This window comes from Lautropia mirabilis, from assembly GCF_900637555.1.
Taxonomy (GTDB): Bacteria; Pseudomonadota; Gammaproteobacteria; order Burkholderiales; family Burkholderiaceae_E; genus Lautropia; species Lautropia mirabilis.
This window is the reverse complement of the sequence record NZ_LR134378.1, coordinates 1,792,639-2,023,324: the sequence shown is the minus strand read 5'-3', so window position 1 is coordinate 2,023,324 and position 230,686 is coordinate 1,792,639. Positions and strand designations below refer to the sequence as shown.

At 66.4% G+C, this 230,686-nt stretch carries 178 protein-coding genes, 6 tRNA genes and 3 pseudogenes (2 of these 187 running past the window's edge); 79 read left to right on the top strand and 108 right to left on the bottom strand.

The genetic code is table 11. The annotated features are described in order from the left end of the window. The 3 genes from EL249_RS08210 to EL249_RS08200 all read left to right on the top strand — a co-directional run. A protein-coding gene (locus EL249_RS08210) for a hypothetical protein (protein WP_005673180.1) crosses the window boundary here: on the top strand, nucleotides 1-786 show its 3' portion. The gene continues 231 nt to the left of window position 1, outside the view; the window shows 786 of its 1,017 coding nt (coding positions 232-1,017); the start codon falls outside the window, past its left edge; it ends in the stop codon at nucleotides 784-786. 281 nt (nucleotides 787-1,067) lie between these two features. Beyond that, nucleotides 1,068-2,519 (top strand): hypothetical protein, encoded by a 1,452-nt coding sequence (locus tag EL249_RS08205; RefSeq protein ID WP_005673181.1) that lies wholly within the window; start codon nucleotides 1,068-1,070, stop codon nucleotides 2,517-2,519. A gap of 863 nt (nucleotides 2,520-3,382) precedes the next feature. Next, nucleotides 3,383-5,071, top strand: coding sequence for a hypothetical protein (locus EL249_RS08200; protein ID WP_005673182.1), 1,689 nt, complete (start codon nucleotides 3,383-3,385; stop codon nucleotides 5,069-5,071). A gap of 253 nt (nucleotides 5,072-5,324) precedes the next feature. Here the strand turns inward: EL249_RS08200 and EL249_RS08195 are convergent. From EL249_RS08195 to EL249_RS08185, 3 genes are all read right to left on the bottom strand, one after another. Further along, nucleotides 5,325-5,415 (bottom strand) — tRNA-Ser (locus EL249_RS08195). Nucleotides 5,416-5,611: 196 nt separating this feature from the next. Continuing rightward, nucleotides 5,612-6,025 carry a GlcG/HbpS family heme-binding protein gene (locus EL249_RS08190; protein ID WP_005673184.1) on the bottom strand — a complete coding sequence of 138 codons (414 nt, stop codon included), beginning with the start codon at nucleotides 6,023-6,025 and terminating at the stop codon, nucleotides 5,612-5,614. 171 nt (nucleotides 6,026-6,196) lie between these two features. After that, nucleotides 6,197-7,522, bottom strand: coding sequence for an MFS transporter (locus EL249_RS08185; RefSeq protein WP_005673185.1), 1,326 nt, complete (start codon nucleotides 7,520-7,522; stop codon nucleotides 6,197-6,199). Nucleotides 7,523-7,702: 180 nt separating this feature from the next. Between EL249_RS08185 and EL249_RS08180 the strand changes: the two genes are divergently transcribed. After that, the gene (locus tag EL249_RS08180) at nucleotides 7,703-8,230 is read left to right on the top strand and encodes a C40 family peptidase (protein ID WP_005673186.1); all 528 of its coding nucleotides are present in this window, start codon (nucleotides 7,703-7,705) and stop codon (nucleotides 8,228-8,230) included. A 122-nt stretch (nucleotides 8,231-8,352) separates the two neighbouring features. Here the strand turns inward: EL249_RS08180 and EL249_RS08175 are convergent, their stop codons facing one another. From EL249_RS08175 to EL249_RS08165, 3 genes are all read right to left on the bottom strand, one after another. Then, nucleotides 8,353-8,700, bottom strand: coding sequence for a RidA family protein (locus tag EL249_RS08175; RefSeq protein WP_005673188.1), 348 nt, complete (start codon nucleotides 8,698-8,700; stop codon nucleotides 8,353-8,355). A gap of 313 nt (nucleotides 8,701-9,013) precedes the next feature. Further along, nucleotides 9,014-11,590, bottom strand: coding sequence for a DNA internalization-related competence protein ComEC/Rec2 (locus tag EL249_RS08170; RefSeq protein WP_005673190.1), 2,577 nt, complete (start codon nucleotides 11,588-11,590; stop codon nucleotides 9,014-9,016). Between the two features lie 244 nt (nucleotides 11,591-11,834). After that, nucleotides 11,835-12,554 (bottom strand): hypothetical protein, encoded by a 720-nt coding sequence (locus EL249_RS08165; protein ID WP_005673191.1) that lies wholly within the window; start codon nucleotides 12,552-12,554, stop codon nucleotides 11,835-11,837. Between the two features lie 175 nt (nucleotides 12,555-12,729). Between EL249_RS08165 and EL249_RS08160 the strand changes: the two genes are divergently transcribed. Then, nucleotides 12,730-12,819: transfer RNA gene (locus tag EL249_RS08160), tRNA-Ser, on the top strand. Between the two features lie 507 nt (nucleotides 12,820-13,326). Here the strand turns inward: EL249_RS08160 and EL249_RS08155 are convergent. Together EL249_RS08155 and serS are read right to left on the bottom strand one after the other, a co-directional pair. Then, a complete protein-coding gene (locus EL249_RS08155; RefSeq protein ID WP_005673192.1) occupies nucleotides 13,327-13,497 on the bottom strand; it encodes an addiction module antidote protein in 171 nt (56 codons plus the stop codon). A gap of 82 nt (nucleotides 13,498-13,579) precedes the next feature. Then, complete coding sequence (gene serS / locus EL249_RS08150) at nucleotides 13,580-14,941, bottom strand: serine--tRNA ligase (protein ID WP_005673193.1); 1,362 nt, start codon at nucleotides 14,939-14,941, stop codon at nucleotides 13,580-13,582. A gap of 287 nt (nucleotides 14,942-15,228) precedes the next feature. Here serS and EL249_RS08145 point away from each other — a divergent pair, with 287 nt between their 5' ends. Together EL249_RS08145 and EL249_RS08140 are read left to right on the top strand one after the other, a co-directional pair. After that, the gene (locus EL249_RS08145; RefSeq protein WP_005673195.1) at nucleotides 15,229-16,650 is read left to right on the top strand and encodes a hypothetical protein; all 1,422 of its coding nucleotides are present in this window, start codon (nucleotides 15,229-15,231) and stop codon (nucleotides 16,648-16,650) included. Nucleotides 16,651-16,897: 247 nt separating this feature from the next. Then, entirely contained in the window at nucleotides 16,898-18,004 is a 1,107-nt protein-coding gene (locus EL249_RS08140) for a 3-deoxy-7-phosphoheptulonate synthase (protein WP_005673197.1), read from the top strand. A 99-nt stretch (nucleotides 18,005-18,103) separates the two neighbouring features. Here the strand turns inward: EL249_RS08140 and EL249_RS08135 are convergent, their stop codons facing one another. Together EL249_RS08135 and lolA are read right to left on the bottom strand one after the other, a co-directional pair. Beyond that, nucleotides 18,104-19,576 carry a replication-associated recombination protein A gene (locus EL249_RS08135; protein WP_005673198.1) on the bottom strand — a complete coding sequence of 491 codons (1,473 nt, stop codon included), beginning with the start codon at nucleotides 19,574-19,576 and terminating at the stop codon, nucleotides 18,104-18,106. Nucleotides 19,577-19,600: 24 nt separating this feature from the next. Further along, nucleotides 19,601-20,311, bottom strand: coding sequence for an outer membrane lipoprotein periplasmic chaperone LolA (gene lolA / locus EL249_RS08130; protein ID WP_050781826.1), 711 nt, complete (start codon nucleotides 20,309-20,311; stop codon nucleotides 19,601-19,603). Nucleotides 20,312-20,564: 253 nt separating this feature from the next. Between lolA and frdA the strand changes: the two genes are divergently transcribed. From frdA to frdD, 4 genes are all read left to right on the top strand, one after another. Continuing rightward, complete coding sequence (gene frdA / locus EL249_RS08125; protein ID WP_005673200.1) at nucleotides 20,565-22,349, top strand: fumarate reductase (quinol) flavoprotein subunit; 1,785 nt, start codon at nucleotides 20,565-20,567, stop codon at nucleotides 22,347-22,349. Nucleotides 22,350-22,351: 2 nt separating this feature from the next. After that, nucleotides 22,352-23,311 carry a succinate dehydrogenase/fumarate reductase iron-sulfur subunit gene (locus tag EL249_RS08120; RefSeq protein WP_267878738.1) on the top strand — a complete coding sequence of 320 codons (960 nt, stop codon included), beginning with the start codon at nucleotides 22,352-22,354 and terminating at the stop codon, nucleotides 23,309-23,311. Between the two features lie 66 nt (nucleotides 23,312-23,377). Further along, nucleotides 23,378-23,809: a fumarate reductase subunit C gene (locus EL249_RS08115; protein WP_050781828.1), complete on the top strand. Its 432-nt coding sequence runs from the start codon at nucleotides 23,378-23,380 to the stop codon at nucleotides 23,807-23,809. A gap of 58 nt (nucleotides 23,810-23,867) precedes the next feature. Then, nucleotides 23,868-24,251: a fumarate reductase subunit FrdD gene (frdD, locus tag EL249_RS08110; protein ID WP_005673203.1), complete on the top strand. Its 384-nt coding sequence runs from the start codon at nucleotides 23,868-23,870 to the stop codon at nucleotides 24,249-24,251. Between the two features lie 192 nt (nucleotides 24,252-24,443). Here frdD and EL249_RS08105 read toward each other — a convergent pair whose 3' ends face one another. The 4 genes and pseudogenes from EL249_RS08105 to EL249_RS08095 form a co-directional block, all read right to left on the bottom strand. Then, nucleotides 24,444-25,463 (bottom strand): MipA/OmpV family protein, encoded by a 1,020-nt coding sequence (locus EL249_RS08105; protein ID WP_170169604.1) that lies wholly within the window; start codon nucleotides 25,461-25,463, stop codon nucleotides 24,444-24,446. A gap of 394 nt (nucleotides 25,464-25,857) precedes the next feature. Continuing rightward, nucleotides 25,858-27,390, bottom strand: a pseudogene (locus EL249_RS13795) (DNA translocase FtsK); the annotation flags it as partial. A gap of 873 nt (nucleotides 27,391-28,263) precedes the next feature. Then, a pseudogene (locus EL249_RS13790) lies at nucleotides 28,264-28,941 on the bottom strand (DNA translocase FtsK 4TM domain-containing protein); the annotation flags it as partial. 103 nt (nucleotides 28,942-29,044) lie between these two features. Beyond that, the gene (locus EL249_RS08095; RefSeq protein ID WP_005673207.1) at nucleotides 29,045-29,719 is read right to left on the bottom strand and encodes a Crp/Fnr family transcriptional regulator; all 675 of its coding nucleotides are present in this window, start codon (nucleotides 29,717-29,719) and stop codon (nucleotides 29,045-29,047) included. A gap of 269 nt (nucleotides 29,720-29,988) precedes the next feature. Here EL249_RS08095 and trxB point away from each other — a divergent pair, with 269 nt between their 5' ends. Beyond that, a complete protein-coding gene (gene trxB, locus EL249_RS08090) occupies nucleotides 29,989-30,942 on the top strand; it encodes a thioredoxin-disulfide reductase (protein ID WP_040529782.1) in 954 nt (317 codons plus the stop codon). Next, entirely contained in the window at nucleotides 30,942-31,601 is a 660-nt protein-coding gene (locus EL249_RS08085) for a Smr/MutS family protein (RefSeq protein WP_005673211.1), read from the top strand. The genes trxB and EL249_RS08085 overlap by 1 nt, the downstream gene beginning before the upstream one ends. On the opposite strand, the gene EL249_RS08080 is transcribed toward EL249_RS08085, so the two are convergent. The 9 genes from EL249_RS08080 to EL249_RS08040 all read right to left on the bottom strand — a co-directional run bounded on the left by EL249_RS08080 (nucleotide 31,602) and on the right by EL249_RS08040 (nucleotide 41,714). After that, complete coding sequence (locus EL249_RS08080) at nucleotides 31,602-31,940, bottom strand: P-II family nitrogen regulator (protein WP_005673212.1); 339 nt, start codon at nucleotides 31,938-31,940, stop codon at nucleotides 31,602-31,604. A gap of 71 nt (nucleotides 31,941-32,011) precedes the next feature. Further along, nucleotides 32,012-33,658 carry an NAD+ synthase gene (locus EL249_RS08075; protein ID WP_005673215.1) on the bottom strand — a complete coding sequence of 549 codons (1,647 nt, stop codon included), beginning with the start codon at nucleotides 33,656-33,658 and terminating at the stop codon, nucleotides 32,012-32,014. Nucleotides 33,659-33,694: 36 nt separating this feature from the next. Then, nucleotides 33,695-34,234 carry an inorganic diphosphatase gene (gene ppa / locus EL249_RS08070; protein WP_005673217.1) on the bottom strand — a complete coding sequence of 180 codons (540 nt, stop codon included), beginning with the start codon at nucleotides 34,232-34,234 and terminating at the stop codon, nucleotides 33,695-33,697. Then, complete coding sequence (locus EL249_RS08065; protein WP_005673219.1) at nucleotides 34,231-35,850, bottom strand: heme biosynthesis HemY N-terminal domain-containing protein; 1,620 nt, start codon at nucleotides 35,848-35,850, stop codon at nucleotides 34,231-34,233. The genes ppa and EL249_RS08065 overlap by 4 nt, the downstream gene beginning before the upstream one ends. Then, complete coding sequence (locus tag EL249_RS08060) at nucleotides 35,850-37,508, bottom strand: uroporphyrinogen-III C-methyltransferase (RefSeq protein ID WP_040529784.1); 1,659 nt, start codon at nucleotides 37,506-37,508, stop codon at nucleotides 35,850-35,852. The genes EL249_RS08065 and EL249_RS08060 overlap by 1 nt, the downstream gene beginning before the upstream one ends. Before the next feature lie 128 nt (nucleotides 37,509-37,636). Beyond that, entirely contained in the window at nucleotides 37,637-38,536 is a 900-nt protein-coding gene (locus tag EL249_RS08055) for a uroporphyrinogen-III synthase (RefSeq protein WP_005673223.1), read from the bottom strand. Further along, the gene (gene hemC, locus EL249_RS08050; RefSeq protein WP_005673224.1) at nucleotides 38,536-39,483 is read right to left on the bottom strand and encodes a hydroxymethylbilane synthase; all 948 of its coding nucleotides are present in this window, start codon (nucleotides 39,481-39,483) and stop codon (nucleotides 38,536-38,538) included. The genes EL249_RS08055 and hemC overlap by 1 nt, the downstream gene beginning before the upstream one ends. A gap of 199 nt (nucleotides 39,484-39,682) precedes the next feature. After that, a complete protein-coding gene (locus tag EL249_RS08045; protein WP_005673225.1) occupies nucleotides 39,683-40,489 on the bottom strand; it encodes a LytR/AlgR family response regulator transcription factor in 807 nt (268 codons plus the stop codon). Further along, nucleotides 40,458-41,714, bottom strand: a complete 1,257-nt coding sequence (locus EL249_RS08040) for a sensor histidine kinase (RefSeq protein WP_005673226.1) — start codon at nucleotides 41,712-41,714, stop codon at nucleotides 40,458-40,460. The genes EL249_RS08045 and EL249_RS08040 overlap by 32 nt, the downstream gene beginning before the upstream one ends. Nucleotides 41,715-41,728: 14 nt before the next feature. Here EL249_RS08040 and argH point away from each other — a divergent pair, with 14 nt between their 5' ends. The 10 genes from argH to bluB all read left to right on the top strand — a co-directional run bounded on the left by argH (nucleotide 41,729) and on the right by bluB (nucleotide 56,236). Then, complete coding sequence (gene argH / locus EL249_RS08035) at nucleotides 41,729-43,129, top strand: argininosuccinate lyase (protein ID WP_005673227.1); 1,401 nt, start codon at nucleotides 41,729-41,731, stop codon at nucleotides 43,127-43,129. 521 nt (nucleotides 43,130-43,650) lie between these two features. Beyond that, entirely contained in the window at nucleotides 43,651-45,084 is a 1,434-nt protein-coding gene (locus EL249_RS08030) for a hemolysin family protein (protein WP_005673232.1), read from the top strand. Between the two features lie 174 nt (nucleotides 45,085-45,258). Continuing rightward, nucleotides 45,259-46,317, top strand: coding sequence for a FecCD family ABC transporter permease (locus EL249_RS08025; protein ID WP_005673233.1), 1,059 nt, complete (start codon nucleotides 45,259-45,261; stop codon nucleotides 46,315-46,317). A gap of 11 nt (nucleotides 46,318-46,328) precedes the next feature. Continuing rightward, nucleotides 46,329-47,114 carry an ABC transporter ATP-binding protein gene (locus EL249_RS08020; RefSeq protein ID WP_005673234.1) on the top strand — a complete coding sequence of 262 codons (786 nt, stop codon included), beginning with the start codon at nucleotides 46,329-46,331 and terminating at the stop codon, nucleotides 47,112-47,114. A gap of 95 nt (nucleotides 47,115-47,209) precedes the next feature. Next, entirely contained in the window at nucleotides 47,210-48,499 is a 1,290-nt protein-coding gene (locus tag EL249_RS08015; protein WP_005673235.1) for an ABC transporter substrate-binding protein, read from the top strand. Nucleotides 48,500-48,589: 90 nt separating this feature from the next. Next, complete coding sequence (locus tag EL249_RS08010; RefSeq protein ID WP_005673236.1) at nucleotides 48,590-50,245, top strand: (2,3-dihydroxybenzoyl)adenylate synthase; 1,656 nt, start codon at nucleotides 48,590-48,592, stop codon at nucleotides 50,243-50,245. Continuing rightward, on the top strand, nucleotides 50,242-50,472 hold the full coding sequence (locus tag EL249_RS08005; protein ID WP_005673237.1) for a phosphopantetheine-binding protein: 231 nt from the start codon (nucleotides 50,242-50,244) through the stop codon (nucleotides 50,470-50,472). The genes EL249_RS08010 and EL249_RS08005 overlap by 4 nt, the downstream gene beginning before the upstream one ends. An 85-nt stretch (nucleotides 50,473-50,557) precedes the next feature. After that, nucleotides 50,558-54,685, top strand: coding sequence for a non-ribosomal peptide synthetase (locus EL249_RS08000; protein WP_005673239.1), 4,128 nt, complete (start codon nucleotides 50,558-50,560; stop codon nucleotides 54,683-54,685). 109 nt (nucleotides 54,686-54,794) lie between these two features. Continuing rightward, the gene (locus tag EL249_RS07995) at nucleotides 54,795-55,568 is read left to right on the top strand and encodes a nitroreductase family protein (protein WP_005673240.1); all 774 of its coding nucleotides are present in this window, start codon (nucleotides 54,795-54,797) and stop codon (nucleotides 55,566-55,568) included. Between the two features lie 41 nt (nucleotides 55,569-55,609). Then, the gene (gene bluB / locus EL249_RS07990) at nucleotides 55,610-56,236 is read left to right on the top strand and encodes a 5,6-dimethylbenzimidazole synthase (RefSeq protein WP_005673241.1); all 627 of its coding nucleotides are present in this window, start codon (nucleotides 55,610-55,612) and stop codon (nucleotides 56,234-56,236) included. Nucleotides 56,237-56,405: 169 nt separating this feature from the next. Here bluB and lpdA read toward each other — a convergent pair whose 3' ends face one another. Genes lpdA through aceE form a run of 3 tightly spaced genes read right to left on the bottom strand, consistent with a single transcriptional unit; the run spans nucleotide 56,406 to nucleotide 62,394 of the window. Beyond that, the gene (gene lpdA, locus EL249_RS07985; RefSeq protein ID WP_005673242.1) at nucleotides 56,406-58,223 is read right to left on the bottom strand and encodes a dihydrolipoyl dehydrogenase; all 1,818 of its coding nucleotides are present in this window, start codon (nucleotides 58,221-58,223) and stop codon (nucleotides 56,406-56,408) included. 13 nt (nucleotides 58,224-58,236) lie between these two features. Continuing rightward, nucleotides 58,237-59,610 carry a dihydrolipoyllysine-residue acetyltransferase gene (aceF, locus tag EL249_RS07980; protein WP_005673243.1) on the bottom strand — a complete coding sequence of 458 codons (1,374 nt, stop codon included), beginning with the start codon at nucleotides 59,608-59,610 and terminating at the stop codon, nucleotides 58,237-58,239. Between the two features lie 33 nt (nucleotides 59,611-59,643). Next, entirely contained in the window at nucleotides 59,644-62,394 is a 2,751-nt protein-coding gene (gene aceE, locus EL249_RS07975; RefSeq protein WP_005673244.1) for a pyruvate dehydrogenase (acetyl-transferring), homodimeric type, read from the bottom strand. A 144-nt stretch (nucleotides 62,395-62,538) separates the two neighbouring features. On the opposite strand from aceE, the gene EL249_RS07970 reads away from it, so the two are divergent. Together EL249_RS07970 and EL249_RS07965 are read left to right on the top strand one after the other, a co-directional pair. Next, nucleotides 62,539-65,502, top strand: a complete 2,964-nt coding sequence (locus EL249_RS07970; protein WP_005673246.1) for a PAS domain S-box protein — start codon at nucleotides 62,539-62,541, stop codon at nucleotides 65,500-65,502. 201 nt (nucleotides 65,503-65,703) lie between these two features. Continuing rightward, nucleotides 65,704-66,351 carry a response regulator transcription factor gene (locus EL249_RS07965; protein WP_050781832.1) on the top strand — a complete coding sequence of 216 codons (648 nt, stop codon included), beginning with the start codon at nucleotides 65,704-65,706 and terminating at the stop codon, nucleotides 66,349-66,351. A 153-nt stretch (nucleotides 66,352-66,504) separates the two neighbouring features. On the opposite strand, the gene EL249_RS07960 is transcribed toward EL249_RS07965, so the two are convergent. Next, nucleotides 66,505-66,581: transfer RNA gene (locus tag EL249_RS07960), tRNA-Arg, on the bottom strand. A 24-nt stretch (nucleotides 66,582-66,605) separates the two neighbouring features. On the opposite strand from EL249_RS07960, the pseudogene EL249_RS07955 reads away from it, so the two are divergent. After that, nucleotides 66,606-66,758, top strand: a pseudogene (locus EL249_RS07955) (LuxR C-terminal-related transcriptional regulator); the annotation flags it as partial. A gap of 153 nt (nucleotides 66,759-66,911) precedes the next feature. Here EL249_RS07955 and EL249_RS07950 read toward each other — a convergent pair. Further along, a tRNA-Arg gene (locus EL249_RS07950) sits at nucleotides 66,912-66,988 on the bottom strand. 500 nt (nucleotides 66,989-67,488) lie between these two features. Between EL249_RS07950 and EL249_RS07945 the strand changes: the two genes are divergently transcribed. Then, nucleotides 67,489-68,475, top strand: a complete 987-nt coding sequence (locus EL249_RS07945) for a dihydrodipicolinate synthase family protein (protein ID WP_005673248.1) — start codon at nucleotides 67,489-67,491, stop codon at nucleotides 68,473-68,475. A 9-nt stretch (nucleotides 68,476-68,484) separates the two neighbouring features. Here the strand turns inward: EL249_RS07945 and EL249_RS07940 are convergent, their stop codons facing one another. Continuing rightward, a complete protein-coding gene (locus tag EL249_RS07940) occupies nucleotides 68,485-69,303 on the bottom strand; it encodes a DUF4136 domain-containing protein (protein WP_169311668.1) in 819 nt (272 codons plus the stop codon). A gap of 510 nt (nucleotides 69,304-69,813) precedes the next feature. On the opposite strand from EL249_RS07940, the gene EL249_RS07935 reads away from it, so the two are divergent. Further along, the gene (locus EL249_RS07935) at nucleotides 69,814-70,887 is read left to right on the top strand and encodes a succinylglutamate desuccinylase/aspartoacylase family protein (protein ID WP_040529789.1); all 1,074 of its coding nucleotides are present in this window, start codon (nucleotides 69,814-69,816) and stop codon (nucleotides 70,885-70,887) included. A gap of 44 nt (nucleotides 70,888-70,931) precedes the next feature. On the opposite strand, the gene EL249_RS07930 is transcribed toward EL249_RS07935, so the two are convergent. Continuing rightward, complete coding sequence (locus EL249_RS07930; RefSeq protein WP_170169603.1) at nucleotides 70,932-71,957, bottom strand: GDSL-type esterase/lipase family protein; 1,026 nt, start codon at nucleotides 71,955-71,957, stop codon at nucleotides 70,932-70,934. Between the two features lie 398 nt (nucleotides 71,958-72,355). Between EL249_RS07930 and EL249_RS13560 the strand changes: the two genes are divergently transcribed. From EL249_RS13560 to EL249_RS07885, 7 genes are all read left to right on the top strand, one after another. Continuing rightward, on the top strand, nucleotides 72,356-80,722 hold the full coding sequence (locus EL249_RS13560) for a type I polyketide synthase (RefSeq protein WP_005673253.1): 8,367 nt from the start codon (nucleotides 72,356-72,358) through the stop codon (nucleotides 80,720-80,722). Nucleotides 80,723-80,820: 98 nt separating this feature from the next. After that, a complete protein-coding gene (locus EL249_RS07910; protein ID WP_005673255.1) occupies nucleotides 80,821-86,526 on the top strand; it encodes a non-ribosomal peptide synthetase in 5,706 nt (1,901 codons plus the stop codon). A gap of 232 nt (nucleotides 86,527-86,758) precedes the next feature. Next, nucleotides 86,759-87,280 (top strand): hypothetical protein, encoded by a 522-nt coding sequence (locus EL249_RS07905; RefSeq protein WP_005673256.1) that lies wholly within the window; start codon nucleotides 86,759-86,761, stop codon nucleotides 87,278-87,280. 86 nt (nucleotides 87,281-87,366) lie between these two features. Beyond that, nucleotides 87,367-88,254 carry a 4'-phosphopantetheinyl transferase family protein gene (locus EL249_RS07900; protein WP_005673257.1) on the top strand — a complete coding sequence of 296 codons (888 nt, stop codon included), beginning with the start codon at nucleotides 87,367-87,369 and terminating at the stop codon, nucleotides 88,252-88,254. Between the two features lie 63 nt (nucleotides 88,255-88,317). After that, nucleotides 88,318-89,124 carry an energy-coupling factor ABC transporter ATP-binding protein gene (locus tag EL249_RS07895; protein WP_005673258.1) on the top strand — a complete coding sequence of 269 codons (807 nt, stop codon included), beginning with the start codon at nucleotides 88,318-88,320 and terminating at the stop codon, nucleotides 89,122-89,124. Continuing rightward, nucleotides 89,117-89,710 carry an energy-coupling factor transporter transmembrane component T family protein gene (locus EL249_RS07890; protein ID WP_005673259.1) on the top strand — a complete coding sequence of 198 codons (594 nt, stop codon included), beginning with the start codon at nucleotides 89,117-89,119 and terminating at the stop codon, nucleotides 89,708-89,710. The genes EL249_RS07895 and EL249_RS07890 overlap by 8 nt, the downstream gene beginning before the upstream one ends. A 59-nt stretch (nucleotides 89,711-89,769) precedes the next feature. Beyond that, nucleotides 89,770-90,189, top strand: a complete 420-nt coding sequence (locus tag EL249_RS07885) for a VOC family protein (RefSeq protein WP_005673260.1) — start codon at nucleotides 89,770-89,772, stop codon at nucleotides 90,187-90,189. Between the two features lie 46 nt (nucleotides 90,190-90,235). Here the strand turns inward: EL249_RS07885 and EL249_RS07880 are convergent, their stop codons facing one another. Next, on the bottom strand, nucleotides 90,236-91,600 hold the full coding sequence (locus EL249_RS07880) for an anaerobic C4-dicarboxylate transporter (RefSeq protein WP_005673261.1): 1,365 nt from the start codon (nucleotides 91,598-91,600) through the stop codon (nucleotides 90,236-90,238). Between the two features lie 435 nt (nucleotides 91,601-92,035). Here EL249_RS07880 and EL249_RS07875 point away from each other — a divergent pair, with 435 nt between their 5' ends. From EL249_RS07875 to EL249_RS07855, 4 genes are all read left to right on the top strand, one after another. After that, complete coding sequence (locus tag EL249_RS07875; protein ID WP_005673263.1) at nucleotides 92,036-92,638, top strand: biotin transporter BioY; 603 nt, start codon at nucleotides 92,036-92,038, stop codon at nucleotides 92,636-92,638. Further along, complete coding sequence (locus EL249_RS13555; protein WP_005673264.1) at nucleotides 92,635-94,359, top strand: AMP-binding protein; 1,725 nt, start codon at nucleotides 92,635-92,637, stop codon at nucleotides 94,357-94,359. The genes EL249_RS07875 and EL249_RS13555 overlap by 4 nt, the downstream gene beginning before the upstream one ends. Then, entirely contained in the window at nucleotides 94,359-95,693 is a 1,335-nt protein-coding gene (locus EL249_RS07860) for a thiolase family protein (RefSeq protein ID WP_005673265.1), read from the top strand. The genes EL249_RS13555 and EL249_RS07860 overlap by 1 nt, the downstream gene beginning before the upstream one ends. Nucleotides 95,694-95,852: 159 nt before the next feature. Then, the gene (locus EL249_RS07855; protein WP_005673266.1) at nucleotides 95,853-97,757 is read left to right on the top strand and encodes an RHS repeat domain-containing protein; all 1,905 of its coding nucleotides are present in this window, start codon (nucleotides 95,853-95,855) and stop codon (nucleotides 97,755-97,757) included. Nucleotides 97,758-97,760: 3 nt separating this feature from the next. On the opposite strand, the gene EL249_RS07850 is transcribed toward EL249_RS07855, so the two are convergent. Together EL249_RS07850 and EL249_RS07845 are read right to left on the bottom strand one after the other, a co-directional pair. Next, complete coding sequence (locus tag EL249_RS07850) at nucleotides 97,761-98,183, bottom strand: EamA family transporter (protein ID WP_005673267.1); 423 nt, start codon at nucleotides 98,181-98,183, stop codon at nucleotides 97,761-97,763. A 31-nt stretch (nucleotides 98,184-98,214) separates the two neighbouring features. After that, nucleotides 98,215-99,486, bottom strand: coding sequence for an O-acetylhomoserine aminocarboxypropyltransferase/cysteine synthase family protein (locus EL249_RS07845; protein ID WP_005673269.1), 1,272 nt, complete (start codon nucleotides 99,484-99,486; stop codon nucleotides 98,215-98,217). A 244-nt stretch (nucleotides 99,487-99,730) separates the two neighbouring features. Here EL249_RS07845 and EL249_RS07840 point away from each other — a divergent pair, with 244 nt between their 5' ends. The 4 genes from EL249_RS07840 to EL249_RS07825 all read left to right on the top strand — a co-directional run bounded on the left by EL249_RS07840 (nucleotide 99,731) and on the right by EL249_RS07825 (nucleotide 105,142). Next, entirely contained in the window at nucleotides 99,731-101,509 is a 1,779-nt protein-coding gene (locus tag EL249_RS07840) for a tannase/feruloyl esterase family alpha/beta hydrolase (protein ID WP_170169602.1), read from the top strand. A 103-nt stretch (nucleotides 101,510-101,612) separates the two neighbouring features. After that, a complete protein-coding gene (locus EL249_RS07835) occupies nucleotides 101,613-102,656 on the top strand; it encodes a YcjF family protein (protein WP_005673273.1) in 1,044 nt (347 codons plus the stop codon). Nucleotides 102,657-102,834: 178 nt separating this feature from the next. Further along, the gene (speG, locus tag EL249_RS07830) at nucleotides 102,835-103,479 is read left to right on the top strand and encodes a spermidine N1-acetyltransferase (RefSeq protein ID WP_005673274.1); all 645 of its coding nucleotides are present in this window, start codon (nucleotides 102,835-102,837) and stop codon (nucleotides 103,477-103,479) included. Between the two features lie 19 nt (nucleotides 103,480-103,498). After that, the gene (locus EL249_RS07825) at nucleotides 103,499-105,142 is read left to right on the top strand and encodes an MFS transporter (protein WP_005673276.1); all 1,644 of its coding nucleotides are present in this window, start codon (nucleotides 103,499-103,501) and stop codon (nucleotides 105,140-105,142) included. A 67-nt stretch (nucleotides 105,143-105,209) separates the two neighbouring features. Here EL249_RS07825 and EL249_RS07820 read toward each other — a convergent pair whose 3' ends face one another. Further along, entirely contained in the window at nucleotides 105,210-106,154 is a 945-nt protein-coding gene (locus EL249_RS07820; RefSeq protein ID WP_050781838.1) for a DMT family transporter, read from the bottom strand. A 173-nt stretch (nucleotides 106,155-106,327) separates the two neighbouring features. Next, on the bottom strand, nucleotides 106,328-106,480 hold the full coding sequence (ykgO, locus tag EL249_RS07815) for a type B 50S ribosomal protein L36 (protein WP_005673278.1): 153 nt from the start codon (nucleotides 106,478-106,480) through the stop codon (nucleotides 106,328-106,330). Nucleotides 106,481-106,751: 271 nt separating this feature from the next. Here ykgO and EL249_RS07810 point away from each other — a divergent pair, with 271 nt between their 5' ends. From EL249_RS07810 to EL249_RS07795, 4 genes are all read left to right on the top strand, one after another. Beyond that, the gene (locus tag EL249_RS07810; RefSeq protein WP_005673279.1) at nucleotides 106,752-107,672 is read left to right on the top strand and encodes a LysR family transcriptional regulator; all 921 of its coding nucleotides are present in this window, start codon (nucleotides 106,752-106,754) and stop codon (nucleotides 107,670-107,672) included. A gap of 222 nt (nucleotides 107,673-107,894) precedes the next feature. Beyond that, on the top strand, nucleotides 107,895-110,639 hold the full coding sequence (mutS, locus tag EL249_RS07805) for a DNA mismatch repair protein MutS (RefSeq protein WP_005673280.1): 2,745 nt from the start codon (nucleotides 107,895-107,897) through the stop codon (nucleotides 110,637-110,639). A gap of 11 nt (nucleotides 110,640-110,650) precedes the next feature. Beyond that, complete coding sequence (locus EL249_RS07800; protein ID WP_169311669.1) at nucleotides 110,651-111,850, top strand: metallophosphoesterase family protein; 1,200 nt, start codon at nucleotides 110,651-110,653, stop codon at nucleotides 111,848-111,850. Nucleotides 111,851-112,268: 418 nt separating this feature from the next. Next, the gene (locus tag EL249_RS07795) at nucleotides 112,269-112,682 is read left to right on the top strand and encodes a hypothetical protein (RefSeq protein WP_005673282.1); all 414 of its coding nucleotides are present in this window, start codon (nucleotides 112,269-112,271) and stop codon (nucleotides 112,680-112,682) included. A gap of 184 nt (nucleotides 112,683-112,866) precedes the next feature. On the opposite strand, the gene bamC is transcribed toward EL249_RS07795, so the two are convergent. The 3 genes from bamC to EL249_RS07780 all read right to left on the bottom strand — a co-directional run bounded on the left by bamC (nucleotide 112,867) and on the right by EL249_RS07780 (nucleotide 115,640). Then, nucleotides 112,867-114,105, bottom strand: coding sequence for an NlpB/DapX family lipoprotein (gene bamC, locus EL249_RS07790; RefSeq protein ID WP_005673284.1), 1,239 nt, complete (start codon nucleotides 114,103-114,105; stop codon nucleotides 112,867-112,869). Continuing rightward, the gene (gene dapA / locus EL249_RS07785) at nucleotides 114,105-114,989 is read right to left on the bottom strand and encodes a 4-hydroxy-tetrahydrodipicolinate synthase (RefSeq protein WP_040529800.1); all 885 of its coding nucleotides are present in this window, start codon (nucleotides 114,987-114,989) and stop codon (nucleotides 114,105-114,107) included. The genes bamC and dapA overlap by 1 nt, the downstream gene beginning before the upstream one ends. 81 nt (nucleotides 114,990-115,070) lie before the next feature. Continuing rightward, nucleotides 115,071-115,640, bottom strand: coding sequence for a class I SAM-dependent methyltransferase (locus EL249_RS07780; RefSeq protein ID WP_050782056.1), 570 nt, complete (start codon nucleotides 115,638-115,640; stop codon nucleotides 115,071-115,073). Between the two features lie 89 nt (nucleotides 115,641-115,729). Between EL249_RS07780 and EL249_RS07775 the strand changes: the two genes are divergently transcribed. Further along, nucleotides 115,730-118,714 carry a sensor domain-containing protein gene (locus tag EL249_RS07775; protein WP_126348141.1) on the top strand — a complete coding sequence of 995 codons (2,985 nt, stop codon included), beginning with the start codon at nucleotides 115,730-115,732 and terminating at the stop codon, nucleotides 118,712-118,714. Between the two features lie 33 nt (nucleotides 118,715-118,747). Here the strand turns inward: EL249_RS07775 and EL249_RS07770 are convergent, their stop codons facing one another. The 3 genes from EL249_RS07770 to EL249_RS07760 all read right to left on the bottom strand — a co-directional run bounded on the left by EL249_RS07770 (nucleotide 118,748) and on the right by EL249_RS07760 (nucleotide 121,869). Further along, the gene (locus EL249_RS07770) at nucleotides 118,748-120,070 is read right to left on the bottom strand and encodes a tryptophan--tRNA ligase (RefSeq protein WP_005673289.1); all 1,323 of its coding nucleotides are present in this window, start codon (nucleotides 120,068-120,070) and stop codon (nucleotides 118,748-118,750) included. Between the two features lie 59 nt (nucleotides 120,071-120,129). After that, nucleotides 120,130-120,750 carry an L-threonylcarbamoyladenylate synthase gene (locus tag EL249_RS07765; RefSeq protein ID WP_005673291.1) on the bottom strand — a complete coding sequence of 207 codons (621 nt, stop codon included), beginning with the start codon at nucleotides 120,748-120,750 and terminating at the stop codon, nucleotides 120,130-120,132. A gap of 252 nt (nucleotides 120,751-121,002) precedes the next feature. Continuing rightward, the gene (locus tag EL249_RS07760) at nucleotides 121,003-121,869 is read right to left on the bottom strand and encodes a PHP domain-containing protein (protein ID WP_005673292.1); all 867 of its coding nucleotides are present in this window, start codon (nucleotides 121,867-121,869) and stop codon (nucleotides 121,003-121,005) included. A 345-nt stretch (nucleotides 121,870-122,214) separates the two neighbouring features. Between EL249_RS07760 and EL249_RS07755 the strand changes: the two genes are divergently transcribed. Beyond that, nucleotides 122,215-124,026 (top strand): alpha-amylase family glycosyl hydrolase, encoded by a 1,812-nt coding sequence (locus tag EL249_RS07755; protein WP_005673293.1) that lies wholly within the window; start codon nucleotides 122,215-122,217, stop codon nucleotides 124,024-124,026. A 227-nt stretch (nucleotides 124,027-124,253) separates the two neighbouring features. On the opposite strand, the gene EL249_RS07750 is transcribed toward EL249_RS07755, so the two are convergent. Both EL249_RS07750 and EL249_RS13200 read right to left on the bottom strand, forming a co-directional pair. Then, the gene (locus EL249_RS07750; protein ID WP_005673294.1) at nucleotides 124,254-124,451 is read right to left on the bottom strand and encodes a YgaP family membrane protein; all 198 of its coding nucleotides are present in this window, start codon (nucleotides 124,449-124,451) and stop codon (nucleotides 124,254-124,256) included. Further along, nucleotides 124,448-124,738: a YgaP-like transmembrane domain gene (locus EL249_RS13200; protein WP_040529802.1), complete on the bottom strand. Its 291-nt coding sequence runs from the start codon at nucleotides 124,736-124,738 to the stop codon at nucleotides 124,448-124,450. The genes EL249_RS07750 and EL249_RS13200 overlap by 4 nt, the downstream gene beginning before the upstream one ends. A gap of 142 nt (nucleotides 124,739-124,880) precedes the next feature. On the opposite strand from EL249_RS13200, the gene EL249_RS07740 reads away from it, so the two are divergent. Both EL249_RS07740 and hslO read left to right on the top strand, forming a co-directional pair. Continuing rightward, nucleotides 124,881-125,408, top strand: coding sequence for a gamma carbonic anhydrase family protein (locus EL249_RS07740; protein WP_005673296.1), 528 nt, complete (start codon nucleotides 124,881-124,883; stop codon nucleotides 125,406-125,408). After that, on the top strand, nucleotides 125,396-126,340 hold the full coding sequence (gene hslO / locus EL249_RS07735) for an Hsp33 family molecular chaperone HslO (protein ID WP_005673297.1): 945 nt from the start codon (nucleotides 125,396-125,398) through the stop codon (nucleotides 126,338-126,340). The genes EL249_RS07740 and hslO overlap by 13 nt, the downstream gene beginning before the upstream one ends. A gap of 143 nt (nucleotides 126,341-126,483) precedes the next feature. On the opposite strand, the gene ftsB is transcribed toward hslO, so the two are convergent. From ftsB to pyrG, 5 genes are all read right to left on the bottom strand, one after another. Next, nucleotides 126,484-126,780: a cell division protein FtsB gene (gene ftsB, locus EL249_RS07730; RefSeq protein WP_005673298.1), complete on the bottom strand. Its 297-nt coding sequence runs from the start codon at nucleotides 126,778-126,780 to the stop codon at nucleotides 126,484-126,486. 164 nt (nucleotides 126,781-126,944) lie between these two features. Next, complete coding sequence (gene eno, locus EL249_RS07725; RefSeq protein ID WP_005673299.1) at nucleotides 126,945-128,234, bottom strand: phosphopyruvate hydratase; 1,290 nt, start codon at nucleotides 128,232-128,234, stop codon at nucleotides 126,945-126,947. A gap of 12 nt (nucleotides 128,235-128,246) precedes the next feature. After that, a complete protein-coding gene (locus tag EL249_RS07720) occupies nucleotides 128,247-128,543 on the bottom strand; it encodes a DUF1330 domain-containing protein (protein ID WP_005673300.1) in 297 nt (98 codons plus the stop codon). A gap of 168 nt (nucleotides 128,544-128,711) precedes the next feature. Then, nucleotides 128,712-129,569, bottom strand: coding sequence for a 3-deoxy-8-phosphooctulonate synthase (gene kdsA / locus EL249_RS07715; RefSeq protein WP_005673301.1), 858 nt, complete (start codon nucleotides 129,567-129,569; stop codon nucleotides 128,712-128,714). After that, on the bottom strand, nucleotides 129,566-131,275 hold the full coding sequence (pyrG, locus tag EL249_RS07710; RefSeq protein WP_005673302.1) for a CTP synthase: 1,710 nt from the start codon (nucleotides 131,273-131,275) through the stop codon (nucleotides 129,566-129,568). The genes kdsA and pyrG overlap by 4 nt, the downstream gene beginning before the upstream one ends. Before the next feature lie 353 nt (nucleotides 131,276-131,628). Between pyrG and EL249_RS07705 the strand changes: the two genes are divergently transcribed. After that, a complete protein-coding gene (locus tag EL249_RS07705; RefSeq protein ID WP_005673303.1) occupies nucleotides 131,629-133,302 on the top strand; it encodes an electron transfer flavoprotein-ubiquinone oxidoreductase in 1,674 nt (557 codons plus the stop codon). Nucleotides 133,303-133,419: 117 nt separating this feature from the next. On the opposite strand, the gene EL249_RS07700 is transcribed toward EL249_RS07705, so the two are convergent. Continuing rightward, on the bottom strand, nucleotides 133,420-133,719 hold the full coding sequence (locus EL249_RS07700; RefSeq protein WP_005673304.1) for an RNA recognition motif domain-containing protein: 300 nt from the start codon (nucleotides 133,717-133,719) through the stop codon (nucleotides 133,420-133,422). Between the two features lie 599 nt (nucleotides 133,720-134,318). Here EL249_RS07700 and lexA point away from each other — a divergent pair. Further along, a complete protein-coding gene (lexA, locus tag EL249_RS07695; protein WP_005673305.1) occupies nucleotides 134,319-135,110 on the top strand; it encodes a transcriptional repressor LexA in 792 nt (263 codons plus the stop codon). A 14-nt stretch (nucleotides 135,111-135,124) separates the two neighbouring features. Here the strand turns inward: lexA and EL249_RS07690 are convergent, their stop codons facing one another. Continuing rightward, a complete protein-coding gene (locus tag EL249_RS07690) occupies nucleotides 135,125-135,769 on the bottom strand; it encodes a YbhB/YbcL family Raf kinase inhibitor-like protein (protein ID WP_005673306.1) in 645 nt (214 codons plus the stop codon). Between the two features lie 228 nt (nucleotides 135,770-135,997). On the opposite strand from EL249_RS07690, the gene EL249_RS07685 reads away from it, so the two are divergent. Next, nucleotides 135,998-137,119 carry an enoyl-CoA hydratase/isomerase family protein gene (locus tag EL249_RS07685; protein WP_005673307.1) on the top strand — a complete coding sequence of 374 codons (1,122 nt, stop codon included), beginning with the start codon at nucleotides 135,998-136,000 and terminating at the stop codon, nucleotides 137,117-137,119. A gap of 211 nt (nucleotides 137,120-137,330) precedes the next feature. On the opposite strand, the gene EL249_RS07680 is transcribed toward EL249_RS07685, so the two are convergent. The 21 genes from EL249_RS07680 to gltX all read right to left on the bottom strand — a co-directional run bounded on the left by EL249_RS07680 (nucleotide 137,331) and on the right by gltX (nucleotide 162,358). Continuing rightward, the gene (locus EL249_RS07680; RefSeq protein WP_050781841.1) at nucleotides 137,331-137,993 is read right to left on the bottom strand and encodes a carbonic anhydrase; all 663 of its coding nucleotides are present in this window, start codon (nucleotides 137,991-137,993) and stop codon (nucleotides 137,331-137,333) included. Between the two features lie 147 nt (nucleotides 137,994-138,140). Beyond that, the gene (locus tag EL249_RS07675) at nucleotides 138,141-139,517 is read right to left on the bottom strand and encodes an RCC1 domain-containing protein (protein ID WP_170169601.1); all 1,377 of its coding nucleotides are present in this window, start codon (nucleotides 139,515-139,517) and stop codon (nucleotides 138,141-138,143) included. 357 nt (nucleotides 139,518-139,874) lie between these two features. Next, nucleotides 139,875-140,306, bottom strand: coding sequence for a rhodanese-like domain-containing protein (locus EL249_RS07670; protein WP_005673310.1), 432 nt, complete (start codon nucleotides 140,304-140,306; stop codon nucleotides 139,875-139,877). 51 nt (nucleotides 140,307-140,357) lie between these two features. Beyond that, nucleotides 140,358-141,656, bottom strand: coding sequence for an O-succinylhomoserine sulfhydrylase (locus EL249_RS07665; protein WP_005673312.1), 1,299 nt, complete (start codon nucleotides 141,654-141,656; stop codon nucleotides 140,358-140,360). 156 nt (nucleotides 141,657-141,812) lie between these two features. Further along, nucleotides 141,813-143,309 carry an amidophosphoribosyltransferase gene (gene purF / locus EL249_RS07660; protein ID WP_005673313.1) on the bottom strand — a complete coding sequence of 499 codons (1,497 nt, stop codon included), beginning with the start codon at nucleotides 143,307-143,309 and terminating at the stop codon, nucleotides 141,813-141,815. A 68-nt stretch (nucleotides 143,310-143,377) separates the two neighbouring features. Then, complete coding sequence (locus tag EL249_RS07655) at nucleotides 143,378-143,875, bottom strand: CvpA family protein (RefSeq protein ID WP_005673314.1); 498 nt, start codon at nucleotides 143,873-143,875, stop codon at nucleotides 143,378-143,380. 28 nt (nucleotides 143,876-143,903) lie between these two features. Then, a complete protein-coding gene (locus EL249_RS07650) occupies nucleotides 143,904-144,848 on the bottom strand; it encodes an SPOR domain-containing protein (protein ID WP_005673315.1) in 945 nt (314 codons plus the stop codon). Next, nucleotides 144,848-146,179 carry a bifunctional tetrahydrofolate synthase/dihydrofolate synthase gene (gene folC, locus EL249_RS07645; RefSeq protein ID WP_005673316.1) on the bottom strand — a complete coding sequence of 444 codons (1,332 nt, stop codon included), beginning with the start codon at nucleotides 146,177-146,179 and terminating at the stop codon, nucleotides 144,848-144,850. The genes EL249_RS07650 and folC overlap by 1 nt, the downstream gene beginning before the upstream one ends. A 13-nt stretch (nucleotides 146,180-146,192) precedes the next feature. Beyond that, on the bottom strand, nucleotides 146,193-147,128 hold the full coding sequence (gene accD, locus EL249_RS07640) for an acetyl-CoA carboxylase, carboxyltransferase subunit beta (RefSeq protein WP_005673317.1): 936 nt from the start codon (nucleotides 147,126-147,128) through the stop codon (nucleotides 146,193-146,195). Between the two features lie 94 nt (nucleotides 147,129-147,222). Continuing rightward, nucleotides 147,223-148,089, bottom strand: a complete 867-nt coding sequence (trpA, locus tag EL249_RS07635; RefSeq protein WP_005673318.1) for a tryptophan synthase subunit alpha — start codon at nucleotides 148,087-148,089, stop codon at nucleotides 147,223-147,225. Between the two features lie 88 nt (nucleotides 148,090-148,177). Next, complete coding sequence (gene trpB / locus EL249_RS07630; RefSeq protein WP_040529806.1) at nucleotides 148,178-149,386, bottom strand: tryptophan synthase subunit beta; 1,209 nt, start codon at nucleotides 149,384-149,386, stop codon at nucleotides 148,178-148,180. A 24-nt stretch (nucleotides 149,387-149,410) separates the two neighbouring features. After that, nucleotides 149,411-150,151: a phosphoribosylanthranilate isomerase gene (locus tag EL249_RS07625; protein WP_005673320.1), complete on the bottom strand. Its 741-nt coding sequence runs from the start codon at nucleotides 150,149-150,151 to the stop codon at nucleotides 149,411-149,413. 76 nt (nucleotides 150,152-150,227) lie between these two features. Further along, entirely contained in the window at nucleotides 150,228-151,151 is a 924-nt protein-coding gene (gene truA, locus EL249_RS07620; RefSeq protein ID WP_005673321.1) for a tRNA pseudouridine(38-40) synthase TruA, read from the bottom strand. A gap of 171 nt (nucleotides 151,152-151,322) precedes the next feature. Further along, a complete protein-coding gene (locus EL249_RS07615; RefSeq protein ID WP_040529809.1) occupies nucleotides 151,323-154,226 on the bottom strand; it encodes a motility hub landmark protein FimV in 2,904 nt (967 codons plus the stop codon). Nucleotides 154,227-154,400: 174 nt separating this feature from the next. Continuing rightward, a complete protein-coding gene (asd, locus tag EL249_RS07610; RefSeq protein WP_005673325.1) occupies nucleotides 154,401-155,528 on the bottom strand; it encodes an aspartate-semialdehyde dehydrogenase in 1,128 nt (375 codons plus the stop codon). A gap of 38 nt (nucleotides 155,529-155,566) precedes the next feature. Next, a complete protein-coding gene (gene leuB, locus EL249_RS07605; protein ID WP_197721629.1) occupies nucleotides 155,567-156,637 on the bottom strand; it encodes a 3-isopropylmalate dehydrogenase in 1,071 nt (356 codons plus the stop codon). Nucleotides 156,638-156,773: 136 nt separating this feature from the next. After that, entirely contained in the window at nucleotides 156,774-157,427 is a 654-nt protein-coding gene (leuD, locus tag EL249_RS07600; RefSeq protein WP_040531134.1) for a 3-isopropylmalate dehydratase small subunit, read from the bottom strand. Between the two features lie 4 nt (nucleotides 157,428-157,431). After that, the gene (gene leuC / locus EL249_RS07595; protein WP_005673331.1) at nucleotides 157,432-158,841 is read right to left on the bottom strand and encodes a 3-isopropylmalate dehydratase large subunit; all 1,410 of its coding nucleotides are present in this window, start codon (nucleotides 158,839-158,841) and stop codon (nucleotides 157,432-157,434) included. 46 nt (nucleotides 158,842-158,887) lie between these two features. Then, nucleotides 158,888-159,727, bottom strand: a complete 840-nt coding sequence (locus tag EL249_RS07590; protein ID WP_050781843.1) for a M48 family metallopeptidase — start codon at nucleotides 159,725-159,727, stop codon at nucleotides 158,888-158,890. Nucleotides 159,728-159,759: 32 nt separating this feature from the next. After that, entirely contained in the window at nucleotides 159,760-160,869 is a 1,110-nt protein-coding gene (aroC, locus tag EL249_RS07585) for a chorismate synthase (RefSeq protein WP_005673333.1), read from the bottom strand. Between the two features lie 16 nt (nucleotides 160,870-160,885). Beyond that, complete coding sequence (gltX, locus tag EL249_RS07580) at nucleotides 160,886-162,358, bottom strand: glutamate--tRNA ligase (RefSeq protein WP_005673335.1); 1,473 nt, start codon at nucleotides 162,356-162,358, stop codon at nucleotides 160,886-160,888. A gap of 146 nt (nucleotides 162,359-162,504) precedes the next feature. Between gltX and EL249_RS07575 the strand changes: the two genes are divergently transcribed. Both EL249_RS07575 and EL249_RS07570 read left to right on the top strand, forming a co-directional pair. Further along, nucleotides 162,505-162,579 (top strand) — tRNA-Val (locus tag EL249_RS07575). Nucleotides 162,580-162,781: 202 nt separating this feature from the next. After that, on the top strand, nucleotides 162,782-163,342 hold the full coding sequence (locus EL249_RS07570) for a DUF924 family protein (RefSeq protein WP_040529812.1): 561 nt from the start codon (nucleotides 162,782-162,784) through the stop codon (nucleotides 163,340-163,342). Between the two features lie 18 nt (nucleotides 163,343-163,360). Here EL249_RS07570 and EL249_RS07565 read toward each other — a convergent pair whose 3' ends face one another. Beyond that, nucleotides 163,361-163,783: an Lrp/AsnC family transcriptional regulator gene (locus EL249_RS07565; protein WP_005673338.1), complete on the bottom strand. Its 423-nt coding sequence runs from the start codon at nucleotides 163,781-163,783 to the stop codon at nucleotides 163,361-163,363. 429 nt (nucleotides 163,784-164,212) lie between these two features. Between EL249_RS07565 and ocd the strand changes: the two genes are divergently transcribed. From ocd to EL249_RS07550, 3 genes are all read left to right on the top strand, one after another. Beyond that, on the top strand, nucleotides 164,213-165,262 hold the full coding sequence (gene ocd / locus EL249_RS07560; RefSeq protein ID WP_005673339.1) for an ornithine cyclodeaminase: 1,050 nt from the start codon (nucleotides 164,213-164,215) through the stop codon (nucleotides 165,260-165,262). A gap of 205 nt (nucleotides 165,263-165,467) precedes the next feature. Further along, nucleotides 165,468-166,934 carry a Na+/H+ antiporter NhaC gene (gene nhaC / locus EL249_RS07555; RefSeq protein ID WP_005673340.1) on the top strand — a complete coding sequence of 489 codons (1,467 nt, stop codon included), beginning with the start codon at nucleotides 165,468-165,470 and terminating at the stop codon, nucleotides 166,932-166,934. A gap of 175 nt (nucleotides 166,935-167,109) precedes the next feature. Beyond that, nucleotides 167,110-167,811, top strand: coding sequence for a VIT1/CCC1 transporter family protein (locus EL249_RS07550; RefSeq protein WP_005673341.1), 702 nt, complete (start codon nucleotides 167,110-167,112; stop codon nucleotides 167,809-167,811). Between the two features lie 141 nt (nucleotides 167,812-167,952). On the opposite strand, the gene EL249_RS07545 is transcribed toward EL249_RS07550, so the two are convergent. After that, on the bottom strand, nucleotides 167,953-169,209 hold the full coding sequence (locus EL249_RS07545) for a ribosomal protein uL16 3-hydroxylase (RefSeq protein WP_040529815.1): 1,257 nt from the start codon (nucleotides 169,207-169,209) through the stop codon (nucleotides 167,953-167,955). Nucleotides 169,210-169,914: 705 nt separating this feature from the next. Between EL249_RS07545 and EL249_RS07540 the strand changes: the two genes are divergently transcribed. The 4 genes from EL249_RS07540 to EL249_RS07525 all read left to right on the top strand — a co-directional run bounded on the left by EL249_RS07540 (nucleotide 169,915) and on the right by EL249_RS07525 (nucleotide 174,190). After that, the gene (locus EL249_RS07540; protein WP_005673343.1) at nucleotides 169,915-170,445 is read left to right on the top strand and encodes a flavodoxin family protein; all 531 of its coding nucleotides are present in this window, start codon (nucleotides 169,915-169,917) and stop codon (nucleotides 170,443-170,445) included. 72 nt (nucleotides 170,446-170,517) lie between these two features. Continuing rightward, entirely contained in the window at nucleotides 170,518-171,558 is a 1,041-nt protein-coding gene (locus tag EL249_RS07535; RefSeq protein WP_005673345.1) for a flavodoxin, read from the top strand. Nucleotides 171,559-171,933: 375 nt separating this feature from the next. Next, entirely contained in the window at nucleotides 171,934-172,842 is a 909-nt protein-coding gene (locus EL249_RS07530; protein ID WP_005673346.1) for a hypothetical protein, read from the top strand. Between the two features lie 373 nt (nucleotides 172,843-173,215). After that, nucleotides 173,216-174,190 (top strand): hypothetical protein, encoded by a 975-nt coding sequence (locus tag EL249_RS07525; protein WP_126348139.1) that lies wholly within the window; start codon nucleotides 173,216-173,218, stop codon nucleotides 174,188-174,190. Nucleotides 174,191-174,292: 102 nt separating this feature from the next. Here EL249_RS07525 and EL249_RS07520 read toward each other — a convergent pair whose 3' ends face one another. From EL249_RS07520 to EL249_RS07505, 4 genes are all read right to left on the bottom strand, one after another. Next, entirely contained in the window at nucleotides 174,293-174,754 is a 462-nt protein-coding gene (locus EL249_RS07520; RefSeq protein WP_005673348.1) for a methyltransferase family protein, read from the bottom strand. Nucleotides 174,755-174,862: 108 nt separating this feature from the next. Then, the gene (gene yghU / locus EL249_RS07515) at nucleotides 174,863-175,657 is read right to left on the bottom strand and encodes a glutathione-dependent disulfide-bond oxidoreductase (RefSeq protein ID WP_005673349.1); all 795 of its coding nucleotides are present in this window, start codon (nucleotides 175,655-175,657) and stop codon (nucleotides 174,863-174,865) included. Between the two features lie 104 nt (nucleotides 175,658-175,761). Further along, complete coding sequence (gloA, locus tag EL249_RS07510) at nucleotides 175,762-176,178, bottom strand: lactoylglutathione lyase (RefSeq protein WP_040529818.1); 417 nt, start codon at nucleotides 176,176-176,178, stop codon at nucleotides 175,762-175,764. A 289-nt stretch (nucleotides 176,179-176,467) separates the two neighbouring features. Further along, nucleotides 176,468-177,856: a Na+/H+ antiporter NhaC family protein gene (locus EL249_RS07505; protein ID WP_005673351.1), complete on the bottom strand. Its 1,389-nt coding sequence runs from the start codon at nucleotides 177,854-177,856 to the stop codon at nucleotides 176,468-176,470. 489 nt (nucleotides 177,857-178,345) lie between these two features. Here EL249_RS07505 and gdhA point away from each other — a divergent pair, with 489 nt between their 5' ends. Next, nucleotides 178,346-179,689 (top strand): NADP-specific glutamate dehydrogenase, encoded by a 1,344-nt coding sequence (gene gdhA, locus EL249_RS07500; protein WP_005673352.1) that lies wholly within the window; start codon nucleotides 178,346-178,348, stop codon nucleotides 179,687-179,689. Between the two features lie 519 nt (nucleotides 179,690-180,208). Next, entirely contained in the window at nucleotides 180,209-181,555 is a 1,347-nt protein-coding gene (glpT, locus tag EL249_RS07495) for a glycerol-3-phosphate transporter (RefSeq protein WP_005673353.1), read from the top strand. A gap of 277 nt (nucleotides 181,556-181,832) precedes the next feature. Here the strand turns inward: glpT and EL249_RS07490 are convergent, their stop codons facing one another. Then, nucleotides 181,833-182,654: a TIGR04325 family methyltransferase gene (locus EL249_RS07490; RefSeq protein ID WP_005673355.1), complete on the bottom strand. Its 822-nt coding sequence runs from the start codon at nucleotides 182,652-182,654 to the stop codon at nucleotides 181,833-181,835. Nucleotides 182,655-183,004: 350 nt separating this feature from the next. On the opposite strand from EL249_RS07490, the gene EL249_RS07485 reads away from it, so the two are divergent. Further along, on the top strand, nucleotides 183,005-183,340 hold the full coding sequence (locus EL249_RS07485) for a hypothetical protein (protein WP_126348137.1): 336 nt from the start codon (nucleotides 183,005-183,007) through the stop codon (nucleotides 183,338-183,340). Between the two features lie 21 nt (nucleotides 183,341-183,361). Here the strand turns inward: EL249_RS07485 and EL249_RS07480 are convergent, their stop codons facing one another. The 5 genes from EL249_RS07480 to EL249_RS07460 all read right to left on the bottom strand — a co-directional run bounded on the left by EL249_RS07480 (nucleotide 183,362) and on the right by EL249_RS07460 (nucleotide 188,582). Continuing rightward, a complete protein-coding gene (locus EL249_RS07480) occupies nucleotides 183,362-185,083 on the bottom strand; it encodes a phospholipase D-like domain-containing protein (protein ID WP_005673358.1) in 1,722 nt (573 codons plus the stop codon). A gap of 89 nt (nucleotides 185,084-185,172) precedes the next feature. After that, nucleotides 185,173-186,417: a DUF2863 family protein gene (locus tag EL249_RS07475; RefSeq protein WP_005673359.1), complete on the bottom strand. Its 1,245-nt coding sequence runs from the start codon at nucleotides 186,415-186,417 to the stop codon at nucleotides 185,173-185,175. A 41-nt stretch (nucleotides 186,418-186,458) separates the two neighbouring features. Further along, complete coding sequence (dnaQ, locus tag EL249_RS07470) at nucleotides 186,459-187,175, bottom strand: DNA polymerase III subunit epsilon (protein ID WP_005673360.1); 717 nt, start codon at nucleotides 187,173-187,175, stop codon at nucleotides 186,459-186,461. Beyond that, nucleotides 187,175-187,630 carry a ribonuclease H family protein gene (locus EL249_RS07465; protein ID WP_040531152.1) on the bottom strand — a complete coding sequence of 152 codons (456 nt, stop codon included), beginning with the start codon at nucleotides 187,628-187,630 and terminating at the stop codon, nucleotides 187,175-187,177. The genes dnaQ and EL249_RS07465 overlap by 1 nt, the downstream gene beginning before the upstream one ends. Before the next feature lie 40 nt (nucleotides 187,631-187,670). Beyond that, nucleotides 187,671-188,582 (bottom strand): class I SAM-dependent methyltransferase, encoded by a 912-nt coding sequence (locus EL249_RS07460; protein ID WP_083799614.1) that lies wholly within the window; start codon nucleotides 188,580-188,582, stop codon nucleotides 187,671-187,673. Between the two features lie 111 nt (nucleotides 188,583-188,693). Here EL249_RS07460 and gloB point away from each other — a divergent pair, with 111 nt between their 5' ends. Beyond that, nucleotides 188,694-189,542, top strand: coding sequence for a hydroxyacylglutathione hydrolase (gene gloB / locus EL249_RS07455; RefSeq protein ID WP_005673363.1), 849 nt, complete (start codon nucleotides 188,694-188,696; stop codon nucleotides 189,540-189,542). A 196-nt stretch (nucleotides 189,543-189,738) separates the two neighbouring features. Further along, on the top strand, nucleotides 189,739-191,817 hold the full coding sequence (locus tag EL249_RS07450) for a transglycosylase SLT domain-containing protein (protein ID WP_005673365.1): 2,079 nt from the start codon (nucleotides 189,739-189,741) through the stop codon (nucleotides 191,815-191,817). 126 nt (nucleotides 191,818-191,943) lie between these two features. On the opposite strand, the gene EL249_RS07445 is transcribed toward EL249_RS07450, so the two are convergent. Then, nucleotides 191,944-193,017, bottom strand: a complete 1,074-nt coding sequence (locus EL249_RS07445) for a 6-phosphofructokinase (protein ID WP_005673366.1) — start codon at nucleotides 193,015-193,017, stop codon at nucleotides 191,944-191,946. Between the two features lie 255 nt (nucleotides 193,018-193,272). Here EL249_RS07445 and EL249_RS07440 point away from each other — a divergent pair, with 255 nt between their 5' ends. Next, complete coding sequence (locus EL249_RS07440; protein WP_005673368.1) at nucleotides 193,273-194,307, top strand: TAXI family TRAP transporter solute-binding subunit; 1,035 nt, start codon at nucleotides 193,273-193,275, stop codon at nucleotides 194,305-194,307. 28 nt (nucleotides 194,308-194,335) lie between these two features. Here the strand turns inward: EL249_RS07440 and EL249_RS07435 are convergent, their stop codons facing one another. From EL249_RS07435 to EL249_RS07425, 3 genes are read right to left on the bottom strand one after another with little or no spacing between them, the layout of a single operon-like run. After that, nucleotides 194,336-195,586, bottom strand: coding sequence for an efflux RND transporter periplasmic adaptor subunit (locus tag EL249_RS07435; protein ID WP_005673369.1), 1,251 nt, complete (start codon nucleotides 195,584-195,586; stop codon nucleotides 194,336-194,338). Nucleotides 195,587-195,593: 7 nt separating this feature from the next. After that, on the bottom strand, nucleotides 195,594-198,110 hold the full coding sequence (locus EL249_RS07430) for an FtsX-like permease family protein (protein WP_005673370.1): 2,517 nt from the start codon (nucleotides 198,108-198,110) through the stop codon (nucleotides 195,594-195,596). Then, nucleotides 198,094-198,837, bottom strand: a complete 744-nt coding sequence (locus EL249_RS07425) for an ABC transporter ATP-binding protein (RefSeq protein WP_040531166.1) — start codon at nucleotides 198,835-198,837, stop codon at nucleotides 198,094-198,096. Before EL249_RS07425 ends, EL249_RS07430 begins: the two co-directional genes overlap by 17 nt. 199 nt (nucleotides 198,838-199,036) lie before the next feature. Between EL249_RS07425 and EL249_RS07420 the strand changes: the two genes are divergently transcribed. Next, nucleotides 199,037-200,158 (top strand): NADH-dependent flavin oxidoreductase, encoded by a 1,122-nt coding sequence (locus EL249_RS07420; protein WP_005673373.1) that lies wholly within the window; start codon nucleotides 199,037-199,039, stop codon nucleotides 200,156-200,158. Between the two features lie 48 nt (nucleotides 200,159-200,206). On the opposite strand, the gene EL249_RS07415 is transcribed toward EL249_RS07420, so the two are convergent. From EL249_RS07415 to EL249_RS07400, 4 genes are all read right to left on the bottom strand, one after another. Beyond that, nucleotides 200,207-201,862 (bottom strand): ABC transporter ATP-binding protein, encoded by a 1,656-nt coding sequence (locus tag EL249_RS07415; RefSeq protein ID WP_005673375.1) that lies wholly within the window; start codon nucleotides 201,860-201,862, stop codon nucleotides 200,207-200,209. A gap of 41 nt (nucleotides 201,863-201,903) precedes the next feature. Then, entirely contained in the window at nucleotides 201,904-202,971 is a 1,068-nt protein-coding gene (locus tag EL249_RS07410; RefSeq protein ID WP_126348338.1) for an ABC transporter permease, read from the bottom strand. Between the two features lie 82 nt (nucleotides 202,972-203,053). Continuing rightward, nucleotides 203,054-204,109 carry a microcin C ABC transporter permease YejB gene (locus tag EL249_RS07405; RefSeq protein WP_005673379.1) on the bottom strand — a complete coding sequence of 352 codons (1,056 nt, stop codon included), beginning with the start codon at nucleotides 204,107-204,109 and terminating at the stop codon, nucleotides 203,054-203,056. After that, a complete protein-coding gene (locus EL249_RS07400) occupies nucleotides 204,103-206,082 on the bottom strand; it encodes an extracellular solute-binding protein (RefSeq protein WP_169311670.1) in 1,980 nt (659 codons plus the stop codon). Before EL249_RS07400 ends, EL249_RS07405 begins: the two co-directional genes overlap by 7 nt. 100 nt (nucleotides 206,083-206,182) lie before the next feature. Between EL249_RS07400 and fabI the strand changes: the two genes are divergently transcribed. The 3 genes from fabI to EL249_RS07385 all read left to right on the top strand — a co-directional run bounded on the left by fabI (nucleotide 206,183) and on the right by EL249_RS07385 (nucleotide 209,586). Next, nucleotides 206,183-206,977, top strand: coding sequence for an enoyl-ACP reductase FabI (gene fabI, locus EL249_RS07395; RefSeq protein WP_005673382.1), 795 nt, complete (start codon nucleotides 206,183-206,185; stop codon nucleotides 206,975-206,977). Nucleotides 206,978-207,115: 138 nt separating this feature from the next. Beyond that, nucleotides 207,116-208,192: a lipoate-protein ligase LplAB gene (gene lplAB, locus EL249_RS07390; protein ID WP_005673383.1), complete on the top strand. Its 1,077-nt coding sequence runs from the start codon at nucleotides 207,116-207,118 to the stop codon at nucleotides 208,190-208,192. 173 nt (nucleotides 208,193-208,365) lie between these two features. After that, nucleotides 208,366-209,586 (top strand): ATP-binding protein, encoded by a 1,221-nt coding sequence (locus tag EL249_RS07385; RefSeq protein WP_005673384.1) that lies wholly within the window; start codon nucleotides 208,366-208,368, stop codon nucleotides 209,584-209,586. A 228-nt stretch (nucleotides 209,587-209,814) separates the two neighbouring features. Here the strand turns inward: EL249_RS07385 and EL249_RS07375 are convergent, their stop codons facing one another. From EL249_RS07375 to gspG, 13 genes are all read right to left on the bottom strand, one after another. Beyond that, complete coding sequence (locus EL249_RS07375) at nucleotides 209,815-210,141, bottom strand: YkvA family protein (RefSeq protein ID WP_005673386.1); 327 nt, start codon at nucleotides 210,139-210,141, stop codon at nucleotides 209,815-209,817. 136 nt (nucleotides 210,142-210,277) lie between these two features. Beyond that, the gene (locus EL249_RS07370) at nucleotides 210,278-210,481 is read right to left on the bottom strand and encodes a type II secretion system F family protein (protein ID WP_040529827.1); all 204 of its coding nucleotides are present in this window, start codon (nucleotides 210,479-210,481) and stop codon (nucleotides 210,278-210,280) included. A gap of 831 nt (nucleotides 210,482-211,312) precedes the next feature. Then, complete coding sequence (gene gspF / locus EL249_RS07365) at nucleotides 211,313-212,521, bottom strand: type II secretion system inner membrane protein GspF (protein ID WP_005673389.1); 1,209 nt, start codon at nucleotides 212,519-212,521, stop codon at nucleotides 211,313-211,315. Nucleotides 212,522-212,569: 48 nt separating this feature from the next. Further along, entirely contained in the window at nucleotides 212,570-214,009 is a 1,440-nt protein-coding gene (gspE, locus tag EL249_RS07360) for a type II secretion system ATPase GspE (RefSeq protein ID WP_005673391.1), read from the bottom strand. Between the two features lie 32 nt (nucleotides 214,010-214,041). Then, nucleotides 214,042-216,555, bottom strand: coding sequence for a type II secretion system secretin GspD (gspD, locus tag EL249_RS07355; RefSeq protein WP_005673393.1), 2,514 nt, complete (start codon nucleotides 216,553-216,555; stop codon nucleotides 214,042-214,044). Then, entirely contained in the window at nucleotides 216,552-217,406 is an 855-nt protein-coding gene (gene gspN / locus EL249_RS07350; protein WP_170169600.1) for a type II secretion system protein N, read from the bottom strand. The genes gspD and gspN overlap by 4 nt, the downstream gene beginning before the upstream one ends. Continuing rightward, a complete protein-coding gene (locus EL249_RS07345) occupies nucleotides 217,396-217,893 on the bottom strand; it encodes a type II secretion system protein M (protein ID WP_005673395.1) in 498 nt (165 codons plus the stop codon). Before EL249_RS07345 ends, gspN begins: the two co-directional genes overlap by 11 nt. 1 nt (nucleotide 217,894) lies before the next feature. Beyond that, nucleotides 217,895-219,127 (bottom strand): type II secretion system protein GspL, encoded by a 1,233-nt coding sequence (gene gspL / locus EL249_RS07340; protein ID WP_040529830.1) that lies wholly within the window; start codon nucleotides 219,125-219,127, stop codon nucleotides 217,895-217,897. Continuing rightward, nucleotides 219,124-220,179: a type II secretion system minor pseudopilin GspK gene (gspK, locus tag EL249_RS07335; RefSeq protein WP_005673397.1), complete on the bottom strand. Its 1,056-nt coding sequence runs from the start codon at nucleotides 220,177-220,179 to the stop codon at nucleotides 219,124-219,126. The genes gspL and gspK overlap by 4 nt, the downstream gene beginning before the upstream one ends. A 5-nt stretch (nucleotides 220,180-220,184) precedes the next feature. Continuing rightward, nucleotides 220,185-220,976, bottom strand: coding sequence for a type II secretion system protein GspJ (locus EL249_RS07330; protein WP_005673398.1), 792 nt, complete (start codon nucleotides 220,974-220,976; stop codon nucleotides 220,185-220,187). A gap of 2 nt (nucleotides 220,977-220,978) precedes the next feature. After that, complete coding sequence (gspI, locus tag EL249_RS07325) at nucleotides 220,979-221,437, bottom strand: type II secretion system minor pseudopilin GspI (protein ID WP_419178804.1); 459 nt, start codon at nucleotides 221,435-221,437, stop codon at nucleotides 220,979-220,981. A 66-nt stretch (nucleotides 221,438-221,503) separates the two neighbouring features. Continuing rightward, entirely contained in the window at nucleotides 221,504-221,968 is a 465-nt protein-coding gene (locus EL249_RS07320; protein ID WP_050781850.1) for a GspH/FimT family pseudopilin, read from the bottom strand. 64 nt (nucleotides 221,969-222,032) lie between these two features. Then, complete coding sequence (gspG, locus tag EL249_RS07315; RefSeq protein ID WP_005673401.1) at nucleotides 222,033-222,512, bottom strand: type II secretion system major pseudopilin GspG; 480 nt, start codon at nucleotides 222,510-222,512, stop codon at nucleotides 222,033-222,035. A 187-nt stretch (nucleotides 222,513-222,699) separates the two neighbouring features. Here gspG and EL249_RS07310 point away from each other — a divergent pair, with 187 nt between their 5' ends. The 4 genes from EL249_RS07310 (at nucleotide 222,700) to EL249_RS07295 (ending at nucleotide 227,187) form a co-directional block, all read left to right on the top strand. Beyond that, on the top strand, nucleotides 222,700-223,614 hold the full coding sequence (locus tag EL249_RS07310; protein WP_005673402.1) for a type II secretion system protein N: 915 nt from the start codon (nucleotides 222,700-222,702) through the stop codon (nucleotides 223,612-223,614). 197 nt (nucleotides 223,615-223,811) lie between these two features. Further along, entirely contained in the window at nucleotides 223,812-224,606 is a 795-nt protein-coding gene (gene thyA, locus EL249_RS07305) for a thymidylate synthase (protein WP_005673404.1), read from the top strand. Then, on the top strand, nucleotides 224,603-225,103 hold the full coding sequence (locus EL249_RS07300; protein WP_005673405.1) for a dihydrofolate reductase: 501 nt from the start codon (nucleotides 224,603-224,605) through the stop codon (nucleotides 225,101-225,103). The genes thyA and EL249_RS07300 overlap by 4 nt, the downstream gene beginning before the upstream one ends. Nucleotides 225,104-225,519: 416 nt before the next feature. After that, entirely contained in the window at nucleotides 225,520-227,187 is a 1,668-nt protein-coding gene (locus EL249_RS07295; RefSeq protein ID WP_005673408.1) for an ABC transporter substrate-binding protein, read from the top strand. Here EL249_RS07295 and EL249_RS07290 read toward each other — a convergent pair. Both EL249_RS07290 and EL249_RS07285 read right to left on the bottom strand, forming a co-directional pair. Further along, a complete protein-coding gene (locus tag EL249_RS07290) occupies nucleotides 227,160-227,531 on the bottom strand; it encodes a dihydroneopterin aldolase (protein WP_040531188.1) in 372 nt (123 codons plus the stop codon). The two genes, EL249_RS07295 and EL249_RS07290, sit on opposite strands and share 28 nt — an antisense overlap. A gap of 155 nt (nucleotides 227,532-227,686) precedes the next feature. Next, the gene (locus EL249_RS07285) at nucleotides 227,687-228,325 is read right to left on the bottom strand and encodes a hypothetical protein (protein WP_005673410.1); all 639 of its coding nucleotides are present in this window, start codon (nucleotides 228,323-228,325) and stop codon (nucleotides 227,687-227,689) included. A gap of 948 nt (nucleotides 228,326-229,273) precedes the next feature. Between EL249_RS07285 and EL249_RS07275 the strand changes: the two genes are divergently transcribed. Together EL249_RS07275 and EL249_RS07270 are read left to right on the top strand one after the other, a co-directional pair. Further along, nucleotides 229,274-229,564, top strand: a complete 291-nt coding sequence (locus EL249_RS07275) for a BrnT family toxin (RefSeq protein WP_040531190.1) — start codon at nucleotides 229,274-229,276, stop codon at nucleotides 229,562-229,564. Beyond that, nucleotides 229,551-229,910, top strand: coding sequence for a BrnA antitoxin family protein (locus tag EL249_RS07270; protein ID WP_005673414.1), 360 nt, complete (start codon nucleotides 229,551-229,553; stop codon nucleotides 229,908-229,910). Before EL249_RS07275 ends, EL249_RS07270 begins: the two co-directional genes overlap by 14 nt. Before the next feature lie 315 nt (nucleotides 229,911-230,225). On the opposite strand, the gene EL249_RS07265 is transcribed toward EL249_RS07270, so the two are convergent. After that, nucleotides 230,226-230,301: transfer RNA gene (locus EL249_RS07265), tRNA-Arg, on the bottom strand. Next, nucleotides 230,292-230,686: the 3' portion of a Yip1 family protein gene (locus tag EL249_RS07260; protein ID WP_083799483.1), read on the bottom strand. Its footprint extends 985 nt past the window's final position; 395 of the gene's 1,380 nt are visible here — the last part of the coding sequence; its start codon lies off the right edge, out of view; the stop codon is at nucleotides 230,292-230,294. Before EL249_RS07260 ends, EL249_RS07265 begins: the two co-directional genes overlap by 10 nt.

Genomic DNA, 230,686 nt, shown 5'->3' with positions numbered 1-230,686 from the left:
ACGGCTCCTCGCACGGATGCGTCCCACAACAACGCCCAGGTCACGCCGCCCCAGCCGGCTGCCCAGCACCCGGCCGCTGCCATCTCGGCCACCGGCATCACCGGCGCCGTGCTGGCCACCATGCTGGACCAGCGCAGCATCGACGTGGGTGATGACGAGCACGCCGCCTACGCCTACCCGTCCACGCTGGAAGGCAAGATCCTGGACGGCGCTACCGCCCCGGTCGTGCAGTCGGTCCAGATCCGCAGCACCCCCTACGCCGGTGAAGGCCAGCGTCCGGGCGCCGGCGGCAGCTACACCCCGGCCACGGGCAGCTACACCTACACCACCTTCAACGGCACCAAGGTCAGCGACGGCACCAACCCGCATTTCGAGGTCAACTCGATCGGCATGGACCTGGAAGTGACCAACACCGAGCACGCCGTCACGCTGGCCACCCATCTGGTGGCACTGGACGAAAACGGTGGCAACTACCTGCAAGGCCCGACCTACACCGGCGCAGGTGCCACCCTCGGCAAATCGGACTCGATCCACTTCGGCAGCGTCGTGGCCGAATGGAAGCACGGTGCCCACAACGTGCAGCTGCTGGTGAACCGCGTGGCTGATGACCAGGCTGCCCTGTGCTGGAACTACCACCTGCCCGACACCAACCGCCTGTACTGCAACAAGTGGACCGTGCCCCACGGCTGGAAGGAAGGTCAGCCCCTGGTCAAGGCCGGCCACTACCTGGTGGAAGTGCGCGACGGCAACACGACCTACTGGCACACCCGGAAGCAGGGCCAGTAAGACCTTGCACCTTGCAGCAACGCTGACAGGCCAGAAGGACGGTCGAGCACAACCCGCACCGACCGTTCCCTGATCACCACAGCGTCTGATGTCGAAACCGTCAGCCCGCGCTGGCGGTTTTCTTTTTGTATCCACAATGCAACACAAGAACATCAAATTATGTTGCACGTCGACATGAGTGAATCAAAGTGTGAATTCGGCTATTAAACTCGCCGCTTTCGCATTATGAACAGCCCTTGGTCGCCTCCCGTAGACCGCAGGGCAGCCCATCGAGGTAGATCATGTCGACGACAAACAACAGACTTCAGATCAGTGCAGCCGTGCTGCTTCTCCTGGCAGGTTGCGGCGGTGGAGGCGGCGGCAGCGAAGCACCCAAGGCCGTCTCGGCCAGCCCGTCGGCGACGACGACTGCAACGAACAGCACAGCTACAGCCAATGTGGCCGCAGCTAATGCCGCAGCAGCCGCTGCAGCAAACTCTGCATCCGCTGCCGCTTCCAACGCCGCTGCGACCGCTGCAGCCAACGCTGCCGCTCAGCGGACAGCCGAACAGGCTGCCAACCAGGCTGCCGCTCAGGCCAACGTAGCCCGCAACGCAGCCGCCCAAGCCACCGCTGCGCTGCAGGCAGCCCAGGCTGCGGCTCAGGAAGCCAATGCCAAGCGTACCGAAGCCGAGGCCGCCAACAAGCGTGCAGCAGAGGCAGAGGCCGCACTCCAGAAGGCCACCACCGCGCGCAGGGCTTCGGAAGAAGCCTTGGCCAAGGCTGCTCGTGAAGAAGCCGCTCGCAAACAGGCAGAAGCCGCAGCTGCTGCCAAGGCCAAGGAAGAAGCCGACGCCAAAGCCAAGGCAGACGCAGAAAAGGCTGCACAAGCTGAAGCCAAAGCCAAGGAAGAGGCCGCAGCTGCAGCCAAGGCGAAGGAAGAAGCCGAGGCCAAAGCCAAAGCAGAAGCAGAAGCCAAAGCCAAAGAAGAAGAGGCCCGTCAGGCAGCCGCACGGAATGCCGTGCCCGCCAGCTCCAGCGACGGCGTGAGTGGCCTGCTGCTGGCCACCATGCTGGACCAGGCCATGACCACCAACCGCACCCAGCAGGCCAATCTTGAAGCCCTGCCGGCCGAAGGCGTCACTGGCGATTTTCTGGAAGATGCTGACGCACCGACCGTCAATGCTTCGCAGTACACGGATCCGAGCAACTACGTGGGCGGCGGCCAGGGACAAGCGGGCAACTATCAGCCTGCCAACGGTGAGTACTACTATCACCTGTTCAATGGTGGTGTGGTCAAGGCTGGCAAGGATAACGCCTTCCCGATGGCGACCGTGGGTATCAAGCTGAAAGTCGAAGCTACCGCTGACAAGGTGGAACTGGATGACGAGCTGAAGGCCAGCAATAACATCGGCGACACTAGTATTGATGCCGCTCCCACCTTCTCCTCTGGCGAAGAGCGTAGCTTCCAGAAAGGCGCGCTGGTTTCTCGGGCAGCCAATGCGGGTGTGATCCAGACTTGGCATGGTCCGAACAAACAGAGCGTTCAGCTCGTGCTGGCCGAGAGTAGCGAAAGCAGTGCCACCCTGTGCTGGAACTATACCCAAGCCGATACCTCCCGCCTGTATTGCAACCGCTGGCAGGTCCCTGCCGACTGGAAGGCAGGCAAGGCTCTCACCTTCCTGGGTTACTACATTCACGAGTCCCGCACCGTGGACGGTGCCGAAAAGCACTACTACTGGCACACCCGCTAAGACCTCAGTCCCACGGCGCGCGGTCTGATCCGCGCGCCGTGTCAGGCAAAAAAAGGCGCTCTTCGGAGCGCCTTTTTTCTTTCCAAGGCTCCATTCTCAGCCTCATTTCCTCCTGGGTACTCTTCCCCGCCCTTATTCCCGAAAGACGTCCTCTCTTCCCGAAGGCTGTCTTCCCAATAGCTGCTGTTTCGCTGATCTTCCTTTCGTTAGCCGTCCTTCCGATTGCTTTCCATTCGCGGGATGGCTCATTCCAATGATCGCCGTCCCGAACACCGGAGGTCCGACGGCATGGCGACGTGCCCACTCAGGCCCATCGTCACATCTACCGACAGTGCGCCCCCTGCCTGCCCAGGTGCCCTGCCCTGGCCGTTCACGGGCTCATTGACGACACCTTACCTACTGCCGTCGGCCCCCATGACACAAGCCAGTTTCGGCCAAGCAACACTCTAAGGAAGCGAACATTAATGAATGTTTCTTCCCGGCAAAGCCCGGATGAACGGCGTGGGTTTACCGCTAGACTCGCCTCCTGCTTCACCGAAAACGGACCATTTATCAGTATTTGCCGTCCACAGGACGGACAGACCGGGTTAAATATGTCGACTACGAACCACAGAATCCAGATCAGTGCCGCCGTCCTGCTCCTGCTGGCGGGATGTGGCGGTGATGGCAGCGATGCACCGACTGCCATCTCGTCCAGGCCGTTGGCGCCTGCCAGCAGTCCGGCAAGTACCGCTTCGAATAACGTCATCACGAACAGTACGTCCGCAAACGGAAGCTCGCTGACCGGAAACGCAGCAACCCCGACTACGGCTCCGAGCGCCGCACAGACCGCGGCTGCCCGGGCTGCTTCCCAGGCGGCCGCCGTGCAGGCAGCCGCGGCCCAGGCGGCAGCCACCCAGGCAGAAGCCAACCGCATCGCGGCCGAGCAAACCGCTGCCGCCCAGGCTGCAGCAGCTCGCGAAGCCCAAGCCCGTGAAGCCGCCGCACGCGAGGCGCTGACCCGTGAGCAGGCTGCCCAGGAAGCTGCCCGTCAACGGGCTGCGGCCGCCGAAGCTGCCCGCCAGGCCGAAGAGGCCCGCCTGGCCGCCGAGCGCGCCGATGCCCAGAAGCGTGCGGAAGAAACGCACAAGGCCGAAGAAGCACGCCTGGCTGCCGAACGCCAGAAGGCCGAAGCGGATGCAGCGGCCGCCCGGGCCGAAGCCGCCAAGGCCGAAGAAGCACGCAAGCAGGCTGAAGCCGAGGCAGCCGCCAAGGCCAAGGCCGATCAGGACGCGGCTGCCAAGGCCGCCCAAGAGCGTGCCGCCGCAGCCAATGCTGAAGCCGAGCAGGCCAAGCGCGAAGAGGCACGCAAGGCAGAAGAGTCGGCCAAGGCCCAGGAAGCAGCACGCAAAGCAGAAGAGGCCCGCAAGGCCGAGGACGCGCGTAAAGCCGACGAGCAGAAACGCCAGGCCCAGCAAGCCCAGCAACAGCAGCAAACTGCACGGCAGGCACAGGCCAGTGCTCAACAACCGCCCAACCCGCAGGCAGACGCCGCGGCCGTCCAGGGCGCCAGTGACAAGCCCGCTGCGGACGTCAAGCCCGCTGCCGATGAAAAGCCGGCTGCCACCGACAAGCCCTCGACCGAAGAAAAGCCGGCCGTCACCGACAAACCCGCTTCCGACGAGAAGCCGACAACCAACGACAAGCCCGCGGCCAACGACAAACCGGCTGCTGAGGAAAAGCCTGCTGCCGCGGAAAAGCCAGCCGCAAACGACAAGCCTGCTGCCGACGAGAAACCGGCTGCCGATGGCCAGACGGCTGACAACTCAGCCACCGATGCTGGCAAGACCGCAAACGGTGAGGTCGAGGCCATCAACCGCAAGCCGCTGCGGCACCCCACCGAGCCGATCGGCTCGGGTGGCGTCAACGGTGCCGTGCTGGCCACCATGCTGGACCAGCACAGCGATGGGCAGTCGAATGACCCCAAAGCCATCGGCTACCCGCAAGGCATGGCCAATGCCCCGCGAATCAGTGCTACCCAAAGCCGAGACAAGGGCTATGCCGGCGAACGCAACGGTACCCCGGGCGGCTACACGCCGGCTGAAGGCAGCTATACCTACTTCACCTTCAACGGCGGCAAGGATACCGACGGAGGCGGTGATGCGAACTATGACGTGGACCAGGTCACCATGTCCCTGCCCGTCACCAACGGTGCAAATGGCGTCACCCTGGGCGGCACGCTGACAGCCACCGACGAACCAACCTTCAGCTACGACAAGGGCGTGAGCTATACCGGCAAGACCGAGACCATCGGCTACGAGGAGCAGGTGGCTTCAGCCAGCCAAATCTTCGAGTGGAAGAACGGCGGAAACACGGTACAACTGATGGTGATGGTCAATGGTAAGAACATCGCCGATCTCTGCTGGAACTACAAGCTGCCGAAGACCCAGCGCATCTACTGCAACCGGTGGCAAGTGCCTGCCGGCTGGAAGAAAGGCCAGCCGCTGGTGCACCTGGGCTACACCATCAAGGACGTGAAGGCCGGCGAGGAACGTAACTGGGCCAGCCGCTGATCGACCCAAACCCCAGAGCATGACCAGAACGCGCCCACCCGGGCGCGTTCTCGCTTGGCGGGCGTGGCGCAACGTGCGGCAGGCCCCACGCAAATTGCCAAGCCCGGCACGCCATGCGCGCACAAGAAAAAACCCGGCTGCCATGACGACAAGCCGGGTTTCAAGGCACCGAAGAAGGCCATCTGAGCTGCCCGCTCTCCCATCAGAACGAAGGAGGCTGACAGGAAGTGGCTGGATCTCAGCGCGGAATGTGTGGCGGAGAGAGGGGGATTCGAACCCCCGAAGGGCTATTAACCCTTACACGCTTTCCAGGCGTGCGACTTAAACCACTCATCCATCTCTCCGGAATTTGGCATTATAACAAAGGCTAAGCCGCATGTCACGACGTCTCAATTAAACAACAATGCCACGCCTCATCGGGTGAAGCCGCGCCCCACGGCCGGGACGCAGCAAAGCAGCAAAGCGGTAAAACGGCCAAAAGTAGCATGGCAGCCCGGCAGCCAGGAGCCGAAGCGCCGGCCCCCAGGGTGCCCTCTGCCATCAGGCCCCGGCGACGATCGCGTCGACAGCAGCCTGCGCCACTTCCAGGTCCTCGTTGGGCTTCACGCCCGAAACCCCCACGGCGCCAGCTACCTGGCCGTCGATGACGATGGGCAGCCCCCCTTCCAGGGTGCCCTTCAGCACGTCCACGCACAGGAAGGCGGTACGGCCGTCGTTGATCATCTTTTCATAGCCGCCGCTGCCACGCTGGCCCAGCGCAGCGGTGCGCGCCTTCTCGGGCGAGATGTAGGCTGCCACGGCCGCGCAGCCATCCATGCGCTTGAGGCCCAGCAGATGGCCGCCATCGTCGACCACGGACACGGTCACGGCCCAGCCTTTCTCGGCGGCCTTGGCCAGGCCAGCCTTCAGGCCATTCTCCACGTCGCGCAGTTCGAGGGTGGGTTTGGTTTTCATGGTTGATGTCTCCCTTGATGAATGAAGATGCCCGATCTGGCCGGGCGTGGATTTCAAAAAGCTCAGCTACAGCAACACGGCTGCACGGCTGCACGGCTGCACGGCTGCACGGCTGCACGGCTGCACGGCAAGCAGGATGATGCCACCTCCGCACCCGGTTGCCTGTTTCCGTCAGGACGAGGCCTCCGCATGGATGGCCGAGGCATCGTCAGCCCGCGCCCGGCACACGCCACGCGCGATGTCGACGTAGGCCAGAAGTGCCAGCGCCGCCACAAAGAAGCAGCCGGTGAACAGCAGTGCCCCCCGATGGTTGCCCTCGGTGGCCCAGCTGATGATGCCATAGGTCAGCGGCCCGACAATGGCTGCACTGCGGGTGGCAAAGGCCCACAGCCCATAGAACTCGCCCAGCCGGTGACTGGGCGCCAGGGCGCCAGCCAGCGCCCTGCCCGCCGACTGGCTGGAGCCCATGCAGAGACCGGCCAGCATGGCCGCCGCCCAGAACACCGTGTCGCTGTCAGCCATCACCGCCAGTGCCACCACGGCGATCCAGCCCACCAGCGTGAGGCCCAGTGCACGCCGGTGGCCAACGCGGTCCTCCAGATAGCCGAAGAGGAAAGCCCCCAGAGCCGCCGCGATATTGACCACGAAGAACAGCATCATGGTCTGCTTCGGCTCGAAGTGCATCACCTGCTCGGCATAGACGGCGGTGAGCGAGATCACCACGAACACGCCGGCATTGAAGAAGAAGCCCACCAGCAGCAGCCGCCGAAAGTCGATGAAGTCGCGGACGCGCCGCCAGGAGGTCCGGATGTCGAACACGGACAGCACGGCGCTGTCGGCATCCTGAACGCAGGGCTCGGCCCGGTCACGCACGAAAAGGAACATCGGCAGTGCCGCCAGCAGGTAGATGATGGCCGTGATCAGCATCGTGCCGGGCACAAAGGCTTCGGCATCGCCTCCGCCCGCCTGCACATGGCTCACCCAGGCCAGCGAGACCCCCAGTGCCAACATCCCGCCCACGTAGCCAAAGCTCCATCCCCATCCCGAGACGCGGCCCATCGCGTCGGGCTGCGCCAGCTCCGGCAGATAGGCTGCGCAGAAGGTCTCGCCCAGCGCGTAGCAGTAATTGGAGACGATGATCAGCAGCACCGCCGGCAGGATGTCGCCTGCATGAACCCAGTAAAGCCCCACCACGCAGGCCACGCACACCAGCGTGACCGACAGCAGCCACGCCTTGCGCGAGGCCCTGGCATCCACCCGGGCGCCGATGGCGGGCATGGTCAGCATCACCGCCAGGTTGGAAAGCCCCAGGATGAAGGTCCACAGGAAAGTGGCCCAGCTGGCATTGCCGGCCACCACCCCCACAAAATAGGCGCTGAACACCGCCGTGGTGACCACGGTGGTGTAGCCGGAATTGGCAAAGTCGTAGCCGGCCCAGGCCAGCACCTCGCCTTTGGTGACGCCGTCGCGCAGCGCGCGCTGATCGAACAGATTCATCGTGCCCCTCCCGACACGCAGCGGATCGGCGAACGGGGCGAGCGCACCGGCCTTGCGGAAACCGGGCTACGCCGGCCTTGCACGACCGGACTATCAGGTATGCCGACCATCAGCCCGGAAAAACCGGCAGGACAGCCATGGCGGATGGATCGTACCGCAAATGCCCGCTAAACTGGCCGCATGACGTCCCGGACAGCCCCTTCCCCCCACCACACCGGCGCCTTGGCGCGCCGGACGGTGCTGCACAGCCTGGCCACCCTGATGCTGGGCGGTGGCCCGTTGCTGCTGGCTGCGTGCGCCAGCCATCGGGCGGAACCGCTGCCCCGGCGGGCTGCCAACGACGTCACGAAGGAAGCACTGGCCCAGGTGGGCAAGCCCTATCGCTGGGGCGGTTCCAGCCCCCGCCACGGTTTCGACTGCAGTGGCCTGGTCCAGCACGTCTACCGAGAGGCGCTGGGCATCGAGCTGCCGCGCACCAGCCGCGAGATGGGAACGCGAGGCACAAAGGTGGCCCGTGCAGACCTGGCCCCGGGCGACCTGGTGTTCTTTCAGACGGGCCGACATCCCAACTCGCACGTCGGCATCTACATCGGCCGGGGGCGCTTCGTGCACGCCCCTTCGTCAGGCAGCATCGTGCGCGTCGAGGCCATCGACAAGCGCTACTGGATGAAGCGCTTCAACGGCGGCCGCCGTCCCGTGAAGATCTGAGAAACGTCTCCGCACGCGGGTCTCCCCACACGGCGCCCACCTCGACGCCCCCCGCCTGAAGTCAGGCCGCAGTCGTCCCGGCGATTCGCCCCGGGCGATCGGACCGCAGCCGTCACGACGGATCAGACCGCAGCCGTCACCACGATCTCGACCAGGATGTCGGGCGAAGCCAGACGTGCCTCGACCGTGGCGCGTGCCGGCGGGTTGCCGGGCGACACCCAGGCGTCCCAGGCTTCATTCATGGCGGCAAAGTTGCCGATGTTGGACAGGTAGACCGTGGCGCTCAGCAGCTTGCTCTTGTCGCTGCCCAGCTTGGCCAGCACGCTGTCGATGGCCGCCAGCACCTGACGTGTCTGGTCGGCCGGGCCCTTGCTAGTGTCTTCCGGAATCTGGCCAGCCAGATAGGCCACGTGGTTGTACACCACCGCTTCGGACATGCGCTTGCCGGGTTCCAGGCGCTTGATTTCCATGTGATTGCTCCTCCTTGATGGCATCTGTACAGATGAAGAATGTAAGCGCCCCCAAAGGGCGCGCGTCCGAAGCTTACCATTCCCCGCCCTGCGTCGTGCCCCTCACGAGGTACCGAACGCACCATGGAGACGACCGGATTTTCCCTAGGGATCCTCTGAATAAGTCCCGCGAACCGGCGCGCCACGGAAAGGGATGCAGGACAAGGCGACATTTGCTGTCAATAGCGGCGCTATTGACAGCAAATGGCAACGCAGTCACGCGCCCGTTACGGGGATGCGACGGCCGCGGGAACTTGTTCAGAGGATCCCTAGGTCAGTCGCCTGTTCCGTCAGTCTCATCATCCAGCCGGACCCGCCAGTAGGGCGCGCCGTCGATCCGGCTGCGCGTGACCTGGGGCGCCTGTCCCTGACGCAGCACGATGCGCACCGCACCATCCCGATCCGTGCGCAACAGCCGTGTGCCCTGGTTCTCCAGACGTTCCACCAGCGCGGCATCCGGCCTTCCATGCTGCTGGCGATGCGTCGTCTGCACCACCGCCAGCGCGGGCCGCACAGCCTCCAGCAGGTGCTTACCCGTCCCCTGGCGGCCGCCCTCCTGCGGAACCACCAGCACGTCCGCCGGCAGACGATCCCCCTGCGCCTTCACCAGCGCCGCCTCGGCCCGTGCCGGCAGGTCACCAGCCAGCAGCACGCTGCCTGCCGAACTGCGTACCCGTATCACGCAACTGTTCTGGTCCTGCCGTGCATCCTCGGTCGTATGGGCCATCTGCTGCGGCTGCAGTACCTCGATGGCGCCATCAGCCCACGGCAATACGGTGCCTGCCAGGCAGGGCTGGAATCGTCCATCCACCGAATCGTCCATCCCCAGCAGTCGCGAGTCCATGGCCGTCAGCAGTACCGATGGATTCAACACCGCCACCGCACGCGCTGCGCCGCCGGCATGGTGCGCATCCAGATGCGACACCACCAGAACGTCCACCCCGTTCAGCCCCCGGCTGTTCAGCCACGGCACCAGGGTCGCGTCGATGGCGCTGCGCCCGCCAAGGCGGGACGCCCCCGTGTCGTACAGCAGGCGTTTCTCGCCCTGCTCCACCAGAATCATGCTGCCCTGGCCAATGTCCAGTGCCGTCACCACCAGCGCATCCGGCGGTGCGTGCCGAGGGCTGGCCAGCAGCAGCGGCAGCAGGCACAGGACACCCAGCCTCGGGCGGCGCAACCCCACGGGCGCCAGCATCAGCACCGCCCCCAGCAGCGCACACCCCAGCGCGAACACCCCGGGCCGGGGCAGCTGGATACTGGCCAGCGGCAAGGCATCCAGACTGCGCAGAAACGCCATCAGCCAGCCCAGCTGCAGCAACAGCGCCTTCAGCAGCCAGCCGGCCAGCCAAGGAAAGACCGGTGCCAGCAGCATCACCCCGATGGCCATCGGCGTCAGTACCAGCCCCACCCACGGAATAGCCAGCACATTGGCCACCGGACCGATCAACGACCAAGTGGAAAAGAAGGCAATCGTCAGCGGCGTGAGCAGCACCGTCGCCGCCCACTGGTTGCGGGCCCCGTCACGCAGTGCCGCCCACCATTGCCCCACGCGACCCTGCTGCCACCATCGGGTCCCGGAGAGCGCATCACCTTCTTCCATCCCCCCGCCCAGCGGCTGCTGCGCACACCAGACCAGCGCCAGCACCGCACAGAACGAAAGCCAGAACCCCGCCTGGGCCACCGACCACGGATCCAGCGCCACAATGGCAGCCGCTGCCAGCAGCACCGGCGTCACCGCATTCTGGCTGCGCCCTCCCACACTCAGCACCGCAGCTGCCAGCAGCATGAAGCAGGTCCGCTGCGACGGCACGCCCCACCCCGAGAGCAGCGCGTAGCCAAAGGCCGTCAGCACACCAGGCACCAGCACCAGCCACTGACGCGGAACACGCGACATCCGTGCCAGCCACCGTCCGCTCGCACGACGCGCCAGCGCGCGATGCAGCCCCAGGCAGCCCGCCGACACGACCATGGCCAGCAAGGTCACATGCATGCCGGAAATCGCCATCAGGTGGCTCACGCCGGTCCGGCTGAACAGCCCCCACTGCTCGGCCCCCATGGCGGCCTGATCCCCCAGCGACAGCCCTGTGACGATGCCCATCAGGGCCCAGCGTCCTTCATCCTGTCCCCGTGCCGGATCGATGCGTGCCTGCAGCGTCTCCAGATGCTGCCTCAACACCGCACGCACCGATTCGACCCAGCGCATCAGCCCCGCCATGCCCTGCAGCCAGGCGGGTTCATCCTGCAAGCGCTGCCGCCTCACGACCCTTCCCACGGCCCCGATACCCTGCTGCAGCATGCGCTGTTCGGTATCGAAAGCGTCCGGATTCACCGCCGCCACCGGCCTGCGCAGTTTCACCAGCAACCGCCAGCGCTGGCCCGGTTCGGGCCACACGTCATCCGCGGACGGCCCGTCCGCCTCATCCTGCGCCCCGGACTTCGGCGTGCCCCACGATAGCGACACCTGCCCCAGACCCTCACAGCCAGGCAGGGATGCTGCCTCATCCAGCGGCCCGCAGGCCTGCACCGCAAACAGCACCCGGTCGCCAAAGCCCTGACGCGACGGCAGGCTGCTGACCGTGCCCTCCACCACCAGCGGCACATCCTCCAGCGACGGATCGAGCCGCATCTGAAGCGCCTGATGGATGGACAACGCCAGCGCCGCACTGACCATCACCCCCATGCCCAGCGGCCGCAACCGCGCCGGCAGCACCAGCAACGCCCCCAGCAATGCCCACCCCGGCAGCCAGCCCACAGGCGGCAGCCAGCCGGAGAACTCCAGCGCGCAGGCCGACACCAGCAGGCAACCAGCCAGCAGCGTCAGACGGGGAATGAAGGATGCAGGATGAATCACCCCGCAAGGCTAGGGCAAAGCGCCTGCCTGAAGGGGTTCAGGGAAGATGACGGGCCTAGGCCGGATGGCGGATTGCCTGATGCCTCGCCGCGCGCTCGGCCGGTTGGGCATCATCGAAAGCAGGACCACAAGACCGCTCAAGGGGATCGTCGATGAGGGCGGTCGGGGTGCGGGTGCATCGGGGGGCGTCATGCAAGGCCGTACAAGTCGTTCCGTGCGGTGCACAAGCACCCCAAAAGCGGGCTCACCGCTGATCGGAAGCGCCCTTCACCTCGTCCTTCTCGTGCAGCTCCACCAGATCGAGAGCCGGCGGCACCGGACGGTCATCGGCCTCGGCATCCGGCGGAGGGCGACGCAAGTACAGCCGGTCCGACCACGTGGCCAGCCAGCTGGGCTTGAACGCCACGAAGATGGCCGTCCACATCCCGGTAAAGAAGCCATCGCCCCAGGCCAGCAGCCAGCGCGCCACCATGGACGAGAACTCGTCACTGCCATGCCCCAGCCGCATGCCGGCCCACTGCGCCAGCGCCCCGCTCAGGAACAGGCAGATCACCGTCGTAAGAAAGCCCCGGCCCAGAATGTAGACGAACAGATGCTCGCCCAGCAGGCGGCGCACCAACGCCCCCAGCAGCATGGCAAAGGTGGCCGGTGCCATGCCCAGCCACAGGATGCTGTCGAACACGTCTGGCCACGGCTGCGGCACGAACCATCCCGACAGCACGCCCACCAGGCACAGCACCGGGATGGCCAGCGGCCAGCCCAGCATCAGCAGCACCAGACAGGCCCCCGACCATTGCAGCTGCACCGGCGCAATGTGCAGGCGCGGCAGCGCCCACATCCAGGGCAGGAGCACCAGCGTTGCCAGCACCGGGGTCAGCAGTGCGCCCCCCCGCAACATCCGCCAGGGACGCAGAGCCAGCGAGATGCCCAGCGCAATCAGAACGATGTAGAAAGATCCGTGCATGCCTCTATTGTCCGAGTATGGCCAGCGCCACACAAGCGGCCCCCAGACCGCCCGGGCCGCGCCAACCGCATGAGCTACCCGGCCCCTGCTGCAACAGCGGCCCACCCTTCCCCGGCTTGCTCGTTGACATGCGGGCAGGTTCTGGCATAATCCGATGTCTTGACCGCAAGGACACGGAGAGGTGGCAGAGTGGTCGAATGTACCTGACTCGAAATCAGGCGTACCGGTAACGGTACCGTGGGTTCGAATCCCACCCTCTCCGCCAGAACATGAAAACGGCCCCTGATGGGGCCGTTTTTGTTTTCGCGGCTTCGATGGATGAACGTGTCAGCCGGACCAAGGTGCTCAGCCGGCGTGACCATTCATGATGAAGCGCTCCTTGGATCCGTCACACGCGACGGGCCACGCCTATCCGGACCACCACAGCCATTTCCCGTGGAGCAGTACGCCTCCCAGGTAGCAGCAGACGACGAAGCCCACGAAACGGAGGATGACACCCAGGCTATGGCAGAAAAGCATCCGATCGATATCGGCGCGCGTTGCTTTGGATCTTGCAATTGCTTCATCAGCTCTCCGAAGGAGGTCTGACTGCTCTTCGTTTCGTGGGTCCATGCCGTGCCCTAGTCACCTTGCCTTGGGCGGGCATTATGAAGGACGTGGTGCGCGTGATATCCACGGTATCAGACAAGCGGCCTCGCGACCCTGAATAAACGACCGCATGAACATCCTGACCTCCCCGATTGCGCATGGCAGGCGCATGCGCCTCGGCTTCTTACTTGCGCACACCGGCCGGTCGCGCCGACATTTCCACACCAAGCGCTTTCATCACTGCCAGCGGGGTGCGCAACGTAGGGTTGCCTTCCTCGCTGAAGGAGCGATAGAGCTGCTCACATGACAGCCCGGTCTGGCGCGCCAGCTCGCTCATGCCCTTGGCGGGCGGCACTGGCCACGCTGCTCTGTACCGGAAAGACTCAAAACAGAAACGGCCCCTGATGGGGCCGTTTCCGCTTCCATGATGCTGCGCCTCAGGGCTTCAGCACTTCCACCCCGCCCATGTAGGGCTGCAGCGCCTTCGGAATGCGCACCGAGCCATCGGCCTGCTGGTGGTTTTCCAGCACGGCCACCAGCGTGCGGCCCACGGCCAGGCCGGAGCCGTTCAGCGTGTGCACATGCTCAGGCTTCGCCTTGCCCTTGCCGCCCTTGCCTTCGGCATCGGCTGGGCGGAAGCGCGCCTGCATCCGCCGGGCCTGGAAGGCCTCGGTGTTGGAAATGGACGAGATCTCCCGATAGGCCGACTGCCCCGGCAGCCACACCTCCAGGTCATAGGTCTTGGCGGCCGAAAAGCCCATGTCACCCGTGCACAGGGCCACCACCCGATACGGCAGCTCCAGCGCCTGCAGGATGGCTTCGGCATGGCCCACCATCGATTCCAGCGTCGCGTAGGAGTCCTCGGGGCGTGTCACCTGCACCATTTCCACCTTGTCGAACTGGTGCTGGCGGATCATCCCGCGCGTGTCACGGCCATACGAGCCCGCCTCGGAGCGGAAGCACGGCGTATGCGCCGTCAGCCGCAGCGGCAGCGCCTCGCCCGGCAGGATCTCACCCGCCACCAGGTTCGTCAGCGACACCTCGCTGGTCGGAATCAGGTACATCGTGGCCGGCACCGCCTGACCCGAAGCCTCCTGCCCGGCCTCCGTCCCGGCCGCCGGTCCCTGGTCACCCAGTTTCTGCACCCGGAACAGGTCTTCCTCGAACTTGGGCAGCTGCCCGGTGCCGAACAGTGCGGAAGCATTCACCAGATACGGCGTGTAGCACTCGGTATAGCCATGCCGCGTGGTGTGCATGTCCAGCATGAACTGGGCCAGCGCCCGATGCAGGCGCGCCACGCCGCCGCGCATCACGGTGAACCGTGCGCCCGAGAGCTTGGCCCCTGCGGCTGCGTCCAGCCCCAGCGGCTCGCCCACGTCCAGATGGTCCTTCACCGCGAAGTCGAAGGTGGCCGGCGTGCCCCAGCGGCGCACCTCCACGTTGTCGGCCTCGCTGCGGCCCACCGGCACCGACTCGTGCGGCAGGTTGGGCAGGCTGGCCAGCAGCGCATCCAGCGATGCCTGCACCGACTCCAGCTCGGCCGGAATGCCGGCCTGCTCCTGCGTCACGGCGTTGACCTCGGCCAGCAGTGCGCTGGCATCCTCACCCTTGCCCTTGGCCTGGCCAATCTGCTTGGACAGCGCATTGCGCTGCGCCTGCAGCGCCTCGGCACGCGTCTGCAGCGCCTTGCGACGGGCCTCCAGGGCCTCGTAGCCGGCGCGGTCAAAGACGAACCCGCGGGTCTTGAGACGACTTTCCACTTGTGCGGCGTCTCGGCGCAATGTTTGAATATCGATCATCCCGCCATTCTAGTCGCTTGTCGGCCCATTCAGGCGCTGCCGCTGCCCGTCGGCTGCACCCAACGTATCATCTTCACCAAGGAAAGGCCTGCCGGGCCCAGGCCTGCCGGGGCGTGACCCCGGCACGGATGTCCAGCCTCTCCCCCATGCCGGGACATGGAGGGCCAGGACTGCTCGGCGCCTTTCCGAGGGCTTGTCCGGATCTCCCCGGGGGGGATCGGGCATAATGCCCGCAGCGCCGCCGGCCGGGACCGGCAGGTGCTGGTCTGCGCCCCTGCATCACCCGAATGCCCGATCCGGAGGAAACCGTGTCATCGAAACCCCAGTTTCGAGCCCCGAAACGCCGAACCCTGCAAGCCGCGGGTCTCGGCGTCCTGCTGCTGGCAGGCTGCAACGTCATCAGGCCCGCAGCCCTCGATACACACCCGTCCATCCTGTTCGTGCACGACAACGGCGAAAGCGCCGCCAGCTGGCAGACCATGCTGTGGCGCTTCGAGTCCAACGGCTGGCCCACCGCCAAGCTGCACACGCTGAATCTGCCCTACCCCTACGCGCGTGACGACGACACCCAGCCCCAGGCCGGCCGCAGCAGCAGCGCCGACTACATGGCCTACCTGAGAGCCGAAGTCGCCGCCATCAAGGCCCGGGACAAGACCGACAAGGTCATCCTCATCGGCAGCGGCCGTGGCGGCAACGCCATCCGCAACTACATCCAGAACGGCGATGGCCAGGCCAGCGTCAGCCACGCCATTCTGGCCGGCACGCCCGCCCATGGCGTCTGGGCCGTCAAGGGCCTGCGCGAACAGAGCGAGTTCTCGGGCCTGTCCAACTTCCTGAAGGGCCTGAACCGGCCCAAGGACGCCCAGGGCAACGAAGTGCCCACCGGCATCCAGTGGCTCACCCTGCGTTCCGACAACAACGACAAGTACGCCCAGCCCACCGGCGAGTGGATCGGCAACCCGCTGCTCAGCACCAACATCCGCCCCGAAAGCCAGGCACTCAAGGGCGCCCGGAACCAGATCCTGCCCGGCGCCGACCACCGTGAAGTGGCCCATTCCGCGGCAGCCTTCAGCGTCATGCATCAGTTCATCACCGGCAAGGCGCCTGCCCAGCCCGAGATCGTGGCTGAACAGGACGTCACGCTGGATGGCATGGTCAGCGGCGTGGAAGGCCAGAACGGCGGCTTTCCCACCAACTTGCCGCTCAAGGGCGCTCAGGTCGAGGTCTACACCGTCGATGCCAACACCGGCATCCGCACCAGCCAGACCCCGGTCCACAGCCAGCGCACCGGCACCAACGGCCGCTGGGGCGGCTTCCAGGCCAGCGGCAGCCAGACCTATGAATTCGTGATCAGTGCGCCGGGCTACCCCACGCACCACATCTACCGGAGCCCCTTCCCGCGCAGCAGCGACATCGTCAACTTCCGCCTGCAGCGGATCGTGCATGCCGACCCGGACGCCCGGGCCATGGTCATCATGAGCCGGCCGCGCGGCTACTTCGACGTGCGCCGCGACACCATGTCCTTCGGCCGCGCGGTTCCGCCCCCGGGCATTCCGCCCCGTGGCGCTGCGGGTGTCTCCACCTCGCGCATGAAGTCGCTCAGCGACACGCCCGAGACCGTCGTCGCCCGCTTCAACAACGAGCGCATCGCCGGCCGCACCTGGCCGCTGGCCGACAAGCACGTCGTCATTCTCGAACTGACCGACTGAACCGTTTCCGACCTGCACGCCCGGGCCATTCCTCATGCCCGGGCAGGACACGTCGTAAGGCCAAAGGCGGGCGGCCCATGCCCGCCCGGATCATACCTTCGGTCATGGCCTGCCCAGCCCCACCTTGGGCCCCCTGCGCCCAGACCACTTCCCCAAGGGTTAACCCTTCCTCGCACGCGCCGAGGGAGGCGATGAGTGCTGCAGAGCAATATACTGGAAGCAAAACGACATCCAGGGCTTCCAGACCATGACCACCGCAGCACGCACGGCCACCCCGCTCGACCCCAGCAGCACCCGCCGGGTGGACGACACCCGCATGAAGGCGATACGCCCCCTCATCACCCCGGCCCTGCTGCAGGAATGGCTGCCTGCCCCCGACACCACCACCCAGCTTGTCGAGGACAGCCGTGCAGCCGTCTGCCGCATCCTCTCCGGCCAGGATGATCGCCTGCTGGTCGTCGTCGGCCCCTGCTCCATCCATGACCACGCCCAGGCCATGGACTACGCCCGCCAGCTCAAGGCGCAGGCCGACGCCCTCTCCGACGACCTGCTCATCCTGATGCGTGTCTACTTCGAGAAGCCCCGCACCACCGTCGGCTGGAAGGGCTACATCAACGACCCGCACATGGACGACAGCTACGCCATCAACCAGGGCCTGGAAATGGCCCGCAGGCTGCTGCTGGACGTGCTGCAGCTCGGCATGCCCGTCGCCACCGAATTCCTCGACCTGCTCTCGCCCCAGTTCATCAGCGAACTCATCAGCTGGGGCGCCATCGGCGCACGCACCACCGAAAGCCAGAGCCACCGCCAGCTGGCCAGCGGCCTGTCCTGTCCCGTGGGCTTCAAGAACGGCACCGACGGCGGCGTGAAAGTGGCAGCCGACGCCATTCTGGCCGCCCAGGCCTCACACGCCTTCATGGGCATCACCAAGATGGGCGTGGCCGCCATCTTCGAGACCCACGGCAACCCCTACTGCCACATCATCCTGCGCGGCGGCAAGGCCCCCAACTACAGCGCTGCCGACGTGAATGCTGCCTGCCAGCTGCTGGCGAAGAACGGCCTGCGCGAACAGGTGATGATCGACTTCTCGCACGCCAACAGCAGCAAGCAGCATCGTCGCCAGATCGATGTGGCCCAGGACGTGGCCGGCCAGATCGCCGCAGGCGATGCCCGCATCACCGGCGTGATGATCGAGAGCCACCTGAACGAAGGCCGGCAGGACATTGTGCCCGGCCAGCCGCTGCAATACGGCGTTTCCGTCACCGACGCCTGCCTGAGCATGGAACAGACCATTCCCGTGCTGCAGACACTGGCGCAGGCGGTGCGCAAGCGGCGCCAGACACAGGGACGGTAAAGCGGTTCAGGCCCTTTCAGTCGCGACAGGGCCGTGCAGGGGCAACGCGGCCCCTGCAACATCGAAAAGCACCTGAAACGAGCTGCTCTACTACTTGCTCTACTGCTCTTCCTGGTTCGATACCGTATCATGAGGCGACGCAGTGCTTCTTGCCTTGCTTCTTTCACGACGCCGAGCCTCCGCATCCCACGCCCGCAGCTGCGTCAGCTTCTCGCCGATCTTCAGCTCCAGCCCGCGCGGCACAGGCTTGTACCAGCCCGGCTCGCGCATCCCTTCCGGCAGATAGGTTTCACCGGCGGCATAGGCATTGGGCTCGTCATGCGCGTAACGATAGGCATGGCCGTAACCCAGCTCCTTCATCAGCTTGGTGGGTGCGTTGCGCAGGTGGACCGGCACCGGTCGTGACTTGTCCTTCTTCACGAAGGAAGCCGCCTGGTTGTAGGCCATGTAGCCTGCATTGCTCTTGGCCGCCATGGCCAGATAGATCACGACCTGCCCCAGGGCCAGCTCGCCTTCGGGGCTGCCCAGGCGTTCATAGGTGGCCGCCGCATCGTTGGCCAGCTGCATGGCGCGCGGGTCTGCCAGCCCGATGTCCTCCCACGCCATCCGCACGATGCGACGTGCCAGGTAGCGCGGATCTGCTCCGCCATCCAGCATCCGGCACAGCCAGTACAGCGCTGCATCCGGGTTGGATCCCCGCACCGACTTGTGCAGGGCCGAGATCTGGTCATAGAAGCTGTCGCCGCCCTTGTCGAAGCGCCGCGCATTCAGGGACAGCGCCTGCTCCAGGAAGGCCGGCGTGATCTGCGCCACCCCGGCTGCCCGCGCGGCAGTTGCCGTCTGCTCCAGCAGGTTCAGCATCCGTCGCGCGTCGCCGTCGGCATAGCCCACCAGCGTGTCGATGGCCGCCGGCTCGAACTCCAGTTCCGGCAGTGCGCGTGCCCGCGCTCGCTCGACCAGGGCCTTCAGCTCCTCATCGTCCAGCGACTTCAGCACATAGACCTGAGCGCGCGACAGCAGCGCGGAATTCACCTCAAAGGACGGATTCTCGGTCGTTGCCCCGATCAGCGTGATCAGCCCTGATTCCGCATAAGGCAGCAAGGCATCCTGCTGCGCCTTGTTGAAACGGTGGATCTCGTCGATGAAGAGGATGGTGTGCCGTCCCGCCTGCAGGTTGCGCTCAGCCTGCTCCATCGCGGAGCGGATATCCTTCACCCCCGAAAAGACAGCCGACAGCGCAATGAATTCATGCCCGAAGGCGTTCGCCGTCAGCCGTGCCAGCGTGGTCTTGCCCACACCCGGCGGCCCCCAGAGGATCATCGAATGCGGCTGCCCCGACTCGAATGCCAGTCGCAGCGGCCTCTCCGGTCCCAGCAGGTGCTTCTGCCCGATCACCTCATCCAGCGTCGCCGGCCTCAGCAGCTCGGCCAGCGGCACGCCACTGCTGTTTCCGGTCGCAGCCCCTCGTGCCTGGGTGGCGGTCTGAGCCTCAACCTGGGTCTGTGTCCGCGATTGCAGCGGTACCTGTTCCGGCACCGCCTCGGGCAGATCGTCGAACAGATCACCATCCATCACGCTTGCTCCCTGATGCGCCAGTCACTCCAGCACATCCACGCCGGCCGGTACCTTGAAATGGAAGCGCTCAGCCGGAATCCGCTCATTCGTGGCCAGCTTGGAAAACTCGAAGCGATTGATCTGCCCAAATGCATCCACCACCTCCATCACCACCGGCAGCCCGTCCCGCATCCCGATCCGGATCCGGTCAAAACCGCTGTCGGCCGAGCGGGGCACCGCTTCCACCCAGGCGACCCCGTTGTACTGGCCCACTTCCGACAGCTTGAACGCCTCGTCCAGATCGCCCACGCCGAACAGCACCGCCGCCGGCGTGGCCTGGATCGCTTCGCTGGCCTCGCGGACCGTCACCTGCCGAAGTCCTTCATCGTAGAAATACAGCTTCTTCCCGTCCGTCACGATCAGCTGCGGATCAGGCTTGTCGATTTCCCAGCGGAAATTGCCCGGCCGCGCGAACGCAAAGCTGCCGCTGGAACGCGCCGCACCGCCGCGCCCGCCACCTGCCAGCTGCGTCTGCACGAACGTGCCCGTCGCGGCCGGCGTTCGGGTGGCAAAGCGCCGCAGCTGGGCGATTCCCTGCCCCTGGGCTGCCGTCATCCTGGAAGCCGCCGCCTTCCCGGCCCCCGCGGTTCCATCAGCCGCCTGCACCTCCATCACCTTCCCGGATGGCAGCACCGTCGTCTGAGCCTGAACGCTCCCGACACCCAGGCTGCCCGCCACCATCAGCGACAGCACAAGCCCTGTCCGTTGCCTTTCAGCAACAGGGTGCGCACGCCCCTGAAACGATCGGAAAACACCGGAAATACCGGAAACAATGACAGAGAAGCGAGAGATGTCAGGCATGGATCCAGGTAGAAAGTGAGCGAATGGTCTAGCTTAACAGACACTCCTTGACCCCCATCAAGCCAACAAACCCGACCATCCCCCTAGGCCTCTGATCCTCCCTGATAATGTGAAAAACTATGTCACTCACAGGACAGGGAGCCTCATGCATACAGCAACGGCAGACATCATCGTCCTCGGGGGCGGCGGTGCCGGATTGCGCGCCGCCATCGCGGCCGCCGAACTCAACCCCGGGCTGGAGATCGCACTGGTCTCCAAGGTTGTTCCCATGCGTTCACACACCGTCGTGGCCGAAGGCGGCTCGGCGGGTGTCATTCGCCCCGACGACAGCCTGGACAACCACTTCGACGACACCGTCTCCGGCGGTGACTGGCTCTGTGAACAGGACGTGGTCGAATATTTCGTCGAGCACTGTACCGAAGAGATGGTCCAGCTCGAGCAATGGGGCTGTCCGTGGAGCCGCAAGGACGACGGCAGCATCAACGTCCGCTACTTCGGCGGCATGAAAACCCCGCGCACCTGGTTCGCCGCCGACCGCAGCGGCTTCCACATCCTGCACACCCTCTTCCAGACCTCGCTCAAGTACCCGCAGATCCGGCGCTACGACGAGTTCTTCTGTACCGACCTGCTGGTCGAGGACGGTCGCGTGCGTGGCGTGCTGGCCGTCGAGATCGCCAGCGGCGAGCGTCTGGCACTCTTTGCCAATGCCGTGGTCATGGCAACCGGCGGCGCAGGCCGCGTGTTCCGGCAGAACACCAACGCCGGCACCCTCACCGGCGACGGCATGGGCATGGCCTACCGGGCCGGCGTGCCGCTGCGCGACATGGAGTTCGTGCAGTACCACCCCACCTGCCTGCCGGGCTCCGGCATTCTCATGACCGAAGGCTGCCGCGGCGAAGGCGGCATCCTGGTCAACCGCGACGGCTATCGCTACCTGCAGGACTACGGCCTGGGCCCGCTGGACCCCTGGCCGCGTCCGAAGGCGATGGAGCTTGGCCCGCGTGACCGGCTCTCGCAGGCCTTCTGGCACGAGCGCCAGAAAGGTCGCACCGTCGACACCCCCCATGGCCCGGCCGTCCACCTGGACCTGCGCCACCTGGGCGAGAAGAAGATCCACGAGCGCCTGCCGCTCATTGCCGAGGCCGCCGAGACCTTTGCCGGCGTCGACCCGGTGAAGGATCCCATCCCCGTCTGCCCGGCCGTGCACTACACCATGGGCGGCATCCTCACCGACGGCCGCTGCCAGACCCCCATCCAGGGGCTCTTCGCCGCCGGCGAGTGCTCCAGCGTCGGCATCCACGGCGCCAACCGCCTCGGTTCCAACTCGCTGGCCGAGCTGCTGGTCTTCGGCCGCCTGGCCGGTGAAGGCGCGGCCACCGTGGCTGCCGAGCGCGGCCGTGGCAAGGCTGACACCGCCATGCTGAAGCAGGCCGAAGATGCCGAACGGCGCATCCTGGCCTGGCTGGATCCGGCCCGTAATTCTGGCGCCGGTGCCGAGCGGCCCGCCACCATCCGCGACGAGATGCGGGTGGCCATGGAAGACGGCGTGGGCATCTACCGCGACGAGAAAGGCATGCAGGCCACCTGCGACAAGCTGGCCGAACTGCGTGAACGTTATCGCCGCGTGCGCATCGACGACCACAGCCTGGCCTTCAACACCGACTGGCTCACCACCCTGGAGCTGGGCTACTCGCTGGAAGTGGCGCAGGCCATGGCGCATTCGGCCCTGCTGCGCAAGGAATCCCGGGGCGCCCACCAGCGACTGGACGGCTACACCGAGCGTGACGACGCCCAGTTCATGAAGCACTCGCTGGCCCACTACACCGGCGATGGCGCCCCCGACATCACCCTGCAACCCGTGGTGATCACCAAGTCCCAACCCCGTGCCCGCGTCTATGGTGGCGCCGGCAAGAAAGCGGAGATGTCCTGACCATGACGACAGCCACCGTGACAGCAATGGAAACCCTGCAGGAAACCGTCCTGCGCCGGGTGCGGCACGACGAGACCGAGGCTGCCGGACACCAGCGGCCCGCCGCGTCCAGCGCCGCGGCCCCGGCATCGGCCGGCAGCGCGCCCCAGTCCTCGACGGGCCAGGCCGCAGCAGCCACGCATGGTCAGCGTGCGGAGACGCGCACCATCACCATCGAGTGCATGCGCTACAACCCCGACACCGACAGCGCCCCGCGCTACCAGTCGTATGAAGTCCCCTTCACGCACGACATGTCGGTGCTCGATGGCCTGCAGTACATCAAGGACCATCTGGATGGCACCATCACCTACCGGTGGTCGTGCCGCATGGCGGTCTGCGGCAGCTGCGGCATGATGGCCAACGACATGCCGGTGCTCAGCTGCCAGGCCTTCCTGCGCGACTACTACCCCGGCACCCTGCGCATCGCGCCCCTGTCGCACTTCCCCATCGTGCGCGACCTGGCCGTGGACCAGAGCGACTTCCTGGCCAAGCTCGAGCGCGTCAAGCCCTACATCATCACCGAAGAGCCCAGGACGCCGGCAGACGGTCCCAATCTGCAGACGCCTGCGCAGATGGACCAGTACTACCAGTTCTCGCAGTGCATCAACTGCATGCTGTGTTATGCCGCCTGTCCGCAGTACGGGCTCAACCCCGAGTTCACCGGCCCTGCTGCGCTGGCGCTTCTGCAGCGCTACAACGCCGACTCCCGGGATGAGGGCAAGGCCGAGCGCATGCCCGTCATCAACGCCGAAAGCGGCGTCTGGGGCTGCACGCTGGTGGGTGAATGCTCGGTGGTCTGCCCCAAGGGTGTCGACCCCGCCCGCGCCATCAACCTCAACAAGGTCAACTCCACCCAGGACTATTTCTTCCGCTTCCTGATGCCCGGCGCCAAGAAGAAGGCGACGAACAAGGCCCCGCAGTAACGGCGGGGGCGGCCCTGTCCGCCCCCGGGAAGCAATCGACAGAAACCGCATTGGAGTCCGAAGACCATGAATCAACCCCGACGCAGAGTCGCTCCCCTACGACAGGTCAAGACCTACCACCGTCCCATGGCGGGCTGGTACATGCACGGCCGCAACACCTACAAGCGCTACATGGTGCGTGAGCTCACCTCGGTGGCCGTGGCCTACTACGCCCTGCTGGTGCTGTATGGCCTCTTCCAGCTGCACGCCGGTCCCGAAGCCTTCGACGGCTTCATCGCCAGCCTGCGATCGCCGCTGTGGATGATCATCAATCTTGCCACCCTGGCCCTGGTCACCTATCACGCCATCACCTGGTTCCTGGTCATGCCCAAGACGGCCCCGCTGCTCTTCATCAAGCGCCGGCCCGTGCCCGACAAGCTGATCGTCAATGGCGCACTGGTCGGCTTTGCCGGTGCCAGCATCGTCCTGCTCGCGCTCTTCCTGCTGACGGCGCCCTGATCACGCCACGCGCGGAAAGACCCTTCACAAGCCCAAGACAACAGACAGGCAGTTGACCATGACCCCATCCCATACCGTCGACGAAGCCCCGCTCAAGCGCACCCACGAACCCATCGTCTGGTCCCTGTTCGGTGCCGGTGGCGTGCTTTCGGCCATGTTCGGCCCCATGCTCATCCTCGTCACCACCATCCTGGTGCCGCTGGGCATCCTGCTGCCCACCGGCACGCTCAGCTACGCCCGTGTGCTGGCCTTCGCCCAGTGGTGGCCCGGCAAGATCGCCATCCTGGCCGTGGTGGCACTCTTCCTCTACCACGCCATGCACCGTCTGTGCCATTCGCTGCACGACCTGGGCTTTCACACGGGCACGGGCGCCCAGATCGTCTGCTACGGCTTTGCCACCGTCATGTCCGGCGTCTGCGCCGTGCTGCTGCTGACGTTCTGAGGTGTTCCATCCGGGCTTCCCTCACGGCAGGGAAGCCCTTCCGAAGCCTGGACGGAGACGCCAAGCATGGGGGCAGATTCCCATGGGGAGGCAGACCCCCATGCGGGAGCAGAAGAGTTCCCGCGGCCCCCTGTCGGGAAGATTCCAATGGCCTTCCGACAGCCCCTGTCATCTGGACAGGGGCCGGAATGCTCAGAAGGTGTAGTGGAGCCCCACCACCGCCGTCACGCCCGAGCTGTCCCGCACGATCGGGCTCTTCTTGATCTTGCTGGAAAACCGATGGTACTCACCGGCAACCAGCGTCGCCCAGTGCTCGTCGATCACGTGCGTCCACTGGGCACCCAGTGAATACGCATACACGCCGCTTTCAGCATTGAACTGGCCATAGCGGCTGCGCAGTGACTGCTCCGGGGTCACGCCAAAGTACGTCTTGTTGTAGTCCTTGTCCCCGAACATGGCCGACAGCCCAAGTTCCACCTGGTCGGTTTCCGTCGTCCACGGCCGCAGGGCCAAGCCGGTCGTGTACTGGTTGCCGCGGTGCTTCTGCCCCGAAATGGCAAACTCTCCGCCCACATTCACCGCCAGCCAATCGGCCACGTCCTGCGAAAGCTCCACGTCGATGGTGGCACTGCGCTTGATCTTGCCCAGGCCCTGAAGCTTCTCACTGCCACTGCTCCAGTAGTTCCCACCCCCGTCCTTCTCGGAACGGCCGGGATCGTAGGAGAGCGCCGCACTCATGTGCAGTCCGAAGGGCGTGCTGTACTCGGCACCCAGCCCGCGCATCGAATCCAGGAAGAAAGGTCCGTACTTCACCGAGAAGATGCCCGACAGGCCTGTTGCCGTCTCGTCAGACCCCAGGTAGCGCGGCCCGGTGGCCAGACCCACGCCCAGCGCGAACTGGACCCCATCCTTCGGCGCCGCCGCCGGATTCTGGATGGGTCCCCGATCCTGCTTGATGCCCGTGCCCGCGTCGGATTCAACCTGACCAGCCGCGCTCGCCTCGCCCCCTGATCCCGGAGCCTGCAGTGTGCCCTGTTCGCCAGACGGCACGCCTTCCGCGCCGTAGGAAGGTGATTGGCCATAGGCGCCACCTCCACCAACCTGACCTGAATACCCGCCGTCCTGCGCCCAGGCGCCAGTACTCAGCAGGCCAAGCCCGCCCAGCACCACACACAGCTTCTTCATGCCAACGATACGAGATAGGACATTCATGACAACCAGACCTCCAGAAACGCAATACCCCTTCATGGCTGCCATTTCATCGATCCGTCATGTCGCCTGAAGCAAGGCTGGATCGGCCCCGCCGGGCCAGCGACATGGAGATTGCAGCCCGCGAAGGGCAAAAGGTCGATTGTCACACGCTGCAAACAGCGCAGCCGCGCCGCCCTCCCGCGGACCCGATAAAACAGGTAGGTCAACGCAGACCCGGGAGGCAGCGTGCTTCATATCAGGCCGTCTGCCCGTCGGCTGAACGCGCAGAGGCATCGGCCCGGTCAGTGCAGGATGCCGGGCAGAAGCGTGACGGGTGGAAATGATGGGGACGGGGCCCGGCCAGGCTACCGGGCTATCAGGCTGCCGGACGGACTGTCGGCAGCCCGGGCGCGCATCAGCCCTCTGCCTCGCCCCGCCCCCCATTGACCGGGACCAGGATGTCCCGGTTGCCGTTGCTGGTCATGGGCGAGACGATGCCGGAGCGCTCCATCTGTTCCAGCAGGCGGGCAGCGCGGTTGTAGCCGATGCGCAGGTGACGCTGCACCAGCGAGATGGAGGCGCGACGGTGCTGCAGGACGATGGCAACAGCCTGGTCATACATGGGGTCGCTTTCGCCGTCCATGCCGGCTTCGGCCAGGGTGCTGGACAGGCCTCCGAAGCCGACGGCGCTGCCGGTGTTGGTCTCTTCGGGAACGCCGCCTTCGAGGATGCCTTCGATGTAGTCGGGCTCGCCGCCGACTTCGCGCCAGCTGGTGACGACCTTGTGGACTTCGTCGTCGGCGACGTAGGCGCCGTGAACGCGCTGCGGCAGGTTGGTACCGGCAGGCAGGTAGAGCATGTCGCCCTGGCCCAGCAGGGTCTCGGCCCCCATCTGGTCAAGGATGGTGCGCGAGTCGATCTTGGAGGAAACCTGGAAGGCAATCCGCGACGGGATGTTGGCCTTGATGAGGCCGGTGATGACGTCGACGGAAGGCCGCTGGGTGGCCAGGACAAGATGGATGCCGGCGGCACGGGCCTTCTGCGCCAGACGGGCGATGAGTTCCTCGATCTTCTTGCCGACGACCATCATCAGGTCGGCCAGCTCGTCGATGACGACGACGATGATGGGCAGCTTGGAAAGCGGCTCGGGTGCGTCCGGGGTCAGTGAGAAGGGGTTGGGGATGAACTCTTCGCGCTTCTCGGCATCGGCGATCTTGGCGTTGTAGCCGGCCAGGTTGCGCACGCCAAGCTTGCTCATCAGCTTGTAGCGACGCTCCATCTCGCCAACGCACCAGTTCAGGGCGTGGCCCGCCTGGCGCATGTCGGTCACGACGGGCGCCAGCAGGTGGGGAATGCCCTCGTAGACGCTCATCTCCAGCATCTTGGGATCGATGAGGATCATCCGGACCTGGGAGGGGTCAGCCTTGTAGAGGATGGACATCAGCATGGCGTTGATGCCCACGGACTTGCCGGAGCCGGTGGTACCGGCCACCAGCAGGTGGGGCATCTTGGCCAGATCGGCCACGACCGGGTTGCCGGCGATGTCCTTGCCCAGCGAGACGGTGACGGGGGACTTGGCGTCGACGTAGACGCGCGAGCCGATGATCTCCGAGAGGCGCACGCCCTGGCGGCGGGGGTTGGGCAGCTCCAGGCCCATGAGGTTCTTGCCGGGGATGGTCTCGACCACACGCAACGAGATGACGGAGAGCGACCGGGCCAGGTCCTTGGCCAGGTTGACGATCTGGCTGCCCTTGACGCCGGTGGCGGGCTCGATCTCGTAGCGGGTGATGACGGGGCCCGGGTAGGCATGGACCACGGTAGCCGAGATGCCGAAGTCGGACAGCTTCTTCTCGATGAGGCGCGAGGTGTATTCCAGCGTCTCGGGCGACATCGTCTCGACGGTGGCCGGCGGCGCATCCAGCAGCGCCAGGTCGGGCAGCGGGGAATCTTCGCCCTGGTGACGGTACACCGGGGCGGGCTGAGGCTTGCTGATGGTGGTGCTTTCACGCACGGGTTCGCGCTGGACCCCGACGGTCTGGCCGACGTAGGCGTTGCCGTGCGATGCGCCGCCATGCGAAACGTTTGTGGTGGGTGCGTGGCTGGCACCGAGGGACTGGGCTGCGCCCTCCGATCCGCGCCCCGAAGGGGCAGGATGCGGTTCCTGCCATGCTGCGCCTGCGGTGCCGCCGCGGGTGGCAGGCATGTCGGGATCGTCATCCAGCCCGGGCTCGCCAAAGCCGGCAATGGTAGGCTCGACCGCGCCATGGCGATCGGTGACGCCTTCACGGCCACCGGAGACGGCGTCCTTGGCAGCGCCGGCGACGCGACTCAGCAGGCCGCCGAACAGGCCTCCACGGGCCGGGGTCTCGTCGGCATCTGCCGCGCCCGCGAGGTGACTGCCCGGTGCGCCATCGGCATCATCAGGGTCGGCGGCATGCACGCCCTGCCCCCCTTGGGCCGTTCCGGTGACAAGACCATCCAGGCTGGACGATGCGCTGGCCATGCTGCCGACCACGGCATCGGGAGCACCAGCATCGCGGCTGCTGCGCCCTGCCCTGCGGCCCTGAGCCGGCAGGGTATCGTCATCCAGATAGATGTCGTCTTCGTCGGGTTCGTCGGCGCTGGCGGTGCTGCCCTGGGTCAGTCGGGCAGGACGGATCAGCGGCGCACCGCTCTCGTCACCGTCCAGGTCCACGGGCGCACGCCCCAGCAGGTTGCCCCGCTGACGGGCCGCACGCGCACCAGCCTGACGATCGGCACGAGCAACGAGTTTCTGACGGATGTAGTCGACGCTGCCTTCCAGGACGGCCCCGGTGCGCTCGAAAATGGACATCCAGGAGACGCCGGTGGCCAGGCTGAAGCCGATGGCAATGAGCAGCAGAAGCGCCAGCGTGCCGCCGACGGCTCCCAGCATGACGTGGACGGGCCCGGCAACCAGTGCCCCCAGCAGCCCCCCGGGGGCCAAGGGCAGATTGGCGCTCAGGTTGTAGAGACGCGAGCCTTCCAGGGCGCTGCACCCGACCAGCAGCAGGATGAAGCCGATCCAGCGTTCCCAGGCAAAACGGGAAGGCGGCAGGGCCTCCGGCGTGTCGGCGCTCTGGCTGACCGTGCGGGCGCGACTGACCGGCTTGGCATCGGCCAGCGGCAGCGTGCGCGCCAGCTGGGCTTCCTGATGCAGCCGCCGGTAGCTGGCCAGCACCCGCAGCATGAGAAAGAACGAGAACAGGTAGGCCGAGAGCCCGAACAGGTACAGGATGAGGTCGGCAAACCAGGCACCGATGCGCCCGCCGAGGTTGTGGACCTGGCGGGTGGTGACGGCGTGCGACCAGCCCGGATCGACCGGGTTGTAGCTGAGCAGGATCAGAAAGAGAAAGATGGCAAGGAAGCACAGGACGATCCAGCGGGCTTCCCGCAACAGGCGGATGGCCCGCCCGGAAAGCCCGATGTGCCGACTGGCCCAGTGTTCATTGGCGGTTGCCTGAGCTGCGCTGCGCGCCATCGTTCCCTTGTCCTCCGGAAATTGGGTGGAACCCCTGATCATACCGCCTTGACCGGGGACGGGACGAATCCTCCGGGGGTTTCGGTCGTGTGTGGGCTATCGTTCAGGCCAGATAGCTGCTGAGTTTCTCGCGCAGCAGCACCTTGCCCTCGGGTAGCGGCACGATGTAGCCCTCGGTTTCCAGACCCTTCATGACGCGCGAGACCATCTCGCGGGAGGCACCGATCATCTTGGCGATCTCCTGGCGCGGCAGACGGCTGCGGATCATGCGTTCCTCGCCGACCTTCTCGGACATGTCCAGCAGCACGCGGGCAACACGGCCGTAGACATCCAGCAGCGCCAGCGTCTCGATCTTCTTGTCGGCCTCACGCAGGCGGCGTACCAGGCCGGCCATGATGCGCAGGGACATCTCGGGGCTGGAGAGCATCATCGACTTGAAGCTCTCCTTGTTGATGGCCATGAAGTCACTGGTGTCGATGGTGATGACGCTGGCCGAGCGCGGCGAGTCGTCGATCAGGCTCATCTCGCCGAAGCACTCGCCCGGGCCGATGACGGCCAGGATGACTTCCTTGCCCTCGGTGTCGGAACGCTGCACCTTGGCGCGGCCCGACAGCAGGATGTAGAGGGACTGCGAAGGCTCGCCTTCGGTGACGATGACCCGGCCCCGGGGGAAGTTGCGGCGGACACTGCCGGCGGCCAGACGCTCGATCTGCTGCTCGGTCAGGCCGGAAAACAGCGGTACCCGCCGCAGGAATGCAATGTTCTGCTCTTGTGACATGCCAGTTCTCGATGGTTCCAGGTGGCCAGGTGTTCCGGATAGGCGTCATGGATCGGTTGTGCTGCCGTTGTGGCAACAACAGGAACCTGTCCGGAATGCCCCCTGGATGTATGAAAGTTGAAAACGACGACCTTCGCCTTCAGGTACATGCCGATAGCTTCTTATAATTTCCGTCCGGCGGTCGATGGGTCCGACACCTACGGCCTTCTGGCCGCCCAGTGGTTGTTTTTTTGGAATTTCTGCAACGTTCAGCCAAGGAGAGCCTCTCGATGAGCGCCCCACGTCATACCCGTCTGCTGATCCTGGGCTCCGGCCCGGCCGGCTACACTGCCGCCATCTATGCGGCGCGCGCCAACCTGAAGCCGCTGCTGATCACCGGCCTCATCCAGGGGGGACAGCTGACCACGACGACCGAGGTGGACAACTGGCCTGCCGACGTGAACGGGGTCCAGGGCCCTGAGCTGATGGCGCGCTTCCAGGCCCACGCCGAGCGCTTCGAGGCCGAGCTCGTCTTCGACCACATCAACAAGGCCGACCTGTCTCAGCGCCCCTTCGTGCTGACGGGTGACAGCGGCACCTACACGTGCGATGCGCTGATCATCGCCACCGGGGCCTCGGCACGCTATCTGGGTCTGGAGTCCGAGACGGCCTTCGCCGGCAAGGGCGTCTCGGCCTGCGCCACCTGTGACGGCTTCTTCTATCGCAACCAGGAAGTGGCAGTGATCGGCGGTGGCAACACGGCCGTGGAAGAGGCGCTCTACCTGAGCAACATCGCCAGCCGCGTGACGGTGGTGCACCGGCGTGACCGCCTGCGCGCCGAGCCGATCATGATCGACCGGCTGATGGAAAAGGAAGCCGAGGGCAAGGTGCGCATGCTGTGGGACAGCGAGCTGCAGGAAGTGCTGGGTGATGCCAGCGGCGTGACCGGCATGCGCGTGAAGAACAACAAGACCGGCGAGGAAAGCACGGTGCCGCTCACCGGCGTGTTCATCGCCATCGGCCACACGCCCAACAGCGAGCTGTTCACGGGCCAGCTGGAGATGAACAACGGCTACATCCGCACGCGCAGCGGCCTGGACGGCAACGCCACGGCCACCAGCGTGCCTGGCGTGTTCGCCGCCGGCGACGTGCAGGACCACGTCTATCGGCAGGCCATCACCAGTGCAGCCACGGGCTGCATGGCAGCGCTGGATGCCCAGCGCTACCTGGAAGGCCAGGACTGATGCCGATCCGGCTGCGGCTGGAGGACCTGGGCAGGCTGGCCGGCGAGATGAAGGCCCGGGCCGCCGCCGAGCGCGCCCAGGCCGAGGCTCGGCGGCGCGAGGCTGCGCGGCTCAAGGCCGAGTCGGAGGTCTTCCGGCGCGAGGTGGCGGACGTGACGCCCCTGCGGCCCACCGGACGCCGCGAGCCGGAAACGCGCCACCGCTCGCCTCAGGCACGTCAGCGCCAGCAGGACGAGCAGCAGGCGCTGGCGCAGTCGCTGTCGGACGAGATCGACATCGAGCAGCTGCTGGAAGCGGACGAGGCGCTTTCCTTTCGGCGCGCTGGTGTGGGGCAGGATGCGCTGGCGCGGTTGCGCCGGGGACACTGGACGGTGCAGGCCCAGCTGGACCTGCACGGGCTGCGCACCGATGAGGCGCGCGAGCAGGTGGTGTATTTCATCAGCCAGGCACGCCGGAACGGCTTGCGCTGCGTGCGGGTGATCCACGGCAAGGGGCTGGGATCAGAGGGGCGCCAGCCGGTGCTCAAGGACAAGGTGCTGCGCTGGCTGCCACAGCAGAAGGAGGTGATCGCCTTCTGCCAGGCACCGCCCTCCATGGGAGGCAGCGGCGCACTGCTGGTGCTGCTGCGGCAGGCCAGCCGGCCGCAGGAGGCGGGCTGATCAGACGGCGGCTTCGTCGATCTCGCCGGTCCGGATGCGGATGACCTGCTCGACGCTGCGCACGAAGATCTTGCCGTCGCCGATGCGGCCCGTCCGCGCGGCCTTGACGATGGCGTCGATGACCGCATCAAGGTTCTCGTCGGAAACCACCACGTCGATCTTCAGCTTGGGCAGGAAGTCGACCACGTATTCGGCGCCACGATACAGTTCGGTATGCCCTTTCTGGCGCCCGAACCCCTTCACTTCGGTGACCGTCAGGCCAGTGACACCGACCGCGGCCAGGGCTTCACGGACTTCATCGAGTTTGAACGGCTTGATGATTGCCGTGATCTCTTTCATGAATCTCTCCAATTCGTTGTAGGCCGGGACGTTCAGGCTGTCGACACGTTACCCGGCTAGCCTAACCCCTTTCAGGTGCCCTGTCCGCTGACTGGTTCACGGAAAGCCGATGTAATGGGATAGCGCCAGTCACGACCGAAAGCCCGGGCCGTGACGCGCGGCCCCACCGGTCCCTGCTGACGCTTGTACTCGGCCAGCCGCAGCAGACGGACCACCTGGGCCACGGCGTCGACCGGCAGCCCGTCAGCCACCAGCGAGGCAGCCGGGCGATCTTCTTCCATGTAGCCCTGGATGATGCGGTCCAGCACATCGTAGGGTGGCAGGGAGTCCTGATCGGTCTGGTCTGGGCGCAGCTCGGCGCTGGGCGGCCGGGTGATGATGCGCTCGGGAATGACGGGGGACTGGGTATTGCGCCAGTTGGACAGTTGATAGACGACCGTCTTGAGCACATCCTTGAGCGGTGCAAAGCCCCCGGCCATGTCGCCATAGAGGGTGCTGTAGCCGACGGCCAGTTCGGACTTGTTGCCGGTGGTGAGCACCAGCCAGCCCGTCTTGTTGGAAATGGCCATCAGGAGCGTGCCCCGGATGCGGGCCTGGATGTTCTCTTCGGTCAGATCCTCGGACAGGCCGGCAAAGGTGCTGGCCAGCGTCCCGCGGAAGGCATCGAAGCACGGTGCAATGGGCAGCACCTCGTGCTTCACCCCCAGCCGGGCCGCCATGTCCTTGGCATCGGCCAGCGAAATGTCGGCCGTATAGGGCGACGGCATCATGACGGTGCGCACCCGTTCGGCCCCCAGCGCATCCACCGCCAGGGCCAGCGTCAATGCGGAATCGATGCCACCCGACAACCCCAGCACCACCCCGCCAAAACCGTTCTTGCCAATGTAGTCGCGGATGCCCAGCACCAGGGCCTGATAGATCTCGGGCAGACGCTCCAGCGCCGGGGCCATGCTGCCGGCAAGTGCCAGTGCACCATCGGCGCCCCGTTCGACCGTGACCAGCAGCAGATCCTCGACAAAGGACGGAGCCCGGGCTGCCAGACGCCCCTGGGCATCCAGGGCCAGACTCTGACCGTCAAAGACGAGCTCATCCTGACCGCCCACCAGGTTGCAGGCCACGACAGCCATGCCCTGTGCACAGACATTGCTGCGCAGCGTGTCGACCCGCAGGTCGCCCTTGGCCGACTGGAACGGCGAGGCATTGAGGCTGAGCACCAGCTCCGCCCCGGCGGTCCTGGCGCGAGCCGGTGCAGCCGGCAGCCAGGTGTCCTCACAGGTCAGCAGTGCACAGCGCACGCCCGCCACCGTGAAGACAGTGGCATCGGCCTGCGGCTGGAAGTAGCGCGTCTCGTCGAAGACCCCGTAATCAGGCAGCTCGGCCTTCAGGTATTCCGCCACTTGGCGTCCCTGATGGAAGACACCGGCGGCACTGTGGCGCCGACCTTCGCGCAGCACCGGATACCCCACCACCCAGTGCAGTCCCGGCTGCTCTGCCGAGGCCTGTCGAATGGTCTCGACGGCCGCATCGACCTGCTGCTGGAAGGCGGGCCGGAACAGATTGTCCCCCGGCAGATAGCCGCACAGCGACAGTTCGGGGGTGAGCAGCACCTGGGCGCCCTCCCCAGCTGCGCGCGCCGCAGCGGCGATGATGCGTTCGGCATTGCCGGCCATGTCACCCACACGCTGGTTCAGCTGGGCGCACGCGATCTTCAGGCTCATCAAGGGGTATCCGGGGACGGGGTGGGAGGGACGCGATCAGGCCGACTTGTGGGCCTTGCCGCGCTCGATGCCGGCCAGGATTTCCTTGGCAGCGGCCTCGGGGCCTTCCCAGGCACCGACCTTGACCCACTTGCCAGGCTCCAGGTCCTTGTAGTGCTCGAAGAAGTGCTTGATCTGGGCCAGCACCAGCGGGTTCAGGTCATCGGCCGTCTTCACGTTCTTGTTGGTGGCCAGCAGCTTGTCGATGGGCACGGCCAGCAGCTTGGCATCGCCACCGCCCTCGTCTTCCATGTTCAGCAGGCCCAGGGCGCGGCAACGCACCACGCAGCCATGCACCAGCGGGTACGGCGTGATCACCAGCACGTCCACCGGGTCACCATCCTCGGCGATGGTCTCGGGGATGTAGCCATAGTTGTGCGGATAGCGCATGTTGGTGGCCACGAAGCGGTCCACGAACAGGGCACCCGTCTCCTCATCGACCTCGTACTTGACGGGATCGGAGTTCATCGGGATTTCGATGATGACGTTGAATTCTTCGGGCAGCTTCTTGCCGGGACCGACGCGATCGAGATTCATGATTTCCTGTCTGTGGAAGGAGTTGAGGAAGAGGAAGTGGCTGTCGCACCGGACGAGGGCCGGGATGCGGCAGGGGTGCCTGTCGTGCCCGCAGCGGGGGTCTGCGCCGTGCTGGCTGAGGCGGTCTGCGCCGTGCTGCCTGGGGAGGTCTGGGCGGACGACGGTGCAGCACCTGAAGCCGGAGACATCGAAGCCGGCGTCGTCGCCTGCGCCAGGGTGCCGCGGGCGGCCTCGACTTCCTGGGCCGAGGCCTGCAGCGGCGCCCCGCCCTGTCCCAGCGGGGCAGTGTGGGCAGCGGACTGACCCTGCAGCCGGGGCGCGGGGATGTCCGGCGGCAGCGGCGAACTGCCGCTTCGCGACCCCGCGCCGGCACCGGCTGCACCCGGCAGCGACGCGGCGCCGATCGGCTCAGGCAGCGGGGGCCGCTCGCCCAGCGACAGCCGTGCCGCGTACTGGAACTGCAGCGCGGCTTCCTGCGGACGACCGACCGATTCATAGAGCTGGGCCAGGGCAACCCGTGCCGAGACGGAATCACCCGCCAGCAGCGAATCCACCAGGTAGCCTTCGGCCTTGCCCCACAGGCGCTCGGATGCGCAGATGCGTCCCAGCATCTCCAGCAGCCGGGGCTTCTCGCCGTGGCGCAGGCGCCAGCGTTCCAGCTGCTCCAGCCGCTGGCGAGCCGGCAGGGCCTCCAGGGATGCATAGGCTTCCAGCACGCCCTCGTCATAGCCCTCGTCAAGCAACCCGATGCCGATGCGACGCGCATCGCCCGTGGCATTGGCTTCCGCCAGGGCCGTCATGGTGGGAGCGGCCAGCATGCCCTTCTTGCGTTCATCGGCCGAGAGCGACTTCCAGAGTGCATTGAGCGCCTCGGCATCGCCGGCCCGGCGCGCCAGCAGCTGCCGATAGGCCGACAGTCGCAGGTTGTCCGCCTCATTGGCGGCCAGCTTGCCCCGACGCGTGAGCTGACGGACCGTTTCCAGCACCTGATCCCAGCGACCAGCCTGGCCATAGCCAGCCAGCGCCGTCTCCAGCGCGGCCACCTGCTGCTCGCCCCCGGCCGTGATCTGGCCGACGGCCATCAGGGCCTTCTCGGGCTGGTGATCTTCGAGGGCAAACTCGGCGCGCGCCATCAGGGCCGCATTCTTGCCACCCCGACGCACGGCCTGGCGCGTCCAGTCGTCACGGCGGGCATAGTTGCCCAGCCGGTGGGCCGAGAGCGCGGCCAGCAGTGCTGCCGCCGCACCCTGATCCTTGCGGTTACCTTCGGGCGTATGGGCCAGCACCGCGGCCGACAGCCGCTCGGCGCGCTCGAAACGCCCTTCAAAGTGGGCCAGCACGGCCTCCTGCAGCGAGCGGTTGTTGCGTTGCAGACGGCGCTGCTCGCGTTTGCGACGGATGCGCTGGGGCAGCCCCAGCGTGCGCAGCACCAGCAGCAGGGCCAGATGCAGGATCAGGAAGCCGATGATCAGCAGCACCAGCAGCATGTTGCTGGAGAGCTCGATCTGGTACGGGGGCCAGGTCAGCGTGACGTTGCCGTGATTGCCCTGGAAGAACAGGGCCAGGACGACGGCGCCGGCAAACGCCACCAACAGCCAGATTGCGTTACGGATCATCAGAATCGCTTCTCGCTTTCAGCCCGTGCCGCGGCCAGGGCCGCCATGCTGTCGGACAGCGTGGGCAGCTTCAGCTGCAGCGGCTCGGATTGCAGTTCGGTCAGGAGGTTGATGGAGGACTTGACCTCGGGCTTCTCGACATCGAAGAAGCGCTGGATGGTCTCGACGCTCTTGGCCAGGTCCTGCCGGAACAAGGCTTCGTTGCGGTTGAGCAGGTTGATGCGCGCGCTGAGCAGCTGCAGGCGCAGGCCCTGACGAATGCTGCGCTTCTGGTCCGGACCCAGCAGGTAGCGATCGGGCTCGTCGATGCGACGGATCTTGACCAGGCTGGTGAACTCCTCGTGTGCCGCGGTGGCTGCGCGCGAACCGGCGCCCAGCAGATCGTGATACCACCGTTTGAACTTGCCGGAAAGACTGTCGTCGGTCGGCTCATCGGCCACCGGCGCTTCGGCAGGCTCCTCCTCGGGGGCCGCTTCCTCGGTGGCGGCCGGTGCCATGGCCAGACCGCCAGGGGCGTCGGCCGCCGGGGCGTCCGGATCCCCCAGGAAGGGCAGCGTCTCGACGCGCGACAGCACCTCGTCCATGCGGGCCACCGAACGGACCAGATCGACTTCGGGCAGCGACTTCAGCTTCTCGATGTCCTGCAGGATGACGCGACGCAGGCCGATGGCCTGGGACTGTTCGCTGTCGGCCAGCTGCTTCTCGGCACCTTCCAGCGCCAGCAGCGCCCCCTTCACGTTGCCCGACACCGCCAGGTGCTGGTTGGCCAGCGTGATGGCGCGCTCGACTTCGGCCAGGCGGGCATCGCCCCGGACCCGGGCCACGTCGTCATAGAGGGCCTGCAGCTGCTCCTGCTGGGCCGAGGACTCGGCCACACGGGTTTCCAGCGCATTGCCACGCGTCTGCAGCTGCTGCTGGAGGTCGCGCAGCTGGCGGACCTGTTCCTCCAGGCTGGCAGCCCGGCTTTCGGATTCCTGCAGGCGCAGGGCATTCTGGCGCTCCTGTGCCAGGAAACGCTGCTGCATGTACCACCAGCCCGCAGCGGCCACGATCACGACCAGCACGGACACGGCCAGCCAGCCCCAGCCGCGCCGCTGCACATAGACGGTCTTCGGCTCGTCACGGCCCGTGCTGCCCCCCGAATTGGTCTTGATGGAGGGTTCGGAAACGACCAGACCGGTGCCAGAGGCTGCCGCACGCAAGGGGCTGGGGGCTGCAGGGCTGGGGGCCGCAGCGGCGCCCTTGCCGGCCTCGGCGGGCTTGCTGCCGGCCGGAGACGCCGAAGCCGCGGCAGGCGATGCCGTGCCGGGCGCAGACGCTGCAGGGCCGGACGACGTGCTGCCGGCCGTGGCCGACGGGGTCTTGCCGAGAGCGGATGCGGCCGATGCGGGGCTGGCCGAGGCAGAGGAAGGGGTCTGACCGACCGTGCGGCCCATGGGGGGCGTCACGGAGATCTGCTTTCCCGATGCGGGTGCGGGAGGTGCCGGCGGCTTGCCGGTACCAGCAGCTGCGGCGGGGCGGGAGGATTCAGCGGGCTTGCCACTGCCGGCCTGGCCGGCAGCCGGCGTCTTGCCGGCAGGCGCACTGGCGGACGATGCCGTGGCGCCGGATGACCCCGGTGCGCCACGCTGCGGGCTGTTTTGCTGCTCGGAACTCAAGACTTCGTATCCTCAGGAATGGATGCGCCCTGCCCCAAGGCCATCAGGGACGGTGGCGCTGACGAGGCCCGAACACGATGCCGGCTGCTGGGCAGACGACCCGCCCGACACCCACCGGGTGAGCAGTATCATCGTTTCGAGCGAAATTCCTCCGATTGTAGCCGTTCGATCAGCTGCTGCCGATCATGGTAGACCCGGGGACTGTCGAAACCCAGGTTTCGGGCCGCCTCGATCAACCTCGGATGCGGCAGCCAGACCGGGCGATGCACCGCAAAATGCGCCAACCGAGGCGGCAGCGTGGCCAACCATCCCGCCACGGTACGCAACACCGATGCCGAGCCGATCAACCAGTGTGGACCACGCGACAGGGCTGTGTCTTCGTCAGCCTCGTCCGGATCCTGCATGGCCAAAGGTTCCGATACCTCCGCGTCGGGCGCAGCCGCCTGCCAGCCCTGCCAGGCTTCCATGAAACCGGCCGGCGCCGCCGTGCACCACCGGGCCTGGTAGGCGGGCTGCCAGTCCACCTGGACGCCAGCATCCTGCAGCACGCCGGCCCACTCGCGGCGCCCATCCGGGCGGTTGAGCACCACGATGCGCTGCGGTAGCGGCTGAAGGCAGAGCACGAGACGCGCCAGATGGGCCGCGTCCTGATACGGCGGAGGCGGCACCAGCAGCCGAGGACCGGTACCGAAATGCCGCGTGAAGGCATGCGCACTGCCTGCCCCCGGCAGCCCGGCCCAGACAGCGGACGGCCAGCGACGCCCGCCCCGTTGCAGTGCCTGGGCCACGACCCGTACCGCGGCCGGACTGGGCAGCACGACACCCTCCGCGCCACTATCGAACGCCGCCAGGATGTCTGCGTCGGACAGCGCCTCGATCTGGAAGGCCGGCCAGTGACACGAAACGAGGCCAGCCGGCTCGAGCAGCGCCCGCCATTCGGCCGCGCTGGCATCGTCCTGGGTCAGGATGAGGTTCGGAATGGGCGGCGCCCCATCCGATGCGGCGCGCGTCCCCGAAGCTTCAGGCATCAGGACTGTCCGGACGGCTTCGGAGCGGCAGCAAGCTGCGCCTTCAGTTCGGCGGCCACGGCCTCGCCCATCACGCGGGCCTCCTTCGGATCGGCCACCTTACCCACACGGGTGACGCGGGCAATGCGTCCGTCGTCATCGGCCAGCAGCGCATCCAGCTGCATCTGTCCGGACGCGGTGAAGCGGGCATGCGCGGCCAGCGGTGTCTTGCAGTTGCCCCCCAGCTGGCGCGACACGGCACGTTCTGCCGCCGCAATGCGCGCTGCCTCGGGATCATTCAGGAAGGCCAGGGCCTGGCGCACATCGTCACGATCGGCCCGGATCTCGATACCCAGCATGCCCTGCCCCGGTGCCGGCAGCATCTCGTCCAGCGGCAGGTACTGGCGAATGCGGTCCGCCAGCCCCAGACGGGTCAGTCCCGCGGCGGCCAGGACGATGGCGTCATACTGACCGGCATCCAGCTTGCCCAGGCGGGTGTCGAGGTTGCCGCGCAGCGGCTGGATGCGAAACCCCGGGTGCCGCGCCTGCAGCTGCGCAGCCCGGCGCAGGCTGGAGGTGCCCACCACCGCATCGGGCGGAAGTTCATCCAGCGAGGCATACCGGGTGCTCACGAAGGCATCGCGCGCATCGGCCCGCGTCATCACTGCCGCCAGGTCGAAACCTTCGGGCAGGTCCATCGGCACATCCTTGAGCGAATGCACGGCCAGTTCGGCACGCCCGTCGAACAGCGCCACCTCCAGTTCCTTGGTGAACAGCCCCTTGCCGCCGATCTCGGCCAGCGGCCGGTCCAGGATCTGGTCCCCGCGGGTGGTCATGCCCAGCAGCGCGACGCCTGCGGCCGGATGGCGGGCGCGCAGCAGCTCGGCCACATGGTTGGCCTGCCAGAGTGCCAGTCGGCTTTCGCGCGTGGCAATGCGCAGGGGGGCGGAATAGGCGGATTCGGTCATGCGGCGCGCGCTCCAGAAAATGACAGGATGCCAGGCGGCATCAGGGCAGGATCGGGGATTCGACCCCGCCAGCGGAATTCTAGGAGCTTGGGCGCCAGAACGCACGCCAGCCGCGCCAGAAAGACAAGGGGCCGGAAGAACCGGCCCCTGCGTGCAGCCCGGATGGAAACCCAGGCGGGAAGATCTCGACTGAAGCGGGTCAGCTGACCAGGCCCTTGACGATGGACCACTGACGACGGCTGACCGGCAGACGATCGGGCACCTCGCGCAGCACCACCTGCCAGTACGGGTCGCCCGACTCGCCTTCGCCCGAGGGCGAGACGCGCTCGAAGCCGGCGATGGACGGGCGTGCCACCAGCGCGTTGCGGTGGATGCGCACGAAGCGGTCACTGAATTCCTCTTCGAGCGAGGTGAGCGATTCCTCGATCAGGTATTCACGCTCGCGCGTGCGCACCGTGATGTATTTCAGTTCGGCCTTCAGGTAGATCACCTGCTCCAGCGCCACCAGGATGACGCGACCACGCTCGTGCACCGACAGGTGACGACGACGGGTGTTGGTGGCCTTGGCCAGCGCGTCGATGGCATCCAGATGCTCGGACGGAATCAGCGTGCGGGCACGCAGCAGCGCAGCCAGCAGACGCTGGGCGCGCACGGGCTTGAGCAGGTAGTCCAGTGCGTTGACTTCGAAGGCGTCGACCGCAAATTCGTCGAAGGCCGTGACGAAGATCATCAGCGGCATCGGCTTGGGATCGCTGCCGTCGCTTTCACCGGCACGCGCGGAAATGTGCCGTGCCAGCTCGATGCCGGTCATGCCCGGCATCTGCACGTCCATCAGCACCACCTGCGGACGCTGCGACTCGATCTGCGCCAGTGCTTCGGGCGCGTTGGATGCCTCGCCGACGATGCGATGCGGAAACTCCGGCGCCAGATCGGCCAGAACCTCTCTCAGCCGGGCGCGCGCAGGCGCCTCGTCATCAACGATCAGGATTGAAGTGGCGTCGGACATCTCGTCGTCGTCTCTCTTTGCGGTAGGGGAATTCAAGCAGTACCTGATAACGGTCGCCCTGCGGACCTGTTCTCAGTTCGGCCGCCATATCATAAAGCAGCATCAATCGCTCCCGCACGTTGGACAGGGCCATTTGGTTACCTGGACGCGACGCTACTGTTGTAGAAATGGGATTATCGATCTCGACCCGCACGCGCTCCCCCACCAGGGTGATGCAAATATTCAACACCCCCGTCTCGGTACGCGGTTCGATGCCGTGGTGAACGGCATTTTCCAGCAACGGCTGCAGCAGCAGCGAAGGCACCAGTGCATCACCCGGCATGCCGTCGATCTTCCAGCAGACATCCAGACGCGGCGCCAGTCGCAGTTTCTCGATCGCCAGATATTCCTTGCAGGTCACCACCTCGTCGTCCAGCGGCACCATCTCGCGGGCATCACGCATGAAGACGCGGAACAGGTCGGCCAGATTCTCCAGCGTGCTCTCGGCAAGCTTCGGGTTTGAACGAATCAGGCCCAGCACCGTATTGAGACTGTTGAAGAGGAAGTGCGGACGGATGCGGGCCTGCAGCGCCTGCAGCCGCGCCTCGGAAAATGACGGCGCATAGGCACGACCGCGAAGGCGGAAATAGCGATAGACGCCCCCGGCCACCAGCACGGCACACAGCGCGGCACCCAGCGCGTCATGCAGGAGCGGCACGTAGGCATCACGATGCTCGCCGGCTGCCACCCGTTGCACATTGCCGACCACCAGGCTGACCACACCCCCGATCGCGCCGGGAATGAGCAGCCCGAAGACCCACTGCATGCGCTGGCTCAGACCATTGACCTTCTTGCGCGCCAGGCACAGCAGCAGCATGGCCAGCAGCATCGAGGGCTCGAAGATGGTCAGCAGATAGAAGAGCGTGTCCAGGGCCCGGTTGCCATCATCCCAGAGACTGACCGACGCCCCCAGCACGGCCAGCACGCCCAGATGCACCAGCAGCAGCGTGCGCGAGAAGACGCCCGGGCTGCAGAACTCGGGGATGACCGGCGCAGGCGCCCCCTCGCTCTGGCGCCGTGCCTTGGCGCCCTCTCCCGAATCGGCCGGGCCGCCCGCGGCGGGCTTGTCCTTATAATTTGCAGCGACATCGCCATTCCCGCTCCCAGGCTGCGGGCTGGTGCCCGAACCTGTCGGTTCCTGCGCACCGGGTGCCGGCCCGGGGGCCGACTGCATCACACTACTCATAGAAGATCCATCACATGACCGGACAATTTGGCAACAAGAACAAGGCATGGTCGGCACGGTTCTCCGAACCCGTGTCCGATCTGGTGAAACGCTACACGGCCTCGGTGGACTTCGACCAGCGCCTGGCCGAGGTCGACATCCGGGGGTCGCTGGCCCACGCCGCCATGCTTGCCGCGACCGGCATTCTGAGTGAAAGCGATCTGGCGTCAATCCAGCGTGGTTTTACAACCATTCGTGAGGAGATCGCCGCCGGCCGCTTCGAGTGGTCGCTGGATCTGGAGGATGTTCACCTCAACATCGAGAAGCGCCTGACCGAGCTGGTCGGCGACGCCGGCAAGCGCCTGCACACGGCCCGCTCGCGCAACGACCAGGTCGCCACCGACATCCGCCTGTGGCTGCGCGATGCCACCGACGAGATCCTGACCCTGCTGCGTGCGCTGCAGGAAGCGCTGCTGGCGCTGGCCGAACAACACGCCGACACGATCATGCCCGGCTTCACCCACCTGCAGGTGGCACAGCCTGTCACCTTCGGCCACCACCTGCTGGCCTATGTGGAGATGCTGTCGCGCGATGCCGGGCGCCTGGCCGACACCCGCCGCCGCATCAACCGGCTGCCGCTGGGAGCTGCCGCGCTGGCCGGCACCACCTTCCCCATCGACCGCGAACACGTGGCGCGCACGCTGGGTTTCGATGGCGTATGCGAGAACTCGCTGGACGCCGTCTCCGATCGCGACTTCGCCATCGAGTTCTGCGCCGACGCCAGCCTGCTCATGATGCACCTGTCGCGCTTCTCCGAAGAGCTGGTGAACTGGATGTCGCCCCGGGTCGGCTTCATCGACCTGTCGGACCGCTACTGCACCGGCTCGTCGATCATGCCGCAGAAGAAGAACCCCGACGTGCCCGAGCTGGTCCGCGGCAAGACCGGTCGCGTCTATGGCCACCTGATGGCGCTGCTCACGCTGATGAAGGGGCAGCCGCTGGCCTACAACAAGGACAACCAGGAAGACAAGGAGCCGCTCTTTGACACCGTGGACACCCTGGTGGCCACGCTGCGCCTCTTTGCCGACATGACCACCGGCATCCAGGTGCGCGCCGAGCGCATGCGTCAGGCCGCGGCCGAGGGCTTTTCCACCGCCACCGACCTTGCTGACTATCTGGTCAAGCGCGGCCTGCCCTTCCGGGATGCCCACGAACTGGTGGCCCAGGCCGTGCGCGAAGCGTCCGACGCCGGCGTGGACCTGGCCGGTCTGGGCCGCGAGCGCCTGAAGGCCCTGAGCCCGCTGGTGGGCGATGACGTGCTGGAGACGCTCACTCTGGAAGGGTCGGTGAACGCACGCAACCACATCGGCGGCACAGCCCCGGCTCAGGTACGCGCCGCCATCGCACGTCACAGGGCACGACTGGCCAGCGCCTGAACACGCCCTCGGGCAGCTCACACGTACCGACACGTTGTCCTGCACGCTGCCCGGACACGACCTGCACCGCTACCGGACCGGTGCACCACGGCACCCGGGGCATGTCCGCGCATGCTCCGGACGGCCAAGCGCCTTCTGTCCATGCCTTCCTGCCGCCGGACGGCCAGCCGTCCGATCCGGCACGAATCGTTTCCCCATAAAACACGACAGCCGGGGTCCAAGGCTTCGTGATGGGAAGGGCTCTCGTTATAATCGGCCCTTCCCTAGCACTTTTCGGACCACCCCGTGCCGGCCCGCCCAGGGCTCATCCAGAAGCCCGGCAGGCAATCAGGGCACGTGCCACGGTCCGTGTCGATGATCACCGAGCCAGAGCCCCCGTCCCGCCAGCGTTGCGGCACCCCCTTTTTCACTCCCGCCTTCGGGCAGCCCGCCGACATGGATGACCGGGCGCAGATGTGCGGATCCATGATCACGGCCTGCATCCCGTCCCGCCAGGCCCTGTCCCTCCAGGAGAGCCGCTGATGGAAGCTGCTGTCCTGCTGGGCCTGATCGTGCTCAACGGCCTGTTCGCCATGTCCGAAGTGGCGCTGCTCACGGCGCGCAAGGCGCGACTGCAGCGTCTGGTGGCCGAAGGCGACAAGAGCGCCGCGGCCGCCCTGGCCCTCGGTGAAGACCCCACCCGCTTTCTCTCCACCATCCAGATCGGCATCACCTCCATCGGGGTGCTGAACGGTATCGTCGGTCAGGCCGCCTTCGCCGAACCGCTGGCGCGCTGGCTGCTGTCGCTGGGCGTGGCCCAGAAGACGGCCGAGATGCTGGCCACCACGCTGGTGGTCGTGCTGGTCACCTATGTGGCCATCGTTGTCGGCGAACTGGTTCCCAAACGTCTGGGCCAGATCAGCGCCGAGACCGTGGCCCGGCTGGCCGCCCGTCCCATGGGCGTCCTGTCGCTGGTCTCGCGCCCGTTCGTGATGGCGCTCACCGGTTCCACCAACCTGATCCTGCGCAGCATGGGCGTTGATCCGGACACCGAGCAGAAGGTGACGGAAGAGGAAATCCACGCGCTGCTGGCCGAAGGCTCCGAGTCCGGGGTCATCGAGCAGAGCGAGCACGTCATGGTGCGCAACGTGTTCCGCCTGGACGAGCGCCAGATCTCCTCGCTGATGGTTCCCCGCAGTGACGTGGTGTTCCTGGACGTGGAAGATCCGCAGGAGGAGAACCTGCAGAAGGTGGCCGAATACGAGCACTCGCGCTTCCCGGTGTGCCGTGGCGGCCTGGACGATGTCCTGGGCATCATCCACACCAAGCAGCTGCTGGCGCAGTCGCTGCGCGGCGAGAGCATCGACTTCTCGCAGAACCTGCAGGAAGTGCTGTACGTGCCCGAGACCCTCACCGGCATGGAACTGCTGGAGAACATCCGCAACTCCAACACGCAGATTGCCCTGGTGCTGGACGAGTACGGCGAGGTCCAGGGTCTGGTGACACTGCAGGACCTGCTGGAGGCCATCACCGGCGAGTTCACCTCGCCCGACGATGATGACAGCTGGGCACTGCAGCGGGCCGACGGTTCGTGGCTGCTGGACGGGCTGATTCCCATCCCCGAACTGAAGGATCGGCTGAACCTGGCCACCGTGCCCGAAGAGGACAAGGAACGCTACCAGGCACTCTCGGGCATGATGATGCTGCTGCTGGGCCGCATGCCGCAGACCGGCGACATCCTCACCTGGGACAAATGGAAGTTCGAGGTCGTGGACATGGACGGCAAGCGCATCGACAAGGTGCTGGCCACCCCGATCCTGCCCGGGGAAGATGCCGACGAGGAAGACCCTGACGTCGAACGTGACGGGCACAGCCGATTCGATGGCGACGACCCGCGCGAGGACGCTCACCCGGGGCACACCGAGGACGGCGCCCATCGCCACGACGGCGACTCGCACCGCTCCGGGCATCACTGACCCCCCATCCGGTGTCACCTGTTTCGGGAAATACCCGCTTCCCGAAACATGACCCATGACGCATCGCGGCCGCCCAGCGGCCGCGTCGCTTTCCCGGACAATGCTGCATGACCGGGCGCGCCTGCTACACTAGCGCGCTCAGTCAGTAACGTATCTCATTCCCGGGTTCTCCCCATGGCGTCATCCCCCTTTCCCGCTGGTGACCAGGCCAGCACGCAGTATTCCCGCCTGCTGAAGCTGCGCTGGCTGCTGATGGCGGTCTTCGTGGCCGTGATCCTGCTGTCGCTGGTGGCAGACTTCATGCTGGGCCCGTCCGGCCTGAGCTGGTCAGAGCTGATGCGCACGCTGTTCTCGCCCGATCAGGCCGAGCCCACCACGAGCGTGATCGTCTGGGACGTGCGCCTGCCCTATGCCGTCATGGCCGTGGTGGTGGGCCTGGGCCTGGGCCTGGCCGGGGCCGAGATGCAGACCATCCTGGCCAACCCGCTGGCCAGTCCGTTCACGCTGGGCATCTCGTCGGCGGCGGCCTTTGGTGCCTCGCTGGCCCTGGTGCTGGACCTGAGCCTGCCCTGGCTACCGGCCGAGTGGGCCGTGGCCGGCAACGCCTTCGTCTTCGCCATCCTCTCGGCCCTGCTGCTGGACGTGCTGGCGCGCTGGGGCGGCATGAGCGGCTCGGGCATGGTGCTGGTGGGCATCGCGCTGGTCTTCACCTTCAATGCGCTGGTGTCGCTGATGCAGTTCATCGCCAGCGCCGAAGACCTGCAGAACCTCGTGTTCTGGACGATGGGCAGCCTGTCGCGCGCCACCTGGCCGAAGGTGGGTGGCATGCTGCTGGCCTTTGCCGTCATCCTGCCGCTGTGCTTGAAGGATGCGTGGAAGCTCACCGCGCTGCGGCTGGGTGAGGACCGCGCCATCAGCTTCGGCATCGACGTGAAGCGCCAGCGGCTCGTCTCGTTGCTGCGCATCAGCTTCCTGGCGGCACTGGCCGTGTCCATGGTGGGCACCATCAGCTTCATCGGCCTCATCGCCCCCCACATCGCCCGACGGCTGTTCGGCGAGGACCACCGCTTCTACCTGCCGGGCAGCGCCCTCATCGGGGCGATGATCCTGTCGCTGGCCTCCATCGCCTCCAAGAACATCGTCGAGGGCGTCATCGTGCCGGTGGGCATCGTGACCTCACTGGTCGGCGTCCCCTTCTTCGTGTCGGTGGTCATGCGCCGACGCGCCGGCTGACGGAGAGCACCATGCTGGAAGTGAACGACCTGAAGGTTGCCTACCGCAGCCGCACCATCATCGAGAAGCTCACGCTCTCGCCCATCGCCCCCGGCCAGCTGGTCTCGCTGCTGGGGCCCAACGGTACCGGCAAGTCCACGCTGCTCAAGGCCATGGCCGGCCTGCTGCCGCCCCGCCATGGCACCGTGCGTCTCAACGGCACCGATCTCGCCTCGCTGGACTTCCGCGAACGAGCCCGCCACGTCGTCTACCTGCCGCAGTCGCTGCCGGCCTCGGTGCACCTGCGCGTGATGGAGTCGGTACTGGTGGCCGCACGCGCCTCGTCCCTTTCGCAGGAGGCCGAGCACGTCACGCTGGAAGCCGTCATGGCACTGCTCAAGCGTCTGGGGGTGGACCATCTGGCCATGCGCTATCTCGATCAGCTCTCCGGCGGCCAGAAGCAGCTGGTGGGCATTGCCCAGGCACTCATTCGCCGGCCTCGGCTGCTGCTGCTGGACGAACCCCTGTCGGCCCTGGACCTGAACTACCAGTTCCACGTGATGGACCTGCTGCGTCAGGAGACCCACGAGCATGGCCTCATCACCCTCATCGTGCTGCACGACCTGAACATCGCGCTGCGCCACAGCGACGGCTGCGTGCTGGTGCGCGACGGCGGCCTGCTGGGCCAGGGCGCACCGGCCGATGTCATCACCCCGCAGGCGCTGGCCGACTGCTACGGGGTGAATGCACGTGTGGAGCGCTGCTCGAAGGGGGTGCCCCAGGTGGTGGTGGACGGGCTGCTGAAACCCGTGCAGTAACCCGATCCGGCCGGCCTGCTGCCGGCTTCGTCCCTCTCATCCAGGCGGGAGCCCGTTCCACAGCCTCCGCCATTTGCCCGCATTCTTCATCAGACATGGCTTCCCTGTTTTCCCGCTTTCACTCCACCCCGGAATCCGGCAACCGCGCCGTGACTGCCCCCACCGTGTCGCGCACGCGGACATGGCAACGCTCGGTTCGCCGCACCCTGACGGCCGCCTCGGCACTGCCGATGGCAGCACTGCTGCTCCAGCCCGTTCCCCTTCTGGCAGCCGACGCAGCGGGCACGGAGCCACCGGCGGCCCAGGCAGCTCCCCAGAGCGGCCCCATCACCGTCACCGACGTGCTGGGACGCCAGGTGACGCTGAAGGCCCCCGCCAAGCGGGTGATCCTGACCCAGGCGCGGCACATGCCGGTCATGGCACTGCTCACGCCCGATCCGGTCTCTCTCCTGGCCGGCTGGTCGGACGAGTTCAAGACCTCCTTCTCGCGCGAGTATCAGACCTACCTGCAGCGCTTCCCGGGCATTGCCAAGGTGCCCCTGGTGGGACGGCACACCGCCGACAGCTTCTCGGTGGAACAGGCGCTGGCACTGCGGCCGGATCTCATCGTGCTGACGGCACGCTTTGCCGGCGGCACCGATCGGCAGAGCGTCGAGGAATCGCTGATGATGAAGCGCTTCGCGGCCGCCGGTATCCCGGTGCTGGTGGTGGACTTCTTCGTGAAGCCGCTGGAAAACACCGTGCCCAGCCTGAAGGCATTGGGTCAGGCCATCAGCCAGCCGCAGCGCACGGCCGAGTTCATCGATTTCTATGAAAGCCACATGAAGGCTGTGGCCAACCGGCTGGCCGACCTGCCCGCGAAGGACCGGCCCCCCGTGTTCGTGCATGCCCACGCCGGCAGCACCGACTGCTGCAACTCCCCCGGCCAGGGCACCTTCAACGAGATGATCAGCTACGCCGGCGGGCACAACATCGGTGTCGACGTGCTGAAGACCCCCACCGGAAAGCTCGGCTTCGAATACATCAACAGCCGCAACCCGCAGGTCTACGTGGCCACCGGCACCGGCTCGGGCAAGCGCACCAGCCAGGGGCTCACCATCGGGACCGGCATCAGCGAGGCCGATGCCCGCAGCAGCCTGCAGCGGGTCATCGACGGCAACCGCCTTTCCGCACTGGCCGCCATCCGCAACGGCAACGCCCATGGCATCTGGCACGCCTTCAACGACTCGCCGCTGCACGTGGTGTTCATCGAGGCGCTGGCCGGCTGGATCCATCCCGACCGTTTCGATGAACGCATGGCCATGAAGACGCTGGACGAGGTAAACCGGCGCTTTCTGACTGTGCCACTGGATGGCACCTATCTGGTGGACCTGAAAAAGCCCTGATCCGGGCAGACGCTGCACGCCCCGGTTCAGCACCCGGGGCGTGTTCCGGATGATAAGATTCAGTCGTTTCCAAGATTGATAATCGTTAGCATGACTGATCCCATCCAGCTGCATCAGCCCTGGCCCGAAGACCTGGCTCGTCGTTACCGCGAGGCCGGCCACTGGCGGGGCGAGACCTTCGGCGCGTGGCTGCGCGAACGGGCCCAGGCCCACCCCGACCGCATCGCCGTGGTGAGTGAAGGCGAGCGCATCAGCTATGGCGAGCTGGACCGCCAGGCATCCGCCATCGCGGCCGGCCTGCTGGCACGCGGGCTCCGCCGCGGCGATCGGGTCATCGTCCACCTGCCCAACCTGCCGGAATTCATCAGCGCCATCTTCGGCATGTTCCGTGTGGGCATCATCCCGCTGTATGCGCTGCCTGCGCACCGCATCGCCGAGATCGCGCATTTTGCCGACACGGGCGATGCCCGCGGCTACATCTGCGCCGGGGACTGGGGCGGCTTCGACTATCGCAACCTGGCCTCCGAGCTGCAGACGCGCTGCCCGCAGGTCCGGCACGTCATCGTCACCCGGGGCGACGCGGGCAGCTTCACCCCGCTGGCCGAGCTGATGCGTGCCGACACGGCACCGGCCCCCTATGCCGCTGACGTGCTGCCTGCCACCGACGTGCAGGGCGAGGACACGGCCTTCTTCCAGATCTCGGGCGGCAGCACCGGGCTGTCCAAGCTCATCCCGCGCACGCACGACGACTACATCTACACGCTGCGCGAGAGCGCGCGCATCTGCGGGATGGACGAAACAAGCGTCTACCTGTGCGCGCTGCCCATGGCACACAATTTCCCGATGAGCTCGCCGGGCTTTCTCAGCGCGCTCTACGTGGGCGGGCGCGTGGTGCTGGCCCCGGCCCCCACACCGGCCGTGTGCTTCGAGCTGATCGCTGCCGAGAAAGTGACCGACACCGCCCTGGTGCCGCCGCTGCTGCTGCTGTGGCTGGAGGCCGCCGCCAGCGCCACACCGGATCTCTCCAGCCTGAAGCTCATCCAGGTGGGCGGCGCCAAGCTGATTCCGGAAGTGGCGCGGCGCGTCACGCCCACGCTGGGCGCCACGCTGCAGCAGGTCTTCGGCATGGCCGAAGGGCTGGTCAACTACACGCGCATCGATGACGATGCCGAGACCATCATCCAGACCCAGGGCCGCCCCATCAGCCCGGATGACGAGATCCGCATCGTGGACGACCACGACCAGCCGGTCCCGGCCGGCGAGGCCGGCAACCTGCTCACGCGCGGTCCCTACACCATTCGCGGCTACTTCAACAATCCGGCGGCCAACGAGCGCTCCTTCACCCACGACGGCTTCTATCGCACCGGCGACATCGTGCGCCGCACCGAAAGCGGGCACCTGGTGGTGCAGGGTCGCGCGGGCGACCACATCAACCGCGCCGGCGAGAAGATCTCGGCCGAAGAGATCGAGAACCACCTGATGGCCCATCCGCAGGTCTACGACGCCGCCGTGGTGTCGGTCCCTGACGACTACCTGGGCGAGCGCAGCTGCGCCTTCATCATCCCACGCGGCGAGCGTCCGCGGCCCGCCGAGCTGAAGAAGTGGATCCGCGCCCAGGGTCTGGCCGACTTCAAGGTGCCCGACCAGTTCGTCTTCGTCGATCACTTCGTGGAGACCGCCGCCCTGAAACTCAGTCGCAAGGCGCTGCGCGCCCACCTGCGTGCCCAACTGGATGAAAAAGCATGACGACCCTCACCCTTGAACAGATGCGCGCCGACCTGGCGAAGATCCTGCTGGAAGACCCGGCCGACATCCATGACGACGACAACCTGATCGATCTGGGTCTGGACTCGATGCGTGCCATGACGCTGGCCAGCCGCTGGCAGGCGGCGGGCGCTCGGCTGGACTTCTCGGAAATGGCACTGAACCCCACGCTGGGGCACTGGTGGACGCTGATTCAGCAGGCCGGCTGACGCCCCCCGATTCACTGTCCCGCCTTGTGCCTTTCCTCTTCGCCGCAGACCCCTGACGGCTGCCCTGCTGGAACGAGCCCTCCTCATGACGCCCGCCCTGAACCACGACACGCCTTCCATGGACAGCCCTGCCGGCGCCGTGCCGCTGACCGAAGCCCAGGAAGGGCTCTGGTACGCGCAGCAGCTGGATCCGCGCAACCCGATCTTCAACACCGGCCATTGCACCGGCATCCGCGGTAAAGTGGACGTGGAACGGCTGGCCAGCGCCATCGAACGGACCCTGGCCGAGGCCGATGCACTGTCGCTGGCCTTCATCGACACCGAGGACGGTCCGCGCCAGTATTTCGACGCGGCCCACCGTCCGGTGCTGGAGCGCCTGACACTGCCTGGCGATGCGGCGGGCCGCGCCGAGGCCGAACGCCTGATGCAGGCCGACCTGCGCACCCCCATCGATCCGCGCACCACGGCGCTGGCTCGGCATCTGCTGATCCGGTTCACCCCTTCGGCAGGTGCGGACAGCGCGGCCAGTGCCCTGCCCACGGTGCTGTGGTTCCAGCGCGTCCACCACCTGGCGGCCGACGGCTATGGCATGGCGCTGATCGAGCAGCGGGCCATGCAGCACTACCGTGCGCTGGCCGGCACGCCCCTGACCTCCTTTGCGGCCGTAGTGGCCGACGACGCGCGCTACCGCGACAGTGCCCAGCGCGCAACCGACGCTGCCTACTGGCGCAAACTGCTGGCGCCGCTGGACACCGTCGGTAGCCTCTCCGAGCGCAGCGCCGCCACAGGCGATCATGCGCTGCATGCCGAGATCGACGTACCCGAGGACGTGCTGCAGGCCCTGCGTCAGAAAGAGCAGCAGACGCTGGTGAGCTGGCCCGATGTGCTGACCATGCTGCTGGCCGCCTACGTGCAGCGCCACATCGGCCAGCAGCCGGTGGTGCCCGGCGTGCCCTGGATGGGCCGACTGGGCAACGCCAGCGCCCGCAGCGTGGCCACCGTCATGAACATCGTGCCGCTGGTGCTGGACATGGACCAGGACCGGCCGCTGGACGAACTCATCGTCCAGACCGCACGCCAGCTGAAGCTGGCACGCCGCCACGGCCGCTACCGCAGCGAACAGATGCGCCGCGACCAGGCTCGCCCCGGCGGCCAGGGCCGCATCCATGGGCCGCTGCTCAACATCCTGCCCTTCGACGCCCCCTACCGCCAGGCCGGTCTGGATGCCGACCAGATCGTCTACAGCACCGGGCCTGTGGAAGATTTCAACCTGAACGTGCGCGCCGCCCCCGATGCCAGCGGCATGCGCCTGCAGGTGGAAGCCAACCCGCGCCTCTACGCAGCCGAGGAGATCGATCGGCACCCGGCACGCCTGCTGGCCTTCCTGCGAGCCGCCCTGCAGGCCGATACCCTGCGCCCCGTGCAGACCCTGTACGACGAGGAGCTGAGCCACTGGGTGGCCGGCGTCAACGACACCGCCCACCCGGTGCCGGAAACCACGCTGGTGGCCCTGGTGCGGGAAGCCAGCCGGCAGCATGCCAGCGGCGAGGCCCTGCGGATGCAGGACGAGTGCCTGGACTACGCCACCTTCGACGCCCAGGTGGATGCAGCCGCGCGCCGGCTGGTACAGGCTGGCGTGCAGCCACGTGACATCGTGGCCGTGGCCCTGCCCCGCAGCCCGCGCATGGTGATGAGCCTGCACGCCATCCAGCGTTCCGGCGCCGCCTACCTGCCGCTGGACATCGAGCAGCCGGCAGCGCGCATCCAGCGCATCCTGGCGGCCGCACAGCCCCGCTCCGTGGTGGTGAACGAGACCACGCGCACCCTGCTGGAGGGCGCGGAAGTGGCCTCGGTCGACGTGTCGGCGCTGTTCGCCCTCCCTCACCCCGGGAGTTCGGCAGCCCATACCCCACAGGACGCCACCGACCTGCAGCCGGCCATTCCCCTGCCCACGGTGCAGCCCGCGGACCCCGCATACGTCATCTACACCTCGGGCAGTACCGGCGAGCCCAAGGGCGTGGTGGTCAGCCACCATGCCATCGTCAACCGGCTGCTGTGGATGAAGGAACACTACGGTTTCGGCCCGCAGCACCGATTCCTTCAGAAGACACCCTACACCTTCGACGTATCAGTGTGGGAGCTGTTCCTGCCCATGCTGTGCGGCGCCCCGCTGGTGGTGGCCGAACCCGACCTGCACCGCGACCCGCAGGCGCTGGCCGCACTGATCCGCCGGGAAGGCGTGGACGTGGTGCACTTCGTGCCCTCCATGCTGGCCGCCTTCCTGGACGAACCGGCCAGCGAAGGCCTGCAGATGAACGCCGTCTTCTGCAGCGGCGAAGCCCTGCCCGCCACCCTGCGCGACCGCTTCCATGCCCGCATGCAGTCGGCGCTGCACAACCTGTACGGCCCCACCGAGGCGGCCGTGGACGTGAGCTTCTGGGACGCTGGCCGCACCGACCGCAGCGACCCGATCCCCATCGGCTTCCCGGTCTGGAACACGGGCCTGTACATTCTGGACGACTGCCTGCGCCCGGTGCCCCCGGGCGTGACCGGCACCCTGTATCTGGGCGGCCGCCAGCTGGCCGACGGCTACCTGGGTCGCCCGGACCTGACCGAGGCTCGCTTCATCCTGCACCCCGGCTTCGGCGCCGAAGACTCGCCTCGCCGTCTGTACGACAGTGGCGACCTGGCGCGCTGGCGACGGGATGGGGCGGTGGAATACCGCGGCCGACTGGACCACCAGGTCAAGCTGCGCGGTCAGCGCATCGAGCTGGGCGAGATCGAGGCCGCCTTCTCCACTCATCCGCAGTGCCGCCAGGTGGCTGTCATTGCCCGTATCGACGACCAGGGCGGTCAGCGGCTGGTGGCCTACGTGGTACCACAGAGCGACGCCGAACCGCAGCCGGTCGTCATCACCGACGAAGCCCTGGCCGAGAGCCTGCTGGACCACGCCCGCACCCTGCTGCCGGCCGCCATGGTGCCTTCGGCCGTCGTGCTGATGGCAGCGCTGCCCATCAACGCCAGCGGCAAGATGGACCGCAAGGCGCTGCCCGCCCCGGTCTTTGCCGTGCAGGCGCGCACACCTGCGCGCACGCCACAGGAAAAACAGGTGGCGGCCGCCTTTGCCGACATTCTCGGGCTGTCCGAACAGCCCGGCGTGGAAGACGACTTCTTCATGCTGGGCGGCCATTCCCTGCTGGCCACCCGGCTGGCGGCGCGGCTGCGCGACCAGAGCGGTGTCGAACTCACGCTGGGTGCCGTCTTCGAGCACCCGGAAGTGGGCCGGCTGGCCGCCTGGATCGAGCGCTTGCAGCGCCGTGAGGCCGATGCTGCCTCGGCCGGCTTCGGACCGGTCTTCCGGTTGCGGGGCGATCTGCCGGCCGACAACGCCGTCAGCGCAGCCCCGGGACAGGAGGCTGATCCCGCCGACCGCACATCCGCCGCACAGGGAGGCCACTCGCCGGCCCTGTTCTGCATCCACCCCGCGGGCGGCCTGGCCTGGTGCTACGGGCTGCTGGCGCGTCGGCTGTCAGGCGACCGCCCGGTGGTCGGCCTGCAATCCCCGGCCCTGACGGGCGAGCACGCGCGCTATCCCAGCCTGCGGGCGCTGGCTGCCCACTATGCCGACCTCATCCTGCAGATGCAGCCCGGCGGCCCCCATCACCTGCTGGGGTGGTCCACCGGCGGCATCCTGGCGCAGGAAATCGCCTGCCAGCTGCAGGCGCGCCACGCCCGCGTGGGCGTGGTCTGCCTGCTGGACGCCTACCCGGCCGATGCCTGGCGTGATCGGGCACCGGCCGAAGCCCACGACGTGTGGCGCGCCATCCTGCACATCGCCGGCCAGGATCCGGACGTGCTGGCTGCCGAAGGGCCACTGACGCGCGAGCGCGTGATCGGCTTCCTGCGTGCGCAGAAGCACCCGCTGGGCGACCTGACCGATGCACAGCTGCACGGCATCTTCGAGGCTGTGGCCGCCAGCAACACGATGGTCAAGACCCACCCTCACCAGCGCTACGACGGCGAGCTGCTGTACTTCCGGGCCGCACTCGACCACGTGGGCGAGAACCTGCACCCCGACATGTGGGCGCCGTGGGCCGAGAGCCTGGCCGTGCACGACGTGCCCAGCCTGCACGCCCACATGCCGGGCGAGGCAGCACTCGCACACTGGCTGCCGGTGCTGGAAGAGGCGCTGGCGGACAAGGAACGGGGCTGAGGCGCGGGCTGGCGGGTATCATGACAGGATCAGGTGGCAGGGCCGCTCTTCCCGTTCGGCCTGTCCCACCTGCGTGAACCGATCCCCATTTTCTGGAACGCATCAGCCCATGAATCCTGTTCTCCAGACCCTGCATGAGCATCGCACCTATCGCCAGTTCGATCCGGCGCACCAGATCCCGGCCGAACAGGTGCAGGCCATGCTGGATGCCACACGCCAGGCCCCTTCGTGGATGAACGGCCAGCACTACACCATCATCCGCATCACTGATCCTGCGCTGCGCCAGAAAATCGCTGCAGCCCAACCCAACAATCCACAGATTGGCACCTGCGGCGAATACTGGATCTTCGTGACTGACGCCCGGCGGGCCATGCTGTGCAGCCAGGCTGCCGGAGGCAGCTTTGCCGCTGCGGGCACACCCGAGATGCTGATCACGCTGGTCACCGACGCAGCGCTGGCAGCGCAGAACGCCGTGGTCGCCGCCGAAAGCCTGGGCCTTGGTACCTGTTTCACCGGCGGCATCCGCCTGATCGCGCCCGAGCTGACCGAATGGCTGGGGTTGCCGGCATATACCTATCCGCTGTTCGGGTTGTGCATCGGCAAGCCGGCGGTGGAAATGCAGGTGAAACCTCGCCTTCCGCAGCAGGCCGTGGTGGCCGAGAACCGCTATCCGTCGGATGACGTGCTGTCGACGGCACTAGCCAACTACGAAGCCACCATGACAGCCTTTGGCGAGAAGCGCGAGAAATTCCCGTTCCGCGAGAAATTCGCGCGCTACTACAGCCAGGAATACGCGCCCCGCAACACGAAGCTGCTGCGCGACCAGGGTCTGCTGAGGCAGCCGGAGGGATCGGCCGAAACACTGAAAGGGCAAAACGCCTGAAGCTCGGGTTGCAGGATGCCCCTGCTCAAGGATCCCACGACATGGAGTTCTCTGACGACGAACGCCTGAGCCTGCAGCGCCTGTTGCGCTGGCGGCGCGATGTGCGGCACTTCCGGACAGATCCGGTACCCGAGGCCTTGCTGGATACGCTGAAGGAGGCCATGTCGCTGGCACCTTCGGTGGGCAATGCCCGGCCTTGGCGCGTGCTGCGGGTAGAGAATGCCGGTCTGCGGCAGGCGGTGCAGGCGCTACACGACCAGGCCAATGCACAGGCGCTGGCGGCACAGCCCGACGCGCGCAAGCCCAAGTACCAGCAACTGAAGCTGCATGGTCTGGAGGCAGCGCCTCTGCAGCTGGCCGTATTCACCGAAACGGCACCGGCCGCCGGCCACGGCCTGGGCCGGCACAGCATGCCGCAGACGCTGGAACAGAGCACGGCCATGGCCATTCAAAATCTGAATCTGGCAGCCCGTGCGCACGGGCTGGGCGTGGGCATGCTGTCGATTCTCGACCCGCAGGCGATGGAGGCACTGTTCCAGACGCCAGCCACCTGGCGCTTCAGCCTCTATCTGTGCATTGGCTGGCCACAGTTCCATGATGACCAGCCGTTGCTGCATCGCCAGGGGTGGCAGGAAAACACGCAAACGGCGTGGCAGACGAGAGATTAAATCCATCCGGCGACCATGCACGTCCTCTCGCTGCCTGCCTGGCTCACAAAAGGCGGGTTCATACGCTGCACACCGCAGCGCATTTCCTGAAGACCAAAGCACACGGGCCGGCCTCATGCGGAATGAGACCGACCCGTGGTGTGCTGGCGTGTCCGCTATGCGGACAGGATCAGCGCTTCTTCTGCGGCGGCAGGTCGGTGCAGACGCCCTCGAAGACTTCGGCGGCCATGCCGATGGACTCACCCAGCGTGGGGTGCGGGTGGATGGTGTGGCCGATGTCGGCCGCATCCGCGCCCATCTCGATGGCCAGAGCCAGTTCGCCGATCATGTCGCCCGCATGGGTGCCGACAATGCCGCCCCCCAGGATGCGGTGGGTCTCGGGATCGAAGAGCAGCTTGGTGAAGCCCTCGTCACGACCATTGGCCACGGCACGGCCGGAGGCCACCCACGGGAAGACGCTCTTGCCCAGGTTGATACCCTTGGCCTTGGCTTCGTCCTCGGTGATGCCCACCCAGGCCACTTCAGGATCAGTGTAGGCCACGGCCGGAATGACGCGGGCGTCGAAGTGGCGCTTCTGGCCGGCAGCGGCCTCGGCAGCCACGTGCGCCTCATGCACGGCCTTGTGGGCCAGCATGGGCTGTCCCACGATGTCACCAATGGCAAAGATGTGCGGCACATTGGTGCGCAGCTGCGTGTCGACCTCGATGAAGCCACGCTCGCCGACGGCCACACCGGCCTTCTCGGCATCCAGCTTCTTGCCGTTGGGCGTGCGGCCCACGGCCGACAGCACCAGGTCATAGACCTGCGGGCCTTCGGGGGCATTCTCACCCTCGAAGCTGACCTCGATGCCTTCGGGCGTGGCCTTGGCGGCGGTGGTCCGGGTCTTGACCATCAGGCGGCCCAGACGCTTCTCGTTGTACTTCTGCCAGACCTTGACCATGTCGCGGTCGGCACCGGCCATGACGCCATCGAGCATCTCGACCACGTCCACCTGGGCGCCCAGCGAGGCATAGACGGTGGCCATTTCCAGGCCGATGATGCCGCCGCCGATGACCAGCATGCGCTTGGGCACGAAGCGCAGTGCCAGCGCGCCGGTGGAGTCGACGATGCGATCATCCTGCGGCAGGAAGGGCAGCCGCACGGGCTCGCTGCCAGCCGCGATGATGGCCTGGTTGAAGCGCACCACCTGCTCCTTGCCGGTGGTCTGCTGCCCGCTGCCCTCGGTGAGATCCACCACGACGTGGTGCGGATCAAGGAAGCGTGCATAGCCGCGCACGATGGTGACCTTGCGGCCCTTGGCCATGCCGGCAAGACCCGTGGTCATGCGGCTGACCACTTTCTCTTTCCAGCCGCGCAGGCCGTCGATGTCGATCTCGGGCTTGCCGAACTTGATGCCGTGCGCCTCGAAACCCTTGGCCTCCTCGACGACCGAGACGGCATGCAGGAGGGCCTTGGACGGGATGCAGCCGACATTGAGGCAGACACCACCCAGGGTGGCGTAGCGCTCGACGATGACGACCTTCATGCCCAGATCAGCGGCACGGAACGCGGCGGAGTAACCACCCGGGCCGCCGCCGATGACAAGCATGTCGCATTCGACATCGGCCTGGCGGTCGGTGGCCGGCGCGGCCTGCGGGCCGGGACGCGCTGCCGGTGCAGCAGCCGGGCTGGCGGATGCGGGCGCGGCAGCCGTGGCGGCCGGTGCAGCAGCTGCGGGTGCCGCGGCGGGGGCCTTGGCAGCGCCCTCGCCTGCCGCCGCCTCGATGACGGCAATCTCGGACCCCTTGGAGACCTTGTCGCCCAGCTTGACCTTCATCTCGACAATGCGGCCGGCCTCGGTGGCGGGGATCTCCATGGAAGCCTTGTCGGACTCCACGGTGATGAGGCTCTGCTCGACAGCGACAACATCGCCGGGCTTGACCAGCACCTCGATGATCTCGACATTGCTGAAGTCGCCGATGTCGGGCACTTTCAGAATCGTTGTCATGGGTTCTCCTCGCTCAGAGCATCACGCGCCGGAAATCGGCCAGCACCTGCGCCAGGTAGGCGGCAAAGCGTGCAGCGGCGGCGCCGTCAATGACGCGGTGATCCCACGACAGCGACAGCGGCAGGATCAGGCGCGGCACGAATTCGCCCCGTGCCTCGTCCCAGACCGGACGCTTGGCCGAGCGGCACACGCCCAGGATGGCCACCTCGGGCGCGTTGATGATGGGCGTGAAGTAGGTACCGCCAATGCCGCCCAGGCTGGAGATGGAGAAGGTGCCGCCCTGCATGTCGGCCGGACCCAGCTTGCCGTCACGGGCCTTCTTGGCCAGCTCGCCCATCTCGACGGCGATCTCGAGCACGCCCTTCTTGTCGGCATCCTTGATGACCGGCACGACCAGCCCGTTGGGCGTGTCGGCGGCAAAGCCGATGTGGTAGTAGTTCTTGTAGACCAGCGTCTCGCCGTCCAGCGAGGCGTTGAACTCGGGGAACTTCTTCAGCGCCGCCACCGAAGCCTTCACCAGGAAGGCCAGCATGGTGAGCTTGATGCCCGCCTTGGCATTCTCGGTGTTGAGCTTGACGCGGAAGGCTTCCAGGTCGGTGATGTCCGCATCCTCGTGGTTGGTGACGTGAGGAATCATCACCCAGTTGCGATGCAGGTTGGCGCCCGAGATCTTCTTGATCCGCGACAGCGGCTTCTTCTCGACGGGGCCGAACTTCTCGAAGTCGACCTTCGGCCAGGGCAGCAGTCCCAGAGCAGCACCGGTGCCACCGGCAGGCGCAGCCGCCGCACCGCCGACTGCGCCGGAGGTGAGCAGGTTCTTCACGAAGGCCTTCACGTCGTCGGCCAGGATGCGGTCCTTCGGACCGGTGCCGCGCACGCCGTTCAGGTCCACGCCCAGCTCGCGGGCCAGCAGCCGCACCGAGGGCGAGGCATGCGGCAACGGCCGGATGGCACCATCAACCAGCTCGGCCGGGGCCGCCGGGGGCCGCGGTGCGCCTGCTGCCTGCGGAGCAGCCGGTGCAGCGGCGCTCGATGCGGCCGCGGGTGCGGCGACCTGAGCCGGAGCTGCCTGCGGCGCAGGCGCTGCCGTCTGGGCCGGGGCGGCTGCGGGAGCCGCCGGTGCCCCTGCGCTGGCGGCCGGAGCCGCACCACCGGCTTCCAGCTTGCCCAGCACCGAGCCCTTGGACACCTTGTCGCCCAGCTTGACCGTCAGCGAGACGATGCGCCCTGCTTCCGTGCAGGGGATCTCCATCGAGGCCTTGTCGGACTCCACGGTGATGAGGCTCTGCTCGGCAGCAACCTCGTCACCTTCCTTGACCATCACTTCGATGACCTCGACATCCGAGAAGTCACCGATGTCGGGAACCACAATATCAATCGCGCTCATGGCTGCGTATTGCCTCCAGTCGGTATTCGTTCGTCAGGCCAGCACCGGATCGACCTTCTCGGGATCGATGCCGTAGCGCTGGATGGCCTCTGCGGCCTTCGTGAGGGGGATGACGCCGTCCTCGGCCAGGGCGGTGAGCGCCGCCAGAACCACGAAATGGCGATTGACCTCGAAGTGCTCGCGCAGCTTGTAGCGGAAGTCGGAACGACCGAAGCCATCGGTACCCAGCACCTTGAAGCGGCGGCCGGCCGGGATGTACGGACGGATCTGGTCGGCAAACAGCTTCATGTAGTCGGTGGACGCGATGACCGGGCCGGCCGGACGGCGGTCGAGCTGCTCGCGCACGTACGGCACGTGAGGCTTCTCGGTCGGGTGCAGCAGGTTCCAGCGATCGCAGGCCATGCCGTCGCGGCGCAGCTCGGTGAAGCTGGTGGTGCTCCAGATGTCGGACTCGATGCCCCAGTCTTCCTTCAGCAGGCGCGCGGCCTCGATGACCTCGCGCAGGATGACGCCCGAGCCCATGAGCTGGACACGCGGTGCCTTGGCATCGACCTGGGCGGCCTTCGAGCCGTCCGCCGCCGGCGCACCTTCATGCAGCAGGTACATGCCGCGGATGATGCCTTCCTCGTCGCCCTGCCGAAGACCCGGATGGGCGTAGTTCTCGTTCATCACCGTGACGTAGTAGTAGACGTTCTCCTGACGCTCGACCATGCGCAGCAGGCCTTCGTGCAGGATGACGCCCACCTCGTGCGCAAACGACGGATCGTAGGAGACGCAGTTCGGGATGGTCAGCGACATGATGTGGCTGTGGCCGTCCTCGTGCTGCAGGCCCTCGCCGTTGAGGGTGGTGCGGCCGGCGGTACCGCCGATGAGGAAGCCCCGCGCCTGCATGTCGCCGGCTGCCCAGGCCAGGTCGCCCACGCGCTGGAAGCCGAACATCGAGTAGTACGCGAAGAACGGCAGCATGATGACGTTGCTGGTGGAGTACGACGTGGCCGCCGCAATCCAGGAGCAGAACGCACCGGCCTCGTTGATGCCTTCCTGCAGGATCTGGCCGCTGGCGTCTTCCTTGTAATACATCACCTGGTCCTTGTCGACCGGCACGTACTTCTGACCCTCGGGGGCGTAGATGCCCAGCTGGCGGAACATGCCCTCCATGCCGAAGGTGCGGGCCTCGTCGGGCACGATGGGCACAACGCGCGGGCCCAGCGTCTTGTCACGCAGCAGCAGCGTGAGGAAGCGCACGAAGGCCTGGGTCGTGGAGATCTCGCGCCCCTCGGCGGTGGGATCCAGCACGGGCTGGAAGGTCGACAGCGGCGGCACGGACAGCTGCTCGTCGGAATGGGTACGACGATGCGGCAGGAACCCGCCCAGCGCCTTGCGACGCTCGAACATGTACTGCATCTCCGGGCTGTCCTCGGGCGGACGGTAGAACGGGATCTCGTCGAGCTTGTCGTCGGGGATGGGAATGTTGAAGCGGTCGCGCATGCCGCGGATGCTGTCGGCGTCGAGCTTCTTGAGCTGGTGGGTCGGGTTCTTGCCCTCGCCCACATGGCCCATGCCGTAGCCCTTGACGGTCTTGGCCAGAATGACGGTGGGGCGGCCATGGTTGTTGTGCACGGCCGAATGGAAGGCGGCGTACACCTTGTACGGATCGTGGCCGCCGCGGTTCAGGCGCCAGATGTCCTCGTCGGACATGCGTGCGACCATTTCCAGCAGCTTCGGATCCTTGCCGAAGAAGTGCTTGCGCACGTAGGCGCCGTCATTGGCACGGTAGGCCTGGTATTCGCCGTCCACCGTTTCCATCATGACGCGGCGCAGCGTGCCATCAGTGTCGCGGGCCAGCAGCTTGTCCCAGTACGAGCCCCAGATGAGCTTGATGACGTTCCAGCCGGTGCCGCGGAAGTCGCCTTCCAGTTCCTGGATGATCTTGCCGTTGCCGCGCACCGGGCCGTCCAGACGCTGCAGGTTGCAGTTGATGACGAAGATGAGGTTGTCGAGCTTCTCGCGCGCCGCCAGACCGATGGCGCCCAGCGATTCGGGTTCGTCCATCTCGCCGTCGCCGCAGAACACCCAGACCTTGCGGTTGGCGGTGTCGGCCAGGCCGCGGGCATGCAGATACTTCAGGAAGCGTGCCTGATAGATGGCCATCAGCGGCCCCAGGCCCATGGAGACGGTGGGGAACTGCCAGAAGTCCGGCATCAGCTTCGGGTGCGGATACGACGGCAGGCCGTGACCATCGACTTCCTGGCGGAAGCTGTTCAGCTGGTCCTCGGTGAGGCGGCCCTCGATGAAGGCGCGGCTGTACAGGCCAGGCGAGGAGTGGCCCTGGAAGTAGATCAGGTCACCGCCGTGGCCTTCGTGCGGGGCATGCCAGAAGTGGTTCATGCCGGCGCCGATCATGGTGGCCACCGAGGCGAACGAGGCGATGTGGCCGCCCAGGCTGCCGCCATCGGGGGTTTCATGCTTGTTGGCGCGCACCACCATGGCCATGGCGTTCCAGCGGATGAAGCTGCGGATGCGCTCTTCGTATTCGTGGTTGCCGGGCGAGCGGACTTCCAGTGCGGGCGGGATGGTGTTCACATAGGCCGTGGTGGCCGAGAACGGCATGTCGCCGAACTGACGCCGGGCGGTGTCCAGCAGCTGTTCCATCAGGTAGTGGGCACGCTCGCGGCCCTCACGCTGAATGACCGCGTCCAGAGCATCGAGCCACTCCCGGGTCTCGATCGGATCGGTGTCGGATGATTCGACGGGGTTGGGGGTGTTCTTTGCAGCTTCAGACATGCTGGCCTCTCACCGGAACGGAAAACATGGATCCCCGGATTCTAAGTACGGCGGAATGGAAAGCAAGCCGAATTTCAAGGAACGATATCCTGCACCGCATCGCAAAATTCGCCGCAAGTGCGCAATTCCGTGGAAAATGGCGGTATGGCGCGGCCGCACGCCATCAACCGGCCGTTTCTTGCTGCAGCACAGCATGACCCTGATGACGACCTGCCCATGACGCCCGACGACGACGCGAACGCCCCGCCCACCGAGGCCGCCAGGCCACCAGCGCCCCGGCATGCCTCCCTGTCGAACATCCGCATTCCGTCCGACTGGCTGGCCTGGCGCTTTCTGGGCCTGGCGCACATGGCGGGGCTGGTGCTGTTCATCGTGATGATGGCCGGTTTTCTCTGGTATGTGGGTCATATCGAACGGCAGGAGCGGCAGACATCGCTGCTGCGCGACACCGACTGGGCCCAGCAGTCGCTGAAGCTGTCGCTGCGTGAGCTGCAAGCCCACCTGGTCCGCCTGGCACCGCTGTGGCTGGCCGACCTGCGCCAGGGAGCCGGCAACCGTACCACGCCCCCGACGGGTGACGACGAAGGAGCCGGCACCGCCCAGAACCCCGCGGGTTTCCTGGCAAGCTACCCCCAGACCCGGTACGTGGCCCTGGTCACGCCCGAAGGACGCGTCCTGCAGGCCACCGTGGCCCAGGGCGCGATGATCGGCAACGGCCTGGAGGCCGGGGAGCCCACCCAGGATGGTGACACCCTGCTGCTGCCCGCCTTCCAGGACACGCCCGGTGCGTCGCCCCGACGCAGCGCCTGGCTGGCCAGCATGCAGTCGTGGCAGCCCCGCTATTCGGCGCCGCTGATGATTCCGGGGGGCGAGATGGTGACCGAGCTGTACCTGCCCGTGGTGCAGGGACGGCGTCTGGTGGCCGTGGCCGTGGCCGGCATCGGGCTGGAGCCGCTGCTGGCAAACATGCTGCCCGAGAACCTGCGCGACCGCTATCGGTTCAGCCTGGTGGGGCCGCGCGGCCGGCTGCTGGCCAGCACAGCCTCGGCACACCGCATCGACACGCGGGCAGCGCACCAGCTGCCGCTGGACCCACCCGGTGACGGCCTGATGCTGCGGGCCGTGGCCTACGAAGAACCCACCCCTTCCCTGGCCGAACGGCTGACCCAGCTGGGGCTGTTCACGCTGGCCCTGACATCGATCCTGTCACTGATCCTGCTCTGGCGCAGCGCCCATGACCGACTGCGGGCCGAAGGCGAACGCGACCGGCTGTTCGAGCTGTCGCAGGACGTGTTCTGCGTGATCCGCCCGGACGGCACGCTGGTGCGCGGCAATCCGGCCTTCGTGGAGTATTTCGGCAAGGACCTGAGCAACACGCGCTTCTGGGACCATGTCTATCCGGAGGACCGGCTGGACGTGATCGAGGCCTTCACCACGCCCCAGGAGCGCATCGGCCCTCTGGAATGCCGGGTACGCTTTCGCAATGCCTGGCGCTGGCTGAGCTGGTCCATCAGCGTGGACTCGCGCTCGCCCGAATCGCTCTATTACGCGGTGGCCCACGACATCACCGGCCGAAAGCTGGTGGAGCAGGCGCTGACCACCGAAGCCACGTTCCGCCGCGCCATCGAGGATTCCATCAGCACGGGGCTGCGCGTGATCGACCACGATGGCCGCATCACCTACGTGAACCGGGCACTGTGCCAGATCCTCGGTTATCCGGCCGAAGAAATGGTGGGACAGCTGCCCCCCTACCCGTACTGGATCCCCGAGGAACATGACCTCAACATGGCCCACCTGAACCTGACGATCTCGGGTGGTGCCCCCCCGTCGGGCCTGCAGACGCGGGCACGGCGCAAGGACGGCCGGATCATCGATGTTCGGCTCTATGTCTCGCCGCTGATCGACGACCAGGGTCAGCAGGCGGGCTGGATGGCCTCGGTGACCGACATCACCGAACCGAACCGGATCCGCGCCGAGCTGATCAATGCCCACGAGCGCTTCGAGACCGTGCTCAACCAGCTCGATGCTGCCGTCTCGGTGGTCTCGCCCCCGCCGCCCATCGTCCCCCTGAGCATCACCGCCCCGTCGACGGACGAACAGTCGCCGGCACCCACGCCTTCCCGCCTGCTTTTCTGCAATTACCACTACCACGCGCTGTTCGGCGACGACATTGCCGGCCACCTGGCGCTGCTCAACGGCTGGCCGGTGGCGGACTCCTGGATGGGCGAAGAGGTCTACATCCCGCGCATCGACCGCTGGTTCGAGGTGCGGGTACAGGTGATCCGCTGGGTGGACGGCCAGCCGGCCCAGCTGGTGGTGGCCACCGACATCACGGCACTGCGCCCCATCCGTGAACGACAGAAGCAACAGGAAGAACAGCTGCAGCAGACGGCACGGCTGGTGACAATGGGCGAGATGGCCTCCTCCATCGCCCATGAGCTGAACCAGCCGCTGGCCGCCATCAGCAACTACGCGCTGGGCCTGGCCAAGCGACTGCAGCCCGGCAGCCCCGCACCGGCCGATCCGGCCATGGTGGACCAGACGCTGGACAAGATCGCCCGGCAGGCGCAGCGTGCCGCCTCGGTCATTCAGCGGGTGCGCAACTTCGTGCGTCGCAACACGGCCGAGCAGCGCGAGATCGCCGTGGACGAGATCCTGACCGAGGCGCTGGCGCTGGCCGAGATCGCTGCCAAGCGCTATGGCGTGGCCATCACCATCGACCTGGCCCCGAACCTGCCGCGCCTGTCGGCCGACCGCATCCTGATCGAGCAGGTCCTGCTGAACCTGATGAAGAACGCCATCGACGCCATGCATGGGCAGAACGATGCCGCCCTGACGCTGCAGGTGAGCGCCACACGCGACAACGTGCTGTTTGCGGTGGCCGACCAGGGACCGGGCATCCCCGAGGAACAGCAGGAAAAGGTCTTCGAGGCCTTCTTCACCACCAAGCCCGAAGGCATGGGCATGGGACTCAACATCTGCCGCAGCATCATCGAGTCCCATGCCGGCCGGCTGTGGGTGGAAAGCAATCAGCCCCGGGGGTGCATCTTCAAGTTCACGCTGCCGGTACACGAGGGGCCGGCGCACGGCGACACGACATCCGCATGAGCCCCTTGCCCTCCAGCCACAGCGCCTCGCCTGCCCCCTGCCATCGACCGGCCCTCCGGTCCGGTCCATCCTCCCGATGCGGGTACGCGTTTTCCCGCAGTGGCAGCCCCGAGGATTCATCGATAATTCCCAAGGGACGCCGGGAACCGCGATCCCGGTGCCCATGGCCCCGTGCCCATCATCTGGATAGACGACAGAACCATGAGCCCATCAAACGAAACCCCCTCCACCGCCCCTCCGCAGCCTGAAAGGTTCGTCTACATCGTCGACGACGACGAAGCCGTGCGCGATTCGCTGCGCTGGCTGCTGGAAGGCAGCGGCTTCAACGTGCGCACCTTCCACAGCGCCGAGAGCTTCCTGAACGCCTACACGCCCGGACATTTCGCGGTCCTGATCCTGGACGTGCGCATGGGCGGCATGAGCGGCATCGAGCTGCACGACGAGCTGTTGCGCCAGCGCTATGACCTGCCGCTGATCTTCATGACCGGCCATGGTGACGTGGGCATGGCCGTGGCCCGCATGAAACTGGGCGCCGTGGACTTCCTGGAAAAGCCCTTCGACGACAAGCAGCTGATCAGCACGGTCGAGAACGCCTTCAACCAGGCCCGCGTGAAGCAGAACGATGCCCAGCGGCGCGAGCAGCGCCAGGAACTGCTGGCCCGCCTGACCCCGCGCGAGCAGCAGGTGCTGGAGCTGATTGCGGCCGGCCGCCTGAACAAGCAGATTGCCGGCGACCTGAACATCAGCATCAAGACGGTGGAGGCGCACCGCGCCAACATCATGGACAAGTTTGAGGTCCGCACCATGGCCGACCTGATGCGGCGCTTCCTGGGCAGCAGCCCGGACTGATCCGCACACGAGAACCGACAGACAGCGCCCGGGCCCCACGGGGTCGGGGCATTTCTGCCCAAGCACGCCCTTTCCCGGGAGGGCTTCGTGCATCCAGCCTGAGGGCAAAGAAAAAGGGCCTGAATTCGCTTTGAATTCAGGCCCTTGAATGGGTGGCGCGCCCGGCAGGATTCGAACCCACGACCCCTTGGTTCGTAGCCAAGTACTCTATCCAACTGAGCTACGGGCGCGACGCGGAACGCATAATACCATGAGTCGCGGCCGGCCGCCTGGACAGGCAGATTGCCGGCGACCTGAACATCCGCATCAAGACGGTAGAGGCGCACCGCGCCAACATCATGGACAAGTTCGAGGTCCGCACCATGGCCGACCTGATGCGGCGCTTCCTGGGCAGCAGCCCGGACTGATCCGCAGACAAGAGCCGACAGAGAGCGCCCGGGCCCCACGGGGTCGGGGCATTTCTGCCCAAGCACGCCCTTTCCCGGGAGGGCTTCGTGCGTCCAGCCTGAGGGCAAAGAAAAAGGGCCTGAATTCGCTTTGAATTCAGGCCCTTGAATGGGTGGCGCGCCCGGCAGGATTCGAACCCACGACCCCTTGGTTCGTAGCCAAGTACTCTATCCAACTGAGCTACGGGCGCGACGCGGAACGCATAATAACATGAGATTCGGGTTTGTCACGTCGTTTGGAAATTTTTTGCAAACGATTGTCAAAACTGAGCATGAAAACGGATTTTCACCCCAAAGGAGGGTGCAACGCCCATGAACGGTTCTCACTCGTGCTGAATCGAATGAAGATGCCCGCCTGCCCGAACGAGAGTCCCCGCGAGCATCCCCCGGTCGGCACCGACGTCGATCCGGCTGCCAGCGTCTCCTCATAGCCGCACAAGGATGTAACGTTTTCCGAATCCGGCCCCCTGGAGAGGCCGTGTGCGGGCAGCTCATGTAGACTTCTAGGGGTGTCGGCATGCCTCGGTGGCGAGGCATGTCGTCGGCATCCGAAGCGGCCGCCCGGCCCGCAGCGGCAGCCATCGCCGCACGACACGTGCAGCCCCCGAATGCTCTGCTGCCCAGTTTCCTGCGCCTGGCACACCGTCACGGATGCCGCAGATCATCACGTGAATCTTCGAAGGAAAGTGGTTTGAACCTGAACTGGAACGATCGCCCCCTGATCACGACCTCTACGCGCGGCGTGTTTGCCGAAGCCATTTCACCGTTCACCGACGACGGGACCCTGGATCTGGATGGCATCCGGGCCCAGATGGACTTCCTGGTCGCCTGCGGTGCAAGTGGCGTGCTGCTGCTGGGGGCCGGCTCCGAGGCCGACAAGCTCACCAACGATGAACGCCTGTCGGTGGTCCGTGCCGGCATCCGGCATCTGAACGGCCGCATCCCGGCCATCGTCGACATCTCCTCGCCGGGCATCGACAACCTGGCGCTGCTGGGCCGGCGGGTGATGGATGCAGGCGCAGCCGGCGTGCGCATCAGCCCGGATGTGACGCTGCGCACCGACGAGGACATCTACAACTATTTCGAGCGCGTCAGCGAGCGGCTGGGCGAGATCCCCTGGATCCTGCACGACCAGCCCGCCGTCACCGGCGTCACCATCGCCTCTTACCTGCTCATCCGCATGCTGCAGGACTTCGAGCGTCTGGTAGGCATGTGCCAGGGCCTGGGCTCGGGTCTGGACAAGGCCGAGGCGCTGCGCGACGCCGAGACCAAGGGTGTGCGCCGCCTGGCCCTCTTCGAGGGCAACGACGGGCTGCATTTCCCGCAGGCACTCGACCGCACGGTGGATGGCGCCTTCAGCGCATTTGCCTACCCCGAGGCGCTGATCAAGCTGCAGGAACTCTTCGAGGCCGGCAAGCGTGACGACGCCGAGGATGTCTTCGACGCCTACCTGCCGCTGATGCGTCACCAGAAGCAGCTGGTCATCGGCCCGGCCGTGGTCAAGCAGCTGCTGAAGGTACGGGGCGTGATCCGCAGCGCCCGGCTGCGTGAACCGGCCCGCCGGCTGGACGAGGCCGAGGAGCAGGACATCGAGCGCCTGGTGCGCCGGATGGAGCGCCGCACGCGGCAGCTGGGCATCGGCCTGCCCACCCCCTGGCCGCAGCGCTCGGGCAGCTGAGCCCTGCCCTCAGTGCCCCTCACGGGGCGGACGGGATGAGCCGGCAGCCTGCCGGCCCGCGGCACCCTTCGGTGCCGCGTTTTCCTTCACCGCCTTGCCCGAGGGCTGCCCTTCTCCCTTGGCCCGGGTTTCATCGGCAACCTTCTCGTCGCCATCCAGGCGCACCTGCACATGGCGGGTCACACCATTGGGCCCCGGAAAGTCCTGGAACAGTGCCTTCACCATGAGCGGCACGGCGTTGTTCAGGGCGCCATCCTCGGAATCCGACACGACCGAGCCTTCATAGAGGCGCGCCGGCCGTCCCGGCAGCGGCTTCGTGCCCGTCAGCGCCAACTTGACCTGCTTGCGGTAGATGGTGCGCTGGTAGGTCGAATAGCCCACCAGATCATAGCCATACATGGGCACCGTCTCCCAGTAGGTAACGACCTGGCCGTTGGCATCGGTGCGCTGATGCGCCACCTGGCGATAGCCCTGGAAGACATAGGCGTAGTTGGGCTGGCTGTAGTTGACCGGCCGGCCGTTGTCCACCGAATATTCCAGCGTCACGTCCACGTCCGGACGACTGCTGCCGGTTTCCTTCAGGCCATGCGCCAGCAGCTGTTCGCGTACCAGCCCGGCATAGGTCTGGTATTCGAGACTGTTGGCCTGGTCCGCGTCGGGCTTGAAGCGGAAGCTCAGCCCCTGCAGGGCCGGTTCCTGCTGGTGGTAGGCCGTGACCTCGGCGCCGAAATAGGTGGCGCACCCGCCCAGCAGCATCGCGCCGGCCATCGTGGCTGCCAGCCCCAGCCGGCGCCAGGCGCCCGACCGTGCCATCGGAATATGCTGCATCGACTGTCGCTCCATGGATCTTCCCTCTGCACAATCATAACGGGGCTCCGCCCCCTTGGCGGCGGATAACCCGGACGTATCCCCCGGCCCATCCGGTGCGGCACGCCCCCCCGAAGACGAAACCTGCCCCCGGACACTCGCAGCCGGTGCCGGGTCCTGAAACGGGTATCGGGCACTGGACGTTGACCCACATACCCGGCATGCCCTGCACCACAGGCTGAAAAACCGCCGGCCTCGGCTCCAGCACCCAGCACCCAGCACCCAGCACCCAGCACCCAGCACCCAGCACCCAGCACCAAGTGCCCAGTGCCCAGTGCCCAGTGCCCAGTGCCCAGTGCCCAGTGCCCAGCATCATGCTCATGTCCGCCTGCCGCCCTGGCCAGGTTCTGGTAATCTCGTTCCAGTCCTTTTTTCAGAAATGTCCCGGGGCAGACACGCCCGGGACATCAGGCCGGACGGCTGCCGCAAGCTTCCGCCTTGCACCTTCTCTCGACCTTCGCCCGATTCACCATGGCCGACTCGCTCACCAACGCCACCAAGCCCACCAAACCCAGTGCCTCACGCGTCATCGAGGTCCACCAGTACCATGCGCTGCGCCCTGGCCCGCGCCTGCTGGTGATGGGCGGCGTGCATGGCAACGAGACGGCCGGACCCATCGCCATCCGGCAGATCCTGGCGGAATTCGCCGAGGGCCGTCGCATCCTGCATCGCGGCACCCTCACCTTCGTGCCGGTGGCCAATCCGGTGGCCTGGGCTGCCGGCCGCCGCGAGGGCGACCGCAACCTGAACCGTGACTTCCGTCCCAGCCTGTCGCCCGAGAACGTCGAGGATCGCATCGCCACCCGGCTGGGACCGATCCTGGCCAGCCACGACGTGCTGGTGGACCTGCACACCTTCTCGGCGCCGGGCGAGCCCTTCGTGTTCTTCGGCCCTGCCGACAACCAGGAGGAGCTGGAGCCTTTCAGGCGTTCGGCCGAGGAAGAGCGCCTGGCGCAGGCCATCGGCCCCCGTCGGCTGGTCTACGGCTGGCTGGCCGCCTACGCCAAGGGGGTGCGCCGTCGCCAGAACGGCAGCATCTCCTACGGCATTGGCACCACCGAATACATGCGGGCCCATGGCGGGTACGCCGTCACGGTGGAATGCGGCCAGCATCTGGATCCGGAGGCACCGGCCGTGGCGCGTGCCGCCATCGACAATGCACTGCGCCTGCTGGACATGGGCGGACTGCTGCCCGAGGAAGGCGCGGCCCCTGCCACCTGCCATGACCACGATGCCCCGCCGGCCGCTGAACCCTCACCGGATTTCTCGCGCAGCGAGTTCACCCCGCCGGCCGACGACCAGGCCGCACGCTTCGAGCTGATCGAGCTGTACGATGTCTTCGACCGGCACGCCACCGGCGACCGTTTCGCCCGCGACTGGCGCTCATTCGACCGCGTGGCAGCGGGCGAACCCATTGCGTTCCGTGCCGACGGCCTGCCGCTGACGGCGCCGGAAGATGGCTACGTGGTGTTCCCCAACCCCGGAACACCGCCGGGACGGGAATGGTTCTACTTCGCCCGACCGGGTCGGCGGCTGCTGCGCTGAGCAGCCCCCCGGGGCCAGCGAGCGAAGCCGGCCCCGGGACAACCTCACTCGGACAGGCCGAAGCGCCCGTCCGGATCAGCGGCGCGCGCAATTTCCACCGGCTGGATCGGCGGGATGTCCAGACCCTTGATGCGGTTGAACTCGTTCACCATCGCGGCAGCCCACAGACCGTTCCAGACCGTTCCGGCATGGCCATCGCCGATGACGGCATTCCAGGGCTCATCGCCCTGCGTGACGCTCACCTCGCGCTTGCCCAGCAGCTTCACCTGCTTGTAGGCCGGTTGGCCCTGGGCATCACGCGCACCGAACCAGTGCCGGAAGAAGGCGCGGTCATCGAAGAAATGAACGCCCTTCGTGCTCTCGGCGATCTGGCGCAGGCGCTGGTCGTAGGCATCGAGCACGGCGGCGATGTTCGTCTGCTCCTGCGCGTTGCGGAAGCTGGCGTGCAGCGGTGGCCAGTCGACGTTGTTCAGGATCCCCACCAGGATGATGTCCAGCGCCGGATCGCGGGCCTTCAGCGCGGACACGGCCTGGGCCACCTGGTCAGCACAGGCCTGCACCCGGGCCAGATTGTCAGCATCCGCCCCTGTCTTCGCAAAGGCCTGCAGGTCCTCGCGCTTGCCCAGGCTATTGATGCCGATACGGATCAGCACCACCGATGGCACGTCCTTCCAGCCTTGCGGATCACGGGCCATCTCGGCCAGCAGGCCAGGCACCTGCCCGAAGGTGGGGTTGTTGAGTGCACCGCAGGTGGCGCCACTGAAGGCGAAGTTGTAGCGGAAGTCTTCCTTGTGCTGCCGCACCAGGCTGCCCATCACGTTGCGCCGCAGCCAGGCGCCAGCCCCGCTGCTGCCCACCTCACCGAAAGGCCCCTGATCGATGTCACGGGGACGCAGCCTCCCGAGGATCTCGGTCCATTGCCAGGTGCTGGCCTGCTGCGCCCCACCGCGCGCCTCGGGCGTGCCGTAGTGCAGCGAAACCGCATCATGGAAGGAATGACTGTCGGAGTCCCCCAGGACGGCCAGTCGCAGTTTCGGGCTGGTCGGCTCTCCGCCATTGAAGGAAGACATGTGGTCCGGGCTCCTGCTGTCGGTGGCCACGCCACCAGGATGGGTGTCGACGTGGCCGCGATTCGCAGCCGCCGGCGGATCGCTGTCGGGCGTGCAGGCGGCCAGGCTCATACCAGTACCGATGCCCAGAAGCAACACCCTCAGCATTGTTTTACTGAAAATATGTGACAAACGTTCAGATGGGCGACTCTGAACAGTCACGCTAGCATTGGCGGGTCGGGCAGGCTGCGCTCCCGTCGCATCGGTCGATGCGTCGCGGAAAACACGCCACCTGCCACTGGCCCCATGTTCAAAACCGATCATGCGTCTATAGATTGCTTGTTGGAATGAATCACCTACCCTCACGGGAGGACTGAAACCATCCGGCATCTTTCTCATCCAACCGGATTCTCGCAGCTGTGGCTTCCATCTCGATCAAGCTTCCCGCCAATCTGACCACGGCCCTGGCAGCGCGCCGGCGGCAGGACGAACCCCAGCTTGTACCCTGGCTGGCCGCCTGGATGCTGGCTGACCACCGCATCGGTGGCGGCACGCTACCCGGCGAACTGGGCGACACCGCCAGCCTGCTGGCGCTTGCACGCCAGCACGTGGACAACGGACGCAACACCTGGGAAGGCGAGACCGGGCTGGCGCTGTTCGTCGAGGAAGCCGACCAGACCAGGTTGCCGGCCGAAACCGACGCCGTGAACGCCATGCCTGCTGGGCATGATGCCATCCCGCCCGATACCGAATCGTCGACGTCCCGTAAAAAGGCTGACATTTCGCTGCATTTTGTCGGCGAAGACGTAACCATCTGCTCACCCAGCGGCCGCTACGATGCCGTGGCGCTGCATGGCTGGCGGCGACTGCTGCGCCACCTGCTGATCGAGCTGGTGCTGCAGGGCCCCCAGCAGCTGCGCCAGTTCTCCAATCTGGCCTCCAACATCCGGCCGCTGGTGCTGCAGACCTGGTCCGGTCCCACCGACGGGGACGCGCGCCTGCCGCAGGCCACCGTCATCGAGCGCTTCGACCTGCAGTGCCGACGCCATCCCGATGCCACGGCTGTGCGCATGCCGGGCACGCCCGGCGTCACCTGGAGCTACGAGACCCTGCGCGAGATCTCGCTGCGCCACGCTGCCCGCCTGCAGGCACTGGACGTGGGGGCCGGCGACCGCGTGGCCATGCTGCTGTCGCGCCGGCCCGAAGCCATCGCCCTGATGCTGGGCATCCTGCGCCTGGGTGCCGTCTATGTACCCATCGACCCGGCCAGCCCGGAACAGCGCCTGTCGCTGATGCTGGAAGACAGCCAGCCCACGCTGCTGCTGGTGGATTCGCACACCCAGCCCCATCAGCTGGCGCTGGCCAAGGCACGCGGCATACCGATGCTGGACATCGAGGGCATCGACCACGACGACACTGACACGCTCGTGGGATTCGACACGGTGCCCTGCCTGTCGGAGCGGCTGTCCGAGCAGGAACTGGCCCGGTACGGCAGCCCCGCACGCCAACCCGCGTACGTGATGTACACCTCCGGCTCCACGGGCACGCCCAAGGGGGTGGTCATCCCCCATCGTGCCATCGTCCGGCTGGTCTACCGCCAGTACTACGCGCCGCTGGGTCCGAAGGTGGTGATGCTGCACGCAGCGCCGCTGGCCTTCGATGCCTCGACGCTGGAGATCTGGGGCCCGCTGCTCAATGGCGGCACCTGCGTCGTCCATCCGCAAGCCATCCCCTCCGGTAGCGGCCTGGCCGAGACCATCCGCACCGAACGGGTCAACACCGCATGGCTGACGGCTGCCCTCTTCAACCGCATCGTCGACGAGGATCCGCTGCACCTGCAGGGTCTGCGCACGCTGATGACCGGCGGTGAGGCGCTGTCGCCCCGTCATGTGCGCCGGGCACTACAGGCGCTGCCCGGGCTGCAGCTGATCAACGGCTACGGCCCCACCGAGACCACCACCTTCGCCGTCACGGGGCCGGTGTCCGAACACGATCTGGACAGCCACGCCTCCGTGCCGCTGGGGCGCCCCATCAACTGGACCTACGTGCGCGTGCTGAGCCCGCTGGGCGATGCCGTTCCCCCCGGCCTGACCGGCGAACTCTACATCGGTGGCCCGGGCGTGGCCCTGGGCTACCTGAACCGCCCGGATCTCACGAAGGAACGCTTTGTTGCCGATCCGTTCGGTGGTCCTCACGACGTGCTCTACCGCACCGGCGATGCCGTGCGCTGGCTCGACGATGGCCGCCTGGAGTACCTGGGTCGGCTGGATGGCCAGCTCAAGATCCGGGGCTTTCGCATTGAGCCGGGCGAGATCGAGGCCGTGCTGGCCAGCCATCCGGCCGTGGCCAATGCTGCCATCACCGACGAGTGCCCGCCCAATGGCGAGCGCCGCCTGGTGGCCTGGCTGGTGGCAGCCGCCGGCCAGACATTGCCCGATGACGACGCCCTGCGTGACCACTGCCGCCAGCGCCTGCCCATCTACATGATGCCCGCACGTTTCGTGGCCGTCCCACAACTGCCGATCACACTGAACGGCAAGCTGGACCGCCGCGCCCTGCAGGCCATGGAGACCAAAGACACAACACCCGTAAACTCTGTCGACACAGGTTTTACAGAAGACACGGAGGTTACAGACCGTGACGTAACCGGAATCGATACAGATCTTGCACATTCAAACCAGAATAAACGCGAGATCGCGGCATCCGCTGCGTCATCGACACCACAACCTGTATCCGGCACACCTCGCACGACCGAGACGCCCCCTCGCCCTGATGGCCAGGCAGGTACCGGCAGCCAGGCCCTGACCCCTGCGCTCAAGCGCCGGCTCGAACAGCGCATCATCGCGCTGCTGGAACCCATCCTGGCCATCCGGGGCCTGCGCGCCCACGACAACTTCTTCGAGGTGGGGGGATCGTCCCTGCTGGCCGCCCAGGCCCTGGAAGCCCTGCAGCAGACTTTCGGACCGGCCATCGGCATTGAGGACTTCTTCGGCACCCCCACGGTGACGGCCTTTGCCGCGCGCATCGCGGAAGGCGTGCCGGCCGCCGAGCTGCAGCACATCCTGCAACCTGGTGATGCTGCGGCCCGCCCCGGGCACGCATCCCATCAGGCCCCGGCCGAGACGACCCCGCCTGCCGGAACGCATCCGGACAGCCAGTCTGCCCCTGGTACGGACGACGGCGCCCCGCATGCTGCCCCTGCCGGCCAGGCGAACGTCGCGCCCCCGACGGACGAGGACGAGCGCACCATTGCCATCATCGGCATGGCCGGGCGCTTCCCGGGCGCCGCCAGCATCGAGGAACTCTGGCAGAACCTGATCGCCGGCCGTGACGGCATCCGTCATTTCCGGCCCGAGGAGCTGGACCCCTCCCTGCCCGCCAGCCTCACCGGCGACCCCGACTACGTGGCGGCGCGCGGCGTGCTCGACGACGCGGCGCGCTTTGATGCCGCCTTCTTCGGCATCGGCCCACGCGAAGCCGAGCTGATGGATCCGCAGCAGCGCATCTTCCTGGAACTGGCCTGGCAGTGCCTTGAGCAGGGCGGCCAGGCCCCGCGCGACGGCAACCGTCAGATCGGCGTCTTCGCCGGCATGTACAACGCCACCTACTTCCAGCGTCACCTGCAGCACTACCCGGAAAAGATCGCCGCCCTGGGCGAATTCCAGGTGATGCTCGACAACGAGAAGGACTACATCGCCACCCGCACCGCCAACCGGCTGGACCTGCGGGGGCCCGCCGTCTCGGTGCACACCGCCTGCTCCACCTCGCTGGTGGCCATCGTCCAGGCCGTGCAGGCGCTGCGTGCCGGTCAGTGCCGGATGGCGCTGGCCGGTGGCGTTGCCGTCACCGCACCGGTCAACAGCGGCTACCGCCACGAAGCCGGCTCGATGCTTTCGCCTGACGGCTTCACCCGCAGCTTCGATGCCGATGCCCAGGGCACGGTGTTCTCCGACGGTGCCGCCGTGGTGCTGCTCAAGCGCCTGGCTGACGCCCGCCGCGACGGCGACACCGTATACGCGGTCATCCGCGGCGTGGGCATCAACAACGACGGTGGCAACAAGGCCAGCTTCACCGCGGTCAGCGTGGAAGGCCAGCATGCCGTCATCCGCGCCGCCCTGGACGACGCCGGCGTGCCTGCCCGCAGCATCCAGGTCGTGGAGGCCCACGGTACCGCCACCCCCATGGGCGACCCGGTGGAAGTGCGCGCCCTCACCCGTGCCTGGCGCGAAGAGACCCAGGACACCGGCTTTGCCGTGCTCAGCTCGCTCAAGAGCTACATCGGTCACACGGTCATCGCCGCCGGTGCTTCAGCCACCATCAAGACGGTGATGGCCCTGCAGCACAACCTCGTCCCCGGCACCCTGCACTTCAGGAAGCCCAACCCCGGCCTGCAGCTGGAACAGAGCCCGTTCCGGGTCACCGCCGAGGCCACGCCATGGCCGGCCACCCCCGGCACGCCGCGGCGTGCGGCCATCAGCGCCTTCGGCGTGGGCGGCACCAACGCCCACATCATCATCGAGGAAGCGCCGGCCGACCTGGCGCTCGGTGCCCCTGCAACCGGTACCGTGCAGGCAGCTGCCGCCCCGTCCGCCCATACCGCGGATGCAGCGCTCGCCTTCCTTCCGCTCAGCGCACGCACCCCCACGGCCCTGGCCACCCAGCGTCGCCAGCTGGCCGAGCACCTGCACCGGCTTCAGGCAGCGCAAGCCCGGACGGATGCGGCTGACGATCCTGCAGACAAGAGCGCGACACGCGCCGGCCAGGACGCAGACCCGTTCCTGTCGACGGCGCTTGCCAACCTGAGCGACATCTCCTTCACGCTGGCCCACGGCCGCAGTCCGCTGCCGCATCGCCAGTGCGTGCTGGCCCGAACACTGGACGAGGCCATCGCCGCGCTGGAAAACGACAGCGCCCCCGACCACATCCATGCAACGGCAGCCGCCCAAGGCCCTCTGGTCTGGCTCTTCCCGGGTCAGGGCGCCCAGTACGCTGCCATGGGGCGTCAGCTCTACGAGCAGGAGCCCGTCTTTGCCCGCGCGTTCGATGAAGTGGCCGAGGCCATCGGCCCCCTGCCCGGAGCCAACGGCCATCCGTGGCTGAACACGCTCATCCAGTCCGCCGAGAACAGCGGCCTGCCGAACAACGGACACACACGTCCGGACGACCATACCCCCGGCGGACATCCGGCCGCATCCGGCGCAGCCCCTCAGAACCCGACGCGCCACAGCGGTGCCGACCTGCGTGCCCTCGTCTTTCACGGCAGTGAGGCCGACCTGGCCCAGACGGCGTTGACCCAGCCGGCCCTCTTTGCCATCGAATACGCACTGGCCCGCTGGTGGCAGCACCAGGGGCTTTTGCCCGACCTGCTGGTGGGTCACAGCCTGGGCGAATTCACGGCCGCCGTCATTGCGGGCGTGATGCCGGTGGCCGATGCTGCCCGGCTGGTTGCCCTGCGTGGCCAGCTCATTCAGGCCTTGCCGGCCGGTGCCATGCTGGCCGTACGCCAACCCGCTGCCGAGGTCGCGCCGCGACTGCCTTCGGAGCTGTCGATCGCCACCATCAATGCGCCCGAAGCCTGCGTGGTAGCCGGCCCCGAAGCCGCCATTGAAGCGCTGGCACGGCAGCTGGAAGCCGAAGGCATCGCCAACCAGCGGCTGAAGACCTCGCACGCCTTCCATTCGGCCATGATGGAGCCGGCCGTCTCGCCCTTCGAGCGGGCCGTGTCCCGGGTAAGCCTGTCGGCCCCGACCATCCCCATCGTCTCGGGCCGGACCGGCCGACCGCTGACCGATGCCGAAGCCACCGACCCGCACTGGTGGGCTGCGCAGCTGCGCGACACCGTGCGATTTGCCGATGCCGTGCAGCATGTCCTGGCCGAAAGCCCCGAGAGCACTTTCCTGGAAGTCGGTCCCGGCCGCATTCTGGTCAACCTGGTGCGCCGTGCCGCACCCGCCAGGAAGGCGCCAGCCTGCGTCGCCAGCCTGGAGTCGGCTGATGACGAGGTGAGGTCGCTTGCCCGCGCCCATGCCCGGCTGTGGTGTCTGGATCGCCTGCCGGCGGCCAGCCTCGCCCCGGCCCAGGGCCGCCGCGTCCCGCTGCCCACCTACCCCTTCGAGGGCAAGCGCTACTGGCTGGATGCACCGGCCGCGGACGGGCGGGCCGCCCACATCCCGCCTGCCGCATACGCCACCTGCGGTGCACAGGCCCGCACAGTGCCTCTGGCCGCCGCGCCGTCTGCCAGCACGGCCCCCACCGCGACGAACACGCTTCCGGCCCGTCCGGCGCATCCCGTCGCCGGGGACCAGCCGCTGGCACCGTCTTCCGTGCCGGTGGCCGCATCCGTGGCCAGCACTGACCATCAGGGCCTGATCTCCGCTGCTGAAGCCGCCATCGGCGCCCTGCGTGCTGCCCTGCAGGCGCATGCCGGTCAATCGGTGAAGGCCGCAACACGGCAGACAGCGGATCCGGCCCGACATGCAGCCCCGGACGCTGCCATCCCTCCTGCCACGGTCTGTGCCGCCTCCCCCCAGGCTGCGACGGCCGTCCCATCCCTTTCAGAAAACCCGACCCCTCTCAAGCAGCACACGAACACCATGAGCACGAACGATCGCCAAGCGAGATTGCATCAGGAACTGGCCGATACCATTGATGAAGTCTGCGGAATCACCGTCGGCCCCGAGGACCGCGACAGCGCCTTCGTCGACCTGGGACTGGACTCCCTGCTGCTCACCCAGCTGGCCCTGCAGATCAAGCGCCACTTCAACGCGCCCATCAGCTTCCGCCAGCTGATGACCGACCTGCCCAGCCCCAATGCCGTCGTCCAGCACCTGGACGGCATCCTGCCGGCCGACGCCGCCGTGGCCGCCCCCGCCGCGGACAGCACCGTCGCCGCGGCCCCTCAGCTTCCTGCCGCGGCCGCACCGACGGCCCTGCAGCCGACCATGCCGAGCATGCCCGCCCAGGCCCCGCTGCTGGCCCCGGTCGCCCCGGCAGGCGCCGTCGACAGCGTCTCGTACCTGCTCAGCCAGCAGCTGCAGCTGATGGAAAACCAGCTGCGCCTGCTGACCGGCCAGCCCGCCATGGCAGCATCCGCCCAGGCCGTCATCAACGCCACCGATGCGCCGGTCGCCGCTGCGCCAGCCCAGGCGTCCGCCGTCCCGGCCGTGGCCGCTTCATCCAGCCCCACCCCGAGCAGTGCTGACGCCGACGAGCGTCCCACCGACGATCCGAAACGTGCCTTCGGCGCCATCGCCCGCATCTACCGCCAGCAGCACGACGCACTCACCCCGCGCCAGGAAGCCCGGCTCGATGCCTTCATCAAGCGCTACGTCGACCGCACCCGCGCCTCGCGCGACTACACGCAGAAGCATCGCCCGCACTCGGCCGACCCGCGCGTCGTCAACGGCTTCCGCCCGCGCCTGAAGGAGATGATCTACCAGATCGTCATCGAGCGCTCCAAGGGCTCGCACCTGTGGGATCTGGACGGCAATGAGTACGTCGATGCCCTGAACGGCTTCGGCATGAGCCTGTTCGGCTGGCAGCCCGACTTCGTGCTCGACGCCGTGCGTCGCCAGCTGGACCTCGGCTACGAGATCGGCCCGCAGCACCCGCTGGCCGGTCCCGTCACCGAACTGGTCTGTGAAATGACCGGCTTCGATCGCGCCGCACTCTGCAACACCGGCTCCGAGGCCGTCATGGGTACCGTGCGCATCGCCCGCACCGTCACCGGCCGCGAGCGCATCGCCGTCTTCGCCGGTTCCTACCACGGCATCTTCGACGAAGTGATCGTGCGTCTGGGCGCCCGGGGTCGTGCCATGCCAGCCGCCCCCGGCATCATGCCCAACACCGCCGCCAACGTCGTCATCCTCGAATATGGCGAGCCTGACGCCCTGCAATGGGTACGTGACAACGCCGACAACCTGGCCGCCGTGCTGGTCGAGCCCGTGCAGAGCCGTCGCCCCGACCTGCAGCCGCGCGAGTTCCTGCACGAGCTGCGCCGCATCACCGCTGAATCCGGCTCCCTGCTGATCTTCGACGAGGTGGTCACCGGCTTCCGCACCGGCCCCGGCGGCGCCCAGGCCCACTTCGACGTGCGCGCCGACCTGGCCAGCTACGGCAAGGTGATCGGCGGCGGCTTCCCCATCGGCATCATCGCCGGCAAGCGCCAGTACATGGATGCCCTGGATGGCGGCGCCTGGCAGTATGGCGACGACTCGATCCCCACCGTCGGCGTCACCTACTTCGCCGGTACCTTCGTGCGGCACCCGCTGGCGCTGGCCGCCTGCCACGCCGTGCTCTCGTACCTGAAGGAAGCGGGTCCCGAGCTGCAACGCAAGCTCACCGAGACCACCACACAACTGGCCGATTCGCTCAACGCCTTCTGCCAGGAGCACGGTGCGCCCATCGCAGTCAAGCACTTCGCCTCGGTCTGGCGGATCGTCTTCACCGAAGATCACCCGTACCAGGACCTGCTGTTTGCCATGATGCGCAGCCGCGGCATCCACATCCTCGACAACTTCCCTTGCTTCATGACCACGGCGCACAGCGAGGCCGATGTCGAAGCCATCCGCAAGGCCTTCTGCGAGTCGGTGCTGGAACTGCAGGCCGACGGTTTCCTGCCCGGCAAACCCGTGCAGAATGCCGCCGACGCGTCTGCCAGCTTCGACCCCACCAAGCCGCCGGTACCCGGTGCCCGCCTGGGGCGTGACGCCCAGGGCAAGGCCGCCTGGTTCATCGCGGACCCCGACCGGCCCGGCAGCTACATGCAACTGAAGACCAGCGTCTGACCCACATAACCACAAGAAGGCATCGACGGACACCCTGGCCCACACCCCGGCCGGGGTGTCCGCCGAAATGACCCCACATTCCACCAGAGAGAAAAGCCATGAGCCACGAATCCAACCCCTCACACCCGCTGCCCGCCGGCCTGGTGGGCGTGGCGGTGGATTTCGACCCCTTCGCGGCCGACCCTGCTGCCGCAGCCATCGAACAGGTCATCACGCCCACCGATGCCCAGCGCGAGGTCTGGCTGGCCGATCATCTGGGCCGCGAAGCCTCACTGGCCTACAACGAAGCCGTCGAGCTGGACCTGCGCGGCCCGCTCGACGATGCTGCCGTCACCCGTCTTCAGGGCGCCTGCCAGGCCGTGCACCAGGCCCATCAGGCCCTGCGCGCCGTCTTCAGCGACGACGGCTCCGAAATGCTGGTGCAACCCGCCGACGCAGCTCCGCTCGTCTTCGATGTGGTGGATCTGCGCATGCAGGACGAATCCACCCGCAACCGGCGCTTGACCGACTGGCGCCAGCAGGTGGTCACCGCCCCCTTCGACCTGGGCAAAGGCCCGCTCTTTCGCGCTCACCTGCTGCGTCTGACCGACCAGCATGGCGTGCTGCTGCTGGCCGCCCATCACCTGGTCTGCGATGGCTACTCCTTCGGCATCGTGCTGCGTGACCTGGCGCGCGCCATGCGAGGCGAACCCCTGGCGTCATCCGCCTACGCCGACTACGCCGCCGACGAAGCCCGCTTTGCCCAAAGCGCCGAAGCCGGCGCCAACGTGCATTTCTGGACCGGCCGCTACGCCAAGGACGTCCCCGTCACCGATCTGCCCACCGACCACTCGCGCCCTGCCCGTCGCCAGGTCGCGGCCAACCGCATCGACCACCTCATCCCGGCCGCCGACTTCGAGCGCCTGCAGCAGGCAGCCCGCAGCCTGCGCATCAGCCTGTTCTCGCTGCTGCTGGGCGGCTTCGAACTGCTGATGTCGCGCCTGACCAGCAGCCCCGATGTGGTGGTGGGCGTGCCCGCCGCCGGCCAGATGGCGGCCGAGCTGCCCGACATCGTCGGCCACTGCGTCAACCTGCTGCCCGTGCGTGGCCGCATCGATACCGAAGCCACTGCCGCCGACTGGCTGGCCGGCGTGCAGCGTGAACTGCTCGATGCCTTCGACCACCAGCGCTTCACCTTCGGCACCCTGCTGCGTCACCTGGCACTGCGGCGCGATCCGTCCCGGCTGCCGCTCGTGTCGGTGATGTTCAACCTCGACCAGCGACTGGATCCGGCGCTCACCGCACTGCCCGGCTTCGACACCACCATTCACCCGGTGGCCCGTCGCTTCGAGAACTTCGAGCTGTTCTTCAACCTCACCCCGCTGGACACCGGCCTGCGCATCGAATGCCAGTACAGCACCGCGCTCTTCGACGATGCCAGCATCCAGCAGTGGCTGCAGAGCTACGCCGCCCTGCTGGCCGGCATCGCACAGAACCCGCAGCGCCCCGTCGGCCACCTGCCCGCGCTGGATGCCGAGCAGCAGGCACTGCTGGCCCGCTGGAACCGGACGGAACACGAACAGGGTCTGGGCCGCACCCCGGTGGCCCTGCTCGACCGCATCGGCATCACCCAGCCCCGGAAGACCGCTCTGGTCGATGCCCGCCATCAGCTCAGCTACCGTGCCCTGCTGGATGCCAGCCACCAGCTGGCCCTGCGCCTGCAGGAATACGGTGTCGGCCCCGACAGTCGCGTCGGCCTGTGCCTGACCCGTGGCGTGGCCATGGTGGTGGCCCAGTGGGCCGTCTGGCGTACCGGTGCCGCCTACGTGCCGCTTGATCCGCACTTCCCGCAGGATCGCCTGTCCTACATGGCCGAAGACGCCGGCCTGGCCCTCGTCCTGGCCGATGCCGAGACCGTCGAGGTCTGTCAGCAGTTCAACTGGCCGGCCGAGCGCACACTGACCATCTCGGCCGACGAGCTGGTCCAGGATCTGCCCGCCAGCGGCGAGATCGAGAAGCGCCTGGACCTGTCCCGCCCCGAAGCAGCCGCCTACGTCATCTACACCTCCGGCTCCACCGGCAAGCCCAAGGGCGTGGCCGTGCCGCATCGCGCTGCCGCCAACCTGCTGCTGTCCATGCAGCGCAAACCCGGCATCCGCGCCAGCGACCGGCTGCTGGCCGTCACCACGCTGTCCTTCGACATCGCGCTGCTGGAGCTCATCACCCCGCTGATCGCCGGTGGGACCGTCTACGTGGCCGACCGCGACGACACCGGCGACGGCCATCGCCTGGCCGAGCGCCTGCAGCAATGGAACATCACCGTCATGCAGGCCACTCCGGGCACCTGGCGCCTGCTGCTGGCCGCTGACTGGCAACCGACCGAAGGCTTCCGTGCCCTGGTGGGTGGCGAACCGCTGCCGCTGGACCTGGCACGCGACCTCACCGCGCTGCCACTCACGTTGTGGAACATGTATGGCCCGACCGAGACCACCGTCTGGTCCACCTGCTGGCAGGTTCCGCCGCAGCCGTCGTACATCCGCATCGGCGGCCCCATCGACAACACCCGCATCCACATCGTGGACGCCCATGGCCAGGAGGTGCCGGTGGGCGCAGCCGGCGAGATCGTCATTGCCGGCGAAGGTGTGGCGCTGGGCTACCTGAACCGCCCTGAACTCACCGAAGATCGGTTCATTCCGGATGATTTCATCAAGAATCATTCGGAACAGAATCAATCTGCACATGTCGTCGGACGTCGTGCCTACCGCACCGGCGACAGCGGCCGGTGGCACCACGACGGCACGCTGGAGCACCTGGGACGTCTGGACCACCAAGTGAAGGTGCGCGGCTACCGCATCGAACTGGGCGAGATCGAATCGGTACTGTCCACCTTCGAGGGCATCACCCAGGTCGTCACCATCGTGCGCGAGGACGTGCCCGGCGATCAGCGCCTGGTCGCCTACATGGTGTCCGACGATCCCGAGGCCGCCCCGCGCGAAGCCAACCGTGAAGAAGCCAGCGCCCTTCGCAGCCACCTGCGCAAGCAGCTGCCCGACTACATGGTGCCGCAACACTTCGTCTGGCTGCCCACCTTCACGCTGCTGCCCAACGGCAAGATCGACCGCAAGGCCCTGCCCCGGCCTGACCAGCTGGCCCGCAGCATTCCCAACCGGCATGCCAGCACCGTCATGCCCCAGCCATCCGCCAGCGCCCGGAATGCAGCACCGCGTTCGTCCGAACCGGCCGCCCGCCCCGGTGCCAGCGCACCCGCTGCCAGCACGCCCCCGGCAACGGCAGGCGAAGCGGCTGCTGCCACGATCGCCGCAGCCTCCGCGGCGCCCGCGCCGACCAGCTCGCCCGCACAGGCTGCTGCCTCGGCGCCCACGCTGCTGCCCCGCGTACGCGCGCTGATGGCCGAATACCTGCGCCTGCCCGAAGTGTCCGACGACGACGACTTCTTCGCCGTGGGTGGTCATTCGCTGCTGGCCGCCCAGCTGCTGCAGGCGCTGGGCCGTGAGCTGGGCCGCAAGCTTCCGCTGGCGGCGCTGTTCGAGGCCCCGACACCACTGCAGCTGGCTGCCTGGCTGGAGGGGGGCGAAGGGCAGCCTTCCGCTCAGGCCACCGAGCAGCCTGCTGCCCCCGCCGCCAGCCACGTGCCCGCTGCCGAGCCGGCCGACACCATCACCCGTCGCGCTGACCGCAGTGTCGCGCCGCTGTCGCTGATGCAGCAGCGGCTGTACTTCCTGGAGTCGATCAACCCCGGCACCCCGGTCTACAACACACCGTCGGCCCACCGTCTCACCGGCAAGCTGAATGAATACGCCTTCCAGCGTGCATTCAACCAGCTGATGCAGCGCCAGCCGATCCTGCGCACCGTCATCGACACCGATGCCCAGGGCATGCCCGAGCAGCGCGTGATGGACAACCTGCAGGTCTCGCTCTTCCCGGCGATGGACCTGAGCAAGCTGCAGGGCCAGGCCCAGGAAGCGGCCCTGCGTCATGCCATCGATTCGCTGGCTCAGGAACCGATTCCGCTGCACGGCGCACCGCTTTTCCGCACCCGCATGTTCCGGCTGGGCGAAGAGCAGCACGTCTGGTTCTTCATGCCGCACCACATCATCTGGGACGGCTGGTCCTTCGACCTGCTGTATCAGGAAATGGCGGCCCTGTATGCACACCAGATGGAGAAACCCGGCGCAGCCGATCCGCTGCCGCCGCTGGCCATCGATTACGGCGATTTTGCCGGCTGGCACCACCAGTTCCTGAAGAGCGACACGCTGCAGAAACAGGTCGACCACTGGCTGTCGATCATCGATCCGAAACTGCCGCCTCTGGACGTTCCGGCCGACCGCAAGCGCCCGGCCCGCATGAGCGGCCTGGGCAGCACTGAATGGCTGTACCTGCCCGAGCCCCTGGTGGCCCGGCTGCGCGAGCACGCCCGCCAGCAGCACACCACCCCGTTCATGACGCTGCTGGCCGTCTGGGCCCTGCTGCTGCACGGCCTGTCGCGCCAGCCCACGCTGCGCATCGGCACCCCCGTGCGTGGCCGTGAGCTGCCCGAGCTGGAGCAGGTGATGGGCTTCTTCGTCAACGCCCTGCCGCTCACCTTCCACTTCGGCAACGATCAGGCCTCGTCCCATGCAGGGGCCCACGCCAGCCCGGATAGCGCCACGCCTGCCGGCATGGCGGCTGGCGCCGGTGCCCGCGAGCACGCTCCGCGCACCATCCGCCAACTGCTCGAACAGGTCCGCCAGACCGTCGTGACCGCCTTCGGCAACAGTGATGTGCCGGCCGACCGCATCCTGCAGGCCATGGGCCCGTCCCGTGACGAGTCCCGTCCCCCGCTCTGGCAGGCCTTCTTCTCGTTCCAGGAAGCCACGGCACGCCAGCTGCAGTGGGGCAACCTGCACGACAAGCCGCTGTACGTGCTGCAACCGGGCACCGCCGAGGACCTGGGACTGTGGTTCCTGGCCAATGGCAACCACCTGGTGGGCGGCCTGCAGTACAACACCGACATCTTCGACGCACTGCGAGTGCGCCGGATCGCCGAGGCCTACCAGCTACTGCTGACCTGCTGGCTGGACAGCACGCCCGACACCCCGCTGGCGGACATGCTCACGCATATTCCGACGGCCGTGCTCTGTGGGGTCGACCATCCGGTCACCACCCTGCCGTCCACGCCGACGACCACGTCCCGGGCCGCTGCCCCCCAGCCTTCGTCGGCCGCACCGGTGCACCAGCCCGGCTTCGGTGAAGAGATCGGCATCGAGAAGGCGACCCGCACGGCCCCCTCAGGAGCCGCGCCGGTCCGGGAAGGGATCGGTACCGGGCACGCAGCCGCTCGTGAAGTGATCGCGGCTGCCCAGGCCTCGGCAGCCGCCAACACGCCGGCAACCATGCCTGCGACCGCTGCGGCATCTGCCACCGAGCAAGGTAGCAGCGTGCAGACCCAGGCTGCCCCGTCCCCGGATGCCGCCGCAGATGGTGCGGCCACGGCCGAAGCGCCTCTGCCCGCCGAAGAGGCGGGTTCGATGGAAGCCACGCTGACCGGCGTCTGGGCCGACCTGCTGGGCACCGATGACATCCGGTCCGATGACAACTTCTTCGACCTGGGCGGCCACTCGATGCTGGTGATGCAGGCCATCGCCCGCATGGAGGTGCTCACCGGCCGTCGCGTCAACCCGCGCCGCTTCGTCTTCGAGACGCTGGCCCAGGTGGCCCACGCGTATGAAGAGGCCCAATCCGGCCCCGCGCCCGAGGCGGACACCGCCGGCAAGAAAGGCGGCCTGATGGCCCGCATGCTGGGCGGCCTGCGCAAGCGGCACTGATCCGACGCGCCTTGAAAGCGTCCTGAATGGCGCCCGACAGGGGCGGCCCGACGAAGATGTCGGGCCGCCCCTGTGCCTTTTGGGGAGCACTGAAGGCCGGGTGATGGCGCCGACGACCGCACGTTACCGATGATCAGGAACCCGCAGCCCGAAGACCAGCCGGGCCGATGCATGCCCATCATCGACTAAGATGACATCCACCATCCCGTATCCACCAGGAGACCCGAACGACATGTTGACCGTCATCAGCAGCGCCGCCGACATCAACAACGCCCAGAGAACCCTCGTCCATCAGCTGCAGACCGCGCTGCCCCAGCGCGTTGCCTGTACCGTCGGCGGTGCCGGCGGCGGCTTCGAGGCCGACGTGGCCTACGACGACACGCTGGGCCTCTGGTTCGCCGGCCAGTCGCAGGACACCAAGCACTTCAACGGCTTCGGTACCGACGCCCCGGTGGCCGGCAAGAAAGTCTCGCTGGCCGCAGAAATCAACTTTCCCGTCCAGGGCATCAGCCGTGCCATTTCCGGTGTCTTCGCCCAGGATGAAAACGGCCGCATCGCCGTGCTGCATCGGGGCAAGATCCGTGGCGGCAAGGCCATCTTCTTCCAGCATTACCAGGGCGAGTGCGTCGAAGCCGACGACGGTGGCAAGCCCGACACCTTTGCCCTCATCGGCTGGCTGGATGACCCCGCCTTCGCCCGACGCATGAACGACTTCGTGCGCGAGATCCTGCGCATCAAGGCCGCCGCAAAATAGGGGGAAACACGGGTCTCCGCGGGCAGACGGCAAGGCATGCGGCAGTAAACTCGGAAGATCAGTCCCTATCCCTTCCCGAAACCGTCATGCCGGACGCGAACCTTCCTGTCGTCGATTGCTGGCGCATCGATCTCGATGCGCCCCGTCCTCCCGAATCCGAACACTGGATCGCCGCGTCCGAACACGCCCGTGCCGAGCGCTTCCGTTTCGAGCACCTGCAACGACGCTACCGCGCCACCCGTGCCGGCCTGCGCGCCCTGCTGGCACGCCAGCTGCATGTCTCGCCCGCCGACGTGCGTTTCGTGCGCAGCCCAAGAGGCAAGCCCAGCCTGGATCCGGCGCATCAAAGCCCCCTGCACTTCAACCTGACCCACAGCGAACACGTCGCCTGGGTGGCCCTGGGGCCGCAGGAACTGGGCATTGATCTGGAGGTACTGGGGCGCGAGGTAAAGATGCTGGATTCGCTGGTCCATCGCGTCACCCGCCCCCATGAGGCCCAACTGCTGCTGGCCATGCCCGATAGCCTGCGCGAACTGGCCTTCCTGCTGATGTGGACCCGCAAGGAATCCACGCTGAAGGCCTGGGGCGAGGGCATCAGCGGCATGGGGTCGCTCAACACCCTGGACAGCCAGCTGCCCGACGTGGAAACACTCACTGCCTTCCTGCAGCGGCATCATCCCGACCGGCTGGATCCGGCCACGGCGGTCCGCAAGCCCGCCTCACCGCGCCAGCCCGGTGATTTTTCCAGCCATGAATACCACGGCCCCCACCCGATTCCACCGGCGCTCCTCACCGATCACCCGGAAGCGCACCAGCTTCCGCAGGTCCTCATCCATTACCCGGACGTGCGCCTGCCCACCGCCGAGGGCGAACGCCCACCGCTGTACGCCACCACCTTCGACCTGGGTTCCGAACTGGTCACGGTTTCATCGCCCACCCCCTTTCGTGCCAGAATCCATCGGTTTTCCTACTGAAGGCGTCCCCCCAGACCCGCCGCATGCCGGCTTCAGCCCGTCGCCCGATCCTGTCATCTGCCCATGCCCACCCTGCACCTCCAGGACGTACACCTCACACGCGGCATCACGCCCGTCTTTGCCGGCCTGCAGCTGGAACTGACCGAGGACCGCATCGGTCTCATCGGCAACAACGGCGCCGGCAAGACCAGCCTGCTGCGCCTGCTGTGCGGCCTGGAAGCCCCCGATCAGGGCAGCATCCATATCGATGGTATGGACATCCATCAGCGCGAGGGGCGTCTGAAGCGCAGCCAGCGCATCGGCATGATGTTCCAGAACCCTGACGACCAGATCATCTTCCCCACCGTGGAAGAAGAGCTGGCCCTGGGCCTGCCCGGCCTGAAGAAGCTCGAGGCCCTGCAGAAGGCACGCGAGTTTCTGGCACAGCGTGGCCTGTCCGACTGGGCGCAACGCGCCATCTCGGCACTGAGCCAGGGCCAGCGCCAGCACGTCTGCTGGCTGACGCTGCTGCTGGCCGGGCCCGCCACCCTGCTGCTGGACGAACCCTATGCCAGCCTGGATCTGCCCGGCCAGGCCCGCCTGGCCCATGACCTGAACCGGAGCGACCGCCAGCTCATCGTCTCCACCCACCTGCTGGACCACGTGCGCACCTACCCGCGCGTGCTATGGCTGGACCAGGGGCAGGTCCGTGCCGACGGCAACGGCCCGGACGTCTGCGCCGCCTACGAAACACACGTGCACCAGCTCATCGCTGAAGCCGCTCACCCCGCGGAAGCCCCCCATCCCGCTGAAGCCGCTCAGCTCGCGGAAGGCGCCCGCGCCACTGAAACCGCTCGTCCCACCCAGGGCGCGGCACCTCACCATGGGTAGCCTCTACAGCGACATCCCCAGCTGGCTGCACCGTGTGCCAGCCGGCCTCAAGCTGGCCCTGCTGGTACTGCTGGGCCTCGTGCTTTTCTGGGTGAAGGACCCGCTGATCCTGGGCATCATCGCCGGCCTGGCGCTGGCCCTGTGGCTGAGCCTGGGTCGCGCCACCCGTCCGGCCCAACGCCTGATGTTCTCGGTGCTGGTGGCCGCCGGCCTGGTGGCACTCTTTCAGCTGTGGATGGGCCGTCCGGACCTGGCCTGGTCCGCCACCGTGCGGCTGGCCTGCACCTGCAGCCTGGGAGCTGTACTGACCGTCACCACCCGTCCCGCCGCGCTGCTGGACGTGCTGGAATGGCTACTGCAGCCTCTGCGCCTGGTGGGCCTGTCCCCCGAACGCCTGGCCCTGCAGCTGGGCCTGATGCTGCGCTTCATCGAGCACTTCTTCGTGCAATGGAAGAAGCTCGACGACGCCTGGCGCCTGCGCACCGGCCGGCCCGGCGGCTGGCGCCTCATCGCCCCCCTCACCATCCAGATGCTGCAGACCACCCGCCGCGTGGCCGATGCGCTGTTTGCGCGACTGGGGGACTGAAGCCGGCGCCCCCCACGGCTGATCCCGTCCACCACGCCCCGACCCCGTTCGATCTCATCATGGACCAGCACATCAACTACATCACTCTCGGCGTTGCGGACGTTGGCCGATCACGCCGTTTCTACCAGGAAGTCTTCGGCTGGCAGGAAAGCGCCGAAAGCAACGAGCACATTGCGTTCTTCCAGACGGGCGGCGCGCTGATACTGGCACTGTTCCAGCGTGATGCGCTGGCCAAGGATGCCGGCCATGACAGCCCTGTCACAATGCCGGGCGGCTTTCCCGGCTTCTCGATGGCTCACAACCTGGCCACCGCCACCGAGGTCGATGCGCTCTTTGCGCGCTTTCGCGAGCATGGCGTCACCATCATCAAACCGCCCCAGAAAGTGTTCTGGGGCGGCTACAGCGGCTATATCGCGGACCCGGACGGCTTCCTGTGGGAAATCGCCCACAATCCGTTCCTGCAGAAACTGCGGGGCTGACGGTCACCAGCGGAAGAACCTCCGCCAGGACCGCCAGCCCCCTGCCTCACACCACCACCTGCGCGATCAGCATCGCCACCACCGTGGCCACCCCCACGCCAATCAGGCCAGGCATCATGAAGCTGTGGTTCAGGATGTACTTGCCGATGTGCGTGGTGCCGGTACGGTCGAAGTTGATCGTTGCCAGATCACTCGGGTAGAAGCAGAAGAAGAAGTATGCATAGCTGGCCGGCACCGATCCCAGCAGCGTGGCCGGTGAAAGCCCCAGCGCAAAGCCCAGCGGCAGCATCACCGTCAGCGTGGCCGCCTGGGACTTCAGGAAGGCCGAGAAGGTGAACATGGCCAGGGCGAAGGTCCACGGATGGCGTTCCACCTCGGCCTTGAGCAGGTCGGTGATGTAGCCCTTGTTGCCCGAGATGACGGTATCGCTCATCCAGGCAATACCCATGATCATCACCACCGCGATCATGCCGGCATTGAAGACCTTGGAATCCGAGATGGCCTTGGGCTTGACGCCGGTGAAGAACAGGATGAGCGCGCCGGCCGCCAGCATGACGAACTGGATCACCGGCACCATCGTCAGCGGCTGTCCCTTGGCATCCAGCGGCAGCAGCGGCTGCGCCACCGAAGCCAGGCAGACGATGGCCACGATACCCAGCAGGAAGATCGTCAGCGCACTGCGCGCCTGCGAACTCACGGCCTCGCCCAGCACCGAATGGCTGCCCCCCTCGATGTACTCGCGCATCTTGGGATCCTGCATCCGGGCCTGGAAATCCGGATCGTCGGCCAGTTCCTTGCCCCGCTTCAGACTCCAGGTGGCCGCCACCAGCATGCCGATGATGCATGAAGGCACGGTCACACACAGCACCTGCGGCACCGAAATGGCCACATGGTTGGTGGCAGCGATGGCCACCACCGTGGCCAGAGCGGCGGACACCGGGCTGGCCGTGATGCCCATCTGGCTGGCAACCGACGCAATCGCCATCGGGCGCTCGGGACGAATCCCCTTGGAATACGCCACGTCATAGATCACCGGCAGGAGCGGATAGACCGCATGCCCAGTCCCCACCAGCATCGTCAGCGAAAAGGTGCAGATCGGCGCCAGGTAGGTGACCCGCTCGGGATGGCGGCGCAGCAGCTTCTCGGCCAGCCGCACGATCAGGTTCAGCGCCCCGGTGGCTTCCAGCGTGGCCGAGGTGGTCACCACCGCGATGATGATCAGGATGACATCAATGGGCGGCTTGCCGGGCGCCACGCCGAACAGGAAAGCCAGCAGCGTGATGCCCAGCCCGCCCAGCAGGCCCAGTGCCACCCCACCGAAGCGGATGCCGAAGTAGATGATGACCAGCAACAGCAGCAGCTGTGCCCAGAATGGATGGATGCCCATCTGTTGCATCAATGTGCTCAACATGATCGCTCCTGAATGCGGGGTATCCGTTGCCGCCCGTTCTATGACATTAATTGACAATCTGATTCTATACCCATGGTAGTCGAGAGTTCGTGCCGCTCCTGTCCATGTCGCACTCATACCATCGGTCGTCCCTCGCACGGGGCCTGTCGATACAGGCAACGCCGGGTCAGTCGGAGGGGCTGGCTGTTGAGTGGACCGTTGTCGACAGGCAGCACAGCAGGCGTACCCGGAAAGCTCGACAACGGAATCGCCCGCAGGCATGAAGGAGCCCTCACAGGTCCGCATCCGGCAAAACCCTGATTCCCGGCGACGGTAGAATTTCAGTCAACCGTAGAATGACACCCATTCCAGACGGCACAGACCGGAGACGTTCCAAGGGATCAGTACGACCGGCCTCTGCGCCCCATCCTTCTTCTGCCAGACATCCCCTCATTCATGGACCGAACCCTGTCGCGCCAGAGTGCGCAGCACATCTCGCAAGTCGCCCTCTTTGCCGCCCTGCTGGCGGTACTGGGCCTCATTCCCAAGATCGACCTGCCTTTCGGCGTTCCCATCACCGCCCAGACGCTGGGCATCATGCTGGCCGGCTGCCTGCTGGGCCCCTGGCGCGGCTTTCAGGCGGTACTGTTGTTCGTCGTGGCCGCGGCCCTGGGCCTGCCGGTGCTCTCCGGAGGCCGGGGCGGTCTGGCCCCGTTCATGTCGCCGTCAGCCGGCTACCTGTACGGCTTCGCGCCAGCGGCCTTCGTCACCGGCTGGATGATGCTGATGCTGCCGCGCGCCCATACCGCCGGACGGTTGGCCGCCAACGCCTTCATCGCCTCCATGGCTGGCGGGCTCGTGTTCCTGCACCTCACGGGCATCATCGGTCTGACCATCTTTGCCGACATGACCTTTGACAAGGCCTTCCTGGCGGATCTGGCCTTCGTGCCCGGCGACACCATCAAGGCGCTGCTGTGCGCCCTCATCGTCCACACCGTCGCGCGCGCCCTGCCCGACTGGCCCTTCCCGGGCAGCGAGAGCCGCGCCACGCGCCGTTGAACGCGATCCGATCTGCCGATCCCGCCGATCTGGTCCATGGCCCGCTGCTGCGCTGGGCCCATGAACACCCCGATCGGCCAGCCATCATCCAGGATGCCCATGGCAGCCATGCCCGGCAGCTGGATTTCGGCCAGCTCCTGAAGGCCGTCGAAGAACGGGGCGCGGCACCCACCGGCCGCTCCCTCGGCAGCAACGTGCTGCTCACCAGCACCGCCGATCCGCTGGCGCTGCTGATCGATTTCCTGGCCGTCATCCGCAGCGGGCGATGTGCGGCCGTGGCCGACCCGGACTGGCCCACCGAGGTTCATGCCCGCATGGAAGCGGCGCTGCGCGACATGGGCGACCCGTCCCCGGCCCCCAGCCCGCCCCCCACGCCGGAAACGCCCTTCTACATCGGCTTCACCTCCGGCAGCACGGGCCTGCCCAAGGGTTTCCGGCGTCACCATCTCTCATGGGCAGAGACCTTCCGCATCACCCTGCAGACCTTCGGCCCGGTGGCCGGCGGCCGCGTGCTGGCCCCAGGGCGGATGTCGCACTCGCTCTTCCTGTTCGGCGCACTGCTGGGACTCTGGAGCGGTGGCGGCACCTCGCTGCAGAGCCGCTTCTCGGCCGGCCGAACCCTGACCACGCTGGCCGACGGCAGCTCCCCGGTCATGGTCAGCGTGCCCAGCCAGCTGCTGATGCTGCTGACGGCCGCACGCCGGCGTCGGATCGGTCCCATCCCGCAGCTGAAGCTGCTGCTGATCAGCGGCGCACGCTGGGCCCACGAGAACACCGCGCCGCTTCAGGCACTGTTTCCACAGGCACGCATCATCACCTTCTATGGCGCCTCGGAAACCAGCTACGTAAGCTGGATGCAGGCCACACCCGACGCCCCGCCCCAGGCGGTCGGCCGCCCCTTCGGCAACGTGCAGGTCCACATCGGAGCGGCCGAGACGCTGCCCCCGGCATCCGACCCCGGCAACGGCTTCCATGGAACAGGCGGTTCCACGCCACTCCCATCACCCGCAGCTCCAGCCACCGTTTCGCTCCAGGTTTCGCCCTTCTCGTCACCCGCCGGTTTTCCCTCATCTTCCACCCCATCGCCTGCTTCGTTCCCCACCTCGTCCGCCCCCTCCGACAAGGCATCGCCCCCCACGCAGGAGGACCACGCCGATCCCCCAACCCGCCCTCAGCCCGGCCTCATCTGGATCCGCAGCCCCATGCTGTTCATCGACTACGTGAATGGCCAGGACGCCACGGCAGCCCGCCGCGTGGGCGAATGGCTGACCGTGCGCGACATCGGGTGGCAGGATGCCCAGGGCAACCTGTATCTGGTGGGGCGCGAGAATCGCATGATCGTCACCCAGGCCCGGAACCTGTTCCCCGAAGAGGTCGAGGCCCGTCTGATGGCCCATCCGGACATCTCCCAGGCCGCCGTGCTGGGCCTGCCTGATCCGCAGCGCGGTCAGGTGGTGCATGCAGTACTGATGCGTCCATCCGATGACGGCAACCAGACCCCCGCCATGACCGGCAGCGCCGATGTCGAAGCACCGGCACTCGTGCCCTTGACGGCTGCTCCCGCCGACCTGGTGGCCTGGTGCCATCAGGCGCTGGAGTCCTACAAGGTGCCCCGCCACTGGTGGCGCTGGCAAGGCGACTGGCCAATGACCGCCAGCGGAAAGACCGATCTGACCGCCATCCGCCATGCGCTGGAGGGCGCCACCCGGATTCGCCCCTGATGCTGTCCCCTCTGCCCGTTCCGCTCCTTGCCGGGGGCCGCACCCCGGTCGCGCCGCGTCATGGCGCGCTGCGTCATCACACACCACACACGCTGGCCGCCCCCCTGGTGCTGCATCTGCTGCAAACAGTCGGGCTGCCGCCGGAGGCGGTGGACACCCTGATCCTGGGCAATGCACTGGGGGCCGGCGGCAACCCTGCACGCATGACGGCGCTGGCAGCCGGCCTGCCACAACGCTGCGCCACCTTCTCGGTGGACACCCAGTGCTGCTCGGGGCTGGACGCGATCAACCTGGCAGCGGCGCGCATCCTGTCGGGTCAGTCCGACGTCGTCATTGCCGGTGGTGCCGAAGCCTGGACCCGATCCCCCATCCGCCAGCACCGGCCCATGGACGCCACCCAGGCCGCCATTCCCTACGAACGCCCCGCCTTCACCCCGTGGCCGGCACGTGATCCCGATCCACTGCAGGCCGCTGCCGACTACGCGGCCCGCCACGGATTCACGCGCCACCAGCAGGATGCATACGCCCGCGACAGCCACGCCCGCGCCGTCCGTGCCATGGCGGCACGCTCCGCCTGCACGCCATCCGCCATCCTGCCCCTGGAAGGTCTGTTGCACGATGCCTATCCCCGGCTGCTGAGCGAGCGCCAGGCATCGCGGATGCCGGTGGCGGCACGCGCACCAACCGATACCCACAGCCCCGATGCATCGGACCCGGACTGCGCTCTCAGCCGTCTGGCCATCTCCCCGCAGGCCGATGGTGCCGCACTCGTGCTCATGGCCTCGGCAGAATTCTGCGCCCGGCATGGCATCGCGCCCGCCGCCCACTGGCTGGGCGGGCTCAGCCTGGGCGCCGATCCTGACAACCCGCTGACCGGCGCGCTGGCCGCCACGGAGGCCCTGATGCAGCGGCAGCAGCTGGACCTGCATGTCCTGCACGCCGTCGAGCTGCATGACGCCTTTGCCGTGCAGGGTCTGGCCTTCCAGCAGGCCCTGCACGGCAAAGGGCTGGATCCTGCGCGCGTCAACGCCTGGGGCGGCGGACTGGCGCGCGGCCACCCCATCGGCGCCTCGGGCGCCATTGCGCTGGTGGAGCTGCTGGCCCGACTGCATGCCCCCCATGCCCCATGCGCTGCCTCGACAACCTCGGCCATTCCAGAGAGGCCAAAGAGCTCAGAGATTCCGGCGGAACCATCCACTGCACCTCATCCGGTCCGTCCAGACATGCCGGGCACGGAGGCTACCGCCATGCCCCGCCATCCACGGCTAGGTCTGGCCTGCATCGCTGGTGTGGGTGGCCTGGGCAGTGCGGCGCTGGTGGCGGCTCATCGGTAGCAAGTACCGTTGGCAGGACCTTGAACGCGTTCAGGTAACCCCCACCAGCCGCTCATCCATCTGGCCCATGCCGACCATCCAATCGATGGATGGCGGCTTTCCGACTTCAGGCGCACAGTGAGCGAACCTCGCTCCATCCTCTTCACGGTGCCTGTCGCCATGAAAACACCCCTTGCCTGCAACCGCTCCCCCCTGTACGCCGCCCTGCTGGCCGCCTTCTCACTGGGGCTGTCTGCCACCTCACTGACCTCGCCACATTCCGCGTCTGCCGCGGAGCCCAAGGCAGCAAAGATGGTGGAAATGAAATCTGCCGACACCGGCACCAGCCAGCTCTTCTTCGACGAAGCCGGCCGACCGATCCGCGAAATCGACGCCACCGGCTCCCGCCTGGAGATCCAGTACGACAAGCAGGGCCGCATGATCGAAAAGCGCCTGTCCGACAAGCAGGGGTTTTCTGAAACAACGACCTACCACTACAAGGAAAATCAACTGGTCAAGGTCGAATCACCCTCCATGACCGAGCGGATGGAATACGATGCCCACGGCCGGCTGATTGCACGCACGGCCGCGATCCATCCGGTTGATTCGGGCAAGAATCAGATTTTCGTCACCCGCTTCCAGTACGATCCGTCCAACAACAGCCGGGATGCGCGCCCCAGCGGAATCATGCTGCCCAACGGGGCTGCAATGAGCATCGACCGTCAATCCAATGGCTCCATCAATGTGCGCTCCGCGAACTTCCGGCTGGGCGAACGGCACAACGGTTTTCTGTATTCCAATCGCCAGAGTGGCAACGACGGCCCACAGCGCTTTGCAACGCTTGCAAACGGTCTTTTCGATGTGTTGGCGTTTGAACGCAACGGCCAGCCGATCGGGGGTGGGGCCGCCATCTTTTCGGATTCTCCGTACTACGACAGCCATCTGACCGAATACCGCCTGCAACACCACGACAACGGACGCTGGCAGGCGATCGGAACCCGCTACCACGGTCAGATCTTTGACTATGATGCGCAGGGCCGTCTCATCCGCACCAAATGGCAATCTACCGACAGCAAGGAAAAACTCGACAAGCTGCGCATTTCTCCAACCGCAGTGGGTGACAGCCAATGGCAGTACCGCTATGACGACCGGGGCAACCGCATCGCATCGAGCTGGACGCATCAGCCTACGCTGAACGGGAAATCGGCCGACCGAAAGCAGGAAGCCTCCTTCCTGCCGGGCACCCACCGTTACAAGAACGTACCCTACGACGCTGCCGGCAGGCCGCTGGAATGGAACGGCTGGAAGCTGCGCTGGCATCCAGGCGGCCAGATCCTGTCGATGACGCACAAGGATGGTCGCAGCATCCAGTACAGCTACAACCACCGCGGTGAACGGGTGGCCCGTCGTGAAGGCAAGCAATGGACCTTCTACGACTATCAGGATGGCCTGCTGCAGGCCGAGATCGGCGCGCAGCGTCCGTTGATGCGCACCTGGTGGCACTATCAGGGCATGCCCTTGCTGATGATCGAGACCCTGAAGGAACCCGCGTCGGCACCCGGAAAGAAAGATGCCGGCCATCCACAGACTGACTCGAAGGCCACTCCGGCAAACGTCGCAACAGCCCACCCATGCACCGCTGCCCAGCATGTCAAGTCGTCCGGGTCACAGGATCCGTGGAACTGTCCCACGCTGCAGCATGACGCCTATGGCATGCGCTGGATCCTGCTTGATCCGCGTGGCCTGCCCTACGGTGTAGCCAGTCCGCGCACCACGTTGAGCTGGAGCCAGCTGTTCGGCCCCTTTGGCGAGGAGCTGCCCGATACCCCCTACCCGACCACGCTGAAATGGCAGCCGGAACCGCTGTCGGACGCCGAGCGTCGGCAGGCAGACCCTGTGGTGCGCTTCCCCGGCCACTGGGCAGATCCCACCACGGGGCTGCATTTCACGAAACGGGGTGAATACGATCCGGATACGGGCCGCTATCTGGTACCGCAGCCCGATGCCCCCAAGGGCAGCAACCCGTATCTGTTCATGAACGGCAACCCGATGCAGGCTGCACTCAAGCCCTTTGCACCGTACTGATGCCTACCTGCGCACCATCACCAGCAGCCCCGACACGATCAGCGTCGCGCCGATCGCCATGCGCGGGGTGATGGCCTCGCGCAGCAGGATCCAGGCCAGGATCATGGCCACCACCACGCTGCCCTTGTCGATCAGCGCCACGGTGGCCACCTGGCCTTCCTTGATGGCCTTGTAGTAGAAGATCCATGAAAGCGCCGTGGTGGCGCCGGAAATGCACAGCCACATCAGGCTGCGGCCATTCAGCCGGGGCAGTTCGGCCGGGTCCACGAACATCAGCGCAAACACGAAGACGAAGCCGCAGACGAACAGCGTGCGCACGCTGAGTCCCAGCTCGGCGGAAATGCCCTCCATGCCCATCTTGGCAATGACGGAGGTGAAGCCCGCAAACAGCATCGAGAGCGTGGCGTAGAGGACCCAGCGTTCCATGGTCTTTCCCTTCTGAGCGTCTTGCGATTGGTCAGGCCTTATCCAGCGCCTGCGCGATGTCGGCCAGGATGTCCTCGACATCCTCGATGCCGATGGACAGCCGCACCAGACCGGCCGGCACACCGGCACGCGCCAGTTCTTCCTCGTTCAGCTGCCGATGCGTGGTGGAGGCCGGGTGGCAGGCCAGCGTCTTCGCATCACCAATGTTGACGAGGCGATAGATCATCTGCAGCGCGTCGATGAAGCGCATGCCGGCGTCGATGCCGCCCTTCAGTTCGAAGCTGAGGATGCCCGACGCGCGGCCGCCGCAGATGCGCTCGGCCGTTTCCCGGTAGGGGCTGCCCGGCAGCGCCGCGTAATTGACCCGTGTCACCTTCGGGTGCTTCTCCAGCCACTGCGCCACCTGCAGCGCGTTGCTGCAGTGCCGTTCCATGCGCAGCGACAGGGTTTCCAGCCCCTGCAGCAGCATGAAGGCGTTGAAGGGCGAGAGTGCCCCACCGGTATTGCGCAGCGGCACCACACGGCAGCGCGCAATGTAGGCCGCCTCGCCGAAGGAGTCGGTGTAGACGACGCCATGGTAGGACGGGTCGGGCTGGCTGAAGATGGGGAAGCGCCGTGCGTGCTTCTTCCAGTCGAAGCGGCCGCTGTCGACGATGGCGCCGCCAATCGTGGTGCCATGGCCACCAATGTACTTGGTGAGCGAATGCACGACGATGTGGGCCCCATGCTCGAAGGGGCGGCACAGGTAGGGGGTGGCCACCGTGTTGTCGACGATGAGCGGCACGCCATGGCGCTCGGCCACCTCGGCCCAGCGCTTCAGGTCCACCACGTTGCCGGCCGGGTTACCGATCGATTCGCAGTAGAGCGCACGGGTATTGTCATCAATGGCCGCTTCCAGCGCCTCCAGATCGTCGTGATCCACGAAGCGGCACTGGATGCCCTGGTTAGGCAGGCTGTGCGCGAACAGGTTGTAGGTGCCGCCATACAGCTGACTGGTGGAGACGATGTTGCTGCCCGGCGAGCACAGTGCCTGCAGCGCATAGGTGATGGCCGTCATGCCCGAAGCCAGCGCCAGCGCACCGACGCCACCCTCCAGGGCCGCCACGCGCGCCTCCAGCACCGCATTGGTGGGGTTCATGATGCGCGTGTAGATGTTGCCGGGCACCGCCAGGTTGAAGAGGTCCGCGCCATGCTGGCTGTCGTCGAAGGTGTACGAAGTCGTCTGGTAGACCGGCACGGCGGCCGCCCGGGTGGTGGGGTCGCTGTGGTAGCCGGCATGGATGGCGGCGGTGGAAAATTTCATGAGAGTCTCCTGAGATGAATGCCCGGCAGAACGCAATGCACCGCTGGCCCCACGTGTTGGGGGCATTCTGTTGCCGCGTTGCCACAACCCGGTAGACTGCGGGATCCTGCCGTTCCCGTATTCCGACCCGATGATATTGCAACCCGGTCGCCTTCGCCGCCGCCTGTCCCTCCTGCTGGCTGCCCTGCCTTGGGTCCTGGCCCTGCCGCTGGATGCCCAGGCGGTGCAGGATTTGCCCCCGGTCATGCCCCGACTGCCCTGCACGCTCAACAGCTTTGCCGATGCCTCGCTGGCCGAGGCGCCCACGCAGGTCACGTCCGTGCAGACCGAGGACATCAATGGCAAGGCGATGTGCCTGGTGCAGGGCGTCATCTCGCCCCAGATCCGCTTCATCGTGCGGCTGCCCGTGGCCGGCTGGACGCAGCGCTACCTGCAGACCGGCTGCGGCGGGCTGTGCGGCCGGCTGGCCATCCATTCCCCGCAGCGCGACTGTTCCTTCGAGCGCGACGGCACGCTGGCCATGGCCTCGACCGACATGGGCCACACCAGTGGCGCCGGCGGCATCTGGGCCGCCGCCGACATGCAGCTGCGGGTGGATTTCGGCTACCGCGCCGTGCATGCCACCCGCCTCATCGCGGGTGAACTCATTCATCGCTATTATGGTCAGCCACCGAAGTACACCTATTTCTCAGGTTGCTCCGACGGTGGGCGTGAGGCGCTGATGGCCGTGCAGCTCTATCCGAAAGACTTCAACGGCGTGGTGGCCGGCGCACCGTCCCTGGTGTTCACCATTCAGAACAGCATGTACCACGGCTGGAATGCCCGCATCGTGCAGCCCGACAGCGACCAGCCCGCCATCCGCGAGGACGACCTGCCGATCCTGCACCGCCGTGCAGTGCAGGCCTGCGATGCCGCCGACGGCACGACCGACGGCCTGGTCAGCGACCCGACCTGCAAGGTCGATCCCTGGCAATGGGTGTGCCCCGACAAGGTGGCGGACCCTTCCCGGGACCTCATGAACGCGGGCAACTGCATCTCGCCGCGCACGGCCGCCGCGGTGGCCGAAGTCTATCGGGGCGCCCATGACGGCGACCACAAGCTGGTGCTGGGCTCGGTGCTGCCAGGCTCGGAGCTGGCCTGGCTGCGCGTGCTGGTGCCGCGCAACGCCGTGCTGCAGCGCCAGACGCAGCAGCGCTCGTCGCACGACATGAGCACCCCGCTGCATCCGTCGAAGACGCCCTCGCCCGCTGCACCGCCACCCCCAAAGCCGGCCCCCAACGCGCACGCAGCGGTGCCCGATGCCGCCACACCCACGCGCCCGCCCAGCCCCGAGGGCACGCCCATCGACCAGGTGGTGCTGCCGCCCACGGCACGCACCGTCAGCCTGAAGTCTTCCAGCGACATCATTCCGGCGCTGGCCTATCCGGGTTCCTACGATCCGCACTGGAAGCTGGCGAACTTTCGCTTCACCCGCGAATCACTGCAACGGCTGGCGCCGATGCACGCCCTGCTGGACGCCAGCAATCCGGATCTGTCCGCCTACCGCGAAGCGGGCGGCAAGGTGCTGATCTGGCATGGTCTGGCCGATCCGAACATCACGCCGATGAATGCCATCGCCTACTGGCAGGCCGTGCGCGACCTGGACCCGCAGGCCGACGACATGCTGCGGCTTTTCCTGATTCCCGGCATGTACCACTGCGACCGCGGCGACGGCCTGGGCAGCCTGGATGTGACCACGCCGCTGATGGACTGGGTGGAAGACGGCCTGGCCCCCGAGACGCTGTTTGCCTCGGCCACCGAGGTGGATGCCCGCGCCGGCCGCGGCCGACCGATCCAGCGCTTTCCGTACCTGACGGTGCTGAAACCGGGTGGCGATCCGGCCAACCCTGCCGACTGGCAGCGCGGCCGCACCATCGACATCGACCCGGCGCTGTACCGCAACTGGGCCGGGGCCGAGTTCTTCAAACCGGGCTTCCAGCGCTTCTGCGGGTTTTCCGGGCTGCAGTTCGTCTGCCAGCCCTGAATGCCGGCCAGCCGACATTCCGACCGGACAACGCCAGAAGGCACTGACCGACCGGGCAGGACCCACACGCCCATTCTGACCACACGAAGGAGGGATCCCCACCATGACGGACACCGAACAGATCCGCGCGACCCTGACGCTGTGCCTGCTGGCTGCCTACGCAGACCAGCAGAAACATGAACGCGAAGGCGAGGAGATCCGGCGCATTGCCGAGGGCCTGGCCGCCCGCGAGGAGATCAATCTGCCTGCGCTCCATCAGGATGTGCTGATGAAGCGCACCGGCGTGCAGGACGTGGCCGCCCGGCTGCAGGATGACGATGCCCGCCGGCTGGCCTACGAGATGGCGGTCTGTGTCTGCGAGGCCGATGGCAGCATCAGCGAGGCCGAACGCGCCTTCCTGACCGAGGCACGCCAGGCCCTGCAGCTGGATACAGCTTCCGCCGAGGCCACGGTGCAGCAGGCCGAGGCGCTGGCGCAGGCCCCGCTGGCGGAACCGCTGCAGGAAACCCCGCTTTTCGGAAACTCCCGGGCCCAGGGCACACCCCACGAAGCCGGCAGCCACCCGACACCCCCGCTCCCGGACGCTCCGGCGAACCAGAACGTGCCGACCGGCCGCCCCACGCCGGACGCACAGGCCATCGACCAGCAGATCCTGCGCGCGGCCATCACCAACGGCGCCATCGAGCTGCTGCCCGAATCGCTGTCGACGCTGGCCATCATCCCGCTGCAGATGCGGCTGGTCTACCAGATCGGCCAGCAGTACGGCTACCCGCTGGACAAGGGCCACATCCGCGATTTTCTGGCCACGCTGGGCGTGGGCGTCACCTCGCAGTATCTGGAACAGGCCGGCCGCAAGCTGCTGGGCAGCCTGCTCGGCAAGAAGCTGGGCAAGGGCATGCTGGGCGGGCTCGGCCGCCAGGCCGTCAGCTCGGGCATGAGCTTTGCCAGCACCTACGCCCTGGGACACGTGGCGCGCGAGTACTATGCCGGCGGCCGCACGCTGTCCACCCAGATGCTGAAGGACGCCTATCAGCGCGTGCTGGGCGACGGTCGTGCGCTGCAGTCGCAGTACCTGCCCCGGATCGAGGCTGAATCGCGCCAGCTGGATGCGGCCAAGGTGATGGCGCTGGTGCGCGGCCAGGGGTAAGACGCCACGACGGTACCGGCCCCTGGCCGGTACCCCAGCGTTCCGACCGTGTGCACCGATGCAACGGTACAACGTCCTCGCATGGAAGCGGCGTGCTGGCCTGCATCTGATCGCCCGCGGCTTTGTGCGTCGCGGGCGCAGCGCTATAGTGGGCCTTCGTACACCCCTTCCGACAACCATGTCTTCCAAGCATCGCCCACACGCTGCCGAGGCGCCGGCCCCGGCGCTCCATGCTTCTGCACGCCCTGCCGAAGCGGCCTCCCGTCCAGCCGAGATCAGCCTGCGGCTGCGTCCGCTGGAGCGTGAGGACCTGCCCTTCGTGCACCAGCTGGACAACAACGCCAACGTGATGCGCTACTGGTTCGAGGAGCCCTTCGAGACCTTTGCCGAGCTGTCGGCGCTGTACGACGAGCACATCCACGACCAGCGCGAGCGCCGCTTCGTGGTGGAGGCCTATGGCAAGAGCGTGGGCCTGGTGGAGCTGGTGGAGATCGACCACGTGCACCGGCGGGCCGAGTTCCAGATCATCATCGCCCCCGATCATCAGGGCAAGGGCATTGCCTTCAAGGCGGCCCGGCTGGCCATGGAGTATGGCTTCAGCGTGTTGAACCTGTACAAGATCTACCTGATCGTCGACCGCGAGAACCACAAGGCGATGCACATCTACCGGAAGCTGGGCTTCGAGGTGGAAGGCGAGCTGAAGCACGAATTCTTCATCAACGGCCAGTACCGCGACGTCATCCGGATGTGCCTGTTCCAGCACGACTTCCTGTCGGCCAACCGTCCTCAGCAGGTCGGGCTGGTGACACCGACGGCACAGTGAGGCGGCACAGGCATCGTCGATGACCGAGGAACATCCCTTTTCCGCTGCACCGAAATCTCCCCACCGCTGGCTGCTGCTGATGATGGTGGGCCTGGGCCTGCTGCTGGTCACGGTGGACATCACCATCCTGCTGACGGCCCTGCCGGTGCTCACGCATGAACTGCACGCCAGCGCGGCCGAAGGGCTGTGGATCGTCAATGCCTATCCGCTCTTCAGTACCGGACTGCTGCTGGGTGCGGGCACGCTGGGCGACCGCATCGGCCACCGGCGCATGTACCTGGTGGGGCTGGTCATCTTCGGGCTGGCCTCGCTGATGGCGGCCTATGCGGGCTCGGTGGCCGTTCTGGTGCTGGCCCGCGTGCTGCAGGCCATGGGCGCCTCGGCCATGCTGCCGGCCACGCTGGCCCTCATCCGGGTGGGCTTTGCCGACGAGCGCGAACGGGCGCTGGCCATCTCGGTCTGGGCCTGCCTGTCGCTGGTGGGTGCCATTCTGGGGCCGCTGCTGGGCGGCTGGCTGCTGGGCCACTTCCACTGGGGCGCGCTCTTTCTCGTCAACGTGCCCATCATCGCCGTGGCCTGGCTGGGCACCTGGTTCGTGGCACCCGAACAGCGCAACCCGAACGCAGATCCCTGGGATCTGCCCTCGTCGGTGCTGGCGCTGCTTGCGCTCTCCTCGCTGGTGCTGGCCATCAAGACGGCCACCCATCCGCCCATCGACCTTGGAGTGCTGGGCGCCGCCCTGGCCGCTGGCCTTGTGGCAGGACTGGCCTTCGTCCGGCGACAGCGCCAGCTAACCCATCCCCTGCTGGACTTCTCGCTGTTTCGCAACCCCGCCTTTGCCGCGGGCGTGCTGGGCGCCGTGTCGGTGACGTTCACGACCGGTGGCGTGCTGCTGGGCGTCTCACAGCGCTTTCAGTGGGTAGCCGGCTACACGCCGCTGCAGAGCGGGCTGCTGGCCTCGGTGCTGTTCATCGGCACGCTGCCCAGTTCCATCCTGGGAGGCCTGTGGCTGCACCATATCGGCCTGCGGCGGCTGATTGCCGGTGGTCTGGCTGTGGGTGCATTGGGCATGCTGGTGGCCGCCCAGGCGCTCCCGTGGCATCCATCGGGCCTGCCGGCGGCCCATGAGGGCCTGGGATGGCTGGTGACGGGCCTGCTGCTGGCCGGGCTGGGCCTGGGCGCCACCATCTCGGTGGCCTCCACCGCCATCGTGGAAAGCGCGCCACCGCACCGGGCCGGCATGGCCTCGTCCGTGGAGGAAGTGGCCTATGAATTCGGTGCGCTGCTGTCGATCGCACTGCTGGGCAGCTTGCTGACCGGGCTCTACACGGTGTTCGTGCAGCTGCCACCGGGCGTGGACGCAGCGGCCGCCCGAAGCATCAGCGCGGCCCTGGACATCGTGGCGGCATCCGGCGGCGCCCTGCCCGATCACCTGGCGCACCTTGGCCAGCATCTGTCCCCAACCCTGGCCGAACCGGGGCTGGCGGGCTCCCTGCCTGCAGAGGATGCAGCCGCCCGCCAAGAGGCAGCTAGCCTGCTGGTCGCTGCCCAGACGGCCTTTGACCGCAGCTACACCGTGGTGATGCACCTGGGGGCAGTCATCCTGACCAGCGGGGCATGGATCACCAACCGGCTGCTGCGTCCCCGGCAGCGGGCGTCCTGAAATACGCCATGGCTGGTCGGCTGGCCACCAAGGACTGCCCATGGCCCATGCCGATGCCCTGATGCGATCAGGACCCGGGCTGGCGCCGGCGTAGCTTCAGCTCGCTGACCAGCACCCCGGTCACGATCAGCGCGCCCCCGGCCAGGGCCAGCAGCGGCAGACGTTCACCGGCTGCATAACCGGCCAGCCCGCCCCAGACCGGCTCACCGGCGTAGATGACTGTGGCCCGGGTGGGCGAGACCGTTTTCTGGGCCCAGTTCATGCCCAGCTGGATGAGGATGCTGCTGAGGCCCAGCCCGATAGCCCCCACCAGCCACACCCAGGAAAATTCCGGAACCGATTCGCCCAGAACGGGCATCAGGAGAAACGACAGCAGTCCGGCTGCGTACAGCTGAACGACCGTCACCCGCCCCAGGTCCACCCGGCCGGCGTAGTGCCCGATCAGGATGATCTCGAAGGCGATGGCCACCGCCCCAGCCAGCGTCACCCATGCCCCGAAGGTCATGCCGAACTCGCCCTCCTGGGGACCTGCCATCAGCACCAGCCCCGCAAAGGCCAGCGTCACCCCCACCAGGTTCATGGCCGACGGTCGGCGACGCATCACCAGCCACTGCAGCAGCGGCACCATCGGCACATACAGCCCGGTGATGAAGGCCGACTGACTGACCGGAATCGTCTTCAGCCCCCAGGTCTGCAGCACATAGCCCAGGCAGATGCTGATCCCGATCACCATGCCCGCCACCAGATCCTGCCGGGTAAGACCCTGCAATCGCTTCCAGAACACCAGCGTTCCAACCAGTCCGGCCGTGACGAAGCGCAGCCCCACGAAGAACAGCGGCCCGCTGTGCTGCATGGCCAGCTGGATGATGAGAAAGGTGCTGCCCCAGAAGGCCGTGACGGCCACCAGCGCCAGCTCCTGGCGCGACAGCGAAAACGGAGAGGGGGACTGCGGGGATGAAGATGTGGATGGGGGCGAAGGCGATGCCCCGGACACGGCAGGCTGCGTACTCATGCCCGGGATGATACGGCCCGCCCAAGGCTGAAAGACCCGCCCTGAACTCTGGAAAACCCGATGCGTGCCTGGCGTGCCCGGCCCTTCGGCACCAGGCACGGCGGCTTCGGGCCGCGATCTGAGCCCTGTTCTCCAGGCCTTGAACAGTGCGCGCCGCGCTTTGGAGCGATGTTTCAGGCGTGCTTGTTGCGGTTCTTGGCCCCGCCCTGGCGCGCCTTGAAGCGCGGGTTGGACTTGCAGATGATGTAGATGCGCCCACGCCGCCGCACCACCTGGCAGTCACGGGCACGTTTCTTGGCTTCCTTCAAGGACGACAGGACCTGCATGGTTTGGGCTCCTCATGGCGTTTCATCAAAACGCTAATGATACTGCATTAGCAATAAGAGCCAAGAGGCACCTGCTCTCTGTCCGCGGAACTGTCGTCATGAAGGCACATGGCGAGGGCGCCGCACGATGAAAGCCCCCTCCTATCCCGACTTCGGACATCGCCCTTCCCCATCTTTTTATGGGGCTGTCCTTCACCCTGCGATGTGACAGAATGTTCCAGTCAATTACTTATCTCACAACAAGACCGCTTGTATTGGGCAGGATGTATCGATGTCTTTGCGAAACCTCGACGATCTGCACGTTCTGGTACGGGTTGCCGACAGCGCCAGTTTCTCGGCAGCCGCCCGTAGCCTGCAACTGGATCCAAAGACCGTCAGCAAGCAGATCGCGCGACTGGAGAACGCGCTGGGCACGCCCCTCTTCGAGCGCAACACGCGCAATCTGCGCATCACCGACGAGGGACGCACCATTGCAGCGCGTGCCCGCTCGGTGCTGTCCATCCTGGACGAGATCCAGCAGGTGGGCCAGGGTGACGACGACACGCTGCGCGGCGTCATCCGGCTGACGGCACCGGCGCCGTTCGGACGCAAGCACGTGGCCCCGGCCATCGCCGAGTTCAGTCGCCGGCACCCACAGGTCGGCTTCGACCTTCGCCTGACCGACCGGATGGTGGACCTGTACGGCGACGGCTTCGATCTGGCCATCCGCCTGGACGAGCCGACCGATTCGCGTCTGGTGTCCACGCCGCTGGCACTCAACCGCGGCATGCTGGTGGCCTCACCAGGCTATCTGGCCGCCCACGGCACGCCGCATCGGCCTGAGGATCTGAGTCGGCATCAGGCCCTGCTGCCGGCCGGCGCGGACGGGGCGCAGACCACCTGGGCCCTGCGCCAGGGACGGCGGGAACGGACGGTGGTGATGAACGGGGCGCTGGGCAGTGACAGCGGCGACATCCTGCACGCCTGGTGCCTGGCGGGGCTGGGCATCTCGCTGCGGGAAACCTGGGACATCCACGATGCTCTGCGCAGCGGACGCCTGGTACCGGTGCTGCCGGACTGGACCGTGCCCGTCACCCACATCAGCGCCGTGCGGGCGCGGCGCGACCCGGTCCCGCGCCGGCTGGACGTCTTCATCGAATTCCTGGCCCGGCGCTGGCGGGAGGCGCCCTGGAACACCGACGCGGCACACTGACCATCGATCTGCCCCGTGGGCCCCGGGCAGCGGGAAGCCTCCAGGGTGCCGAACTGCCCCGAGCCCCGGATCGCCCAGGGGGCCAAATGCTCCCCAAGCTCCTGACTGCCTGGACTACTAGACTGCTCAGGCCCCCAGACTGCCCGGGCTCCCGGATCGCACGGCTCACGGGTTGCCATCACGTTACCATCGTGTCTGGTTCCCAACGCTTGCCTGCCCGCCATGTCCTCCGTCGATCTCTCCGCCCACACGCCGATGATGCGCCAGTACCTGAGCATCAAGGCCGAACATCCGGATGCGCTGCTTTTCTACCGGATGGGCGACTTTTACGAGATGTTCTACGAGGATGCCCGAAAGGCGGCTCAGCTGCTGTCGATCACACTGACCAAGCGTGGCACGTCGGCCGGCGAGCCAATCCCGATGGCCGGGGTACCCGTGCAGGCGCTGGAGCAGTACCTAGCGCGGTTGGTGGCGCTGGGCCAGTCGGTGGCCATCTGCGAGCAGATTGGCGATCCGGCCGCCAGCAAGGGGCCCGTGGAGCGGAAGGTGATCCGCACCATCACCCCCGGCACGCTGACGGACGCGCAACTGCTGCCAGAACGCGAGGACCGGCCGCTGGCGGCGCTGGTGTTCTCCGACGCAGGGCGGCGAGGTGCCCGGACTACACCGCTGGTCACGCTGGCCACCGTGGTGGCCGCCAGCGGGCGCTGCACGCTCACCACCCTGCCCGAGGCCGAGCTGGAAGCCGAGATCGAGCGGATCGGCCCAGGCGAGCTGCTGGTGTCCGAGGCGGCGGCACGCAACAAGTCGGTGCTGCTGGAGCGTCTGCGCCTGCATGCCCGCACCACGCCGGTGATGCCCATCCTGGCCAGGCCGGACTGGCAGTTCGACGTGGCGCGTGCCGGTCGCACCATCTGCGAGGCCCTGGGCATCCAGACGCTGCACGCCACCGAGCTGCAGGAGGACGAGGCCGGCCAGGCCGCCATCGGTGCGCTGCTGGTCTATCTGGGTCAGAACATCGGCCAGCCCTTCCGGCACCTGCAGCCCATCGAGCGCGTGCGGCGCGAGGCGCACATCATCATCGACCAGGTGGCACGCCGAAATCTGGAACTGGTACGCCCGCTGCAGGAGGAACAGGGGCCGACGCTGCTGTCGCGGATGGATGTCTGCGCCACCGCGGCCGGCAGCCGGCTGCTGCGCCAATGGCTGCTGGCACCGCTGCAGGACCGCACCGCCGTGCACGCTCGCCAGGCGCTGGTGGCGCTGCTGCTGGAAAAGGACATGGCACAGCCCATCGGGCGGCTGCTCTCGCAGGCGGCCGACATCGAGCGGATTGCGTCGCGCATCATGCTGGGCAGCGCACGGCCGCGCGAGCTGGTGGCGCTGCGCGACAGCCTGCCGGTCCTGGGTGCCTGCGTCTCGCAGCTGCAGGCCCAGCTGGATGTTCCGGGCGCTGAGACCGAGCCGGCAGCCCTCACCGCGTTGCAGCAGCTGGCCCAGGCAGCCGACATCGATCCGGCCATCGGCGAACGGCTGTCGGCCACACTGCTGGACGAGCCAGCCACGATGATCCGCGACGGCGGCGTGATCCGCCCCGGCTTCGATGCCCAGCTTGACGAGCTGCGCGACATCGACGCCGGCTGCGACGGCTTTCTGGCCGAGATGGAAGCGCGCGAGCGCGAGCGTACCGGCATCGCCACGCTGAAGGTGGGCTACAACAGCGTGCACGGTTTCTACATTGAGGTGGGCCGCAGCCACGCCGACCGCATCCCCACCGAGTACCGGCGCCGCCAGACGCTGAAAGCGGCCGAACGCTACATCACACCCGAACTGAAGGCCTTCGAGGACAAGGCGCTGTCAGCCCGTGAACGGGCACTGGCGCGCGAGCGGGCGCTCTACGAGCAGCTGCTGACCGAGCTGGCTCCACATACACCGGCCCTGCAGCGGCTGGCCGCCGGCCTGGCCCACCTGGATGTGTGCCAGGCCTTTGCCCAGGTGGCCGGGCAGTCGGGCTGGAGTCGGCCGGGCCTGCTGGCCGTGCCGGGACTGCTCGTGAAAGGCGGACGACACCCGGTGGTGGAAGGCATGGTGGAGCAGTTCATTGCCAACGACTGCGAGCTGACGCCGCAGCGGCGGCTGCTGATCATCACCGGCCCCAACATGGGCGGCAAGTCCACCTACATGCGGCAGGCAGCCCTCATTGCCATTCTGGCCTGGTGCGGCAGCTTCGTGCCGGCCACCGCCTGCGAAGTCGGCCCCATCGACCGGATCTTCACGCGCATCGGCGCATCCGACGACCTGGCCGGCGGCCGCTCCACCTTCATGGTGGAGATGACCGAGGCAGCCGTCATCGTCAACGCCGCCACCGAACGCTCGCTGGTGCTGGTCGACGAGATCGGCCGGGGCACCTCCACCTTCGACGGACTGTCGCTGGCCCACGCGATTGCGCGCCACCTGCTGGTGCAGCGCCGTTGCCTCACGCTCTTTGCCACGCACTACTTCGAGCTGACGAGCCTGGCTGCGCACGAGGATGCAGCCGTGAACCTGCACCTGTCGGCCACCGAGCACAACGGGCGCATCGTGTTCCTGCATCAGGTCCAGCCGGGGCCGGCCAGCAAGAGCCATGGCCTGCAGGTGGCCAAGCTGGCGGGGCTTCCCGCCGGGCTGCTGCGCCATGCCCAGACACTCCTGCAGGCGCTGGAAGAGAACGCCGCCGACCAGGGCCCCCAGCTGGACCTTTTTGCAACGGAAACCCTGCAAGACAGCACTGTTGCATCAGACGTACCGGCATCCGACACGCAGGAGTGCGAAAATGGAGGGGAACCCTTCTCTTCGCTCAGGGCCGATGCCGCGGCACAGCAGGTGCTGGACGAGCTTCGGGCGCTGGATCTGGACGCGATCACGCCCCGCCAGGCCGCCGAACAGCTGCACCGCTGGCGCGAGGTCCTGCAGCCATCAGGATCATGAGCAACAGGCCGATGCAACCCGTCCCTCCCGAAGTGCCTCCGTCCGCCTCGCGGCGGCGGGCCTTGCGGAAGATGACGGCCGCCGTCACCGCCCCGCCCCTGGCCGCAGCCTCGCTGCTGGCCACCGCACGGGCCGATGCCCCCGTACCCCAGTTCGACGCCAAGGCGCTGTCCGAGCTGGACAGCATCCATGAAGCCCAGGGCAAGCCCGCTGACACTTCCGGCAAGCCCGTTCCCCCACATGAGGGCTGGGGCAGCGGCACCGTCCCCTTCGATGGCCAGGACCGCGCCTTCACCTTCGGCTTCATCGGCGACACCCCCTACAACCGGCTGGACCAGCAGGGCCTGAAGCGGGTGATGGCAGGGCTGGACGACACGGATCTGGAGTTCGTCCTGCACGTGGGCGACATCAAGAGCCGCGGTGAGCGCTGCTCCGACATCCTGCTCTCGGACCGGGTGGAAATGATGGATCGCAGCCAGCATCCGCTCATCTACACGCCCGGCGACAACGAATGGACCGACTGCGGCTGGATCGACCCGGACGATCCCTATGCACCGGGCACGCCGCTGGAGCGCCTGCACTGGCTGCGCTCGCGCGTCTATCACCACCCCGAGTCGCTGGGCGCCCGTCGCATGCGCGTCGAGCAGCAGCGCCAGATGATCCCGCAGCTGTCGGTGCGTGACTCCAACAGCCTGGAACAGCCCCGCCTGCCCGAGAACATGCGCTGGCGCATCGGATCGCTGCAGTTCTGCACCATCCACGTGGTGGGCAGCAACAACGCCATGTTCTCCACCCCCGCCATGCGCGAGGCCTGGGCGCTGCGCCAGCAGGCCAACGCCATCTGGCTGACCGAGACGGCCGTGCTGGCCAAGCGCTATGGCGCACGGGGGCTGGTCATTGCCACCCATGCCAACATGGGCTTCGAGGCCGCCCGCAACGACGGCTGGACGGCCACGCGCCAGGCCATCATCGCCACGGCAGCGGACTTCGGCGGACCCGTGGCGCTGCTGCATGGCGATACCCACATCTTCCGCACCGACCGCCTGCTGCTGCGCTCCCACGGCCTGGAAAACTTCATCCGGGTGGAGTGCTTCGGCTCGCCCTTCACCTGGCAGTGGGTGACCATCCGCTGGAACCCGGAAGCCGCCATGCCGGATCGCCCCGATCCGGAACGCGGGCCGGCCTTCCGGGTCTATACCCACCACGCCTGAGGGCGGCCATCGGTCCACGGCAGGCGAGGAAGCCACGGCCCCGTGCTCGCCTCCAGGCACGGGGTCTGGACGTTCTCTCACACGTGCGAAGGGCCGTCCAGGCCCCTGCGCCGAACTGCGCCGGCGGCCCGCCCAGCTGGAAAGCGCCCACCATGTATCACCATCTTTCAGACAGTCGATCTGCATGACAGCACGTATCAAAAGGTACAAGCGCTTACCATCCCGCCTCCGCCCACAACATGGCCGGCACAAAGGGCATCGGTCGGGGTGCTACCATCAATTGTCGACTTGACATATGGCAATGCGGAAGACGGCAGATGTCCTTCCACTTTCCGCATTTCCCTGGCGTGCCAGCCAGCGTCGGCATGTCGATCAGGCCAGTCCTGTTCAACTCCCCTAATCGAGAGAAAAGAGAACCATGCGTAAACTGATCTTTGCGGCTCCGCTGCTCGCCCTGGCCCTGGTTGCCTGCCAGAAACAGCAGGATCCTGCCGCCGAAGCCGCCCAGAAGGCTCTGGACGACGCCAAGCAGAACGCCTCGCAGGCCGTGGATTCCGCCAAGGAAGCCGCCTCCAAGGGCGTGGAAGCTGCCAAGGACGCCGCTGCCAAGGGCATGGACAACGCCAAGGAATCGGCTGGTGCCGCCATGGACAACGCCAAGCAGCACATGCACGACGCCAAGGACGCTGCCGCCGAGAAGATGGATGCGGCCAAGGACGCCGCTTCCGAGAAGATGGGCGCTGCCAAGGACGCTGCTTCCGAGAAGATGGATTCCGCCAAGGATGCCGCGGCCAAGGCCGTTCAGAACGCCAAGGACGCTGCCAAGCAGTGATCCAGGTGGTCTGATCCTGCCTGTGCGGGCCTGAACGCCGTTCGGGTCCGCCCAACCAGGCAGGATGCAGCCTTCAGGACGCCACACCAGGCGTCCAAAAAATCGCCCCGATGGCACAGGCCGCCGGGGCGATTTTTTTGCGGGCAGAACCACCGGAAGGCCCCCTGGGGCCCTCCTTGTGATGTCAGCGCAGGTTCTCGTTCAGGATGCGGATGATCTCGTCGGCCACGCGGCGATCTTCCTCGCGGGAAGGCTGCTTGCCGTCGGCCAGCAGCACGCTGACGGCCGTCTCGCCGCCCTCACCCCGCACCAGCAGCTGATAGTGCTGGCCGGTGAGATCCTTGCGTTCACCCGAGAAGATGCGCGACCACGTGCCCTGCGTCTTGTCACGGCGCTGCGGGTCCACATAGATGATGTTGTAGACCCCCTGCTCGCGGTTGCGATCCTCGATGCTGAAATCGAGCCGGTCCAGCACCACGCCCACCGAACGCCAGCTGCGATCGAAGTCCTCGGACAGCACCAGATGGCTGGGCTGGCCTTCCTGGGTCACGATGCGTGCGCGGGATTTCTCCGCCGGCTGGGCACCCGCAGCAGGTGCCGAAGCCGCGGCTGCATCCGCCCCCTGACCGCTGGCTGCACCCGTGGCATCGGCCTGTGCGGTACTGCCCAGCTGTCCATGGGCGAAGGCGCTGTCCAGCCGCGCCAGCATCCGCCGCAGGTACTCCACCTCCAGCTCGGTACGGTTCTCGTTGTTGGGCACCCAGATCGACTGGTCCTTGTTCGAGCCGCGCAGCTGCTCCTCGCGACCGTAGTAGGTCAGGTAGATCTCGGTGTCGCCTCCCTCGGTGCGCTCCAGCCGGGTGCGGTACTTGTCACGGTCACCGGTGGCATAGACGGCCCCGGTCTTGCGGGACAGGATGCCGCGCACGCCATCGGTCTCGACCCGCTGGTAGCGCTCGGCCCAGTCGGTCTCCATCAGGCCCAGCCGCGGCTGGGAGACTTCCAGGTTGAAGCCCTGCACGGCCCAGAAGTCCAGCAGGATGGGCCAGACCTTCTCGGGCGGCGCCTTGACGGAGATCCAGCGCGTGGGACCGTCACGATGGATGCGGGCCTCGGCACGCTCGGGCAGCACGTTGCCGGCGCTGGGCACCCCGTCGCCATTGGCACGAGCGTCCTCGCGTTGCCGGTTGAAATCGGACAGGCTCTGGCTTTCCTCGGTGCCCGGCAGCGTGTAGCGGCTGTCGGCCTTGGGCGCCACCAGATCGGGCGGCACGTCCAGGCCGGGCCCGCGCCGGGCATTGCGGTACTCGACGTTGTCGGCGTCGAGCGAGTCACGCAGGACGGAGCAGCCGCCCAGCAGCAGGAAAGGCACCAGCAGGGCTGGCCAGACGGCCCGCGACGGGCGGCGCACGGAATCGGACATCAGACAAGGACTCCCGAGGTTTTCAGGGCATCAAGCACGCTGGCCTGGCCGGCAGGCGTGAGCGGCGACAGCGGCAGACGGACCGTCGGGCCGGCAATGCGGCCCATGCGGGCCAGCGCCCACTTGACCGGCACCGGGTTCGGTTCCGAGAACAGCCGCTCATGCAGCGTGATGAGCTTGCGGTTTATGGTGCGCGCCTTGGCAAAGTCGCCCGCCAGGGCGGCGGCGCACATGTCGGCCATCTGCTTCGGTGCCACGTTGGCCGTGACCGAGATGACACCGTCGGCGCCCATGGCCATGAGCGCCAGCGCGGAATCGTCGTTGCCGCTGTAGACGGCAAAGCGCTCGGGCAGGCGGGCCAGCAGCGACGCGCCCCGGCCGATGTCGCCCGTGGCGTCCTTCAGCCCGATGATGTTGGGGTTGTCGGCCAGCCGCAGCACGGTGGCATTGGAGATATCGGCCACGGTACGGCCAGGCACGTTGTACAGGATGACGGGCAGACCGCCTTCCTGGGCCACCGTGGTGAAGTGGCGGTACAGGCCCTCCTGCGAGGGCTTGTTGTAATAGGGGGCCACCTGCAGCGTGGCGTCCACCCCCACCTCGAAGGCATGGCGGGTGAGCTCGATGGCCTCGCGCGTGGAATTGGCACCGGTACCGGCGATGACCGGGACCCGGCCGCGGCAATGTTCAGCGGCGACCCGGATGAGTTGAGCGTGCTCCTCGACGCTGACAGTGGGCGATTCTCCGGTGGTGCCCACCGCCACGATGGCGCTGGTCCCGGACTCGATGTGCCAGTCGAGCAGGTTGCGATATGCGTCGAAATCCAGTGAGCCATCCGCCTTCATCGGCGAAACGACCGCGACCAGACTGCCTTGGATCTTCATGATGGCATCTCCCGATGGTGTGGCATCAGTGGCCGGGCAGGCAGGACGGAAGTGGCCCACCCGGCGGCGGTGCCGCCCATTCTAGCGCAGCGACTGCGGCTGGTTGCTGCGCCAGGCCACCATCCGCTGCACGATGGCCTGTCGCGGCTGGCTGACACTCCCCTGCTCGAAGGCGCAGACACGCAAGGCCGCCCGTCGGGCCGCGATAAACAATTCGTCGGGCTGCAGCAGGTGGCCGGGTCTCGACGGCCTACCATAGCGCCCATGCCCCTGGGCAAAGGTCTCGTAGATCAGGCAGCCGCCGTCAGCCAGCCGCCCCAGCAACAGATCAAGTCTCGGACGAAACAGATACCTGGTGATGACAATGACCGCAAAGCGCTCCGAGCCCCAGTCCCAGGCATCGGCTTCCAGATCGGCCACGCGCGCCTCGATGCCCGGTATCCGGTTCAGTGCCAGACAGGCCGGATCGCGGTCCAGCGCCAGCACCGAATGCCCCCGCTCTGCGGCCAGCCGTGCGTGCCGCCCGCGCCCGCAGGCAAAGTCCAGCACCCGACCCGACCCGCTCGCTTCGGGCAGCCAGCGCCGCACCCAGTCACTGGGGCCGTCCGCATCCGGACCAGCCCCTGCATCGTTTCTCGCTTCGTTGTTCATCAGCATGATTCCGGAAAACCGGGCTGGCCTCGTCGCGGCCAGCCTACGGCTGGCACAGGTGCCGGCCCCCCAGGGCGGAGGCCGTTGACGTGGCAGCACCTGCATTGCAACGATTCTATGAAAACCTGCGCCGCCTGCGCCGGCGGCTGCTCGTGTTCATCCTGCCCAGCGCCGTGGCGCTGCTGATCATTCTGGGGGGCGAGCTGTACCCGGAATGGATGCGCACCTACATGATGTACCTGGCACCGGTGGCGCTGTTCGCGCTCACGGTGTTTGCCTACAGCCTGCTGAACACGTCCGAGGACCTGCGGGCCGAACGGGCCGTGAACCGCCGGCTGCAGGAACTGCAGGCCCAGTACGGTCTGGCCGAAGGGCTGGCACACGTGGGCTCGTGGGTGTGGGATCAGAAGACGAAGATGATCCACATGAGCGGCGGCTGCTACAACGTGTTCGGTCTGGAAAAGGAGCACGGTTCGGTCTCGCAGCAGGCCTTCTTCATCTGCGTGCACCCCGAGGACCAGGAAAAGTTCAAGAGCGAGCACCGTCGCCAGAGTGCCCGGCAGGAACGCATCGACCTGGTGTTCCGGTACGTGAAGGACGGCTCCACCCCCATCTGGGTGCGCTGGGTGGGCACGCCCGAGCTGGGTGAGGACGGCCAGCTGGCACGCATCGCCGGCGTGGCCCAGGACATCACCGAGAGCAAGGCCGCCGCCGACCAGCTGGCCGACGAGAAGGCCAAGTACCTGACCCTGACCGAGCTGAGTGCCGACTGGGACTGGGAGCTGGAGCCGGACTTCCGGATCCGCGAGATCTCGAAGCAGATTCCGGACCTGCTGCGTGACTGGTCCGATGCCATCACGGGTCACTATTTCTGGGACCTGACGACGGTGAACATTCCCTGGGCCGGCGAGACGCAGCTGGCCCAGAAGCTGGCCAATGACGCACGTGCGGCCAACAGCAATCCCCCCGCCCGACGTCGGAACGACAAGACACCGGAGCAGGACGCGCGAATCCTGCCGGAGCACCTGCAACAGGCGCGCGAGATGCTCCTGCAGGACCCGCATGCCGGCTGGAAGCTGTGGCATGCCACCCTGCAGCGGGGTGAACGCATCCGTGACTTCGAGTTCGGCATCCTCACCAAGGGTCGCCTGCTCACGCTGTCGCTGTCGGGGCGCCCGATCATCGACGAGAAGACCGGGCAGCTGCTGTACTACCGGGGCGTGGGCCGCGACGTGACGCGCGAGAACCACCAGAACCTGCTGCTGCGCCTGGAGTCCGACATCGTCAAGCTGCTGCAGGAGCTCGACGCACAGGGACAGGACGAATCGGTCGTGGTGCGCGAGGTGATCACCCTGGTCTGCCGGACGCTGAACTGGGCGGGCGGCCTGCACATGCGCCCGGTCCCGGAAAGCTCGCGGGTCACCATCGAGGAGAAATGCGGCACCCCGGCCGTCCAGGAGATGCTGTCGGCGCTGGGCAAGGAGATGCTGCTGCTGGCAAACTCGCCCGAAGCCATGGTGCTTCGCGAGGGCGCCCTGCTGTGGCTGCACCGCAAGGACGGCAACAGCGCCGAGTTCTATGCCCGCTACCAGATGGAGCGGCTGGGCCTGAAGGCCGCCCTGCTCGCCCCGGTCATGGACAAGGGCAAGGTGCTGTCCGTCCTGCTCTTCTTCACCCCGCAGAGCTTCGAAGGCAACTCGCTGGTCGTGGATCTGGTCGGCATGCTGTCGCGGCTGCTGTCGCAGTACATGGAGCGGCAGCGGCTGGAAGCACAGCTGCGCCGCCAGTCGCAGCACGATGCGCTGACCGGCCTGCCCAACCGCAAGTACCTGTCCGAACGACTGGAAAAGCAGCTGGAACACAAGCAGCCGCTGGCCGTGCTCTACATCGACCTGGACCGCTACAAGGCCATCAACGACACCCTGGGCCACCAGGCCGGTGACCAGGTGCTGGTGGAGATGGCACGCCGATTCAAGGACACCATCGGCCCTGGCAACATTGCCAGCCGCGTGGGCGGTGACGAGTTCATTCTGGTGCTGCTCAACCAGAACGACGCGAAGAAGGTGGAGCACATCGCCCGCCAGGTGCTGGCAGCGGCCGAGCGCCCCTTCATCCTGCAGGAGCGCGCCCACTTCCTGTCGGCCAGTATCGGCGTGTCGCTCTCGCCGCAGCACGGCACCGATGCGGGCACGCTGATCAAGCGTGCTGACGCCGCGATGTACACGGTGAAGTCCGAAGGCCGCAACGACGTGCGCTTCTTCAGCCCCGACCTGAAGTCCGCCAAGGTGGCACAGGTACAGTTGAGCAGCGAATTCCCGCTGGCCATCGAGCGCGGCGAGGTGGAGCTGCACTACCAGCCCGTCATCTCCAGCTTCGACCTGCAGGTGGTGGGCATGGAGGGCCTGATCCGCTGGCGCCACCCCACCCAGGGGCTGTTGCTGCCCGACCAGTTCCTGCCCAGTGCCGAGCAGAGCAACGCCATGAAGCAGCTGGCCAGCTGGACGATCCGCCGCGCGCTGCAGGACCGCCAGAAGCTGGACCTGCATCGCTACGGCAACCTGGTGGTGTCGGTGAACATCTCGCCCAACCAGATCAACGAGGACCGCTTCCTGGCGCAGCTCAAGGGCATGCTGGACGAATACCAGGTGCGCCCCGAGATGCTGCGCCTGGAGCTGACCGAGAACACGCTGATCGAGGCTTCCAGCCGCACCATCGCCCAGATGACGGCACTGCGCAAGCTGGGCGTGCAGGTGATGATCGACAACTTCGGCACCGGCTATGCGTCGCTGTCCTACCTGCGCAACCTGCCGGTCAGCGGCCTGAAGATCGATCAGGGCTTCATCCGCGGCCTGCCCGACGACCGGGGCAACGCCGCCATCATGCAGGCCATCATGACGCTGGCCGAGAAGCTGAAGCTGCAGGTGATCGCCGAGGGTGTGGAAACCGCCCAGGAAATGCACGCCCTGCGCGAGCTGGGCTGCCGCATGATGCAGGGTCACTTCATCAGCGCTGCCCTGCCCCCGCAGAAGCTGTCCGAGTACCTGAAGAAACGCGAACTGACCGGCGTGGTGTGATCCCGCATCACGCGGGACCACGTCCGATGCGCATCAGCCCTCGGCCAGCTGCTGGAGGGCTGCCACCACGGCCGGCTGGCGGTCGGCCGGCACGGGCTGGAGGTACGCCTGCTGGGCGGCCCAGCCCTGCGGGTCGGCCTTCAGACTGCCGATGCAGGCACCACATGCCTTCGGATCGGCAAAGCCCAGGCTCTGCAGCAGCGGCTCGGCATCGCCCACCTGCAGCTTGAAGTAGAAGAGGCCATCCTTCTCGCGGTACTGCTTGAGGACCGGTCGGGCGCCACGGGCCCCCGTCGCGGCTCCGGAAGCAGCCTGAGCGCCACCCGCCTGTGCCCCCACCAGCGAGCGGATGCCCACCGCCTCGCGCACCGCCTTCACCAGCGGCACGCACACCGCCCGCGCCTTCTCTGCACCGGCCTCCAGCACCTTCTCGATGCCGGCCGGATCGGCCATCAGCGCCTCGTAGCGCTCACGCATGGGCGAGAGCATCCGGTCCAGCATCTCGAAGAGCTGCTGCTTGGCATCCCCCCAGCCAATGCCGTCGGCAAAGGCCTGGGCAAAGGCTGCGGTTTCCTGCGGGGTGGCAAAGGCCTGGTAGAGCTGAAAGAGCGCCGAGCCGTCGGTATCCTTGGGCTCGCCCGGCTGGCGCGAGTCGGTGACGATGCTCATGATGAGCCGCTGCAGCTGCCGGCGCTCGGTGAAGAGCGGGATGGTGTTGTCGTAGCTCTTGCTCATCTTGCGGCCGTCCAGGCCCGGCAGCGTGCCCACCTGCTCGTCGATCTGCACTTGGGGCAGCGTCAGCACCTCCCCGTACAGGTGGTTGAAGCGCTGGGCCACGTCCCGTGCGATCTCCAGGTGCTGCACCTGGTCCAGCCCCACCGGCACCCGGTTGGCACTGAAGGCCAGGATGTCGGCCGCCATCAGCACCGGGTACATGTAGAGCCCGGCCGTCACGTCGGCATCCAGGTCCAGACCGGCCTCACGGTTCCTGTCGTTGGCCGCCTTGTAGGCATGCGCACGGTTCAGGAGCCCCTTGGAGGTCACGCAGGTCAGGTACCAGCACAGCTGCGGGATCTCGGGGATGTCGGACTGGCGGTAGAAGGTGACGCGTTCCGGATCGAGCCCTGCCGCCAGCCAGCAGGCGGCGATCTCCAGCGTGGAGCGCTGGATGCGGGCCGGATCGGGACACTTGATCAGCCCGTGCAGGTCGGCCAGGAAGTAGAAGCTGTCGGCATTGCCGCTGCGGCTGGCAGCAATGGCCGGGCGAATGGCGCCTGCATAGTTGCCCAGGTGCGGGCTGCCGGTGGTGGTGATGCCGGTGAGCACGCGTGGCAGGGAGGGCTTGGCAGATGACATGGTGAGGCGGATGGATGCGGAAAATGGAATCTCCGCATTCTACGTGTCCTCGACGGGCCTCAGCGCAGCATGGCCTCCACTGGTCCCAGGCCCACGCGCTGGATGACGGGCTCGTCACCCGTCACGTCAATGACGCTGGTGGCCTCCAGCTGTCCGGCACCGCCGTCGACCAGCAGGTCGATGCGCTTGCCGATGCGGTCCTCGATGTCGTCCGGGTCGGACAGCGGATTCTCGTCGCCCGGAAGGATCAGCGAGGCACACAGGAGTGGCACGCCCAGCTCGGCCAGCAGCGCCTGCACGATGGGGGCCTCCGGCACCCGCAGGCCTACCGTCTTGCGCGACGGGTGCATCAGCCGGCGCGGCACCTCACGTGTGGCGGGCAGGATGAAGGTGTAGGCGCCCGGCGTCCACTCCTTCAGGAAGCGGAACTGGCGGTTGTCCACCTGCGCGTACTGCGACAGCTCGGACAGGTCGCGACACAGCAGCGTCAACAGGTGCTTCTCATCGATGCCGCGCAGCTGACGCATCCGGTCAACGGCCGTGCGGTCTTCCAGGTGACAGGCCAGCACATAGCTGGCATCAGTGGGCAGCGCCACCAGCGCGCCGGTCTGGAACTGTTCGGCCACCTGGCGGATGAGACGGGGCTGCGGATTGACGGGATGGATCTCGATGCGTTTCATGTGGGGCCTCTTGGCAGACCATGAAGAAGTGTTCCATCCGTTCGGGCCCCCGATGGCGACCCGGACACCGGTGGCCATGCACACGGCCGGCCGGGATGAACCCGGATGGAATGGGCGCTGCGACAGCATCGCCCTGACAGGGCCATTTTGCAACAGATCGCGGCTGGCGCGATGCCATGCCGTGCCGGCGCGTTCGCATGTGCCGTGTCCGAAAGCAACCGGCGCGCGGGCAGAACCCGTGAATCCGAGCGCTCAGACGCGAATATCCGCCAGCTCCGGCCAGCCGTCCCAGATCGGGGTGAGATCGGACGGCAGCGGCGGCATCTGGCCCACGTCGAAGCGGCTCTCAACAGGATCGTGAAAGTCCGAGGCGCGTGACGCGGCCAGCTCCAGCCGGCGCGCCCAGCCCGCGAACCGCTGAACGTCCGCCGGTGCGTGACCACCCGAGATCACCTCGATGCCCTGCCCGCCGGCCGCCTTGAAGTGCTCGGCCAGCGCCCACAGCCGTGTCTCGTCCAGCCGGTAGCGTGCCGGATGCGCCAGCACCGCCACCCCGCCCGCGCCCCGGATCCAGCTCACCGCCTCATCCAGGCTGGCCCAGCGCTGCGGCACATAGCCGGGCTTGCCGGGCACCAGCCAGTTATCGAACACCTCGCGCTGGCTGGCGCACAGCCCCAGCGCCACCAGGTGCCGGCCAAAATGGCTGCGCGAGATCAGGGCCGGGTTGCCCACGTACTTCAGCGCCCCTTCCCAGGCATCGGGCACCCCGCAGCGTTCCAGCTCGGCCGCCATCTCGCGCGCCCGCTCGGTGCGCCCCGCCCGGTTGGCCTCCAGCCCGGCCAGCAGCGTCGCATCCTGCGGATCCACCCGCAGGCCCACGATGTGGATGGTCTCGCCCGCCCAGGTGATCGACACCTCCACCCCCGGAATCAGCACCAGCCCCTCGGCCCGTGCAGCCGCCCGCGCCTCGGGCAGGCCATCCAGCACGTCATGGTCGGTCAGCGCCAGCATGTCCACCCCGTTGGCACGGGCACGCTCCACCAGCGCCGTGGGCGAGAGCATGCCGTCAGAACGGGTGGTGTGGCTGTGGAGGTCGATGTTGAGGTGATCGGCGGGCATGAGACGGATTGTTGCACGTGGACACCTTTGGACGGTTGGCCGACCACAACAGCCGACTGCAACGGGGCCCTCCGGGGCCTGAATCACCCAGCATCACCCAGCGCACGTGCGCTGAAAGGCAAAAGCTGACACCCCTCCTCGACCCCGGTCTGTCGCCATCTCACGCCGCAGCCCTTCCGACCCTAGGCTCGCACCCATCTTCTGACATGAGTGATGATGAATGAAGATGCTGAAAGATGAACAAAATGTAAAGACATTTCCAGCTTCTCGTGTAATAAAAATGGTCAGTCGGATCCCTGATATTTTGTTTGGCTGTCCGATCACGATCCGTCGAGGAGCCACCGAATGACCGATTCTTCCAAGCGAAACCGGAAACATCATGCCGGCATGGGCGCACTGCCCTGCAAGGGGGGCGTTTTCTTCCGCGTCTGGGCGCCGCATGCGGATCAGGTCTGGGTGACGGGAGATTTCAATGACTGGTCAAAGACCGAACACCCGCTCGTTCATGAGGGCAACGGCTACTGGTATGCCGAAGTCAAGGGCGCCAAGGCCGGTCAGGAATACAAGTTCGTGCTCCGCAATGGCGATACCGTGCTGGAGCGGATCGACCCGTATGCCCGTCAGGTGACGAATTCGGTCGGTCACGGTGTGATCTACGATCCGGCCGCTTTCGACTGGCAGGGCGATGACTTCCAGGTCAGTTCACACAACGAGCTCGTGATCTATGAGCTGCATATCGGCTCTTTCCATGTGGAAGAGGAAGGCCGGCCGGGGGGATTCGAGACCATGCTGCAGCGGCTGGATCATCTGGTGAAGCTCGGGGTCAATGCCATCCAGATCATGCCGATCGCCGAGTTCGCCGGAGATTACTCCTGGGGCTACAACCCCGCCCACATCTTCGCGGTGGAAAGTGCCTATGGCGGGCCGGACGGCTTCAAGCAGCTCGTCCGGGAGGCGCACAAGCGCGGCATCGCCGTCATCCTGGATGTGGTCTACAACCACTTCGGCCCGAGCGATCTCGACCTGTGGCAGTTCGATGGCTGGCAGGAGAACGACAAGGGCGGCATCTACTTCTACAACGACCACCGCTCGAAGACGCCCTGGGGGGACACTCGCCCGGACTACGGCCGTGGCGAGGTTCGTCAGTTCATCCACGACAACGCGATGATGTGGCTTGAGGACTACCACGTCGACGGCTTGCGCTGGGACATGATCCTCTACATCCACAGCGTGAACGGGGACGGCGGCGAGACGATTCCGGAAGGCTGGAGCCTGATGCAGTACGTGAACCAGGACGTGCGCAAGCGTTTTCCGGGCCGGATCATGATCGCCGAGGATCTGCACAGCAATCCGGCCATCACCGCCGACCCGGACCGGAGCGGTGCGGGCTTCCATTCTCAGTGGGATGCACAGTTCGTGCATCCGATCCGCGAGATGGTGATCCAGGCCGATGATGCAGGCCGCTCGATGGAGGCGGTGAAGACGGCCATCACCTACCGCTATGAGGAAGATGCCTGCAATCGCGTGATCTACAGCGAGTCACACGATGAGGTGGCCAATGGCAAGGCGCGCGTTCCGCAGGAGATCAACAACGATGATCCGACGGGCTGGCATGCCCAGAAGCGCTCGACGCTGGCGGCCGGGCTGCTGTTCACCTCGCCCGGCATCCCGATGATCTTTCAGGGACAGGAATTCCTGCAGGGCGAATGGTTCCGTGACAATGTGCCGCTCGACTGGCACATGAACGAGGAGTATCACGGCGTGGCCCGCATGTACCGTGACCTGATCTGGCTGCGGCTGAACCGGGATGGCGTCAGTCGTGGGCTGTGCGGACAGAATGTGGCCGTCACGCACGTGAATGATCAGCAGAACCTGATCGCGCTCCAGCGCTGGGACCAGCACGGTGACGGGGATGACGTGATGGTGATCGCCAATTGCGGCTACGAGGTGAAGGAAGGTTATCGCATCGGCATGCCGCAGAGCGGCGAATGGAAGCTGCGTTTCAATTCCGATGCGTCGATCTACAGCGATGATTTCCAGAACACCCTCAGCACCCATCTCACGGCCACGGATGAGGCCCAGGATGGCCTGCCGGCCAGCGCGGAAGTGACGATTGCGCCTTACAGTGTGCTGATCTACAGCCGCGACCCGTCCTGATGACCTGCTGAACCGGGAGATGGCGCATACGGGGATTCGTGTGTGTCATGCGCCCTCTTCGCCTGTCACTCGCCCCACCTTTACCTTGCCGCCATGAAAAAGCCTGCCGCTCTGAAAGAGCTGGCAGGCCTTGTCGGGAACCAGGTAGGCACCCCGGACGATGAAAGGGCATCCGGTTGCCTGCGTGGCACCCTTTTCCGGCGGGGGCTCCCACCGGACGGAGGAGATCAGTTCTTGTTGCTGATGGGGCAGGTGCAGATGCCCAGCATCCGATACAGCGGGCAGAAGCGGAACAGACCAGTCAGCAACAGGATGATGCCCAGCCACCCCCACCATCCTACGGTGTTGGTCGCGGCCAGTGCGATCAGCACGATGCCGATGATGATGCGCAGTGCTCGGTCGATGCTGCCAACGTTCAGTTTCATGATGACTCCTTGGTGATCGGACAATACAGACAAACGGTTGAGGCCGTCATGGCCTTGCGGTTCCAGGGCATCCTGACCAGCAGGCGGGCCAGACCGCAGAAGCCCGAGATGCCGGCAAACATCAGCCCTGCCCCGACGAAACCGGACAGCAGGTGAATGAAGTCATGACTGATCGCTGATCTTATAGAAAACGCCTGAATTGGCAACATCCAGACATCTGATTGTGTGAAAGGCAGCAGCATCAGCAGGGCACAACGGGCGTCCCGTGTCTTTTCCAGCGACAGCACGACCTGGTTCGTGGCGAGACGGGCGGCGCCCGTCAGGCTTGCGATCCCCTGGACGGTTGGGCGACCACAACCACCGATCTGAGACCATCGCCCTTGACCGGCTCTACACTATCCCCTCAACAGCCATTTCAAGGAGACCCCCATGCCCCTCTACACCTTGGGCCCCAAGCACCCCACCCTGGCCCCCGATGCCTGGGTGGCCCCCTCAGCCTCGCTGATCGGTGACGTGCGGCTGGAGGCCGGCACCAGCATCTGGTTCGGCGCAGTGCTGCGCGGCGACAATGAGCCGATCACCATCGGCGAAGGCAGCAACGTGCAGGAAAATGCCGTGCTGCACGTGGACCCGGGGGCACCGCTCGTGCTGGGCAGCAACGTTACTGTAGGCCACCAGGCCATGCTGCACGGCTGTACGATCGGGGACAACAGTCTGGTGGGGATTCAGGCGGTGGTCTTGAATCATGCGCGCATAGGCCGCAACTGTCTGGTGGGTGCAGGGGCGCTGGTCACGGAGGGCAAGCAGTTCGAGGACGGCTGGCTGATCCTCGGCGCACCGGCCAAGGCGGTGCGCCCCCTGACGGCCGAGGAGATCGCCGGGCTGGCGAAATCGGCCGCAAACTATCAGGCGCATGCGGCGCGCTACAACAGAGAACTGACAGAATGGATTCCCTGATTCGATTCGGATTCAACGGGCGGGTGCGTGGCCAGGTGGTGCGGCTGGACAAGAGCTGGCTGCCCATCGTCACCCATCACCAGCGCTACGGCGAGCGTGACGTGCCACCCACGGTGCGCGAGCGGCTGGGTGAGCTGACCGCGGCCGGGCTGCTGCTGGCCTCGTCGTTGAAGTTCGACGGCAGCCTGCTGCTGCAGATCCAGGGCACCGGGCCGGCGCGGCTCTTCGTGGCGGAATGCCAGGCCGACGGGCGCTTTCGCGCCACGGTAAAGCTGCAGGACGGCACGGCCATCCCGCACGATGCCTCTTTTGGCGATCTGGTGAATCCGGACGGCAATGGCCGTTTTGCGGTGACGCTGCTGCCAGCCAGCAACAGCTCGGACGCATCCAAGGGGCTGGACAACCCCTACCAGGGCATCATCCCCTTCGAGGGGGACACGGTGGCCGAGGTGCTGGAAAACTACATGAGCCTGTCGGAGCAGCTGCCGTCACGGCTCTGGCTGGGCGCCAACGAGCAGAGCGCCTTCGGGCTGCTGCTGCAGGTGATGCCGGGCACGTCCGACCAGCTGGCCACCGACGATGAGGAAGGCCGGATGCTGTGGGAGCAGGTGCAGGCACTGGCCGACACGCTGACCCGAGAAGAGATGCTGACGCTGCCGCCCGAGGAAGTGCTGCGCCGCCTCTTCTGGGAGACGGACATCCGCGCCTTCGACCAGAAGAAGCCCCGCTTCCAGTGCACGTGTTCGCGCGAGAAGGTGGCAGGCATGCTGAAGATGCTGGGCCGCGCGGAGGTGGAGAGCATCCTGGAGGAGCAGGAAGGCGCCATCCAGGTGAACTGCGAGTTCTGCCGGCTGCCGTACCGCTTCGACACGCAGCAGGTGGCAGCGCTGTTTGCCGATCCGCAGGCAGACGAAAAAACGTCAGTGTCGTGAGCTGTCGCGCCCGGTTTCACGACACGGGCGCGTGGGCCGCAACAACCATGATGGCAGGCCGCGCCGGGTGGCCGCCACGTGGGCCTGCTGTATCTGGCCTGCTCCCTCTGGTCCACCGTCCTGTGGCCAGCTGCGGCCCAGGGTCAATGCCCGGTGGCCGGTGAATCGGGAGCCGGGTTGATCTGCACGAAGATCTCGTCCGGCTTGACCATGCCCAGGCCATAGCGGGCGCGTTCCTCGACGGCAGAGCGGCCGGATTTCAGGTCCTCGACCTCGGCCTCCAGGCCCTCGTTGCGCAGGCGCTTGCCGGCGTTGACCTCACGCTGCAGGGCCAATGACTGATCCAGGCGCCAGACACGCGACCAGCTGCCCTGGCCCAGCCACAGCGGGTACTGGATGAGTACGAGCAGACCGACAAGGACGACGAAGAGCAGGCGCATGGTGGCAGACGGGTCGACGGCGCGCCGACGAAAGGGAATACGGAAAGAAGTGGCAAAAAGGGCCGGCTGGTTTCACCGGCCACGGCCCCCCTTGGGGGAGGCTGCGGCCAGGACCTGTCCGGCCCTGTCCGGGAGCCCGGCATGAAGCCGGGCCCGAACCGCGATCAGCGGCGACGGATGCTGTAGAAGGCGTCGCGGCCCGGGTAGACGGCGGTTTCGCCCAGATCTTCCTCGATGCGCAGCAGCTGGTTGTACTTGGCGATACGGTCGCTGCGGGACATCGAGCCGGTCTTGATCTGCAGGGCGTTGGTGGCCACGGCGATGTCGGCGATGGTCGTGTCCTCGGTCTCACCGGAGCGGTGCGAGACCACGGCGGTGTAGCCGTGGGTCTTGGCCAGCTCGATGGCGGCGAAGGTCTCGGTCAGCGTGCCGATCTGGTTGACCTTGATGAGGATCGAGTTGGCGATGCCCTTGTCGATGCCCTCGCGCAGGATCTTGGTGTTGGTGACGAACAGGTCGTCGCCCACCAGCTGGACCTTGTCGCCCAGGCGCTCGGTCAGGTGCTTCCAGCCATCCCAGTCGTTTTCGGCCATGCCGTCCTCGATCGAGATGATCGGGTACTTGGCCACCCAGTCGGACAGCAGCTTGGTGAACTCAGGCGCGGTGAGAACCTTCTTCTCACCGGCCAGATGGTATTTGCCGTCCTTGTAGAACTCGCTGGAGGCGCAATCCAGACCCAGGGCGATGTCTTCGCCCGGACGGTAGCCGGCCTTCTCGATGGCCTTCACGATCAGCTGCAGGGCCGCCTCGTGGTGATCGACCGACGGGGCGAAGCCGCCTTCGTCACCCACCGAGGTCGGCATGCCGGCGTCATTGATGAGCTTTTTCAGCGCGTGGAAGGTCTCGGCACCATAGCGCAGGGCTTCCCGGAAGGTGGGGGCACCCAGCGGGATGATCATGAATTCCTGCAGGTCGAGGTTGTTGTTGGCGTGGGCGCCGCCGTTGATGACGTTCATCATCGGCACGGGCAGCGACATCTGGCCCGAGCCACCGAAGTAGCGATACAGCGGCAGGCCGGATTCCTCGGCAGCGGCACGGGCCACGGCCATGGACACGGCCAGCATGGCGTTGGCGCCCAGGTTGGCCTTGTTGTCGGTACCGTCCAGCTCGATCAGGGTACGGTCGACGTAGGCCTGTTCAGTGGCATCCAGGCCCAGCACGGCCTCGGAGATTTCGGTGTTGATGTTCTCGACCGCCTTCAGCACGCCCTTGCCGCCGTAGCGCTTGGCGTCGTTGTCACGCAGTTCGATGGCTTCGCGGGAGCCGGTGGAAGCACCGGACGGCACGGCGGCACGACCCATCACACCGGATTCGAGCAGGACATCGCACTCGACGGTGGGGTTGCCGCGCGAGTCGATGATCTCACGCCCGATAATGTCGACGATTGTACTCATTGGCCTTTCTCCTCAATCTAAGCCTTCAACACAGATCATGTTGAACTGTGCGGTTGCGCCTGCCCGCGTGGCGCGGGCCTGGCGGTACTGCTCCGAATCATAGTACCGGCGGGCCGCGTCCATGTCATCGAAACGGATGATGACGATGCGCTCGGGTTTCCAGTTGCCCTCGAAGACATCCACCTGCCCGCCCCGGGCGACGAAACGCCCGCCCCCGGCCGCGGTGGCCCGGGTGGAGAGTTCGCGGTAGGCGGCGATCTTCTCGGCGTCGGTGACACCGGCGATGTCGGCGATCACGTAGGCTGCCATGGGGTTACCTCCCTGGAAATCTATGACATTCCTTTACCTTCGGGATTATGCCTGCATTGGGGCTTTCCCGGGGGATAAAACCTTGCGGAAAGGTCGCGGCGCAACAGACGGCCGTAGCCCTTCGTCCGGACAGGCGCCTGCAGCCAGCCAGGCCATACATGACCTGCCTCAGCCGGCCAGGTCCAGTTCGGCAAAGCCCTGGCGCTTCACCACGGCGTCCAGTTCCTTCAGCGTGGCCAGCAGGTCGTGCATGCGGGCCAGCGGCCAGGCATTGGGGCCGTCGGACAGGGCGTGTTCCGGATCGGGGTGGGTTTCCATGAAGAGGCCGGCCACGCCGGTGGCCACGGCCGCCCGCGCCAGCACGGGGATGAACTCGCGCTGGCCACCGGAGCGGTCGCCCTGCCCGCCCGGCAGCTGGACCGAGTGGGTGGCGTCAAAGACCACCGGGCAGCCGGTCTCGCGCATGATGGCCAGCGAGCGCATGTCGGAGACGAGGTTGTTGTAGCCGAAGCTGGCACCCCGCTCGCAGACCATGACGCAGTCTTCGTCGACCCCGGCCTCCTTCGCGGCGGCACGGGCCTTGGCCACGACCTGCTTCATGTCGTGCGGGGCGAGAAACTGGCCCTTCTTGATGTTGACGGGCCGGCCGCTGGCGGCCACGGCGTTGATGAAGTCGGTCTGGCGGCACAGGAAGGCCGGCGTCTGAAGCACGTCCACCACCTCGGCCACGGGTTTGATCTGGTCGATCTCGTGGACATCGGTGACGACGGGCACGCCGATCTGGCGCTTGACCTCGGCCAGCACCTTCAGCCCGCCCTCAAGCCCCGGTCCCCGGAAGGATTTGCCCGAGCTGCGGTTGGCCTTGTCGAACGACGACTTGTAGACGAAGGGGATATCCAGCTCGGCGCAGATTTCCTTGAGCTGGCCGGCGGTGTCGAGTGCCAGCTGCAGGGACTCGATGGCGCACGGCCCGGCCAGCAGGAAGAAGGGCTGGTCAAGCCCGGCGGGGCGTCCGGCGATCTTCATGAATGTTTCTCCTGCGAGGCCTGGCTGTCACCAGCCGCCGACTGCTGGGCACGCTGCTCGCTGGCATGAGCCAGCGCCGCCTTGATGTAGGCGATGAAGAGCGGATGCCCATGACGCGGGGTGGACGTGAACTCGGGGTGGAACTGCACGCCCAGGAACCACGGATGCGCATGCTCGCCAGCGGTGGGCAGCTCGACCGTCTCGGTCAGGCCCTCGACCGGGGTGCGGGCCGCGATGGTGAGCCCTGCCGCCTGCAGGCGGTCGACGTAGTCGTTGTTGACCTCGAAGCGGTGACGGTGACGCTCGTAGACCGAGTCGCCGTAGATGCTGGCCAGCAGCGTGCCGGAGCGCACCGGGCAGCGCTGTGCGCCCAGCCGCATGGTGCCGCCCAAGCCGGAGCTGTGGTCCCGCTTCTCGACGTTGCCGCTGCGGTCGGTCCATTCGGTGATGAGCGCGATGACCGGATGCGGGGTATCGAGCGCGAACTCGGTGCTGTTGGCATCCGTCAGCCCTGCCACGTGGCGCGCGTATTCGACCACGGCCAGCTGCATGCCCAGGCAGATGCCCAGGAACGGCACCTTGTGCTCGCGGGCAAACTGGATGGCCCGGATCTTGCCCTCGACACCGCGCTTGCCGAAGCCGCCCGGCACCAGGATGGCGTCGTAGTTGGCCAGCATGGCGGTGCCTTCACGCTCGATCTGCTCGGAATCGAGGTAGTCGATGGCGATGCGGGTGGAGGTGTGCATGCCGGCATGCACCAGCGCCTCGGTCAGCGACTTGTAGGACTCGGTGAGGTCGACGTACTTGCCGACCATGGCAATGCGCACGTGGTGGCGCGGATGCTCCAGCCGCTGGATGAGGGTGTCCCAGACGCTCAGGTCTGCGGGCGGACGGTCGAGCTTGAGCAGATCGACGAGGATGTCGTCGACCTTCTGCTCGTGCAGCATGCGCGGGATCTTGTAGATGGAGTCGGAATCACGCACGGAGATGACCGAATCCACCGGGATGTTGGAAAAGAGCGAGATCTTGGCGCGCTCGTCGTCAGGGATGGCGCGGTCGGCCCGGCACAGCACCATGTCAGCCTGGATGCCGATCTTGCGCAGCTCCTGCAGCGAGTGCTGGGTGGGCTTGGTCTTGAGCTCGCCGGCCTTGCCCAGGAAGGGCACCAGCGTGAGATGCACGAAGCAGGCGTTGCCGCGTCCGACCTTCAGGCTCATCTGCCGGGCGGCCTCGAGGAACGGCAGGGATTCGATGTCACCCACGGTACCGCCAATCTCGACGATGGCGACCTCGGCCTCGGCCGGGGTGCCCACACCTGCGCCACGCTCGACGAAGGCCTGGATCTCGTTGGTGATGTGCGGGATGACCTGCACCGTGCGGCCCAGGTACTCGCCCCGACGTTCCTTGCGGATGACGGAGTCGTAGATCTGACCGGTGGTGAAGTTGTTGGAGCGGCGCATGCGCGCTGAGACGAAGCGCTCGTAGTGGCCCAGGTCCAGGTCGGTCTCGGCGCCGTCCTCGGTGACGAAGACCTCGCCGTGCTGGAACGGGCTCATGGTGCCCGGGTCGACGTTGATGTAGGGATCAAGCTTCATCAACGTGACGTTGACCCCCCGCGACTCCAGGAGCGCGGCCATCGAGGCGGCGGCTATGCCCTTGCCCAGGGACGAGACCACGCCGCCGGTGACAAATACATATTTGGTCATGTATGCCCTTCCGGAAATGGAAATTGTAGCAATGATCCGGCCCCGGCCAAAGTGCGGCGATGGCGTTTGCGCGACCGGGAACCTCACGTTGCCGCGCCCGCCCCTGCCGGCCACCGCGGCAACGTTCCCATGACGCAAAAATGGACGATTGTCGAGCGGGGGGCTTTCCCCGTTTGCGCCGCAGCATGGCTTCACCGAAAATGACGGGGATATCGTGATGACTCCCCGGACGGGCTCTGGTGGCTGTGCCGCATGCGTCGGCTCGCGACAGGCCTCGGACCGGGCCCCTCGGACACCGAACCCGGGATCGTGCGGGCAAACACCCGGCCATCCCTCCCTCAAAGGAAGCCTCCATGGAGCGAGATGAATCCGTCGTCGAGATCGAACGCGACTCGATGGAATTCGATGTCGTGATCGTCGGCGCCGGACCGGCCGGCCTGGCCACCGCCATCCGGCTCAAGCAGCTGGCGGCCGAGAAGAACCAGGAGATCAACGTCTGTGTGCTCGAGAAAGGGGCCGAGGTGGGTGCCCATATCCTGGCGGGCGCCGTCATCGATCCGGAATCCCTCACCGAGCTGCTGCCCGACTGGAAGAAGGATGGCGCCCCGCTGCAGACCGAGGTCACGCACGACGAGGTGCTGTTCCTGACGGCCACAGGCACCCTGCGCACGCCGGAATGGGCCATCCCGCCGGGCATGAAGAACCATGGGGCCTACATCGGCAGTGCAGCGCAGCTGGTGCGCTGGCTGGGCGAGCAGGCCGAGGCGCTGGGCGTGGAGGTCTACCCGGGCTTTCCGGCAGCCCGCATCCTGTATGGCGACGAGGGCCAGGTGCGTGGCGTGATCACGGGCGACATGGGCGTCGGCCGTGATGGCAAGCCCACCGACGCCTTCCAGCCGGGCATGGAGCTGCTGGGCCGGTACGTGGTGTTCGCCGAGGGCTCGCGCGGGCACCTGGGGCGCGAGCTGATGGAGCGCTTCCAGCTGGAGGCCGAGTCCGACCCCCAGAGCTATGGCATCGGCATCAAGGAGCTGTGGGAGGTCCCACCCGAGAAGTTCCGCCCGGGACTGGTCGTGCACACGGCGGGCTGGCCGCTGGACAATGCCACCTACGGGGGCGGCTTCATCTACCACTTCGGCGAGAATCTGGTGGCCGCCGGCTACGTGGTGGGCCTCAATTACCAGAACCCCTATCTGTCACCCTTCGAGGAATTCCAGCGCTGGAAGACGCACCCGGCGCTGCGTGACACCTTCGAGGGCGGCCGTCGCCTGGAGTACGGCGCGCGCGCCATCACGGCTGGCGGCATCAACGCCCTGCCGAAGCTGGTCTTCCCGGGCGGCTGTCTGGTGGGCTGCGAGGCGGGCTTCCTGAACGCGGCCCGCATCAAGGGCGTGCATTCAGCCATCAAGAGCGGCATGCTGGCGGCCGAGAGCATCGCGCAGGCCCTGGCCGAGGGCCGCAGCCACGACGTGCTGCAGGGCTACCCCGAGGCCTTCCGCCAGTCGCCGCTGCACGAGGAGCTCTGGAAGACGCGCAACTTCAAGGCGGCCATGGGCAAGGGCCTGGTGCTGGGCAGCCTGCTGGTGGGGCTGGACCAGGTGGTGTTCCGGGGCAAGCTGCCGTTCACCCTGCACGTGAAGAAGGCCGACCACTGTTATCTGAAGCCGGCCAGCGAATGTCAACCCATCGAGTACCCGAAGCCCGATGGCAGGATCACCTTCGACCGGATGTCGTCGGTGTTCATCTCCAATGCCAACCACGACGAGAACCAGCCGTCGCACCTGCGCCTGAAGGACCCCGAGGTGCCGGTGGCGGTGAACCTGGCCCGCTACGCCGGGCCCGAGGCGCGCTACTGTCCGGCCGGCGTCTACGAGTTCGTCGAGCATGAGGACGGCAGCGGGCTGAAGCTGCAGATCAACGCGTCGAACTGCGTGCACTGCAAGACCTGCGACATCAAGGATCCGACGCAGAACATCGTCTGGACAACGCCGGAAGGCGGCGGCGGCCCGAACTACAGCAGCATGTAAGCCCTGGGCGCAGCCCTTCGGGACGCGCCCTTGCCCACGGGGGCCTGCAGGCCGCCCCCCGTTCCGGAACACCCCATGAAACGACACAGGGGGCCCGGCGATGCCGGGCCCCTGTGTTCATGCGTCTTCGTGCGTGCGAGGGCCAGTCGGGCGAGACCCCGGGCGACCGCCCTGGTTGTTGGCCTCGTTGACCACCAGCGTGCGCCCTTCCAGCAACGAGCCGTGCAGGGCGGCAATGGCTGCCTGGGCTGCCGGCGCGCTGGCCATGGTGACAAAGGCAAACCCTCTCGACCGGCCGGTATCCCGGTCGGAGATGATGCGGACACTGAGGACATCACCATGGGCAGCGAACAGCTGGGTCAGCTGCACATCCGTGGTGCGCCATGGCAAATTACCGACGTAGATCTTGGTGGACATGTAGTGAAACGGGCTTCCAGAAAAGGGACGAAACACGGCGTGCGGCTGTCGGATACCGAGGGGATCGATCGCCCGACGGCGTGATGCAGCCACAGCCCCCGCGCAGGAATCGGGGCCGATCGGGCGGCCCTCCATGCGAGGGATCGACGAGAAACGAGCGAGAACAGCCGTCCGTGCTTACGAACGGTAGAGCGCCAGCCCCTGAACAGGGCGGCAACCCCTGGAAGAGAGAACCGTTCCATTGCCTGGCAACCCCGTGGAAAGAGGCTGCCCGCCCGGCGGGGTCAGGCAGCGGTGCGAACGACTGCGCAACCCCGATACAGGCGCCTGCGGACCGACCGCAGGAAAACGCCCCGGCAAGCAACGGAATGGTGGCAACGCATTGAGGAGACCTTTCAAGCAAGCTGTCCCGTCACGGCGGAATGCAGCGCGTATATGAGACAGAAAGCGCTCGCATCCTGAGTTGCAGTGCCACAATATGAGAGTGTAACTTTTTTTGCCTGCTGCAGTGTGAATCTCCCCATGACTTGCGGTTCACACGATACTGGACAAAAATACAGGCTGATCGCCCTTGTCCCTTCTTCGATTCGCCTGCCACCATGCGCCCCCTCACCGCCCGGCAACGGGAAGTCCTTGCCCAGATCCAAGCGCATCTTGACCAGACCGGCTTTCCCCCCACCCGGGCGGAAATCGCCAGTGCGCTGGGCTTCCGGTCGGTCAATGCCGCTGAAGATCACCTGAAGGCGCTGGCCCGCAAGGGCATGATCGAACTCTGTGCCGGCACCTCGCGCGGCATCCGCCTGCTGCCGGCCGCCGAAGGTTCCCTGGAAGGCGCGATCCACCCTGCCGCTTCCGGCACGGCCGGTCATGCCACGGCCAGGGGAGCCAACGGCACCACGCTCACCCGGGGCGGGCGCAGCGTGACGGTGCGCGGGCTGGGTGCAGGCGCCATGGAGCGCGCCGCGGCGGCCGGGCTGCTGGGCAGCAGCCCCAGCATCTCGCTACCCCTGGTGGGGCGCGTGGCGGCCGGGCACCCCATCCTGGCCGAAAGCCACATCGAGGCCAGCTTCACGCTCGATGCCAGCCTTTTCGAGCGCCACCCCGACTATCTGCTGCGCATCCGTGGCGACAGCATGCGCGATGCGGGCATGCTGGATGGCGACCTGCTGGCAGTCAAGGCCACCTCCGACGCACACAATGGCCAGATCGTCGTGGCCCGCCTGGGACAGGAAGTCACCGTCAAGCGGCTGCACCGAAACGGGCTCAATGGCCCCGTGGAACTGCTGCCGGAGAATCCCGCCTATGAACCCATCGTCGTGCCTGTCGGCACCCGGGACTTCCATATCGAGGGCATCGGCGTGGGGCTGATCCGTCAGCGCCCCCCGCGCTGACGGAAAGCGTCAGATCAGCGACCTGCCTGCGTGGCCCGCAGGCGGGCATTCAGCGTATAGGTGCCGCCCACGCTGGCCGATCCCAGGCTGTGCCGCTTGATCAGCTCGATGGCCTGACGGCCGTCAAAACGCCCTTCAATGGGCAGGCGCTCCACATCCAGCGCATGCACGATGAAGTCATAGCGGTGCGGCAGCGCATCGTTCCACGGCGGGCACGGGCCATCGTAGCCGTAATAGTCGCCGTTCATGTCATGATCGGCAGCAAACCAGGCCGTGTAGTCGTTCACGCCCTGGCGGGTGCCGTCAGGCAGCTCCGGCCCCGGCTTGCCACGCGGCGAGACCTCGCTGGAATACACGCCCTCGCCCACCGAACGAAGCTCGGGCGGCAGGTCGATGAGCGTCCAGTGCATGAATTCCACGCGCGGCAGGTCGGCCGGCACTTCACGGTCCGGGTGATTCACGTCGTCGGGCCGCGAAGGTGCGTCATGGTCGATGCACAGCACGGCAAAGGAACGGGTGCCCTCGGGCACATCCTCCCAGGCCAGGTGCGGGTTGCGATTGTCGGAAAGGGTTACCCGCGAGGAGGGATCGGGTCGCGCGAAGGCCAGCGCATCAGGCAGCGGCTGGCCAGCCACGAAGGAGTCACTGCGTACTTTCATGCGTCTTCTCCAGGCATCGTTGCGGGTCAGGATGATTTGACGGAGTTTAGCATTCATGCCCCTCCCCACTCGGCGCATGCGCAGCCGGAGACTGTCGACGGATCCGGCATCTTTCCGTTTTCCCGTAGGCAGCGCCCTCGACACGCTGACCGCCCGGTTAATATTGTGGTAGTAATCAGGGACTTATTTTTGCCCCGGCCTGCGGGGGAGACAGGAACGCACATCGTCATGACAGAAGAGAACGTGGTCATTTTCGAGGAACCCGCCACAGCCGATGGCCGGCGCATCGGTCATGCCCGCCTCAACGCACCGGCATCGCTGAACGCACTGTCACTGGCCATGGTCGAGCAGCTGCTGCCACGCCTCAAGCAATGGATCCGGGATCCGGACATCGTGGCCATCGTGCTGGATGGCGCCGGATCGCGCGCATTCAGTGCCGGCGGTGATATCCGGGACCTTTACCATTCCATCAAGGAATACGGAGACCGCCCCAACCCCTACGCGCAGCGCTTCTTCTTCCTGGAATACGCGCTGGACTATCGCATTCACACCTGCACGAAGCCGGTGCTCTGCTGGGGGCACGGCATCGTCATGGGGGGCGGCCTGGGCCTGCTGGCCGGCGCCTCGCACCGTGTGGTCACCCCCGAGACCCGCATCGCCATGCCCGAGATCAGCATCGGTCTCTTCCCTGACGTGGGGGGTAGCTGGTTCCTGAGCCGACTGCCGGGCCGGGCCGGGCTCTTCCTGGCACTGACTGGTGCGCCGATGAACGCCTCGGACGCGCTCTTTTCCGGCATGGGCGATTTCTGCATTGACGATTCGGCCCGCGATGCGGTGCTGGCCGATATCCTGAAGGCGCACTGGGGCACCGACACGGCGGCGAACAAGGCCCAGATGACCCACCTGCTGGATGCGCATGAAAGCAAGGCCGAACGCGCGCCGTCCAACCTGCGCAAGCACTTCGACCTCATTCGCAAGACCGTGGGCATGGCCAGCCTGAAAGACACGGCCGAGCGCCTGCTGGCCCTGCCCACCGAGGGCGACGAATGGCTGGCCACGGCCGTGGACACGTTCCGGCGCGGCAGCCCCACCTCGGCCGCGCTGGCCTGGGAACTGCAGCACCGCTGCCGTCACCGCTCGCTGGCCGACGTGTTCCGCATCGAGTACAACGTGGCCATCAGCTGCTGTGCGGCCCATGACTTTGCCGAGGGCGTGCGTGCACTGCTCATCGACAAGGACCGGTCGCCCAAATGGGATCCGCCCACGCTGGCCGCCGTGGAGCAGAAGTTCATCGAAAGCCACTTCCGCGACCACCACGACGGCGCACATCCGCTGTCGGACTGGCGCTGAGACGTCAGGGGGCCGGGAATCGGGCCAGGCTTGTTGATTTGACCTGGCCTCGTTTTCCTTGACCTGGTTTTCCCTGGTCTGATTTGAAGTGGCCTGATCTGGCTTGGCGTGGTTTGCCTGGTTTGGTTTGCTGGGTCTGGCCAGATCTGATCTGCGCTGCTCTGACCTCTCCAGCCCAGACCGTAAAGACGAGAAGACAGGCTGCCCAAAGTCAGGCGGCCGACGGCAGCCCCGGTACCGCCGGGGGCGCGATGTCCGGCATGCCGTCGAAGAATTCGACGATACCGGTCTCCAGCGAGTATTCGGCCCCGACCACCAGCAGCCCCTCATGCGCGATCCAGTGTTCGAGGATGGGGGAGCCGTGCCGCAGGTGGTTGGCCGCGTGGCGGATGTTGGCGCGTACCGCATGCCGCTTCAGCCGCTCCGGATCGTTGGCCAGCTCGGTTTCCAGCAGGGGTTCGATGGATGGGCGAATGCGGTCCACCACGGCACGCAGGTTGGGGGAACGCCCCTTGGCGGGCAGCTTCAGCTCATCCAGCGTGGCCGAGATGGCACCACAGTTGGAATGGCCCAGCACCACCACCAGCCGGGTGCTGAAACGCTCGACGGCAAACTCGACGCTGCCGATCTGCGAAGGCGCCACGATGTTGCCGGCCACGCGGATGACGAACAGCTCGCCCAGCCCCTGATCGAAGACCAGCTCGGCTGGCACGCGGGAGTCCGCACAGCCCAGCAGCACGGCGAAGGGCGTCTGCTTCATGATGAGCTGGGAGCGGCGCGCCTGGTTGGTGGCCAGTGAGACGCCCCCCAAGCCGGCGACGAAACGGCTGTTGCCAGCCTGAAGGATCTTGAGGGCTTCGTGGGCTGGAATCATGGCGAGCAACAGACAGAAGAAGATGCCGGGCGCCGCCCCGGCGGAGTGAACGGCCGGCGTGTGACAAATATAACCCAAAGCCGGCCAGGGGCATTCCGTTGGCCAGCACTCCGTTGGGTGATCGACAGTACCCGGCCCTCCTCCCGGTCACTGCAGCAGTCTGGCCCCCGCCATGCGCAGCACCCCATCACGGCGGGCCAGCGTCGAGGCAGCGCCGGCAGCCCCGATGAAGTCGTAGCCACGACCGATCCGCGCAGGGCGCAGCCGATCGTCCAGACTGCCATCCGCCAGCTGGCCCACGCCGTTGCTGCCCCAGGCCCAGACACTGCCGTCACGCTGCAGACCCACGGCATGAGCGCCGCCCGCAGCCACGGCCACATAACCGCTGCCGATCTTCACCGGGCTCAGCCGGTCTTCATGGGTACCATCGCCCAGCTGACCCAGCAGGTTGCTGCCCCAGGCCCACAGCGTCCCGTCCTGCCCGATGGCAAAGGACTGGGCCGTGGAAGCCGTGACACTGCGGTAGCCGCTCCCGATCAGGACCGGCCGGGACTGGTCGTCCTCGTTGCCCGTGCCCAGGCGGCCCGATTCGCCCCGACCCCAGGCCCAAAGCCGGCCCTGGCGGTCGATGGCCAGCGAGTAGCCGGCCCCGGCCGCCACCGAACGGAAGCCCTGACCGATGACGACAGGGTCGGTGATGGTCTCCTGACTGCCATTGCCCACCTCACCCCAGCGGTTCTCACCCCAGGCCAGCAACGCGCCGTCCTTGCGCACCGCCAGACTGTGCCGATCGCCAGCAGCGATGGCCACGATGTCGCGGGCAATGCGTGTCGGCCTGTCCTGCGGCGTGTGATTGACCCGTCCGCGACCCAGCTGGCCATGGCGATCATCCCCCCAGCCCCACAGATTGCCTTGGCGATCCAGCGCCAGCGCATGGGCGCCGCCAACGGCCACGGCCTGATAGTCATGCCCCGGCAGGGGCAGGAAATCGTTCACCTGGGCCTGGGCAATGCCCACGCCCAGCTGTCCCCGCGTGTTGAGACCGCGTGCCCAGAGCCGGCCATCGGCCCCCAGGACCAGCATGAAGTCACGGGCTTGAGCCAGCCCGGCGACATCGCCCACCAGGCCCAGCGGAATCTCGCGCAGCGGCGTGATCTCCAGCGCCGACATCGTGGCCAGCAGCGGTCGTGGGGACATGCTTCGAACACTCGCCGAGGTGTTGCCCGGCACATCGGAACCCTGAGAGCGGCTCAGGGCAGAGATCGGGCGCAAGAGCGCGGCCGAGGGCGCGGCCCCCTGCCCGGCATGCCGAAGCGCCCCGGCATCCAGCCCGGCCACGGCCGCATGACCCGTGCCACGTGCATCGTCGACCTGGGGCGACGCGCTGACAGCCGTCTGAGCCGGCATTGGCGCCATCAGGCCATGACGCAGGGCGTTGCCCAGGGCCAGTGCCCCCAGCGCCGCCGCCACCGCCAGACCACTGTAAACCCCATTGGCCAGCACCCGCTGTGTTCTGCCTGCCAAGACCGCCATTGTTGTTCCCTGCCTGAATGAATATTCGAAAGAAGCAGGAATTTTCAGGCGTTGCGCGGCCGGGCCTGTCCGTCGGTCGGGCCTGGGGCGCACCAGTGGCGGAGGCTGGCAGCCGGCCGGCGACCGGCGTGCGCCCGTTGCGACAGGCATTTCAGCCACATGCAGGGCCCAGGCATGCTCAGGTGCAGGGGATGGCTTCCCAAGCGTCGCCGTCGACGTGCACGACGGTCGATTTAAAAGCAGCCCGCGGATGCCGATCCCTGCCAGGGTACCCCGCAGGCACGTCCGGGCGGCGCGGTATCGGAAGCACGCGGGCCTGATGAAGGACGGGCCATGCCCGCCGCAGCGTCACTCCTGGGGCTGCTGCTGTTGTTGCTGTTGCTGCTGTTTCAGCAGATCGGCGTAGCCCCCCTTGTTCTCGACATGGGTATAGCCCTGCTGCAGCAGCAGCTTGCGGGCCTGCTCGGCGCGACGGCCGCTGCGGCAGTAGAGCATCACCGGCGTGTCCTTGTTGGGCACCAGCGTCGAAATCTGCCCGGCGATCTGTTCGACCGGCACGTTGTGAGCGCCTTCCAGATGGCCGCCGTCGAACTCCTTCGGCGTACGCACGTCGATCCAGATGGGCTGGGCAGCCGGTGCAACGTCACCAGCCTGCGTCGCCTGTGCAGCATCAGCCGCCTGGACACCGACCGTGGGCACGGCTGCCAGCACCAGGCCGCCCGAAACCGCCAGCGCAGCTCCCAGAGTCCGGAAACCGGCGTGCGAGAAGATCTTCATCATGTTCAGAGTCTCAAAAAGGAAGGGTCAGAGTGAAAATTCCAGAAAACACAATCAGAACACGGCTTTGGACAGCCCGCGCTCCAGGTCGGCGCAGATGTCCTCGGGCGATTCCAGACCGATGGCCATGCGCAACTGGCCTTCGCCGATGCCGGCGGCCGCGCGCGCCTCGGGGCTCATCTTGCCATGGGTGGTGCTGGCCGGGTGCGTGATGGTGGTTTTCACGTCACCCAGATTGGCGGTCACCGACACCACCTGGCAACTGTCGACCACCTGCCAGGCGTTCTGGCGGGTGACGTCGGGACTTGTGCCCTTCACCTCAAAGGCCAGCACCGGGCCAAAGCCGCTCTGCTGGCGCTTGGCCAGTTCATGCTGCGGATGGCTGGGCAGACCCGGATAGTAGACGCGCGCCACGGCCGGATGGGCCTCCAGCCAGCGCGCCACGGCCAGGGCGCTGTCGGACTGGGCGCGAATGCGCACCGGCAGCGTCTGCAAGCCGCCCAGCAGGATCCATGCGTTGAAGGCCGACAGCGCCGGACCCGTATAGCGCAGCACCGGTTCAAGCTTCTCCTTCATGTAGGACTGGCTGCCCAGCACGGCTCCACCCAGCACCCTGCCCTGGCCATCCAGATACTTGGTGGCCGAATGCACGACGACATCGGCGCCCAGTTCCAGCGGGCGCTGCAGCACTGGCGTGGCAAAGGTGTTGTCCACCACCAGCAGCGCACCGTGGCGATGTGCAAGCTCGGCCAGCGCCCGGATGTCGGCCACCTCGGTGGACGGGTTGGCCGGGCTCTCCACGAACAGGAAGCGCGTCTTGCCCGGCTGGATGGCGGCCTCCCAGGCCTTCAGGTCGGCGATGTCCACATAGGTGGCCTGCACACCATAGCGCTCGAAGAGTGCAAAGAGCTGCACCGTGGTGCCGAACACCGAGCGCGAGGAAACAATATGGTCACCCTGCCCGGTCAGGCTCATGACCACCGCGTGGATGGCCGCCATGCCGGAGCCGGCCGACAGGCACATCTCGGCGCCTTCCAGCGCGGCCAGACGGTCCTGGAAGACCCGCACGGTGGGATTGCGAAAACGCGAATAGATGAAGCCATCCACTTCACCGGCAAACTTGGCGGCGGCGTGCGCGGCATTGTCGTGAACGAAGCTGGAGCTGAGGTAGATGGCCTCGGAGTGTTCACCGAATTCGCCCGGATCGAAACCGGCACGCACGGCCAGGGTCTCCAGGCTGACGTCGGCCAGGCGTTCGTTCCAGGGGGCACGCCGTGCGCTGCCGTGTCCCGGGGCAGTCGGCGCAGCGGCCGGATCGTGCGGATGAGTGTGGGTATCGGCAGGCTTGGTCATGTCATCGTTCCTGAAAGATGGAGAGAACCCAGCGCCGGAAACCCCGCAGGCGGGCAGCTCCGGCGGTGAGATGAAGACAGCAGCGGCGCGTCTCGCAGACGCACTGCTGCTCCCCTCGAAATGCTCTGGCCGGCCCCTGTTCCGGCCAGAAGTGCTTCAGCTGGCCGCGTCGGCTGCCCGGCGTGCCTCGTCCGCCTTCTTGCGCGACGCTTCCAGCGCCGCCAGCGATTCGGGCGTGACATCACCGGTGCAGTAGACGCCATCGAAGCAGGAGGCATCGAAGCGCGTGGCACGGGCGCCGGAATCCCACGCAGCCTGCTTCATCGCCTCGATGGACTGATAGACCAGCGCATCGGCCCCGATGGCGTCGCGGATCGCGTCGTCATCACGTTCGTAAGCGATCAGCTCACTGCGGGTGGGCATGTCGATGCCATACACATTGGGAAAGCGCACCGGAGGTGCCGCAGAAGCAAAGAACACCTTGTTGGCGCCTGCCTCGCGGGCCATCTGCACGATCTCGCGCGAGGTGGTGCCCCGCACGATGGAATCGTCGACCAGCAGCACGTTCTTGCCCTTGAACTCGATACTCATGGCATTGAGCTTCTGACGCACCGATTTCTGGCGCACGGCCTGGCCGGGCATGATGAAGGTGCGGCCCACGTACCGGTTCTTGATGAAGCCCTCGCGGTAGGCAAGCCCCAGACGGCCGGCCAGCTGCATGGCGGACGGACGCGAGGTCTCGGGAATGGGGATGACCACATCGATGTCCTCAAGGCGCAGCTGCTGCTCGACCGTGGCTGCCAGCTTCTCGCCCAGCCTCAGGCGCACGTCATAGACCGAGGCGCCGTCGATCACCGAATCGGGGCGTGCGAAGTAGACGTACTCGAAGATGCAGGTGGACAGCGGGCCGGCCTTGTCATAGGTCCGGCTATGGAAGCCCCCGTCGCGGTCGATGAAGATGGCCTCGCCGGGCTCCAGATCACGCACCAGCCGGAAGCCTAGGCCCTCCAGCGCCACCGATTCCGACGCCACCAGGTACTCGGTACGGCCGTTCTCGGCCTCGGCCACGCCGTAGCAGAGCGGCCGGATGCCCAGCGGATCACGGAAGGCCAGCAGCCCGTAGCCGGCGATCTCGGCCACGCAGGCGTAGGCACCACGCGCCCGGCCATGCAGCGCGGCCACCGCCTGGAAGATGGTGTCCGGATCCAGCGTCACGCCCCGCGCCTGGTTGTCCAGCTCGTGCGCCAACACGTTCAGCAGGACTTCGGAATCCGAGTCCGTGTTGATGTGCCGGCGGTCGCGCTGGAAGAGTTCCTGCTTGAGCGCGTCGGTGTTGGTGAGATTGCCGTTGTGGGCCAGGATGATCCCGAACGGGGCATTCACGTAGAAGGGCTGCGCCTCTTCCAGACTCACGGCCGAACCTGCCGTGGGGTAGCGGACATGGCCAATGCCCGTACAGCCCGGCAGCGCCCGCATGTTGCGGGTGCGAAAGACGTCCCGCACCAGCCCGCTGCCCTTGTGAACCGCGAAGGAGCGGCCGCTGCTGGTGCCGATACCGGCCGCGTCCTGTCCCCGATGCTGCAGAAGCAGCAGTCCGTCATACAACAACTGGTTGGCCGGCGCCTGTCCGACCAGGCCCAAGATTCCGCACATGATGATGCCCCGCTCGAAAAAGAAAAACCTGACTCACGCGAACCTATGGCCCAGGGTGGGCCGAGGGCTCACGGCTGGGGCTGGAACTGCCCCAAGTATCTGAAACCGGCCTCGACCATGCCGTCCAGCAGCGGCCGGGCATGCGCGTCCTGCCAGGAGAGGTCCAGAGGGACGCCCTGCTTCATGGCAACGACGCAGGCCATGGCCACGACCGTGATGATGACGGCCGCACGCGCCGCGCCCAGCAGCGCGCCGAAGAAGCGATCGAGCCCGCCCAGGCCAATGGCCCGCATGGCACGACTGACCATGGCACCCACGAAGCGGCACAGGACGAAGAGCACGAGAAAGACGATGACCTGCAGCACCAGGGTCGGCATGGAGAAACTGGCCACCCAGGGGGCCACCAGCGCCGAGACGGGGGCGGTGAACAGGAAGGCCAGCACCCAGGCCGCCAGGCCGAAGGCGGTGCGCACGAAACCGCGCCAAAGACCCATGAGAATGGACAGCACGGCCACCAGACCGATGGCCCAGTCCCAGAGGGTGGCGCTGGCAAACCAGGTGGACATGGGCGTCTCCGTATCGGTTGAAGGAAGGTCAGAGGGCGATCAGTGCGGCGGTGACCCCGGCCCGCTTGAGTGCCTGCTGGGCCTGTTCGGCGTCTTCACGTGACGCGAATGGCCCCACGCGCACCCGGATCCAGTCGCCATTGCTGGTCTTGACCGTTTCCTGATAGGCATTGAAGCCGGCCTTGGCCACACGATCGACGGCCGCGCGGGCGCTCTTCACGTTGCTGTAGGCCCCCACCTGCACCAGGAAGCGGCGCGACTGCTGTCGGGCGGTCGGGCGGGCTGCATTGCTGCCCGAATCGACCTGGTCAATGAGGCGGGCCAGCACGTCGGGGCGGTTGTCGGCGTCGGACTGCGCCCCCCCTTGCGTCATCGGCAGCGGCTTGGGCAGCGGGGCATTGGCCGGGCGCTGGGTCGTGTTGCCGGACGGGGCCGTGGCCGGCCGGGCCGGACGTGCCTGGTTGGCCGCATCCTGCCCCGCTGCAGCACGTCCCCGGCCAGCAGCGGTGTCGGGTGCTGCGGAACGGGCCGATTGCGGGGATGACGGCGGCACGGCGGGCGTGGCGGGAGTCTCCGGATCCTGACCCGTCCTTGCGCTCAGGTCAGGCAGGTTCACCGACGGCTGATCGCCGGGTGCACGGGGTGCCCCCTGACCGGATGCGGCGGGCTGCCCGGCAGCGCCCTCTTCCAGCATCACCACCTGGTCGGGCATGACGGAACGGGCGGCCTCGTCGGCCACCGGCGGGCGGATCCAGGGCTGGTCAGCCCGGGTGGAGTTGGCCGCAGCCTCGACCGTCATGGGCAGCGAGCGCAGGCCGGTGCGCGGCTCGGATTCGAGCAGCATGGGCACGACGAAGGCTGCCACCAGACACAGGGCGATCGCGCCCACCAGGCGATGGCGGGCCTTCTTCTTCTCGGCCAGCGAGGCGTCGGCAGCGGAGTCGGAACCGTTGCGGGATTTCGGGCGCGACATCAATTCGAGGGGGGCGTGGCGGACAGATCCTCGCGCACGGCGGGCAAGGCAAGCGCCACCGTGAGAAACGAGCCAAAGACGATGATTCTATCATCCGGTCCCGCCTGCCTGCGCGCCAGACGTAGCCCCTCGTCGGGTGTGGTGGAACACACCACACTGCGGTCGATGCCCTTTCTGCGATCGACCAGATCGTCGATGCCCGCCATGTGCAGGTGATCGGCCAGCATCCGGGCGGTGGTGCCGCGAGGCCCGGGCAGATCGCAGCAGATCCAGTGGTCCACATGATTGGCCAGATGGGCAATCACGCCGTCGATGTCCTTGTCGGACAGCATGCCGAAGACCGCGTAGGTGGCCGGGTGGTAGGCCATGTTGCCCAGATTGGCCACCAGATGCCCGGCCGCATGGGGGTTGTGCCCCACGTCCAGGATGATGGTGGGCTGCCCCGGCAGCACCTGGAAGCGTCCCGGCATCTCGACCAGCGACAGGCCGCGTCGGATGTCCTGGGCACTGACCGGCAGCTGGCCACGCACGGCCTGCAGTGCAGCCAGCACGCCAGAAGCGTTGAGCAGCTGGTTCATCCCGCGCAGCGCCGGATAGGCCAGACCGCTGCGCCGCGTGCCCCGCCCTGTCCAGGCCCACTGCTGGCGGTCGCCTGCATAGTTGTAGTCGCGCCCCAGCAGCCACAGGTCGGCACCGATCTCCTCGGCGTGACGCACCAGGCTCTGTGGCGGTTGCGGATCGCTGCAGATGGCGGGCCTGTCCGGCCGGAAGATGTGGGCCTTTTCCAGCGCGATGGTCTCGCGGTCGTTGCCCAGCCACTGCGCATGGTCAATGGCCACGCTGGTGACGATGGCACAGTCCGCATCCACGAGGTTGACGGCATCCAGCCGTCCGCCCAGACCGATCTCCATCACCACCGCATCCAGCGGCTCGCGCGAGAAGGCCAGGAACATCACCAGCGTGGTGAACTCGAAGTACGACAGCGACACGTCGCCGCGGGCCAGCTCCACCTGCTCGAAGAGCGGCAGCAGCGCCTCGTCGGACAGCTCCTCACCGTCGATGCGGATGCGCTCATTGAAGCGCAGCAGGTGCGGCGAGGTGTGCAGGCCCACCCGGTAGCCGGCCGCACGCAGGATGGCATCCAGCATGGCGCAGGTGGAGCCCTTGCCGTTGGTGCCGGCCACCACGAACTTCACGCCCGGCAGCTGGATGCCCAGTCGACGATAGACCTCACCGACGCGCTCCAGCCCCAGGTCGATGGGCTTGGCGTGTCGCGTTTCCAGAAGCGTCAGCCAACCATCCAGCGTGGTCGGCAGCGTAAAGGCTGACATCGATGGGCGTCCCTCAGGCGGCTGCAGGCGTGGGTGCAGGCGTCGGTGCCGGCTCGGGCGGCGGCTCGATCTTGGGCTCGCGCACCACCGGCGGCTGCTTCTGCAGCAGCGCCGCCAGGTCGGCCAGCGTCTGGCGCATGTCACGACGGTGCACGATCATGTCGATGGCGCCTTTCTCCAGCAGGAACTCGGCCCGCTGGAAGCCCGGCGGCAGCTTCTCGCGCACCGTCTGCTCGATGACGCGCGGACCGGCAAAGCCCACCAGCGCGTTGGGCTCGGCGATCACCACATCGCCCAGGAAGGCGAAGCTGGCCGAGACACCACCCATGGTGGGGTCGGTCAGCACCGAGAAGTACGGCAGCCGCTCAGCCCCCAGACGGCTCAGGGCCGCCGTGGTCTTGGCCATCTGCATCAGCGACAGCAGGCCTTCCTGCATCCGTGCACCGCCCGAGGCCGCGATCGAGATGAACGGGCAACGCTTTTCCAGCGCCCGTTCGACGCCACGCGCAAAGCGCTCGCCCACCACCGAGCCCATCGAGCCGCCCATGAAGTCGAACTCGAAGCAAGCTGCCACCACCGGAAGCCCTTCCAGCGTGCCCTCCATCACCACCAGCGCATCGGTCTCGCCGGACGCACTGGCCGCTTGCGACAGACGGTCGGTGTACTTGCGCGAATCCTTGAACTTCAGCGCATCGACCGGACGCACGTCCTGCCCCAGTTCCTTGCGGTTTTCCGTGTCCAGCAGGCGCTCCAGGCGCAGCCGGGCGCGCAGCCGCATGTGGTGCTCACATTTCGGGCAGACGTTGAGGTTCTTTTCCAGCTCGGTGGAGTAGAGAACGGCATCGCAGGCCGGGCACTTCACCCAGAGCCCCTCCGGCACCTGCTTGGCGCGGGACGTACTGTTGGAGCGCTTGAGCCCCGGCGGCAGAATCTTGTCGAACCAGCTCATGGATCGGGTTCCTTCTGAATGAGGAATCAGGAGTTTGGGACGGACCGGACGGCACGCGACGACGCGTCCCGGCCCATCGGCGAATGGGACAGGGTCAGGCCGAAGCCCCCCGCTTCGGGTTGGCGTCGATGGCGCTGCGCACCTCGGACAGCCAGGCCTGGGCACGGGCCGGCGCACCGGCGGGATCACCGGCTTCCAGCACCTCGATCAGGCGGCTGCCGATGATGACGGCATCGGCAAACTCGGCCACGCGAGCAGCCGTGGTCGCATCCTTGATGCCGAAGCCCACGCCCACCGGCAACTGTACCGCCTCACGGATGGCCGGCAGTGCACGTGCCACGGCATCAGTGTCGAGATTGCCTGCACCGGTGACGCCCTTGAGCGAGACATAGTAGACGTAGCCGCTGGCCACTGCCGCCACCTTCTGGCGACGATCCGACCCGGACGTGGGCGCCAGCAGGTAGATGAGGTCGATGGCACGGCTGCGCAAGGCGGCTGCGTAGTCCCGGGCTTCTTCTGGCGGGCAATCCACCACCAGCACGCCATCCACCCCGGCCTTCGCGGCCGCTTCGGCAAAGGTCTCGATGCCCACCGCCTCGATGGGGTTGCAGTAGCCCATCAGCACGATCGGGGTCGTCGGGTCCTCGCGGCGGAACTCGGTCACCAGCGCCAGCACCTTGGACAGACTCATGCCGGCGGCCAGCGCCCGGTCATTGGCCCGCTGGATGGTGGGGCCATCGGCCGCGGGGTCGGAGAACGGCACACCCAGCTCGATGATGTCCGCGCCGCCCGCCACCAGCGCGCGCAGCACCGCCAGCGCCTGTTCGGGCTCGGGAAAACCGGCCGTGACATAGGGAATCAGTGCGGCGCGGCCCTGTCGCGCCTTCTCGGCAAAAACCGCGGCAATGCGCGGCGAACCGGCATGCCCCGTCGGGGCTGCCTTCGTGTCAGGTGTATTCATGCCAGATGGAACGATATGCGTACGGATGAAAGGAAAAGGCGCCCGGAACATGCCCCTTCACGACAGAAGGCACCCCGGATCATGCCTCTCAGGCCCAGCTCTGGCCCGCGCGCTGGGCCACGGTATGCATGTCCTTGTCGCCCCGGCCCGACAGGCAGACCAGGATGATCTCGTCCTTGCTCATGGTGGGCGCGCGTCGTACCGCCTCGGCCAGCGCATGACTGGATTCCAGCGCCGGAATGATGCCCTCGATGCGGCAGCAGTCGTGGAAGGCTGCCAGCGCCTGGGCATCGTCAATGGGCACGTACTCGGCACGTCCCGAATCCTTCAGCCAGGCGTGTTCGGGGCCCACACCCGGGTAGTCCAGCCCGGCCGACACCGAATGCGTCTCGATGACCTGCCCGTCGGCATCCTGCAGCACATAGGTGCGGTTGCCGTGCAACACACCCGGCACGCCGCACTGCAGCGAGGCCGCATGCCGGCCGGTCCCGATGCCGTCACCGGCGGCCTCCACACCCACCAGCTTCACGGCGGCGTCGGGAATGTACGGATGGAAGATGCCGATGGCATTGGAGCCCCCGCCCACGGCGGCAATCACCACATCCGGCTGTCGCCCCGCATAGGCCGGCATCTGCACCCGGCACTCCTGGCCGATGATGGCCTGGAAGTCGCGCACCATCATCGGATACGGATGCGGACCGGCCACCGTGCCGATGATGTAGAAGGTGTCGTCAACGTTCGTCACCCAGACCCGCATCGCCTCGTTGAGCGCGTCCTTCAGCGTCTTCGAGCCCGACTCCACCTCGACCACCTTCGCACCCAGCAGGTTCATCCGGTAGATGTTCTGGCGCTGGCGGGCGGCGTCGATCGAGCCCATGTACACCGTGCACTCCAGCCCGTAGCGCGCGGCCACCGTGGCCGTGGCCACCCCGTGCTGGCCCGCGCCCGTCTCGGCAATGATGCGCTTCTTGCCCATGCGCCGTGCCAGGAGCACCTGACCGATGGCGTTGTTGATCTTGTGGGCCCCGGTGTGGTTGAGATCCTCACGCTTGAAGTAGATCTGCGCCCCGCCCAGCATCTGCGACCAGCGCCGCGCGTGATAGACCGGGCTGGGCCGCCCCACGAAGTGCTCCAGCTCGTCGCGGAACTCTGCCTGGAAATCCGGATCGTGGCGGTAGCGCTCGTAGGCCTCGCGCAGCTCGGTGAGCGCGCCGATCAGCGTCTCGGAGACGAACAGGCCACCATAGGGGCCGAAATGCCCGGATGCATCCGGAAAATCATAGGCATCAGTCGTCATCACACCTTCCGATAGAAAAACCATTCAACCAGCCTGCGCCCGATCCGCATCGGCCTGCAACACGGCTGTCATGAAACGCTCCATTCTAACCGTGTCTTTCTTCCTTGGATCGTCCCCCTGAATCCCGCTGGACACATCCACCGCAAAAGGCCCCACCTGACGGATCGCCTCGCCCACCGTCTCGGGTCTCAATCCGCCAGCCAGCACCAGACGCGGTTCATCGTCACGGGGCGATCCGGCCTGCGAGCGCCCCTCCAGCAACGACCAGTCAAACGCATGCCCGGTGCCACCAAAACCCGGACCGGCACTGTCCAGCAGACAGCATTCCGCCTGCCCGAACAGCCCCAGCGCCTCATCCAGCGCTCGGGCATCCGCCGGCACCCGTCCCGCCTGCAGCCACGCAGCGCGCTCCTCAGCGGCCACCTGCCCGCCAATGCGCAGCGCCTTCCAGTACCGGACACCCTGCCCACCCAGTGCAGCCAGCCCCTGCGCTGTCTCGTCGCCGTGTGCCTGAACCACATCCAGCCCCACCCGGCGCACGCCCTCCAGCATGACATCCAGCGGCTCGTTCACGAACAGCCCCACCGCCCGCACCCAGGACGGCAGACGCCGCCGCAGCACCGCGGCCTCATCCAGCGTCACGCAGCGTGCACTCTTCGGATAGAAGACAAACCCGACCGCATCCACCCCCAGCGCCACCGCCGTATCCACATCCTGCGGACGCACCAGCCCACAGAACTTCACCCGCGTACGCTGCACTGTCATCCCTTTCTCCCTGGCTCCCGGTTCCCGTCCAGGCCGCCCCTGTGCCCGGAATCCCACAGAAGTATAGGACCTGCCCTCACACCAGCTCCGCCATCGACAGCGGACGCACCGTACAGGGCAATCCCCAGGCCTCGTCATAGCGCACCGACGCCAGATACAGCCCTCCGGCCGCAAACGTCGGCGCCCCGGCTGACCGTGAGCGCGCAGCCAGCACCTCGGCCATCCACGACACCGGGCGCCGCCCGTCCCCCACATACACCAACGATCCCACCAGATTGCGCACCATGTGATGCAGGAAGGCATTGGCCGTCAGCCGCATCATCACGAAGGCGCCATGGCGCTCCACCGTCCATTCCGTCAGCGTGCGCACCGGCGTGGCCGCCTGGCATTCCGAGGCCCGAAAGCTGCTGAAATCATGCGTGCCCAGCACCGACCGGGCTGCGGCCTGCATCCGCGCCACGTCCAGCGGCCGATGCGTCCAGCCGGCGCGCCCCTGCCACAGTGGCGGCGCCACGGGACTGTCGATGAGCACATACCAGTAGGTGCGTTCCCGGGCCGAGAAACGGGCGTCGAAATCGGCATCCGGCGCCAGCGGCGCGGCCCAGCGCACCGCCACCGTATCCGGCAGGTGGGCATTGGCGCCCCGTACCCAGGCCGTGGGTGGCCGTTGCGCCGTGGTGGAGAACTCGATGACCTGTTCCAGCGCGTGCACCCCGGCATCGGTACGTCCGGCACAACGGATGTCGATGGTCTGCCCTGCCACGGCCGACAGCGCCGCTTCCACCGTGGTCTGGACCGACGGCGCCAGGCCCGGCACAGGGGGCTGCTTCTGCCAGCCGCAGAAATCCCGGCCATCGTAGGACACGCCGCAGACCCAGCGATGACGCGGCACATCACCCATCTGCCCGTCGGCAGGCTGCGTTTCTGCACCGCCAGCCGGCAGCACGCCCTCAGCCCGCCCCGCCTCTGCCTGCCTGTCGCCTGTCAGATCGTCGTCCATCGTCACTCCCGAGGTGTGTCCGTCCGGTATTCTGCCCGAACGCACCATCCCCCGCGTCCAGGCCCCGCAACGAGCGCCCAAAAACGAAACTGCCACCGTCATCCCGAAGGACGAGGGTGGCAGTTGAAGCCCCCGCCGTGCGGGGGCAATCGTCGGGTCGGAAGCTGTCGATCAGAGATCGGCAAGCAGTTCGCGAGCGCGCTGCTGTTGGGCGGCGTCACCGCCGTTGATCACTTCTTCCAGCAGTTCGCGGGCACCTTCCTTGTCGCCGATCTCGACATAGGCCGAGGCCAAGTCCAGCTTCGAGGCCATTTCCTGCCACTGGCTGGAAGCCGCACCACTCATGGTGATCGGACCGGAGATCGTCGACGGCGACAGATCCAGGCCGATGGCGCCCAGGCCATCACCCTCACCGCCCGACGCATGGCCCATGTCCAGCGACTCGGTGATGGTCGTGTCGATGTTCAGATCGGTGACGGTGCTCGGGCCTTCATCCAGGTCCAGCGGCGCGTCCAGATCCAGCGAGGGCAGCTCGACACCCGGCATGGCCGACAGCGGACCGGAACGGGTCGACTGGAAGGTCTGCACCGGCTTCGATTCAGCCTCGGCAGCCGGCTTGTTGTAGCCGCCATCGAAGGCCAGGCCTTCATCCAGCGAGGGCGACGACACTGCCTGTGCTTCCGGCTCGACAGCGGCGGCCACACCCGCCACGCCAGCGGCAACCGCGGCAGCCCCTGCGGCAGCCATGCCGCCAACATCAGCAGCCGGCGAAGCCACCGGCGACGGGGCGGCCAGATCGGCCGTGCCATCACCATACAGCGCGTTGTCCGGATCCAGGGCGGCACCCATCTGCACCACCTTCGACCATTCCTCGTTCAGGCCGCCGGTCATGTCGTGCATTTCGCGCGCCATCTGGCCAAAGGCCACCGTGTCCTTGCGACCCGAGTAGATCTCCAGCAGCTTCAGGCGGATGGCCTGGCGCTCGGGCTGGCGCTTCAGCGCCTCGCGCAGGATCTCTTCGGCCTGGGTCTCGCGACCGTAGGCGATGTAGACCTCGGCCTCGGCGATCGGGTCGACCTCGGTCGGCGTGCTCTCGCTGATCGTGGTGATCTGCGTGCTGGCGCCGGTCATCGTGTCGACGCTCTGGCCACCGGTGGTGCCGAACAGCGAGTTGGCGCTGAATTCGTCGGCGCTGATGCTGTCGGAGAAGCCGTCATCCTCGCGGCGGCGGCGGCGCAGCATCCAGAAGCCCAGACCCGCGGCCAGGGCAGCCACGCCCAGACCCGGCAGCAGCAGGGAATTCTGCGACAGCCCCTCGATCAGGCCGCCCTGCTCCTCACTTTCGTTGACCGGCGCGGGCTTGGGCATGTCCTTGGACTTGTCGGCATCGCCGTTGGTCACGCGCTCGACCTCGGCCTTGGCATCGGCAGCAGCACGCTCGACGGCGTCCTTGTCCGCACCCTCGGCCGGTTTGGACTGATCCTGCTCGGCGGCAGCCTTATCAGCCGCGGCTTTCTCGGCAGCAGCCTTGTCTGCGGCGGCCTTGTCAGCGGCAGCCTTGTCGGCAGCCGCCTTCTCTGCAGCGGCCTTCTCGGCAGCAGCCTTGTCAGCAGCCGCTTTCTCGGCGGCAGCCTTCTCGGCAGCGACCTTGTCGGCGGCGGCCTTGGCCTCGGCAGCCAGCTTGTCAGCCGCAGCCTTGGTCTGGGCAGCCTTCTCGGCCACGGCCTTCTCGGCAGCCGTTTTCTCGGCAGCAGCCTTGTCAGCCACCTTGCTGGCGGCGTCGCGGGCCTTGTCGGCAGCCGCCGTGGCAGCTGCAGCCACCGTGCCGCTGACCTGGGCACCGGCAACGCGGGCTTTCTCCAGCTGAGCCTGCAGGTCAGCCAGCGACTTGTCCTTCAGCTCCAGCATGCTCTTCAGGGCGCCAACGTTCTTCTCCAGCTCGGCGATGCGGCTGTTGGCTTCCTTGAGCGCGGCCTCACGGGCCACCTGGGCTTCGGCATCACGGGCACCGACGGCGCTGCCCTGCTCATCCTTGCCACCTTCCGAGCGGCTCAGCTCCAGGCGGTCCTGGCTGCCGGCCTGACCACCGCGCTCATCATCAACCTTCGCGCTGATGGCACCGCTGGCGGTGCTGCTGCCGTTGCCCGTAGCCACTTCAGGCGTGGTGCCGGCCATGCGCTCCTTGTAGGAGCGGAAGTCGCGCGCCGCCATGCGCAGCTGGCGACCAGCCTCGGTGCTGTCGATCGCGGCGATCTCGCCCTCGGACGGGATGGTCAGCGTGCGGCCCTGACGGAGCAGGTTGGGGTTGTTCTGGATGAACGCCGTCGGGTTGGTGCGGTAGATGGCCACGATGGTCTGATCCAGCGTGGCGCTGGCCGGACGCACGCGGGCAGCGATCATGCCCAGCGTCTCGCCCTGACCCACCGTGACGGTGCCGCCTTCGCTGCTGGCGTCACGACCAGCCTTGGCCTGTGCAGCCGGCTGCTGCTTGGCCTCGGTCGGCTGGCTGGCAGCCTGCGAACGGCCCTGTGCACCGCGCTCCTGGTTGACCAGGCGGCCGGTGGCGGGATCGATGGTGCGCACGGCGTTGCTGCCGGACGCGGCCGCGCCGGTGGCAGCGGCTGCCGTGGCGGCGCCGGCCACAGGTGCATTGCCCGAACGGTTGGCCTGGTTGGCGTTCTGCTGGGTCGGAGGATCCAGCAGGAAGGTGTATTCACGGCTGAACGTGCCCGACGCCCAGCTCAGCTCGACCACCAGATCCACGAAGGGATCGTTGATGGGCCGGCTGGAAGTGACCTTGATGAAGTAGCGACCGCCCCGGTTCTCGACGTCCATGCGCACGCCGGACAGCGCTTCCTTGTACTGCAGACCCACACGGCTGAAAGCCTCGGGCGAGGCGATCCGTGCCTTGAGCGATTCGGCCTCGTCAGGGCTGACGGAGGTGACTTCCACCTCGGCGCGCAGCGGCTGTCCCAATGCGGACTGGACGGTCAGGCGGCCGAGACCGGCAGCCTCGGCGGACGTGACGCCACCCCCGGACAGAATCGCCAGGGCGACGGCAACCGCAGTCGCCATCTGGCTGCGCCCGGAGCCACCAGACGTCATCGAATGCAATTTACTGCGGGGCTGTTCAGACAAGGTACCACCTCTTACAGGAACTGGAACGAAACAAACTCTTTGGATGGCCCGGCGGGAATCTGCCCGCCGGGAAACGGGCCAGGGAAACTTCAGTCAACTCTCAAGCGGTCATCACGCAGCCAGCGGGCGCTCCAGCACGATCCTCAGCATCCGGCGCAGCGGTTCGGCGGCCCCCCACAGCAGCTGGTCGCCGACCGTGAAGGCACTGAGGTAGCCCTTGCCGAGCGTGAGCTTGCGCAGGCGGCCGATCGGCACGTGCAGCTTGCCGGTGACGGCTGCCGGCGTGAGTTCGGCCAGCGACGCCTCACGATCGTTGGGCACGACACGCACCCAGTCGTTGGCACCTGCCAGCATCTCTTCGATGGCCGGCAGCGGCAGATCCTCGCGCAGCTTGATGGTCAGTGCCTGGCTGTGGCAGCGCATGGCGCCCACCCGAACGCAGATGCTCTCGACCGGAATGTGGTTTTCCGGCGTGCGACCCAGCATCTTGTTCAGCTCGGCATCGCCCTTCCACTCCTCGCGCGACATGCCGTTGCCCAGGTCCTTGTCGATCCAGGGCAGCAGGCTGCCTGCCAGGGGGAAGCCGAACTGCTTGGTGGGGAAATCCGCCGCACGCATGGTCTCGGCGACCGTACGGTCGATGTCCAGGATGTTGCTTCCCGGATTCGACAGCTCGGTTGCCACCGATGCGTGGATTGCGCCCATCTGACTGACCAGCTCCCTCATGTGTTGTGCACCACCGCCAGAGGCGGACTGATAGGTCATTGCCGTGACCCACTCGACCTGATCCGCCTGCAGCAGACCGCCGAGAGCCATCATCATCAGGCTAACCGTGCAGTTACCGCCAATGAAATCCCGATTACCGGTCTGTATGGCCGCATCAATGACATGACGGTTGACCGGATCCAACACGATCACGGCCTTTTCATCCATCCGCAGCGACGACGCCGCGTCGATCCAGAAGCCCTTCCAGCCGGCTGCGCGCAGCTTCGGATGCACGTCCAGCGTGTAGTCGCCGCCCTGGCAGGTGACGATCGCATCGAGCGCGGACAGGGCCTTGATGTCGTGGGCGTCGCCCAGCGGCGCGTCGCCCATCGGCGCCTTGCCACCCGCGTTCGACGTGCTGAAGAACACCGGATCGAACAGATCGAAGTCCTTCTCGGCGCGCATCCGGTCCATCAGGACCGAGCCCACCATGCCACGCCAGCCCACCAGACCAACCCGATACTTCCTGCTCATGCTTTCTCCCTGCTTGTTCCTGGCCGGATTCCCGGCGCTCAGAGCGCTGCCACCACGGCGTCGCCCATTTCGGTGCAACTTGACACTTTATCACCCGGACGCGCGATATCGGCCGTACGCACCCCATCGGCCAGCACTTTCCGTACGGCGGCTTCCACCCGGCGGGCCGCCGCTTCCTCGTCCAGCGAGTAGCGCAGCAGCATGGCCAGCGACAGGATGGTGGCCAGCGGATTGGCCTTGTTGGTACCGGCGATGTCCGGCGCCGACCCGTGGATCGGTTCGTACATGCCGAAGCCCGAGGCGTTGAGCGAGGCCGAAGGCAGCATGCCGATCGAGCCGGTCAGCATCGACGCAGCGTCCGAGAGGATGTCGCCGAACATGTTGCCGGTGACGATCACGTCGAACTGACGCGGCTGGCGAATCAGCTGCATCGCCGCATTATCCACGTACATGTGAGAAAGCTCGACATCCGGATAGTCCTTGCCGACTTCCGTGACGACATCACGCCACAGTTGGGTCGTTTCCAACACATTTGCCTTGTCCACCGAGCACAGCCGCCGCTGGCGCCGACGGGCGGCCTCGAATCCGCGCTGCGCAATGCGACGGATCTCGGACTCGCTGTAGCGCATGGTGTCGAAGCCTTCGCGCTCGCCGGCCTCGTTGGTGCGGATGCCCCGAGGCTGCCCGAAGTAGATGTCCCCCGTCAACTCGCGCATGATCAGGATGTCCAGACCGGCCACGATGTCGGCCTTCAGCGGGCTGGCCTCGGCCAGCTCCGGGTAGACCATGGCCGGGCGCAGGTTGGCAAAGAGGTCGAAATGCTTGCGCAGCCGCAGGAGCCCCTGCTCCGGACGCTGCGGACGCGGCAGCTTGTCGTAAGCCGGGCCGCCCACCGCACCGAACAGGATGGCACGGGCCGATTCGCACACCCGCAGCGTCTCCTCGGGCAGAGGATCGCCCGTGGCATCGACGGCTGCGCCGCCCACCAGCGCCGATTCGGTCTGCACGTCCAGCCCGTCACGGGCCAGCACCTCCAGCACCCGAACCGCCTGCGCGGTGATCTCGGGACCGATGCCGTCACCGGCCAGTACTGCAATCTTCATTTCGATTCCTCCTGTCCTTCAAAACATGAAAGCCAGAGCCCGCCGGAAATGCGCCGGCAGGTCTGGCCCTTGATGGTCCGACTCGATGGGAACACCGGGGCAGCCTGCCCCGGCATCCGGATGGATGATGACGCCTGCGCCGTCAATGCCCCAGGCTGGCCTGCAGCCAGGGCTCGGCCCGGAAACGCCGCTCCTCGTAGGCCCGGATGTCGTCGGCGTGCTGCAGCGTCAGCCCGATCTCGTCCAGCCCGTTGAGCAGGTTGTTCTTGCGGAAGGCGTCGATCTCGAAGGAGCCGATCACCTCGCCCTGCGTGGTGCGCACCACCTGCTCGGGCAGATCAATGATCAGCTCGTAGCCGACGAAGGCCTTCACGTCGTCGAAGATGCGCGACACCTGGGACTCGGTCATCCGCAGCGGCAGCAACCCGTTCTTGAAGCAGTTGTTGTAGAAGATGTCGGCGAAGCTGGGCGCGATGATGCAGCGGAAGCCGTAGTCATCCAGCGCCCACGGCGCGTGCTCGCGCGACGAGCCGCAGCCGAAGTTCTCGCGTGCCACCAGGATTGAAGCGCCCGCATAGCGCGGCTGGTTCAGCACGAAATCCGGGTTCAGCGGACGCTTGCTGTTGTCCTTGCCGGGCTCGCCCACGTCCAGATAGCGCCATTCGTCAAACAGGTTCGGACCGAAGCCCGAGCGCTTGATGGACTTCAGAAACTGCTTCGGGATGATGGCGTCGGTGTCGACGTTGGCCCGGTCGAGCGGCACGACCTTGCCACGGTGCACATTGAATACCTTCATGTCGTCACAGCCTCCGAACATCCACGAAATGACCGAACACCCCGGCCGCCGCCGCCATGGCGGGGCTCACCAGGTGGGTACGACCACCCGCACCCTGCCGACCCTCGAAGTTGCGGTTCGAGGTCGACGCACATCGCTCGCCCGGCTCCAGCCGGTCGGCGTTCATGGCCAGACACATCGAACAGCCCGGATCGCGCCACTCGAAGCCTGCCTCGCGGAAGATCCGGTCCAGGCCCTCGGCCTCGGCCTGCGCCTTCACCAGACCCGAGCCCGGCACCACCATGGCCAGCTTCACGTTGTCGGCGCGACGGCGCCCCCGGACCACGGCAGCCGCCGCGCGCAGATCCTCGATGCGCGAGTTGGTGCACGAACCGATGAACACCTTGTCGATCTTGATGGCCGTCATGGGCGTGTTGGGTGTCAGACCCATGTAACGCAGCGCCCGCTCCATGCCCTCGCGCTTGACGGCATCCTTCTCGCGGTCCGGATCGGGCACCCGATCCTCCACCGACACCACCATCTCGGGCGACGTGCCCCAGGTGACGTAGGGGCGCAGCTCGGAAGCGTCGATCTGCACCACGCGGTCAAAGCGTGCCCCCTCGTCGCTGCGCAGCGTGCGCCAGTAGCTCACGGCCTTGTCCCAGTCGGCACCGCGCGGCGACATGGGACGATCACGCAGGTAGTTCATCGTGATGTCGTCAAAGGCGACCAGACCACTGCGCGCGCCTGCCTCGATGGCCATGTTGCAGACCGTCATCCGGCCTTCCATGGACATTTCACGGAAAACCGACCCGCCGAATTCGATGGCATAGCCCGTGCCGCCAGCGGTGCCGATGCGGCCAATGATGCCCAGCGCCACGTCCTTGGGCGTGACACCGGCCGGCAACCGGCCGTCGACCTGCACCAGCATGTTGCGCGACTTGCGTGCCACCAGCGTCTGCGTGGCCAGCACATGCTCGACCTCGGACGTGCCGATGCCATGGGCCAGCGCGGCGAACGCCCCGTGCGTGCTGGTGTGCGAGTCGCCACAGACCACCGTCATGCCCGGCAGCGTGGCACCCTGCTCGGGCCCGATGACGTGCACGATGCCCTGGCGGCGGTCGTCGATGTCGAAGTAGGTCAGACCATACTTGCGGGCGTTGTCACCCAGCGTCTCGACCTGCAGACGGGCCACCGGATCGGCAATGCCTTCCTTACGGCCGGTGGTGGGCACGTTGTGGTCCACCACCGCCAGGTTGGCATTCAGGCGCCACGGCGCGCGGTGTGCCTGCTGCAGGCCCTCGAAGGCCTGCGGACTGGTGACCTCATGCAGCAGGTGACGGTCGATGTACAGCAGGCTGCTGCCATCGGGTTCCTGACGGACGACATGAGCGTCCCACAACTTGTCGTAAAGGGTACGGGCAGTATTAAGCATCCCGCGATTATGCCACGCAGGCCGACAACTTCGGCATCCGGGAAAGTCAGCGTCCCTGCCCCTGATACAGCGGCAGCACCCGGGCCGAATAGTCCTGCAGATCCTTGATGCGCGTGCTGGCAGACGGGTGCGTGGACAGGAACTCGGGCTGGCTCTTGCCCCCGCTGCGGGCCGCCATCTTCTGCCACAGCGTGATGGCCGCGCGCGGGTCGTAGCCAGCCCGTGCCGCCAGCTCCACGCCGATGCGGTCGGCCTCGGTCTCGTGCTGGCGACTGTGCTTCAGCCCGAAGGTGGTCTGATAGGCCAGACGCCCCAGATCCGCGCCACTGCTGCCCAGCCCGAAGCCGGCTGCACCGGCATTGATCAGCAGGCCGGCCGTGGCCTGCTCCGAGGCCCGTTCACGGGCATGCTCGCGCAGCGCATGGGCAATCTCGTGCCCCATGATGGCCGCGATTTCATCATCAGTCAGGTTGAGCTGCTGGATGATGCCGCTGTAGAACGCGATCTTGCCGCCCGGCATGCACCAGGCGTTGAGCTCGTCGGACTTGATGACGTTGACCTGCCACTGCCACTTCAGCGCATCCTGCCGGAACGCTCCCACCTGCGGGATGATGCGCCCCGCCACCGCCCGCACCCGGGCGGTCATGGCCGGGTCGGTGTTGAGGCCACCGTCCGACTTCGCCTTCTGCAGCACCTCGGCATAGGCCACCTGCGCACTCTGGTCCAGCTGCGCCTCCGAGACCAGCGGCGACATCATCTGCCGCCGTTTCAGGCCAATGGCACCTTCGCTGGTGGTATGCACGGAAGTACAGGCCGTCAGCAGCAGGCTGCCGCTCAAGGCGGCCAGCGCAAACCGGCCGGCACGGGTCAGACCTTTTCTCTTCATCGTCCGGGATGAATCCATGGGGAAGCAGATCCTCATTGCGTGGGATGGGCCGACGCCGGAATCGGCGCCAGACCGGAATCTACATCACCGCACTGCGCACGATGCAGCAGGCAGTGATCGATGAGCACCAGCGCCAACACCGCCTCGACGATGGGCGTGGCGCGGATGCCCACGCAGGGATCGTGTCGGCCCAGCGTCTGCATCATCACCGGCTTGCCCTCACGGTCGATCGAGCGGCGCTCGATGCGGATGCTGGACGTGGGCTTGATGGCCAGCGACACGCGAATGTCCTGCCCGGTGCTGATGCCACCCAGGATGCCGCCTGCCTCGTTGCCGATGAAGCCTTCGGGCGTGAGTTCGTCACCATGCTGCGAACCGCGCTGGGCCACCGCCCCAAAGCCTGCGCCGATCTCCACGCCCTTGACGGCGTTGATGGCCATCATCGCGTAGGCAATGTCGGCATCCAGCCGATCATAGAGCGGCGCGCCCCAGCCCACCGGCACGCCGCTGGCCTCGACCTCCACACGCGCCCCGCACGAATCACCGTCGCGGCGCAGCTGGTCCATGTACGCCTCCAGCGCCGGCACCTTGTCCTGATCGGCCACGAAGAACGGGTTCTGGCCCACGTCCTCCCAGCGACGGAACGGCACGACAATCTCGCCCAGCTGCGACAGATAGCCACGGATCCGGATGCCGTGGTGCTCGGCCAGCCACTTGCGGGCCACCGCACCGGCCGCCACCAGCGGCGCCGTCAGCCGGGCCGACGAGCGCCCACCCCCACGGTGGTCGCGCAGGCCGTACTTCTGGAAGTAGGTGTAGTCGGCATGACCGGGCCGGAAGGTCTCGGCCAGATTGCCATAGTCTCGGCTACGCGCATCCTGGTTGCGGATGACGAGTGCGATGGGCGTGCCGGTGGTACGTCCCTCGAACACACCGGACAGGATCTCCACCGCATCGGGCTCCTGGCGCTGCGTGACGTGACGCGAGGTGCCGGGCCGCCGCCGATCCAGCTCGGGCTGGATGTCGGCCACGTCCAGCGCCATGCCCGGTGGGCAGCCGTCGATCACGCAGCCGATGGCCGGCCCGTGCGATTCGCCAAAGGTGGTGACGGCAAACAGCCGCCCCAGTGTGTTGCCTGCCATGCCTGTGCTCCCGTTCTCAGCCCGCCAGATGCGTCCGCACCCGCGCCTCGATCTCGGCCGCCGGCAGCAGCGCTAGCATGGCGTCCACCGAGGGCGTCTGCTCCACGCCGAAGACCATCAGCCGCAGCGGCACCGCCAGCTGGGGCATCTTCAGCCCGTGCGTCTTCAGCACCGTCTTCATCAGCGCACCGATGGCGTCCTTGTCGCCAGCTGCCGCCGGCAGGCCGGCCAGGAAGTCCGCCACGGCAGCCCGTACCGGCTCGGTCAGTCGTGCTGCCAGTGCCTCGGCCTCCGGCGCGGACGGCGCAAAGAAGAGCGCCACCCAGTCAGTAAGCGCCACCCAGGTGGGCGAACGGTCCTTCAGCAGCGCACACATCGCCGCCAGCGCCTCGGCCGACACCGGTTGACCACCCAGCGTGGCCGGGATGCCCCGCGCCTCCAGGCGACGCCCCACCTCGGCCGCCAGCTCGGCATCGGGCAGCGCCTTCAGGTAGTGGTGGTTCACCCAACGGAACTTGTCGAAATCCAGCTGCGCCGGCGACACCGACAGGTGCGTGCCGTCGAACCACTGCACCAGCTGCTCGCGCGAGAAGATCTCGTCGTCGCCGTGGCTCCAGCCCAGCCGCGCCAGGTAGTTGATGATGGCATCCGGCAGGTAGCCATCCTCCTGGTACTGCAGCACCGACACCGCGCCGTGCCGCTTGGAGAGCTTCTGCCCGTCCGGCCCGTTGATCATCGGCAGATGCCCGTAGATGGGGGGCTCGGCACCCAGCGCCCGCAGGATGTTGATCTGCCGCGGCGTGTTGTTGACGTGGTCGTCACCGCGGATCACGTGCGTGATGCCCATGTCCAGGTCATCGACCACCACGCAGAAGTTGTAGGTGGGCGTACCGTCCGATCGGGCAATCACCAGGTCGTCCAGCTCGGCATTGCCGATGGCGATGCGCCCCTTGACCATGTCATCCCACACCACCACGCCGTCATCCGGATTGCGGAAGCGCACCACCGGCTTCACGTCCGCCGGTGGCTGCTTGCCGGCCGCGTTCTCGGGACGCCAGCGACCGTCATAGCGCGGCTTCTCGCCCCGGGCCCGCTGCGCCTCGCGCATGGCCTCCAGCTCCTCGGGCGTGGCATAGCAGTAGTAGGCACGGCCATCGGCCAGCATCTCGTCCAGCAGCTGGCGATAGCGGTCCATCCGCTGCATCTGGTAGAACGGCCCCTCGTCGGCATCCAGCCCCAGCCAGTCCAGCCCTTCCAGAATGGCGGCCACGGCCTCGGGCGTGGAACGCTCCACGTCCGTGTCTTCAATACGCAACACATAGTCGCCGCCATGATGCTTGGCAAAGGCCCAGGCATAGAGCGCCGTGCGCACGCCCCCGATATGCAGAAAGCCCGTGGGACTGGGGGCAAAGCGGGTGCGCACCCGGCCCGGCACGCGGGCAGAGGTGGCAGGTGCGGAAGAAGCAGCAGACGAAGCGTTGGCAGTCATGGAAGGACAGTGATGAAAAGCCGAAGAAGAATGGGGCCGATGGTAGAACAATTCACGCCTGTTACATCTTCGCTTTGACCAAACCGAATTTCCGGTTATACTGCCGGCTTACCGGATGCGGTGCTTCGCAAGACACCTTTCCTTCCGGGCGGTTAGCTCAGCGGTAGAGCACTGCCTTCACACGGCAGGGGTCACTGGTTCGAACCCAGTATCGCCCACCAGATTCAAAAAAGCAGCCTTGGCTCACGCCCTGGCTGCTTTTTTCATTTCTGGCCTGGCTTTCCCGCTGGCTTTCCCGGTTTCCGCCCGGCATCCATCCCGTAACCGGCCGCCGGGACGGCTGCGACACTGGCACACCATTGGTGCCACCCCGTCGGCACACGCAACGCCACCCGCCTCCACGCGCCCGCCCCCTTGCACGACATGACGACACCCGCCGCCCTGCCCGCTTCGGACACCGTCCTGCACTTCTGGTTCAAGGAAGCCTCGCCGAAACAGCATTTCAGCAAGGATCCGGCCTTCGATGCCACCATCCGAGAGCGCTTCCTGGCGCTGCATGCCCAGGCCGCCGCCGGCGAGCTGTGGTCCTGGCGCACCTCCCCGTCGGGCCGGCTGGCTGAAGTCATCGTGCTGGACCAGTTCTCGCGCAACCTGTACCGAAACGACCCGCGCGCCTTCGCCCAGGACGGCATGGCGCTGGTCCTGGCCCAGGAAGCCGTCCACCTGGGAGCCGACCTGGCGCTCGAACCCGCGCAGCGGGCCTTCCTCTACATGCCCTACATGCACAGCGAATCGGCGCGCGTGCAGGTGGAATCCGTCCGTCTCTTCGAGGCCAGCGGGCTGACAGGCAACATCCGCTTTGCCCACGCCCACAAGCGGATCATCGACCGCTTCGGCCGTTACCCGCACCGCAACGCCGCATTGGGCCGCCCCTCCAGCACCGAGGAACAGGCCTTCCTGCAGGAGCCCGGCAGCGCGTTCTGAGCGCCCCGGCCCCTGCACCTACATCTTGTAGGTGGCCAGCACGATGCTGGTCTCGGTGGCCTGCACGCCGGGAATGGCCCGGATCGTGCTGATCAGCCGATCGAAAGCTTCCAGCGTGTCGAGCCGCAGCTCGGCCACCAGGTCCCAGCGGCCGTTGACCGAATGCAGCGTGACCACGCTGACGTGGCCACGCAGCTGGCGCATCACCGCCTCCTCGCGGTTGCTTTCCACCGCCAGGCTCATGATGGCCCGGATCTGGTGCACTTCCTCCTCGGGCTTCAGGCGCAGCGTGTAACCCACGATCACCCCTTCCTGCTCCAGCCGGGCGATCCGGTTCTGCACGGTGGCGCGTGCCACCCGCAGCTTCTTGGCCAGCGCCACCACCGGCATCCGCGCATTCTCGCGCAGCAGCGCAATCAGCTGCCTGTCCAGGTCGTTCATCCTGTATTCCCGGCGGTTACCCGCCTGTTTCCCACACTCGTTACAACGCGCGACACGGCAAAACCGCCGACATGGTCGCTTTCGGAATTCTGCCTTTTTCCCGCGATGCTGGCGCGACTTTCCGACCTCAGCACCCCATCGGGATAACCCTGAATGTGCGCTGCAGCATTGGCATTATGCCTATCCATATATATCAAAATGACTTGATACATGCCGATTGTGACAGATAAGTTTCTTCAATATGGCAGCTCTCGCGGCAACAATCACGGCGTTCCGGGGTTCCGGGGTTCCGCCAAGAGGATCTGTTCCGAAAACCCCCAAAGTTCCAGAGGGGCGGACGCCTCCCTGAGCCGCCCCTCCCATAACGCTCCGTTCCACGACTGCGCGCCGGCCTATCAGAATCCGACCGCACCCTAGAAGGAAATTGCCATGACCCGCTTCATCGACGTACCCACGATGTCGAAACTGGTTTACGACATCGGCGTGCCCCGCTTCATCGGCGAGCTGGCCGACACCATCCGCGACGACTTCATGCACTGGCCCGAGTTCGACAAGTCCGCACGCGTGGCCAACCACTCCGACATCGGCGTGATCGAGCTGATGCCCGTCTCCAACGCCGAACGCTACGCCTTCAAGTACGTCAACGGCCATCCCAGCAACACCCAGCGCGGCATGTACACCGTCATGGCCTTCGGCGTGCTGGCCGACGTGGACACCGGCTATCCGGTGCTGTTGTCGGAGCTGACCGTGGCCACCGCGCTGCGCACCTGTGCAACCTCGCTGATGGCAGCCCGCGCCCTGGCCCGTCCGGACTCGAAGCGCATGGCGCTGATCGGCAATGGCGCCCAGAGCGAGTTCCAGGCGCTGGCCTTCCACACGCAGCTGGGCATCGAGGAGATCGCCGTCTATGACGTGGATCCTGACGCCACCGAGAAGCTGATCCGGAACCTGGCCGAGTACAGCGGCCTCAAGATCATCCGCGCCAGCTCGACCGCCGAAGCCGTCAAGGGCGCCGATATCGTCACCACCGTCACCGCCGACAAGGCCTACGCCACCATCATCACTCCCGACATGCTGGAGCCCGGCATGCACATCAACGGTGTGGGCGGCGACTGCCCCGGCAAGACCGAGCTGCACGCCGACGTGCTGCGCGCCGGCCGCGTCTTCGTTGAATACGAGCCGCAGAGCCGCGTCGAGGGCGACATCCAGCAACTGCCCGCCGACTTCCCGGTCGTGGACCTGTGGAAGGTGCTGGCCGGCACCGAGGAAGGTCGCCAGGACAAGGATCAGATCACCATCTTCGACTCGGTGGGCTTCGCGCTGGAAGACTATTCCACCCTGCGCTATGTCTACCAGCAGGCCCTGCTGCGCGACGTCGGCGTCGACATTGAACTGGTGCCGGACGGTGACGATCCGAAGAACCTGTTCCGTTTCGTGCGCGGCGGCCGTGGCCGTGCCCAGATGCGCCGCGTGGCGTGATCATCCCGGGGTGGGCCATGCCCCACCCCGCCCAGACAGAGGGGGCGGCGCCGGCCGCCCCGTGCACGGCCCCCCGCATCGTCATGCCGGGGCGCCCTCTGCCCATACCCCGAAAAACCCCGGGGAAAGTGGACAGTCCGGCCAAATACTGCGGTATTCTCTGGCCCGCTTGATCATGATCCTCATGACATAAGGACGCACGGCCATGAGCCATAACCAGACCATCAACGAGACACCCATTCCCTTTCGCTACGCCGTGATCCCCATGCTGGTGATGATCATCATCATGGGCATCTGCGTCATCGTGCTCAAGGCCAGCCCGCACGTTCCGCTGCTCATCGGCACGGCCACTGCCGCCTTCATCGCCTCCCGCTTCGGCTACACCTGGAACTTCATCGAGGAGGCCTGCTACGCCGGCATCAAGATGGCGCTGCCCGCCATCCTCATCATCATCATGATCGGTCTGACCATCGGCAGCTGGATCGGGGGCGGCATCGTCGCCACGATGGTCTACTACGGGCTCGAACTGCTCTCGCCGTCGATGTTCCTGTTCACGATCTGCTCGATCTGCTGCATCGTGACGCTGGCCATCGGCAGCTCGTGGGCCACCATGGGCACCATCGGCGTGGCGGCCATGGGCATCGGCCACAGCATCGACATCCCGGCCCCGATGGTGGCGGGCGCCGTCATCTCGGGCGCCTACTTCGGTGACAAGATGTCGCCGCTCTCCGACACCACCAACCTGGCTGCCGGCATCACCGGCACCGACCTGTTCGACCACATCCGGCACATGTTCTACACGACGGTGCCGGGCCTCGTCATCGCACTGGTGGCCTACTACGTGATGGGCATGCAGTTCCAGGGCGCCCACCTGGACGCCGCCAAGATCAACGAAGTGCTCGGCGTGCTCGACAAGAGCTTCGTCATCACCCCCTGGCTGCTGCTGGTCCCCGTCGTCGTCATCGTGCTGATCGCCCGCAAGGTGCCAGCCCTGCCTGCCCTGGCTGCCGGCATCCTCATGGGCTGGGGGTGCCACGTCTGGGTGCAGGGCGGCCACATCGACATGGCCGTCAAGACGCTGCAGGAAGGCTTCAAGCTGGAAAGCGGCAACGCCATGGTCGATGAGCTCTTCAACCGTGGCGGCATCGACGCCATGATGGGCACCGTCTCGCTCACCATCGTGGCCATGACCTTCGGCGGCGTGATGGAAAAGACCGGCATGCTGCGCGCCCTGGTCGAGAAGATCCTGCAGATGGCACACAACGCCGCAGGGCTGATTACCGCCACCATCGCCTCGGCCATCCTCACCAACGCCACCACGTCCGAACAGTACATCTCCATCCTGCTGCCGGGCCGGATGTACGTCGAGGCCTTCCGCCGGATGCGGCTGAAGTCCAAGAACCTGTCGCGCGCCCTGGAAGACGGCGGTACCGTCACCTCGGTCCTGGTTCCCTGGAACACCTGTGGCGTGTTCGCGTCCTCCATGCTGGGCGTCACCGCCTTCGAGTATGGTCCCTACGCGGTCCTCAACTATTCCATTCCCATCCTGGCCATCATCATGGCCTTCCTGGGCATCGGCGTGCAGCGCATGAGCCCCGAGGAAGAGGCTGAAGTGGAGCGCGAAGAGCGCCGCGAACGCGACGGCACACAGCAAGCCGGCACCACGGCCTGAGCAAAGCCAGGGGCAAGGCCGACACGGCAACTTCGATAGCCGTTAGACTGGGGCACCCGGTGCGCCCCGCACGTTCCCTGCCGGATGCGGGCTCCAGGCCCGCATCCCCGGGCAGATCCTCCCCCGTGCGCCCCACCGGACACCGCCTTCCCCAACCTCTCTTTGCCCTGTCGCCATGTCCCGAAGCATCCACCCCGAACGCCACTACAGCAGCCGCAACAACTGGCTTCGCGCCGGGGTCCTGGGGGCCAACGACGGGCTGATCTCCACCGCCAGCCTGCTCATGGGCCTGGTGGCCGGTGGCACCGACGGCCGCACCCTCGTGCTCTCGGGCATTGCCGCCCTGGTGGCGGGCGCCGTCTCCATGTCGGCCGGCGAATACGTTTCAGTCTCCAGCCAGTCCGATACCGAACGAGCCGACCTGGCCAAGGAACGTCAGGAACTGGACCGCAACCCCGAAGCCGAGCTGCGCGAGCTGACCAGCATCTACGAAAGCCGGGGTCTGGACCACGCCCTGGCCCGTCAGGTGGCCGAAGCGCTCACCCGACACGACGACCTTCAGGCTCACGCCCGCGACGAGATCGGCCTGAGCGAGACCATCGACACCAACCCCCTGCAGGCCGCCTGGGCCTCAGCGCTGGCCTTCATCTGTGGCGCCATCCTGCCGGTGCTGGTCGTCGTCGTCCTGCCTGTCTACGTGATGCTGCCCGCCCTGGCCAGCAGCACCCTGGCCGGACTGGCCGGCCTGGGCTGGCTATCGGCGCGCCTGGGCGGCGCCCCGGTCGGCCGCGCCGTTGCCCGACTGGTCGGCTGGGGCGTCATTGCCCTGCTGGCCACCTACCTGGTCGGCGACATGGCCGGCAGCGTCTTCCTCTGATCCGAAGCGCCCGGACCCTCGGCATCCCCCGTGGGCAACCGGGGGCGCGTCTTGCCAGGGGCCGGTCTTTCCCGTCAGGCTGACACGTCGATAGGCTGGTCTGCCCGATAGGGACTCATGCGACGGCCAGCCCCACCGGACTCACTCGTCGTCGTCCTCGTACAGGCCGTCGTCCTCGACCTCGTACGCCCCATCCTCATCCATCGGCGCATAGTGGCCAGCCTCAGCCAGCTGCTGCACCAGGGCACGCCCGGCAGGCGAAAGCGCCCCCAGGGTGCGGGCATCGATCTGGTTCGCCGCGCAGATGCGTGCTGCGTCGTCCGGCAACTCGCAGGCCCAGTCCCGTCCATTGGCAAAGATCTGGGCCTTGCCCGCCGCCGTGCGCCGCCATGCCATGCGTGAATACGGATGCCGCTCCCACACCACGCCTTCAGCCACGCTCTCGGCCACCGACAGGGAACTGGCCGTCTCGGCCGACGGTGACTGCCCCACCGCCACCCGATAGCTGGAAATGAAGCGACCGAACCACTCGGCAAAGCGCTCGGGATCGTCCATCTTCAGCGCCTGCATTGCCGTCCAGGCCCGGTCCAGCGCCGGCCGGTCGATCTCGTAGGCATCGGCCGGCAGCTGCACGTCGGCATCGCCGTAGCGCAGCGACTCGTCAGCATCGAAGGTCAGCACATCAATATAGTCCTCCAGCAGCTCGGCACTGGAGGGCGCCCGAAAGCCCACCGAGATCGTCAGGCAGGCGTTCACCGCCACGCCGTGGTGCGGCACCCCTGGTGGCAGGTACAGCATGTCGCCCGGATCCAGCACCCAGTCGCAGTCCGGATCGAAATGCTTCAGCAGCCGCAGCGGTACGTCATCCCGGTAAGTGGTGTCCGGATTCGGGCGGCTGTCGATCATCCAGCGCCGCTGACCCACTCCCTGCACCAGGAACACATCGTAGTTGTCGATATGCGCGCCCACATTGCCACCCCGGGCGGCAAAGCTCACCATCACGTCGTCCATCCGCCAGGCCGGCAGGAAGCGGAAATGCTCCAGCAGCGCCCGCACGTCAGCATCCCACTTGTCCACGTCCTGCACCAGCAGCGTCCAATCGTGGTCCGGCATGCCGGGAAACTCGGCCTCGTCAAACGGCCCGGTGCGCAGCGTCCACTTGTCGGTGGCCGGATCATGGCTCACCAGCCGTCCCAGCGACCCCTCCTCGCACGACAGCCCCGCCAGATCCTCCGGAAGGATGGGCGACTTGAAATCGGGAAACGCCCTGCGAATCAGCACCGGCCGCTTCTGCCAATAGTCACGCAGGAAGCGCTCGGGCGGCATGCCCAGAGGGAAAGGCCCTTCGGCCGCATCGATTTCCAGCGGCGGCAGTGCCGGCGTCGAAGATTGGGTCATCGCAGAATCATCCTTTGCAGAAACCATCGGAAACATTTCATTCTACCGGCAGACATGAGGGCCAGGGTCCCCTCCGGCCAATGACCTTTCCGGCCCGGCAACTCATCCTCGCCCCTTGTTCCTCCCGGTGTTTTCGAGCACATCGGCATCCGGATTTGTAAATACACAGTGCGAAGCTGCCCCGGATCACGCCGCCGACCTCATGTCCGATTCAGGAATCCGGCGATATCCACACCACGATCTGCGCAAAAGCCGGCGGATATACGACGCATTACATAAAAGCCCCCCATAAACCCATGATTTTCGACATATCAACACAACGAATCATCAACCCCATGGATACCACCTGCTGCGTTCAGGGCTGATACGCTGACGTCCAGGTCCAACGAAGGCCCCGGCAAACATGCCTTCCGAGGAACGACCGGCACGGATGGCACCGCTGACAGGCGGGCCGCTGATGCCGGGGCCGGAACCGCCGTGGCGGCTGGGAGCTCCGGTCCACAATCAGAAAGAGCTGGAGACCGTCGGTTCCTTATCAGACTCTCACTCGACCGACGAGCGGGGCGCGGTGTTCAGAGCCACCGCGCCCCGCGGCCATTTCCTGCGCTATCCGCCCGGCCCGCGAAGGCCCGTTTCCCGGCCACGGTCCCACGGCACGGCTATCATTAGGGTCCCTTTCCCGCTCCACGCCCGGACCACACCACGATGACGGCATCGTCCACCTTCCTGCCTGCCCGCACCCTCATCGTCTACTTCTCGTTCACCGGCAACACCGAAACGGTCGCCCGGTTGCTGCAGAAGCACACCGGCGCCACGCTGATGGCCCTGGAACGCCCGGCCGACTACCTGCTGGGACTGGACGATGACGAGGACGGCCCCGAGCCGCTGGAACCCGACCAGGTCAACCTGTCCAACTACGATCTGGTCTTTCTGGGCTTTCCCATCTGGACCAACCAGCTGCCGGCGGCCGTGGAAAGCTGGCTGGGCGAACACGCACTCGCCGGCCACACCGTTGCCCCCTTCTGCACCCACAGCGGTCCCGGCCCCGGCCAGGCCTTCGACACCCTGCGCACGCTCTGCCCCGATGCCCGACTGCTGCCCCCGCTGGCCCTGATGGGTGGTGTCGAAGAAGATGGTGTGCTCTACCCGCTGGAAGAAGAGCAGCTGGCCGAGGCCGAACGGCAGCTTCAGGCCTGGGCCGATACCGTGACGGCCTCCGCCGGAACGCCCGGCTGATCTCTACCACCTTCCCGCATTTTCCTGCCCTTCCTTCCCGGATCCTCCCGCCCTGTCCCCAGGCATACCACGATGAAAGAAGTCCTCACCCTGATCGGCATCGGCCCCGCCACCGAAACCGTCGCCCGCGCCCTGGGCACTGACAGACAACTGGTCCTGGCCGACCTGCAGGTTGCCAGCCACGCCACCTCGGAAGACAGCAGCGACGACGCATCCCGTCCAGCCAGTGCCGCAGAAGATCTGGCCAAGATCCTGCGCCGCGCCGGCATCAAGTCACGCAGCACCCGGGTGGACCTGAGCGACGCCGAATCGGTAGAGGCCCTCATCCAGTACGCCGAACGCCTGGGCCAGCCGACTGGCGCCTGGCTGCTGGACCCGGCCCCCGGTGCAGCCAGTCCCATCGTCGCCATCGACCTGGCTGCGACCGCCCGCACGCTGCAGCAGCTGCCGCCGCTGGCTCGCAACGAGGCAGCACCAGCGCAGCAGCCATCCGGCACGCAACCATCCCAGGCCCCGGCACCCCAGGCTGATGCAGCCCCTGTCAACCCGCCTGCCCCGCAAGCTGCCAGCCAGCCCCTGCCCGCCTCGGTCAGCGGCCAGAAGGCCCTCATCGTCTGCTTCTCGCCCAGCGGCAATACGGAAACCCTCGCCTGGCTCATCCAGAAATACACGAACGCCGACGTGGCCGAGCTGAAACCGCTGATGCTCTACCCGCGTGACTACAAGAACGCCCTGGAACAGGTGAAACTGGAAAACGAGCTGAACTATCTGCCCAAGCTTGGCAAGTTCGAAGCCGACGTGGCCAGCTGCCCGCTCATCTACCTGGGCTTTCCGGTCTGGGACGCGCAACTGCCGCCCCCGGTCAAGACCTGGCTCTCGCAGACCGACCTGGCCGGCAAGACCATCGTGCCCTTCACGACACATGCCGGCCCGGGTGAAGGCAAAGCTTTCGGGCAGATCAGCCAGCTCTGCCCCGCCAGCACCATCCTTCCAGGCCTTTCCCTCGTGGGCAACACGAACAACGAGACGCCCCAGAACGCCCTGCGAGGCCGCCGCGCTGCCGAAGCCGAACAGCAGGTCCAGGCCTGGCTGGGCATCCCGAGCACGCGCTGACCCCTCGCGCTGACCACGACCAGCCTCGGCTCGGCCCCCACAGCGACATCACGCGGGTGGCAGCATTGCCTCGATGCTCCGGCATCGACGCCGGCATGCTGCGCCCGGACGTTGTCCCACCGCAGCAGATACTCGCAATCTGTAAATATTATTTATAACGAAAAAGCTATCGACACATCGCTTACCAATACATGGACCTCGCCTTCACGAAGCACCACACAATGAAGCTGCGTCCATGATCTGCGGCCAGACCGCAGAACATGCCTTCGTGGCCAAGGATCCTGCGACGACCTGCAGCCGGGCAGCAACCAAAGCCGGCACCTTCGCGTGCCTGCCACTCGCGCAGCACGCCGACCGTTGGAGGAAACGAACCCCATGAAGCAAGACACGCAACGACGTCTCCCGGCCAGCGTTCTGGCCCTTCTGGTGGCCCTGCCGGCCAGCCAGCTCGCCATGGCCCAGGTCGACACGGATGCCAGCCAGGCCTCCCAGGCCGCATCACAGACCTCTGGCCACCAGACCAAATCCCTGTCCGACGTGGTCAACAGCATTCGTGATCTGCGCCGGATTCGGCCCATCTCCGCCCAGGGTGTGCGTGCCGATGTCGTGGCCAGCGCCCTGGCCGCCACCACCGACAACAAGGACAACAAGGAGGTCGCCGTCCCCTGGTCCCAGGCCATGCCCGGCGGCTCGCCCCTGAAAGACAGCCCCCGTCAGCCCTACCAGGTCATGCAGACCCAGCTGGGCAACGGCAAGCTGCAGATCACCTATCAACCCTGGTGGGAAGATGGCACCGACGGAAAGGGTCTCCAGCGCACGCGCACCGAGGTTCCCGTCACACTGCCCAACGGCAAGCAGAAGCCCTTCCACTGGGTACGCAACGGCAAGGTGCTGCTATCACTGGGCACCAGCGCCTTCACCATCACCGAGTACAGGCCCTCGTTCAGCCTGAACTTCCGCAACCGCCACGCTGCCTCTCCGCAATCGGCAGAAGCCTTTGAACTGAAACAGGGCCAGGTCCTGCCCTTCAACCAGGTGCTCCATCAATGGACAGGCCCCGGCCCCTACCAGAGCCTGCAATTGATGGTGTTGAACGGAGAGCAGGAAAACCAGTTCCGCGTCTGCTTCAACATCAACGTCGTCCTTACCCGCAGCCTCGTCTGCAATACCTGGCAGGTACCGAACAACTGGAACTACATGCACACGCTACGTTACGTGGGTCCCTACCTGCTTGAGGGCAGCAGGGGTGACGCAGACTTATGGTATTTCCGCTACCAGCCCTGATCTGACGCGGCCGGCAGGACACCCTGCCCGGCCGTTGCAGAGACCGCCGGACGGCCCAACGAGGAACCACGCCTCTCACCGTCCGGCCACCAGGCTGACGTTTCATGGTCGGCAACGCGTAGCCACTCGCCCGTCACATGGCGCGCAACACGGATGTTGCTATCTCATCCACGGATAACCTTATTTTGCAGACCCTCTATATACTGAAAAACGTCGACACACGACTTTCTCATCCACGAACTTCACACTTGAAAGTTCGAACGGACTGATAGTGCATCCATGCCCTGCAGCTTGCCTGCAGAATGGTTGTCTTCGTGGTCAAGAGTCCTGCGGCGACCTGCAGCCGGGCAGTAACAAGAACCGGCACCTACGCGTGACTCCCGTCAGTCACGCCGACCGTTGGAGGAAGAGAACCATGAAGAACCACAGGCCACGCCTGCTGTCCCACCGTATTCTGGCCCCGCTGCTGGCGCTGTCCTTCAGCCCGCTCGCCCTGGCGCAAGCCCCTGCCGCCAGCGACACAACGCCTGACATCAGCGCCCAGAAGCTTACCCATCCGCAAGCAGGTGCTCCGTCGTCAAGAGACAGAAAATCCCTGTCCGACACGATTCGCAGCATCCGCGACCTGCGCCGGATCCGCCCCATTTCCGCCTGGGGCGTACGTGCCGACGTGCTGGCATACGCACTCAGTGTCTCGACCGGCAACGACGACGGCCGGCAGGTTGCCATCCCCTGGTCACAGGCCATGCCCGGTGGCTCGCCCCTGAACGACAGCAGCCGTGAGTCCTTTCAGCTGAGACAGAACCTTGAGGGAAACACACTGCAGGTCATTCAACAGGTCTGGCGGGCAGAGGGCGATGTAGGAAAAGGGATTGGTCGCTACCGCACGGGAATCCGGACCACCCTGCCCCAGGGTCCCATCAAGCCGCTGCGCTGGGTCCGCAATGGCACACCGCTGCTATCGCTGGGTACCTTCGCGTTCACCACCTTCGAAATACGCCCCGAAACCAGCTGGGGCCCGAACTTCAAGCGTAGCGGGCAAGTCTACTATGAGGCCGTTGAGCCCTATGTACTCAAGCAGGGCCAAGTAGTGCCTTTCAACCAGGTACTGCACGAATGGAAGTCCATCCCCTATAACGCCATCCCCCTTCAGCTGATTGTGCTGCCGGGCGAACGGCAGAACCAGTTCCGTGCATGCTGGAACATCGGCTATCACGGTTTCCGGCTTGTCTGCAACACCTGGCAGGTGCCGCACAGCTGGAACTACCTGCACACCCTGGACCACATAGGCCCCTACTTGGTCCAAAACGGGTCGGACGGCCCGCAGTATTTCCGCTACCGCCCCTGACCCGACACGGCCGGCAGGACACCCTCGCCGGCCGTTCCGGAAACCCATGTACGGATAACGAGGCCCCCTTCATGCCTCGCTACCATCCGCAGGGTCCATGCCCTACAGCCAGCGCCGCACCGTGGCGCAATAGGACGTGAAGCGCGTGCCAAAGCGCTCTTCGAGCACGCGCTCCTCGGGTCCGATCTGGAAACGGTTCAGGTACCCCACATACAGCGCCAGGCCCAGCAGCGCCAGCGGCGTGGACAGCCACAGCGCCCAGGCCACCAGGAAGCACAGCATGCCCAGGTACATCGGGTTGCGGGTGTACCGGTAGACGCCTTCCGTCACCAGCGCCACGGTCTGCTGCGGCAGATGCGGGTTGATGGTGGTGCGCTGCCTGCGAAAACTCCAGACAGCCCACAGGCCCAGCATCATGCCCGTGCCCACCAGCACACCGGCCAGCCACGCACGGCCCGGCACCAGCCATACCAGTGACGGCACCGCGCCTCGCAACCCCCACATCAGCAACGCCGACACGAGCGTCACCACCGGCGGGGGCACCCGCAACTCAAGTCTTTCCATGGTCTGCCTTCCCGGCCACCGCACAGGCCCGAGTGGCACCTGCCGCCCGGACATTCCCCCGGCTGTACCGTCTGCCTGGGCAGGCGGCATCACCGGACGCGCCCTGCCTCACTTCAGCGGCTGATGCACCGCATCCTTGCCGCGCTTGACGCCCGGACGCTCTGCCAGCTGCTTCGTCCAGCGCTGCACGTTCTTGTACGACGCCACGTCCAGGAACTTCGCAGCACCGTACAGCTCACCCAGCACCAGCCGGCCGTACCAGGGCCAGATGGCCATGTCCGCCACCGTATAGTCGGCGCCGCAGATGTACTCGCGCTCGGCCAGGAGCTTGTCCAGCAGGTCCAGCTGGCGCTTCGTCTCCATGGCAAAGCGGTTGATCGGGTATTCATACCGCTCGGGTGCGTAGGCGTAGAAATGCCCGAAGCCGCCCCCCAGATAGGGGCCGCTGCCCACCTGCCAGAACAGCCACGACAGGCACTGCGCCCGCGCCGCACCCGAAGCCGGCAGGAACTTGCCGAACTTCTCGGCCAGGTACACAAGGATTGCCCCGGACTCGAACACGTTCACCGGCTCCGGACCGCTGCGATCGACCAGCGCCGGAATCTTGGAGTTGGGGTTGATCGCCACGAAGCCGCTGCCGAACTGGTCACCCTTGCCGATGTCGATGGCCCACAGATCATAGGCGGCCTCCTTCACACCGGCTTCCAGCAGCTCCTCGAACATGATCGTGACCTTCTGCCCATTGGGCGTGCCACGCGAGTACAGCTGGAAGGGGCGCTCGCCCACCGGCAGCACCTGCTCGAACTGCGCGCCCGCCGTGGGCCGGTTGACCGACGCATACTTCCCGCCGTTGGCCTTGTCCCAGGTCCAGACCTCGGGTGGCGTGTAGGTGGATGAACTCATGACATGCTCTCCTTCGATGCTTCGATGAACTTCCGGACGAAAACCGGCCCATTGTAGAGCGCCCCGGCACCTGCCGAAGACAGCGGGGCGCCCCCAGGGCGGCATCAGCGCAACCCGGTCCCCGTCCCCTGGTCATCGGGCCGCTGGATCAGCTCCACCTTGTAGCCGTCCGGATCGGTCACGAAGGCAATGACCGTCGAGCCCCCTTTCACCGGCCCGGCCTCGCGCGTCACGTTGCCGCCGGCCGCGCGGATCTTCTCACAGGCCGCATAGGCGTCCGGCACCCCGATGGCGATGTGCCCGTAGGCCGTCCCCATCTCGTACTCGGTCGTCCCCCAGTTGTAGGTCAGCTCCAGCTCTGCCTGGGCCGGGTTGCCGCCCTCGTAGCCCAGGAAGGCCAGCGAGTACTTGTATTCGGGGTTCTCCGATTGGCGCAGCAGGCTCATGCCCAGCACCTCGGTGTAGAACTTGATGGACCGGTCCAGATCGCCGACCCGCAGCATGGTATGCAGCAGTCTCATGGGAATACCCTCCGTGAAAGAAGGCCCCATTCTATGCCGCCTGCTCCCCCTTTCGACGAGGCGCGCCCCCAGCCGCAGACCGAAGCCAGGAAACGAGGCAAAGCCTTTCGAGCATGGAGTCTCACTACACAGGCCGAAGCGCCCCGGGACGGGGTGCCTCCACAGGCGCTCTGGAAGCGAAGCGGACAGCATGAGCCGAGGAAGGCACCCCGTCCCGGGGCGCCCTCCAACGAAGCCGTCTTCCGCAAGACAGGACGCAGAAAAAGCCTCCCGCCCCACAGGCCCCACGTCACTTCTTCGGCTCGACCCGCGACAGCGTCACCCCCGTCCACCCGAACACCAGCGTCAGCACCAGGCTCATGTAGCAGAAGATTGCGTACGGCAGATAGTGCCAGACCGGCACCCCCAGCACGTTGAAGATGAACACCCCGCACACGCTCCACGGCACCAGTGGATTGATCACCGTGCCCGCATCCTCCAGCGTGCGCGACAGGTTGCGCGGGTGGAGGTGCAGCTTCTCGTAGACGGGTTTGAACGTCTCGCCCGACAGCAGGATGCTCAGATACTGCTCGCCGATCAGCGTGTTCACTCCCACCGCCGTGGCCGCCACGCTGAATGTGGCCCGTCCCGTCGTCGTCAGGAAGCTGCGGATGCCATCAAGCAGCGCCGGGATCACCCCCAGCGCGAACAGCAGGCCGCCGAAGCTCAGCCCCAGGATCACGATGGTCTGCGTGAAGAACATGCTCTCCACCCCACCGCGCGACAGCAGTTTGGCGATGTCGCCCCAGGCCTCGGGGAACGAAGGCCCCTTGAAGAACCACTGCCCCAGCTCGGCCAGGCTCGGCGTGCTGTGGAAGTAGGTCAGCCCCAGCGCCAGGAAGATCGTGGCCATCAGCGTCACGATGGCGTCGATCTTCATCAGCGCCATGCCCAGCAGAAGCGCGAAGGGCAGCAGCGAATACAGATGCGCCAGGCCCGAGCCCTCCAGCTGGTGCCGGAATGCCACCACGCCGTTCAGATCATGCGGCGCCACCGCCGGCAGCAGCCACAGGTAGACCACCGCGCTGATCAGCCAGGCGGGCACCGTGGTGTACATCATGTTGCGGATGTGCTCGAACAGGTCGATGCCCACGATCGAGGCGGAAATGCCCGTGGTGTCCGAGATCGGCGACATCTTGTCGCCGAAGAAGGCCCCCGAGACGATGGCCCCCGCCGTCATGGCCAGATCGGCATGAAAGGCGTGTGCCATGCCCATGAAGGCCATGCCGACCGTGGCACAGGTGGTCAGGCTGCTGCCCAGCGAGATGCCGATCACCGAGCTGAGCGCAAAGGCCGAAAAATAGAAATAGCCCGGCGAGATCAGCCCGAAGCCGTAATACATCAGCGTGGGGATGGCACCGCTGATCATCAGCGCCGTGACCAGCAGCCCGATGAAGAAGAAGAGGTACAGCGCCCCCATGCCCTGCCCGACCGCACCGATCATCCAGTCCTGCATGGCCCGGTAGCGCACGCCCCGGCAGAGCCCGTACACGAGCAGGCTGACCATGGCTGTCAGGATGGCCATGTGCGGCACCCATTCCAGCCAGATGATCGCGTAGCCCATCAGTGCCACGATGATGGCGGCCACCGCTGCGGCCTCCCAGCGCGGCATCTCCAGCAATGGTTTGGCACTGAACATGATGTCTTCCCTTGTATTCCGTGATGTTTGAATGGGAGGGCTGAAGCCACGCCCCGCCCTTTCGGGCCGGCGCGGCAAGACGCCTCTGCCAGGGTGTCGGGCAGGTGGCAGCATATGCCGTGCATCAATACGAGACATACAATGTCACAATATCGGATGCACCATCCTGGTGCATGCTGTCCAGCCCCCTGCCGCTTCCTGACAGGGACCACCCGGCGCGAAGCCGCGCCAGAACCGGAAAATGCCTCGGGCGGCGCCTGATTATCTCATGCCCCATCCCCCTTTCCCGAGCCACGGCAGCCGTTGAACCATTCTGGTGCAGCCTTCCGGGACGGTCCGGACACATTTCGATTTGTATTAATATGGGCCGCTGGACAATCGTGTACCCCCGCGGAGTGCCACGATCCGCCCTTCATCCGGCTGGGTGCCGGCCCGCCCCGGATCCCCCTCATTGCCCGGCCCGTCCACTCACGGAGGCTTTCCGTAGCCATGAAATACAAATCTCTCGATGACTTCATGAACATGGTCAAGCGGCGCGATCCGCAGCAGACCGAATTCCTGCAGGCCGTCCAGGAAGTCATGAACAGCCTCTGGCCCTTCCTCCAGAAAAACCCCCACTACGCAGGCTACGGCCTTCTGGAGCGTCTCGTCGAGGCCGACCGCATCATCCAGTTCCGCGTCAGCTGGGTCGACGACAAGGGCGAAGTCCAGGTCAACCGTGCCTGGCGGGTCCAGCACAGTGCCGCCATCGGTCCCTACAAGGGCGGCCTGCGCTTTCACCCGTCGGTCAACCTGTCCATCCTGAAGTTCCTGGCCTTCGAGCAGACCTTCAAGAACGCACTGACCACCCTGCCCATGGGCGGCGGCAAGGGCGGCTCCGACTTCGACCCCAAGGGCAAGAGCGACGGTGAGGTGATGCGCTTCTGCCAGGCGCTCGTCCTGGAGCTCTTCCGCCACATCGGCCCCGACACCGACGTGCCGGCTGGCGACATCGGCGTGGGCGGCCGCGAGGTGGGCTTCCTCAACGGCATGTACAAGAAGCTGGCCAACCAGACCGGCAGCGTCTTCACCGGCAAGGGCATGTCCTTCGGCGGCAGCCTCATCCGCCCCGAAGCCACCGGCTACGGCGTGGTGTACTTCGCGCTGGAAATGCTCAAGCGTGTCAACCAGGACTTCCGCAACCAGCGGGTGGCCATCTCGGGCTCGGGCAACGTGGCCCAGTACGCCGCGCTGAAGTCGCTGGAACTGGGAGCCCGCGTGCTCACCATGTCCGACTCGGAAGGCACCCTCATCCATGAAGCCGGCATCAACCACGAGATGCTGGAAGCCATCTTCGAACTGAAGAACGTCAAGCGCGGACGCCTCTCGGCCTTTGCTGCCGAGCGTGGTCTGAAGTTCGAGAAGGGCCGTACTCCGTGGCATGTGCCGGTGGACATCGCCCTGCCCTGCGCCACCCAGAACGAGCTCAACGCCGAGGACGCCCGGACGCTGGTGGCCAATGGCGTGCAGGCCGTGGCCGAAGGTGCCAACATGCCCACCACGCTGGATGCCGTGGACGTGTTCCTGGGCGCCCAGACGCTGTATGCACCGGGCAAGGCCAGCAACGCGGGCGGCGTGGCCGTCTCGGGTCTGGAAATGAGTCAGAATGCCATGCGTCTGTCGTGGAGCGCCGAAGAGGTCGACAAGCGCCTGCACGACATCATGACCAACATCCACGAGAACTGCGTCCGCTATGGCGAACGCGACAACGGCAGCATCAACTACGTGGATGGTGCCAACATCGCCGGCTTCGTGAAGGTGGCCGACGCCATGCTGCAGCAAGGGGTCTACTGATCCCTCCTCATCGGGCGGGCAGCATCCCGCCCCCGGCCGACCGGAGGCGCCTCAAGGGGCACCCGGTCGGCACGACTGGCCTGGCGGCAATGCCGACCTGCGCCTCATCCACGGGTCCAATCCCTGCAGCAAGCCCCCTTTATCCCGTACCCCTATCCTGCCCCCGTATCCTTTCCTGACAACGCCTCCATCATTCCGCCTCCGACCCGGCTCCGTATCCTCCACCTGCCTGGGCACCATCGCGTCTCCACGGCGTTCCGCCCTGCGGCCACTCCTGGCGCACCTTCCGGGGCGATGCATTCAAGCCACGCATGCCCCATATTTCATGGGCACATGACCAACACCCCGTCGCCACACCCTCACAATAAGGACAGGGAATAAGGATATTTGTGAATGAACGTTAAGGTTTATACATGAATCATTAATGCCATCCGTCTCCCTGCCTCGAGATCCTGCTGTCCGGGTGTATATATGAAGGCACCTAACAACTCAACGGCAGACAAGAGGAGGACACATGTCATGATGGGATTCATGAAGCCGGCACCACACGTCGCGCGCCTGCCGGCCGACCGCATCGATGCGGAATACAAGCGACTGCGAATGCAGGTCTTCTGGGGCACCTTCCTGGGGTATGCCACCTACTATCTGCTTCGCAAGAACTTCTCGCTGGCCATGCCCTACATCGTCGAGGAAAGTGGCTACACCAAGGCGCAATTGGGCATCGTGCTCACCATGCTGTCCATCGCCTACGGCTTCAGCAAGTTCGTGATGGGCAACGTCTCGGACCGCAGCAACCCCAAGTACTTTGCCACCATCGGTCTGCTGCTCAGCGCCATGATCTGCCTGGCGTTCGGCCTGGTACCCGGCGTGCTCAGCAGCATTCCCATCATGTGCACGCTCAGCTTCCTCAACGGCTGGTTCCAGGGCATGGGTTACCCCCCGTATGCACGAACCATGGTGCACTGGTTCTCCACCAATGAGCGCGGCCAGAAGTGGTCCTGGTGGAACGTCTCGCACAACCTGGGCGGTGGCCTGATCGCCCCGCTGGCCGGTCTGGGCATCTACCTGTTCGGCACGTGGCACAGCATCTTCTTCTTCCCGGCCATCATCGCCATCATCCTGGCCATCTTCACGTTCTTCCTGATGCAGGACACGCCGCAATCCTGTGGCCTGCCCCCCATCGAGGAATACCGGAACGACTATCCGAAGGAGGCCACGTCGGAAACCATCGAGGAAGAGCTCTCGGCACGCGACATCCTGTTCAAGTACGTGCTGAACAACCGCATCCTCTGGCTGATCGCGGTCGCCAACATCTTCGTCTACTTCATCCGCTACGGTGTTGTGGACTGGGCGCCCACCTATCTGGCCGAGGTCAAGGGCTATTCGCACAAGGGCTCGCGTCTGGCCTATTTCCTGTACGAATGGGCAGGCATCCCCGGCATGCTGGTCAGCGGCTACCTCAGCGACAAGGTGTTCAAGGGCCGGCGTGCGCCTGCCACCATCCTGTTCATGTTCGGCGTGCTGATTGCCGTGTTCGTGTACTGGAAGAACCCGGCCGGCAACCCGCTCATCGACAACATCGCCCTGGTCTCGATCGGCTTCCTGATCTATGGCCCGGTGATGATGATCGGCCTGCATGCTGCCGACCTGGTGCCCAAGAAGGCCACCGGCAGTGCCACGGGTCTCACCGGCCTGCTTGGCTACCTCATCGGCTCGTCCTTCGCCGGTGTCGTGATGGGTGCCGTGGTGGACCACCTGGGATGGGATGGCGGCTTCTATACGCTGATCATCGCCTGCATCCTGGCCATCGTGCTGCTCTTCATGAGCATGATGGGTGGCAAGCCCAGCCATCAGGCCCACGGATGACACACTGATCGCCAGGCCATACCGAAAGGGCCCCGGTCGGCAACGGATGCCGGCCGGGGCCCTTTCATGTCCGACCACTGCATCACCTCATTGGCCCGCCACGCCGGTATCACGAAAGCGAACTCAGGAAAGCGGCATTCGACCAGCCGGACATGCGTTCAAACGATCATGCGAACGCGGCCCAAGTGGCCACACGATCACACCGCCCCCTTCTCCACCCATCATCACACACCCCGTCCTTCACGAGGCGATCGACGGCCACAGCGTTGAAGGGCGTTCAGCCCTCCACCCGATCGAAGCAGAACCCGCTGTAGTGCTCGACGCTGTATTCCGGCTGCCCGATGACGGGCATGCGCTTGCCCAGGTTGCGCCACTGGTCACGAAGGCGGTAGCCCTGTGCCTCGATGCCGCGGACGAACGGCTCGCGCGCCTGCACCCGGTAGCCGCAGTAGGCTGTGCCGATGTTGTTGAGCGTGAAGAAGTCGTGCTGCTCGTGAATGGGCGTCGTGTTGATGACGATGCGCTTTGGCTTTTCCTTCATGCCAGCCAGGATCTCGGGCAATGACTGCTCCAGATACTGCAGCGCTCCCGACGCATAGAACACGTCCATTCCATCGGCGTCAGCCAGCCTGTCCGAGAACTTCAGCGATGCACTCTCACCTCGTTCTTCGGCAAACCGTCTTCCCTCCTCAGCCACGGCCGGCATGTCGATGACGAGCCACTTCAGGTCGGCCGGGTACTCGATGAATGGTTTGAAGGCAAAGTACTTGATGCCCACCGAACCGCCGACATCGACGATCTTCGTCATGCCATGATGAATGGCATCAGCCAGCCAGAAGAGCGCCGGATGATCGTAATCATCCATCTGAAGGCGATTCAGATACAGCTTGGCCGATGCGGTGTTGTCGTAACTGGTGGGTGCTGTGTCCGGTGCATGCGCCACCGCATCGGCAAAACTCTTGTACACCCCCTGGAACAGGTGGGCCTGCCGGGCATGAATGAACTGATGACGCTTCCAGGCGGTGTCAGCCCATTGCATCGGCCCGTTTTCCCGGGTCCAGCGCCGGGCCTTGCCCAGCTGCTTCATGACACTGCTCATGTTCGTGCTCTCGCATGGGGCCCCAAGGGCCCGCAGAGAATGGTGAGAAAAACAACAGGATGGGCGCCAGCACACTTGCGCACCGACGCCGGTCGGCAAGGATCGACCATTCGTGCGCACCTGACGAGGACATCGTTCACACACGGGTGAGACGGCGGCCGAACGGATGCTGTCAGCCGGCTCGGCGGCAGGCTTCAACAGGCATACAACGGGAACGATTGATAGTCTGCGGGCTTCGAACAACCGGGAACGAAGCAGGCCACGACACGGCAGCTTCGTTCCGAACACCTGATGAATGAGGTCCCGTGCCGGGGCCAATGAAGCGACCGATTCCTGGAGTGAAGAACATCATGCGCCGCGACGACAATGCCACCGACATGCACTGGAACCGCCATGTGGGGCTGACCTATACCGAACCCGAAACGGGCGAAGACGGCATCGATTTCGGTGCCGTGGCCAGCGATGGTCGTGAGTACCGTTTCCACCTGGAAACGAATGCCCTGAAGGCGCTGAATGCCGAGGCATTCTATGACGACGACCTGATCGAGAGATTTCACGCCCATCAAAAAGATATCGAACGTGTTGCAGGCCGTATGGTGATGTTGAACGTTCGTGCCAACCCGATCGTGCTGAAGGCGTCGTACTTTGCAGAATCGCCGTGGCGTCGACTGGGCGGGCGGATCTGAGGCTGGGCGGACGGATCTGATTCAGAGCTGATAGGCCACCGCCCGCACCATGCCCTCCAGGATGTCCTTCCACCAGCTGGCCGGACGCCCCCGGTAGGGTCTGGCCTCAGCGATGTGCCCTTCCAGCCAGTCGGACAGCCAGCGGACCTCGGTCTTGCGGTAGAAGGCCACCATCATCTCGTAGTTCAGGAAGAAGCTGCGGCTGTCCAGGTTCAATGACCCGGCCAGGGCCATGGCCTCGTCGATGACCACCACCTTCGCGTGCAACATCCGCGGGTAGAGATGGATGTGTGCCCCCACCTGAGCCAGCTGCCGCAGGGCCCGCATCCGGGCCACATCAGCCAGACGATGGTTGGAATGCGCCGGAATCAGCAGGCTGATCTGCACGCCACGGCGTGCCGCCATCATCAATGCCGTCATCAGTGCCTCGTCGGGCACGAAGTACGGCGTCACGGCCAGCAGCCGCCGCTCGGCATGGAAGGCAGCCGTCAGCAGCAGCGAATAGAGCGTATCGTCAAACAGATCCGGGCCACTGGGCAGCAGCTGCGTCACCAGCGGCCGGGCATCCAGCAGAGTCCCGTCCACCGGCACTCCGTCGGCAGGCGTCACGGAGGCCGACATGTCGCCAGCGGGTCTCGCATCGGCAAGCTCCCCTTCTGACCGCAGGACACCAGCCTCTTCGCCATCCAGGGCAGCCTGATCCGGGGACATCGCCCCCCTTGCGGACTCGGCTCCCTGCATGCCTTCCGAGTGGTCTGATGCCTTCGACGGTTCCGACAAGGCAGACGGCGATGCATTGGACGAGGTCCGGGCCAGCACCTGTGCGATCAGCTGCTCGGGCATGTCGGCCACCTGGGCCATCGGCTCCACGACGCGCGCCAGCGCCGTGCCCCGATACCGGACAGCCCGTCGCCGATAGCGGGCCGGCAGACGCTTGCCCACCCGCCAGTCCCGCTCGAACATCTCGATGGCCTGTGCCACCAGCGGCCCCTCGATGGAAAAGCTCAGGTCCAGCCAGGCGGGCTCATCCCCCACCCCCATGAAGTACTCGCCCGCCAGGTTCCGGCCTCCGGCCCAGACGGTCTGCTCATCCGCCACCAGCAGCTTTCGATGGTTGCGCAGGTTGGCCCGGCCGTGCACGGGGTTGTGCAGCAGCGGCATGTAGCGCCGCACCCAGACCCCGGCTGCCAGCAGTTGCTCGTACTGATGAGCAGTGACACGCAGGCAGCCCATGGCATCCAGCAACAGCCGCACTTCCACCCCGCGCGCCGACGCCCGGCACAGGGCCTCGACGATGCGCTCGGCCTGATCATCCTGCCCCAGCAGGAAGGTTGCCACGCGCAGCTGTTGCCGTGTCTGGTCGATCAGGTCGATGACGGCCTGCAACGCCTCTTCACCCTGGGCCTGAAAGCTCACCTTGCCGCCCACGGCGGGCGGCGGCATACCCATCGAGGCCAGCAGTTCGCCGGCCCAGATGTCGATGGGTGCCCGTTCGGTCTGCGGGATGCCGCACAGCGGGTTGCGGGCAGGATCAAAGCGGCGCGGTGCGCGCTGCCCCGGTCGCAGCAGTTTGCGGGTACCGAACATCAGAAAGACCGGCAGGCCCACGTAGGGGAAGGCCACCAGCAGCAGCACCCAGGCCAGGGCTGCCGACGGCGCACGACGCTGGTGGCCGATGCGCGTGACACTGACATAGACCAGCAGGCTGAGCAGAACGACGATGGCGTGGGTGCTGAACAGCAAGGAAGGCTCCTGGAGGACGATAGTCCTTCGACATTATCAGAGCCTTGGCCAGGGCGCGCTCAAAGCCCCCGGCGTGCCGGATTTGCCCGTCAGTGGAAATGCGGGCTGGTCGTCTCGGCCCCTTCGGGCATCTGCACGTGCACCAGTTCGCCGCTGCGATCGGGATAGAACGGCGAGCCGCAGTCCTCGCAGAACTCGGGCTCCATCAGCGCATTCCAGACCCGCAGGTCGTTGACACCCACTTCCTGCAGCGTGCTGCGGATCTGCTCCAGCGGCGTGGGTTCGTCATTCTCGGATTCAGGGCCCAGCAGCGGCCAGACGATGCCCTGCACGACATCGCCAGTCTCGCCCAGCGACAGGCCGATCCGGTATTCATCCACGCGGGTGTAGCCGAAACCGGCCACGGAGGCCTTGATGGAAGCGGCCTCCACGCCCAGGCTGTGAACCAGATAATGGACAGCTGCCTTGATGCCCCAGATGCGCACCAGCCGGTCGGACTCGCGCAGGTTGGCATGGTAGGCGTCGGGCAGCAGGGACTCGAAGCCGCAGCCAGGCAGCATGGGCTCGAACAACGGCCGAGTAGCTTCCACCCAGGCCTTCATGCAGTCCTCGCGCGAGCGATGGGCTGCACCGGAAAGCTGCCAGCGAAACACCGGGTGGTTCACGTCAGGCACCACCACGCAGCCCAGCAGGAAGCGTGTGTCGGCCAGCATTTCGGCCGTCTCGGGCATGGACTTCAGGTCGACGCGTCCCTGGCTGCCGTTGGCGGTGGAAACAGCCATGCGGCGGGTGAGCTTGCGCAGCTCGGCAAAGTCATGCGGCAGCTGATCCAGGCTGTAGAGCCAGGGCATCAGCTGAAAACGTACATCAGGGGCCAGCACCAGCTCGTGCCACAGCCGCAGCAGCTCGGCCATCACCGGGGCAGCAATGGCCCGGGTGGGAATGCTGAAGCGCGTCCAGGCCACGATGGGCGCCGTGACCAGCAAGGCATGCAGCGGGGCGGCGGGTCGCTCGTCCGCGGTCTGCCCACGCAGCGCCGAAGGCTGTACGGGCACGGTCTCGGCTGCGTGCTCGATGGCCTCGACCAGCGCACCGTAGGCCGTGCCGTCCTGCTGGCTGAGCTGGTCGAGCGCCGTGCCGACGGCCGACGGATGTGCGCCATCCAGCAGACGATCAAGCACCTGGGCCAGCCTGCCCTCCCAGAACATGCCTTCGGTACGGCTGCCCGCCCTGGCCAGCCCGAGCGAAGCCGACACGAGGGCCTCGACATCCGGAGAGGCCTGGGAGACCCGTTGCCGGGCACGATGCGAGACGCGGAGTTCTTTGCTGGACATGCCGGCAGTGTAACGGAAAGTGGAGAAAGGGTGGCGGTGCTTCAGTGATGCCAGCGCATCGACGATTTGAACTGTTTTTCCAGGGCGACGAGCCCCTGTTCATGCAGCTGTCGCTCGGCATCGGTGGCCAGGCGCACCCGCAGGCCGGTGGGCGGCCAGCGACCGCCGCCGGCATCGGCCACCGCGCCGCCTTCATCATCTTCGGCGGACGATCCAATGTCGAAACTGCCCTGGCCACGCGTCATGCCCAGGTACACCTCGGCCAGCAGTTCCGAGTCCAGCAACGCGCCGTGCAGCGTGCGGTGCTTGTTGGGCACCATCAGGCGCTCGCACAGTGCATCCAGGTTGTTGCGCTTGCCGGGGTAACGTTCGCGCGCCATGGCCAGCGAATCGGTCACGCACGCCACATGCGAGGCGAAGGTGCCCCGCCCCAGCCGCGCCAGCTCGGCATCCAGAAAGCCCGTATCGAAGCTGGCGTTGTGGATGATGATCTCGGCGCCCCGGCAGAAATCCAGAAACTGGTCGACGATCTGGGCGAAGGTGGGCTTGTCGCGCAGGTCGTCCCAGGTCATGCCGTGAACGGCCGCGGCCCCCTCATCCACCTCGCGCTCGGGGTTGATGTACAGGTGCAGGTTGTTGCGGGTGATGCGCCGGTTGACCATCTCCACGCAACCGATCTCGATGATGCGATGCCCCTTGGAGGCTTCCAGACCGGTGGTCTCGGTATCCAGCACCACCTGGCGGGTGACTTCTCCCATCAGGCACCTCCGCGCGCTTTCTGCAGCGCCGCCACGGCCAGCCGGTCGGCACGCTCGTTGTTCACGTTGCCCTGGTGGCCGCGCACCCAGCGTACCGACACCTTGCGGGCGTCGGCCACGGCAAACAGCCGCTTCCAAAGCTCCAGGTTGGCCACGGGATCACCCTTGGCATTGCGAAAGCCCCGACGCTCCCAGCCGGCCCGCCATTCGCTCAGCCCCTTCAGCACGTACTGGCTGTCGGAGACCAGCTCCACCGCGGCGCCTTCGGGCGTGCGCGACAGGCCCTCGATGGCCGCCGTGATCTCGGCGATCTGGTTGGTACCCGGCCCGATGAAGCCGTTGTCGGCGGCTGTCTCGGCGCCATCGGGCGCAAAGACCACCACGCCCCAGGCCGCAGGCCCGGGATTGGTCGGCGCGCACGCCCCATCGGTATAGGCAACCCATCTGTTCGTCATGGAATCCGTCATCGGCAGCTGTCAAAAAGGGGCAGCCATTCTAGAGCGGATTCCCATCTCGTGGGCCGGCACCTTGCGTCCTTGCCGAATGGCCAGCCCGGCGCAGGCGAGACCTCTTGTCCTCGGCGGACATCGACGCAGGCTCACGGCAGGACGAGCCCCGTCCCCCCATGGCCACCGCGGCGCCGTGACGGGCCGGCACGCCCCGCCAGGCCGGCCCCACCAGCCGCATGCCCCGCACCCGCTTCACGGCGCTGACCAGATAGACCGCCCCGCAGACCGGCCACCAGCGGTCACCAGCCCGCTCCAGAAAGCGCTGGCTGCGAGCCAGCCATTCCTGACGCAGGAAGGGCCAGGCATAGCCGCCGTACACGGTGTCATCCGGCTCGAAGCTCAGCAGGCGAATCCAGTCACGGACATGGGGCGCGCCGATGAGCGCACCGGCGTGGGGCAGAAAGCCGCCGCCCAGCCAGCCCGGCAGCGCCTGACGCAGCCCCCACAGCGACCACGGATTGATGCCCAGCACCACCAGACGCCCTTCGGGACGCAGCACCCGGTCCACCTCGCGCAGCAGCTGATGGGGATCGGTGCAATCCTCCAGCCGATGCGGCATCACCACCAGATCCACCGACTGGCTGGCAAAGGGCAGCTCGCCATAGTCCGCCACCCGCAGGTCGGGCTGCCATTCACCCTCGGCCACCGGCCGGGTGCCCTGCAGCACCCGGATGCGGTGCGGCATGCGGTTGTCGGCCAGCGCATCCAGCGCCGGCATGCCCAGCTGCACCGCGTAATAGCCAAAGACATTGCCCACGGCGCAGGCCAGCTGCCGCCCTTCCCACTGCAGCAGGTAGCGGCCGGGCGGCGTGGCCAGCCACTCCGTCCAGGCATCCGGATTGCCTTTATGATCGGGAGTGTTCGGGGTTGGGGACGTCGCCCCGGCACGATTGTCCATGCGTTTCCATTCACCAGACGCCAGAGGGAAGACCAGATCCTGCGGCACGCGCATTCTACGGATGAATGCGTTGCACGTCGGGCAGGCTCGGGGAATCCCTGTGGAGCACCCATGATCACCAATACTGCCCAGCCCCTCCATTCACCGTACCGAAGCCGCACCGTGGTTCCGATTCCGGCGCTGCAGGACAACTACATCTGGCGCATCGGCGCCGGCCCCGCCTTCGTGGTGGTCGACCCTGGCCAGGCGCAGCCGGTGCTGGACAGCCTGCAGGCCAGCGGCGGGTCGCTGGCTGCCATCCTTGTCACCCACCATCATCACGACCACGTCGACGGCATCCCCGAACTGGTGGCGCACTGGCCGTCGGCGCGTGTCATCGGGCCGGCCGACTGTGCGGCCAAGGGCGTGCGCGAGGCCGTGGGTCATGGCGATGTCGTCGAGATCCCCGAGGCGGGCCTGAGCCTTCAGGTCGTGGCCACCCCGGGCCACACCCAGGACCATCTCTCCTATTTCTGCCCGCAATTGCCCGAGCATCCGCACCCGGCGTTGTTTTGTGGCGACACATTGTTTCTGGCAGGTTGTGGCCGCGTCTTCGACGGCACGCTGGAGCAGCATTTCGATTCGCTGGGCCGGCTGAGCACCCTGCCCCATGACACCCAGGTCTACGCCGCCCACGAATACACCGTCACCAACCTGCACTTTGCCCGGCAGGCCGAACCCGACAATGAACGGATAGCCCAGCGCCTGCAAGACGCGCTGCTGCTGCGCGCCCAGGGGCAATCCACCCTGCCGGGACAGCTGGACGAAGAGCTGGCCACCAACCCCTTCCTGCGCAGCCACCTGCCGGCGCTGGCCCGCCACCTGCCCGGCGGCGCCCTGCCTGAAGGCACCAGCGCCTTTGAGGTGTTCGTGGCGCTGCGTCAGTGGCGCAATGGCTTCCGCCCCCCTGCCATCAACTGACGGACGGACAGCCACCCCTGAAGAAAGCCGAAGTCGGTTACTTTGGCCGACGGGTTACTGTGCTATCGTCAGAGCGCTCCCAATTCCAGTCTGCCTGCCGGTCTTCCGGCTCGGCCGCCTGGGTTGCACGCCCCGTCGGACGGCAACCCGTGTTGGCCGCCCCGACCCTTCCGGCGCAGCATCACAGGTACTGCCCGTGCGCGCTCATCGTTCCTCCCGTCAGCCCGGCTTTCCTTCCCCGCTTTCCCAGACGCCCGTGCGCCAGCCCCTGCGGCGCAGCCGGCTGGCACGGCTGCTGGCCCATGCCGGCGTGGTGCTGGGAGCCGGCTGGCTGGCCGCCTGCTCCAGCGTCTCGCCCGGCACCACGGCCCAGAACACCCACGGCGCACAACTGCGGCATGGCGAGCCCGTCCTCGTGACCGAAAGCGATGCCGTGCGCCAGCTCAATGCCGCCAGCCAGGCTCAGGGCGACGACGGCGAGGTCATCGTCAGCAACGACCTCTGGGACCGCATCCGCGCCGGCTTCGCCATGCCGGAGCTGGATTCGCCCCTGGTGGCCCGCCACGAACAGTACTACCTGTCCCGCCCCGACTACCTGCAACGCATGTTCGGGCGCGGCTCGTTCTACCTGCACCACATCGTCGAGGAAGTCGAGCGCCGGGGCATGCCCACCGAACTGGCACTGCTGCCCTTCGTGGAAAGCGCCATGAACCCCTCGGCGCTGTCCTCAGCCAAGGCAGCCGGCCTGTGGCAGTTCATTCCAGCCACCGGCAAGCGCTACGACCTGAATCAGAACTGGTGGGTGGACAACCGTCGTGACGTGGTGCAGTCCACGCGGGCGGCGCTGGACTACCTCCAGAGCATCTACCAGATGAACGGGGACGACTGGTTCCTGGCACTGGCCTCGTACAACTGGGGTGAAGGCGCCGTGCGCAGGGCCGTGCGTGCCAACCAGGCCGCCGGCAGGCCCGCCGACTATGCGAACCTGCGCATGCCCAACGAGACCCGCAACTACGTGCCCAAGCTGCTGGCACTCAAGCACATCGTGCTCAATGCCCGCCAGCTGGGCCTGCAGCTGCCCGACCTGCCCGACCAGCCCTACTTCGTCACCGTCGAGAAGACCCGACCCATCGACCTCAAGCTGGCGGCCCAGTTCGCCGGCATGACCGAGGCCGAGTTCCTGGCGCTGAACCCGGCCCACAACCGGCCCGTCATCTCCGCCAGCCGCAACAACACCCTCAAGATCCCGGTCGATCGCATCGAGCGCTTCAAGGCGGCCATGGCCGAGCACGCCGCCCAGAAGCGGCCCTTCGTCTCCTGGCAGCCGCACACGCTGCAACCCGGTGAAAGCCTGGCCGAGATCGCCAGCCGCGGTGGCCTTACCGTGCCCGCCCTGCTGCGCGCCAACGGCATTTCCGCCGGCACGCACTTGCTGGCCGGCACGCGACTGCTGGTACCCACGCACCGTGTGAGTGACGAGAACCTGGTCGAGCAGTTCGACGGTCCGCGCCTGTATCAGCAGGTGGATGCCGGTCCGCTGGTTCACCGTGTCCGCCGCGGCGAGACCGGCGCCTCCATCGCCCGCCGCTATGGCCTCACGCTGGCCGAACTGCGCGCCATGAACCGACGTGTCTCTCCCCTCAAGCCGGGCATGACGCTGACGGTTCGCCGCAGCCAGAAACAGACCGTGCTGGTGGCCGAAGACGGGTCCCGCAAGGTGATCAGCCGCCAGGCCACCGTGCCGGCCACAGCCACGGCCAAGGCAGCCACGGCCTCGTCGGGCAGCCATACCGCCATCCGGCTGGTGCATTACAGCCCGGCCCGTACCCAGACAGCAGGCAGCAGCAACACGACCGCCAGCCGCAGCACGGCCTCGCGCCTGGACAGCCGCGTCACCCTGCGCTCCGACCGCAGTATCACCCGCCACACCCTGCGTCAGAGTGGCAAGACCACCGTGGCCCTGGCCGACACCACCAGCCGCTCGCGCAGCACTGCAACGGCCAGCACCAGCGCGCGCAGCGCCACCGCACGCAAGAGCAGCAGCGCCACGGCAGCTACCGGCAAACGGCTGAAGGCAGCTTCCGCCAGCAGCACCAGCCGTGGCAGCTCCTCCAGCCGCTCCGCCAGCACCAAGACTGCCTCGACCAAGGGCTCCAGCAGCCGCAAGGCCCTGACCAGCAGCAACGCCAGGGCCAACAGCCGCAGCACGGCCACCCGAAGCAAGGCAGGCAGCGCCCGCGCCCGGGGCAGCCACAAGGTCGCCGACGCCCGCTGAACAAAAAAGCGCTCCGTGTGAGCGCTTTTTTGTTGGGACTTTCGCCCCGGGGTTCATTCCCGAAAGGAACTTGAGCGCTCCCTCGGGAAACGGCCGGACAGGGCCTTTCACCCTGCCCGGCAAGCATCACGCCGGCAGACCCAGCGACACGCCCAGCGACGTCGCCACATCCAGCAGCGAATGGTTTTCCGGCACGTTGCGGGTGCGGTTGGCCACGTCCTCGATGGGCACGCTGGCGCACTCGTCGCCCTTCAGCACCACCATGCGACCGAACTCGCCATTGGCCACCATCTTGGCGGCATACCAGCCAAAGCGCGTGGCCAGCACGCGGTCATACGGCGTGGGGGTGCCACCGCGCTGCACGTGGCCCAGCTGCGTGGTACGCACTTCGCTTTCCAGGTGCTGCTCGAGCTGCTGGCGCAGCACGTTGCCCACACCCCCCAGCCGGATCGGGTCCGGGCTGTTTTCCAGATGCTTGGCCACCACCATGCCACCGTCGATGGGACGTGCGCCCTCGGCGATGCAGATCAGCGTGTAGCCCTGCTTCTTCTCGCGCTCCTTGCAGACACGGATGACCTCGTTCAGGTCATAGGGCTTCTCGGGAATCAGGATGACGTCGGCACCGCCGGCCAAGCCGCCTTCCAGCGCGATCCAGCCCGCATAGCGGCCCATCGTCTCCAGCACCATCACCCGGCCATGACTGCGGGCCGTGGTTTCCAGCCGTGCCAGCGCCTCGGCCACGATGGCCACCGCACTGTCGAAGCCGAAGGTGCGCTCGGTGTGCATCAGGTCATTGTCGATGGTCTTGGGAACGCCCACCACCGGCAGACCCAGCGGCGTGAAACGGTTGGCGATGCTCATCGTGCCATCGCCACCGATGGCCACCAGCGCGTCCAGCCCCAGCTCACGGACATACTCCATCACCTTGTCCGAGACATCCACACCGTTACAGGAGAACGGATTGGCGAAGTTGTGGGTGCCCAGAATGGTGCCGCCCTGGTTCAGGATGCCGGCCACCGCCTCGCTGTCGAGCGGACGCGAACGACGCTCGATCATGCCCATGAAGCCCCGTTCGATGCCGGTGACACGGGCGCCGACGGTCTTGATGAGCGAATTGGTCACCCCACGGATCACCGCATTCAGACCCGGGCAGTCGCCGCCGCCGGTCAGGATACCGACATGAAGAGAAGAACTGGACATTGAATTTCCTCAGAGTGTTGAGATGCAGTCCAAGCGTACCGTCACGCCCGCCGGCTGTCGAGTCGGCCGACTTTGAAAAAACATCTTTCATTCACCAGAAAAATGAACCCTGTCAGCCTCACGGATACCAGACAGGCCCCTCATGGACGGATGAATGCCCGACATCCCCTGCTCGCCGCACCAGCATGACACCGGGCAGGAAGTAACATTGGCATTGGCAAACGCAACCGAGAGATATTCGAAGAGCCCTTCGCCATGCTGCACCCGCTGTTCCTCCGTCCCCCGGCGGCTCACTGCCCCATTCCGCTGCGCCACACCCTGCGGGCCGCCACCTCGACACTGCTCGGCTTGGCGCTACTGATCACGCCCCCTCTGGCCCGTGCCGTCGACGCCAACCCGGTCATCACCATCGGCACCGGGGGCGCCACCGGCATCTACTACGCCACCGGCGGTGCCATCTGCCACCTCATCAACAAGGAACGCGAGCGCTTCAGAAAGCGCTGCGCCGTCGAGACCACCAATGCTTCGGTCTCCAACATCCTGGGGCTCAAGGACGGCAGGCTCACCCTGGGCCTGGTACAGTCCGACGTGCAGTATGACGCCCGCAAGGGCCTGGGGCCATTCCGCAAGGCCGGTCCTGACGGCAAGCTGCGTGCCGTGCTCTCCCTCTATCCCGAACCGCTCACCCTCGTTGCCCGCCAGGGCATCGAAGCCCACGGCATCGAGGACTTCCGCAAGCACCCCTTCAGCATCGGCAACCCCGGCTCGGGCACCCGCAGTGCCATGGACACACTGATGGCGGCCTACCGCCTCAAAAGCAGCCACTTCTCGAACGTCTTCGAACTCAAGGCCGATGAACACGGCGCCGCCCTGTGCGATGGCCGCATCGACGGTTTCGTCTTCGTGGCCGGCCACCCCAGCGCCAACCTGCAGGATGTCACCACCACCTGCGCCGCACGCCTGGTGCCGCTGCAGGGCCCGGTCATCGACCGGCTGGTGGAAGAAAAGCCCTACTACGCCAAGGTCGAGATCCCGGCCAATACCTATCCCGGCAACCCGGGCCCCACCCCCACTTTCGGCGCGCTGGCCACCCTCGTCTCCAGCAGCGACGTGCCGGACGACACCGTCTACGCCGTGGTCAAGTCCATCTTCGAGCACTTCGACGAGTTCAGGAAGCTCCACCCTGCCCTAGCCCACCTGGAGCCCGAGCAGATGGTCCGTCAGGGCCTGACCATGCCGCTGCACGCAGGCGCCCTGCGCTACTACCGGGAACGCGGCTGGGTGCAGTAGGCCGTCAACCGCCTGCCGGATGAGGCGCCTAGTGCACCTCGATCCGCGTTCCGTCCACGATGCGCTCGTCGGGCTGGACAATCACCGCGTCGCCCTCGGCCAACCCCTCCAGCACCTGCACGTGGGTGGCTGACCGCAGACCCGTGCGCACCGACGTGAGCCGCGCCCGACCATCCACCACACGATACAGGGCATAGTTCCCCGGCTTGCCGCGATCGTCCAGGAACAGGCTGCTGGCCGGCACCTGCAACGCGCGATCCTCGTGTCGCAACAGGAACTCCAGCTCCACCCGGAAGGCATCGCCCAGCGCTGCCCATTCGCTGCGCGGGCTGTCGAAATCCAGAATCACCCGCGTGCGCTGCTCCTCCACCCCCAGCGCCGACACCTTGGTGAAGCCCCCGGGCTCCACACGACGGACATGCGCCTGCAGCGTACCCGCACCGCCCCAGTGCAACAGCCGCACCGGCGTGCCCGGGCGCAGCTGCACCGCATCCGCCGACAGCACCTCGGCCTCGATCTCCAGCTGGGCCGTATCGCCAATCTCCATCAGCGCCTGTCCCACCGTCACCGGCGTGGCGCTCTCCAGCGTGCGCTTGAGCACCACGCCCGTCGCCGGCGCCATCACGGCCACCGGCTGCCTGCTGGTCGCACGCGGGGCAGTGTCTGCCACGCCTGCACTGTCCTGGCCAGCGGCAGGACCGGGCTCCTCCTGCCACATTGCGGCCCGGGCTTCCTCCACCCGCTGTCGCGCCGCCTGCGCCTCGGCCTGCGCAGCCGACAGCTCTGCCGCCGTGCGTGCCGCCTGCGCCTGGGCCTGCTCCAGCGCCTCCTGCGACATCACCCGCCCCTCGTGCAGCCGGATGGCACGCTGCAGACTGCTGCGCGCCAGGCTACTGGCCGCCTGGGCCGCCTGCACACGCTGCCGCGCCGCCCGGTGCTGACTGCGCGCTGCCGCCAGCTCGGCCTCGGCCCGGCGGCGACTACGTCCGTCCAGCAGCCCGGGCGAAGTCGGATCGATCCACGCAACGACCTGCCCGGCCTGCACCGCATCCCCCGGCTGCAGCGTCACACGTCGCAACTGCCCCGCCACGGGTGCGGCCAGCGCATAGCGCGTCTTCAGCCGCGTCTTGCCCTCCTCCGAGAAGCTCTCGGTCATCGGGGCATGAGCAGCCTTTTCCACATGGGCCAGCTGCACCGGCTCGCGCAATGCCTCCCAGCCCACCCAGCCCAGCACCCCCACGGCCACCAGCACCTGGATCAACGTTCTTCGCGCAGGCATTTGTCTCTTACTCCCTGTTCTTCAGCGCCTCGACCATGTCCAGCCGGTTCACCAGGCGCAGCACCACCACCATGGACACCAGCGCAGAGCCCAGTGTCACCAGCGCCGCCATCATGTAGCTGCCCATTGGCACATGCACGGGAATGCGGTAAAGCTCATTCTGCATCCCCTTCGCCATGTACCAGCACTGCAGCCACCCAAACACGAACGACAGCGGGATGGACACCACCACCAGCACGCCGATCTCGCCCAGCAGGATGCGCGCCACCTCACCCCGCGTGAAGCCCAGCACGCGCAGGCTGGCCAGCTCGCGCGAGCGTTCGGCCAGCGTGATGCGCACCGCGTTGTACACTACCCCGAAGTTCACCACGCAGCCCAGCAGCACCCCCAGCAGCGTCATCGGACCGGACACCCGCTCCACCATCTGGAACATCGCCCGGATCGCATCCAGCCGATCGTCCGAAGCCATCACCTGCGGCCGCTCATCCAGCGCCCGCACCACCGCAGGCGCCGCGCCGGGCCGGATCTCCAGCAGCGCCCCGGTCAGCACATCCCCATCCCCCAGCAACCGGTTCAGCGCCTGACGGTTCATGTACACCCGTGAGCCCAGGTTCTCGTTGATCAGACGAGCCACCGGCACCTGAAGGACCCGGCGGCGGCCCTGCAACTGCCGCACCGTCAGCAGATCCCCTTCCTTCAGGCCCAGCCTTTCGGCCAGATAGGCATTCATCACCAGCCCATCCGGCGGCAGCGGAACCCGCTGCAACCGGTCGTTCACCGGCTGCTGCAGCAAACCATCCGCCGGCAGGCCCCAGACGACCGTACGAATGCGATGGCTGCGGAAAGACAGCTCCACCGGTACCGAACGCGTCGGCTCGGCGTGCTGCACGCCACGGATGGAGCGCAGCTCATGCACCGCCTGCGGCGAACGCTCCTCGACGAACGTCACCGACATGTCGTACAGCTCGGCCAGCCGGTACTGGCTGTCCACCAGATACGAGAGCGTCCCCTTCTGCATGCCCGCCAGGATGATCAGGCTGCCTGCCATGGCCAGCCCCAGCACGCTCAGCAGCGCCCGCCCCGGGCGGCGCTCCAGCTGACGCAGCACCATCCGCACCGGCTGTGACAGCCCCCGCACCAGCCGCCAGTTCTCGAAGCCGGCCGCCCGGAAACGCTCCGGCGCCTGCGGCCGCATGGCCTGCGCCACCGGCTCACGCGATGAACGCAGCACCGCCCAGCCCGCACCGCCCACGCCAGCCAGCACTGCCACCGCCACGCCCACCAGCACCACCTGGCCATCCAGTGAGAAATACAGCGCCGGAAACCGGAAATTGTCCTGATAGAGCGAGGCCAGCCCCTGACCCAGCCCCGCACCAGCCAAGGCCCCCAGCAACGCCCCCGCCACGCACACGATGGCGGCCATCAGCCCATAGTGCAGCGCCACCTCCCACGTGCGGTAGCCAAACGCCTTCAGAATGGCGATCTGCGCCCGCTGCGTGCCCACCAGCCGCGTGAACACCACGTTCAGCAGGAAGGCCGCCACCGCCAGGAAGATCGTCGGCATCACCCGCACCATCGAACGCAGCTTCGCCAGCTCCTCATGCAGCACCCGATACGATGTCTGCTGCATCCGCCCGACAGCTTCCAGCCCACCCCAGCGCTCCATCAGCCGCTCGATGGCGTCGATGGCCGTTGCCTCCTGTCGGGCACGGGCCAGCGCTGCATCGGCCGCATCGTGCCGCCCGGCTCGGGGGACGGCACCGCCAGACGCGCGCTCCTGGCCATCTGCGCCGGGCGCCCCCTCCTGCACTCGGTCCTGCCGCACCACCGCCAGCTTCACCACCAGCTGATTGAAGGCCCCGGCCATGTTCATGGCTGCCTCCAGCACCCGGCGCGGCATCCACAGAATGGCGTAATGCTTGTGGTCGGCAAAGATCGCCCCGGGCTTGATCGGATACAGGAACTCCGGCGACGAGGCCACACCCACCAGCCGGAACCACTGTGCATGCCCGTTCACCGTCGCCCGCAGCCGGTCTCCGGGCTTCAAGTTGTGCTGCTCGGCAAAAGCATCGCTCACCACCGCCTCATCGCGCGACAGCGCCGCCGGAAGCCGCCCCTGACGCAGGTGCAGGCCGTTCATCAATGGTTGCCCACCGTCGTCCGGCAAGGAAATCATCTGCGCCGATACCGGCTCATCGAACCCCGGCAGCTTCAGCTTGGCAAAGGCCTGCACCCGGCTTTCCACCTCGGCGACCTCCGGCAGCGCCGCCACCTGCCGAACCACCGCTTCCGGCGCACGCTTGGCATCCACCCAGATATCCGACAGCCGCTGCGCCTCATAGAAGCGCAACCGGCTGTTGTTCAGGGTATCCAGCGCCACCTGCGACATCACCAGCATGGCGATGCCACCCGCCACCACCAGCATGATCGCCAGCGCCTGGCCGCGCAGCAGCCACAGGTCGCGCAGCGCCTTCCGGTACAGTGCCGGCAGCCGCCAGCCCTTTCTGTCACCAGCGCAGCTCATCGGCACTCAACCGTTGCTCGTTGACCTTCTCGGCCACGATGCGCCCGTCGCCCATCGTCAGCACCCGGTGCGCCATCCGTGCAATGTCGGCGTTATGCGTGATCACCACCGTGCACGTACCCAGTCGCGCATTCACCTCGTCCAGTGCCTTCAGCACCCGCACCCCGGTGGCCGAATCCAGCGCCCCCGTGGGTTCGTCGCACAGCAGCACCGCCGGCTGCTTGGCAATGGCCCGCGCAATGGCCACCCGCTGCTGCTCGCCCCCCGACATCTGCGCCGGAAAATGCTCCAGCCGCTCACCCAGCCCCACCAGCGCCAGCGCCTCTTCCGGCGGCATGGGCTGGCGCGCGATCTCCGTCACGATCGCCACATTCTCGCGCGCCGTCAGACTGGGAATGAGGTTGTAGAACTGAAAGACGAAACCCACGTTGTCGCGCCGAAAGCGCGTCAGCACCGCATCGTCTGCATGCGTCAGGTCATGGCCGTTGTACCAGACTTCGCCCTCCGTGGGCACATCCAGCCCGCCCAGGATGTTCAGCAGCGTGGACTTGCCACAACCCGAAGGGCCCAGGATCACGACGAACTCGCCCGGATACAGCGCCAGGTCGATACCGCGCAGCGCGTGCACCTCCACCTCGCCCATCCGGTAGACCTTGGTCAGCCCGCGGGCACGGAACATCTCTGCCCGTACCTTGTCCTCTGCCCGATCTGTCCCCATGTCGGCCATGCTGAGCTGCCTCATCGTTCGATGTTGCCCTTCGGCCATTGTCCGTCCAAGGGCGTGCAGGGGCAAGAAAGACACTATCGGAAACGGGAAAACTCACGGGGGCAGCAGATCAATGACCCCAGACGCGACCCGGCATTGACGAGGGCCAGTGGTATAACATCGTCACGGCAGATACCCAACTCACCAGAACACATCAACCATGAAGCATCCGAACCTCTTCCAGAGCTACACCTTCAACAACGGCGTTACCGTCAGCAACCGCCTGGCCGTCGCCCCGATGACCCATCTGGCCTCGGACGACAACGGCCACATCACCACCGAGGAGCGTCAGTTCCTCACTGACCGCTTCCGGGGCATCGGCCTGTTCATTTCCGCCGCCACCCTGGTGCACGACGGTGGCAAGGCCTTCTACGGGCAGCCCGAGGCCATCGGCACCGAAGACCTGCCCAGCCTGCGTGAAGTCGCCCGCATTGCCCATGATCAGGGCGCCAAAGCCCTGCTGCAGATCCATCACGGCGGCTGGCAGTCCATTCCCGCACTCAACCCGAATGGCGAGATCTTCGCCCCGTCCGAGCATCCCGAAACCGGCGCCAAGGCCCTCACCGAGGCGCAGATCCTGAGCATCATCGACGGCTACGGCCGTGCCGCCGAACTGGCGCTGGAAGCCGGCTTTGATGGCGTGGAAATCCATGGCGCCAACAACTACCTGATCCAGCAGTTCTTCTCCGCCCAGTCCAACCGCCGGACCGACGCCTGGGGCGGCAGCCTGCAGAACCGGCTGCGTTTCCCGCTGGCCGTCGTGGACGCCGTCACGGCAGTGCGTAACAGGCACGCCAAGCCCGAATTCATCATCGGCTACCGCTTCTCGCCCGAAGAACCCGGCGAAAACGGCATCACCATGGCCGACACCTTCGCCCTCATTGATGCCCTGGTGCAGAAACCGCTGCAGTACCTGCACGTCTCCCTGTGGGACTTCTACAAGAAAGCCCGTCGCGGTGCAGATACGGAGCGCACCCGCATCGAACAGCTGCACCAGCGCATCAACGGCAAGCTTCCCCTCATCGGCGTGGGCAACCTCTACACCCCATCCCAGGCTGCCGAAGCACTGGCCACCGGCTGGGCAGAATTCATTGCCCTGGGCAAGACACTCCTGATCAACCCCCACTGGGCAGAACTGGCCGAACAGGGACGGGATGACGACATCCAGACCGAACTCGACCCCGAGCGCGCCGAGTCCTACCGCCTGCCGGCCCGCATGCTTGGCACCCAGGCCTGGCTGCCACCCGTCAAGGGCATGGAGCGGAAGATTCTGGATATCTGAGCCCCATCCCTACAACGGCCAGAAGCCCCTAACCCCTTCTGGCCACCCTCACACCGCATCCCGCCAAGCCGAAGCCGCCAGCAGCTCGCGCGTATAGGCGGATGCCGGCGTCATGAAGATCTCTTCCACGGCGCCCTGCTCCTCCACCGCGCCGTCCTTCATCACCAGCAGACGGTGTGCCAGGGCGCGGATCACGCCCATGTCGTGGGTGATCAGCAGGTAGCTCAGGCCGTATTTCTGCTGCAGCGACACCAGCAGTTTCAGCACTTGCAGCTGCACGGTCAGGTCCAGGGCGGAGGTGGGCTCGTCCAGCACCAGCAGGCGCGGTTTCAGTACCAGCGCGCGGGCGATGGCCACGCGCTGGCGCTGGCCGCCGGACAGCTCGTGCGGGTAGCGGTGCAGCACCTGGGCGGGTTCCAGCCCCACGTCCTGCAGGGCGCCGATGACGGCCGCGCGATGCTCCTCGTCGGACAGCTGGCTGTGGTGCAGCCACAGGCCCTCGCCCACGATCTCGGCAATGCTCATCCGTGGCGAAAGCGAGTTGAACGGGTCCTGGAACACCATCTGGAAGCCGGCGCGCAGCGGCCGCAGCGTGCGCTCGGGCAGCGTGTCGATGCGCTGACCGCCAATCTCCACCTCGCCCTGCATCTCGCCAGCAGCCAGCCGCATCAGCACCAGAGCCAGCGTCGTCTTGCCCGATCCGGATTCGCCCACCACGCCCAGGGTGGTGCCTGCCGGTATCTGCAGGTCCACGTCCTTCAGCACGTCCGTGCGCTGGCGCGAGAACCAGCCCTTGGGGCTCACGAAGGTGCAGCCCACCTTGCGGGCCTGCAGAACGACGTTCGCCCCCGCCCCCACGGGCTCCACCAGCCGCTGCGGGTGTGCGGCCAGCAACGCGCGGGTGTATTCGTGCTGCGGCTGATCAAACACTTCGGCCACCGAGCCCTGCTCGACGATACTGCCGTGGCGCATCACCACCACCCGCTCGGCAAAGGCGCGCACCAGCGGCAGGTCGTGCGTGATCAGCAGCACCGCCATGCCGAACTCCTGCTGCAGGTCGGCCAGCAGCTTCATGATGCCCGCCTGCACGGTCACGTCCAGTGCGGTGGTGGGCTCGTCGGCAATCACCAGCTTGGGCCGGCAGGCCAGCGCCATGGCAATCAGCGCCCGCTGCCGCTGCCCGCCCGAAAGCTGATGCGGGTAGGCGGCCGCGCAGCGCGCCGGATCCTGGATGCGGGTGAGCTGCAGCAGTTCCAGCGTGCGTGTCATCGCCTGGGCGCGGGTGAGCCCCTCGTGGTGCTCCATGGCCTCGCTGATCTGGTCACCAATCGTGTGCAGCGGATTCAGTGCCGACATGGGCTCCTGAAACACCATGCCCATCTGGCCCCCGCGCAAGGTGCGCAGGGTGCGTTCGTCGGCCGTCAGCACGTCCTGCCCCTCGAAGAGGATCTGGCCGTCGTACTTCGCGCCCTCGGTCAGCCGCATCAGCGCGTGCGCCGTCAGCGTCTTGCCCGAGCCGGACTCGCCCACCAGCGCCACCCGCTGGCCGCGGCCCACCGTCAGGTTCACGTCGTGCACGATGCGCTGCATCTGGCCGGCGCCGTCAGGCAGCGAGATGCCCAGCCCCCGCACCTCCAGCAGCGACGTACCGTCTGCCGTTGCCTTGGCCGTGCCCTGTGTCGTTCCAACCGCCAAACCCGTCATGGGGCCTGTTCTCCCTTCAATTGCCTTTATCCGGATGCCGTTCAGCGCTTGCGCGGGTCCAGTGCGTCCCGCAGCGCCTCACCGATGAAGATCAGCAGCAGCAGTGTGCCCACCAGCACGCCGAAGGTGGGCAGCGCGATCCACCAGGCATCCAGGTTGTTCTTGCCCTGCGCCAGCAGCTCGCCCAGGCTGGGGCTGGAATCCGAGACCCCCAGTCCCAGAAAGTCCAGACTGGCCAGCGCCACGATGGCTGCACTCATCCGGAACGGCAGGAAGGCCAGCACCGGCGTGAGCGAATTGGGCAGGATGTGCCGCAGGATGATGGTGCGCCGGGGCAGCCCCAGCGCGCGCGCCGCCTGCACGAATTCCAGCTGCCGGTTGCGCAGGAACTCGGCCCGCACGTAGTCCGACAGCCCCATCCAGCCGAACAGCGACAGGATGACCAGCAGCACCCAGATGCTGGGCTCGAACATCGAGGCCAGGATCAGCAGCAGGTACAGCTCGGGAATGGCGGACCACACCTCGATGAGCCGCTGCAGCGTGATGTCCACCCGACCCGCAAAATAGCCCTGCAGCGCCCCCATCACGATGCCCAGCAGTGTGCCGATGGCCGTGAGCGCCAATCCGAACATCACCGACAGCCGAAAGCCGTACAGCAGCCGCGCCAGCACGTCGCGCCCCCGGTCATCGGTGCCCAGCAGGTTCTGGGCGGACGGCGGTGCGGGGTTGGGCAGATCGGCATAATAGTTCAGCGTGTTGAAACTGTAGCGGTTCAGCGGCCACAGCGCCCAGTTGCCATCCTGCGCAAACTGTCGCTGGATGAACGGATCATGCCATTCGGTAGGCGCCAGGAAGTCGCCGCCGAAGGTGGTTTCCGGGTAATCGTGCCACAAGGGCGTGTACCACTGCCCCTGGTAACTGGCCAGCAGCGGCCGGTCGTTGGACAGCACACCCGCAAACAGCGAGATGCCAAACAGCACGCCGAAGATCCACAGGCTGATGTAGCCGCGCCGATGCCGACGGAAACGCTGCCAGGCCCGCGCTGCCGGCGAGGCAGAGGCGCCCCCCTCCCGCGCACCCGGCGTTGCGCCACCCAAGGCCGGTGCCATGGATGCGGGCACGCCCTGCGGGCCGCTGGGCTGCCCCTGGCCGATCGCACCGTGTCGATTGTCCTGCACTGCGTTCATCCGTTCACCGCCCCGATCCACTGAACTTCACCCGCGGGTCCACCCACGTATAGGCCACATCGGTGATCAGCCGCGTCAGCAGCCCGATCAGCGAGAACAGATACAGCATGCCCAGCACCACCGGATAATCACGCTTGACCACGGATTCATAGGACAGCAGCCCCAGCCCGTCCAGCGAGAACAGCGTCTCGATGAGCAGCGAGCCCGTGAAGAAGGCCCCGATGAACGCTGCCGGAAAGCCCGTCACCAAGGGAATGAGCGCATTGCGCAGCACGTGCCGGTACAGGATGCGCTGCTCGCCCAGCCCCTTGGCCCGCGCCGTGGCCACGTACTGGCGACGAATCTCTTCCAGCATCACGTTCTTGGTGAGCAGCGTGGTCACGGCAAAGCTGCCTGCCACCAGACAGGTCAGCGGCATCACCAGGTGCCAGAAATAGTCCATCACCTTGCCAAAGAGGCTCAGCGACTCCCAGTCGTCCGAGGTGAGCCCGCGCAACGGGAACCACGACAGGAACGAACCGCCGCCGAACAGCACCAGCAGCGCCACCCCCAGCACGAAGCCGGGCACGGCGTAGCCCACGAGAATCGCCGTCGTCGTCCAGAGGTCGAAGCGGCTGCCGTCACGCACCGCCTTGGCAATGCCCAGCGGAATGGACACCAGATAGACGATGAAAAAGCTCCACACCCCCAGGCTGATCGACACCGGCAGCTTCTGAACGATCAGCGACCAGACCGACTGCTGGTAATGAAAGCTCTCGCCCAGGTCGAAGCGCAGATAGCGTCCCAGCATCTCGACAAAGCGCGTGGGCGCGGGCTTGTCGAAGCCATAGAAGGCCTCGATCTCGGCAATCTGCTCCTTGTCCAGCCCCTGACGACCACGATAGCCGCTGGCCGCCGGCGCACCACCACCTTCCCCTCCCTGGGATGTCGCCTGCAGCTGATGCACCAGCTGCTCCACCGGGCCACCAGGCACGAACTGGATGATGACGAAGCTCACCAGCAGGATGCCCAGCAGCGTGGGCACCATCAGCGCCAGCCGGCGCAGCACATAGTTCAGCATGTCAGGAATCTCCCGGCGCGATGACCGATGGCAGACACTCCAGCAGGCTGCGAGGGCTGTTCCATCGCCAGGGCGGGCAGGTGCATCAGGGGTACGTCCATCGCATCAGCCTGCTCGGCCACGGGGACCGGCCGGGCCTCGTCGTCACGCCACCAGGTCTCCAGCAGCCAGCTCTGCGGATCGTAGAAGAGCGGCAGCACCCCGGGATGCCGCAGCCGCCAGTCGAAGGCCACGCGGTAGCTGCTGCTGTGGAACTGCGGCACCATGTACCAGCCATGGCGCAGCACGCGGTCCAGTGCCCGGGTGGCCAGCTGCAGCTCATCGCGTGAGCGCACCTGCAGGATGCGTTCGATGATCTCGTCCACCGCCGGATCGGCCACGCCCGAATAGTTGCCCGAGCGCGCGTCGTTGGCCGCCGCCGAGCCCAGCATCTGCAAAAGCTCGTTGCCCGGCGTGCTGCTCATCGGGTAGACCGTCGTCACCACGTCGTAATCGAAGGTGCTGACCCGCTTCTGATAGAGCGCCGGATCCACCATGCGCTGCCGCACGCGGATGCCCAGCCGCGCCAGATTGTGGATCCACGGCGTGGCCAGCCGCTCGAAGGCCGGCGCATCGCCCAGCACCTCGAAGCGGAACGCCTGGCCCTGCGCGTTTTTCAGCACGCCATCCGTGTCCACCTGCCAGCCCGCTTCATTCAGCAGCTGCTGGGCGCGTTTCAGGTTGCGGCGCAGCGCATCCGCATCCGGGTTGTCCGGCAGCTCGGGCAGCTCACCGAACACCGCCGGATCCAGCGGCGACGACAGGCTCTTCAGGAAGCGCATTTCCTCCGCATCCGGTTTGCCGGATGCGGCCATGGCGCTGTTGGCGAAATAGCTGCGCGTGCGCGTGTACTGCCCCTGGAAATAATGACGGTTGAGCCAGTCGAAATCGAAGGCCAGCGCCAGCGCCTCACGCACCCGCACGTCCTTGAAGAGCGGACGGCGCGTGTTGAGCGCATAGCCCTGCATGCCGCTCACGTTGGAATGCGGGAAGTTGCGCTTGACGATCTCGCCGCTTCGGTACCGCGCCCCCACGTGGCCGCGCGTCCAGTTGCGGGCACTGTTCTCGAACAGCCAGTCAAACTCGCCGGCCTTGAAGGCCTCCAGCCGCGCCACCTCGTCGCGGAAATACTTGAACACCACCCGCTCGAAATTGAAGGTGCCGCGCCGCACCGGCAACGCATCGGCCCAGTAGCCTTCCACCCGCTTGAAGGCGATGCGCTTGCCCAGGTCCATGCTGTCCACCACATAGGGACCGCTGGTGATGGGGCGCTCGTGCGGCATGGCGTCAAAGGCCTTGCCCTGCCCCCAGCGACGCGAGAACACGGGCAGGTCCTTGGCCAGAATCAGGTGCAGCTCGGGGTTGGTACGCTTGAAGAAGAAGCGCAGCAGCCGGTTGTCCATCACCTCCAGGCGCTCCACGTCCCCGAAATACTGCCGAAAGAGCGGATGCCCCTTGGGGCCCACCAGCGTCTCGAACGAATGGCGCACGTCCTCGGCCAGCACCGGCGAGCCATCGTTGAAACGTGCCTCGGCCCGCAGCTTGAACATCACCGACAGCCGGTCCTCGGCCAGGATCATGTCCTCGGCCAGCAGACCGTACACCGAGAAGGGCTCGTCCCAGCTGGCCACCGCCAGCGACTCGAACATCAGCGAGCCCGTGCCAGCCGCAGCAATGCCCCGAAGCGTGAACGGATTGAGCGAATCGAAGGTGCCCATGCCCGCCAGCCGCACCAGGCCACCGCGCGGTGCGTCGGGCCGCACATAGTCAAAGTGGGCAAACGACTCCGGATAGCGCGGCTCACCACCCCAGGCCATGCCGTGCGCCGCCAGCACTTCGCGTCCCGGCCAGCCGGCCAGTGCGGCCGCTCCCAGCACCAGGCCACCCTGCAGCCAGGCGCGCCGCCCACCCCCGATCTGTCGGGAAACATCCACACCCACAGCCATCCGCCACCACGTCGAAAACACCAGCCCGCATTGTAGGGCGGCCAGCTCGTGCGACAATGCCGCTGTTATTTTTGCCACGAGGCGACATATGAACACAGGTTTTCTGGCCGGCAAGCGCATCCTCATCCTCGGCCTGCTCTCCAATCGCTCGATTGCCTACGGCATTGCCAAACAATGCCGCGCCCAGGGCGCCGAGCTGGCTTTCACCTACCAGAACGACCGCTTCAAGGACCGCATCACCGAAATGGCGGCGGAATTCGGCTCCTCGCTGGTCTTCCCCTGCGACGTGGCTGAAGACGAACAGATCGACGCCCTGATGAAGAGCGTTGGCCAGCACTGGACCGATGGCTTCGACGGCCTTGTCCACGCCATCGCCTATGCTCCCCGCGAAGCCATTGCCGGCGACTTCCTGGAAGGCGCCACCCGCGAGAACTTCCGCATGGCCCACGACATCTCGGCCTACAGCCTGGTGGCCCTGGCCCGCGCTGCCCTGCCGCTGATGCAAGGGCGCAACGGTGCCCTCGTCACGCTCAGCTACCTGGGCGCCGTGCGTGCCGTGCCCAACTACAACACCATGGGCGTGGCCAAGGCCTCGCTGGAAGCCAGCGTCCGCTACCTGGCCCGCTCGCTGGGGCCCAAGGGCATCCGCGCCAACGGCATCTCCGCCGGCCCCATCAAGACCTTGGCTGCCGCCGGCATCAAGGGCTTCTCCAGCATCCTGGCAGCCGTTGAAGCCGCCGCCCCGCTGCACCGCAACGTCACCATCGAGGAAGTGGGCAACGCCGCCGCCTTCCTGCTGTCTGACCTCGCCTCCGGCATCACCGGCGAGATCACCTACGTGGACGCGGGCTACTCCAACGCCCTGGGTGGCGTGGAAGGCTGATGGCTCTCGGGCCGCGCCCCTCAATCGTGGGGGCCGGCCTGCCTTTCGGGAATCGGGAGGCATGCAGAGTTCTTGCTGATCCAATCTATAAATAGTTCTCGTTCGCTATCATAACCCCTCATTCCGAAGGAGCGTCCGATGAGCACGAGGCACGGTGAGTACAAGGTCCCCGGCGGCAAGCTGGTGGTGGTGGACCTGCATGAACACGATGGCAGACTGACCCACGTGCAGGTGGCAGGCGACTTCTTCCTGGAACCCGACAGCGCGCTGGACGACATCCGGCAGGCGCTGGAAGGCCAGCCCATCACGGCTGACACGGCGCAGCTTGCTGCCGCCATCGGCGCTGCCCTGCCGTCGGATGCCATGCTGTTCGGCTTCAGCCCCGAGGCCGTGGCCATCGCGGTGCGCCGCGCATTGGGGCTGGCCACCACCTGGCGGGACTTCGAATGGCAGATCATCCACGAACCGGCCGTCTCGCCCGCCATGCACGCGGCACTGGACGAGGTGCTGAGCCTGGAAGTAGCTGCCGGCCGACGGCCACCCACGCTGCGCATCTGGGAATGGGACACCACGGCCGTGGTTCTGGGCGTGTTCCAGTCGGTGCGCAATGAAGTGGACCTGGAGGCAGCCCGGCGGCTGGGCGTGACGCTGACGCGCCGCATCACCGGTGGTGGTGCCATGTTCATCGAAGGCAGCAGCATCATCACCTATTCACTGTACGCGCCCGGCACACTGGTGGCCGACATGAGCCTGGCCGATTCCTACGCCTTCCTGGACGACTGGGTGCTGAAGGCATTGCAGTCGCTGGGCGTGGCTGCCTTCTACAAGCCACTCAACGACATCAGCAGCGACAGGGGCAAGATCGGCGGCGCAGCCCAGAAGCGCTTTGCCAACGTGCCGCGCGACTGCAGCCAGACGGTGCTGCACCACGTCACCATGGCCTATGACATGGACGCCGACAAAATGCTGCAGGTGCTGCGCATCGGCCGCGAGAAGCTGAGCGACAAGGGCACCACCAGCGCCGCCAAGCGCGTGGACCCGCTACGCAGCCAGACCGGCCTGCCACGCGAGGCCATCATCGAACGGATGAAGGACACCTTCGTGCAGCTGCATGGCGGCCAGCCAGGCCACATCACGCGCGAGGAACGCGCGGCCGCCGAGGCGCTGGTGTGCGCCAAGTTTGGCACTGAGGCCTGGCTTTATCGGTTGCCTTGATGGCCGGCCTGGCCCCTCCCGATTAGGGCGGGTTGTGCAGAACTTCACAGAGACCTCCCTCGAAGCGCGTTGCACGGCGTTCATGCTAACCCTGTTCAATTCACGATAGAATCGTGAATTGAACATACTTCCTCAGCGAACCCAAAGTGGCCATTCGCGCATGGAGGCACAGCATGTACATCGACCGCCAGATGCAGCCGCTGCTGACCGAGCTGCAGACGCAGTTTCCGGCCCTCCTGGTCACGGGGCCACGCCAGGTGGGCAAGTCCACCCTGCTGAAGCACGTGGCCCCTGACCATCACTACGTCAGCTTCGACGATCCGCTGCTACGCCAGCAGGCGGATGACGACCCCGCCCTTTTCCTGCGCAACCACCCCGACCGCCTGATCCTGGACGAGGTGCAGCACGTACCGTCGCTGTTTCCGCTTCTGAAGCTTGAAATCGATCGCCGGCAGGAGAACGGCCGTTACCTGCTGTCCGGCTCACAGGCCTTCGGGCTCATGCAGAACGTGAGCGAGAGCCTGGCAGGCCGTATCGCCGTGCTGAATCTGTCGGGTCTGTCGCTGCGGGAAATCCATGGTGTGACGCTCACGGACAGTTTCATTCCCACTGACGACTACCTGCAGAAGCGCGAAGCCAGTCTGAAGCCCTGTCCGGACATCTGGGAGACCATCCATCGTGGCTACATGCCACGCCTGTACCAGCAGACGGTGAACTGGGATGTCTATTACGCATCCTACGTGGCCACCTACATCGAGCGCGACGTGCGCCAACTGGCCAACATCGGCAGCACGTCGGATTTCACACGCTTCATGGTGGCCGTGGCGGCACGCAGTGCAGAACTGCTCAATTACAGCAGCGTGGCCCAGGATGCCGGCATCTCCATGGACACCGCAAAGCGCTGGATGGCCGTGCTGCAGGCTTCGGGCATCATCCACCTGCTGCCGCCCTACCACAACAGCCACCTGAAGCGCGCCATCAAGACACCCAAGCTCTACATGCGGGATACCGGACTGATGGCCTGGCTGACCAAGTGGCTCACGCCCGACACCATCCGGCTGGGTGCACGCAGCGGCCAGTTCTTTGAGACCTTCGTGGTCAGCGAGATCATCAAGTCCTTCCAGAACCGGGGCACAGTGCCGCCGCTGTATTTCTATCGGGACACCTCACAGAAGGAAATCGACCTACTGATCGAGCACGGCCGAACGCTCTACCCCATCGAGATCAAGACCAGCGCCAAGCCCGACAGGCGCATGGGTAGCGCCTTCCAGGTGCTGCACACTCACCTGCCCGCTGCCGACATCACTGTGGCACGCGGCACGATCATCGACCAGTACCCCCAGAAGCTGTGGCTGGCCGACGACCTGCTGTCATTGCCGGTGGAGTATCTGTAGGATCAATCGTCCTGCTTGGACTTCTCTTCCCTTTCCCTTTTGAGATCAAAGCAGAACTCGTGCATGGCAAACGCCCCATCAGCACCGATACCGCATTGCGTCTCGGTCATGGGGCGCGTTTCTGGCTGAATCTACAGACCAAGTACGACATGCGGATCACGGTGCGCACCTTGCACGACAAGGTTGCACCGCGTATCCGCACCTTTCAGCCCAGACATGATTGAACGCTTACCGCGTCGCAGTCCCCGCACGCCGCAGCCAGCGGCCCAGCCAGGAGTTGTCGGCGCGCCAGGCGGCTTCCTGCTGCACGTGGGCCGGCAGGCGATTGACCAGGAAGGGGATGGCGAGCAGCAGCACGGCCAGGTCATCAGCCATGCCGAACAGCACCATGAAGTCGGGGATGATGTCCAGCGGCGAGAACAGGTAGAGCCCCGTGGCCACGATGCCCAGCCGGATGGCCATCGGCGTGGCGGGATTGAGCAATGCGTACCACAGCATCATGGCCTCGCGGCCAGTGGCACGTAACAGTCGGCGGATTCGCAGCAGCCACATCATTGATACCCTCTCCTGGAGTGGACCCAGCCGCTGCCCTGTGGGGCTCCGGGCACCTCGGGATGAGGCGATACCCGGGACGCATTCTATGGCGGCATGTCCTGGTGATGGAAAGCGCCGCCTGCCCTGCATTCGGCGCTTACTTGACCAGCTGATTGATCTCGATGATCGGAAGCAGCGCGGCCAATACGATCATGAGGACAATGCCGCCAGTAATCAAGATCAGGATGGGCTCCAGCAGGGTGGTCATTGTCAAGGTTTTACGTTCCGCTGCCTGCGACAGTCTCTCGAAGGCGTACTCCAGCCTTTGCGGCAACTTGCCGATGGCCTCACCATTGGCCATGGTGTGAACAAGCGCCGGCGACATCTTGCCGGCCCCCAGACACGCGGGCCTACGGTGCACCCTCGCGCAGGGCACCCGGGGTCTCACACGCCCCGACCTGCGCTAGTGTTCAACGTGTAGGAACCGGCTTCCTGGGCATGTACAGGCGACGCACCACAGCGGCTGGCAACTGGACTTGGGAGGAACTACGCGGGCTACAAGGCGGACGACAGGTGTACTACCGGGCGACCTTCCCTATTGGAGACACGACTGCCCGCACAGGCTTGATGGCGGTGGATGCTAACCGCAAGCCAACCAGGGGCGGATATCGCTGGGTACAGTGGTAAATTGATCAAAAGCTCGTCCCATTTCGGGCGACTTGCTTCATGACATGTGGAGACGGTCATGCAACACCCGTTCTGGATATTTTTCGGCTTCTTTTTTCCCCTTTTTATATTCAGATACAGGATAGTGCACACTTGGCCTTCACTGGTCGTCTCCGTTATTTATACAGCTCTTGTCATGGGTATCGCTGTTGCCACAGGAGTTGGGTTCCTGTTCGACAGCAAGATTGCGTCTTTTCTGGTCTGCACAATTTCCGCATACCTGGTACTCCTCCTGAAAAGATAGCCGCATTTGGCGCCTCTTTCATCAGGGGTGAGCGCACCAGCCTCTTCAATCTGCTGGTCGCGGCACAGCTGGTGCAGGACGCGCGGTGCCCGTTACCCACCTTGGCCAGGCCAGCTTCTTGAGGAGCCGTTGCTACCAGGGAGCGAGGTGCAGGGATTCCCGGTGCGTCGGCCCCTCCTGAAGCCGACGCCAGGCCCCCGGAAGCAGAGGCCGCCCGCCGCCTTACTTGACCAGCTGGTTGATCTCGATGATCGGAAGCAGCACGGCCAACACGATCATGAGGACAATGCCGCCAGTAATCAAGATCAGGATAGGCTCCAGCAGGGTGGTCATTGTCAAGGTTTTACGTTCCACTTCCTGCGACAGGGTCTCGGCGGCGCGCTCCAGCATCTGAGGCAGTTCGCCGGTGGCCTCGCCGCTGGCCGTCATGTGGATGAGCAGCGGCGGCAGGGTCTTGCCGGCCCCCAGGGCGCGGGCCAGCGGTGCGCCCTCGCGCACGCGGCCTAAGGCCTCGCGCACTTCGGCCTTCATGGCGGTGTTGTTGAGCGTGTCGGCGCCGGCCTCCAGGGCGCGGATGAGCGGCACGCCGCTGGCGGTGAGGATGGCCAGCGTGGAGGCAAAGCGCGCGGCGTTGATGCCGCGGACGAGCCGGCCGAACATGGGCATGTTCAGCAGCTTGCTGTGGAAGGACAGTCGCGCGGTGGGCGCCTTGAGCGAATAGTGGAAGGCGGCCCAGGCGCCGCCCAGGCCCAGCAGCACCAGCCAGCCCCAGTTGCGGATGAAGTCGGAGGTGCGGATCAGGATGAGCGTGAGCAGGGGCAGGTCCTGGCGGGTCTGGTTGAAGACCTGCACGACCTGCGGCACCACGTAGGTGAGCAGCGCAATGATGACGAGCACCGCCACCACGGCCACGATGATCGGGTAGGTGAAGGCCATCTTCACCTTGCTGACCAGCTGGGTGCGGTTCTCGACGTAGGCAGCCAGCCGCGACATCACCTGCGCCAGGTCACCGGACTGTTCGCCGGCGCTGATCAGCGCGCGGTAGGTGTCCGGGAAGTCGCGCGGGAACTTGGCCATGGCGGCGGTCAGCGTCTGGCCGCTCACCACGTCGCTGCGCACGGCGGCAAAGCGCTCGCGCACGCGGGCCGATTCGGCCTGCTCCACCACGGCGTTGAGCGCCTTTTCCAGCGGCAGCCGGGCGGTCAGCAGGCTGGAGAGCTGGCGGGTGCACAGCGCCAGGTCGGCATCCTTGAGGCGGCCGCCCAGGTTGATATGGCCGGCGTTCTGCTCGGCCGACAGCGCCACCACCTCGATGGGGGTCTGGCCGCGCTCACGGATGATGGCGCGTGCCTGGCGGCTGGAATCGGCATCGACGATGCCCCGGTGCAGGACGCCGGCGGCATCGGCCGCCTGGAAACGATAGGCTGGCATGGTCGGTCAACGAAAGGAGGAAACAACGGACATCGGCAACGGGCGGCCTCAGTCGCGGGTGGCGCGCACCACCTCGTCCTGCGAGGTGATGCCGGCATCGATCCAGCGCTGGCCGTCCTCACGCATCGAGCGGAAGCCGTTGGCGCGTGCAGCAGCACGCAGCTCGCCTTCGCCGGCGCTCTTGTGGATCAGGCTGCGCATCTCGTCGTCGACGGTGACGATCTCGTAGATGCCGGTACGGCCCTGGTAGCCGGTGCGGTTGCAGGCCAGGCACCCCACGGGGCGCCACTTGCCGGTGACGGTATCTTCGGTACGGCAGCTGGGGCAGAGCTTGCGCACCAGCCGCTGCGCCATGATGCCGATGAGACTGGACGACAGCAGGAAGGGCTCGATGCCCATGTCGATGAGACGGGTGACGGCCGACACCGAATCGTTGGTGTGCAGTGTGGCCAGCACCAGGTGGCCGGTGAGCGACGCCTGCACGGCAATCTGGGCGGTCTCCACGTCGCGGATCTCGCCGATCATCACCACGTCCGGGTCCTGACGCAGGATGGAGCGCAGCGCCTTGGCAAACGTCATGTCGATGCGCGCGTTCACCTGCGTCTGCCCCACCCCATCCAGATCGTACTCGATGGGGTCTTCCACCGTCAGGATGTTGGTGGACTTGGAGTCCAGGCGAGAGAGCGCGGCATACAGTGTGGTGGTCTTGCCCGAGCCGGTGGGGCCCGTCACCAGCACGATGCCGTGCGGCTGTGCGATGAGATGGTCGAAGCGGCGCAGCAGGTCCGGGCTCATGCCCAGCCGGGCCAGGTCCAGCCGCCCCGCTTCCTTGTCGAGCAGACGCAGCACGGCGCGCTCGCCATGACCGGTGGGCAGCGTGGAGACCCGCACGTCCATGGGACGGCCGCCGATGCGCAGCGTGATGCGGCCATCCTGCGGCAGGCGCTTCTCGGCAATGTCGAGGCTGGCCATGATCTTGATCCGCGAGACCAGCGCTGCGTGCAGTTCGCGGCGGGGCCGCACCACGTCACGCAGCGTGCCGTCCACCCGGAAGCGCACCATCGAATAGGTCTCGAAGGGCTCGATGTGGATGTCGGACGCGTTGTCGCGGGCAGCCTGAGTGAGCAGCGCGTTGATCATCCGGATGATCGGCGCATCGTCCTCGGACTCCAGCAGGTCTTCCACCTTGGGCAGATCCTGCATCAGCCGCGACAGATCGATGTCGCCACCCACCTCATCCACCACCGAGGCAGCGGATCCCTCCTGCTGCGAGTACGCGCGCGAGATGGCGCTGCTCAGCTCGTCGGCCGGCTTGACCACCGGCACCAGCCGGTATTTCAGCGAGCGCGACAGCTCGGCCAGCGCGGTGGCCGGGGTGTTCTCACCCACCCAGACCTCCAGCGCATCATCGCTCAGCGCCGACACCAGGATCTGGTGGGCACGAGCAAAACCATAGGGCACGTAGCGCGCGGGGGAAACCGAAGCCATTCGTCGTATCGCCTGCTATGTCTGGATCAATCTCAATCTACGTTCACTTCGACCTGGTTGCGCAGCTGCACGGGCTCAGGCGTGGCATTCTGCGGGCGTGCGGCCTGCTGCTGGGCACGCACCGCATCGTCCAGCGAACGGAAGCTGCCGGTAGTACGCACGGCCGGGACAGGCTGCTGCCGACCATCGTTGGCCACGCTCCGGCGTGCATCCTCGCCGTTGCCACGACGGACCTGGCGGGAACGCGGCGCCGTGTTCATCAGGCTGGACATGTCGGGCTGCGGGGCACGCAGCGAGTTGGCCGGCACCACGCCCAGGCTCTTGGCCTCTTCGGCTGCACCCGGCATCAGGCTCGGCTCGCGCGCCGGCGGCACGCGTCTGGCGTTGGGCGTACCCGGCCGCGGCGGCAGCGGATCCAGCTCGGGCTGCTTCACGTCGACCATGCCGAACGGCGTGGGCATGCGTGCATCCTGACTGCGCTGGTTGATGTAGTCGTAACGGTTGGCCGTGACGTCCCAGGCCTGGTCGGCGCTGCGCAGCACCACCGGACGCAGGAAGATCAGCAGGTTGGTCTTGACGCGCTTGCGGTTGTCATAGCGGAACAGACGTCCCAGCCCCGGAATGTCGCCCAGCAGCGGCACCTTGCTGATGCCACCCTCCACGGTGTCCTCGATCAGGCCACCCAGCACGACGATCTGACCATCGTCGACCAGCACGTTGGAATCGATGGCGCGACGGTTGGTGATGATGCCGGCCGACTGCGTGGTGTCGACGACGGCGGAGATCTCCTGGGCGATCTCCATCTTGACGGTGCCGCCTTCGGAGACCTGCGGCCGCACGCGCAGCATGGTACCCACGTCCTTGCGCTCGATGGTCTGGAACGGGCTGGACAGGGTGTTGTTGGTGGTGGCGTACTGGCCCGTGACGAAGGGCACGTTCTGGCCAATGATGATGCGCGCCTCCTCGTTGTCGAGCGTGAGCAGGTTCGGCGTGGCGCGGATGTTGCTGTTCGTCTCGGCCTCCAGCGCCCGGGCCAGCAGGCCCAGGTTCAGGAAGGTCTGACCGAAGAGGCTCACGCCATTGCGCACCACCCCCACGTTCAGACCGCCCGCCGCGGCCAGCGCGGCCGGGTTCTGCGTGACGGACAGGATGTTGCTGCCGCCGCTGCTGAAGTTGGTGCCACCCACCACGGAATTCTGGCCGGGTCGGCTGGTGCCGAACTGCCACTGGATGCCCATCTCGGACACCGTGTCGGCCTTGACCTCGACGATCAGCGACTCGATGTAGACTTGGGCACGGCGGCTGTCGAGCTGGTCGATGACGCCGCGGATGTTGCGGTAGACCGGCTCGGGCGCGGTGATGATGAGGGAGTTGGTGGCCGGGTCGGCCGCGATGATGGCGCCGCCCGCCTTGATGGACGTCGGTCCCTGGTTGCCGCGTTCGCGGTTGATGCCGCTCTGGCTGCCCAGACCGCCACCGCTGCTGCTGTCGCTGTCGCCGAAGGACGAGGACAGGCCCGACGAGGACGAGCCGCTGTCACCGAACATGCTGCCACCGCTGTTGCGACTACGGCTGCTGCCGAAGCTGCTGTCCGAACTGCCGCTGCTGCCGTTCGATTCACCCGACAGCACGGCCTGCAGCACCTCCACCAGCTTGGTGGCCTCGGCGTTCTTCAGGTAGACCACGCGCATGTTGGCCTGGTCGGCGTTGGCGGGCCGGTCCAGCTGTTCCACCAGCGAACGGGCCAGCGTCAGCTTGGAGGCATTGGCGCTGCGGATGAGCACCGAGTTGGTGCGCGGATCGGCCATCACCACCACGCGCTGGCTGGGATCGGAACCGGCACCCGGTCCGCCCCCACCGCCCCGGTTGCCTTCGTCCATCAGCTTGGACACGGCCACGGCGATGTCGCTGGCGATGGAGTTCTTGATGACCACCACCTGCACCTCGGCCGCCGGACGCGGGCTGTCCAGCGTGGCGATGACCTTGGACAGCCGCTTCAGGTTGGCGGCGTAGTCGGTGATGATGAGCGTGTTGTTGCCCGGGAAGGCCGTGATGGTGTTGTTGGGCGAAACCAGCGGCCGCAACACGGGAATCATGTTGTTGGCCGATTCGTGGTTGAGCTGGAACACCTGGGTGATGACCTCGTCGCCGTCACGCGCGGACGCGGCGCCGATCTCCACGGGGCCGGACTGGAGCTTGGCATCGGCCTCGGGCACCACCTTGTACAGGTCACCCAGATCGACAATGGCAAAGCCCTGCTGACGCAGCACGGTCTTGAGCAGCGCGAAGGCCTGCGCACGGTTGACCGGGCGCGGCGTCTCCAGCGAGATCTTGCCGCGCACGCGCGGGTCGATCACGAAGGACTTGTTGAGCAGATGGCCGAAGGCGCCAATGACCGAATCGACCTCGGCATCCTTGAAATTGAGGTTGATCTGACCGGTAGTGACCTTGCGTGCAGGCGGTTGGGCCGGCGCCGCAAGGGCCGGTACCGTGGCCGCCACCAGCAGGGCCTGGGCCAGGAGTTTGGACGAATGGCGCAACTTCATGCTCCTATCTTGATCATGGTACGAGTCCCTTCCTGCCGCCCCAGCAAGCGAACCAGGGGCGCCAGCTTCAGACGTTCAGACTCGTCGACTTCTGCCCAGGCAGTGAAACGCAGTCCGTGACTCGGATTGAAAACACCTTCCCCGCTCAAACGCAGCGGGCCTTCGATCGATGACATGTTCAGCATCGTGTCGGCCTGACGGCCGTCAATGTCCAGCCGGTAGGCACCCAGCGGCCGCACGGGCGTGAGGGCCGAGGCTACGTCACGCAGTTCGATGGAAGCCACGCCGTTGGCCTTGCCGTTGACGATCTCGAACGGCTCCCAGGACAGCGCCAGCGAGGCCGTGGGCTGCACGGTGCTCCAGGGCGAACCCAGACGCGACAGGCTGACATTGGGCAGACGGATGCTGCCGGCAGAAAAGCGCGGTCTTGCAAAGCTACCGGAAATCTCGACGGGCTGCGCCATGCTGTCATGGCGAGCCAGCACCTGCACGCGACCGATGAGCAGCGGCAGTACCTGGATGTCCCAGCGGATGGTGCCCGGAACCAGCACGCCCGGCAGCGGCAGCACGGCATCGGGCTTGTCACGCTCGCGCGTGGCCAGCGCGGCCACATCCACCAGCACCACCTTGCCCTGGCCATGCCAGATCGAGCCGCTGGCATCGGCCAGGCGAACCCGGCCATGCGTGGCCACCTTCAGGCCCCAGTCCGCCATGGAGGCCGGCGCCAGCACTAGCGCCGTCACCAGCGCCACCAGCAGGCTCAGCACGGTCCACAGGGCGATGCGGCCTTTGCTCCAGGGGCCGAACCAGGTCGGCTTCACCGATTTGGATCGACGGGAATCATTTGCCACGGCGTGCCATCTCCAAGGCCAGACGGCCACTGAATACTCCCGGGGATTCGCGGGTGACCGACAGGTCGACGATGCGGGTGCGCGTCTCGCGCACGGCCGCATCCAGCCAGAAAATCCAGTTCTCGAACGGGGCCTGGTGGAAGCGCACCTCGATGATGTCGCCCTGCGCCTGCACCTTGGCCGCGTCCTTGTCCATGCCGCGCGCCAGCAGCGACTGCTCCAGGCGCACCGTCACCTGCGCCACCGTCTCGGCCGGCGCGTCGGCGGCATTGGCCAGCTCACGTGCCTCGCCTGCCATGTGATCCATCTGCGCCAGGTCGGCGCGCAGTGTGGGCAGCGTCTTCTGCAGGCGCTGGCGGCCCACCCAGGCCGGCTCCAGCAGCACCTGCCAGAAGATGATGACCAGCAGGAAGCAGCCGGCGATGATCAGCATCCGCCGGTCGCGGGGCGCCAGCGACGCCCATTTCTGCAACAGGTTCTCCAGCATGTCAGCGGCCTCCCTGCGGAGTGAGTCGCGCGGTGGGATCCCGCGGGTTGTCGAAGGTGAGCGAGAGCCCCAGACGCGCGGCATCCTGCACCAGGGCCTCACGCATCGTGTCGTTGCTGCCCACCTCGTCGACGAAGCGGATCTTCATCGTGCCCTCGCGAAACTCCAGTGCCTCGATGGTACCGGGCCCCCGCTCGCCCACGGCCTGCGCAAAGCGCGCCAGCAGCGGCACGAAGTCATCCGGCCCCGGGCGACCGCTCTTGAGGCGCAGGTCGTTGATGTTGCGGCGCATCTGCAGCACCGGATCCACCATGGCGGCATTGGGGAAGGCATCGTGGAAGCGCGCACGGATGGCGTTCTGCAGGCCGGAGGCCTCGGCACGCATCTGCAGCCACTGCAGGTTGATGCCCACCACCAGCGCGGCCAGCACGGCGCCCGCCAGCGCCCCCACGCCCTTCCACAGCCGCCAGTCGATGCGCGACAGCATGGTCTTGAGACCGGCGTTGCGCGCAGCCAGCAGATCGAGCGGCGCATTGCGCACCGGCGGCACCGACATGAAATCAAGCTTGGTGTCTGACGGAATGGCCGCCACCTTCATGGGCGAGCGCCATTCCTGCTGTCCCAGCCAGACGTTGACGCGCGGTGGGGGCGGCCCCATCAGCTTGCCCGACAGCAGCGCGCTGGCAGTCTCGCGGTGGGCGGATTCGCTCTCGCCCGCCGCCCAGCCGGTACCGCTCCATTCGCCGGTGCGCACCGTCAGGCTGTCGTCCGAGACGAGCACCGTCCACTTGCCCTCTTCCCAGGGCAGTACCAGCTGCCCCGGCCAGAGGGCCTCGACGCGGATGCCGGCCGTCTTGAAGGCCATCAGCACGGCATCGACCCAGTGCGCGTCGATGACGCCGATGACCCGCTGGCCATCGGGCAGCACGGGGCCGGGCACGATCAGGCAGCGCGCCGGATCCTGCAGCACGTATTCCTCAATGACGTTGGGCAGCGCCTGCTTCAGGCGCTTGCCCGACAGGGGCGGCACCGGTGCGGTGATCAGCGCCACGTCCCGCGCATCGGCGATCAGCCACACCTGGCGCACGCCTTCCAGCGCCTCCAGCGACACGAGACGGCGCTCGGACTCGTCGTCACCGCCGATCTGCGCATGGAACACCGGCCGTCCACTGCTGAGGACGGCTTCGCCGGCGCTGCGCGGCGGTAACCAGATGACGGCCTGATGCCGTTTCAATTGCTGTGACGCCATATCACCAGTACACCCCCCGTATCGAGGCGCTTGAGCAGGGTTTGGGTTTCAGATTCGACGCGGTCGTAGCGAATGATGCCGTCGGCGATGAAATAATCCGACTTCACCGCGACAAGCGTCGTGTCGAGTGGGCTATTTGCAACAAGTCCCAGCGCCGGATCCGACAGGTTTCGCGCCGGGGCCACGTCCCGGTTCGCGATGAAGCTGCGGATCGATGCCGGGTTCCAGGTGCGCGCCACCGCTTCCAGCACCTCGGCCGTGGCCGAGTTGAGGTTGACGGTACGTGCGTCGCTCGGCAGGACGGTCACGTGCGGCTCGAGCTTTCTCATCACCTCGTCCGAGAAGCCAGGCAGGTCGCGCAGATCGTCGAAACGCTGCAGTGGCATCACCCAGTCCTCGCCGCCACTGCGGCCCTGACGCTTCTGCGCTGCGACCTTGCGCACGCGCGTGAGGATCCGGTCCACCAGATTCTCGGGCAGCGACAGGATGCCCATCAGTCGCTTGAACGCCACGACGTGCGCCACCGAGACATCGGCATTTTCTGCATTCGTGGCGTTGTTGCGGGGATTGCCATTATTGCCCGACTGGCCATTGTTGCCAGACTGCCTGTTCTGGGTATTGGTGCTGCCCGCATCCTGCGTTACCAGGGCGTTGACATTGAAGCGCGCCTGCGCGTCACGGATGCGACCAGCCAGCATGGCCTGGCGCGAGGAATCGCCCACCTTCGCACCGCCGGTGACGGTCTCGTCCAGCTGCGTCTCGGCCACCGGCGTGGCCCAGATGGAGCCGGACCAGTCGTAGTCACGGTGCGAGTTGCGCAGGATCACCTTGGCCCAGTCGATGACGGCACGCTCGATCCAGCGTGTCTGCGCCAGCGTGGCGCGGTTCTCGATGGAGCGGATGGCCACACTCTCGCGGTAGAAGAGCGAGGAGACAATGACGGTGGCCAGCGCCACCACCAGCAGCGCAGTGACGATGGCGGCCCCCCGCTGCGTGCGGGTAAAACCGGAAAGGAAGACAGGAACGGGACGGGTCATGGCGATCAATCCCGGATGGAGTAGATGCGCAGGAAGCGCTGGCCATTGGTGCGCTCGATGAGCACCTCGATGCCGCTCAGCCCCATCCGGTCCTGCTGTTCGTCGGCAATGCGTCGGGCAGCCCGGATGTTCTCGGCCACTTCAGGCGGCGTGGTGGGCGTGATGGCCGGCAGATTGGGATAGGCGCTGTTGCCGTAGGGGTCGTTCTTGTCCTGGCCCCCACTCTCGTTGTTCCGGCTGGTGTAGGCCTGCAGCTGGCTGCCGCCCATCCAGCTGTTGTTGACCCAGCCGCGCACACGCATCGAACGCACGTCCATGAGGATGGGCTGCCAGATGAGCGACTGCACCGCACCACCTACTTGGCCGCCGGAGCCGGCGCTGTGCTGCCATTCACTGAAGCCGCGCTCCAGCCGGCCATCGCGCACCTGGTAGACCACCCGCTGCAGGCGCGTGGCGCGCCCGGTGCGGGCAATCTCGCGCACCAGCATCATCGATTGCGAGGCCGCGCCACCGGCCCCGCCCTGGTCCTGCACCACGCGGATGGGGCGGATGCCGCCTCCCAGGTTCTTCACCGGCCAGGTACCCAGCAGGTCTTCTTCCAGCTGCGCCAGCGCCAGCGTGAGCGAACGCAGCTCGTCGGATTCGGTCACCAGCCGCTCGCGGCTCTGGATGACGGCATCCAGCCCACGCCAGCTGAGCACGGCCAGAATGGCCAGCAGCGCCACCGCCACCAGCAGCTCGATGAGCGTGAAGCCGGCAGCACGGCGCGACGAACGGGGCAAGGTGCGCAGCATCATGGTCAGCGCGCCGTGTTGTTGTCGACCACGGCAAAGCCCAGCAGCCGTGCCAGCCGCCCGCCTTCGCGCGAACCGCCCACGGTCTGCCCGCTCTGGGCGGGATCAAAGACCTGGATCTCGATGCGGCGGAAATTGGGGTTGGCCGTGGTGTAGACATCTTCCTGACAGAGAAGCGTCAGGTCACCCTGCGGGCAGTCGAAATTGCGACGCCCCACGGCGGGGAACTCATGCCGCACGCGGATCTCGGTCAGACGGTTCTCGGCGCTCCACTGGGCCAGCGTGCGGGCACGCAGATCGGCCGAGCTGGCCGTGATGGAGCCCACGGCCCGCAGCGAGGCCATGAGCGCGATGGAGATGATGGTGAGCGCCACCAGCACCTCGATGAGGGTGAAGCCCCGGTGTGCAGCCCTGCCCGTCCTGTCGGACAGGCACGCGGACCTACTGAAAATGGTGGGCTGCAAGAAAAGGGGCATCGATCAGAAACGAAACGCCCCGCGAGGGGCGCAAGCAGAGGTGGCAGGGATGAATTACTGCGAAGGCGGCTGGCGCTGCACCTCGAAGATGCCCAGCCCGTTGGCGTGTATCTCGACGGAACCCGCATCGCGCGTGAGGATCACGCGAAAGGGTGGTTCGATCATGTCACGTCCGAATTCCAGCATATCCGAACCGTCCGCCTTCTCCACACGTACCCGAGTGGGGCTTTCCCACTGACGAGCGCGCAGATGTGTGTCATCTTCGATGGGACGCCATTGCCTGTCCTTGAAGATGATGAAGCGGTAACGGTCCCGGGTGTTCTCGAAACGGATGGGGGCACCGCGGATCTGGGCTTCCTCGCGCGCCAGCGAAAACAGCTGGCTGAGGCGTTCGGCATCGGTTTCCAGGGCGCGCAGCGGACTGGGCGAACCGGAAATGACCGTCATCGACAACACGACACCGATGATGATGAGTGCCACCATCAGCTCGACGAGCGTGAAGCCGCGTGCGCGGCGCATGCACTGCCTGCGCGACATGACGGCAGGCGCCCATCCCTCAGCGACGGGCGCCACCGGGGCCTCGTCAGAGATCCCAGCTGCCGATGTCGGCATCACCCGCCTCGCCACCGGCCACGCCGTCGGCGCCGTAGGAGAACACGTCGATCTCACTGTGCACGCCCGGATTCAGGTACTGGTAGGGCTTGCCCCAAGGGTCGACCGGCGCCTTGTCCAGATAGGATTTCCAGTTCTTGGCCGAGGGCCCGGAGGTGGGACGGTTGACCAGCGCATCCAGCCCCTGCTCGGTGGTGGGATAGCGGCCGTTGTCCAGGCGGTACAGCTTGAGCTGCTGCATGATGGCGGCAATGTCGGCCTTGGCGGCCACGGCGCGGGCCTCGTCGGGCCGCGACATGAAGCGCGGCACCACCAGCGCTGCCAGCACGCCCAGGATCATCACCACCACCATGAGTTCGATGAGGGTGAAACCATGGGTGCGACGCCGGCTGCCGCGGGCGGCTTGCAGGCGCGGTGCCGAAGAGACTGCGGCCAACCGTGTGTCGGTCATGTTTGCCGTCGGTGCGGAGACACGTGTTTTCATACCAGCGTTTTTCTCGCAGAGTGTCCTGGGTGGTTTTAACATCGGACGATTGAAGCAGATTCTTCCTCTGCCGTAACTGGCTTGTATGATAGCAGCCACTGTCTGCGCCTCCGGGCGCACGGCGTTACGCCCCATTCCTTGAGACGACCTCACCATGCGGAGTTCCTCTGCCGTCATCCGACTGCTTTCGCTGTTGCTTTTCCTGCTGCTGGTCAGCATCGTCACCTACTGGGCCATGCAATTGCTGGCGCCGCGCGGCGCCATTGCGCCCGATGATGCAATCGGTGACAACAATCGCCCACCTTTACCGATTGCCAGCAAATTGTTTGGTGCACGCAACACGGAAACGGTCGATACCGCCCCGCCTCCCATCGATGTGAAGGTGCTGGGCGTGCTGCAGGCCGGCGCACGGGGTGTGGCGGTGCTGGGCATCAACGAGCGTCCGGTGGCCGCCTACGCCGTCAACCAGAAGCTGGGCAACGGCTCGGTGCTGAAGGCCGTGCTGGATGACAAGGTGATCATCGACCACAACGGCCGGAAGATCGAGTTTCCCGCCCCGGCCCGCTACAGCCTTGATGTCCTCACCAGCAACGCGGGGAACTCCCGCCTGCCGCAAGGGGGCATGCCTGAAGGCATCGAGCCGGCCGAAGGCAGCGGTGATGGCGAAGACGGCATTGCCGGCTCGGGCGCGCATGACCCCTACGCCGGCGGCTATGCGCCCGATGGCATGGCGCCCGGCGAAGGAGACATGGGCGCTCCGGCCGACGGCATGATGGACGATGGCAGCGGCCAGATGCAGGGCGACATGCAGGGCATGAATGCCGCTGGCGCCTATCCGATGTCGCCCTCGCCCGGCATGGCCCGCCCTGGCCTGGACATGCAGGACAACGGCGGCGATCTGCCCTATGGGGGTGATGACGCCAACATGCAGGACGGCGTGGCGCCCGAGCTGGAGGATGTGATGCCCGGCGGCGACCAGCTCGGCAGCCTGGACGGGCTGACCCCCGAGGAGCAGGCCGCTGCGCTGAACGCACTGCAGCAGGGCTCGGGACGCGCCTCGTCCCGCTGACGGAGCGGGCCACGAGCCCGTCTCCCTCCCTGAAATGGTGGGTCAGCCACCCTTGTGCAGCCCCCAGACCTGGACGGCGGAAGCCCGAAGCCCCGGCACCTTCCCTGCCAGGGGACACGTCGCAAGGGGCTCGCGGCGCGGGTTCCTTTACGCCCAGCCTCCTTTAGAATGCGGGGTTCCCTGTCTGGCGAAACCCCATGAAGACCTATCTCGACCTGCTTGACCACGTGCTGACGCACGGTGTGCGCAAGGAAGACCGCACCGGCACCGGCACGCTGTCAGTCTTCGGTCATCAGATGCGCTTTCCGCTGGCTGACGGCTTTCCGCTGCTCACCACCAAGAAGCTGCACACCCGCTCCATCATCCACGAGCTGCTGTGGTTTCTGAAGGGCGATACCAACATCGGCTACCTGCGCGACAACGGCGTCACCATCTGGGACGAATGGGCCGACGCAGAGGGCAACCTGGGACCGGTGTACGGCGCGCAGTGGCGCAGCTGGCCCACCCCTGACGGCCAGCACATCGACCAGATCAGCCGCGTCGTCGAGGACATCCGCCGCTCGCCCGATTCGCGCCGGCTGATCGTCTCGGCCTGGAACGTGGGTGAGCTGCCGCACATGGCGCTGCCGCCCTGCCACGCGCTCTTCCAGTTCTACGTGGCTGAAGGCCGGCTTTCCTGCCAGCTCTATCAGCGCAGCGCGGACATCTTCCTGGGCGTGCCCTTCAACATCGCGTCCTATGCGCTGCTCACCCACATGGTGGCGCAGCAGACCGATCTGGAGCCCGGCGAGTTCATCTGGACCGGCGGTGACTGCCACCTGTACCTGAACCACCTGGACCAGGCCCGACTGCAGCTGTCACGCACGCCGCGCGCCCTGCCCCGGCTGAAGCTGGCGCGCCGTCCCGAATCCATCTTCGACTACCGCTTCGAGGACTTCGTCATTGAGGACTACGACCCGTGGCCGGGCATCAAGGCGCCGATCGCGGTATGAGCAAGCCCAGCCTGACGATGATCGCCGCTCGTGCCCGCAATGGCGTGATCGGCCACCAGAACCGGATGCCCTGGCACCTGCCCGAGGACCTGAAGCACTTTCGCCAGCAGACCATGGGTCACGTGGTGCTGCTCGGCCGCAAGACCTGGGAGTCCATCGGACGCCCGCTGCCGGGCCGTCGCATGGTGGTGATCAGCCGCCAGTCGCTGACGCTGCCCGAGGGCGTGGAACTGGCCGCCAGCCTGGACGAGGCCGTTGCGCGTCACGCGACCGAAGACGAGATCATGGTGATGGGCGGGGCGCAGATCTATGAGCAGGCCTGGTCACAGGCCGACCGGCTTCTGCTGACCGAGATCGCCCTGGACCCGCCCGGCGACGCCTGGCTGGCTGCCCCCGACCCCGCCCAGTGGCAGGAAGTATCGCGCGAGAACGGCACCAGCCAGGACGGCGTGGCGTACGCGTTCATCGAATACCGGCGTCGTCAGGCGGAAGCCTAGCCCCCGGGCAGCTTCTGCCCACCTGTCCATTCCCTGGTTGCCCCTGTCGGCTGCGCGCCGCTGTTTGCAAAGAATGGCAACATCCTGAGGATGGACAGGGCCCAAAACGCTGTGTGTCCGCTATCAAACCACGATTTCTGGACAAACATGCTAAATTGCAACATGAGAGACACATAAGGAAACGCTGGCATGTGCTAGCGCTCCGCCGGAACGGGATCCGGGCCGTCTCCACACATTGCAATCATGGGCAACCTTTCATGACGACGCGCGCCACACAGGTCCAGGTGTCACCGCTCGCCGGCAAGCGCCACGGCAAGGGGTGCCTGCGCCTGAAAGGAACGGCCCTTGAGCACCCTGACCGGGTTTGCCCTGCAGGTCCGCCCCAGCCTCGGGCTTCAGTGCCCACGGGATGGTCCATGCGGCTGCGCCGGACCTGCCGTGTCCTGCTGCTGGCCGGGCTGATGGGAGCTGCCCTGCCCGCCAGCGCGGCCACGCTGCGCTGGGCGGCCCAGACCGAGATCACCTCGCTGGATCCGCATGCGCAGGCCCATCCGCAAGTCCAGGCCGTGCTGCAGCACGTCTACGAGTCGCTGACCCGCTACTCGGGCGGGCTGGAGGTCGAACCGGCGCTGGCCCAGCGCTGGGAACTGCTCACCCCGGTCATCTGGCGCTTCCACCTGCGCCAGGGCGTGCGCTTTCATGACGGCAGCCCGCTCACGGCCGAAGACGTGCAGTTCTCGCTGGAACGCCTGAAAGGCGCCGGCAGCACGCTGGGTACCATGCTGGCCGGCGTGCGCAGCGTGCGACGCATCGACGAGCACACCGTCGACATCGTGCTGGACAAGCCGATGCCGCTGCTGCCGCGTATCCTGACCGATGCACGAATCATGAACCGGCGCTGGAGCCGCACTCACCGTGCCGAGGCCGTACTGGCCTCCAAGCCCGGGGGCAGTGGCTATGCCACCCGAAACGCCAACGGCACCGGCCCCTATCGCGTGGCCGAGGGCTGGGCCCCTGGCCAGCCACTGCACCTGGACCGCAACCCGGACTGGTGGAATACCGGCGGTTTCCCGGGCAATGCCGATCCCGTCATCTACCAGGCCATTGCCTCCGACGATGACCGGCTGCGCGCCCTGGAACAGGGCGAGGTGGACCTGGTGACCGACCTGCCTGGCCAGCGCATCCCGGCGCTCAAGCGCCTCCCCGGGCTGCAGGTGCATACCGACGTGTCGCAGCGCACGCTGCTGATCGGGATGGACCAGTTCTCGGATTCGCTGCGGTACGGCCACACCGGCATGGGCAACCCGTTCCGCGACCAGCGGGTGCGGCACGCCATGGCGCTGGCCATCAACGAGCGCACGCTGATGCGCATCAGTGGCAACATGTACCAGCCGGCCGGCACCATCGTGGCGCCCGGCGTGAACGGCTGGACCGAGGCGCTGGACCGCCGCGAGGCCACCAACCTGCGCCAGGCCCAGCAACTGATGGCTCAGGCCGGCCATGGGGCCGGCTTCAAGGTGACGCTGGACTGCCCCAACAACCGCTACGCCTACGACCAGCAAATCTGCGAGGCGCTGGTCCCGATGTGGGCCCGCATCGGCATCCGCGTGAAGATCAACAGCCTGCCCTTTGCCAGTCTGGTGCCCAAGCTGGAAACCCTGGACAGCAGCCTGTGGATGCTGGGCTGGGGCAGCCCCGATTTTGACGCCCTCCAGAACCTGCTGTCGCTGGCCTACACCCGGTCCGACAAGGTGGATGGCACCTACAACGCGGCGCGCATCAGCGACCCGAAACTGGACAGGCTCATTGACCAGGCCCGCTACGAGAACAACCCCATCAAGCGCACGGGGCTGCTGCAGCAGGCGCTGGAGATCGTGAAGACCCAGTCCTACTATCTGCCGCTGGCCCACGCCATGCGTGCCTGGGTGATGCAACGCTCGATATCGCTGGTGGTACCGCCCAGCGAACGGCCCGAAATGCGCTTCGTGATCGTGACCGGGCGGCGTGCGGGCGTCAGTGACACCGCCCCCGCGGCCCCGGACAGGGCGGGCAGGAATCAGCCCGCCGGCGCACGGAACAAATAGCTGACCCCCACGGCCTGGGCCCCGGGCACGATGCCAGGCTTGACGATGCTGATGCGCACCCACGGGGCCTGAAAACGCGTGACGATGGCCTGGCAGAGATGGTGCGCCATGCGCTCCAGCAGCTGGAAGCGCTGGGCCGCTGCCTCCTGGCGGATGAGATCAGCCACGGCGGCGTAGTCGACCGTGTCCTGGAAGTTGTCGGACAGGAAAGCTGCCGTGGAGGGCAGCCCCACAGCCACATCGATGGACAGCGGCTGGGGCGCGTGCCGTTCCTGCGGGTAGACACCGATCAGCGACTCGACGAGGAGACCCTGCAGGAAGATGTGGGGCGAGGTTTCAGGCATGGAAGAAATGATGACGCCTCCGGCACGGTGAACGTGCATCCCCTCCAAGGCAGGGGGCCGCCATGCGCCATGATACCCGGCAGGATGCCGACGGCGAATGGGCTGTGACGGGCGGCGATTCTAGCATTCCGGGGGTGATGGCTGGAGACTGGCCGTCACGGCTTGTCCAGTCCTTTTCTCAGGTACTCCGAGAGCCAGTATTGGCATTCGGCGGCCAGGCGGCGAAGCTCGGTCATGTTCCCGCCTTCGGCAATGCCCCACCGCTCCGCAAATATCCAGTGCTGCTGGATGACCTTGCATTCCTCGAAGGACTGGCGCCTCAGTTGCTCCAGTAGCCGCTCGTTGATGCCGTTGCCCATTCCTGACTTGGCGGGAATGTCGCCCGGCTCAATCACCTTGCCGGAAAGCAGGCCAACCGACTTGCCCTTCAGCAGATCGTCATGCATGCGCTCCTGCAGCCTGAAGGCATACACCTGGTCGTAGGAGGTCCATGTCTCGAACTCTCTTGCGCCTATACCCCAGGGCCCCCAGATCCGCCTCAGCCCGGTGGCCGGGTCGATGACCGGATTCTCGATATCTGCGACAGCCCCCGTGTAGTTCAGCGATACCTCGGGAAGGTTGGCGCGGAACGCCCCACCTGGCAGTCTGTTCTCGACTGCAGAGGGCGGCAGTGTCTTGTCGTCAAATTTTTCGGGGTGCTGTACACCGTCATAGACAAACCAGAATGCAGCCCCTGCAAGCGTCCAGTAAAACGCCTTCCAGATTCCGCCCGCCGTGATGCGCAGCTGTGCCATGAAGTCTCCAGTCTCGGCGCTGGCTGACCCGTTCAGTCAGGGCAAGCCTCCCGGAAGGGTACACGCGTCCTGCAGAGTGGAATGAGGTCAGAATGGCAGCACCGTGAGATTCTTCACAGGCTGCAGCATTTTCCAGGGACCTTGGGGTGCGTTGAAATCCACGCCGGCGCACTGAGGCAGCCCTTTCTCAGTGAAACACTGCGTCCCACAGGCCGATGAACTTAAGGATCCCGTAGGCTGTCAGCAACCCGACAGTCAGCTGAATGCCCTGGGTCACCAGCGTGTCCTCTCCGTAGATGTCCCTGCAGTGATTAAGGGCTACCAGTTTTTGCCAGATCCGCCTGAGCATGTTGCCCCCGTCTTTGAAAAGACTACCCATGAGATTGTACGAACAGCCAACCGAACGTCCTTACTGACGGATAGACGGCCACTTGTCGGCCCGCAGCCGTAGGGGTGACGTTGTTCATGCTTCAGCCGTTAGGCAGTGTGGAATATCCACCGCCACCATCCCAAAAGTATCGCTAAAGATATGACTCCCCCTAGGCAGAACACCAACGCCCACATGAAATAGCGGATGAGCTGCCACCGCGCCCACCGGGCCAGATCAAGCTCGATCTGCTTTCTTGCTTTTCGAGCCCTTTTTGTCGCCTTGTGCAGCTCACGAGCTGCCTTGGATGGCTTGTTCTGCATGCACACGCTCCGCGACGGTTTGCAGCATGCGGGCATTGCGCCCGACCTGGCCTGAGAGCTGCATCCTGTGCTGCCCAACGGTGTGCCGTACCGCACAGTCGAGCCCGCCATTCGTCAGTTGCTCCCGGCATTCTTCCTGCCAACCGTGCTTACGAGAGACAGCCATGCTGCCTTCCCGCTCTCCACGAGACGAAGGTCTTGCTTTCCCGAGACAAGTACCGCTAGCATTTGTATATACAAAAACGGGTTACAATGACCATGCGTCAGCGCTTCACTTGGGATCCAGCCAAAGCCGCCAGCAACCTGCGCAAGCATGGCATTTCCTTTGAGGAGGCCGTTTGCGTCTTCGCCGATCCAATGGCCGTTACACGCCAGGATCGCATCGAGAACGGCGAGCAACGCTGGCAGACCATTGGCGCAGTCGGTGGCTTTACCTTGCTTCTGGTGGCCCACACGCTGTGGGATGACGAAGCAGGCATTGAGGTCGTGCGCATCATCAGTGCTCGTCGTGCAGACCGAAAGGAACGGAGAATCTATGAAAACGGTTAGTGTCACCCTGGACGACCTGCCACCGCTCTCGCCGGAGCGGATTGCGGAGCTGCGCACCCTGGCCGAGCGCCCCGACAGCGAGATCGACTACAGCGACATCCCGGCACAAGACCCGGCAGACTGGGCTGACGCCGAGCGCGGCCGCTTCTACCGTCCTATCAAGACCCAGACATCAATCCGTATCGACAAGGATGTCATGGCTTGGCTCAAGCGTGACGGCAAGGGCTACCAGACCCGCATCAACGCCATCTTGCGTGAGGCGATGCTGCGCGACCTGCAGCAGCCTGCCACCTCGCAGGCCACGCCAGCCGCTGCTCAGGGCGAACGTGCTGACGCCAATGTCTGAAGGGATCGGCGCCCAGATCGGCGATATGAGGCGGCTGGCATCTGCCTGAGGCGGCAGGTTCGGCAGCGGGCAGGCCACATCAACGACGTGCCGCCTGTCAATCTTCAACCGCACAGTTGGGCCCGCCATTCTCAGTTGCTCCCACTGGTCTTTCCTGCCGGCAGGGCTTGCGTCGGAAGCAATTGGAGGGCAGCGCCACCTGGCGGCTGTACGGTTGCGGGATTGGAATGCGTTGAAGGTGTCCGGCGCGGACGTGAGAGACAGCGCCCTGTATTGTTGTTGCTTGAGGGGCACCGTTGTTGACGCACAAAGGAATGGCGCCTCCGGCACGAATCGAACGTGCGACCCTCCCCTTAGGAGGGGGATGCTCTATCCACTGAGCTACGGAGGCGTGGTGCCCGATTGTACCGGATGTGTCGGTGGGGTGTCGGGAACGGCGGGGGAAGGCTTGGTGGCCGTTGGCAGGCTTTCCACAGGCACCATGCGGTTGCGCTCCAGCACGTCCAGGGGCAGCTTGCGGATGGCATCGTGCAGGGCGGCGGCATCGATGGCGCTGGCCTGGGCGGTGAGGCGCACGCCGTTGGCCAGCACATAGCCGATCTCGATGCGGTTGGAGTCCTTCCAGCGCAGTTCCGAGACACTGCGGGCGCCTTCGCGGTAGCTGCGTTCGATGGTGGCGGTCGTCTCGCTTTCCTTGTGGCCCTGGGCACCGGTGGCAGCGGACTGGGCCAGCAAGGCACCAGCGCTGGCCGGGTCGATGAGACGCAGATCCAGTT

Excerpts from the sequence above, each read along its gene's own strand:
- EL249_RS08205 (WP_005673181.1), top strand. The coding sequence starts at position 1,068 with ATGTCGACGACAAACAACAGACTTCAGATCAGTGCAGCCGTGCTGCTT.
- EL249_RS08190 (WP_005673184.1), bottom strand. The coding sequence starts at position 6,025 with ATGAAAACCAAACCCACCCTCGAACTGCGCGACGTGGAGAATGGCCTG.
- EL249_RS08185 (WP_005673185.1), bottom strand. The coding sequence starts at position 7,522 with ATGAATCTGTTCGATCAGCGCGCGCTGCGCGACGGCGTCACCAAAGGC.
- EL249_RS08180 (WP_005673186.1), top strand. The coding sequence starts at position 7,703 with ATGACGTCCCGGACAGCCCCTTCCCCCCACCACACCGGCGCCTTGGCG.
- EL249_RS08175 (WP_005673188.1), bottom strand. The coding sequence starts at position 8,700 with ATGGAAATCAAGCGCCTGGAACCCGGCAAGCGCATGTCCGAAGCGGTG.
- EL249_RS08165 (WP_005673191.1), bottom strand. The coding sequence starts at position 12,554 with ATGCACGGATCTTTCTACATCGTTCTGATTGCGCTGGGCATCTCGCTG.
- serS (WP_005673193.1), bottom strand. The coding sequence starts at position 14,941 with ATGATCGATATTCAAACATTGCGCCGAGACGCCGCACAAGTGGAAAGT.
- EL249_RS08145 (WP_005673195.1), top strand. The coding sequence starts at position 15,229 with ATGCCCGATCCGGAGGAAACCGTGTCATCGAAACCCCAGTTTCGAGCC.
- EL249_RS08140 (WP_005673197.1), top strand. The coding sequence starts at position 16,898 with ATGACCACCGCAGCACGCACGGCCACCCCGCTCGACCCCAGCAGCACC.
- EL249_RS08135 (WP_005673198.1), bottom strand. The coding sequence starts at position 19,576 with ATGGATGGTGATCTGTTCGACGATCTGCCCGAGGCGGTGCCGGAACAG.
- frdA (WP_005673200.1), top strand. The coding sequence starts at position 20,565 with ATGCATACAGCAACGGCAGACATCATCGTCCTCGGGGGCGGCGGTGCC.
- EL249_RS08120 (WP_267878738.1), top strand. The coding sequence starts at position 22,352 with ATGACGACAGCCACCGTGACAGCAATGGAAACCCTGCAGGAAACCGTC.
- EL249_RS08115 (WP_050781828.1), top strand. The coding sequence starts at position 23,378 with ATGAATCAACCCCGACGCAGAGTCGCTCCCCTACGACAGGTCAAGACC.
- frdD (WP_005673203.1), top strand. The coding sequence starts at position 23,868 with ATGACCCCATCCCATACCGTCGACGAAGCCCCGCTCAAGCGCACCCAC.
- EL249_RS08105 (WP_170169604.1), bottom strand. The coding sequence starts at position 25,463 with ATGAATGTCCTATCTCGTATCGTTGGCATGAAGAAGCTGTGTGTGGTG.
- EL249_RS08095 (WP_005673207.1), bottom strand. The coding sequence starts at position 29,719 with ATGTCACAAGAGCAGAACATTGCATTCCTGCGGCGGGTACCGCTGTTT.
- trxB (WP_040529782.1), top strand. The coding sequence starts at position 29,989 with ATGAGCGCCCCACGTCATACCCGTCTGCTGATCCTGGGCTCCGGCCCG.
- EL249_RS08085 (WP_005673211.1), top strand. The coding sequence starts at position 30,942 with ATGCCGATCCGGCTGCGGCTGGAGGACCTGGGCAGGCTGGCCGGCGAG.
- EL249_RS08080 (WP_005673212.1), bottom strand. The coding sequence starts at position 31,940 with ATGAAAGAGATCACGGCAATCATCAAGCCGTTCAAACTCGATGAAGTC.
- EL249_RS08075 (WP_005673215.1), bottom strand. The coding sequence starts at position 33,658 with ATGAGCCTGAAGATCGCGTGCGCCCAGCTGAACCAGCGTGTGGGTGAC.
- ppa (WP_005673217.1), bottom strand. The coding sequence starts at position 34,234 with ATGAATCTCGATCGCGTCGGTCCCGGCAAGAAGCTGCCCGAAGAATTC.
- EL249_RS08065 (WP_005673219.1), bottom strand. The coding sequence starts at position 35,850 with ATGATCCGTAACGCAATCTGGCTGTTGGTGGCGTTTGCCGGCGCCGTC.
- EL249_RS08055 (WP_005673223.1), bottom strand. The coding sequence starts at position 38,536 with ATGCCTGAAGCTTCGGGGACGCGCGCCGCATCGGATGGGGCGCCGCCC.
- hemC (WP_005673224.1), bottom strand. The coding sequence starts at position 39,483 with ATGACCGAATCCGCCTATTCCGCCCCCCTGCGCATTGCCACGCGCGAA.
- EL249_RS08045 (WP_005673225.1), bottom strand. The coding sequence starts at position 40,489 with ATGTCCGACGCCACTTCAATCCTGATCGTTGATGACGAGGCGCCTGCG.
- EL249_RS08040 (WP_005673226.1), bottom strand. The coding sequence starts at position 41,714 with ATGAGTAGTGTGATGCAGTCGGCCCCCGGGCCGGCACCCGGTGCGCAG.
- argH (WP_005673227.1), top strand. The coding sequence starts at position 41,729 with ATGACCGGACAATTTGGCAACAAGAACAAGGCATGGTCGGCACGGTTC.
- EL249_RS08030 (WP_005673232.1), top strand. The coding sequence starts at position 43,651 with ATGGAAGCTGCTGTCCTGCTGGGCCTGATCGTGCTCAACGGCCTGTTC.
- EL249_RS08025 (WP_005673233.1), top strand. The coding sequence starts at position 45,259 with ATGGCGTCATCCCCCTTTCCCGCTGGTGACCAGGCCAGCACGCAGTAT.
- EL249_RS08020 (WP_005673234.1), top strand. The coding sequence starts at position 46,329 with ATGCTGGAAGTGAACGACCTGAAGGTTGCCTACCGCAGCCGCACCATC.
- EL249_RS08015 (WP_005673235.1), top strand. The coding sequence starts at position 47,210 with ATGGCTTCCCTGTTTTCCCGCTTTCACTCCACCCCGGAATCCGGCAAC.
- EL249_RS08010 (WP_005673236.1), top strand. The coding sequence starts at position 48,590 with ATGACTGATCCCATCCAGCTGCATCAGCCCTGGCCCGAAGACCTGGCT.
- EL249_RS08005 (WP_005673237.1), top strand. The coding sequence starts at position 50,242 with ATGACGACCCTCACCCTTGAACAGATGCGCGCCGACCTGGCGAAGATC.
- EL249_RS08000 (WP_005673239.1), top strand. The coding sequence starts at position 50,558 with ATGACGCCCGCCCTGAACCACGACACGCCTTCCATGGACAGCCCTGCC.
- EL249_RS07995 (WP_005673240.1), top strand. The coding sequence starts at position 54,795 with ATGAATCCTGTTCTCCAGACCCTGCATGAGCATCGCACCTATCGCCAG.
- bluB (WP_005673241.1), top strand. The coding sequence starts at position 55,610 with ATGGAGTTCTCTGACGACGAACGCCTGAGCCTGCAGCGCCTGTTGCGC.
- lpdA (WP_005673242.1), bottom strand. The coding sequence starts at position 58,223 with ATGACAACGATTCTGAAAGTGCCCGACATCGGCGACTTCAGCAATGTC.
- aceF (WP_005673243.1), bottom strand. The coding sequence starts at position 59,610 with ATGAGCGCGATTGATATTGTGGTTCCCGACATCGGTGACTTCTCGGAT.
- aceE (WP_005673244.1), bottom strand. The coding sequence starts at position 62,394 with ATGTCTGAAGCTGCAAAGAACACCCCCAACCCCGTCGAATCATCCGAC.
- EL249_RS07970 (WP_005673246.1), top strand. The coding sequence starts at position 62,539 with ATGGCGCGGCCGCACGCCATCAACCGGCCGTTTCTTGCTGCAGCACAG.
- EL249_RS07965 (WP_050781832.1), top strand. The coding sequence starts at position 65,704 with ATGAGCCCATCAAACGAAACCCCCTCCACCGCCCCTCCGCAGCCTGAA.
- EL249_RS07940 (WP_169311668.1), bottom strand. The coding sequence starts at position 69,303 with ATGCAGCATATTCCGATGGCACGGTCGGGCGCCTGGCGCCGGCTGGGG.
- EL249_RS07935 (WP_040529789.1), top strand. The coding sequence starts at position 69,814 with ATGGCCGACTCGCTCACCAACGCCACCAAGCCCACCAAACCCAGTGCC.
- EL249_RS07930 (WP_170169603.1), bottom strand. The coding sequence starts at position 71,957 with ATGTCTTCCTTCAATGGCGGAGAGCCGACCAGCCCGAAACTGCGACTG.
- EL249_RS07910 (WP_005673255.1), top strand. The coding sequence starts at position 80,821 with ATGAGCCACGAATCCAACCCCTCACACCCGCTGCCCGCCGGCCTGGTG.
- EL249_RS07905 (WP_005673256.1), top strand. The coding sequence starts at position 86,759 with ATGTTGACCGTCATCAGCAGCGCCGCCGACATCAACAACGCCCAGAGA.
- EL249_RS07900 (WP_005673257.1), top strand. The coding sequence starts at position 87,367 with ATGCCGGACGCGAACCTTCCTGTCGTCGATTGCTGGCGCATCGATCTC.
- EL249_RS07895 (WP_005673258.1), top strand. The coding sequence starts at position 88,318 with ATGCCCACCCTGCACCTCCAGGACGTACACCTCACACGCGGCATCACG.
- EL249_RS07890 (WP_005673259.1), top strand. The coding sequence starts at position 89,117 with ATGGGTAGCCTCTACAGCGACATCCCCAGCTGGCTGCACCGTGTGCCA.
- EL249_RS07885 (WP_005673260.1), top strand. The coding sequence starts at position 89,770 with ATGGACCAGCACATCAACTACATCACTCTCGGCGTTGCGGACGTTGGC.
- EL249_RS07880 (WP_005673261.1), bottom strand. The coding sequence starts at position 91,600 with ATGTTGAGCACATTGATGCAACAGATGGGCATCCATCCATTCTGGGCA.
- EL249_RS07875 (WP_005673263.1), top strand. The coding sequence starts at position 92,036 with ATGGACCGAACCCTGTCGCGCCAGAGTGCGCAGCACATCTCGCAAGTC.
- EL249_RS07860 (WP_005673265.1), top strand. The coding sequence starts at position 94,359 with ATGCTGTCCCCTCTGCCCGTTCCGCTCCTTGCCGGGGGCCGCACCCCG.
- EL249_RS07855 (WP_005673266.1), top strand. The coding sequence starts at position 95,853 with ATGAAAACACCCCTTGCCTGCAACCGCTCCCCCCTGTACGCCGCCCTG.
- EL249_RS07850 (WP_005673267.1), bottom strand. The coding sequence starts at position 98,183 with ATGGAACGCTGGGTCCTCTACGCCACGCTCTCGATGCTGTTTGCGGGC.
- EL249_RS07845 (WP_005673269.1), bottom strand. The coding sequence starts at position 99,486 with ATGAAATTTTCCACCGCCGCCATCCATGCCGGCTACCACAGCGACCCC.
- EL249_RS07840 (WP_170169602.1), top strand. The coding sequence starts at position 99,731 with ATGCCCCGACTGCCCTGCACGCTCAACAGCTTTGCCGATGCCTCGCTG.
- EL249_RS07835 (WP_005673273.1), top strand. The coding sequence starts at position 101,613 with ATGACGGACACCGAACAGATCCGCGCGACCCTGACGCTGTGCCTGCTG.
- speG (WP_005673274.1), top strand. The coding sequence starts at position 102,835 with ATGTCTTCCAAGCATCGCCCACACGCTGCCGAGGCGCCGGCCCCGGCG.
- EL249_RS07825 (WP_005673276.1), top strand. The coding sequence starts at position 103,499 with ATGACCGAGGAACATCCCTTTTCCGCTGCACCGAAATCTCCCCACCGC.
- EL249_RS07820 (WP_050781838.1), bottom strand. The coding sequence starts at position 106,154 with ATGAGTACGCAGCCTGCCGTGTCCGGGGCATCGCCTTCGCCCCCATCC.
- ykgO (WP_005673278.1), bottom strand. The coding sequence starts at position 106,480 with ATGCAGGTCCTGTCGTCCTTGAAGGAAGCCAAGAAACGTGCCCGTGAC.
- EL249_RS07810 (WP_005673279.1), top strand. The coding sequence starts at position 106,752 with ATGTCTTTGCGAAACCTCGACGATCTGCACGTTCTGGTACGGGTTGCC.
- mutS (WP_005673280.1), top strand. The coding sequence starts at position 107,895 with ATGTCCTCCGTCGATCTCTCCGCCCACACGCCGATGATGCGCCAGTAC.
- EL249_RS07800 (WP_169311669.1), top strand. The coding sequence starts at position 110,651 with ATGCAACCCGTCCCTCCCGAAGTGCCTCCGTCCGCCTCGCGGCGGCGG.
- EL249_RS07795 (WP_005673282.1), top strand. The coding sequence starts at position 112,269 with ATGCGTAAACTGATCTTTGCGGCTCCGCTGCTCGCCCTGGCCCTGGTT.
- bamC (WP_005673284.1), bottom strand. The coding sequence starts at position 114,105 with ATGTCCGATTCCGTGCGCCGCCCGTCGCGGGCCGTCTGGCCAGCCCTG.
- dapA (WP_040529800.1), bottom strand. The coding sequence starts at position 114,989 with ATGAAGATCCAAGGCAGTCTGGTCGCGGTCGTTTCGCCGATGAAGGCG.
- EL249_RS07780 (WP_050782056.1), bottom strand. The coding sequence starts at position 115,640 with ATGAACAACGAAGCGAGAAACGATGCAGGGGCTGGTCCGGATGCGGAC.
- EL249_RS07770 (WP_005673289.1), bottom strand. The coding sequence starts at position 120,070 with ATGTCATCTGCCAAGCCCTCCCTGCCACGCGTGCTCACCGGCATCACC.
- EL249_RS07765 (WP_005673291.1), bottom strand. The coding sequence starts at position 120,750 with ATGAAACGCATCGAGATCCATCCCGTCAATCCGCAGCCCCGTCTCATC.
- EL249_RS07760 (WP_005673292.1), bottom strand. The coding sequence starts at position 121,869 with ATGCCCGCCGATCACCTCAACATCGACCTCCACAGCCACACCACCCGT.
- EL249_RS07755 (WP_005673293.1), top strand. The coding sequence starts at position 122,215 with ATGACCGATTCTTCCAAGCGAAACCGGAAACATCATGCCGGCATGGGC.
- EL249_RS07750 (WP_005673294.1), bottom strand. The coding sequence starts at position 124,451 with ATGAAACTGAACGTTGGCAGCATCGACCGAGCACTGCGCATCATCATC.
- EL249_RS07740 (WP_005673296.1), top strand. The coding sequence starts at position 124,881 with ATGCCCCTCTACACCTTGGGCCCCAAGCACCCCACCCTGGCCCCCGAT.
- hslO (WP_005673297.1), top strand. The coding sequence starts at position 125,396 with ATGGATTCCCTGATTCGATTCGGATTCAACGGGCGGGTGCGTGGCCAG.
- ftsB (WP_005673298.1), bottom strand. The coding sequence starts at position 126,780 with ATGCGCCTGCTCTTCGTCGTCCTTGTCGGTCTGCTCGTACTCATCCAG.
- eno (WP_005673299.1), bottom strand. The coding sequence starts at position 128,234 with ATGAGTACAATCGTCGACATTATCGGGCGTGAGATCATCGACTCGCGC.
- EL249_RS07720 (WP_005673300.1), bottom strand. The coding sequence starts at position 128,543 with ATGGCAGCCTACGTGATCGCCGACATCGCCGGTGTCACCGACGCCGAG.
- kdsA (WP_005673301.1), bottom strand. The coding sequence starts at position 129,569 with ATGAAGATCGCCGGACGCCCCGCCGGGCTTGACCAGCCCTTCTTCCTG.
- pyrG (WP_005673302.1), bottom strand. The coding sequence starts at position 131,275 with ATGACCAAATATGTATTTGTCACCGGCGGCGTGGTCTCGTCCCTGGGC.
- EL249_RS07705 (WP_005673303.1), top strand. The coding sequence starts at position 131,629 with ATGGAGCGAGATGAATCCGTCGTCGAGATCGAACGCGACTCGATGGAA.
- EL249_RS07700 (WP_005673304.1), bottom strand. The coding sequence starts at position 133,719 with ATGTCCACCAAGATCTACGTCGGTAATTTGCCATGGCGCACCACGGAT.
- lexA (WP_005673305.1), top strand. The coding sequence starts at position 134,319 with ATGCGCCCCCTCACCGCCCGGCAACGGGAAGTCCTTGCCCAGATCCAA.
- EL249_RS07690 (WP_005673306.1), bottom strand. The coding sequence starts at position 135,769 with ATGAAAGTACGCAGTGACTCCTTCGTGGCTGGCCAGCCGCTGCCTGAT.
- EL249_RS07685 (WP_005673307.1), top strand. The coding sequence starts at position 135,998 with ATGACAGAAGAGAACGTGGTCATTTTCGAGGAACCCGCCACAGCCGAT.
- EL249_RS07680 (WP_050781841.1), bottom strand. The coding sequence starts at position 137,993 with ATGATTCCAGCCCACGAAGCCCTCAAGATCCTTCAGGCTGGCAACAGC.
- EL249_RS07670 (WP_005673310.1), bottom strand. The coding sequence starts at position 140,306 with ATGATGAAGATCTTCTCGCACGCCGGTTTCCGGACTCTGGGAGCTGCG.
- EL249_RS07665 (WP_005673312.1), bottom strand. The coding sequence starts at position 141,656 with ATGACCAAGCCTGCCGATACCCACACTCATCCGCACGATCCGGCCGCT.
- purF (WP_005673313.1), bottom strand. The coding sequence starts at position 143,309 with ATGTGCGGAATCTTGGGCCTGGTCGGACAGGCGCCGGCCAACCAGTTG.
- EL249_RS07655 (WP_005673314.1), bottom strand. The coding sequence starts at position 143,875 with ATGTCCACCTGGTTTGCCAGCGCCACCCTCTGGGACTGGGCCATCGGT.
- EL249_RS07650 (WP_005673315.1), bottom strand. The coding sequence starts at position 144,848 with ATGTCGCGCCCGAAATCCCGCAACGGTTCCGACTCCGCTGCCGACGCC.
- folC (WP_005673316.1), bottom strand. The coding sequence starts at position 146,179 with ATGTCAGCCTTTACGCTGCCGACCACGCTGGATGGTTGGCTGACGCTT.
- accD (WP_005673317.1), bottom strand. The coding sequence starts at position 147,128 with ATGAGCTGGTTCGACAAGATTCTGCCGCCGGGGCTCAAGCGCTCCAAC.
- trpA (WP_005673318.1), bottom strand. The coding sequence starts at position 148,089 with ATGAATACACCTGACACGAAGGCAGCCCCGACGGGGCATGCCGGTTCG.
- trpB (WP_040529806.1), bottom strand. The coding sequence starts at position 149,386 with ATGACGACTGATGCCTATGATTTTCCGGATGCATCCGGGCATTTCGGC.
- EL249_RS07625 (WP_005673320.1), bottom strand. The coding sequence starts at position 150,151 with ATGACAGTGCAGCGTACGCGGGTGAAGTTCTGTGGGCTGGTGCGTCCG.
- truA (WP_005673321.1), bottom strand. The coding sequence starts at position 151,151 with ATGGACGACGATCTGACAGGCGACAGGCAGGCAGAGGCGGGGCGGGCT.
- EL249_RS07615 (WP_040529809.1), bottom strand. The coding sequence starts at position 154,226 with ATGGCGACTGCGGTTGCCGTCGCCCTGGCGATTCTGTCCGGGGGTGGC.
- asd (WP_005673325.1), bottom strand. The coding sequence starts at position 155,528 with ATGAGCAGGAAGTATCGGGTTGGTCTGGTGGGCTGGCGTGGCATGGTG.
- leuD (WP_040531134.1), bottom strand. The coding sequence starts at position 157,427 with ATGAAGGTATTCAATGTGCACCGTGGCAAGGTCGTGCCGCTCGACCGG.
- leuC (WP_005673331.1), bottom strand. The coding sequence starts at position 158,841 with ATGCTTAATACTGCCCGTACCCTTTACGACAAGTTGTGGGACGCTCAT.
- EL249_RS07590 (WP_050781843.1), bottom strand. The coding sequence starts at position 159,727 with ATGAAGAGAAAAGGTCTGACCCGTGCCGGCCGGTTTGCGCTGGCCGCC.
- aroC (WP_005673333.1), bottom strand. The coding sequence starts at position 160,869 with ATGGCAGGCAACACACTGGGGCGGCTGTTTGCCGTCACCACCTTTGGC.
- gltX (WP_005673335.1), bottom strand. The coding sequence starts at position 162,358 with ATGACTGCCAACGCTTCGTCTGCTGCTTCTTCCGCACCTGCCACCTCT.
- EL249_RS07570 (WP_040529812.1), top strand. The coding sequence starts at position 162,782 with ATGACGACACCCGCCGCCCTGCCCGCTTCGGACACCGTCCTGCACTTC.
- EL249_RS07565 (WP_005673338.1), bottom strand. The coding sequence starts at position 163,783 with ATGAACGACCTGGACAGGCAGCTGATTGCGCTGCTGCGCGAGAATGCG.
- ocd (WP_005673339.1), top strand. The coding sequence starts at position 164,213 with ATGACCCGCTTCATCGACGTACCCACGATGTCGAAACTGGTTTACGAC.
- nhaC (WP_005673340.1), top strand. The coding sequence starts at position 165,468 with ATGAGCCATAACCAGACCATCAACGAGACACCCATTCCCTTTCGCTAC.
- EL249_RS07550 (WP_005673341.1), top strand. The coding sequence starts at position 167,110 with ATGTCCCGAAGCATCCACCCCGAACGCCACTACAGCAGCCGCAACAAC.
- EL249_RS07545 (WP_040529815.1), bottom strand. The coding sequence starts at position 169,209 with ATGACCCAATCTTCGACGCCGGCACTGCCGCCGCTGGAAATCGATGCG.
- EL249_RS07540 (WP_005673343.1), top strand. The coding sequence starts at position 169,915 with ATGACGGCATCGTCCACCTTCCTGCCTGCCCGCACCCTCATCGTCTAC.
- EL249_RS07535 (WP_005673345.1), top strand. The coding sequence starts at position 170,518 with ATGAAAGAAGTCCTCACCCTGATCGGCATCGGCCCCGCCACCGAAACC.
- EL249_RS07530 (WP_005673346.1), top strand. The coding sequence starts at position 171,934 with ATGAAGCAAGACACGCAACGACGTCTCCCGGCCAGCGTTCTGGCCCTT.
- EL249_RS07520 (WP_005673348.1), bottom strand. The coding sequence starts at position 174,754 with ATGGAAAGACTTGAGTTGCGGGTGCCCCCGCCGGTGGTGACGCTCGTG.
- yghU (WP_005673349.1), bottom strand. The coding sequence starts at position 175,657 with ATGAGTTCATCCACCTACACGCCACCCGAGGTCTGGACCTGGGACAAG.
- gloA (WP_040529818.1), bottom strand. The coding sequence starts at position 176,178 with ATGAGACTGCTGCATACCATGCTGCGGGTCGGCGATCTGGACCGGTCC.
- EL249_RS07505 (WP_005673351.1), bottom strand. The coding sequence starts at position 177,856 with ATGTTCAGTGCCAAACCATTGCTGGAGATGCCGCGCTGGGAGGCCGCA.
- gdhA (WP_005673352.1), top strand. The coding sequence starts at position 178,346 with ATGAAATACAAATCTCTCGATGACTTCATGAACATGGTCAAGCGGCGC.
- glpT (WP_005673353.1), top strand. The coding sequence starts at position 180,209 with ATGATGGGATTCATGAAGCCGGCACCACACGTCGCGCGCCTGCCGGCC.
- EL249_RS07490 (WP_005673355.1), bottom strand. The coding sequence starts at position 182,654 with ATGAGCAGTGTCATGAAGCAGCTGGGCAAGGCCCGGCGCTGGACCCGG.
- EL249_RS07485 (WP_126348137.1), top strand. The coding sequence starts at position 183,005 with ATGCGCCGCGACGACAATGCCACCGACATGCACTGGAACCGCCATGTG.
- EL249_RS07475 (WP_005673359.1), bottom strand. The coding sequence starts at position 186,417 with ATGTCCAGCAAAGAACTCCGCGTCTCGCATCGTGCCCGGCAACGGGTC.
- dnaQ (WP_005673360.1), bottom strand. The coding sequence starts at position 187,175 with ATGGGAGAAGTCACCCGCCAGGTGGTGCTGGATACCGAGACCACCGGT.
- EL249_RS07465 (WP_040531152.1), bottom strand. The coding sequence starts at position 187,630 with ATGACGAACAGATGGGTTGCCTATACCGATGGGGCGTGCGCGCCGACC.
- EL249_RS07460 (WP_083799614.1), bottom strand. The coding sequence starts at position 188,582 with ATGGACAATCGTGCCGGGGCGACGTCCCCAACCCCGAACACTCCCGAT.
- gloB (WP_005673363.1), top strand. The coding sequence starts at position 188,694 with ATGATCACCAATACTGCCCAGCCCCTCCATTCACCGTACCGAAGCCGC.
- EL249_RS07445 (WP_005673366.1), bottom strand. The coding sequence starts at position 193,017 with ATGTCCAGTTCTTCTCTTCATGTCGGTATCCTGACCGGCGGCGGCGAC.
- EL249_RS07440 (WP_005673368.1), top strand. The coding sequence starts at position 193,273 with ATGCTGCACCCGCTGTTCCTCCGTCCCCCGGCGGCTCACTGCCCCATT.
- EL249_RS07435 (WP_005673369.1), bottom strand. The coding sequence starts at position 195,586 with ATGCCTGCGCGAAGAACGTTGATCCAGGTGCTGGTGGCCGTGGGGGTG.
- EL249_RS07430 (WP_005673370.1), bottom strand. The coding sequence starts at position 198,110 with ATGAGCTGCGCTGGTGACAGAAAGGGCTGGCGGCTGCCGGCACTGTAC.
- EL249_RS07425 (WP_040531166.1), bottom strand. The coding sequence starts at position 198,837 with ATGGCCGACATGGGGACAGATCGGGCAGAGGACAAGGTACGGGCAGAG.
- EL249_RS07420 (WP_005673373.1), top strand. The coding sequence starts at position 199,037 with ATGAAGCATCCGAACCTCTTCCAGAGCTACACCTTCAACAACGGCGTT.
- EL249_RS07415 (WP_005673375.1), bottom strand. The coding sequence starts at position 201,862 with ATGACGGGTTTGGCGGTTGGAACGACACAGGGCACGGCCAAGGCAACG.
- EL249_RS07410 (WP_126348338.1), bottom strand. The coding sequence starts at position 202,971 with ATGGCACCGGCCTTGGGTGGCGCAACGCCGGGTGCGCGGGAGGGGGGC.
- EL249_RS07405 (WP_005673379.1), bottom strand. The coding sequence starts at position 204,109 with ATGCTGAACTATGTGCTGCGCCGGCTGGCGCTGATGGTGCCCACGCTG.
- fabI (WP_005673382.1), top strand. The coding sequence starts at position 206,183 with ATGAACACAGGTTTTCTGGCCGGCAAGCGCATCCTCATCCTCGGCCTG.
- lplAB (WP_005673383.1), top strand. The coding sequence starts at position 207,116 with ATGAGCACGAGGCACGGTGAGTACAAGGTCCCCGGCGGCAAGCTGGTG.
- EL249_RS07385 (WP_005673384.1), top strand. The coding sequence starts at position 208,366 with ATGTACATCGACCGCCAGATGCAGCCGCTGCTGACCGAGCTGCAGACG.
- EL249_RS07375 (WP_005673386.1), bottom strand. The coding sequence starts at position 210,141 with ATGATGTGGCTGCTGCGAATCCGCCGACTGTTACGTGCCACTGGCCGC.
- EL249_RS07370 (WP_040529827.1), bottom strand. The coding sequence starts at position 210,481 with ATGGCCAATGGTGAGGCCATCGGCAAGTTGCCGCAAAGGCTGGAGTAC.
- gspF (WP_005673389.1), bottom strand. The coding sequence starts at position 212,521 with ATGCCAGCCTATCGTTTCCAGGCGGCCGATGCCGCCGGCGTCCTGCAC.
- gspE (WP_005673391.1), bottom strand. The coding sequence starts at position 214,009 with ATGGCTTCGGTTTCCCCCGCGCGCTACGTGCCCTATGGTTTTGCTCGT.
- gspD (WP_005673393.1), bottom strand. The coding sequence starts at position 216,555 with ATGAAGTTGCGCCATTCGTCCAAACTCCTGGCCCAGGCCCTGCTGGTG.
- EL249_RS07345 (WP_005673395.1), bottom strand. The coding sequence starts at position 217,893 with ATGCTGGAGAACCTGTTGCAGAAATGGGCGTCGCTGGCGCCCCGCGAC.
- gspK (WP_005673397.1), bottom strand. The coding sequence starts at position 220,179 with ATGACCCGTCCCGTTCCTGTCTTCCTTTCCGGTTTTACCCGCACGCAG.
- EL249_RS07330 (WP_005673398.1), bottom strand. The coding sequence starts at position 220,976 with ATGATGCTGCGCACCTTGCCCCGTTCGTCGCGCCGTGCTGCCGGCTTC.
- EL249_RS07320 (WP_050781850.1), bottom strand. The coding sequence starts at position 221,968 with ATGCGCCGCGCACGCGGCTTCACGCTCGTCGAGCTGATGGTGGCACTC.
- gspG (WP_005673401.1), bottom strand. The coding sequence starts at position 222,512 with ATGACCGACACACGGTTGGCCGCAGTCTCTTCGGCACCGCGCCTGCAA.
- EL249_RS07310 (WP_005673402.1), top strand. The coding sequence starts at position 222,700 with ATGCGGAGTTCCTCTGCCGTCATCCGACTGCTTTCGCTGTTGCTTTTC.
- thyA (WP_005673404.1), top strand. The coding sequence starts at position 223,812 with ATGAAGACCTATCTCGACCTGCTTGACCACGTGCTGACGCACGGTGTG.
- EL249_RS07300 (WP_005673405.1), top strand. The coding sequence starts at position 224,603 with ATGAGCAAGCCCAGCCTGACGATGATCGCCGCTCGTGCCCGCAATGGC.
- EL249_RS07295 (WP_005673408.1), top strand. The coding sequence starts at position 225,520 with ATGCGGCTGCGCCGGACCTGCCGTGTCCTGCTGCTGGCCGGGCTGATG.
- EL249_RS07290 (WP_040531188.1), bottom strand. The coding sequence starts at position 227,531 with ATGCCTGAAACCTCGCCCCACATCTTCCTGCAGGGTCTCCTCGTCGAG.
- EL249_RS07285 (WP_005673410.1), bottom strand. The coding sequence starts at position 228,325 with ATGGCACAGCTGCGCATCACGGCGGGCGGAATCTGGAAGGCGTTTTAC.
- EL249_RS07275 (WP_040531190.1), top strand. The coding sequence starts at position 229,274 with ATGCGTCAGCGCTTCACTTGGGATCCAGCCAAAGCCGCCAGCAACCTG.
- EL249_RS07270 (WP_005673414.1), top strand. The coding sequence starts at position 229,551 with ATGAAAACGGTTAGTGTCACCCTGGACGACCTGCCACCGCTCTCGCCG.